Genomic DNA, 230686 nt, shown 5'->3' with positions numbered 1-230686 from the left:
TGCAGAAAAGGAGTGCACGATGCAACCGACTGCAAAAGCTCTGCTTGCCCTCACCTGCATGATCCTCAGCAGCGTCAGCCTTGGCGCCCAGACCCTGACCATCGCCACCGTCAACAACAGCGACATGATCCGCATGCAAAAACTCTCGAAAACCTTCGAGACCGAGCATCCGGACATCAAGCTCAACTGGGTGGTGCTCGAAGAAAACGTTCTGCGCCAACGCCTGACCACCGACATCGCCACTCAGGGCGGTCAGTTCGACGTGTTGACCATCGGCATGTACGAAGCGGCATTGTGGGGTGCCAAAGGCTGGCTGGAACCGATGAAGGACCTGCCGGCCAGTTACGCCCTCGACGATGTGTTCCCGTCGGTTCGTGAGGGCCTGTCGGTCAAGGGTTCGCTGTACGCCCTGCCGTTCTACGCGGAAAGCTCGATCACTTATTACCGCACCGACCTGTTCAAGGATGCCGGTCTGACCATGCCCGAGCGTCCGACCTGGGAGCAGATCGCCGGATTCGCCGAAAAACTCACCAACAAAGACAAAGAGCAATACGGCATCTGCCTGCGCGGCAAGGCTGGCTGGGGCGAGAACATGGCGCTGATCACCACTGTCGCCAACGCCTACGGCGCGCGCTGGTTCGATGAGCAGTGGAAACCGGAATTCACCGGACCGGAGTGGAAAAACGCGCTGAACTTCTACGTCGACACCATGAAGAAATCCGGCCCGCCGGGTGCCTCCAGCAACGGTTTCAACGAAAACCTTGCATTGTTCAACAGCGGCAAATGCGCAATGTGGGTCGATGCCAGCGTCGCCGGCTCGTTCGTCACCGACAAGACCCAGAGCAAAGTCGCCGATCACGTCGGTTTCACCTTCGCCCCGCATCAAGTGACTGACAAGGGTTCGGCCTGGCTGTACTCGTGGGCGCTGGCGATTCCGACCAGTTCCAAAGCCAAAGACGCCGCCAAAGAATTCAGTGCCTGGGCGACCTCCAAAGAGTACGGAGAACTGGTCGCCAAGACTGACGGCATCGCCAACGTACCGCCCGGCACCCGCGCTTCGACCTACAGCGACGCCTACATGAGCGCAGCGCCGTTCGCCAAGGTCACGCTGGAATCGCTGAAAGCGGCTGACCCGAGCAAACCGACGCTGAAACCGGTGCCGTACATCGGCATTCAATTGGTGACCATTCCTGAGTTCCAGGCAGTGGGTACGCAGGTTGGCAAGCTGTTCTCGGCAGCGCTGATCGGCCGGACCACGGTGGATCAAGCTCTGACCGCCGCGCAGCAAACCACTGAACGCGAGATGAAGCGCGCCGGTTATCCCAAGTAACCGCTGAACGACTTGCTCCTGCCTCCTGTGGGAGCGAGCTTGCTCGCGAAAGCGCCGTGTCAATCACTGCACATGGCACTGATCCAGCGCTTTCGCGAGCGAGCTCGCTCCCACATGGGATCTCCATAGGTCTGTATGACTCGGTTGTGATCACCATGAATACTTCAACTGCCAAAGCCCACCTCGACCTGTCGCAACCTGCGCGCAAGGTCCGCGTACGCAACCCCGGCTGGTTTCTGGTCAGCCCTTCGGTGGCTCTGTTGCTGCTGTGGATGATCGTGCCGCTGGGCATGACCATTTACTTCTCGATGATCCGCTACAACCTGCTCTACCCCGGTGAAAACGAATTTGTCGGGCTGGAGAATTTCACTTACTTCCTGACGGATTCGGGTTTCATGCCCGGTGCGACCAACACTCTGCTGCTGGTGGGCAGTGTGTTGCTGATCAGCGTGGTGCTCGGCGTGCTCATCAGTGCGCTGCTCGAAGCGAGCGAATTTCTCGGTCGCGGCATCGTCCGGGTCATGCTGATTTCGCCGTTCTTCATCATGCCTACGGTCGGTGCGCTGATCTGGAAGAACCTGATTTTCCATCCGGTCTCGGGAATCCTCGCCTACATCTGGAAGCTATTCGGCGCGCAACCGGTGGACTGGCTGGCGCACTACCCGCTGCTGTCGATCATCATCATTGTTTCGTGGCAGTGGCTGCCCTTCGCGATCCTGATTCTGATGACGGCCATGCAGTCCCTCGACCAGGAACAGAAAGAAGCCGCACGCCTGGACGGTGCCGGGCCGATCGCAATCTTCTGGCACCTCACTCTGCCGCATCTGGCGCGGCCGATTGCCGTAGTGGTGATGATCGAAACGATCTTCCTGCTGTCGGTGTTCGCCGAGATTTTCACCACTACCAACGGTGGCCCCGGCTACGCCTCGACCAACCTCGCCTACCTGATCTACAACCAGGCGCTGGTGCAGTTCGACGTCGGCATGGCCTCGGCGGGCGGCTTGATTGCCGTGGTCATCGCCAACATCGCCGCGATCATTCTGGTGCGGATGATCGGCAAAAACCTGACTGACAAAGCCTGAGGCCTGCCATGACTCTTCAACAATCCCGCCGGCTGCAAAGCCTGCTGCTCGGCACCCTGGCCTGGGCCATCGCGATCGTGATTTTCTTCCCGATCTTCTGGATGGTGATGACCAGTTTCAAAACCGAAATCGATGCGTTTGCCACGCCGCCGCAGTTCATTTTCACGCCGACGCTGGAGAACTACCTGCACATCAACGAGCGCAGCGACTACTTCAGTTTCGCCTGGAACTCGGTGGTGATTTCCTTCAGCGCCACGGCGTTGTGCCTGTTGATCGCGGTGCCGGCGGCGTACTCGATGGCGTTCTACGAAACCCAGCGCACCAAAGGCACGCTGCTGTGGATGCTCTCGACCAAGATGCTGCCACCGGTGGGTGTGCTGATGCCCATCTACCTGCTGGCGAAGAGTTTCGGCCTGCTCGACACGCGCATCGCGTTGATCGTGATCTACACGCTGATCAACCTGCCGATCGTGGTCTGGATGGTTTACACCTACTTCAAGGACATCCCCAAAGACATCCTCGAAGCCGCCCGCCTCGACGGCGCCACGCTGTGGCAGGAAATGGTCCGGGTGTTGCTGCCGATCGCCAAGGGTGGCCTCGCCTCGACCGTACTGCTGTCGCTGATTCTGTGCTGGAACGAGGCGTTCTGGTCGCTGAACCTGACCTCCTCGAAAGCCGCGCCACTGACGGCTTTGATCGCCTCGTATTCGAGTCCGGAAGGTTTGTTCTGGGCCAAGTTATCGGCGGTGTCGACCCTGGCGTGTGCGCCGATTCTGATCTTCGGCTGGATCAGCCAGAAACAACTGGTGCGCGGCCTCTCCTTTGGCGCCGTGAAATGAAGATCCCGAACCCAACCCTATCCCCTGTGGGAGCGAGCTTGCTCGCGAAAGCGGAGCGTCATCCAGCAATGATGGTGACTGACACGCCCCCTTCGCGAGCAAGCTCGCTCCCACAGAAAAGCCGATCCGGTTCATCTGAATAATAAATTGCGGAGGCCCATCATCATGGCCAACCTGAAAATCAAGAATCTGCAAAAAGGCTTCGAAGGTTTCTCCATCATCAAAGGCATCGACCTTGAGGTGAACGACAAGGAATTCGTGGTCTTCGTCGGCCCGTCGGGCTGCGGCAAATCCACCTTGCTGCGGCTGATTGCCGGTCTGGAAGAAGTCAGCGACGGCACCATCGAACTGGATGGCCGCGACATCACCGAAGTCAGCCCAGCCAAGCGTGATCTGGCGATGGTGTTCCAGACCTACGCGCTGTACCCGCACATGACCGTAAATAAAAACATGTCGTTCGCCCTCGACCTGGCCGGCGTACCGAAAGCCGAAGTCGAGAAGAAAGTCGGCGAAGCGGCGCGCATTCTCGAACTCGGGCCGATGCTTGAACGCAAGCCCAAACAGCTCTCCGGTGGCCAGCGTCAGCGCGTCGCGATTGGTCGCGCCATCGTGCGCAATCCGAAAATCTTCCTCTTTGACGAACCGCTGTCCAACCTCGACGCTGCGCTGCGCGTGCAGATGCGTCTGGAATTGCTGCGCCTGCACAAAGACCTGCAAGCGACGATGATCTACGTCACCCACGATCAGGTTGAAGCGATGACCATGGCCGACAAAGTCGTGGTGCTCAATGGCGGCAAGATCGAACAGGTCGGCTCACCGCTAGACCTCTATCACAACCCGGCGAACATCTTTGTTGCCGGGTTCCTCGGCACGCCGAAAATGGGCTTCCTCAAAGGCAAGGTTGCCCGCGTCGACGGCCAGAGCTGCGAAGTGTCGCTGGATGCCGGCACGCGCATCACGCTGCCGTTCAACGCCGGCAATCTGAGTGTCGGTAGCGCCGTGACTCTGGGCATTCGCCCGGAACATCTGGAACTGGCGCAAGCGGGCGACTGCACCCTGCAAGTCACCGCCGATGTCAGCGAACGCCTGGGCAGCGACACCTTCTGCCACGTCACCACCAACGCCGGCGAAGCCCTGACCATGCGCGTGCGCGGGGATCTGGCCAGCCGTTATGGCGAACAACTGAGCCTGCACCTCGACCCGGCGCACTGCCATTTATTCGATGCCGAAGGTGTCGCGTTAACCCGCCCGCTGCGCGCTGCGGCCTGATTTCGAGAACTCCCGATGAAACTCAATCAACAAAATCTCCATCGTCTGGCCAGCGAAGTACAACTGCCGGCCTACAGCCTCAGCGACACTCGTCAGGGCATCGCCCACATCGGTGTCGGCGGCTTCCACCGCGCGCATCAGGCGTATTACACCGATGCCCTGATGAACACCGGCGAAGCCCTCGACTGGGCGATTTGCGGCGTCGGCCTGCGCGCCGAAGACCGCCGCGCCCGCGACGACCTCAAGGAACAGGATTACCTGTTCACCCTGTTCGAACTCGGCGACAGCGACGACACCGAAGTGCGCGTGATTGGCGCGATTCGCGACATGCTGCTGGCCGAGGACGGCGCTCAGGCGTTGATCGATAAACTCGCCGATCCGCAAATCCGCATCGTCTCGCTGACCATCACCGAGGGTGGGTATTGCATCGACGACAGCAACGGCGAATTCATGGCGCACCTGCCGCAGATTCAACATGATCTGGCTAACCCGGATTCGCCGAAAACCGTGTTCGGTTTTTTATGTGCAGCCTTGGAAAAACGCCGCTCGGCGGGCATCCCGGCGTTTACCGTGATGTCCTGCGATAACCTGCCACACAACGGCGCCGTGACCCGCAAGGCGCTGCTGGCGTTTGCCACGCTGCGCGATAGCAACCTGTGCAGCTGGATCGACGCCAACGTCAGTTTCCCCAACGCCATGGTCGACCGCATCACACCGATGACCAGCACTGCACATCGTCTGCAACTGGCGGACAAACACGGCGTCGACGATGCCTGGCCGGTGGTCTGCGAACCGTTTGTGCAATGGGTGCTGGAGGACAAATTCGTCAACGGTCGCCCGGCCTGGGAAAAGGTCGGCGTGCAGTTCACCGACGATGTTTCGCCCTATGAAGAGATGAAGATCAAATTGCTCAATGGCAGCCATTTGGCGCTGACCTATCTGGGCTTTTTGAAGGGTTACCGGTTTGTTCACGAGACCATGAACGATCCTTTGTTCGTGCGTTACATGCGCGCTTACATGGATCTGGACGTGACCCCGCAACTGGCGCCGGTGCCGGGCATTGATCTGACGGATTACAAAAACACATTGGTGGCGCGTTTTTCCAATCAGGCAATTGCCGATCAACTGGAGCGGGTGTGTTCGGACGGCTCGTCGAAGTTTCCCAAGTTCACCATTCCGACGATCAACCGGTTGATTGCTGATGGGCAGGAGACTAAACGTGCGGCGTTGGTGGTGGCGGCGTGGGCGTTGTATTTGAAGGGTGTGGATGAGAATGGTGATACCTATTCGATCCCGGATCCGCGTGCGGCGTTTTGTCAGGCGTTGGTGGCGGACGATGCTTTAATTACGCAGCGGTTGTTGGCGGTCGAGGAGATTTTTGGCACGGCGATACCGCGCTCGGCGGAGTTTGTGGCGGCGTTTGAGTGGTGCTGCAACAGCTTGCGCGAGGATGGTGTGACGCGGACGCTGGAACGGATACTTGCCTGAAAAGCCCCTCACCCTAGCCCTCTCCCAGAGGGAGAGGGGACTGACCGAGGTGTTCTTTAGGAATACATCGACCTGAACGTCCTCAGTTGAACTCCGGTTTTGAACAGCCCCGGTTGAGAGAACCGGAGTCGAACTCAGATTTTGAACAGCACCTGATTGAGAGATCCGCAGTCGAACTCAGGTTTTGAACAGCCCCCGATCGGCTCCCTTTCCCCCTCGCCCCCTTGGGGGAGAGGGCTGGGGTGAGGGGGAAAGCTCTTGATCTTCACCACACCCGAGTGGTTCACACATGACAACACAACAACTCTTCCTAGGCATCGACTGCGGCACCCAAGGCACCAAAGCCATCATCCTCGACGCCATCAGCGGTCAAGTCCTCGGCCAAGGCGCCGCCGCCCACACGATGATCAGCGGCGCCAACGGTCGCCGCGAGCAAGACACCCAACAATGGCTCGAAGCCTTCACCCTCGCCACCCGCCAGGCATTGCTGGCGGCAAATGTAGACGGCCAGTCGATCCTCGGCATCGGCGTCTCCGGCCAGCAACACGGTCTGGTCCTGCTCGATGACCAAGGTGAAGTCCTGCGCCCCGCCAAGCTCTGGTGCGACACCGAAACCAGCGCCGAAAACGACCGTCTGCTGACTCATCTGGGCGGTGAAAAAGGCTCACTGGAACGCCTCGGTGTGGTCATCGCGCCGGGCTACACCGTGTCGAAACTGCTCTGGACCAAAGAGCAGCACCCCGTGGTGTTCTCACGCATCGCGCGTATTCTGCTGCCCCACGACTACCTGAATTTCTGGCTGACCGGTCGCGCCTGCAGCGAATACGGCGATGCCTCGGGCACTGGCTATTTCAACGTGCGCACCCGCCAATGGGACTTGCAACTGCTGCGCGACATCGACGCCAGCGGACGCCTGCAAGCTGCACTGCCTGAGCTGATAGACGCGCATCAATCTGTCGGCACCATCCTCCCGGCGATCGCCGAACACCTCGGCATCAACCCCAATGCGTTGGTATCGAGCGGTGGCGGCGACAACATGATGGGCGCCATCGGCACCGGCAATATTCAGCCCGGCGCGATCACCATGAGCCTCGGTTCCTCCGGCACGGTGTATGCCTATTCCGAGGTGCCGAAAGTCAGCCCGGACGCCTCGGTCGCGACGTTCTGCTCGTCCAGCGGCGGTTGGTTGCCGCTGATCTGCACCATGAACCTGACCAACGCCACCGGCGCGATTCGCGAGTTGTTCGACCTCGATCTGCAGCAGTTCAACGACCTCGTCGCCAAGGCTCCCATCGGCGCCGACGGTGTGAGCATGCTGCCGTTCCTCAACGGCGAGCGCGTTCCCGCCCTGCCCCACGCCACCGGCAGTCTGCACGGCTTGACGCTGGACAACCTGACTCAGGCCAACCTGTGCCGCGCCGCCGTTGAAGGCACCACCTTCGGTTTGCGTTACGGGCTGGATTTGCTCCGCCACAATGGTTTACAAAGCCGCAGCATTTGCCTGATCGGCGGCGGTTCGAAAAGTGCGGTGTGGCGGCAGATCGTCGCCGACATCATGAACACCCCAGTGATCTGCACCGAACAAAGTGAAGCCGCCGCCCTCGGCGCAGCGATTCAAGCGGCGTGGTGCAAATCCTGGTCGAACGGCCACGAAGACAGCCTCGCCGACCTGTGCCAGCGCTGCGTGAAACTAGATTCAAGCAGTGAAACCCTGCCGATTGCCGCCAACGTCGCGGCGTTCCAGCAGGCCTACGAACGCTATCAACAGCATGTCGCAACCCTATAAAGAGCAAACAATTATGTATTTGGTGTGTGGCGAAGCCCTGTTTGATTTCTTCAGTGAAGACGACGCCAGCGGTCTGGCCTCGAAAGTTAATTTCAAGGCGATTGCCGGCGGTTCGCCGTTCAACGTCGCCGTGGGTTTGCGCCGTCTGGGCGTGGACTCGGCCTTGTTTGGCGGACTGTCCACCGACTACCTCGGCCGCCGCTTGCAACGAGTTTTGCAGGACGAAGGTGTGCGCCCGGACTATCTGGTGGATTTCGCCGCGCCGACCACGCTGGCCATGGTCGCCGTCGGTGCCAATGGCTCGCCGCACTACAGCTTTCGCGGTGAAGGCTGTGCCGATCGGCAACTGAGTCTTGCGCATCTGCCAGAGCTGGGCGCTGAGGTCCGCGGCTTGCACATTGGCTCGTTCTCGCTGGTGGTACAGCCGATCGGCGACACCTTGCTGACCTTGGTGCAGCGCGAGAGCGGCAAACGCCTGATCACCCTCGACCCGAACGTACGCCTCAATCCCGAGCCGAACATCGATCTGTGGCGCGAACGCATCGCGACGCTGGTGCCACTGGCCGATCTGATCAAGGTCAGTGACGAAGACTTGAGCCTGCTCTACCCCGAACAGGACCCGCAACGGGTGATCGAAGGCTGGCTCGAACAGCGCTGCCAGATCGTCTTCCTCACCCGTGGGGGCGACGGCGCTACTGTGTTCAGCCGCAACCATGGCAGTTGGTCGGTGCCAGCGGCCTCGGTGAAGATCGCCGATACCGTCGGCGCAGGCGACACCTTCCAGGCTGCGTTGATCACCTGGCTGACCGAGCAAGGACTGGATTCGGTTGAAGGCGTGCAGCAACTCGCTCGCGAGCAAATCGACGCCATGCTCAAGTTCGCCGTACAAGCCGCCGCGCTGACCTGCAGCAAGACCGGCCCGGATCTGCCCTATCGTCATCAATTGCGCTGAGCGCGTAGACTGTCGGCCTTTTTGCGCACGACGGGATAACCGCTTTTGAATTACAGGCAGACGCTTGGACTACTGACACTGGCAACGCTACTGAGCGGGTGCGGCACCTCGCCGCCCCGTTCGCCGGAAGACATTTGCGAAATCTTCCGCGAGAAAAGCGACTGGTACGACGCTGCGCAAGTCACGCAAAAACGCTGGGGCGTGCCGATTCAGGTGCCCTTCGCGATCATGTATCAGGAATCCGGCTACCGTTACGACGCCAAGACCCCGCGCAAGTACCTGCTGTGGGTGATCCCGTGGGGCCGCGTCTCGACCGCCTCGGGTTATGCGCAAGCCAAGGATGAAGTCTGGGCCGACTACCAGAAAAGCACCGGCCGCAGCGGCGCCGATCGCGAAGACTTCGACGACGCCATCGACTTTGTCGGCTGGTACATGGACAAGACCTATTCGATCAACGGCGTGTACAAATACGACGCCTATAACCAATACCTCAACTACCACGAAGGCTGGGGCGGATTCCGCAACAAGACCTACGCGAGCAAAGCCTGGCTGATGCCAACGGCGCGTAAAGTGCAGAATCGTTCGGACGTGTATGCGCGGCAGTATGCCGGCTGCAAAGAGGATTTGAATCGGGGGTTCTGGAGCCGGTTCTGGCATTGGTTGTAAAAGTTCCGGGATCCCGTGTAGGAGCTGCCGAAGGCTGCGATCTTTTGATCTTGTTTTTAACAATCAACGTCAAAAGATCGCAGCCTGCGGCGGCTCCTACATTGGGAGCCGTTACAGGACGGAGAAGCTATAACTCACAATCAACCGAGTCTCATCCACATCCCGGGCAAACTTCTCATAGTTGGTCCGGTAAGTCGCATTCCTCAAACGCAAACTCACATCCTTGAACGTGCCCGTCTGAATCACATACTTCAACTCGCTGTCGCGTTCCCACTCTTTGCCTTCCTGATCACTGCCCAACACCTTGATGTGATCACCGTTCACATAACGGGTCAGGAAGCTCAAACCATTAATGCCAATGGCCTTGAAGTCATAGTCATAACGCAACTGCCAGGAACGTTCCTGCGCAGCGGCAAAGTCGTTGACCTGCACATAGTTGACCAGATACGGATTGCTGCCATCGAGGTAAGGCATCGAGTTGTCGCCATTCATGCGCTGCCAACCGGCGCTGAACGTGTGGCCGCTGTGCGCATACGACAACATGCCGCTCAACGCACGGTTATCGATGGAACCGGCCTTGGCATCGCCGCTGTCGGCACTTTTCAGCACACGCAGATCCGCTTTAAGTACACCGCCCCCTAACGGTTGATTACCCAACAGCCCGACAAAGTGCTGACGATAAATGTCTTCCAGTTCGGCGTAGTGATACTGCGCAGTCAGGCGATCGTTGATCTTGTAGTCGAAGCCGTACATGTCGAAATGGTCGGCGGTGGTGTTGCAGGCGTAGCGCTTGTTCTTGCAGTGCACGCGGATGTCTTGCGAATCGGTGGAATCACGCGCGGTGTACTTGTCCAGGCGCGCGGCCATGAAGGTCAGATCCTTCAGCTCTTTAGAGGTGAGCATGGCGCCATTGAACATCGTCGGCAGCAACCGACCGTCGTTGTATTTCAGCAACGGCAGATCCGGCAGCAGCGCGCCGTACTTCAGCACGGTGTCCGAGACTTTGACCTTGGCGGTCAGGCCCATTTTCGCGTATTGGCCTTTCGAGCCGCGCGGGTCGTTGCCGCTCGATGGCAGCAAACCGCTGTTGCTGCGATCCGGGCTGGAATCGAGTTGAAAGCCAAGCATGCCCAGCGCATCGAGACCGAAACCCACGGTACCGTCGGTGTAGCCCGATTGCAGGTTGAGAATAAAGCCCTGTGCCGACTCTTCACGCTTGGAGGCGCCCTGAGCGTTCGAGGTGCTCCCATCACGGAAATCGCGGTTGAAGTACACCGTGCGCGATTCGATTTTCGCCGTGGTGTCTTCAAAGAATCCGCTGGCCTGAACCTGTGCGGTAAAACCTGCGCACAGCACAACGGCTCCGAAGCCAAACGACTGGCGCGGGGTGATGAGGGGAAATGGGGGACGCATGAAAAACTCCAACAATGCAGCGTTTGCGCAAGCGCGCAACAAGCCAGAAAAATAGCTCCCGTCCCGGGTCAGATTGAGCCAGGAGAAGGTGAACACGCAGGGGTGAACGGCAATGATGGCAGATGGCTTTTACGCATTACAGGCGACTTTAGTCTGAATCTGACCGGCGATTCTTCTCGCCGAGGTCGTAGGAAAAGTTGCCGACGACACGTATCACCCCCCACCAATCGCCCGGATTCATTGGGCAAAACAGCCTGAGTAAGGGTTTTCCCTATAGCTCAAAGTGGCCCTGCCTACGGCTTTTGCGCCTTGAACGAGACGGCTTAATCCTGCACCATCCGCCTCCTGCTTATTCAACGGACGGAATTCAAGGCATGCTGGACGCCAACGCAACCCACATCACCCTCACGCTTGAAGGCGCCAACGCCGACCTGCAAGTCCTCAGCTTCACCGGTCGCGAAGCCCTCAACGAACCGTTCCGTTTTGACCTCGAACTCGTCAGCGCCCGCCCCGACCTCAAACTCGAAGAGCTGTTGCACAAGCCCGGCGTCCTGACTTTCGGCCCGACCGGCGAAGGCAAGATCCACGGTCTGGTCTATCGCATCGAGCAAGGCGACTCCGGCAAGACCCTGACCCGTTACAGCCTCAGCCTGGTGCCACAACTGGCCTACCTGCGGCACAACCACGATCAGCAGATTTTCCAGCAACTGACCGTACCGAAGATCATCGCTCAGGTGCTGGAAGATCGCGGCATCCTCGCCGACGCCTACAGCTTCCAGCTCGGCGCCGAATACCCGGAGCGTGACTACTGCGTGCAGTACGACGAATCCGACCTGCATTTCATCCAGCGCCTGTGCGAAGAAGAAGGCATTCACTTCCACTTCCAGCACAGCAGCAGCGGCCACAAACTGGTGTTCGGCGACGACCAGACCGTGTTCCGCAAACTGAAACCGGTGAGCTACCAACAAGACTCCGGCATGGCCGCCGACAAACCGGTGATCAAACGCTTCAACCTGCGCCTGGAAACCCGCACCACCCGCGTCAGCCGCCGCGATTACGACTTCGAAAAACCAAAGATCCTCCCCGAAGGCGCGGTCAAAACCGAGTTCGCCCCGGACCTCGAGGACTACGACTACCCCGGCCGCTTCACCACTCGAGAGCGCGGCAAGTTCCTCTCCACCCGCGCCCTCGAACGCCATCGCAGCGACTACAAACTCGCCGAAGGTAAAGGTGACGAACCGACCCTCACCAGCGGCCATTTCCTCACACTCGCCGAACACCCGCGCGCCGAATGGAACGACCTGTGGCTGCTGCTGGAAGTCTTCCACGAAGGCAAACAACCGCAAGTGCTCGGCGAAAACGTCACCAGCGACGTCACCGACCACAAAAGCGATTTCCACCAGGGCTACCGCAACAGCTTCCTCGCCACCCCGTGGGACGCGCACTACCGCCCTGCCCTCGAGCACCCGAAACCGCAAGTCCTCGGCAGCCAGACCGCTGTCGTCACCGGCCCCGCCGGTGAAGAAATCCACTGCGACCAATACGGCCGCATCAAAGTGCAATTCCACTGGGACCGCGACGGCCAGTCCAACGACAAAACCACCTGCTGGATGCGCGTCGCCAGCGGCTGGGCCGGCGCGGCGTACGGCGGCATCGCCATCCCGCGCATCGGCATGGAAGTCCTCGTCACCTTCCTCGAGGGCGACCCCGACCAGCCGCTGGTCACCGGTTGCCTGTACCACAAGGAAAACGTCGTCCCTTACGACCTGCCGGCCAACAAGACCCGCAGCACCTTCAAAACCCTGAGTTCACCGGGCGGCAAGGGCTACAACGAGTTCCGCATCGAAGACAAGAAAGGCGCCGAGCAGATCTACATCCACGCCCAGCGCGATTGGGACGAGAACATCGAGCACGACCAAAAAATCCGCGTCGGCAATGAACGGCATGACACCGTTGAAGCCAACACGCTGAGCGAATTCAAGGTTGAAGAGCACCGGATTACGCATCTGGATCGCATCAGCGAGATGCGTGCGGATGATCACCTGACGGTGGGTGTGACGCAGCATCTGAAGGTAGGGACTGCGCAGTTTGTTGAGGCCGGGTCAGAAATCCATTACTACGCCGGCCAGAAGGTTGTGGTCGAAGGCGCCATGGAACTCACGGCCAAGGCTGGCGGGAGTTTCGTCAAGGTCGATGCGGGTGGCGTGACCATCAGCGGTGCCGAAGTGAAGGGCAACACTGGCGGCTCGCCTGGGGTTGGGACGCCTGCGGCACCATTGCTGCCGGGACCGATGAAAGTAGCGGATGCGGACAAGGCTGGTAAAGCACCACTCCCCGCCCGTCTGAATGAGTCTGGCATCACACCGTTGTGCGGAAAACAGAGTAACGGCGCTTGCAGCCGTAAGGATTGCACATGCATGTAAAAGCGCTGAGCGCTCTGCTCGCAGAGCCTCGCTACAACTTTTCTGACCTGCCGGCCGCGAGCGAGTCGCTCTGTTTCATCATCGACCAGGGACTCCAGCCAGAAGCATTGAGTCAACTCTACCGAGTAGGCGAACCGGTGGTTTCCCAAGGGCTGTTTTTCGGCACTGACTTCGCAGAGATTCCTGATGGCCCGTTGTGGCTGGTGGCTCCTCGGGGCAGCAAAGTGGCAAACGTAGCGGCAAAACTTTGTGAGGAACGCTTTTCGGGAATAGCGATCTCAACACCTGATCCTGAACAAGCATTGGCTCATGCGCGCTGGTTGCTCAGAGCCAATGACGGTTCCGGTGGGCAGAGCTTGTTGAGCTTTCACAAACCGAGTCTGTGGGCAGCGCTGACTTATACAGCTGGGAAAACCTTCGACCAGTTGCTGGGTTGCTGGAACGCCATCTACTGCCCTGCGCCGATACATTTCGGTCAGCAGCGCGGTCCATGGTTGGCCTGGAAAGCCAACGAGGAATCGACGTGGCTTGGTGACAAAGAGGCGTTCAACCTTCCCGAGGCAGCCGCGCAAGTTCAAGCGCGCCTGGGATGGGTTTATTGGATTGATGAGGAATACGCAGCGTTTGAAGAACCAGACGATGAGCGCCTGAACGATATCGCTGATAACCTCGACCTGCTGCTCAAAAGCAATATTTATGACGGTGATCACCTGCTCAAGCTTGGCCACGCCGTGAACGGCCCGCTATTCGAAACACAGCCTGAGATCATGGCGATCCTGCAATCTAAGGACGAGTCGTTTATCAAAGTAGATCGGCTCCTGGAATCAGCCGCCGTCGCCCAACGTTAGGGCGACGCGACAACAGAACGGAATCACCATGGAAATCACGAATCACGCCGTCATGCCCGGCGAAACCCTGGGCCAGATCGCTTCGCGCTACAACAGCACCGTGGCGCAACTTCGCCAGCTCAACCCCTTCATCACCAATCCGGACAACGTCAAAGTCGGCTGGAACCTGAGCGTCCCCAAAAGCGCTCAAGCGGCCGCCACGCCTACCGCTCAGCCGCCCGCCGCGTCGCAAGCGCCTGCGCAGGCAGCCCCGGAAGCGCCCACTCAGTGCTCCGCTGAGGATCTGGTTGAACTGGATCCGGTCAAGGACGCTCCTGATCAGAGTTCAAAGACCTTCAAACCCCACGCACCTCCGTGTTCTAAAAAGTTTGCCAGCGCGATTTATGCCACTGAGGAGCAAGAGTTCTGGCTGCTCCCTGAGCGGGCAAAGTCTGCCATCAAAGAATCGATGTTCGCGCTGGATAAAATGATTGCCCCCAGCAAACCACGTGATGCACGCCTGAACGGGCTGCAGGAATCTGGTTTGCTGGAATACTTCCTTGAGCCCAAGTTGAGCAACTTCCTCACGGGCGAGAAGCGTACGCGGATGGAAGAGTTTGAAGCGATGGGGGATGAGATCGAAATCGATCCAGCCACCGCCAAAAAGAGGCAAAACGAAGCTAACGGAAACAAACCGGCAGCGGCTCCTGCACAGTCTCCTCAAGAGGACACCGCGCAATCGCGCATGGACCGTCTAACGGCAGACCTGGCTACTGACCAGGACGTCCACAAAGCCTATGCCGATTTTTACAAGCGGAGGGCTGAGTGGAATGCGCTGAAAAAAGAAGCGGTAGCGGCTGCGAAGCTGGAAGGCTACACCTACGAAAGTGGCTCGCTCTATTCCAAAGAGGCGATTGAGGCGCGCGCACGGGTGCAGGCTTATCTGGAGGCTCGCAAGAAACTTCTCGGCAACAAAGACTTCAAGCAGGTCCCGCTGGAAGACGTTGCGAAAGCCCTGGCGGAAAAGAAAAAAAGCTACGAAAACATCTGCAGCGGCATGAATGACTGCACCGCCGATCTGGTCGGGTATGTCTTGACGCTCTACAAAAACGCCGATGCGCTTGATTACCATGCTTACACTGAATCCATTATCAAAGCGTCTGAGTACGGCATCGCACTTCCAGAATTCGCTTTGATCAGTGACGGCCTTCCTTCCGGCATCGAGCAGTTCAAACTGTATCTGGATACCGAGAAAGAGCAGGCGGAAGTTACAGCGCAGCTTCAAGAGAAATACAAACGCTGGATCGAGGCAACAGGCCAGAATGCCCAAGCGCCGGCGGGCCTGGTTGATGTGGAGCGGACCAAATGGGATAGCCTGCAAAAGACCAAAGACGACCTTCAAGCAAAAGCCCAAAGCAATGTCAGCAACAGCAAGCCTGCGCGTTATCTGATTTGGGACCCGGAAGAGTTCCAGCCAAAACCGGTCGACCGCATGGTGAAACCGGGCTTTCCGCTGCGTGAAGTCAGTCTCTCAGATGCCAAGGGTACGCCCCTGGGCTGGTTCAGCATGGCGAACCTGAAAGACGCAAAAAAGATCATGAAAGAGGATTTCGAAAAAGCAGCCGGCGCGATAAAAAAGGTAGGTAAAAGTTTGCCTGCGGACGCTACCGAAGGCTCCGATAAAAACAGCGAAATCAACTCGTTCCGCCAATGGCTTCTAGATCAGGGCGCCATAAAGTTCAGCGATCAGGTCGGCGACTGTTTCGATGAAAAAGGCTGGTTCAAAGCCAAAGACTTTTATGCTTACTTGAAAAAGCAAGGCTATGAGGTAACTGAACTGGAAGACGACGCGACCCTGACCAACTGGGGCGAACACCTTCAGCAACTGGTGTTCAAGAAAAGTGTGCGCGGCAAAGTAAGACTTTTTGATGCCAGCCCTCAGGCGCAATTGGTCCGTTGCCTGACACCTCCACAGCCAAACATTCACGGCGAAGTAAAGCTCGAAGGCCCGAAAATGTCTGCCGCCGAGGGCTTCAAGATATCCGGCGAAATGGGCTTAAGCCTGGACCTGGCCCGTGGCGAAGTTCAGTTGATGAAAGTCGACATGCCTGCCAAAGCCAGTGCTCAAGAAATAACGCTTGATTACTTCCTGGACGGCAGCCCGCAAAAAATGAATTTCGGCCGCTTCTCCTTCCACTTTGGTGTGAAGGCATGGGGCTACGCCGGAGCATCGTTGCTGCTGGCCGGCAGCGTCGAGTTGAGCCCGATCTTCGGCAACGTCAAGTACGGGGCGTCACTGAGCCCGGTAAAACGCGCACAGCGTGAAGATGCTTCGGCAAAAGAAGAACGCTCCGATCACGCCGCCGCCAAGCAAGCCAAGGCCGACAGCGGTGACGACAGCCCTACTCCCGATCTTGAACACAAGTCGAAATCCGGCACCTACGCCGATTCCAAGAGCACAGAGCAACTGCGAGGCGGCCGCTTCGCCAAAGTGCAAGTCGAAAACGGCGCAAAAGCCAGCTTCAACGTGTTTGGAGGCTTGCAAGCCGCGATTGAACTCACCGGAGTAATGAACTGGGCACCGCCCAAAGAACTCGTCGCCCTGCGCACCGCGCCAACGATGGGCGTTGGCAGCGCTAAAGACGCGAAAAGCGCGAATCCATGGCTGACACTGGCCAAGCTGAGCGGCTCCGTTGGAGTCGCGTTAGGTGCGGGCTTTCAGGGAACGGCGCAGGTGTCTCTGGATAAGGGGCGGTTTATTCTGAACCTGAAGGCCGCGGTAGTGCTGGGTCCTGGTGCTAACGGTAGCTTTAAGTTTGAAGTTGGCTATGAGGCAGTAGTTGACCTCATCAACTTGTACCGCAAGGAACTGCACAAAGCGAAAGGCAGAAAGGTAGAGTGGATGGAACCTGAAGCAGGTAAGTTCGCATCCGCGCTGAACGCATTAGGAGCAGCTGGGCTTAGTGTGGAAATGTCTTATCTTATGGGTTGGAGTTTAGTCATGGACTTATATGACGCAATGACCAACGGAGGAAAAGGCGGCCCAATCGCTCACGCGATTATTGAGTACCAAAATCCCGACGAGTTAAAAAAATGGATTGTTGAGGCCACCCCTGCAGCGTTAGGGCCGATCTTGATGACACTAATGTCTAATCCGGAAGAATTCTCCATAGCGACAACGAAGCAAACTAGCCTAAGCACCCCAAAAGACGGTAAGAAAAAATACACCAGAGATACTGCATATTTAGCACAACAAACAGCCATTGAAATAATAATAACTCACATCACTACCAACGCCAAAGAGCAAGGAAGTCTACTAGAAGCTCAAAAACAATTTCAGCTAGCCTGCGCATGCATGAATAAGTTCGGAGTGGAACCGGTTGACCTCGGTCAAAAATATTGTGAAAACCGTTACGTGCTGGACAATTTCATGAGCGAACCGGTGCTTACAGCAACCGAGCCATTCGGAAACACAACAAGGGCTCGTTACAAGAAAAACGCTTCACTATTAGGTGAACCGTTTGATGGCTCCTGTAAAATTGTCATGAATGAAAACAGCTACATACCAAAGCCCTCTGTGAAATTCTCAGCTCCAGCGAGAAAATTAAATTGAAAAACATAAAATTATTCGCAACTACCTTCTGCGTCTGCTTTGTTTTACTCTGCAACACCGCGAACGCAACTCTCACAAAACAGCAAGAAGAAGCAAAGAAAAAAGGCATTGAGCTTTACAATCAATACAAAGCAATATCCGCAATCGAGTTTTTAAAGATTGCTGCCGAGGGTGGAGATGATGAAGCACTCTACTACTTAGGTGAATCAATAAGAAAAAACAACAGATACATGACTCAGGAAGCACAAAAAGCTTACGAGGAGTCAGCAAAAAAAGGCAATATTTATTCTATGATCCGGCTCGGAGGAGCGGACCAAGACTTGTGCGTAACCATGAAGAATTGTTCCCCCTCTGAGCAATCGCCTGAAGGCTGGATGAATGAAGCTAAAAAGCTTGCAACTGATCATGCATCTCATGGAAATGCTGAGTCTATGTACTTGTTATGGGAAATAACAGGGAACGATGAATGGTTAGAAAAATCTGCAGAAAAAGCTTTCGCTTTGGCGCAATTTCGTTTGGCGACTAAATATCAAGAAGGTGGCGGAGTATTCCTACTGCCCTCCAGAAGATCAGATGAAATCGAAAAGTGGATGAAAGCGTCTGCAGAGAATGGCTATCCTCCAGCTATGATGGGATTTGCCGCTGCCAGGCTTGAAAAAGCCGACTTTTCATCGTTTAGAACTTGGAATGAAAAAGCTGCAGATTCAGGCTACGTATCAGCGGTTTTTGGTTATGCTTCTTATATAGGCGAAGTTGAACCAAAATACGGATTCACCTCAGACCCAGTGACGTCATATGCGCTACTATCAAATCTACTAGAGCTTGATGGTGGTGGAAACGTAATAAACAATGTTAACGATGTTTTGCCAGAAGTGGAAAAAAACCTGTCAAAAGAGCAGATAGGGAAAGCAAAAGAACTCGCAAAAACGTGGAAGGCCAACCATCCGCCTCTCTCGTTCTTCCCTGACAAGCTAGGATATTAACGCCAGTGAGGCTATTCAGGCAAATGACATCAAGGAAATAGCATGGATATAAAAAAGCTTATCGCCCAGGCAGCGTCGAAGTACGGCAACACGTCGAACGTCGTATTGAAAGCCAGTGAGAGCACCGGACAACCTCCATGCGAACTATTCATCACCGATGAACATACAGAGAATTACTTAACCTTACAGATGGCAGGAGATGCAGATAGAGGAGGTATAACAGGTATAGCGGCAGGCGTAGGATCTCTCGCAAGTATTGCATTGGCATTTATGATGATCATAAAAGGCCGTTGGGATCTTGTAGGCCTTTGTATTTTCTTTGCCGCGACCATATTCCTTATTCCGTTTTATTTTGAAACGCGAAAACCACTACCTTTACCTGTATTATTTAATCGCAGAACAAAAGAAGTTTATCTTGATCAAAATGGTGACTTGTATCATACGCCATGGGACAACATTCAAGCTATCGCGTGTGAATTTCAAATGACAAGCATTTATACGGGCGGTATAAATAACGCTTCTCTCGAAATACTAGTAAAACGTCTAGGCGACCCTGAAAATGCTCTTATGGTTAGTTTGGGTTCCCCAATGGGCAAGACACTTGATATGCAAAAAGGGTTTTGGGAATACATTCGCAGCTACATGAATAATGGCCCATGGTTTGATGAAAATGGCAACCACGCAGAATCCGATGAATTCATAAAGAAAACGCTTTCGAGCAATATTAGATCGTCAGGCTTTTGGGGGTACTGGAAAAAAACGATCACAGATAAAAAAGTCAAATCCGGACACTCTAACTACTTAACTGCATCTGACGCTTTTATGTTTATTGGACATTTAATTTTTTTTCCAACCAATGCTATACAAGACTTCACATACAATTATGTACAGAGAAAAACACGAAAATTATGGCCAGAAATAGTTACAGAACGCTTACATCAAGACGGCCCCACACTTAGACTCATAGACTTAGAACGCGAGCGCGGTTTTTCTGTTTGACTTATGATCACGAAACCGAAAGGTAATAGCTTACTACTCCTTACTTGAAGGCACGCACTACCGCCCATCGAAGTCAAGGAAATGGTATGGCTTTAAGAACGGCAATGAAAAAATCATGGCGAAATATGGTGATGCTCCTACCGCAGTTCTTAGTGACGACGAGTCTACGGGAGAGCAACCACTTGAGCTTTTTATAACTGATGAACACACAGAACACTATCTTTCACTAAAAGCTGGCAGTGATCGAAACCGCGGCTTGCTTAGCGGACTTCTCGGGGGAGTTTCAGCTCTGATCGCACTCATCATTGGCGTTTGGATGGCTTTACTGGGCAAGTGGGACGGAGTGGGCTGGATGTTACTTTTCGGAATACCGTTGTTCATTGTTCCAATCATCATCGAAACAAGACGCTCTTTACCACTTCCCATAATTTTCAACCGACGAACACAGGAAGTCTATTTCGACAACGAAGGAGAGCTCTATCATACTCCTTGGAAGGGAATAGAGGCCGTAGCTTGCGAGTTCGACATGGTTGGCCTTTATTCTGGGAGCATCCGGAACGCCTCGCTTGAAGTATTAATGAAGCGCTTGGGAGAACCTGAAAACGAAATTATGGTCAGCATTGGTACGCCGGCGGGAAAGTCTTTAGAAATGCAGAAAGGATTTTGGGAATACATTCGCTCTTATATGAACAACGGCCCATGGTTCGACCACACTGGAGCTCATAGCGAATCGGATGACTTTGTAAAAAGCCAGTTAGACCTAAACTTAAAACAATCTGAATACTTAGGCGCATGGAGAAAAATCATTCGTGAAAAAAAAGAAGCTGGAGATGGAAGCAATTACTTAACTGGCACTGATTTTTTAATGCTACTAAACAATATAGTCTTCTATCCATCAAACAAGATTCAAGACTTTGTTTATGAAAGAGCAAAGCGTCGCTCGCGTAACCGTTGGCCCACTGTCGTGACTGAACGACTGGAAGCGGATGGTCCAACGACAAAATTGATTGATTTAGAACGCGAGCGTGGTCTCACTGTTTGATTAAATGTTGGAGATCCTCAGCTTGGTAGCGGCATGTGCAGCCTCCTCATAAGCTTACTGAATCCAAGTTAGAGCAACCCTCTTTATTCTAATCCAGGAAAAATTGAAGTGTGACTCATCGGTTCGCGATCGGTGAAGTCCTCTCCAGGCATAAAGCCGGAATGTAACCTCTTACCTTGGAATTTTAGTCATTTGATAGATATTGCTTCGGACGCACGTCGAAAACGAACATGGCGAATAGCCGTTGCTTTACTAGCTTTGCTGATTAGCTACGCCACCCCAAAAATCATTGATCTATTTCGTACGCCCGGCGCCATGCTGACGTCAGAAAATCACACAGACCGCCCAATTTTCAGTTTTTGGGTAAATGATTTTTGGGGCGGCAATATGGCCGCATTGGGCGATGGCGGAATCATGTGCTGCCGGAGAGTTGAGGGGGAAGCGGTTCGTGTCTCGTGGATCGTTAGCATTACAGAAGATCAGTTCAGGCAAGGGATGAGGCAAGAAGAGCATGAGGTGACATTGCCTCTGCCCCTCCAAAAACGCACTGATCGTTATCTACATGTGCGTTTTCTGCCCAAAAATATTGTTGAGTTGAAATGGAGTCCGAGCTTGGATAGTCCGTTTGATTCCGAACCGAATACAGCATTTCTTAAGTGATCGAATTTCGTAATCGAAGAGAAAAAAATTCCGTCCTGGCATCACGCGAGGATTGAACCTCAGACCTAGGATTTGATGCGTGTGATCAGTATTTCTGCGGATGCGCACCGAAAGCGAACTTGGCGGCGAAGACGCATTGTCCTTGGCGTTCTGGCTTTGCTGCTTAGCTTCGCCACCCCAAAAATTATTGATCTATTTCGTACGTCCGGCGCCATGCTGACATCAGAAAATTACACAGATCGCCCAATTTTCAGCTTTTGGATAAATGACTTTTGGGGCGGCAATCTGTTCGCAATGGGCGGCGGTGGAATAATGTGCTGCTCCAAATTTGAGGGAGACACAGCCAAAATCACCTGGATATTGGACATGACCAAAAAGCAGCAAATACAGGGCGCGGTAGAAGAGCGCCATGAAGTTCAGCTTTCGCTTCCGCAGCGTGGCCCCCACGATCAGTACCTGCATGTACGTTTTGATCCGGACAATAAAGTACGGCTCGGTTGGAGTACTGACCTCTTCAGCCCCTTTGAATCCCGCCCAACCAAGGCTGTTTCGCTAAGCAGTGAGGCGCAGTAAGAATATGCGGTTCAGTCAGCCCCCCACGTGCAATCGGACTGAATCCAGCCCGCTCGGCTTATCTCAGGCGCTTATAACAAAACTACTACAGCTTACTCAGGACAAAATTAAGTCCCTAACTGCAGTTTTGCTTTTTTTGATATTAATGCCAGGGCTATCGCTCGGCGCACTCACACCCGATCAGTCGCAAGCCAAACGTAAAGGCATTGAACTTTACAATCAAAATCAATGGTTTAAATTAGAACCATATCTGAAGATTTCAGCCGAAGCGGGTGATACTGAATCACAGTATTTTTTGGCAGAAACCTTACGCCACCAAAAATTGTTTATGACGAAAGAAGCGCAGCATTGGTACGAGGAGGCTGCGGCCAAAGGTCACGTATATGCAATGTTAAGGCTCAGTGAGAACAGAGAGCTTTGCACTCTCACTGAAGAATGCAAACAGGATGAAAAGTATTGGATAAATACTGCGCGTAAAATAACAAAGGAATGCGCGGACTCCGGTCAAAAAAAATGCCTTCTCATGATGTACAACACCACAGCAGAAATTGAATGGCTTAAAAAATCTGCAGAAGCCGGCGATTCTCTCGCGCAGAATCTTCTTGCGCATCGTTTTGAAGAAGGAGAGGGATGGTTTTTACTTCCTTCTCAGCGCCAACAAGCTGTTATGAAATGGGCGAAGGCATCGTCTGATGCGGGATATCCGCCAGCCATGCTCGAATGGGCCTTAGAGTTAGCGAAAGAAGGGAGCGCAGAAGCAGCTAAAAATGCGCTGTTAAGTTCCGCAGAAACTGGATATGTAGACGCTGTATTTGAGTACGCGGCAGCTCTATCTTCTGAGGATCACAGTAAAAAATATGAAATAGAGCTGGACAAGGCAAAATCCTACGCTCTATTCAGTCTGCTTTCTGAACTGGGAGACAGCAGCCCAGGCGACTTAGCACAAAAGCAGACTTCGTTCCTAGCTAGCAGTATGTCGAGCGACGAAATCAATCATGCAAAAAAAATTGCTCAGGACTGGAAATCTTCCCACCCCCCTCTTTCCTATTTTGCACCTGAATTTGGCTTCTAAGTTTTGAAAAAACAGTACAAACCGTGATTAGCAGATCTTCCAGTAACTGACCGTGCCTAAGATCGTCGCCCGGGTGCTGTGGGATCGCGGCATCCTCGCCGACGCCTACAGCTTCCAGCTCGGCGCCGAATACCCGCAGCGCGAATTCTACGTGCAGTACGACGAATCCGACCTGCACTTCATCCAGCGTTCTGCCAAAGTATTGAGGGGGAGGCAGTTCGTGTCTCGTGGATCGTTAGCATTACAGAAGTTCAGTTCAAGCAAGGAATGAGGGAAGAAGAGCATGAGGTAACACTGCCTCTACCTCGACAAAACCGTACTGATCGTTATCTACACGTGCGTTTTCTGCCCGGAAGTATCGTTGAGCTGAAATGGAGTCCTGACTTGTTTACCCCATTTGAACCCCGACCAACCAAATCTGTTTCGGAAAGCAGTGAGGCGCAGTAAAAATATGCGATTCAGCCACTTGCCCATGTCCAGTCGCTCGAAGATATTGATCTGCGCGACAGTGCTGCTGGTCGCTTTTATGACTTCTCTTATTCTTGACCATGTTCGTACACCCGGTACTGCCCTTACATCCCACAACTACACCGATCGTCCCATCGGCAGCTATTGGGTAAATGGTCACTGGGGCGGTAACGGAGGGGTGACCTGCTGTTGGAGCATCGATGGCAACACCGCTAAAGTTGCGTGGATTCTGAGCATGTCTAAAGCTCAAGAAGATCAGGGGATGAAGATCGAAAGACATGAAGTGCAAGTGCACTTGCCTTCACGCAACCGTGGCGATGACACGCTGCATGTCTATTTTCTGCCGAACAATCGTATTGAGTTGATGTGGGCATCGACGGTGCTGGATCGGCGTCATCACTCAACGGAATCCTTGCCACGCTGAAACACGGGGCGTTTCTCACTCCGTCCCGTGGTTGCGTCCTGTCAATTTCTCATCAAACCGGCGCCTTCCAACTCAACATCTGCTGCTGCGCCACCTGCAGCAAATCATTGCCATCCTGCGTCAGCAGGTACAGCGCATGGGTGATGTGTGGAATGTCCTGCACGTCGGCGTGTTTGAAGCATAGGCAATGCAGGGTTTCGAGCAGGTCGGCGGCGGCGCGGATGCGCTGGACGGCGGCTTCGAGGATGTCCTTCGGGTTGGCTTGGGTGTCGATGAGCAGCGTCGGGGTTTCGGTGACGTTGCTGCTGAGGGGGAGATAGCGGTTTTGTAGCAGTTTGATTATTGGCATATTGATTACTCGATTGTTTCAAAAGTAACCGCCGACACCGTGACCAAACGGTGGGAGGCGGACCGTGTACAGGCTTGGTCAACCGAGAACAATCAACTCAGCTCGCCCGAAGGCGTCCTGCACACGGCCACCACAGCTATGCACTTCACGGTCAAAGAACTCCGCGGTGCAAATGATGGCACATATGCAATCGATTATTCCCGGGTGACCAAACCCGAACCACTGATTTTGCAGCGGCAACCGACAATAACCGCCTCGCTACAGCCGCCGAAAGCAGACAAGGCACCAGCCGGTGTAGGAATTCGCCAAACCTTCCTAAGAAAACCGCCGCACTCCCTGACAGCCGGCGTTCAGCTCGGTTAACCATCCCTTAACGCCGTGGTCAAAAACTCTACTGAACCGCACGCCCTCAGCCATTCTGGCTGTTGCCCAGTGCGGCAGGTTCGGGTGAATCACGCCGAACTCTAGAACCGCCACACGGGAGTCCTTTCATGAACATTCGTCCTTTATTGCTCTCCGCCGCCCTCGCCTGCACCGCGTTTGCCGGGCTGGCCCAGGCCAGTGACACCTCCGCCACGTCCAAAGCCGTGCCGTATGAGTACGGCATGCCGCTGCATGTGGCCAAGGTGGTGTCGTTGACCGAGCCGCCAACGCAACTGTGCAAAGTGGTCACGGCCGACATGAAGTACATCGACAATACCGGTAGACCTGAGGAAATCAGCTATCGGAAATTGTCTGACGCGTGCAACTTCCAGAACTGACAGAAACGTCTGATTTGCGGGTTTGCGGTAGGCGTGGGGAGTTTCGGCGGTTATGCTCGGAGCCCTCCTCACTGCCGCAAGGATTCGCCATGCAGTTGTCGTTTCGCACGTTGTCGGGCTTCACGTGTTCGTTGTGTTTCTTCCTGGCGCTGGCTTGGGGCTTTTTCCCGGACATGCTTCTGGCGATCTGGAGCATTGAATACTCCGAAGGTGCCGGGTTTGTCGCGCGGCGCAGTGCGGTGCTGTTTGCGGCGTTGGGCGTGATGTTTTATCTGGTGCGCAACGCGCCGCCGTCGCTGGGGCGTAATGCGCTGAGCAACGGCTTTATCGTCGGATGTTTTGGTTTGGCGGTGCTGGGTTTTGCGGAATGGCTCAACGGCCATGCCGGCCCCGGGATTTTGCTCGCGGTGCTGGTCGAGTTCGCGCTGGGCCTTGGTTTTGTGCAGGCCCGGCGCGTGACGGTCGAACTGGGTGAAACGGTGCGTTAGACGACTCTGGAGCGTGGGCTGTAGTGATGTTGCACAGTTTGCTGGTTCAGATCCGAGCGCAGCCCGGCGATCAGTTCATTGATTTCACGACAACCATTTAGGTGGCTGGCGTCGATTCCGCTGACCAGCAGATCGACCTGATCGGTCTGGTGATCGACGAAAACCTTGACGGTCATCGACAAGTCTGGCGACAGCGTGCACTGGCAGCGTTTCGGCAGAAAACTGCTTTCAATGATATTGCGTAGTTCCAAGGCAGACAGAAACATGGCGAAACCCTCTCCTTACTGTGAGATGCCAATCAAGTATTCACGCTGACCGTTGCTGCCCCTGCACGGGTGTGTCCCCGCTGTTTCCCTGGTGCGACAAGCGGTGGTACTGCGAAATGCCCATTGGAGTGTAGGCGCCCAAGGCCGGTGCGCCGCACTGAAAAGACGCATAAAGCGTGCCTTTCATCGGCTCATTTTGACCCTCATGAAATCAAGTACTTGGCGGCGGTGCCAGTATTTGGCTACTTGCAAATTGCAAGAATGGATCGTGCAGGCACTGCAATTTGCAACTCGACGCCGGTTTGCATTCGTGGGTTATGACGGTAAGAATGCCCGTCATCCACCCTACACCCGCACGGAGGCTTCCATGGGTTCTTTCCGCGTTTACGCGACCACCGGGCTGTTCATCGCCAGCCTGTCCACCCTCGCCCACGCCGCCAAGCTTGAAGACGTCGCGCCGTACCCGAAGGCTGAAGCCGGGTTCACCCGCCAGGTCATTCACTTGCCCAAGCAAGAGCAGGAAGAAAACTTCCAGGTGGAAATCCTCACCGGCAAAACCCTTGAAGTGGACTGCAACCGTCAACGTTTGGGCGGCGTTCTGGATGAGAAGAATCTTGAAGGTTGGGGTTATCCGTTCTATCGACTGGAAAAAGTCATCGGGCCGATGAGCACGATGATGGCCTGCCCGCCCGGCAGTCAGAAGAAACGCGCGTTCGTGCCGGTCGTCGGTGACGGCTTCATGCTGCGGTACAACAGCAAGTTGCCGGTCGTGGTATACGCGCCGTCGGACGTCGAAGTGCGCTATCGCATCTGGTCGGCGTCGGACAAAGTCGGGACAGCCCTGCAGGAATAACCTGAATAACAAGGAGTGCGTTGCTTGATTACCTGCCACGTCCGATATGTCATTGATCCGTACCAATTGCCTGAGTTCGAGGCCTACGCGAGGGCTTGGCTCGGCATCGTCGAGCGCTTGGGCGGCACCCATCATGGCTACTTCCTGCCGTCCGAAGGCGCGAACAATATCGCTTATTGCCTGTTCAGTTTTCCGTCGCTGGCGGATTACGAAAGCTATCGGCACATCGCGCTGACCGATCCGGAAAGCACCGCACTGGTTGCCAGCCTGGTCGAGAAGAAGTTCATCGTCAGCTACGAGCGCAGCTTCCTGCGCCCATTGCTGCCGTAAGCTTCATCACGCCGAGACGCTGCACACCGCGGCGCGCTCGGCGACATGGCGCAGGCTGTCGAAGTTGATATTGGCGCCCGAGTCGATCGCCACGAAAGTCTGCTCGCGCACCCCGGTTCGCGCTACATACTGCTTGATCCCAGCCACGGCCAGCGCGCCGGAAGGTTCGGTGATCGAGCGGGTATCGTCGTAGATATTCTTGATCGCCGCGCAGAGGTCGTCGTTGCTGACGGTGATCACCTCGTCGACGCAAAAGCGGCAGACCTCAAATCCGAACGCGCCAATCTGCGCTACGGCCACGCCATCGGCGAAGGTGCCAACATTCGGCAGCACGACGCGCTGATCGGCTTCCAGCGCGGCCTTCAGGCACGCTGAATGTTCGGATTCGACGCCGATGATCCGCACTTCCGAACGCAGGTATTTGACATAGGCTGCGATGCCGGCGATCAGACCGCCACCACCTACCGGGATAAAAATCGCATCCAGCGAACCTTGATGCTGACGAAGGATTTCCATGGCCACGGTGCCCTGCCCGGCGATCACCTCCGGGTCATCGAACGGTGACACGAAGGTGCGCCCGGTTTGTTCCGCCAGTTGCAGCGCATGGGCCAGCGCGAACGGAAAACTCTCGCCGTGCAGCAGCGCTTCGGCACCGCGGCTGCGCACACCCAGCACTTTCAGCTCCGGCGTTGTCGATGGCATGACGATGGTCGCCGCGATGCCCAGCTCTCGCGCCGCCAACGCCACGCCTTGCGCATGATTGCCGGCGGATGCCGTGATCACGCCACGCGCCTTCTGTTCGTCACTGAGTTGCACCAATTTGTTATAGGCACCACGGATCTTGAAGGAGAACGTGGGCTGCAGGTCTTCGCGCTTGAGCAGAATCCGGTTGCCCAGCGCCTCCGAGAGCGCCGGCGCCGCTTGCAAAGGCGTGCGCACCGCGAGGTCGTACACCGGCGCGGCAAGGATCTTCTTTACGTAATGCTCAAGCAGGGTTTGCTGGTCGGGGCTGTGCGGCATGGTCGTCTCCTGACATTTTTCAGAACCCCGGAGACAGAAAGTAAAAACCCGCCTCTAGGGCGGGTTGGGTGCTGCAGTCGTGAGCTAGCCCGCCAAATGAGGAATGGCGGTAATAATAATTGGCTGGCAACGCGATACAGTCGAAGTCATGGGCTGAAAATTAGCCTGTGCGCTAATGGCAAGTCAATGGCCAATTTTGCTTTGCACCGGTAGTCTGGCGACTCTCTCATCGCACCAAGGAAGGAACGCATGATGTCCATCGCCCTGCCCCTCACGGCTTTGCTTGCTTTTACCGGTTACACCGTTTCGGTGATGCTTCAGGCTGAACAGTCATTGATCGACTTCGGCATCAGCCTGATGTCGCGGCCCGATACCGCGCAGGTGGTGATTGATCTGTATCTGCTGGCGACACTGGCCGGCGTGTGGATGGTCAAGGATGCCCGGTCGCGCGGGCAATCGGTTTGGTCGGTGCTGCCTTATTTGTTGCTGACGGCGGTTTTCGTGTCGATCGGGCCGTTGTTGTATCTGGTGGTGCGTGGGGTTCGCGAGCGCAACAAGAAGGCGGTGGATCTGGCTCGGGTGGGTTGATCCGGGTTATCGGATGCCGGGTAGATTGCCTTCGCGAGCAGGCTCGCTCCCACATGTCAGGTTTTTTTCACGGCAACGAACGCGGCGGTTTCGTAAGGCACTGTCACCACATCCCTGCCGCGCAGCTGAGGCTCGGCGGCAATCAACGCACGAATCTGCTCATCAACCTTCGCCCGCTGCGCATCCGGTAGCGCGGCGATGAAACTGGTCGAACGCACACGATTGAAAATCACATCTTCCGGCGACCCGGTGTGGCCGTGGTGAAACCGTTCAACCTGCAGAGCCGCGAATGCCGGGTGTGGAAAAGCCTTGCGCCAGGCGCCGGTGTAATAGCGTGGTGTGTCGCCCTCTAACGCGTTAACGATGGCGTCCAGTTTAGGCACCCAACTGACTTGGGTGTCGCGCAGGTTCCAGATCAGCCCCAACTTGCCCCCGGGCTTGAGCACCCGGGCGATCTCCGTCAGTGCCTCAGTACTGGCGAACCAGTGAAACGCCTGCGCGCAAATCACCACGTCTACGGAGGCGTCCGGCAACGGCAGATCAGTCGCCGTGCCGCTCACTGCCAGCACATCGGGCCACGCGTCCGAAAGCTTTTCCAGCATTTGCGCGACCGGCTCAACGGCGATGACCTGTGCGCCAGTCGCCACCAGCCGCCCGGTGAACTTGCCGGTGCCCGCGCCCAGATCGATCACGGTCTTATGGCCGTCCAGGCCCAGTGTCGTGGTCAGCCATTGACTGACTTGCGGCGGATAGTCCGGCCGCCCTTTGACGTAGGTGTCGGCAGCGGTTTTGTAGCCGGCAGCGGCTGAGTGATGGACATGGTCGGTCATGGCAACGCTCCTTACGGCAAAACTTCGGATCGACGGCAGACGCTCCCGAGCATAGCGCTTGAATTTACGCTGAACTTGAACAGTCACTGATAAAGCAATGAATAAAATTTCACCCTGTGGTGTTCAAAGTGAAACATAACCCTCTGTGGAGCCTTGCCCATGACTATCCGTTCCGTTATGTTCGCCGCCCCGTTGCTGCTGGTGGCGGCGATGTCCAGCCATTTGGCCCTGGCCAATGGTGATGAAGAAGAAGTGCAGAAGCCCGAATGCCCGAAAGGCCAGGTCTGGGACAGCAAAACGCAGAAGTGTGTGATGCAAGTCAGCAAAGCACTTTCGGATGCCGACCGTACCGATTATGCCTATCGCCTCGCCAAGACCGGTCGCTACGAAGAAGCCCTGGCGCTGCTCGACACACTGGAGCAACCGAACACCGCCAAGGCCCTGAACTATCGCGGATACGCCACCCGCAAACTGGGGCGCACCGACGAAGGCATCGGTTATTACCTGCAATCGGTGAAACTCGATCCGCAGTACGCGCAAGTGCGCGAATACCTCGGCGAGGCCTATGTGATCAAGGGCCGCGTCGACCTGGCGCAGGAACAGTTGCAGCAGATCCAATCGATTTGCGGTACGTCGTGCGAGGAATACCAGGATCTGGCTGAGGCCATCAACGATTCAGCAAAAACCTGAGCATTCAAAAGGACAGCCATCATCGTCAGCGATCAGGCCTTCAGAGCAGAACTAGGACAGCATCTGGCGCGACTGTGGCGCTACGGTTTGCTGCTGTCGCGCAATCGGCATGTGGCAGAAGATCTGGTGCAGACCACGTGCGTGCGAGCGCTGGAGCGCACCAGTCAGTACATTGCCGGCACGCGCATGGATCGCTGGTTGCTGAGCATTCTGCATTCGATCTGGCTCAATGAGGTGCGCGCTCGGCGCGTGCGACAGGGCGCAGGTCAGGTCGATGCCGATGGGCAACTGGCGGTCGATGGTGAGTACGCCGCGCAGACGCATGTGATGGCCGCGCAAGTGATCCGCCGCGTCGACGCCTTGCCGGAAACCCAGCGCGAGACAGTATATCTGGCCTATGTCGAAGGCTTGTCCTACCGCGAAGTCGCTGAAATCCTGCAAGTGCCGATCGGCACGGTGATGAGCCGTCTGGCCACCGCTCGCTTGAAACTCGCCGAATACCCGCCGCTGCAGGCAGTGCCGAAATCCACCGAAGGAGACCGATCATGAACACCCCTTCGGATGAGCAACTCGTCGCCTACCTGGACGGCGAACTTGATGGCGACTACCGCAATCAACTCGACCATGCCATTGCCGAAGACTCGCTGCTCAGCTTGCGCGTGCAGTGGCTCAGTCGCAGCAATCTACCGTACAAGAATGCCTATGACGAACTGGCACAACAGGCGCCGCTGGATCGCCTGCAAGCGCGGCTGGACGCGATTCCTTCACCGCAGCCTCCTGGCTTCAACCGGCGCTGGTTTATCGGTGGCGCCGCCGCAGCGCTTGTGGCCGGTGGCGTGTTGGCCGACCGGTTGTTCCTCGGCTGGCATGCCGCGCCATTGAGTAACTGGCGTGCATCGGTGGGCGATTACATGGCGCTGTACGTGCCACAGACGCTCGATCATCTGCCCACTGACGAAGCGTCCCAACGGGCGCAACTGCGCACGATTGATGCACGCCTCGGCCTGAACCTTTCGCACGCTAATGTGAAGTTGCCGGGGGCCGAGTTCAAACGGGCACAAGTGCTTGAGTACGACGGTGTGCCGATTGCGCAGATCGTTTATCTGGATGGGAAACATGGGCCGTTGGCGCTGTGCGTGACCCGTTCGAACAGTGGCGGTCAGCCGCTGGCGCACGAGCGTCGGCATGAAATGAATGTGGTGCATTGGGCCGAGCGTGAGCATGCGTGGATGTTGATTGGCCGTAATTCGTCGGCGGAGCTGGAGCAACATGCGGTACTGCTGCGCTCACAACTGCTGAAAGTGTAAGAACGCGATAGGCCTTCGCCGTCTCTAAATAGCGGACAACCAGCGCTGAAGATGGCGATTGAGTTACCGCTTTCGCGAGCAGGCGAAGGCCTACATGGAGTTCTTCGCAGGCTAGACGGTAGTGGGCAACCACAATCTGAAGCGCGCACCGCCCAACGGCGAGGACTCTACGGTCAACGTGCCACCCTGCGCTTCCAGCGCGCGGCGGCTGATCGCCAGGCCAAGCCCAAAACCACCCGTAGCCCGATCCCGACTGCGATCAAGCCGATAAAACGGCTCGAAAATCCGCTCACGTTCGTCATCGGGAATCCCGATGCCGTCATCATCGACCCAGATCTCGCAGCCTTCGGCATTGACCTGCACGCCAATCTGAATGCGTTTCTCGCAATAGCGCATGGCGTTGCGCAGTAGATTCTGGATCGCCCGCGCGGTCAGGCGTGGATCAAGCGAGAAGCGTTCGAGCTGACCGTGCAGCAACACGTCGATGACGATCTCCGGCGACTCCAGCTCTTCATCGACACTGCCCAGAATGCTGTCGATGAACTCATCCAGCGACACCTCGACCTGCTCCGGCAGTTGCGCCGGGTTCTGCAAACGGCTGTAAGAGAGTAACTCCAACACCAGCTCATCCAGCTCGCGAATGTGCGCGACCAATCCCAACAAGCGCTCGCGGCTGGCGGTTGGCAAGTCATCGGACAGCGCCAGGGCCAGGCCGAAATCCAGACGCGTCAAGGGTGTACGCAGTTCATGGGACACGGCGTTGAGCAGATCACGTTGCTGATTGAGCAGGTTTTCGATGTCGCCGGCCATGGTATCGAAGACATTGGCGAGGCTGCCGATGTTGGAATTCTGGGCGATCTTCGTACGTTCGCTCAAATGACCTTTACCGAAGCGCTCGGCGGTGCCTTTGAGACGCTCCAGATCGCGCCAGTGCGGGCGCAGCCACATCAACAGGCAGGCCAGCAGGCTCGCGCCGACCAGCACGTTGATGCTCCAGTACAACAGATTGACGTCCATCGGGTCCGGCGGCACGACCATTTGCACGGCGGTGGTGTCGTCCAGCGGCGTCACCGCCAGCGTGCGCCAGCCCCAATCGCCAATGCGTACGACGTTTTCGCCGCGACGCAGGCGTTCCTGCTCGATGGCGGTGAACTCGGCATCATCGATCCGCGCGAGGGCGATGTGCAGCGGCTGGAAATCCTTGTCCATCGACGCCGCCAGCGCTGGCCACTGCTCGTGCGGCACGGCGTGAAACTGGCGGGTGATCAGCGATTGCAGGCCGCGCGAATAGTCAAGGTTGTAGGTGACGAAGCGATCCCGGAACGCCATGACCACCAGGTCCGGCACCAGATAGATCGCCGCGCTGTACGAGACGATCGTCACCAGATACAGGCGAAACAGGATACGAAACATCAGCTCAGCATTCCCACTCGGAACGGCTGAACAGATAGCCCTTGCCCCACACCGTCTTGATCTTGCGCGCCTCGCCGGCGTGGTCGTCGAACTTGCGGCGCAGCTTGGAGATTGCCACGTCCACCGAGCGATCGGTACCGTTGAATTCGATACCGCGCAGGCGTTGCAGAATCTGATCGCGGCTCAACACTTCGCCGGCGTGCCGGGCCAGGACCACCAGCAGGTTGTATTCGCCGCTGGACAGCTCGACCGGTTGATCGCGCCAGGTGACCGTGCGCTCAGACAGATCGATGCACAGATTGCCCATGAGGATGCGGTCATTGGCGGTCAGCGGTTCGCCGAGGCTACTGCGGCGCAACAAGGTGCGAACGCGCGCCAGCAACACGCGCGGTTCGCACGGTTTGGTGACGTAATCGTCAGCGCCCATTTCCAGGCCCAATACCTGATCGTGGCTGTCGTCGCGGGCCGTTAGCATGAGGATCGGCAGCGTCGCCGAATCGGCACGCAGCAAACGACAGACTTGCAGGCCGTCGAGGCCTGGCAGCATCAAGTCGAGGATCACCAGATCCGGCGGATTGACCCGCGCCCGTTCGCGCACGTGGTCGCCACGGCCGATCACGCTGACGGAATAACCGTTGCGCTCCAGGTAGCTGGAAATCAGTTCGGCGAGGGCGGTGTCGTCTTCGACCAGGAGGATGTTGGGCATGGGGTGATCCAGAAAGTGCTGTGGCGACTGATAAGGCCCATTCGCGAGCAGGCTCGCTCCCACAATTGGAATGCGATCCCTTGTGGGAGCGAGCCTGCTCGCGAAAGCTATCTATCTGTCGCAATAAATTTCAAGACCTGAAGGATATACGCCCTCGCCCATCCCTGAGCAAAACCCTTACACAATTTCACACAGCGCCTACAAAGCTTCACCGCTAATCTCGGCGTCTGCCCGTAGGATGCGGACATCAATATTGGGGGTTGTACATGTCGAACAAACTGCTGGCCGCGCTCGGCCTGATCGCGATGGCGCTGACGCTGAGCGCCTGTGATTCATCCTCGAAGGCAGAGGATCAGACGCCACCGGCCACGGTGCGTATCGAGACGGTCGAAGCGAACCCCCTGACGATCAGCAGCGAACTCAGCGGCCGCATCGCCGCACCACGGATTGCCGAAGTACGCGCACGGGTGGCCGGCGTGGTGCTGCAACGCACCTTCCGTGAAGGCAGCGACGTGAAAAAGGGCGACGTGCTGTTCCGCATCGACCCGGCGCCGTTCAAGGCTGACCTCGACAGCGCCGAAGCCGCCCTGCGCAAGGCCGAGGCCAATGCGTTCCAGGCCAAACTGCAAGAGCAGCGCTACGCCCAGTTGATCGACGACAAAGCCATCAGCGCTCAGGACTACGACAACGCCCGCGCCAATGCCCGACAGACTGCTGCTGACGTTGCGGCCAACAAGGCTGCGGTCGAACGCGCAAAACTGAACCTCGGTTACGCCACCGTCACCGCGCCGATTTCCGGCCGTGTCGGTCGTGCACTGGTGACCGAAGGCGCACTGGTCGGGCAGAACGAAACCACGCCGCTGGCGCTGATTCAACAGCTCAACCCGATCCACGCCGACCTCACCCAGTCGACCCGTGAACTCAACGAGTTGCGCCGCGCGTTCCGCTCCGGGCAGTTGCAGGAAGTCGGCCAGGATCAGGTGAAAGCCACGCTGATTCAGGATGACGGCAGCCTGTATCCGCTGCCGGGCAAACTGCTGTTCAGCGACATCACCGTCGACCCGGGCACCGGCCAGATCATCCTGCGCAGCGAATTCCCCAACCCGGATCTGGATTTGCTGCCGGGCAGTTTCATTCGCGTGCGTCTGGAGCAGGCAACCATCCAGAACGGCATCACCGTGCCGCAGCGCGCCGTGCAACGTGACAGCGCCGGTATTGCTCAGGTGCTGACCGTCGATGAGCAAATGCGCGTCGCCGAACAACCAGTGCAACTCGGCGCGGTGCAGAACAATCGCTGGATCGTCACCGGCGGCCTCAAGCCCGGCGACCGTATCGTCATCGAAGGCCTGCAACACGCCCGTCCCGGCGAAACCGTGCAGATCGACGACACCCCTCTTCCACTTGCCCAGACCTCTGGTCAGTAAGCAGGACGCTTTTCTATGCCGCAGTTCTTTATCGACCGCCCGGTGTTTGCCTGGGTCGTCGCGTTGTTCATCCTGTTGGCCGGTGCGCTGGCCATCCCGCAGTTGCCGGTGGCGCAATACCCCGACGTCGCGCCGCCGCAGATCGAAATCTACGCCGTGTATCCCGGCGCCTCGGCGCAGACCGTCGATGAAAGCGTGGTCAGCCTGATCGAGGAAGAGCTCAACGGCGCCGATCATCTGCTGTACTTCGAATCGCAAAGCAGCCTGGGCAGCGCGACGATCAAAGCCACGTTCCAGCCGGGCACCAATCCGGAGCTGGCACAGGTCGACGTGCAAAACCGCCTTAAGGTGGTCGAATCGCGCCTTCCGCAAGCGGTCAATCAACAGGGCTTGCAGGTCGAAAAAGTCTCGTCCGGTTTTCTCCTGCTGATCACCCTGACCTCCAGCGACGGTAAGCTCGATGACGTGGCGCTCAGTGATTATCTGGCGCGTAACGTGATGAACGAGATCAAGCGCCTGGACGGCGTCGGCAAGGCGCAGTTGTATGGCGCCGAGCGGGCCATGCGCATCTGGATCGATCCGCAGAAATTGATCGCGTTCAATCTGACACCGGCAGACGTCAATGAAGCCATCGTCGCGCAAAACGCCCAGGTCTCCGCCGGCAGCATCGGTGATCTGCCTAATCCGTCGAGCCAGGAAATCACCGCGACCATTCTGGTGAAAGGTCAGTTGTCGACGCCGCAAGAGTTCGCCGACATTGTGCTCAAGGCCAATCGCGACGGCTCCACCGTGCGCATCGGTGATGTCGCGCGGGTCGAGATCGGCAGTCAGGAATACCAGTTCGGCACGCGCCTCAACGGCAAGCCGTCCACCGCTGTCGGCGTGCAATTGTCGCCCGGTGCAAACGCACTGAACACCGCGACATTGGTGCGGGCGAAGATGGATGAGCTGTCGCGCTACTTCCCGGCCGGCGTCGAATACAAGATCCCGTACGACACTTCGCCGTTCGTCAAAGTCTCGATCACCAAAGTGATTTACACCTTGGGCGAAGCAATGTTGCTGGTGTTTGCGGTGATGTTCCTGTTTCTGCAGAACGTGCGCTACACGCTGATCCCGACACTGGTCGTGCCGGTGGCGCTGATGGGCACGTTCGCGACCATGCTCGCCCTGGGTTTCTCGATCAACGTGCTGACCATGTTCGGCATGGTGCTGGCCATCGGCATTCTGGTGGACGACGCGATTGTCGTGGTGGAGAACGTTGAGCGGATCATGGCCACCGAGGGCTTGTCGCCTAAGGAAGCCACGCGCAAAGCCATGACGCAGATCACCGGCGCGATCATTGGCATCACCCTGGTGCTGGTCGCGGTGTTTATTCCGATGGCGTTCATGCAGGGCTCGGTCGGGGTGATTTACCAGCAGTTCTCGCTGTCGATGGCGACATCGATTCTGTTCTCGGCGTTCCTCGCCCTGACCCTCACGCCGGCATTGTGCGCGACGCTGCTCAAGCCGATTGCCAAGGGTGAACACCACGAAAAATCCGGGTTCTTCGGCTGGTTCAACCGCCGCTTCGAGCACCTGACCGATCGCTATCAGGGCTGGGTCGGCTATGCGCTGAAACGCAGCGGCCGTTACCTGCTGATCTACGTTGTGTTGCTGATCGGGCTGGGGCTGTGCTTCGCGCGTCTGCCCTCCTCGTTCCTGCCCGTGGAAGATCAGGGTTACACCATCACTGATATTCAGTTGCCGCCCGGTGCGACCAAGAATCGTACGGTGGCCGTGGCTGAACAGCTTGAGGCGCATAACGCCAGCGAGCCAGGGATCAGTGACACGGTGGTGATTCTCGGCTTCAGCTTCTCCGGTAGCGGCCAGAACGCGGCGCTGACGTTCTCGACACTGAAGGACTGGTCGCAGCGCAGCAGTGATGATGCCGCCAGCTCGATTGCCGATCGCGCCAATATTGCATTGAGCGGGATCAAGGACGCCATGGCGTTCTCGGTTTTGCCTCCGCCCGTGGACGGCCTCGGCACGTCGAGCGGTTTCGAGTTCCGTTTGCAGGATCGCGGCGGCCTCGGCCATGCGACCTTGATGCAGGCGCGCACCGAATTGCTCGCCGCTGCCGAAAAAAGTCCGGTACTGATGAACGTGCGCGAAAGCGCGCTGGCCGAAGCGCCGCAGGTGCAATTGGTGGTCGACCGCAAGCAGGCGAATGCCTTGGGCGTATCGTTTGCCGACATCGGTAACGTGCTGTCCACCGCTGTGGGTTCCAGCTACATCAACGACTTTCCCAATCAGGGGCGCATGCAACGCGTGGTCGTGCAAGCCGAAGGTGATCAGCGCAGCCAGGTGGCCGATCTGCTGAAAATGCATGTGCGCAACAACACCGGGCACATGGTGCCGCTGTCGGCGTTCGTCCAGGCCAACTGGATTCAGGGCCCGGCGCAGTTGACCCGTTACAACGGTTATCCGGCCATTGCGATTTCCGGCGAACCGTCCCCGGGGCACAGTACCGGTGAAGCCATGGCGGAAATCGAACGTCTGGTGGCGCAGGGGCCGAAAGGCCTGGGCCAGGAATGGACCGGTCTGTCGTTGCAGGAACGCTTGTCCGGCAATCAGGCGCCGATCCTGCTCGGTCTGTCGCTGCTGGTGGTGTTCCTGTGTTTGGCGGCACTGTACGAGAGCTGGTCGATTCCGACTTCGGTGTTGCTGGTGGTGCCCTTGGGCGTGCTCGGCGCGGTGTTGGCGGTGACGTTGCGCGGCATGCCCAACGATGTGTTCTTCAAGGTTGGCCTGATCACCATCATCGGTTTGTCGGCGAAGAACGCGATCCTGATCATCGAGTTCGCCAAGAGCTTGTATGACGAAGGTCATGACCTGATCGACGCGACGATGCAGGCGGCGCGTTTGCGTCTGCGGCCAATCGTGATGACGTCGCTGGCGTTCATTCTCGGCGTGGTGCCATTGGCCATTGCCACTGGTGCCAGTTCGGCCAGCCAACAAGCCATCGGCACCGGCGTGATTGGCGGGATGATCACTGCGACGCTGGCAGTCATCTTCGTCCCCGTGTTCTTCGTCGTCGTCATAAAGCTCGTACAACGATTCACCAAGCCCCACTGATCTTAATTGTGGGAGCGAGCCTGCTCGCGAATGCGTCCGGTCAGTCAACATCAAAGTTGAATGTAACGACGCCTTCGCGAGCAGGCTCGCTCCCACAGGGATCTTCGTAAACTCGAGCCTGTGGTCACACCTGTCATCGCTGGGCTAAGGTGTCTGAACGATCCTGGCCCATCGAGTCCCCATGCGCTTCCTCGCTCGCACCCACCCTCGCCTGTCTGCCGCCGCCCTCCTCGGCCTCGCCAGCGGTCTGCTGGTCCCTGCCGATTCCATCGTCAGCAAAATCCTCATCGGCTGGAACGCCGGTGTCTGGACCTACCTGATCCTGATGTTCTGGCTGACCGTGCGCGCCAAGGCCCCGGACGTCAAACGCATCGCTGAAGTCGAAGACGAAAATGCCGGGCTGGTACTGTTCGTGGTTTGCATCGCCGCGCTGGCCAGTCTGGCCACAATCACCTTTGAACTGGCCGGCAGCAGAGATCTGGAAACCACGCGCAAGCTTATGCACTACGGTTTTACCGCGCTGACGGTGATCGGTTCGTGGTTGCTGATCGGGGTGATTTTCTGCGTGCACTACGCAAGGTTGTATTACACCTGGGATGGCAAGGAGCCGGCGTTGCGCTTCGCCGAAGGGTTGACGACCCCCAACTATTGGGACTTCTTGTACTTCTCCTTCACCATCGGCGTGGCCGTGCAGACCGCCGATGTTGGCGTGGCCACCCGCGATATCCGCAAAATCGTCTTGGCGCAATCGTTGATCGGATTCGTGTTCAACACCGCCATTCTGGGATTTTCGATCAATATCGCTGCCGGTTTGTTTGGCTGACAGAACCCCGCCCGTCGGCAGCCCGTTGATGCCAGGTGATCATTTACTTGACGGAAGATTTGTTTTTGGTGTTTCCTGAAACCGGTTTCAGCGCTGCTTGCAGACGCGGAACCTATAAATCCAATAACAAGGTTTCAGACCGTGAACGACTTCTCCGCCGCCCAGCGCAGCCGCGTGACCATGCTTGATGTCGCCGAACGCGCTGGCGTATCCAAAGCCAGCGTCTCGCGCTTCATCGGCGATGATCGCGCCCTGCTCTCCGATGCCATTGCCTTGCGCATCGAACAGGCCATCAGCGAACTCGGCTACCGCCCCAACCAGATGGCACGCGGCCTGAAACGTGGACGCACACGTCTGATCGGCATGCTGGTGGCCGATATCCGTAACCCTTATTCGATTGCCGTGATGCACGGCGTGGAAACCGCCTGCCGTGCCCACGGCTACAGTCTGGTGGTGTGCAACACCGACCGCGATGACGAGCAGGAACGCCAGCATCTGGCGTTGTTGCGCTCGTACAACATCGAAGGGCTGATCGTGAACACCCTGGGCCATCATCGTGACGAGTTGCATGAGTTGCGCCGCGAGATGCCGCTGGTGCTGGTGGATCGCAAGGTCGACGGGCTCGACAGCGACATGGTCGGGCTGAACAACGCGCAAGCGGTGGAGATGGCGCTTACGCATCTGCAGCAACGTGGTTATCGGGATCTGGTGCTGGTCACTGAACCGTATGACGGCACCAGTTCGCGGATCGAGCGGGTCAGCAGTTTTCAGGCGCAGATTGCCCAACGCTCGGCCCTGACCGGGGCGGTGCTGGAAACCGGCGATGATCTGAGCGCACAACTTCAAACCTTTCTGAACACCCCCGGTAATGGCCCGAAAGCGCTGTTTTGCGCCAATGGCGTGGCAGCACTGGCCGCGACGACTGCGTTGCGCCAGATGGGTTGCCGATTGTTCGAGGATGTCGGATTGATCGCCCTGGATGATCTGGATTGGTACCCGTTGGTGGGCAGCGGGATTACCGCGCTGGCCCAGCCAACGCAAGAGATAGGTGCGCGCGCGTTTGAGTGTCTGCTCAAGCGCTTGCGTGGGGATGACGAGGCGGCGCGGGTGATGGATTTTGCGCCGGTGCTGGTGGAGCGTGGGTCGACCCGTGAAGTTGGCGGTGTCTGATCTGACGCCTTCGCGAGCAAGCTCGCTCCCACAGTTGATCGCATTCCATTGTGGGAGCGAGCTTGCTCGCGAAGGGGCCAGCAAAAACAACACATCATTCACTGATATTTTTTTGAACAAAAATGAAACCGGTTTCAGAGGTCAATAACAATGAATAAACCCGCCGTTTCCATCAGTCTTTCCAGCTATGGCGCCGAGCTTGTGCGCCAACGCGGACAGGATGCTTTCATCGATATTCTGGCTGCGGCCGGAGCGGATCGCATCGAGTGGCGCGAAGAGTTGCTGACGCGGGAAGACCCTGCGCAACTGGCCCAGGCCACCCAGGCGCAAGGCCTGCAAAGCATCTATTCCTCACCGACCGAACTGTGGCTGGCCGGTCAGGCGCAGCCCAATCCCGAGTTGATCACCGCACTGCAAAACGCCGAAGCGTTCGGTTCGAAATGGCTGAAGGTTTCCCTCGGCTACTTCACCGACACCAACGATCTGCATGCCTTGGCCGAACGCTTGAAGCACAGCCCGGTGCATTTGTTGGTGGAAAACGACCAGACCCTGCACGGCGGACGCATCGAACCGTTTCAGCGTTTCTTCGACGCCATCGAGCAGCACAACCTGCCGATCAAAATGACCTTCGACATCGGCAACTGGCAGTGGCAGGACCAATCCGCAACCAGCGCCGCGCGCCTGCTCGGTCGGCATGTCGGCTATGTGCATTGCAAAGCCGTGGCCCGTCGCGCCGACGGCAAACTGGTGGCGGTGCCGCCCGCCGTCAGTGACCTGCATCTGTGGGAACAACTATTGCGGCACATGGCCCAAGGCGTTATGCGCGCGGCTGAATACCCATTGCAGGGCGATGATCTGGTGCAACTGACCACCGAGCACGTCGCCGCCCTCGCCCGCCTCGGCCAATCCCGCCTGGAGCCTGCTCATGTCTGAGATCGATATCCTTTCGTTCGGCGAAACCATGGCGATGCTGGTCGCCGAGCAGACCGGTGATCTGGCGGCGGTCGAGCACTTCCATAAGCGCATCGCCGGTGCTGACAGCAATGTCGCGATCGGCCTTTCGCGCTTGGGTTTCAACGTCGCGTGGTTGAGCCGCGTTGGCAATGATTCGCTCGGGCGCTTTGTGGTCGAGACCTTGATAAAAGAGGGTCTGGATTGCAGCCATGTCGACGTCGATCAACAGCACCCGACCGGTTTCCAGTTCAAATCGCGTAACGATGATGGCAGCGATCCGCAGGTCGAGTATTTCCGGCGCGGTTCGGCAGCCAGTCATCTGTCGCCGCAGTCGATATCCCCAAACCTGCTGAACGCTCGGCATCTGCACGCCACCGGCATTCCTCCGGCGTTGTCCGGGTCGGCGCGGGAGATGTCTTTCGAACTCATGACCCGTATGCGCAACGCCGGTCGCAGCGTGTCGTTCGACCCCAATCTGCGCCCGAGCCTGTGGGCCAGCGAGGACGAAATGATCCGCGAGATCAACCGCCTCGCCGCCCTTGCCCATTGGGTGCTGCCGGGGCTGAGTGAAGGTCGTTTGCTCACCGGTTTCGAAGATCCGGCGGACATTGCTGCGTTTTATCTCGATCAAGGTGCGGAAGCCGTAGCGATCAAGCTTGGCCCGGAGGGCGCTTATTACCGAACGCATCTGGCGTCGGGATTTGTCGCCGGTGTGCCTGTGGCGCAGGTCGTCGATACGGTCGGCGCCGGAGATGGTTTTGCGGTGGGGATGATCAGTGCCCTGCTCGAACATCAGAGTATTGCCGAGGCGGTGCAGCGGGCGAACTGGATTGGCAGTCGGGCGGTGCAGAGTCGCGGGGATATGGAGGGGTTGCCGACCCGGGCAGAACTTGATCGATTGTTCCCACGCTCCAGCGTGGGAATGCATACCGTGACGCTCCGCGTCACAGAGGACGCGGAGCGTCCTTAGAGGCGTTCCCACGCAGAGCGTGGGAACGAGAAGTTGTTTGAACCTGCTGCGACAAAAACAACAAGCTCAGGAGCAAGACCCATGAAAACCGCAACCCTCGCCACCCGCCGCTGGTGGTACATCATGCCCATCGTGTTCATCACCTATAGCCTGGCGTATCTCGATCGCGCAAACTACGGCTTCGCTGCCGCTTCCGGAATGGCCGCCGACCTGATGATCACCCCGGGCCTGTCATCACTGCTCGGCGCGCTGTTCTTCCTCGGTTACTTTTTCTTCCAGGTACCCGGTGCGATCTACGCGCAAAAACACAGCGTGAAGAAACTGATTTTCGTCAGCCTGATTCTGTGGGGCGGCCTCGCTACATTAACCGGCGTAGTCTCCAACGCCTATTGGCTGATCGTCATCCGCTTCATGCTCGGCGTGGTTGAAGCGGCGGTGATGCCGGCAATGCTGGTGTATCTGTGCCATTGGTTCACCCGTGCCGAACGCTCGCGCGCCAACACGTTTCTGATTCTTGGCAACCCGGTGACGATGCTGTGGATGTCGGTGGTTTCGGGGTATCTGGTGCAGCATTTCAGCTGGCGCTGGATGTTCATCATCGAAGGTTTGCCGGCGGTGCTGTGGGCGTTTATCTGGTGGCGTCTGGCCGATGATCGTCCGGCGCAGGCCAAATGGCTCAGTGATCAGGAAAAACAGGATCTGGAAAGCGCATTGGCCGCCGAACAGGTCGGCATCAAAGCAGTGAAGAACTACGCGGAGGCGTTCCGTTCGCCGAAGGTGATCATTCTGGCGCTGCAGTTTTTCTGCTGGAGCATCGGTGTCTACGGCTTTGTGCTGTGGCTGCCATCGATCCTCAAGGCCGGCGCGCAAATGGACATGATCGAGGCTGGCTGGCTGTCGGCTCTGCCATATCTGGCGGCGGTGATCGGCATGCTCGCGGTGTCGTGGGGCTCGGACAAATTGCAGAAGCGCAAACGCTTTGTCTGGCCGCCGCTGCTGATCGCGTCCATTGCGTTTTACGGTTCTTACGCTTTGGGTGCTGAGCATTTCTGGTGGTCGTACACGCTGCTGGTGATTGCCGGCGCCTGCATGTATGCGCCTTACGGGCCGTTCTTTGCCATCGTCCCGGAGATTCTCCCGGCCAACGTTGCCGGCGGCGCGATGGCGTTGATCAACAGCATGGGCGCTCTCGGTTCATTCGGCGGCTCGTATCTGGTCGGTTACCTGAACAGCTCCACCGGCTCGCCCGGCGCTTCGTATCTGTTGATGAGCGGCGCACTGCTGCTGTCTGTGGTGCTGACGATTTTTCTCAAGCCCGGCGCCAGTGATCGCGTCGTCGCCAAAGCCGTTGCCACGCGTGGCGTGCCAGCGCATTCCTGAAGAGACTCTTGCCATGAAAAAACAGGTCGTGTTGTACAAGAAACTTTCGCCCGCGCTGATGGCGCGTTTGCAGGAACAGTGCGAGGTAACGCTGATCAACAACCTCGACGCCGACGGACTCATGCAACTGCGCGATGCCCTGCCCCATGCCCAAGGTTTGCTCGGTGCCAGCCTGAAACTCGATGCCGCGTTGCTTGATCTCGCGCCGCAACTGGAGGCGATTGCCAGCGTTTCGGTGGGGGTCGACAACTACGACATCGATTACCTGAGCCAACGCAAGATCCTGCTGACCAACACCCCCGACGTACTCACCGAAACCACTGCCGACACCGGTTTCGCCCTGATTCTCGCTGCTGCCCGGCGCGTGGTCGAACTGGCGAACATGGTGCGCAGCGGCCAATGGAACCGCAATATCGGCCCGGCGCATTTCGGCACCGATGTGCATGGCAAGACGTTGGGGATTATCGGCATGGGCCGCATCGGCGAAGCGTTGGCACAGCGCGGGCATTTCGGATTTGGCATGCCGGTGATCTATCACAGCCAGTCGCGAAAACCGGCGGTCGAGGCGCGTTTTGATGCGCAGTATCGCAGCTTGGAGGATCTGCTCCAGCAGGCCGATTTCATTTGCCTGACCTTGCCGCTGACGACGCAGACCGAGGGCTTGATCGGCGCCGAGCAGTTTGCGTTGATGCGCCCGGAAAGCATTTTCATCAATATCTCGCGGGGCAAGGTGGTGGATGAGGCGGCGATGATTGATGCGCTGCGTCATCAGCGGATTCGTGCGGCGGGGCTGGATGTGTTCGAGCGTGAACCGCTGAATCATGATTCGCCGTTGTTGCAGCTGAACAATGTGGTGGCGACACCGCACATGGGCTCGGCAACGCATGAGACGCGCGAGGCGATGGCGCGCTGTGCGGTGGAGAATCTGTTGGCGGCGTTGAATGGCGAGAAACCGGCGAATCTGGTGAATCCATCGGCTTGGCAGGGCTGAATTAATCGGTGGCTGCGATGCCGCCTTCGCGAGCAAGCTCGCTCCCACAGGGGAATGCATTTCCAATATGAGAGCGAGCCTGCTCGCGAAGAGGCCGGTACAGGCAACACAAAACCATCAGGCACTGCGCATCTGTAGAAGCTGCGCCGCACACAACGCAATCCGCGCACACGCATCCGCCAGTTTCACCCGGTCCAGCACCAGACCAATCCGTATGTGCCCCGCCGCACTCGGCCCGAACGCTTCCCCGGCCAGCACCGACACGCCATACCCCTCCAGCAACCGCTCGGCAAACGCCTGAGCGCCCAACCCGGTCTGGCGCACATCAACCATCACGAACATGCCGCCATCAGGCCGAATCGGGTACAGCCCCGGGCACCCGTGCAAACGCTCGCAGACCAGATCCCGACGCAAGCGATATTCCTCGCGCATCTGCGTCACTTCCGGCAAATCGGTTTCCAACGCAATCTGCGCGGCCTTCTGCACAAAATCCGGCAACCCGAACAACATGCTCAGCGACAAATTGACCAAATGTTCGGCCAGCGATTTCGGCCCGATCATCCAGCCGATGCGCCACCCGGTCATTGCGTGGGATTTCGACAGGCTGTTGATCGTCGCCGTGCGCTCAGCCATGCCCGGCAGACTCGCCGGGCTGACGTGCTGACCCTCATAAAGCAAATCGCTGTAGACCTCATCGCTGATCAGCCACAAGTCATGGCGGATGCACAGCGCCGCCAGTTCTTGCCAGATCAGCAGTGACAGGCTGGCACCGCTAGGATTGTTCGGACTGTTGAGCAGCATGGCGCGGGTTTTCGGGGTGATGCGCGCGGCGACATCGACCGGATCGACGCGAAAGCCGTTCTCCGGACGCACCGGCACTGGCACCACCGTCGCGCCGCACGCGCCAAACACGCCTTCGTAGGTGACATACATCGGTTCGGCGACGATCACTTCATCGCCCGGATCCAGCAAGCATTGCGCCACCGAATACACCGCGCATTGCGCGCCAGGCATGACGATCACGTGGTCGGCATCCACCGCTTGCCCGCTGCGCCGACGATGGCGCTCGGCAATCAGCTTGCGCAGCGCCAAACGGCCACGCACTTCGGAATAATGGGTATCGCCCGCGAGCAAACTGTCGATCGCGCCGTGGACAATGGGCAGCGGTGTATCGAAATCCGGATCGCCCACGCTCAGCAGCAGGATATCGACACCCTCGGCGCGCAACTCCAGCGCTCGGTCGTGAATCTGCCAGGCGGCGGCTCCTTCTCCGGCGATTCGTTGGGTCAAGGCTGAATAGCGCATGTACGTCTCCTGATTGCGCGGTCTCCAGCCTTCACCGTATCTCAAATCACGAAACGCGCCACCATGGCGTTCAAATCCACCGCCAGACGCGACAGTTCGTGGGTCGCGGCGCTGGTCTGGTTGGCCCCGGCAGCCGATTGCGTGGCCAGGTCGCGGATGTTGACCAGGTTGCGGTCGACCTCACGCGAGACCTGCGCCTGTTCTTCCGAGGCGCTGGCGATGACCAGGTTGCGCTCGTTGATCTGGTGGATCGACTGGGTGATCTGCTCCAGCGCCACGCCGGCCGCACGGGCCATTTCCAGGGTCGACTGGGTGCGCTGGTTGCTTTGCTGCATCGACGAAACCGCTTCGCCAGTGCCGTTCTGGATGCCGGCGACCATGTTTTCGATTTCCTGGGTCGACTGCGCGGTGCGATGGGCCAGCGCGCGCACTTCGTCCGCGACCACGGCAAAACCGCGCCCGGCCTCACCGGCGCGCGCAGCTTCGATGGCCGCGTTGAGTGCCAGCAGGTTGGTCTGTTCGGCGATGGCGCGGATCACGTCGAGCACTTTGCCGATGTCGCGGCCCTGTGCGGCGAGGCCTTCGATCATGTGCGCGGTGTTCTGCACGTCGTGGGTCATGGTCTGAATGGCGTCGACGGTTTTCACCACTTGATCGCGACCTTCGCGGGCGGCGTGGGTCGACTGGTTCGAGGCTTCGGAGGTCGACACGGCGTTACGCGCGACCTCTTCGACGGCGGCGGTCATCTCGTTGACGGCGGTGGCGGCTTGCTCGATTTCGTTGTTCTGCTGCTGCATGCCACGGGAAGCTTCTTCGGTCACCGCGCTGAGTTCTTCGGCAGCGGCGCCCAGTTGCGTGGCGGAGCCGGCGATCTGTTCGATGGTTTTGCGCAGGTTGCTCTGCATGGCGGCGAGCGCTTCGAGCAGGCGGGCCGGTTCGTCCTTGCCATCAACCTCGATGGTTTTGCTCAGGTTGCCGCTGGCGATGGTTTGCGCGGCCTGCACGGCGCGGTTCAGCGGTGCGACGATGCTGCGCGTCAGCAGCCAGGCCAGCAACACGGTGGCCAGCGCCGCTACCACGGCGACAATAATGATCCCGGTGATGGCGCTGTCGTAGTGTTCACCGGCCTGGATCGACGCAGCTTTAGCGTCAGCGGCGTTGATCGCGATCAGTTTGTTGAGCTGCTCACCCATCTGGTCGGTGCCGTCCTTGATGCGCGTGTTGATCAGGGTGCGCATCTCGTCGAGTTTGTCCTGACGCGACAGCTCCATCATCTGGTTCTGCGCTTGCAGGTAGTTGTCCAGCGTGGTCGCGAAGGTCTGGTACAACGCCCGCTCTTCCGGGCTGGCCGGCAGTGCGGCGTAACTGGCCCAAGGGGAGCGGGCTCAGTCCGGCGTCACTGTTTTAGGAAGTTATGTGCGCGCCTGTTAGCTGTATCGGCCAGGCTTTAGGAAGATTGCGGGTCAAGAACAACTATTTTTCAGGGTGTTACAAGATTGAAACACCCTGTGCGCCTGTTTTACGCGTTGTGTCTGGCCATCTGCCAAACGCGGGCAATGTCAGTCGCACGTTCACGCAACAGGCGCGGTGCTTCGGCGCAGGCCTGCTCCAGCGTCATCGGGCCGCTGGTCACGGCGAATGCCGCGTCAATGCCATGCTCGTAGAGTTCTTGGTAACCCTCGCCCAAAGTACCGGCAATGACAATCACTGGCACGTCATGCCGTTTGGCAATCCGCGCAACGCCGAACGGCGTCTTGCCGCGCAAGGTCTGGGCATCGAAGCGCCCTTCCCCGGTGATCACCAGATCGGCACCTTTGACTGCTTCGGCGAGGCCGACCAGTTCGGCAACCACTTCAACCCCGGCCTGAAACTGCGCGCCGAGAAAAGCCTTGGCCGCAAATCCCAAACCACCCGCCGCGCCACAGCCCGGTTCGTCGCGCACATCTTTGCCCAGCGCTTGCGCGCAGAGTTCGGCGAAGTGGCCCAAGGCCTGATCGAGCTGTTCAACCTGCGCCGGCGATGCACCTTTCTGCGGGCCGAAAATCGCCGAAGCACCGTGCGGGCCACACAGCGGGTTGTTCACGTCAGCAGCGATGTCGAAACGCACCTGCGACAGGCGCGGGTCGAGTTCGCTCAGGTCAAGTTGTGCCAGTTGCGCCAATGCCAGACCACCAGGTACCAGCGATTGACTCTGCGCATCAAGCAACTTCACGCCCAACGCCTGCATCGCTCCGGCGCCACCATCGTTGGTCGCGCTGCCGCCAATCGCCAGAATGACCCGTTGCGCGCCGGCATCCAGGGCCGCGCGAATCAGTTCGCCAGTGCCGAAAGTGCTGCTGATGCAGGCATCGCGTTGCCCCAGCGGGACTAATTGCAAGCCGCTGGCCTCGGCCATTTCGATGATTGCCGTGTGGTTGTGCGGCAACCAGCCCCACGCGGCGTCGACGGCAGAGCCCAAAGGGCCGCGCACACGGGTGCGGCGCAGTTCGCCCTCGCAAGCGGCGAGGATCGATTCGACCGTGCCTTCTCCGCCGTCGGCCATCGGACATTTGACCATCGTTGCCTGCGGCCAGACCTGGGCCAGACCGAGGGCGATGGCTTCGGCAACGCCTTGGGCACTGAGGCTGTCCTTGAACGAATCGGGGGCGATGACGATCTTCATGGGAATTCTCCGGTTGCAATACCCCTCATGCTGCCAGTCGGCCAGCGCCTTGACGCCTGTCCGCTGCACAAGTGGCGTCGACGTTTATTGTTCATTTTCACAAAAGATCTGTTTTGAATGTTCCGCCGCCTTCCCGAGCAAGCTCGCTCCCACATTTGAAATGCATTCCCCCTGTGGGAGCGAGCTTGCTCGCGAAGGCGTCCTGAAGAACACTTCATGCCTACAGGTCAGTCTGCGGCAGCAACTGCACCCCCAGATAAAGCGCCAACATCCCGTCCAGCCTTAACGGATCAACCCCGCTCAACTCGGCAATTCGCTCCATCCGATAACGCAAACTGTTGCGATGAATCCCCAACGCATCGGCACACGCCTGACTCTGGCCATCGTGCTCGCACCAACTGCGCAGCGTCGCCAGCAACTGGCCGTTGCTGTCCTTGGCAATTACCTTGCGCAACGGTTTGAGCAATTCGTCCAGCGCATCGTCGTTGCGATGCCGCCACAGCATCACCGGCAAGCGATAGCGGTTCAGCGTCAACAGTCGCGAGTGCGGTAACACTTCGCGGCCATAGGCGAGCAAGTCGCCCACACGCCGATAACAACGACGCAGCCCGGCGAGTCCATCGGCCTGGCCGCCCACGGCAATGCGCAGCACTTTCCAGCCGAGGCCGTCGAGTTTTTCCAGCAAGCGATCATGCTCGACGTTTTGACTCGCCGGCCGACACCACAGGAGGGAAGACTTGGCGGAACTCACGCACCAGCTATCGGGATAGCGCGACGTCAGCCAGGCACTCAACGCTTCGACGGTTTGCCCCGGCCCATGCTCAAGGCCCAGCTCGAACAGATACGGCACCCGCGTCAGTTGCGGCTTGAGTCCAAGTTGCTGCGCCTCATCGACCAAGCGCGGCGAGTCCCCCGCCTCGCTCAATAACAGCGCCAGCAGATCATCACAACGTTGACGCCGCCATTGCTGCTCAGCCTGCTGATTGCGCTGGCCGACGAGCATTTCGGCAGTCATGCGCACCAGTTCGGCGTAGGTGCGCAGTTGCTCCGGCTCGCCAGTGATACCGAGCACGCCGATCAAGCGTTGATCGAGCAACAGCGGCAGGTTGATCCCCGGTTGCACGCCTTTCAAATGCACCGCCGTTTGCGCGTCGATCTCGACCACTCGACCATTGGCCAGCACCAGTTGCGCACCTTCGTGACGGGTGTTGATGCGCTCCGGTTCGCCGCTGCCGAGGATCAGCCCCTGGCTGTCCATGACGTTGACGTTGTAGGGCAAAATGGCCATAGCCCGGTCGACGATGTCCTGGGCGAGGTCGTGATCGAGTTCGAACATAGCGGCGGCAATCCTTGATTTATGGCACTGGCAATTGTTCACCCGCACAGGGTCTGGCGGCAAACCCTGTGCTCAGGCACAAAGACAATCCGGCCAAAGGTGACCGAGACTCTCGGGGCGATCAACGTTACCCTTTGCATCGCAAAAAATCATAATAAAGAGAGAGCCGCTATGTCGCAGAGCGCCGCAGCTACCCAGACCATCGATGACGATAAAAATACCGTCTACAAACGCATCACCCTGCGTTTGATCCCCTTCATTTTCATCTGCTACTTGTTCAACTACCTCGACCGGGTCAACGTTGGATTTGCCAAACTGCAGATGCTCGACGCCCTGAAATTCAGCGAAACCGTGTACGGCCTCGGTGCCGGTATCTTCTTCATCGGCTACGTGTTGTGCGGCGTGCCGAGCAATCTGGCCCTGACCAAATTCGGTCCACGGCGCTGGATTGCGCTGATGATGATCACCTGGGGCACGCTGTCGACCTGCCTGTTATTCGTCACCACCCCGACCGAGTTCTACACCCTGCGCCTGTTCACCGGTGCCGCCGAAGCCGGGTTCTTCCCGGGCGTCGTGCTGTACCTCTCGCAGTGGTTCCCGACCTTCCGCCGTGGCCGGATCATGGCGTTGTTCATGTCGGCGATCCCGGTGTCCGGCCTGCTCGGCAGCCCGTTCTCGGGCTGGATTCTCAATCACTTCGCCGCAGGCCAAGGCGGGTTGGCCGGCTGGCAGTGGATGTTTCTGCTGCAAGGCATTCCCACGGTGATCCTCGGCGCCCTCGCCTGGTTTCTGCTGAGCGACAGCTTCGCCAACGCCAAATGGCTGAGCCCGCATGAGCGTGCGGTGCTTGAGGCGGATCAGGCTGAAGACCTGGCGAACAAGCCGAAAACCAGCTCTGACTCGCTGCTGGCGGTGTTCAAGAACCCGGCGATCTGGGCGTTCGGCCTGATCTATTTCTGCATCCAGAGCGGCGTGTACGCGATCAACTTCTGGCTGCCGTCGATCATCAAGAATCTTGGCTTCAGCGATAACCTGGTGATTGGCTGGCTGAGCGCGATTCCGTATCTGCTGGCGGCGGTATTCATGCTGGTGGTCGGGCGTTCGGCAGACTTGCGCAAAGAGCGCCGCTGGCACTTGGTGGTGCCGATGCTGATGGGCGCGATCGGTCTGGTGATCGCGGTGAATTTCGCGGCCAACCCGGCGATTGCGATTCTTGGACTGACCATCGCCACCATGGGCGCACTGACCGGCCTGCCGATGTTCTGGCCGGTGCCGACGGCCATGTTGAGTGTCGGTGCTGCAGCCGGTGGGCTGGCGTTGATCAACTCGATGGGGCAGATGGCTGGCTTCCTTAGTCCGTACCTGGTGGGTTGGGTCAAGGACAGCACCGGTTCGACGGATGCGGCGTTGTATCTGTTGGCGGGTGTGATTGTTGGCGGCAGTCTGCTGGCGTTGCGCATGACGCGGACGTTGCGGGCTTAAGCTTTTGGCGTGATGAAGAACGGCCCTTTAAGGGCCGTTTTCTATTGGATGTCTGGTCTGGTTTTTGTGGTGTTCTGTAGATCCGTTCCCCCTCACCCCAGCCCTCTCCCCCAAGGGGCGAGGGGGAAAGGGAGCCGATTTTTGCACGTTTCAACATCTGAGCTCGGCCCTCGAGCACTCTTGGGGCGGGAAAGGGTGCCGATCGCCGGGCTATTCAAGACCTGAGTTCGACTCGGTATTGCACGTCGGTGTACGTCGCTCAAACACCTCGGTCAGTCCCCTCTCCCTCTGGGAGAGGGTTAGGGTGAGGGCTGTGTTGAGCCAATAATTCACTTTGCCGCATCGCACACTTCTGGTATTTGATTACCCCTTTCCCTCCGACAAAAGGATTTCGGCATGAGCTTTCGCACACTCGGGCACTCGGGCTTGCAGGTGTCCACCCTCACCCTCGGCACGATGATGTTTGGCGAGCAGACCAGCGCCGAAGATTCGCTGCGCATCATCGACAAAGCCTGGGATCAGGGGATCAATTTCATCGACACCGCCGACGTCTACACCAACGGCCGTTCCGAAGAGATCGTCGGTGAAGCGATTGCCCGCCATCGGCATGAATGGGTGCTGGCGACCAAGGTCGGTTTCGGCCCGATGGACGGCGTGCCGAATCGAAGCGGTTTGAGCCGCAAACACATCTTCAATGGCATCGATGCCAGCCTGACCCGGCTCGGCACCGACTATCTCGACATCTATTACCTGCACCGCGAAGACCACAACACGCCGCTTGAAGTGAGCGTGTCGGCGATCGGCGATCTGATTCGTCAGGGCAAGATTCGTTATTGGGGTTTGTCGAACTATCGCGGCTGGCGGATTGCCGAGGTGATTCGCGTCGCCGACAACCTGGGCGTTGATCGCCCTGTCATCAGCCAGCCGCTGTACAACATCGTCAACCGTCAGGCCGAGACCGAGCAAATCACCGCAGCGCAAAGCTATGGCCTTGGCGTGGTGCCATACAGTCCGCTGGCCCGTGGCGTGCTGAGCGGCAAGTACGCGCCGGACGTTAAACCCGATGTCAACAGCCGTGCCGGACGTCAGGACAAGCGTATTCTGGAAACCGAGTGGCGCATGGAGTCGCTGCGCATTGCTCAGCAAATTCAGCAGTACACCGAGCAGCGCGGCGTCGGCATGGTTGAATTTGCGATTGCCTGGGTCTTGAACAATGGCGCCGTGACGTCGGCGATTGTCGGGCCGCGCACTGAAGAACAATGGGATGCGTATACCAAGGCGCTGGCAGTGAAGATTACCGCAGAAGATGAAGCGTTTATCGATTCGCTGGTGACGCCGGGGCATGCATCGACGCCGGGCTTCAACGATGTAAGCCATTTTGTATCGGGGCGAAAACCGCATCACGCGTAAGTGTTTTCCCTCGTCCCTTAACAGCCGATACAATCGGCTGTTTTTCATTGAATAAAACGCGATCAAACGGAATGAGTTGATTGATCGCTCAGACTTGACCAAGGACTAATAAATGCTCAACCGCCCCGTTCAGGTATCCGAAAAGCCTTGGCGTGGGCTGCTGTTCAAATTACTCCGCGGTAAAAAGCTGCACGAACAACCCACGCCCATAGCGACCGCGACTGCCGGGGATCGCCAACCATCAATTGAATACCGTGCGGATATCGACGGGTTACGCGCCATCGCAGTGTTGCTGGTGTTGATTTTTCACGGCGGTCTGGCGTTGTTCCCGTCCGGTTTCATTGGCGTCGATATCTTCTTCGTGATCTCGGGTTATCTGACGACCGCGATCATCATGAAATCGCTGAACAACGGCACGTTCACTTTTTCGGGGTTCTACACGCGGCGAATCTGGCGCTTGCAACCGGCCGTAATTGCGTTGCTGGTCGTAACGCTGCTAGTCACCACGCTGCTGTACTTGCCCGATGACTATGTCGACTTTCTCAAAAGCGAAAAGTACACATCGTTAATCATCTCCAACCAGTACTTTTCCAAGGTGACAACCGGTTACGCCACACCGGATGCGGCCAGCCTGCCACTGCTGCACACCTGGTCGCTGGCCATCGAATGGCAGTGGTATCTGGCGCTGCCGCTGGGCCTCTGGTTGCTCCATCGCTATCTGACGCGCAGCGTTTTCAAAGTGGCGGTGCTCGGTTTGACCCTGGCGGCGATGGCGCTCGCGCTGTACCTGTCTTACACCGTTGCGGAAAAAAATTACTACTTCTTCACCGCGCGGATTTTCGAGTTGATGATCGGCTCCTGTGCAGTGATCTTCAGCACGGAGAAATTCAGACTCAATCGCCTGAGTGCCTCTTTGGTCTGTGCACTCGCACTGGCGACGATTATCTACTGCGCCACCCGTAACGATATCTTGCCGGGCTTTCCGAACTACCACGCCATTGCCGTGTGCCTCGCCACTGCAGCGTTGCTGTTTCGGGGTATCGGTGACGCGAGCATCACCTCGAAACTGCTGGCGTTCAAACCGCTGGTGTTTATTGGCACCCTCTCGTACTCCTTGTACTTGTGGCACTGGCCGATCCTCGCGGTGATGAATTACATGGGCATTGCGCTCACCCCTCCGATGATCATCGCTTACTTCATCTCCACGTTCGTCATGGCCTGGCTCTGCTATGTGCTGATCGAAAACCGCTTTCGCAAGGCAAGGCTGGGTTTTACCAAAACCCTGGTCGTGCTGATGATCCTGCCCGCTATCGGCCTGTCGCTGCTCCACGCGGCCAGCGTCAGGCAAGAAGGCTGGCCCGGCCGCTTCAACGAAGGCTACAACAACGTGTTCGACGGCTTGAAAGCGTCGGTTCCGGCCACTCGGGAGGGATGCCTGGGTGTCAGCGATGGTGCTGACCCTGGCTGCATATCGGGCGCCGCGCAGACGGCACCGCAAATACTGCTGATGGGCGATTCGTTTTCGAATCACTACTGGGGCTTTGTCGAAACACTGGCAAAGGATGCCGATCTTGCGGTACTCGTCCAAGGCTATCCCGCGTGCCTGGCCTTGCCCGGAATCTACCTCTACGACGCGAGTAAATACAAAAACGCCCTGTTTCAAAAATGCCACAACGCCGCACAACGCTATTACGACATGATCGCGAAAAAGCATTTCAGGTATGTGATCGTGGGCCAGTTCTGGGAAGCCTATCTGAACAATGACATCGTCACGAAACTGGATGACCCTCGCAGCGTGGAACTGTCGCAACAACGCCTGGGTGTAGCGATCCGCAAGGCCCTGGATATCATCGTCGAATCAGGAGCGACTCCGGTTTTTCTGGAAAACACGCTGCCCATGCCACCGGGGATCAACACGTGCCTGCTACAGCAGGTCAAGTTGCGCGGCTTGATGGGCAGTGCCGAGCAAAGCAGCCTCTGCGCCACGGCGCCATGGTCAGGAGCCAAAGAGCCGGTGCTGGAAAAACTCTTCAATGACCTGAAGGCTGAATACCCCGGTTTGATCGTCATTGACCCGAAAATCGTGCAATGCAAGGACGACGCGTGCATGACCACGGTCGATGGCTTGCCGGTCTATCGTGATATTGGTCACGTCACCGATTACGCCTCCTACAAGTTCGGCGAGATGTACCTCAAGCGTTTCGGCAATCCGTTGAAAGTTGCTCACTGATGTTTTCAGTCGAGCCACACTGACTACGCTTGTGCAGGCGCGACGACGGGCAAATGTGTGCGTGTGGAGAATATTGAGCATCCGGCCAATATTCAGCACAAAAACCACGTATCCTTCGCGCCCCGTTCGATCACCCACCCGCGAGGACAGTTTGTCTAAAGGTATCGCTCTATCGGTTTCAGCCTCGGTGCTGTTTGCCGTCATGTATTACTACACCTCGTTGCTCACGCCGTTGAGCGGCGTGGAAATTTTCGGCTGGCGGATGCTGCTGACGGTGCCGTGCATGACCGTGTTCATGCTGGTGTCGGGCGAATGGCGGCGGGTGCTGGAGCTGGTCCGACTGATGACCGCGAAGCCGAAGCTGATCGGCGGCCTGCTCGTCTCCTCTGCCCTGCTCGGCGTGCAACTGTGGCTGTTCATGTGGGCGCCGCTCAACGGCTACAGCCTCGACGTATCGCTGGGCTACTTCCTGCTGCCGCTGGCGATGGTTTTGACCGGGCGGATTGCCTACGGCGAGAGCCTGTCATATCTGCAAAAAATCGCGGTGTTCTTCGCCTCCCTCGGTGTGTTGAACGAGCTGTACCAGGTCGGCGGATTTTCCTGGGCAACACTGGTGGTCGTGGTCGGTTATCCGCTGTACTTCGTACTGCGCAAATACCTGAAAACCGACAACCTCGGCGGCCTGTGGGTCGACATGACTCTGATGCTGCCGGTGGCGTACTGGTTTGTGCAGGGTGGCGAGCAAGGTTTGGGCGTGTTCGATCAGTACCCGGGGCTGATGTGGTTGATCCCGCTGCTCGGCTTGATCAGTGCTTCGGCCTTGGTGGTGTACATTATTGCCAGCCGATTGCTGCCATTCAGTCTGTTTGGCTTGTTGAGTTATGTTGAGCCGGTGCTGCTGCTCGGTGTGGCGTTGCTGCTCGGTGAGAGCATCAAGTCCGGTGAATGGCTGACGTACATCCCGATCTGGCTGGCGGTTGTGGTGCTGATCTTCGAAGGCTTTAAACACCTGATGCGCCAACGCCGCCCTTAAGCTCGCTCCCACAGGTTTTGTATGAAGCAAAAAAATCCCGGCTCTGCATCGCTGCAGGCCGGGATTTTTTTATTTCAGCGGCGGATTACTCGGTAGCCAGTACACCACGACGCACCTGGTCACGTTCGATCGATTCGAACAGCGCCTTGAAGTTGCCTTCGCCGAAACCATCATCGCCTTTGCGCTGGATGAATTCGAAGAACACCGGCCCCATCAGGGTTTCCGAGAAGATCTGCAGCAGCAGACGCTTGTCGCCCTGCTCCGAAGCACCGTCAAGCAGAATGCCGCGCGATTGCAGCTGATCCACCGGCTCGCCGTGGTTCGGCAGACGACCTTCAAGCATTTCGTAGTAAGTATCCGGCGGCGCGGTCATGAAGCGCATGCCGATTTTCTTCAACTGATCCCAGGTCTTGATCAGGTCGTCGGTGAGGAAAGCCACGTGCTGGATGCCCTCGCCGTTGAACTGCATCAGGAACTCTTCGATCTGGCCCGCGCCTTTGGACGACTCTTCGTTCAGCGGGATGCGGATCATGCCGTCCGGTGCAGTCATCGCCTTCGAGGTCAGGCCGGTGTATTCGCCTTTGATGTCGAAGTAACGAATTTCGCGGAAGTTGAACAGTTTCTCGTAGAAATTCGCCCAGTAGGCCATGCGACCGCGATACACGTTGTGCGTCAGGTGGTCGATGATCTTCAGGCCGGCACCGACCGGGTTGCGATCAACGCCTTCGATAAACACGAAGTCGATGTCGTAGATCGAGCTGCCTTCGCCGAAACGGTCGATCAGGTAAAGCGGTGCGCCGCCAATGCCTTTGATCGCCGGCAGGTTCAGCTCCATCGGGCCGGTTTCGATGTGGATCGGCTGAGCGCCAAGTTCCAGTGCGCGGTTGTAGGCTTTCTGCGAATCCTTGACGCGGAACGCCATGCCGCACACGGACGGACCGTGCTCGGCGGCGAAGTACGACGCGACGCTGTTCGGTTCGTTGTTGAGGATCAGATTGATCGCGCCCTGACGATAAAGGTGCACGTTCTTGGAGCGGTGGGTGGCGACTTTGGTGAAGCCCATGATCTCGAAGATCGGCTCCAGAGTGCCCGGCACCGGCGATGCGAGCTCGATGAATTCAAAGCCCATCAGGCCCATTGGGTTTTCGTATAAATCTGCCATGGTGACGCCTCATCATTTCTTATCAATTAACCAGGGTTATTTGTCAGTCATGCGAGGTCGGTGGGTGGCGCACAGGAGATGCCACGCACACTGCGGGCGAGGAAGTCACCGTAGATCAGTTGAAACCCGAATATCTTCATTGTCGACCCAAGGCTCTTGCGGGCGAGGCTTCTGCTGCCAGAAGACGATTATTATTGTATGCGTAACCCGATTCTACACAGCGTAAATAGGCTTGTCTGCCCTCCCTATAAAATCCGCTTTTTTGCGCCCGGTGCAAGGGGTTTGTTGCACAGGTAAATGCCCCCGAGGATCAGCGCACCACCCAGGTACATGGCTGGCGTCAGTTGCTCGTCCAGCAGCAGTGCGCCAAGGATGACCGCCGTTAACGGGTTCAAAGCGATAAACACGCCGCTGCGCGTCGCGCCGATTTTACGAATGCCATCGTAGTAGCCGATGTAGGCCAGCGCCGAGCCGAGGACGCCGAGGTACAGCAGGCTCAGCCATTGCGCCACGCCCAGATTATTCAGCGCCCCCCAGCTCAGCTCGCCGCGCACGGCCGCCAGAACCCACAACATCAGCGTGCCGAGCAGGATCGAGTAAGTCACGGTCTGCACCGGCCCCAGCGTTTGATTCAGCTCACGGGAAAACAACGAATAAACGCCCCAGCCCAGCACGCAGCCGAGAATCAGCAGATCACCGATCCAGGCATCAGGTGTGGCCGCCATTAATTGCGGATTACGACTGACGATCACCAGCCCGGCGCCGCCAATACAGGTCGCGATACCGGCGACTTTCATCCGGCCCAAACGCTCTTTGAACAACCACCACGAGGCGAGACCGATTACTGCGGGGTTCAACGCGACAATCAACGAAGCCCGCGAGGCGTTGATGTACTGCAAGCCGTAAAAAAAGCACAGGTTGTAGAAGAAAATCCCGAAGAACCCCAAGAGCATCAGTTGCAGCCACTGCAGTGGGGTCGGCCGTACCAAGGGAATCCGCATCATCCACAAGAAGCCGAGCAATGCCGCACTCGCCAGCAAAAAGCGCAGGCTGGCGGCGAACATCGGGCTCAGGCTGCCAGCCAGGAAACGCCCGGCGACAAAGGTCCCGCCCCAGATCATGGTGACCGCAGCGAGTGTCAGATAAACCGGGATGTCGGACGATGTTGTGTGCAGCTGCTCGACGTTACGCATGACGCTCCAGACCAAAGAACTTGAGGAATGCCGTATCATTCCCCTCATTCTTCATCATCGTAAAATGAGCAAATACTCATGACCCTCACACAACTGGAGGTCTTCTCGCTGGTCGCCGAACTGCGCGGTTTCACCCTCGCCGCGCACCGGTTGGGGATTTCGCAATCGGCGGTGTCCCATGCGATGAAGTCGCTGGAGCAGGAACTGGGTGTTGAACTGCTGCGTCGGTATCAATCGTCCGTGGAGCTCAGTGACATCGGCGAGCAACTGTTGCTGCGCGCCCGCGCCATGCTCGGTCTGGCCAACACCTTGCGTCAGGAAGCCGCCGATGCTCGCGGTATGAAAAGCGGGACCTTGCGCATCGGCTCGTTCGGCCCGACTTCGTCGATCAAGCTGTTGCCCGCTATTCTGCGGCGCTACCGAGAGGCGCATCCGGGCATCGAAGTGCATATTGACGAAGGACCGGACAGGCAAGTGACTCAATGGCTGGAAGAACGGCGAATCGACATCGGTTTCGTGGTGCTACCCGACGAGCGCTTCGACACGTTTGCCTTGATCGAAGACCAGATGATCGCCCTGCTCCCTGTGGGCCATCCCTTGGCAGCGCGGTCAGCGTTGAACCTCAAGGATTTGTGCGACAGCCCGTTCGTGCTCACCGAGGCCGGCTCTTCGGAACTGGTTTCGCGGTTGTTCACGGCTGCGCGCTTGCAACCGAACATCCGCTATCGCTGCTCGCAACTGCTCAGCACCCTCGACACGGTCAGCCGTGGCGATGCCATCACGATTGTCGCCGAAGGGTCATTGCCAGACGACGCATCACCTCGTTACGTGAAGAAACCATTGCTGCCCGCCGTGCTGCGCCAGGTTGGACTTGCCGTTCTCGATCAGCGCCAGGCGTCCCCCGCCACCCTGGCATTTATCGAATTGGCGGCGCGGATGAATCATTGATGTGCGGCGCAAGCGCCTGCGGCCATCTATCCTCCGTTCTGGCTGATGTGTTTTTCAGCGGCGCGCCGTTATCCGGCCTGCATTCGAGAGCCCCACTCCACCGCGACAGGATGCGCCCATGCCGTTGACCGTCAGGCCCCGCCGCAAACGCAGCACCCGCATCGTTTTGACACTGCTCAGCGGCTTGCTTCCAGTACTGCTGGGCAGCGCCATTCTTTACATGCAGGCCGAACGCACGCTGGAGCAAGGTTCACAGCAGACCGCCGAAGAGGCGTTGCGCCAATTCGAGTTGATGCTCGACAACACCGCCCAGGCCGCCCGTGAATTGCTGCCATTGGCCGGCCAGACCTGCGAAAACGTCAAACTCGCCTTGCGCGAGCAAGTGACCCGCCGCCCGTTCGTGCGCTCGACCAATCTGGTGTGGGACGACAACCTCTATTGCAGCTCGTTGTTTGGCGACTATAAAGAAGCCGTCAACGCAGGCGACTACAACCAGGGCAAGTTGTGGCTGATGAACGGCAACCCGGTGACACCCAACACGGCACTGCTGGTCTATCGGCTCAGCGAAGGTCGCGGCGGCGCTTTGACGACGCTGGACGGTTACCATCTGAGCAACATGTTGCGTCTGATCGGCCGGCACATGCTGCTGGTGCTGCAAGTAGGCGACAACTGGCTGTCGGCCGACGGCAAAGTACACACTGGCGCCCTGCCCGCGTTGCCGATCGCACAAAACACCCTGGACTCTTCACGCTACGCGTTCAGCGTTTCTGCGGGTTTTCCCGAGGGCGAAACCTGGCGCTACATGGCCGATGAATATCCGCCGCTGTTCAGTCTGTTGATCTTTTTTGGCGTGGTGTCGGGTGCTATCGGCCATGTCTTGCAGAAGCGCTCCACTTCACCGAGCCACGAGATGCTCAGGGCGCTCGAGGCTGGCGAGTTTATTCCCTATTTCCAGCCCGTGGTGCATGGCGACAGCAAGGCATGGTCGGGGGCAGAAGTGTTGATGCGCTGGACTCACCCGAAAGAAGGCCTGGTACGTCCGGATCTGTTTATTCCATTCGCCGAACATTCAGGGTTGATCGTGCCGATGACCCGCGCCCTGATGCAACAGACCGCCGCGCTGCTGGGGCCGCTGTCAGCAACGTTTACCCCGCCGTTTCATATCGGCATCAATATCACCGCCAGCCATTGCAAAGACCTGGAGCTGGTGGAGGACTGTCGAACGTTTCTCGCCGCGTTCGCACCCGACAGCATCAACCTGGTGCTGGAGCTGACCGAGCGTGAATTGATCGAGCCCACCGACATCACCCGGCAACTGTTCGAGCAACTGCATGCATTGGGCGTGAAGATCGCGATTGACGACTTCGGCACCGGCCACTCGAGCCTCGGCTACTTGCGCAAATTCAATGTGGACTTCCTCAAGATCGATCAGAGTTTTGTCGCCATGATCGGCATCGATGCGTTGTCCCGACACATTCTCGACACCATTATCGAACTGTCGGCCAAGCTTGATTTGGGTATTGTTGCCGAAGGTGTCGAAACTCAGGCGCAAGCCGATTATCTGACCGCGCATCGCGTCAACTTTCTGCAAGGCTACCTGTTCGGCAAACCGATGCCGGCCGCGGAGTTCATCAGCGCATTAACTCACCATTAACTAAGCCGGATTAAGACGAGCGTACCGATCAGGCGCACCAAATTGATACAAAAGACCGCTGTTGTTACATGAAGACAACATCAGGATTTACTCTTGGCGCATTAACTACTACAATTTTTTCAACCTGAGCAAAATTGGCAGGTGAGCCATTTATCACCGAGTCGCTTCAAGGCTCTTGGCTTATAGCTTTGTTTGCGGTTGGTATCAGCCAAACACACTATTGGAGTAAAGATATTGTCCAGACTCGCTGAATTTCGTGCAGCTGAAAAGGCCCTTCAGGAACAGCTCAAGCAGCTGGAATCGCTGAAGAACGATGCCGGGCTCAAGAAAGAAATCGAATTCGAAGAAAAGCTCCAGGGGCTGATGAAACACTACGGCAAAGGCCTGAAAGACATCATCGCCATTCTCGATCCGAATCCGGCCAAATCCGGTCTGCAGACTTCTGCAGCACCCAAGACCCGCCGCGCTCGTGTGGTCAAGGTTTATCACAACCCGCACACCGGTGAACTGATCGAAACCAAGGGCGGCAACCACCGTGGCCTGAAAGCCTGGAAAGAACAATACGGTGCAGCCACCGTTGATTCCTGGTTGCGCGGTTAATCCCACGCCAATAAAAAAGCCCTGCATGATGCAGGGCTTTTTTATTGACAATATCTAACAAATGAAATGAATTTCATCTAACAATTTTCGACCTTTCTGTAACGTGGCTGAGTCAGAGAGCTAAACATTTTGCTGCGCAATGTTGCGAGCGAGGCCAACGTTAAACTTTGTGCTTAATCCCTTCAGGTATCTAACCGGCGCTGCGAAGAGTACAGAGACTTAAAGTTTCAAGCTGTTTCTCACCGCCACTATCTCGTCTGCGCTAGCCTTATAAACCTCGGCCTGTCCGGCATAGGAAAGAACATAAGCCTTGTCCGCCTCGACCGCTGCCACCAAGGTTTGCGACAACACATGACGCCCGTTTTCGGTGATCGTGCAAGTGGTTTCCAATGCCGGCAAAGAACCCAGCGTGGCCGGATGCACTTTGTTGCAGACACTTTGGTAGCCGCCCTGGAAGAAGTCCTTCTGTATCGATTTTCGCATTTCCAGCAGCACACCCTGCAAATTGACCTGATGCCCCTCTTCAACCTGAGTCATGGTCAACTCCATCACCATCACCTGATTGCCATCGGCGTCGTTCTTGACCGCGCGCTGACGGGAAACCTGCGGAGCCGATTGAGGCAGCACCTCGATTTCCCAGCCAGTTGGCCAGGTAATGCTCGGCTCATCCGCTGACACGCAGACCGCCACACACGACAACGCAGAAAACACAAACAGGGATTTGAACAGTCGGATCATTGCCGGACGCACTCGCAGATTGAGCGGTAAAGTCTGAGGCTCGCCCGCACGCAGGGCAAGTCTGCCCTTTCATTTGGCGATGCTGGCAGGCATGCGTATCATGGCGCCCATCACTCGCCCATAGTTATTGGAGGGCCCATGAGCCTGCACGAACTCAACACTTTCCCCGGCGTCACCGCCACGCCAGACAGCGCAACCCGAAACTTCGTTTTCAACCACACCATGTTGCGTGTCAAAGACATCACCAAGTCGCTGGACTTCTACACCCGCGTGCTGGGTTTTTCGCTGGTTGAGAAGCGCGATTTCCCGGAAGCGGAATTCAGCCTGTATTTCCTTGCGCTGGTCGACAAGGCACAGATCCCGGCCGATGCCGCTGCGCGTAACGAGTGGATGAAGTCGATTCCTGGCATTCTGGAACTGACGCACAACCACGGCACGGAGAACGACGCAGATTTCGCCTATCACAACGGCAACACCGATCCGCGTGGTTTTGGCCACATCTGCATCTCGGTGCCGGACATCGTTGCCGCTTGCGCGCGTTTTGAAGAACTGGGCTGCGACTTCCAGAAGCGCCTGACCGATGGCCGTATGAAAAGCCTGGCGTTCATCAAGGACCCGGATGGTTACTGGGTCGAGATCATTCAGCCCGCGCCACTGTAAAAGCTGAAAAGCCCCTCACCCTAACCCTCTCCCAAAGGGAGAGGGGACTGATTGGGGGATATTGGAGATTTACGCCGACTTGAGCGATTGGTATTGAATCCATAATCGACGCGTTTTTTCCTGTTCGGTCACCGACTTGAACAATTGGCGTTGAATCCATAATCGACTCGGTCATTCAGGTCGACGGATAGCGCCAGACGCCTCGGTCGGCTCCCTCTCCCTCGGGAGAGGGCTGGGGTGAGGGGCAGCTTTTCACGCGCAATAAAAAACCCATGATCGCTCATGGGTTTTTTCATTTCAGGCCTGACGCTTAAGCCGGAGCCGACGTGCGGATCAAGTGATCAAAAGCACTCAGCGAAGCCTTCGCGCCCTCGCCCACCGCAATCACGATCTGCTTGTACGGCACGGTCGTCACGTCGCCGGCAGCGAAGATACCCGCAACCGAAGTCTCGCCGCGGTTATCGACGATGATCTCGCCCCGTGGCGACAGCTCGATGGTGCCCTTCAGCCAGTCAGTGTTCGGCAGCAAACCGATCTGCACAAAAATGCCTTCCAGCTCGACAGTGCGCAGTTCGTCAGTGTTGCGATCCTTGTAGCGCAGCCCGTTGACCTTCTCGCCATTACCGGTGACTTCCGTGGTTTGTGCACTGGTGATCACGGTGACGTTCGGCAGGCTGTGCAGCTTGCGCTGTAAGACGGCGTCGGCGCGCAGTTGTACGTCGAACTCCAGCAGCGTTACGTGCGACACGATACCGGCCAGGTCGATGGCCGCTTCAACGCCGGAGTTACCGCCGCCGATCACCGCAACACGCTTGCCTTTGAACAGTGGACCGTCGCAGTGGGGGCAGTACGCCACGCCCTTGTTGCGGTATTCCTGCTCGCCCGGCACGTTCATTTCACGCCACCGCGCACCGGTCGCCAGGATCACGCTCTTGGCTTTGAGGGTTGCGCCGCTGGCGAAGCGGACTTCGTGCAGCTCGCCGTTTTTGCCCGGGATCAGCTTATCGGCGCGCTGCAGGTTCATGATGTCGACGTCGTACTGTTTGACGTGCTCTTCCAGCGCCGTGGCCAGTTTCGGCCCTTCGGTTTCCTGTACGGAAATGAAGTTCTCGATGGCCATGGTGTCGAGCACCTGACCGCCAAAGCGCTCGGCCGCAACACCAGTGCGAATGCCTTTACGTGCAGCGTAAATCGCTGCCGACGCACCGGCCGGGCCACCGCCGACAACCAGCACGTCGAAGGCTTCTTTAGCGCTGATTTTCTCGGCCTGACGTTCGATGGCGCCGGTATCGAGTTTGGCGAGAATTTCTTCCAGGCCCATGCGGCCCTGGCCAAAGTTTTCGCCGTTCAAGTAGATGCTCGGCACGGCCATGATCTTGCGATCGTTGACTTCGTCCTGGAACAACGCACCGTCGATAGCGACGTGGCGGATGTTCGGATTGAGCACGGCCATCAGGTTCAGCGCCTGGACCACGTCCGGGCAGTTCTGGCAGGACAGCGAGAAGTACGTCTCGAAGCTGAACTCGCCTTTCAGCGCGCGGATCTGTTCGATCACTTCAACGCTGGCTTTCGATGGGTGGCCGCCGACTTGCAGCAAGGCCAGCACCAGCGAAGTAAATTCGTGGCCCATCGGGATGCCGGCGAAACGCAGACTGATGTCAGCACCCGGGCGGTTGATCGAGAACGATGGCTTGCGCGCATCGTCACCGCTGTCGATCAAAGTAATTTGGCTCGAAAGACTGGCAACGTCTTTCAGCAGTTCCAGCATTTCACGGGATTTCGCACCGTCGTCGAGGGAGGCAACGATCTCGATCGGCTGGGTGACCCGTTCCAGGTACGATTTCAACTGGGCTTTAAGATTGGCGTCCAACATACGGGCGATTTCCTTTATTTGAGGCGAAAAAAGCCCGAGCGAATCTCGCCCGGGCATTTTTATGGGGCGTTGCAGCTAACTTAAGTAGGTGCGGAGATCCGCCCCGAGTTGCGTGTCACAGACTTAGATCTTGCCGACCAGGTCCAGGGACGGCGCCAGAGTGGCCTCGCCTTCTTTCCACTTGGCTGGGCAAACTTCGCCTGGGTGAGCAGCAACGTACTGAGCGGCCTTGATCTTGCGCAGCAGCTCGGAAGCGTCACGGCCAACGCCGCCATCGTTCAGTTCAACGATTTTGATCTGGCCTTCAGGGTTGATCACGAAGGTGCCACGGTCAGCCAGGCCAGCTTCTTCGATCAGCACGTCGAAGTTGCGGGAGATGGCGTGGGTCGGGTCGCCGATCATGGTGTATTCGATTTTGCCGATGGCTGGCGAAGTGTTGTGCCAAGCAGCGTGGGCAAAGTGGGTGTCGGTGGAAACGCTGTAGATCTCTACGCCGAGTTTCTGGAAAGCAGCGTAGTTGTCAGCCAGGTCTTCCAGCTCGGTTGGGCAAACGAAGGTGAAGTCGGCTGGGTAGAAGAACACGACCGACCACTTGCCTTTCAGGTCAGCGTCCGAGACTTGAACGAAGTCGCCGTTTTTGAACGCGGTAGCTTTGAACGGTTTTACTTGGCTGTTGATGATAGGCATTGATGACTCTCCGTCAGGGGTTATGAAGTTGATGGGTGAATCCTACCCACTCACTCGACGGATGGCTCATTGGCAAACCTGATGCTGCTGATTTGTTTTCGCTATTAGCTGACTGTATTAATAGAAGAAAACGATCTCTACGACATAGCCGGTTTATCCGTAATCCGAGCCATCCCCTGGAATGGGCTGGCTTCAACATAGCGCATCGCGGACTTCATATCTTTCCAGCCGACATAACTCATCAACGATTTAAGATCCCAGCCACTTTGATGCGCCCAGGTGGCAAAGCCACGACGCAGGGAATGGCTGGTGTAGTTTTCAGCGGCGATCCCGGCGCGCTGCAATGCCTGACGCAGCAGAGGAATGATGCTGTTGGCATGCAGCCCCTCCTCGTTCAGATTGCCCCAGCGGTCGATGCTGCGAAAAACCGGGCCACGCACCAGCGCCGCTTCGGTGATCCAGTTGATGTAGGCCTGCACCGGGCAGAGCTTGAGCAGCGCCGGGGCTTGATAGGTCTGGCCAAGATTTTCCCGATCACCCTTGCTGCGTGGCAAATACAAGGTGATGCCTTTCCCTGCGTGTGCCTGCACGTGTTCGATTTGCAAGCGACACAATTCATCACTGCGGAAGCCACGCCAGAATCCCAGCAGGATCAAGGCTCGATCACGGTAAGCCTTGAGCAGTAACGGGCGATCCTGCTGCTCTTTTGCGGTTTGCGCTTCTTGTTCCAGCCAGTCGATGACGCGCTGCAAATCCTGCAACTGCAACGGCTCAGCCTGTTTCTCCTGCGCCGGGTGCAACGCGCGAATGCCTTTGAAGACCTTACGCACCACTGGCGCCTTGGTCGGATCGGCGAACCCTTGGCTGTTGTGCCACTGCGCCAGAGCCGACAGCCGCAGCTTCAACGTATTGATCGACAACTCCTCAGCGTGCGCCACCAGATAACGCGCAACGCTATCAGCCGTCGCCGGCAGAAACCCGCCCCACTTCACTTCGAAATGCTCGATGGCCGCGCGGTAGCTGCGGCGCGTGTTGTCGCGGGTGGCGGCTTGCAGATAGCGATCCAGATCGCTCATGGGCTGTTTTCTCGCTGGCGTACTGATTCAAGGATGCAGATGAGCATTTTGCCGCCTGACACTGGGTAATACCAGTATATCCCGCGTCTTTATTATCAAAGGTTTATCTTTATTTTTGAGATGGTACACTGCGTACTTTAGTGGCATGTACCACAGTACGTAACCGTAGGAGTTCACATGGCCCGTGGCGGCATTACCAAAGCACTGGTGCAGATCGCGCGCACAGCGATCCTCGCCCGTGGCGAACACCCGAGCATCGATGCAGTACGCATTGAAATGGGCAACACCGGCTCGAAAACCACGATCCATCGTTACCTGAAAGAACTGGATGACGGCGCGCAGCCGGTTGAAGCTTCGGCAGAGCCGATCGATGATGAGTTGACCGCCCTTGTCTCGCGCCTCGCGCAACGCCTCAAAGAGCAGGCGCAAGAGCCCATCGAGCAGGCCCGCGAGCAGTTCGAGGAACAGCGCGAGGCACTGGAGTCGGAGCTGAAACAGACGCGTCAGGCACTGGAAAAGCTCGAACACGACCACGACATTCAAGGCGCCGCACTGGAGCGCGAGTCCGAAGCGCTGAACAACACGCGCTCGATGCTGCAAACCGAACAAACCCGCAATGCCGGGCTCAATCAGGCACTGGCCGATTTCGAATTGCGCTTGCAGGACAAGGACGAGCAGATCCGCTCGCTGGAGGAGAAACACCTGCACGCTCGCGATGCGCTCGAGCACTACCGCAACGCCACCAGAGAGCAGCGCGAACAGGAGCAGAGCCGCCACGAAGCGCAAGTGCAGCAGATTCAAGCCGAACTGCGTCAGGCGCAGCAAAGTGCGCTGGTTCGCCAGGACGAAATCACGCAACTGCACCGCGACAACGAACGCCTGCTCACGGAGAACCGTGGCACCCAGCGCGAACTGAGCCTGCTACAAGATCAGCTCAAGCAGAGCAATCAGCGTCAGGACCAATTGCTGGAGCAAGCGACCCGCGTCGACAGCGAGCGCACCCTACTCCAGGAACGCTTGCGCGTGGCCACACTGGAAAGCCAGACACTCAAGCAGAACGTCGAGGAGCAAACGCTGCTCAATCAGTCTCTGGAAAAGGAATTAAGCAAAGCTCAGGCGAGCCTGGAAGAAAGCCAGCGTCTGGCGGCTGCCGTTGCGGCAGCACCAGACTCGGCCAAACCGAAAGACGCTTAAGCGCCGACCGGCGTACGCATGGTCACAAACTCTTCGGCGGCCGTCGGGTGTACCCCGATCGTGTCGTCGAAGTCGCGCTTGGTCGCGCCAGCCTTCAACGCAATCGCCAGACCCTGGACGATCTCGCCGGCGTCAGGGCCAACCATGTGGCAGCCGAGGACTTTGTCGGTCTTGCCGTCGACCACCAGCTTCATCAGGGTTTTCTCCTGACACTCGGTCAGGGTCAGCTTCATCGGCCGGAAACGGCTTTCGAAGATCACCACATCGTGGCCAGCCTCGCGCGCTTCCTCTTCGGTCAAACCGACCGTGCCGATGTTCGGCAGGCTGAACACCGCCGTCGGGATCATCTTGTAATCCACTGGCCGGTATTGCTCAGGCTTGAACAGACGCCGCGCCACGGCCATACCTTCAGCCAATGCCACTGGCGTCAGCTGCACACGGCCGATGACATCGCCCAGGGCCAGAGTCGATGGTTCGCTGGTCTGGTACTGCTCGTCGACTTTGATAAAGCCTTTGTCGGTGAGCTGCACGTCGGTGTTTTCCAGACCCAGATTGTCGAGCATCGGACGCCGGCCAGTGGCGTAGAAAATGCAATCCGCCTCCAGCTCTCGACCATCTTTAAGCGTGGCTTTCAGGCTGCCATTGGCCTGTTTGTCGATACGCGCGATGTCGGCATTGAACTGCAGATCCAGACCACGCTTGGTCAGCTCTTCCTGCAAATGCTTGCGCACCGAACCATCGAAGCCGCGCAGGAACAGATCACCGCGATACAGCAGCGTGGTGTTAGCGCCAAGACCATGGAAAATCCCGGCAAACTCGACCGCGATATAACCGCCGCCAACCACCAGCACACGCTTCGGAAGCTCTTTGAGGAAAAACGCCTCATTCGAACCGATCGCGTGTTCGCGCCCCGGAATCTCCGGAATCTGCGGCCAGCCACCGGTGGCAATCAGAATGTTCTTCGCGGTAAAGCGCTCGCCATTCACTTCGACTTCATGCGGGCCAACGATCTTCGCGTGCGCTTCATGCAAGATCACGCCGCTGTTGACCAGCAGATTGCGATAAATGCCATTGAGGCGATTGATCTCGCGATCCTTGTTGGCGATCAGCGTCGCCCAGTCGAAATTCGCTTCACCCAGACTCCAGCCAAAACCGGATGCCTGCTCAAAGTCTTCGGCAAAATGCGCGCCGTACACCAACAGCTTCTTCGGCACGCAACCGACGTTGACACAGGTCCCGCCCAGATAACGGCTCTCGGCCACCGCCACTTTCGCACCAAAACCGGCCGCAAAACGCGCAGCGCGCACACCGCCGGAACCGGCACCAATCACATAAAGGTCAAAATCGTAGGCCATTTCTATCTCCTCGGCAGGGGATCAGCATACCTGCAGCCACCCATTGGGCAAGCACTGCCAGTCATATGGGGGCGCAAAATGAAAAAACCCGCCGAAGCGGGTTTTTCTTGCAAACCGATCAAGCGCTCTTAGTAAGCCTTGCCAGTCTTGTAGAAGTTCTCAAAGCAGAAGTTGGTCGCTTCGATGTAGCCTTCAGCACCACCGCAGTCGAAACGCTTGCCTTTGAACTTGTACGCCATGACGCAGCCGTTCTGGGCTTGCTTCATCAGGGCGTCGGTGATCTGGATTTCGCCGCCCTTGCCTGGTTCGGTTTGTTCGATCAGGTCGAAGATGTCAGGGGTCAGGATGTAACGACCGATGATCGCCAGGTTCGACGGCGCGTCTTCCGGCTTTGGCTTCTCGACCATGCTGTGAACGCGATAGATGTCGTCGCGGATCATTTCACCAGCGATGACGCCGTACTTGCTGGTTTCCTGCGGGTCGACTTCCTGGATGGCGATGATCGAGCAGCGGAACTGTTTGTACAGTTTGACCATTTGGGTCAGTACGCCGTCGCCTTCAAGGTTAACGCACAGGTCGTCCGCCAGAACCACGGCGAACGGTTCGTCACCGATCAGCGGGCGACCGGTCAGGATTGCGTGGCCCAGGCCTTTCATTTCGGTCTGACGGGTGTAGGAGAACGAGCACTCGTCGAGCAGCTTACGGATACCGACCAGGTATTTCTCTTTGTCGGTGCCTTTGATCTGGTTTTCCAGCTCGTAGCTGATGTCGAAGTGGTCTTCCAGAGCACGCTTGCCACGACCGGTGACGATGGAGATTTCCGTCAGACCAGCGTCCAGAGCTTCTTCAACGCCGTACTGGATCAGTGGCTTGTTTACCACCGGCAGCATTTCTTTAGGCATGGCTTTAGTCGCTGGCAGGAAGCGAGTACCGTAACCGGCTGCTGGGAACAAGCATTTCTTGATCATATAAGTCCTTGAAAAGGCTGTGTGTACGAGTTTCGGCGCAGTCTAATCAGGCGGCGTGCACCTTACAATGCCCCGCACTGGCTAACCGATGCCAACATAGAGAAATATTCTCGCCGATAGTTCCATCGGCATCCTGACGCAGCCAGATCAGCGTAGCTCATAGCTGTCGACAATCCGGATTACCATACGCTCATCGCCCCCCAATGCCAGCATTTGGCGGTATCATGGCGCCTTTGAACCAGCGAACGAGACAGATAGATGGCCGCGGTAAAAATCATCAACGGGTATGTGATCGACAAGAAAGACGGCAAGTGGACGCTGACCACCACCAATGGCGAACACATCGCCGGGCCTTTCGACAGCGAGCAAATGGCGACCGATGTAGCCGCAGTGTTCACAGACACTCCGGCATCGGCAAAACGCCGTGGCAAAGATCAGGACTGATCAGTCCCGACACGCCCCAGCCCTGCCCTTGTGCAGGGCTTTTTTGTGCCCGCTGACAAACAAGTGGCCAAACGCTATAACCTTTTCACACCGGCGCTGTCAGAGCGTCTAGTCCCCCTCGCTGAAGACCATGAACATGACCCTGAAAAAATTCCTGCCACTGATTGCGGTATTGGCACTGGCCGGCTGTGCCACCTCTCAACCCACGTACCTGAACAACGGCGAACAGGGGCTGTCGATCGATTGCTCCGGCGAAGCCAACTCCTGGGCGACCTGCTATGAAAAAGCCGATGCGTCCTGCGCGGGCACTGGCTATCGCATCGTTGGCACGGATGGCACGCCTCAGCCCAAGGAAAGCGACAAAACCCTGGGCGTTGATGTCGGTAACTACAAGAACCGCAGCGTTGTCGTGGTCTGCAAATAGACTCTACATATGAATTTCGGCGAATTTGATTCCGAGTCCGCGCACGACTTCGATCAGATCGTCGAGACGGTTGAAGGATTCGACTTCGTCGTTATCGTCGACCAGAAAGTAGCTGCGCCCGGCGCTCTTCTTGAAAAACACGATCCACTCACCCGGATTCGCCGGGTTCTGGATGACATGGGTGGCAGAGATCAGGCCCTCTACGTGGCGCTCCCGTACTTGCTCTCGCTTCATCGCGACTCCAGAAATGAAAATGCCGTCACAGCATGACTGCGACGGCATTGGTGCTGATGACTGTCAGTCTATCAGCCGGAAATACACGCATTGGCCGCCTTTTGCACGTCACGGGGACGCACCGGCACATTCGACATGCGCTCATGCAATTTAATGCTGCTGCCGCCGGAGCGATCCTCGATATCAAATACTGCCGCCGCGCCAGTGGAAAGCTTCCCCGGCACGATCACCTGAACCCCGTCCTTGTGCGGCTGCACTTGCAGCGCGCCGCGACTGTCTGCCAGCTTTTCGGCCAGACACTGGGCATATTCATGGGGTTTCTTGCCGGAGATCACGCTCATGGTCGGCAGCGTTTCATTGATTTCGGAAACATTCGCGCAACCACCCACAGCCAGAATCAATGGCAGACACACCACACCCCACTTCATACAAAACCTCCGTTAAAGACCGTCCGACAGCACAAATGCTGTTTTTCTCCGGGGCCTTCTGCATTTAACCCGCATCCAATTGCGAATATCTGTTCAAAATTGTCAAACCAACGCCCGACGGCCAGATAATAACCCGTGCGGGCTGATAAACTGCGCGCAATTACAAGCTATCGTTTTGATTTTGTAGAAAAAGCCCTTCTGGAGGCGCCCATGAAATTCATTCACCAGCGCGAACACCTCAACGAAGACGACATCGTCGTCATCCAATGCTCGCAAATGTGCAACATCCGCTTGATGAACGACGCCAACTTCCGCAGCTTCAAGAATGGCGGCCGTCACACCTATCATGGCGGCGCCTTCGACACCTTCCCGGCCCGTATCACCGCGCCGAGCACCGGTTTCTGGAACATCACCATCGACACCGTCAACCGCCGGCCGATCAGCGTCACGCGCAAACCGACGCTGACCCATTCGATCAAGATCATCCGTCGCTCCAGCACCAAACTCAGCTGAGACACGCCGTCCAACCAGAAAGGAATGCATGACCGTGGCCCAAACAACCAAGTACGTCATCAAGTACAAACTCAACGGTGAACGCCGCTTCGAATTCGCGCAGCTGGTAAACGGCACTGAAGAAGAAGCCAAGGCTGAACTGGACAAGCTTCACGACCAGGCAGACGTGATCAGCGAAATCGCTGTCAGCAAAGCACTGTAAGACGCGGCAGAGAATTCGGCCGCAAGGGGCGAAATGTTCTGTCGCGAGGACTGACCCGGACTGACTGCTTCGACCGTGAGTCAAGGAGTGACCCTGCGTCACGGCGTCAGTCGCCTACACAGTGGAAAAAGGCATACCCTAGGCATCATCTTTCACGACGCCACCTGACCGCCATGCAACCGAACACATTCGATCTGTTCGCCGATCATGAACCCGAACAACGCCCGCGTGCCGAGCAGATTGGCGAACAATCGTGGGTGCTGCATGGATTCGCCCTGCCGCTGGTCGAACAGATTCTGCCGGCACTCGATGCAATTCTTGCCGCCGCACCCTTGCGCCACATGGTCACGCCGGGCGGGTTCCGCATGTCGGTAGGTACCAGCAGTTGCGGCAGCTTGGGCTGGATCACTGATCGCTATGGTTACCGTTATTCAGGCGTCGATCCGCTCAGTGGTTTGCCATGGCTGGCGATGCCGGACGTCTTCTCGGCGCTGGCGCACTCGGCAGCGGCGCAAGCCGGATTTGCTGACTTCAACGCCGATTCCTGCCTGATCAACTGTTATGTCCCCGGCGCGAAGATGTCATTGCATCAGGATAAAGACGAAAACGCCTACAGCGCGCCGATCGTTTCGCTGTCACTCGGGTTGCCGGCCATGTTCCTCTTCGGCGGTTTCAATCGCAGCGACAAGAGCCAGCGCATTGCCTTGCTGCATGGCGACATGGTGGTCTGGGGCGGCGTTGATCGCTTGCGTTATCACGGAGTGTTGCCGATCAAGCAGGGGTGCCACCCGCGTCTCGGTGAACGGCGGATCAATCTGACCTTTCGCGTGGCCGGATAATCTGCAAAAAATTTGACCGCAAGGCTCGGAGTGTTGCGCCCTGCGACGCTGGTTAACCTGAATCAAACAGGTCAACGGACAACCCTCATGAAAACGCTTTCGACCCCCTTCAACACCGAAAACGATCCACGCTGGGCCGCTGTAGTTGCGCGGGACTCACGGGCGGACGGGCAATTTGTTTACGCAGTGAAAACCACCGGCATCTACTGCCGTCCGAGCAGCCTGTCACGCTTGCCGAAACCGCAGAATGTGGAGTTTTTCGATACTGCGGAGCAGGCCGAGGCTGCAGGCTATCGGCCGAGCAAGCGTGCCAGCAAGGATCAGAGTGATGTCGCCGCGCAGCACGCCGCGACTGTCGCCATAGCCTGCCGCCACATCGAATCCGCCGAAACCCCGCCGGCACTGAATGAACTGGCGGAAACCGCCGGCCTGAGTCCGTTTCACTTCCATCGCGTATTCAAAGCCGCGACGGGGTTGACGCCAAAAGGCTACGCGTCGGCCCATCGCTCGCGCAAAGTCCGTGAGCGCCTGGCAGACGGCGGCTCGGTGACGGATGCGCTGTACGACGCGGGTTTCAATTCCAACAGCCGTTTCTATGAATCAGCGGATCACTTGCTGGGCATGAAACCTGGTGACTATCGCGCGGCCGGGAAGAACAACGACATCCGCTTCGCCGTAGGCCAATGCTCGCTCGGAGCGATTCTGGTGGCGCAAAGCGAGCGCGGCGTGTGTGCGATTCTGTTGGGTGACGAACCGCATCAACTGGTGTGCGATCTGCAGGATCAGTTTCGCCAGGCCAACCTGATCGGCGCCGATGTCGGCTTCGAGCAACTGATTGCCAAGGTTGTAGGGTTTATCGAAGCCCCGGCGCTTGGCCTGGATCTACCACTGGACGTTCGCGGTACTGCGTTTCAGGAACGCGTATGGCAGGCGCTGCGGGAGATCCCGGCGGGTCATACCGCGAGTTACGCCGAGATAGCTCAACGAATCGGCGCACCGACGTCCATGCGTGCGGTGGCACAGGCTTGTGGAGCCAACCGCCTGGCGGTAGCGATCCCTTGCCACCGCGTGGTGCGCAGCGATGGCAATCTTTCGGGCTATCGCTGGGGCGTGGAGCGCAAGCGTCAGTTGCTTGGGCGCGAGACGCAACCTTAGCGATTGACGTCCACCACAACCCGTCCGCGAAGTTGCCCGGCGAGCAATTTTGGCGCCGCGTCGATGGCTTCACTCAGGCCGATTTCATGGCTGATCAAGGCCAGCAAGGAGAAATCCAGGTCCTTGGCCAGACGATCCCAGGCTTCCAGACGGCGCGCCTTGGGCTGGGTCACGCTGTTGATACCGGCGAGGGTCACGCCACGCAAAATGAACGGCGCCACCGAAGCCGGGAAGTCCATACCCTGGGCCAGACCACAGGCGGCAACGGTGCCTTCGGAGCGAGTGCTCGCGCAGGCATTGGCCAGCGTATGACTGCCCACCGAATCGATCACCGCTGCCCAGCGCTCCTTGGCCAGCGGCTTGCCGGGCGCTGACAAGGTCGCGCGATCGATGATTTCGCCTGCACCCAACTGCTGCAGATATTCATGCTCGGAAACCCGGCCGGTGGACGCGACGACGCGATAACCAAGCTTGCTCAGCAGGGCGATGGCAAAACTGCCGACGCCGCCATTGGCACCTGTGACCAGCACCTCACCCTGTTCTGGCGTCACACCATTGCGCTCCAGCGCCAGAATGCACAGCATCGCCGTGTAACCGGCGGTACCGATCGCCATGGCTTGTGCCGCCGTAAAGGCTTTGGGCAATGGAATCAGCCAGTCACCATTCAGCCGCGCCTTCTGCGCCAGACCGCCCCAGTGATTCTCGCCGACACCCCAGCCATTGAGCACCACCTGATCACCCACCTTATAGTCGGGGTGCGAACTGCTTTCTACGGTGCCCGCCAGGTCGATCCCCGGCACCATCGGAAACTGGCGCACCACCGGACTGCTACCGGTAATCGCCAGGCCATCCTTGAAGTTCAGCGTGCTGTACGCAACAGCCACGGTGACATCGCCTTGGGGCAATTGCTCTTCGTTGACCTGTTGCAGGTTGGCGCGATAACCGCTGTCGTCTTTGTCGATCACAATGGCGTTGAACATGACTGCCTCGCATGACTGGTTTTCAGAATGTCGTGCCTTGAAATACCACATCGCAACACCCTGCCACATTCGACTTTGCGCCAATCGGTGAATCCGCCGGGTATTTCCATGGCGGGCGGCTATGCTTTTTCGACGGTCGTGGTTTCGCCGTTATTCCTTCAGAAACAGGCCTGTCGATGGAGCTGACAATGTCTTACCCGCGCTCGCTCTTCATGAGTTTGATCCTGTGCCTGCTGGCATTCGGCAGTGCCTGGGCCGCGCCTGCCGCCGAGGCTCCGAGCGAGCCGGCCTGGCCGCAAGTCATCAGCAGCGGCAAGGCAAAGCTGACGGTGTATCAGCCGCAACTCGACAGTTGGGACGGCTACACCCTCAATGCCCGCGCAGCCGTTGAAGCCACCGGAGCCGATGGCAAATCCACCTACGGCATTGTGCAATTCAGTGCACATACGCTGGTCGACAAAGCCACGCGCTGGGTCGCACTGGATCAGTACAAAATCATCAAGGCCGATTTTCCGGCTGATGCCAGTCAAGCCGCCACATGGGTAACGGCGCTGCAAAAAGATGCCGAGAACCGCAAGAAAACCATTTCGCTGGATCAACTGGAAGCGGCCGTCAGCGTACTGTCGGCCGAACAGAAAGCTGACAGCGCACCGCTGGAAAACACCCCGCCGACGATCATCAGTTCCGACGTACCCGCCCTGCTCGTCTATATCGATGGCGATGCGGCCTACAGGCCGGTAGACGGTACTGCGCTGCAGCGGGTAATCAACACTCGCCCATTGTTATTGAAAGATGCCCAAGGCAAACATTACCTGCACGTCTTCGATGGCTGGATGGTCGCCGACCAGATCAATGGCGCCTATACACGCCTCGCCACACCGTCGGCGGATCTGGAGAAGGCCAAGCAGGCCGCCATTCAGAGCCGGCAAGTCGATCTGCTGACCGGGCAAAGCGATCCGAAAGACAAGATCCCCAGTCTGGCCAAACCGCCACAACCGAAGATTTTCATCGCAACCACGCCCACTGAATTGCTGGTCACTGATGGCGCGGCACAATGGTCGCCAATTCAAGGCACGGGTCTGCTGTATGTCACCAATACCACCGGGCACATCTTCAAGGAGATCGGTGACCAGAACAGCTACGTGCTGATCTCCGGGCGCTGGTTTCGCGCCACTGACATGAATGGCCCATGGACATTTACCCCAGCGGACAAACTGCCGACAGATTTCGCCAACATTCCCGACGACAGCCCAAAGGAAAACGTCAAAGCCTCGGTCGCCGGCACGCCGCAAGCCAAAGAGGCAGCCATCGCCGCGACCATTCCACAGACTTCAGCGATCAAGAAAAGCGCGGTAAAAATGACCGCGCCACAGTTCGATGGCGAGCCGCAACTCAAAGCCATCAACAGCACGCCGCTGCAATATGTGGTCAACAGCGCAACGCCGATCATCCGTGTCGACAACAACAGTTGGTACGCAGTGGAAAACGGCATCTGGTTCACCGCTAGCTCTGTCAACGGCCCTTGGGTGGTGGCCAGCTCCGTGCCGGCAGTGATCTATTCGATTCCGCCGAGTTCGCCCATGCATTACCTCACCTACGTCAAAGTCTACGAGTCCAGTGGCGATACGATTGTGGTCGGCTACACCCCGGGTTATCAGGGTTCGAATGTGGATCCGGCCACGGGCGTTGTGGTCTACGGCACCGGTTATCCCTACACGCCCTGGGTCGGCAGCGTCTGGTATGGCCCGCCGGTGACTTACGGTTTCGGCGTCGCCATCCGCTATACGCCGTGGACGGGCTGGACCTTCGGTTTCGGTTTTGGCTGGAGCTGGGGCGGCAGCACCGTGGCGATGGGCTGGGGCTGGGGCGCCTACCCGTGGTGGGGTAATTACGGTTGGGGTTACGCCTGGGGCCCGCACCTGTATCCGGCGCCATTGGCCTGGGGTGGTGCGGCTTACGGCTATCGCGGTGGCGCAGTGGCCTGGGGCCCCGGTGGCTGGGCTGGCACCACCGGCAACATTTATCATCAGTGGGGTGACCGGGCCACGGTCAGCCGCTATGGCGCAGGCTACAACGCCTGGACTGGCAATCGCTGGGCCGGTCAGGTTGGTTCTTCCTACAACTCCCGCACTGGCGTCGCGGCTGCCGGTCAACGCGGGGCCGTGCATAACGTCTACACCGGTAATTATGCTGCCGGACGCAGCGGCGTGGCAGTCGGACCGAACGGCGGCGCCATTGCCGGTGAACGCGTCACCGCCGGCAACGCGCGCAATGGTACGCAAGTCACCGCCAATCGGGGCGCCGTGTATAACCCCAACACCGGCAACACCACTCAATATGGCGGCGTTCGCGGGCGTAATGGCGGCGCGGCGCGCGTGGGTGACAACGTTTATGCAGGCCACGACGGCAACGTGTACAAGAAGACCGACAATGGCTGGCAATCGATGGTCGGGGGCGGCGCGACTCGCACTGCGCCGATCAATAACAATGCGCAGTTGCAGAACCTCAACCGTGAATCCGCCGCGCGCAACTTCGGCAACCAGCGCACCAACAACTTTCATAACTCCTCGCAATTCATGAATCACTCGTTTGGCGGCGGTGGTGGCGGTTTTCATCGACGCTGAAAAACTGCACGGGTTGTTCTGAATTTCGAACTGGCTCGGAATCCGGTTTTGCTGCTAAAACCGGTCCTGCCACCCTGCCCGCTACATCGTTCGGAGAACCGCCCTAATGAGCCAATGGCCAGACACCCGCATTCTTGATCTGCTCGGCATCGAGTTGCCGATCATCCAGGGCCCGATGGCCGGTGCGACGAATTCGTCCATGGTCATCGCCGTGTGCAACGCCGGTGGCTTGGGTTCAATGCCGGCGGCCATGCTGAGCATCGAGCAATTGCGCGAAGAGCTGAAAACCATTCGCCAACACACCAATAAACCCTTCAACGTGAACCTCTTCTGCCATCAGCCTCCGGTGGCCGATGAGCAACGCGCGCATGACTGGAAGCATCTGCTGGAACCGTATTACCGGGAACTGGGCGTGGATTTCAATGCGCCGACACCGGTGTCGAATCGGGCACCGTTCGATGCGGCGGCCTGCGAAGTGCTGGAGGAGTTTCGACCTGAAGTCGTGAGCTTCCATTTCGGTCTGCCAGAGAAATCTCTGCTCGATCGGGTCAAGGCAACCGGGGCGAAAATTCTCTCCTCGGCCACCACTGTCGATGAAGCGATCTGGCTGGAACAGCACGGCTGCGACGCGATTATCGCAATGGGTTACGAGGCCGGCGGCCATCGCGGCATGTTTCTCAGCGATGACCTGAGCAGTCAGGTCGGCACGTTTGCCTTGGTGCCGCAGGTAGTCGATGCGGTGAAAGTGCCGGTGATTGCCGCCGGGGCCATTGCCGATGCACGTGGCGTGGCGGCAGCGTTTGTATTGGGCGCATCGGCGGTACAGGTCGGCACGGCCTACCTGTTCACGCCAGAAGCGAAAGTCAGCGCCTCTCATCACAAGGCGCTGCGCACCGCCAAGGAAAGCGAAACGGCGATCACCAATATTTTCACCGGACGTCCGGCACGGGGCATTCTCAACCGCGTGATGCGTGAACTGGGGCCGATGTCGCTGAAAGCACCGGCGTTTCCCTTGGCCGGGGGTGCGCTGATGCCTTTGCGAGCGATCAACGAAGCAGAGTTTGCCAATCTCTGGGCTGGTCAGGCCTTCACCTTGGGCAAAGACCTCGGTAGCGCTGAACTGACCCGACAATTGGCCGACGGCGCACTGGCAAAACTCACTGGCCATTGAAGCGGCACAGCGCGAAAATTCAGGCGTCCTCTCACTGGTATTAACCAACACTTCCTGTTTGGCGGCATTTCGCTATATATTCCGCTATATAGCGAATCACCCCGCATCGGCGCAGTCCACCTCCAACAATAGCTGCCCTCTGCATTAGCCAACAACGGAGCTGTTACATGACCATTCGTGCCTCACGTTTTGCCCCTACCTGCCTGGCCTCTTTGCTCGCGGTTTTCGCCATCGGCTCTGTGCAGGCTGATGAAGTGCAGGTGGCTGTTGCGGCCAATTTCACCGCGCCAATCCAGGCCATCGCTGCCGATTTCGAAAAAGACACCGGGCACAAACTGGTTGCAGCCTATGGCGCCACTGGCCAGTTCTACACCCAGATCAAGAATGGCGCGCCGTTCGAAGTGTTCCTCTCCGCTGACGACACCACCCCGGAAAAACTCGAAAAAGAAGGCGACACCGTCAAGGGTTCGCGCTTCACCTACGCCATTGGCACTCTGGCGCTGTGGTCGGCGAAAGAAGGTTATGTCGATGCCAAAGGCGAGATTCTGAAAAAGAACGAGTACCAGCACCTGTCCATTGCCAACCCGAAAGCTGCGCCATACGGCCTGGCAGCCACGCAAGTGCTGGAAAAACTCAAACTGACCGAAGCCACCAAAGCCAAGATCGTTGAAGGCCAGAACATCACACAGGCTTACCAATTTGTCTCGACCGGCAACGCGGAGTTGGGTTTTGTCGCCCTGTCGCAGATCTACAAGGATGGCAAAGTCAGCAGCGGTTCGGCGTGGATTGTCCCTGCGAGCATGCATGATCCGATCAAACAGGACGCAGTCATTCTGAACAAAGGTAAAGACAATGCCGCCGCCAAAGCACTGGTTGAATACCTCAAAGGCCCGAAAGCCGCTGCGGTGATCAAGTCCTACGGTTACCAGCTCTAAAATGTCGCTGACGAGTGCCGATTTCGCGGCGATCTGGCTGACCCTGAAACTGGCGTCCCTGACCACCGCGATTCTGCTGGTGATCGGCACTCCGATTGCCCTGTGGCTGTCGCGCACCCGTTCGTGGTTGCGCGGCCCGATCGGGGCAATCGTCGCCCTGCCCCTTGTATTGCCACCGACCGTGATCGGTTTCTATCTGCTATTGATGATGGGCCCGCACGGCTTTCTCGGCCAGTTCACCCAATGGCTGGGGCTGGGCACTTTGACGTTCAGCTTCACCGGGCTGGTGATCGGTTCGGTGATCTATTCCATGCCGTTCGTGGTGCAACCGTTGCAAAACGCCTTCTCGGCGATCGGCACCCGTCCACTGGAAGTGGCCGCGACCCTGCGCGCCAATCCGTGGGACACGTTTTTCAGCGTAATTCTGCCACTGGCTCGCCCCGGCTTTATCACGGCGGCGATCCTCGGCTTCGCGCATACCGTCGGTGAATTTGGCGTGGTGCTGATGATCGGCGGCAACATTCCCGACAAGACCCGCGTGGTTTCCGTGCAGATCTACGACCACGTCGAAGCGATGGAATACGCGCAGGCTCACTGGCTCGCCGGGGCAATGCTGGTGTTCTCGTTTCTGGTGTTGCTGGCGTTGTACTCCAGCCGCAAGACTCGCGCAGGCTGGAGCTGATCGATGATTGATGTACGTTTGAAACTGGCCTATACGGGCTTCCGCCTCGATGTCGATCTGCACTTGCCCGGCCGTGGCGTGACTGCACTTTATGGGCACTCCGGTTCGGGTAAAACCACCTGCCTGCGCTGTATCGCCGGACTTGAGCGCACGGAACAGGGCTTTATCCAGATCAACGATGAAGTCTGGCAGGACAGCGACAACGGCGTTTTCGTCGCGCCACACAAACGTGCACTCGGCTATGTGTTTCAGGAAGCCAGCCTGTTTGCGCACCTATCGGTAATGGCCAATCTGCAATTCGGCCTCAAGCGCATCGCCAAGTCTCAGCGTCGGGTCGACATGGCGCAGGCCACCGAACTTTTGGGGATCGGCCATTTGCTTGAGCGTCATCCTCAGCATTTGTCCGGCGGCGAACGTCAGCGTGTCGGCATCGCCCGTGCGCTGCTGACCAGCCCGAAACTGCTGTTGATGGACGAACCACTGGCCGCTCTCGATAGCCAGCGCAAAAGTGAAATCCTGCCGTACCTGCAACGCCTGCACGACGAACTGGACATTCCGGTGCTGTACGTCAGTCATGCCCAGGATGAAGTAGCGCAACTGGCCGATCACCTGGTCCTGCTCAGCGAAGGCAAAGCGCTGGCCAGCGGCCCGATTGGTGAAACCCTCGCACGCCTTGACCTGCCGATGGCAATGGGCGATGACGCCGGCGTGATCATTGAGGGCCAGGTCAGCGCCTACGATGCGCAATATCAACTGCTGAGCCTGCAATTGCCGGCCACCGAGATGAACATCCGCGTGACGCATGCGCCAATGGCGCTGGGGCAGGCCCTGCGCTGCAAAGTCCACGCGCGGGATATCAGCCTGAGTCTGCAGAACAGCGAGTTCAGCAGCATCCTTAATCGACTGCCGGTGACGGTGGTCAGCGAACAATCGGCCGACAACGCCGCCCACGTACTGATTCGTCTCGATGCTGGCGGCACTCCGCTGCTCGCGCGCATCACACGCTACTCCCGGGACCAGTTGGGCGTGCATCCGGGCCAGCATTTATGGGCGCAGATCAAAGCGGTCGCAGTCCTCGCCTAAATCATTCGGCACCACGGCAACAGCGTGCGGTCAATCGCTTTACAGACCGCGTCCTCCAAGGAAAACGCCATGCCCGACACCGAGCTGATTGCTGAACTGCCCTCCGACCTGCATTACGTCGACGACACCCAGCCCGGTATCACCCGCAGGAAACTGCGCGGCAAGTTCGTTTATTTCGAACCGTCAGGCCAGCGCATCAGCGACCCGGACGAGATCAAACGCATCAATGCCCTCGCCGTGCCGCCGGCGTATACCGATGTATGGATCTGCCGCGACCCGCGTGGTCATTTGCAAGCCACCGGCCGTGATGCCCGTGGCCGCAAGCAATATCGTTATCACGTGCGTTGGCGCGAAGTGCGCGATGCCGACAAGTATTCACGCCTGCGTGAATTTGGCCTGGCCCTGCCGAAGCTGCGCAAGCAACTGGAAGCGCTATTGGCCGCGCCCGGTTTCAGTCGCGACAAAGTCATGGCCACGGTGATCACCCTGCTCGATGCCACGCTGATCCGGGTCGGCAATACACAATACGCCCGGGACAATCGCTCCTATGGCCTGACCACCCTGCGCAGCCGACATGTCGAGGTCAACGGCAGTGCGATCCTGTTCCAGTTTCGTGGCAAAAGCGGTATCGAACACCAGATCACCGTCAAGGATCGACGCTTGGCGCGCATCATCAAGCGTTGTCTGGAAATTCCCGGCCAGAACCTGTTTCAGTATCTGGATGAAAACGGTGAGCGGCACACCGTCAGTTCTTCCGACGTCAACGCCTACCTGCAAACCCTCACCGGCGCCGACTTCACCGCCAAGGATTACCGCACCTGGGCGGGCAGCGCTCTGGCCCTTTCGGTGTTGCGCGAATTGCAATGGGAGTCCGAGGCCGAGGCCAAACGGCATGTGGTGGAGATGGTCAAAGGCGTCGCCAAACAGTTGGGCAACACTCCGGCGGTGTGCCGCAAGTGCTATATCCACCCCGCCGTAGTGGAGAAATTCATGCTCGGCGCCCTCGCTGAGCTACCTCGTCCGCGTGTGCGCAAAGGCCTGCGCGCCGAGGAAGTGGCGTTGGCGATGTTTCTCGAGCGAATGCTGGAAATGACCGACGCCTCTTGATCCGCCGTACAGCGTCATCTAGGCTAGCCACCTTCCCCACCTCCGGACGACCGCAGAAGTGAACAATCCAGTCCTCTAAAAATGTAATCGCGACACGCCGTTCTCGGCGTTTGTCAGTTTTCACGACATTTTCTGGAGGTGCCGATGACTCACGTCTCGCGTACACCCGCGCTCGTTTCCCTCAATCAACTGGGTTTTCAGTTCGCCAACGGCGCAACACTGTTTGAAAACCTGAACCTGACTTTCGATGATCAACCGACCGCGATCATCGGACGCAACGGTGTTGGCAAAAGCGTGCTCGCACGCCTGATTGCCGGGCAGTTACAGCCCACCTCCGGCGCCTTGGCTCGCGCTGGGGCCGCGCACTACGTCGAGCAGACTTTCATCACTGAAACAGGGCAAACCGTGGCCGAAGCGACGGGCACGGCGTCGGCACTCAGCGCATTGGAGCGGCTAAAGCTCGGTTGTGCCGCTGCCGGCGATTTCGACCTTATCGGCGAACGCTGGGATCTGACGGAACGCTTGCGCCAAATGCTTGATGAGGCGGGGCTGACCGACATCACCACTACGGACCTCACCGAAAATCTCAGTGGTGGCCAGCAAGCCAGAATTGCCCTGATCGGCGCGCTGCTGAGTCAGGCGCCATTGCTGGTGCTCGACGAACCAACCAATCACCTCGACGGTGCCGGTCGACAATGGCTGATGAGTACGCTTGAACGTTGGCATGGCGGATTGATCATCGTCAGTCACGACCGGCAATTGCTGGAGCGGGTGCAGCGAATCGTCGAACTCTCGCCTGATGGAGCACGCGTTTTCAGCGGAAGATTCTCGGACTTCACAGAGCAGCGCCGAATACAGCAACAGGCAGCCCATGCACAACTCGATCAGGCTCGTAATGAACGTCAGCGTCAACGCACGCGGCTGCAGCGCGAACACGACACGATCCAGCGCCATGCGGCCGGCAGCCGTCGCAATGCACAGACCGCCAACGTTTCAGGCTTCGAGCGTGCAGCGATAAAAGCGGCGGCGCGAGACATCATGGGACACGTAAGGATTGGCCATCAGGCACGTAAGCTCGATCTGGATGAACGCGTTCGTGAGGCGTACGCCAACGTTCTGCCGGACGACGACGTACTGATCAATTTGCCGGGGAGCATGGTTCCGAGTCATCGCCGGGTGTGCACGCTGAACGACGCGTGCTTGCCATGGTTGCCGGTAGATGCGCCCACACGTCGGCTTGATCTCGCCATTCGGGGGCCGATGCGCATCGCTGTCCACGGCCCCAACGGATGTGGCAAATCAACGCTGTTGAAATTACTGGCTGGCGAGTTGGCGCCCGTGAGTGGCGAATGCATCACGCATGTACCTTTTGCCTTTCTCGATCAACAGCTGAAACGGCTGGATTACCACACATCCGTTGTCGAACAATTGCAGGCACAGCAGACGCCGCTAAGCGAAGGCACGTTACGCAGTTCCCTCGCACACCTGCAACTGAACGCGCTACGCGCTACTCGGCCATGTGCTTCACTGAGTGGCGGTGAACGCCTGAAAGCCGCCCTCGCGTTGGCATTGTGGTGTCAGACGCCTGCGCAATTGCTGTTGCTGGATGAACCCACCAATCATCTGGACCTGGAGTCGGTACAAGCGTTCGAACACGCCTTGCAGACATTTCCCGGTGCGATTGTCGCGGTTTCCCACGATCAAGCGTTTCTTCAGGCATTAAACCCAAGCCATCACCTGATCTGGCACCCCGAAGGCTGGCAATGGCAACCGACGAGCTGAGCTGTCTATTTTTTGCACGATTGCCGGGGGCTTCTATAGTTGATCTGACACGAATCAGCTGCGGTGACGCCATGGAAGACATTTTCGTCGTGAAGCGTTGCAACAAGATCATTATTCACGGTCGACGCGCCGGTGACAGCCATCATGATCCCGCCGAAGCCATTGGCTGGTTTCGCATCTGTGACACGCGCACGGGCGGTTTCATCGGCGATGGCTACGACCTGGAAGAGGACGCCAAGCGCGAATGCAAGCGTCTCAACGCAGTCAGTTCCCTACTACCAGCCCGCGAATCGTCCGGCTGATGCCGATCAGAAGCGGGTCTATACTGAAACCAGCTGAAGGAGCAGCACCCCACGGCAGAAGGCTCGCAACACGCGGGCTTTTTGCTGCAGCTCAGGTTTCATTGAACGGAGGTGTTCCATGTCCGAAAAAGAGTCCATCACCACCCTCCTCACCCTGCTCGACGCTCGGCAAGCGCGGCTCGCGGCCGCCTGCAAAGAGATCGCCGACTGGGTCGATCACCAAGGCGGACACCCGACCGCCCTGCGCATCCGTGACCGGCTGAACGATATCGAGAAGGATGCTCCGCTGATTCGCAATACGCTGTCTGCGCTCAAACCTGTCGATCGGCCACTGCCTCGGTTCAGATGACGTCGAATTCACCACGGTCTCAGGATTTGCCTCATAAGCGGTGACTGATGCACGGGTCACCGCGCTCGCGTGCACAGTACGTTTATTTTTCCAGCTATTGCTTTTTCACGTAATGACCACATCTGCGCGTCTACAGTGACAGCACTCCTTTGCAAAACGACTTTCTCACCCGCTCCCCATGCGGGTGTTTTTTTGTCTGCGCCCAACCACAGAACGGCGTGGTGCTTGAGTTGTCACAACTAATACACGTCGCAAAGGAGACAGTTATGGTCATCCATTTCAACGTCGACGGGCATCTGGCCTGTGGTCACAAAGGCAACCAACTGTCGGCAAGCCGAGAGCTCAATCGTGTGAAATGCCGCAGTTGCCGTAATACCGACGCCTACAAACAAGCAAGAAAGGATCAGCGCAACGCAGCGCGCAGAATGGCCCGCCAGGCGAAAGCCACGCACAGTCAAACAAACTGGCGTGCAGAATGGGTCGAGCACCTGACCGCAATGGCCGGCCTTCAGCGCTTGCCTCGGGGTTTTAGCGGGCAGGCGTTCGTTTAGCCCCACATAAAAAAGGCACAAAAAAAGGCCCGCATGAGAAAACTCATGCAGGCCTTTGATATTCATGGTGCCCGAAGCCGGAATCGAACCGGCACGCCCTTACGAGCGGGGGATTTTAAGTCCCATGCGTCTACCAGTTTCGCCATTCGGGCGGTAGCGCGGTGCTGCTCTGCTCTGCTCTGCTCTGCTCTGCTCTGCTCCGCTACATAGTCGCAATCCTGAAAGGATCCAACCTTGAACAGCAGAGCGGGAAATATATACATCACTTCCCGGCGAAGCAAGTTTGCATTGGCCGTATTTCAAGACTAAATCTTGCAACGCAGTGCAAATAAAAAAGCTCCGTAAATCATGGATCTACGGAGCTTGTTTATAGTGGAGGCCGAGGTCGGAATCGAACCGGCGTAGGTGGATTTGCAATCCACGCTACAAAGCTAAGTAGATCAATAGGTTAGCACTATTTAGGCGCCGCAAGCTACTGATTTTTAAGCGGCTACAAGCCACGAAATTCAAGAATTCGATTTTTCGCTGCGGAGTTCAGTGGCCGGCAGCTTGTCGCCTCCCGCCCGCCAACGTACCGCCCCTCAATCACTGCGCATTCAAACAGTGCACAGCAAGGGGCCTTCTGTGGATCCCCGATATCGAAACACCGGCAACTGGCTCGATTGTCCGACGCCGCTCCAAACATGCCACCACCAGCTCGCCCTCTACGAAAACGAGTTTGAGGAGCTGGCCCTGCTGTTGCACCAAGAACGCCAACGTATCTTCAAGCTGATAGAGATTCACACTGATGCGGTGCGCTAGCGTGATGAAAATGTACGACCTGCGAACCTCAGAGAATGCGTACAAGAAAGAAGCCGAGAAACCTCGCGAAATATTTGAAGGCCTTCTACCACAGACGAAGACGATCTATTGATGATAAAAGCTTTTCGGTTGGAATTGTCAGCACCTTCAGCCTGGTCGCCCGCTCATGACTCAATAAGTTGGCTCGACTTGCCTCGACCTAGACCGGGCAATGTCATATGCGCGCATGACCCATTTTTGGCAGGGCTTCTCGACGTAACGCCAAATCAGGTATGCAACCATGATCGAGGAGGACGCAGCTAATGAAAATCGGATAAAGGGCGAAAAATCTGTCAGCAGGTGATTCTCCGATACGACACGGAAAAATATTTGGTGGATCAAGTACAACGAGAAGCTGATTTCGCCAAGCAATACAAGTGGCCGCCAAGAAAGTGCCTTAGAGAGGATCCCCCTATCCAAGTAAAAGCAACAAATCATGACCGCAAATAACAATGCGAGCGATGTATGCCTTACAAATTCAAAGAGTGTTGGGCTAGTCTTTCCTATATATGGACGCAACCAAAAAGCAAACACTGGGGAAAGCAATATCACTGCAATAACAACCAAGACTTCCATAGCGCTCGCAAACTTGAAATTTATTTTCATCCGATCAACGCCAATCATAAACCTGTGACACAAGATACCTAGAACAAACTCTTGAATCCTTCCAATCGGGTTTATATATACAAGCCCGTGCCCTGTAACGCCCTGCGGATTATCGGAGGGAAAATACGGTACTCCCGAATAGTCCAATGCCACCGCAACCACCCCTCCTAAAATCAAAATTGTAACGTACTTAGCGACGGGACTTGATGGCAACCAAACCAGCAAAACCGGAAAAAGCGCATAAAAAAACATCTCAGTGGAAATGCTCCACGAGACGCTATTGAAAGAAAAATAGGCAATGGGGACTGGGATTATCGAATGTACAAGGAACAAATTAGAGAAGAAAATTGCAATATTGCTCCACGAATTAAGCAATGAAGCTTGATAAGGTATTAAAAGCAGAATGATAATCGTACAAAACACATGAGCAGGCCAAAGTCGAGCAACTCTTGAGACGTAAAATCTCGTTATTTCACCAACCCCTGACACGCTTGAGTGTGCGTGCGAAAGAATAAAGCCTGATAGTACAAAAAAGAATCCAACCCCCCCAAAGAAAGGGATGTTATTAAAATAGCCCTCTGGAACAAATATTCCCTGCGAGTGATGTATCAATATGGCGAACGCCGCAAAAAATCTTAGCGAAGTTAACCCATGTACCTTCCTTGTAACCATTAGTAGCTCACCATGAAAATTTGAGGCGGATCCTATCATATAGCTACTTTGATTTGCGCCCTTCGTTACTTAGTTATCGCTCTTAAATAAGCTTGAAAGCGGCCGGCGCAATCAATCCCCGGCCGCCTTCATCGGTGATGGCGACAATTCGTTGAGCATGCGCTGGGTCAAGTCGGAAGCGCACGGCTGTATGATCCTCCCTGCCGGCGGGCGGTGGCGATGGCAGGCACTTAACAGCCACCGGCTGAACCCGCATCGATGAGGACTGACAGCCGCAAGACAGAAGTGGCAAGGCGATCACGCAGGCGATCGTGGTAACGTTGTGTATCACTCATTTCTTGAAGTGCGTTTGCTCACTGGCCGATAGGCTTTGCTAAAGCGCGAGGCGCTTGCCCTGCTCGGGCTGCCGTACGGTGGCGACGGACGGCGAAAATGAGACAGAGGCTGCCGCCAAAGCCGCAGCAGAACGTGATACAGCGCTGGCAGCTTCAATCCTCAAATTCCAGTTCAAAGATATCCGTCCAAAAGCAGTAAGTGAAATTGAGGATATCGCCAACGCCAGTCGCTTGCCTGGCCATTCAACGGAGGAAATGACAAAGAAAGTCTACCGACGGGTCGGCGAAAAAGTGAAACCTACCAAGTAAACCTGAAAGTCACAAACCACATCAGTTTGATGTGATGGCTATTAATTATTATCCTGGTCCCGTAAAACCTTTAACGCGTCCACAACTTCCTGATCTCGATCTCTCATTACTGTATATAAAAGACCATCAGCATTAGCACGATTGATACCTAAGACTTCGGCGAGTTTATAATAATCGGCCTTTTGAAGAGTGGGATCTTTCGCCGCATCTGTAAGGCGGTACAACTTATTGGAGTAAGCAAAATTGCTAAAATTACTATCAGGCGTGGTTATAGGTACAGCTTTAGCTTCCAACTCCCTGACCCGTCCAGCAAGTACTCTAGTATTTGCCAGAATTTCGGCAAGAATACTATCGTCCGATCGCGGAGCAGCAGGAGCTTCTTGGGGCGTCGCTTCTAACGCAGCAGAAAAATCCGCCTCGAACTTAGGCCAATATGTATCAAACACTTGCCTGAGAATTCGCTCATCAAGTCGACCATTCTCAAGGCATTATTCAAAGTACTTACCAGCCCCCAAACCGACGGTCGATCTGGCGTTGTATGGTTAAACTGTGCTAATGGATCTTCAATATCAGTTGATGTCAAATCCACCAGGAATGTGCAGACTCGGTTGGCACTCAGCCCTTTCGCAAGAGCGCCTGTTTCGAAGAGAATCCAAGGCTTGTTTTTATTTTCCTGCGTTAAACAAACAATACCTGCAGCCGTATCCCGAAGCTGGTCAGAGATTTCAGAAAACCAGATTGCGCCCTTATCAATGTGCTGCGTTGATATCCAAGGTTGCGATGCCTGAAGCACGCATCTGATCCACTCACTCAGCATCTCGGCAACGACCCTACTCCGTGCTCCCGACCAGCTTACAAAAATTTTCAACTTATGACCCCTTTTGACCTAGATCCGACAGCAATATGTCACAGCCGAACAGCATTGCGCCACTACTCCACCCTTGGAGAAAGTAATACCTCACGCAGTGTTTAAAGCATGGTTGCGGAACACCTGGCAAAAATTGCGGAACACCCCACTTTTCGACAGGCAATAAAAAACCCCGTAGATCATTGATCTACGGGGTTATTTATAGTGGAGGCCGAGGTCGGAATCGAACCGGCGTAGGTGGATTTGCAATCCACTGCATAACCATTTTGCTACTCGGCCTCAAAACATTTGCTATCAGTAGCACAACAACAAATGCGTTTTAAACTTGGAGCGGGAAACGAGACTCGAACTCGCGACCCCGACCTTGGCAAGGTCGTGCTCTACCAACTGAGCTATTCCCGCTTGGTGATGCGCATTCTATAGAATTAAGAAGCTCCGTCAACCCCTTGATTCAAAAAAGTTTTATTTCTTTTCTACATCGGTCTTCAGGTGCGGCCATGCGGCGCGAAGGTATTGAACCATCGACCACAAGGTCAGGCCGGCAGAGACCATCAGCAAGGCGTAACCCAGGACAACCCAGAAACTGAAGTCTTTCGGATTGGCCAACAGAATGACCAGCGCAAGCATCTGCGCCGCAGTTTTCCATTTGCCGAGATTCGAAACGGCGACGTGGGCACGGGCGCCGAGTTCGGCCATCCATTCGCGCAAGGCCGATACCACGATCTCGCGACCGATGATCACAGCAGCCGGCAGAGTGAGCCAGAGATTGCCATGTTCCTGGACCAGAAGCACCAGTGCCACTGCAACCATGAGTTTGTCGGCGACCGGATCGAGAAACGCCCCGAACGGGGTGCTTTGCTCCAGACGACGGGCCAGATAACCGTCCAGCCAGTCCGTCGCTGCCGCAAAGGCAAAGACCGAAGCGGAAGCCATGTAGCTCCACTGATAAGGCAAATAGAACAGCAAAATAAAGATCGGAATGAGCAGGACGCGTAGAACGGTAATCAGATTAGGGATATTCATCGGCACAACTGGCTACGAGGTGAAGGGGCATTCTACTCGCTATGCAGGTTTGCATAAATCGACTCAGCGAGCTTTTTACTGATCCCCGGGGCTTTGGCGATCTCTTCGATGCTTGCACGAGACAGCTCCTGCAATCCACCAAAATGTTTCAACAAATCGCGACGACGGGTCGGCCCGACACCCGCGACGCCTTCCAGCGTTGACGTACGGCGGGTTTTGCCTCGGCGTGCGCGGTGTCCTGTAATCGCGAAGCGGTGGGCCTCATCACGAATCTGCTGAATCAGATGCAACGCCGGCGAATCGCCACGCAATGTGAACTCATTCGCCGCATCATTCAGATACAACGTTTCGAAGCCAGCCTTGCGTGTGGCACCCTTGGCGACACCGAGCAGGATCAGGTCCGGCACAGCCAACTCGTTGAGAACATCTCGAGCCATCGACAACTGCCCCTTGCCACCGTCCACCAACAAGATATCCGGCAACTTGCCCTCGCCTTCCTTGAGTTTACTGAAGCGTCGCGTCAGGGCCTGATGCATGGCGGCATAGTCGTCACCCGCCGTCACACCTTCGATGTTGTAGCGTCGGTAGTCCGACTTGATCGCGCCTTCAGGGCCAAACACCACACAGGAAGCAACCGTGGCCTCACCACTGGAATGACTGATGTCGTAGCATTCCAGACGCTGCGGCGGCTCATCCAGGTTCAACACTTCGGCCAAAGCCTCAAACCTCGCTGCCGTGTGTTGACGGTTGGCCAGCCGCGCGCCCAGCGCCTGTTCTGCGTTGGTCACCGCCAGTTGCTGCCAGCGCGCACGCGTGCCGCGCACCCGATGACTGATGGCCAGTTCGCGACCACGCAACTCATGAATCGCTTCGATCAACGTCGGAAAATCTTCGTGCACCACGTTGACGATCAGTTCGCTGGGCAAATCGCGCTCAGGGCTGCTGATGAAATACTGGCCAAGAAACGCGGCCATGACCTCCGAAACGTCCTCTTCGATGCCGACTTGCGGAAAGAAATTCTTGCTGCCCAGCACGCGCCCGCCACGCACACTGATCAAGTGCACGCAGGCGCCACCCGGATTGACGAATGCCGCGATGACATCGATATCCCCGGTGCCACCTTCCATGCTTTGTTGATCCTGGACCCGGCGCAACAGCGCGATCTGATCGCGCAACTCGGCGGCTCGCTCGAACTCCAGGTTGATCGCCGCCTCTTCCATCGCAGTCGACAATTCGTTGGTCAGCGCGTGACTACGCCCCTCAAGAAACATGACCGAGTGACGCACGTCTTCAGCATAAACATCGGGTTCGACCAGACCGACGCAAGGCGCCTTGCAACGTTTGATCTGATATTGCAGACATGGCCGGGTACGGTTCTTGTAGTAGCTGTCTTCACACTGGCGAACGAAAAAAGTCTTTTGCAGCAGGCTCAGACTTTCGCGTATGGCGCCGGCGCTCGGATAAGGGCCGAAGTACTTGCCCTTGGCTTTTTTCGCCCCGCGATGAATGCTCAGGCGCGGGAACTGGCCGTCGGACAGAAACACATAGGGATAGGATTTGTCGTCGCGCAACAGGATGTTGTACGGCGGCCGCCACTCTTTGATCAGCGTTTGTTCAAGCAGAAGCGCTTCGGTTTCGTTGGCGGTGATGGTCGTTTCGACCTGCGCAATACGCCCGACCAAGGCAGCAGTTTTAGGCGCCAGTCCGGTTTTGCGAAAGTAGCTGGCCAAACGCTTTTTGAGGTTCTTGGCCTTGCCCACGTACAACAGGCGAGCATCGCTGTCGAACATGCGATAGACGCCAGGGCGCCCGCTGACTGTCGACAGAAACGCGCCGGAGTCGAATGTTTCAGTCATGGTCAGAGGCTGGCATCGACCATGCCGTGACGCACCGCCAACAGTGTCAACTCGACGTCGCTGCTGATCGAAAGCTTCTCGAAAATACGGTAGCGGTAGGTGTTCACGGTTTTCGGCGACAGGCACAACTTGTCGGAAATGATCTGTACCTTCTGACAGCCGACAATCATCAAGGCGATCTGAATTTCCCGCTCGGACAAAGCGTCGAAGGGTGAATCATTGGACGGCTGAAAGGATTTGATCGCCAATTGCTGGGCAATCTGCGGACTGATATAGCGCTGGCCGGCAAACACCAGGCGAATCGCCTGAACCATTTCCGGCAAACCCGCACCCTTGGTCAGGTAACCCGCAGCACCTGCTTGCAGCAAGCGTGTAGGAAAAGGATCCTCCTCACACACCGTAACCGCGACCACTTTGATATCCGGATGACTGCGCAACAGTTTGCGCGTGGCTTCAAGGCCGCCGATGCCAGGCATCTTGACGTCCATCAGCACCACATCGGGCTTCAACTCTCGGGCCTTGATCAGGGACTCTTCCCCGGATTCGGCCTGGCCAATCACCTGCAAGCCATCGATATCGGCCAGCATACGTGTAATGCCTGTACGAACGAGATCATGGTCATCGACCACTAGCACCCTAATCAAGCAGACACCTCGCGATATGGTCATATTGGGATGCCGGACACCTTAGCAAAAAGTGCCACGCAGACCTAGCGGAAAGCGTCATTTAAAAAGTTTCAATTCATCATTGAAGGCTTGCCGGCCGTGGGTTTCAGCGCACATGTGTACTGATATCAAGCTGCATTCGCAGGAAACACTCGTCCGCACCCTGAACCTGTAGTCCTTTTCTCTCATACAAGTTTCTCGCCGGATTATTTTCAAATACGGTCAGCCGTAGAGCCGGGCGTCTTTCTTTGCGGACCATGTCGATAACCTGATCGATCGCCCAAGAACCAGTGCCCTGCCCCTGAAACGCTTCAGCAATCTGCAATTCGCGGATGTAGAGCGCACGCAGATCCCGGCTGAGACTGAGAAAACCCATCGCCTGCTCACCCCGCACTATCAACCAGTTCTGTCGTCCCGGCCACGCGATGTCAAACGCCTCGTCCTGCCATAGCAGGTCATGGTGAATGTAATAACGCAGCATGTTCTGACAGGTAAGCGCGCGGGCAAACGCCAGATCCTCTGGAGCCGCAAGACGTAACTGGAATGTCATCGGGCGTGCGTAACAGGAACAACCCGCCCCTGCCACGCACCGTCATTACGCTGGGCGACAACCAACAAGTCGCCCGTCCCTGTAGCTGCGGCGATCAATGAACCGTCTTCAGACCAGATGGCACTGCGCCCCGCAGATTGCCAACCGCCGGTCAGACCGCCGTGATTGGCCATCAGCACAACCATCGAGTGTTGCCGGGCGTAGCCCTGAAGTATTGCGGTATCGACTGCATAACCTTTCTCGCTGATCAATACACCGGCTGCGTAAAGGTCAGCGCCCTGATCGGCGGCCGCCGCGGCATGGCTGGCATGCGTGAAGTCCGCGCACACCGCCAACGCGACGACGTCCCCGCCGATATTCAGGGTCGGGCCACCGAAACCGGGCGCAAAAACAAGTTCCTCGCCCGTGTGCAAATGCTGCTTGCTGTAAACAACAAGAGATCCGTCAGCGCCCAGCACCAGAGCGCCTATCAGCGCCGACGCACTGCCTTCCACCCGGATGGGCATACCGACAACGGCAGTCACCCTGTGCTCTCGAGCCAAATCCCTCAGGGGTTGCAGCACTGCATCTTGTGGGTCAATCGCCAATGCCGCCGCGTCCTGCCCTTCATAGCCAGTCAGCGACAACTCGGGAAAAACCAGCAACTCAACGCCTTGTTCCGCTGCGGCCTCAATGAAGCGGCCATGTCGGGCAATGTTCCCGGGGAGATCCCCGGCAAGGGAGAAGCTTTGGGCAGCGGCAATGGTCAGTGTCGACATGGTTCATCCTTGGCAATCAAGCGAAACACTGAGTGTCACCACTCTTGCCCGAATCAGGCAATAGGCATTTTGTTGATAGCGCCATAGCAATTTCTGATTGCTGAGCCACATCGGCCTCTAGTAAGCTCGGCCCATTCATCGGAGACAGACCATGCTCAGCACCCTTTCACAGCTTCGTACCGCCAGCGCCCTGCGCTCGGTTGCGGCTGCCCGGGTGAATGACATTAGCGCTCCGGTCAGCTTTTATTTTGGGTATTGGTTTAGCCACTGGCGCGCCTGATACCCAAACGGCGCCCATAACAACGGGTCGCCTACCAGAGATTTCTCAACCCCCGGTCGGCCTCCCGACCGGGGGTTTTGTTTTTTCGGCCCCGAACTTTTTCAGCAACACACCAGACACTTTGAGGATTCGCGAAATGAACTACGCCACTTATTACCGTTACGACAGCTTTAGCGCCTGGCGATTTACCAGCCTCCGCTCGGGACAGCCTGCCGCCTCCGATCGGTCACCTACAGGTGGCAAGCGCACACACATAGCCAATACGGCCAACTGTCGAACACCCCAGTAGGGCCGAGCGCGCGGGACGAACCCGCCGCCAGCCCAGGAAGACCGAATATGAACTCGTCCGTTTCTGCTCTGCCACTGTCCACTCTGAACTCTGCCAACGAAGCACTGACTCTGCGTCTGCCCAGCTCGTTGCAGCTCAAACAGCAATTGCCCTTGAGCAATGTCTTGAGCCAGCAAGTCACCGCCCACCGCCAAGCGGTTCGCGCCATTCTCAATGGCCAAGACCCGCGACTGCTGGTCATCGTCGGGCCCTGCTCTATCCATGACCCACAATCGGCACTCGAGTACGCCGGCAAGCTCGCTCGGCTGGCTGAAGAAGTCAGCGGCGAAATGCTGTTGGTGATGCGCGCCTATGTCGAAAAACCGCGTACCACGGTCGGCTGGAAAGGTCTGGCCTACGACCCGCGTCTGGATGGCAGCGATGACATGGCTGGCGGCCTTGCTCTGTCGCGCGAGCTGATGCTGGAAATGATCCGCCTCGGCTTGCCGGTGGCCACAGAGCTGCTACAACCCATGGCTGCCGGGTACTTCGATGACCTGCTGAGCTGGGTGGCCATTGGCGCTCGTACCACTGAGTCGCAGATCCACCGGGAAATGGCCAGTGGCTTGAGCATGCCGGTAGGCTTCAAGAACGGCACCGACGGCGGCGCTGCCATTGCCGTTGACGCCATGCGTTCGGCCGCTCATCCGCACCGGCATTTCGGCGTCGACAGCCAAGGGCATCCGGCCGTCATTCAAACGCCAGGCAACCCCGACACCCACTTGGTTCTGCGTGGCGGCCATAAAGGACCGAACCATGATCGCGAGAGCGTGGCCAAAATCCATGCCGACCTGGATCGCCTGAAGATTCCGAGCCGGATCATGGTCGATTGCAGCCACGCCAACAGCGGCAAGGATCCCCTGCGTCAGCCCGGCGTCTTTAACGAAGTGCTTGAGCAACGCTTGCAAGGTGACCGTTCTCTGACCGGCATGATGATTGAGTCTCACCTGTTCGAAGGCTGCCAGCCGCTGAGCGAGTCATTGCGTTACGGGGTGTCGATTACCGATGGGTGCCTCGGTTTCAGCGCAACGGAACGCTTGCTGCTTGAAGCCGCGCAGCGCCTCGCCGCAGACGCCAGAGGCTGATTGCGAGACATGCCCTCCGGTTTTATCGCAAACCGGAGGGCTGAGCACATTTCCGTTACGCCTCCACTTGCACTGGCGTCACCGCCGATTCCTGACTGACATCGTCCAGACGTTCAACCGTGTAGGACACCCGCACGGTCGTGCCATGGTGCTCACGCCAGAACCTGTGCGGCACGATAAAGATCAGCGGTTTCCCTGCAGTCTCCCGAGTGATTTCGCGGTCATCCCGGTGATTGAAAAAATCCCCGTCGCACTTGAGATACACCAGCTCACCTTCCTGCGTCTGGGCATTACCGATCACTACGGTGACGCCATCTATCGAATCATCGTTCAACAGCACACCATCTTCAGCTTCAAGCACATCAGGAGCGTCCAGCTCACCATGAACGAATGGAGTGATGACAACTCTCGTGGTTTCGGATTCGCGAACAACTCCCCCGGTTTGTTCGACTCGGTAGCTCACCATCACCTCGCCACCGAGGTGCGGCGCAATGTGCGCTCCGTCAATCCAGAATGACAGGACGTCGGCGACAGCAAAATCTTCGACTTTCAGGGTGTCGCTGAACGTTGCAGGCAGTTCATTTGCGCCCCACATCAACTTGATCTGGTCTCCGGCAGCCATTCGGGCGTAAGGCTGGAGCACGATCAGCGTACCTTCCCTTACTCGCGCCGGATCCAGCGTCCCTCCGATCGCACCCTCGACAATCGGGGCAAGCAACTGCGGTCGTGTATCCCCTACAGATAACTGTATGCGTGCAGAAAACGCAGGTGCGGACGAACGAGCACTGAGCAGTTTCCAGTAGACCTCCAGCGAACCGCCATCCAGTGCCGCGACATGCATGCCTTTGATAACGAAAACGATATCCTTGCCGACCTGTTCTTCGCTGACATAGCGAACCATTTCATGCTGGTAAGCAAAGCCCTCTATATCCAGACCGTCCCAACTCAACAGCACCTGATCGCCACAGGTCATGTTTGCGTAAGGAGCGATACGGACAACGACCTTGCCCAGCGACGGATCAAGCACCGTCTCCTCCAGGGAATCGAGGACTGCCGCTGGCAGCAGTTCATTCGACTCACATGGACTGACGGGGTGACGCATCCGGTAGCAAAACTCGACTTCGTGCGTGTGCATTTAGAGGCTCCATTCCTTGGAAAAAACGCCGCTTTCATGGACGGCGTCGACAGCCAACATTGAACGTGATCCTGTGCATTTTCGATGTCAGCCTAATCCGCCGCAGGCACACAGCAAACGCCTCCGAATCGGTAGGCAATCTGCGCAAAACCGCCATCAACCCATCGAAAGATGGCGGCAACTTCCGATTCGGATCTCATAAGTATCTGAAAATTCGTACAGCCCCTAGTCCAGATTCAACGGCCAAGAGAAGCCTCTTCTTACTTCTTCAGCCGGATGAGTGTTTTAGAGTGGCCCTCGGATTCCCCGATGAACTTCTGTGAAAAAGGTAAGAACATGCAACGGAATGCTTCAACTCGCTATCCCATCCTGTTGGTACACGGCCTGTTCGGATTCGAGCGCATCGGTCATTTCGAGCTGTTCCATGACGTAAAGGACGCTCTGAAAACGGCCGGCAGCCGAGTGTTTGTTCCACACCTTTCTGCCACCCATAAAAACGAAGCAAGGGGTGAGCAACTGCTTGCACAGATTGATCGTGTTTTGCGAGGTACTGGTGCCGATAAAGTCAACCTCATCGGACACAGCCAGGGAGCATTGGCTGCTCGATACGCTGCGGCGCTCGCACCACACGCCGTAGCCTCGGTGACTTCTGTCAGTGGTCCGAATCACGGTTCGGAGCTGGCCGACTTTCTACGCAAGGCCCTGGTGCCTGGACGGCTGCCAGAGGCGGTCGCACAGAATGTGGCGACACTGTTTGGCAATTTTCTTTCGTTGCTCAGTGGCAGCGCGACGTTGCCACAGAATGCGCTGGCGGCACTCAATGCTCTGACAACTGAAGGCGTGGGCGACTTCAATGACAGATTTCCACAAGGGTTGCCCGAAACCTGGGGCGGGCACGGCGCGGAGCTGGTCAATGAAGTGCGCTATTACTCCTGGAGCGGCGTCCTGCCGGTCAACAGTCCGTCGACACTCGATCCGACTCAGAACATCTGTCATGCACTATCGCAATACTTCATGACCGAGACACAGCAGAATGATGGCTTTGTCGGCCGCTTCAGTTCCCACCTGGGGCAGGTGATCCGCTCCGACTATCCGCTGAATCATCTGAGCACCCTGCGTCGCACAGCCACTACGGAAACTGCTCTGCCTGACCCGATTGAACTGTACGTCAAGCATGCCGAACGTCTGCGCGCCGCGAATCTCTGACCAAAGCCACGGACAACCGAACGGAACTTTGCCGAGAATTCGCCCACTGAATCCGGTAGGCTCCACACTTTACTGAAATAGATTGGAGAGTTTCCCCATGGCTAAAGCCACTGCCCGCCACATCCTGGTTTCCAGCGAAGACAAGTGCAACGAACTCAAGGCCCAGATCGAAGGCGGCGCCGATTTCGCCGAAGTCGCCAAGGCTAACTCCACCTGCCCGTCCAGCCGCCAGGGCGGCGATCTGGGTTCGTTCGGTCCAGGCCAAATGGTCAAGGAATTCGACACCGTGGTCTTCAGCGCGCCAATCAATGTCGTGCAAGGTCCGGTGAAAACCCAGTTCGGTTATCACCTGCTGGAAGTGACCAGCCGTCAGGACTGATCCATCGCCTGATTGCTCGCCAACGGCCCGCCTTCTGGTGGGCCGTTGTGTTTCAGTTACATATACGGCTGGCGACTGGCGCGCCTCTCGCGTACAACTTGCGCATATCGATTTCCCGGTTCCAAGGCTGACAATGCGACTGGTTTTCCCCACATTGATGCTCACCGCCCTCGCCCTGCTGACGGGCGTCACTGGCGCGAACGCTGCACCGCAACACGCGTTGACCGTTTATGGCGAACCCGCCAAGTACCCTGCCGGTTTCAGTCATTTCGACTACACCAACCTGCAGGCTCCCAAAGGTGGGACCATGCGCCGCTCGGCCATCGAGATCGGCCACTTCGACCATATCCTTCCCTATATAGACAAAGGCATCGGCGTCACACAGATTGATGGCCTGCTTTACTCACCGCTGGCCCAGCGTTCTCTGGACGAGCCTTACACCGTTTACGGCCTGGTCGCACAAAAAATGGAGCGCTCGGACGACGGCTTGTCGCTGCGGTTCTTCATCAATCCCAAGGCACGCTTCGCCGACGGCAAAGCGATCACCGCTGAAGACGTTCGCTACACCTACGATTTATTGATGACCCAGGGCAGCCTGCGTTATCGCACCCAGTTTGCTGACGTCAAAGGCGTCGAAGTGGAAGCACCGCTGATCGTGCGTTTCGACTTCAAGAGCAATGAAAACCGCACCCTGCCACTGGACGTCGCGACCCTGCCGGTATTCCCCGAGCATTGGTGGAAGAGCCGCGATTTCGCCGGCGGCGGCGGTTATGAAGCGCCACTGGGCAGCGGCCCCTATCGAGTCGGTAAAGTCGATTCGGGGCGCAGCATCACGTTTGAACGCAACGCCGACTGGTGGGGCAAGGATTTGCCGGTCAGTCGCGGCCTGTACAATTTCGATCACTTCAGCATCGAGTACTTCGGTGATACCGACGTCGCCCGGCAAGTGCTGCGCGGCGGTGCCTATGACTACAACCGCGAGTTCTCGGCCACTGGCTACTCGATCGGCTATGACAGTCCCGCGCTGAGCGACGGGCGTCTGCAAAAAGCACACTTGGCCACCGAGGCGCCACAGTCGGCCCAGGGTTTTGTCTTCAACCTGCAAAAACCCGTGTTTGCGGATCGGCGTGTGCGCCAGGCCCTGGCGATGCTCTGGGATTTCGAGTGGAGCAATCGGCAAATGATGCGCGGTATGTATATCCGCCAGCAGAGCTACTTTTCCAACACGCAACTGGCGGCAAGCGACCTGCCCGATGCGCAGGAACTGAAAATCCTCGAACCGCTGCGCGGCCAGATTCCCGACGAGGTTTTCACCACGGTATTCGAAGCCCCGAAAACCGATGGCAGCGGCGTTATCCGTGACAAACAGTTGCAAGCCCTCGAACTGCTCGAACAGGCCGGCTGGAAACCGGATGGCGATCAGTTGGTGAATGCCCAGGGCGAGCCGCTGACCTTCACCTTTCTGGTCAGCCAGAACGGCATGGATCGATTGCTACTACCGTACAAGCGCACACTGAAACAGATCGGCATCGATCTGAACATTCGCCGTATCGACTCCTCGCAATACGTCAATCGCCTGATGAGCCGCGACTACGACATGATCGTCACCGGCTATCCGGTCAGCACTTCGCCGGGGGGCGAATTGCTCAATTATTTCGCCTCCGCATCGGCCAACGACCCGGGCGCGAACAACTACATGGTGTTGAAAAATCCGGCGGTGGATACGTTGATCAACGGTTTGATCCGTGCGTCCACGCAGTCTGACATGCTGCATTACGCCCATGCTCTGGACCGGGTGCTGCAATGGAATTACTACTGGATTCCCAACTACTATCCACCGGGCACATCGACCGTATGGTGGAACCGCTTCGGCATACCGTCGGTGCAAGCCAGCAATGACGAGGCCATCGAGAGCTGGTGGGAAATCAGCAGCACGCCGCTGACAAATCAACAGATGACGGCCGAGAAGATCGCCCGTGGCAGACCCGGAGGACCGCACTGATGTGGGGTTACATACTGCGGCGGCTGCTGCTGATCATCCCGACGCTGGTGATCATCCTGCTGGTCAATTTCGTGATCATTCAGGCCGCGCCTGGCGGTCCGGTGGAACAGGCCATCGCCCACCTGCAAGGCATCGGCGGCGCTAGTGTCGGAGGCGGCGCCAGCGAAACCATGAGCGGCACCTCCCGCGCCAGTCGCGGTCTCGATCCGCAACTGATCAAGGACATCGAGAAACAGTACGGTTTCGACAAACCGGCCCATGAACGCTTGTGGCTGATGTTGAAGAACTACGCGCAACTGGATTTCGGCAAAAGCTTCTTCCGTGGCGCGACAGTCACCGATCTGATCCTGGAAAAAATGCCGGTGACCATTTCCCTCGGGTTGTGGGCGACGCTGATCACCTATCTGGTGTCGATCCCGCTGGGGATCCGCAAGGCCGTGCATCATGGCAGTCATTTCGATATCTGGAGCAGCACGGCGATCATCATCGGTTACGCGATGCCGGCGTTCCTGTTTGCGATGTTCCTGATCGTGGTGTTTGCCGGCGGCACGTCGCTGAACTGGTTTCCGGTGCGGGGTCTGGTGTCGGACAACTTCGAATCACTATCGACCCTCGGCAAGATTGCCGATTACTTCTGGCACCTGGTGCTGCCGGTAACGGCGCTGGTGATCGGTGGGTTCGCCACGCTGACCATCCTGACGAAAAACTCGTTTCTCAATGAAATCACTCGCCAATACGTGGTGACCGCGCGCGCCAAAGGTCTGAGCGAACGTCGCGTGCTGTATGGCCATGTGTTTCGCAACGCCATGCTGCTGGTGGTTTCCGGCATCCCGCAGGCGTTCATCAGTGTGTTCTTCGCCGGCTCCTTGCTGATCGAAGTGATCTTCTCCCTCGATGGCCTTGGACGCATGAGCTACGAAGCCGCGGTTTCACGGGATTACCCGGTGGTGTTTGGTTCGCTGTTCATCTTTACCCTCTTTGGCCTGCTGATAAAACTGGTGGGCGATCTGTGTTACACGCTGGTCGACCCGCGTATCGACTTCGCCGCGAGGAACGCCTGATGTTCAAGCTCTCCCCTCTAGGGCGTCGGCGCTTCGAGCGCTTCAAGAAAAACCGTCGTGGCTGGTGGTCGCTATGGCTGTTCATCGGCCTGTTTGTGGTGACATTGGGTGGCGAGCTGATCGCCAACGACAAGCCTTGGGTCGTCAGCTATCAGGACCAATGGTACTTCCCGGTATTCAAGCGCCACACCGAGCAAGAGTTCGGCGGGCAACTGCCGTTCCAGGCCGATTATCGCAGCGACTATGTGCAGAACCTGATTCGCAAGGACGGTGGCTGGCTGCTGTTCCCGCCGATTCCGTTCAGTGATGACACGCCCAACTACGACCTCAACAAACCGGCGCCGAGCCCGCCGACGTCGGTCAACTGGCTAGGCACGGACGATCAATCAAGGGATGTGCTCGCACGGGTGATTTTCGGCGCGCGGGTGTCGATTCTGTTTGCCTTGATGCTGACCTTTGTCAGCGCGCTGATCGGCATCGCCGCCGGCGCATTGCAGGGCTACTACGGCGGTTGGGTCGATCTGCTCGGGCAACGCGTGCTGGAAGTCTGGTCGGGGCTGCCGGTGTTGTACCTGCTGATCATCCTCTCCGGTTTTGTCGAGCCGAATTTCTGGTGGCTGCTGGGGATCATGGCGCTGTTTTCATGGTTGGCACTGGTGGATGTGGTGCGCGCCGAGTTCTTGCGCGGGCGTAATCTGGAGTACGTCAAAGCCGCCCGTGCGCTGGGCCTGAGCGATCGCAAGGTGATCTTCCGGCACATTCTGCCCAACGCCATGAATGCGACACTCAGCTATTTACCATTCATTCTGACCGGGGCGATTTCCACCCTTACCGCGCTGGATTTTCTCGGATTCGGCATGCCCGCCGGCAGTGCCTCGCTGGGCGAATTGATTGGTCAAGGCAAACAGAACCTGCAAGCTCCGTGGCTCGGGTTGACGGCGTTTTTCACCCTGGCGCTGATCCTTTCTTTATTGGTGTTCATCGGCGAAGCGTTGCGTGACGCGTTCGACCCTCGATCCTGAAGCGTGGCCATGACTGACAACCTGATTGAAATCCGTAACCTCAACGTTGCCTTCCATGGCCAGACCGTGGTGCGCAACCTGTGCCTGGACATTCGTCCCGGTGAGTGTCTGGCCCTGGTTGGCGAATCGGGCTCGGGCAAATCGGTGACCGCCCACTCGATTCTGCAATTGCTGCCGGAAAGCGAAGCGCAAACCACTGGCAGCATTCGCTATCGCGGACAGGAACTGATCGGCGCCGATCCCAAGGTCTTGCGCGAATTGCGCGGCAACCGCATCGCCATGATCTTTCAAGAGCCGATGACCTCCCTGAATCCGCTGCACACCATTGAAAAACAGATCGGCGAAACCCTGCTGCTGCACCGTGGCCTCGGCGGTAAAGCGGCGCAGGCGCGGATCCTCGAACTGCTCGGACTGGTGGGCATCCAGAAACCCAAAGAGCGACTCAAGGCTTACCCGCATCAACTCTCCGGCGGCCAACGGCAACGGGTGATGATCGCCATGGCCCTGGCCTGCGAACCGGAACTGTTGATCGCCGACGAACCGACCACCGCGCTCGACGTGACCGTGCAGCGCAAGATCCTGCTGCTGCTCAAATCTCTGCAGCAACGTCTGGGCATGTCGCTGCTGCTGATCAGCCACGACCTCAACCTGGTGCGCAGCATCGCGCAACGGGTGTGCGTGATGAAGGCCGGGGAAATCGTCGAACAGGCGCCCTGCGAAATCCTGTTTACCGAACCGAAGCATCCTTACAGCTGCGTGCTGCTCAATGCCGAGCCCGAAGGCGAAGCCCTGCCCCGCGATGAGCGCGAGAACGTGCTGGAGGTCGATGACCTGAAGGTTGAGTTTGTCGTCGGTGGCGGATTGTTCCAGCGCAAGCAATACCTGCGGGCGGTGGATGGCATCAGCCTGAGTATTCAGCGTGGCAAGACGCTGGGCATCGTCGGTGAGTCGGGTTCGGGCAAGTCGACGCTGGGTCAGGCGATCCTGCGTTTGCTCGACTCCGAAGGCCGTATTCGCTTTCAGGGCGAAGCGCTCGACAGCCTCAATCAGAAACAGATGCGCCCGTGGCGTCGGCAAATGCAAGTGGTGTTTCAGGATCCATTCGGCAGTCTCAGCCCGCGCATGTCAGTTGGGCAGATCATCAGCGAAGGTCTGGAAGTGCACTGCGAGTCGAGCGCCGATGAGTGCGATGAGCAAGTGATCCGCGTGCTTAAAGAAGTCGGCCTCGACCCCGAGAGTCGCCATCGCTACCCACACGAATTCTCCGGAGGCCAGCGCCAACGCATTGCTATCGCCCGGGCCTTGGTGCTGAAACCGGCGCTGATTCTGCTCGACGAGCCGACTTCGGCGCTGGACCGCACGGTGCAAAAACAAGTGGTCGCCCTGCTCCGCCAGCTTCAGGAAAAACACGGTTTGACCTACCTGTTCATCAGCCATGATCTGGCGGTCGTACGAGCGCTGGCCCACGACATGATCGTGATCAAGGACGGCAAAGTGGTCGAGCGTGGTGCCAGCCATGACGTGTTTGATGCACCGCAGCATCCGTATACCAAAGAGCTGTTGGCGGCGGCGCATCCGGGGTAGGCATCATATGTGTTCGGCTTGAAACCGGGTCGCGGCTTTCGCGAGCAGGCTCGCTCCCACAAGGTTCACGCCGGACACAAAATTTGCGAACGACCAAATCTACTGTGGGAGCGAGCCTGCTCGCGAAGGGGCCGGCACAGGCCATACACAATCAGGATCAGCCTCCATGAACACCACCGAAAGCCTCAAGGACTACCAACGGGTTCGCACATTGGCGATCCGTTCGCTGTTCGAGATCATCGAGCAGTCCAGCGAGGGCACGGTGATTGTCGACCGCGATGCCAACATCGTCTGGATGAACGAGCGCTACGCCCGGCGTTTCGGTCTCGAGGAGGCTGCAAGTGCGATCGGCAAACCTTGTGAAAGCGTGATCCCTGGCAGTTTATTGCGGGAAGTCGTGCGTACCGGTCGCCCCATTCTTCTGGACATGCAGGACACCCCGAAAGAACCTTTGGTGGTAATGCGCCTGCCAATCCACGACGACGCCGGCACGGTGATCGGCGCGATCGGGTTTGCCCTGTTCGACGAGTTGCGCACGTTGTCGCCGATGCTCAAACGTTACTTGAGCATGCAGGAAGAACTGGCCTCGACCCGTTCTCTGCTGCGCGCCCGGCAGACCAAATACAACTTCGCCCATTTCATCGGCACCAGTGCCGCCAGCCTGGAAGTCAAACGCCGTGCCCGGCGCAGTGCCAGCGCCGAATCGCCGGTGCTGCTGCTTGGCGAAACCGGCACCGGCAAAGAGTTGCTGGCCCAGGCGATTCACAGTGCCTCGCCACGGGCACACAAAGCATTCGTCAGCATCAACAGCGCGGCAATTCCCGAGGCACTGCTGGAGGCTGAGTTTTTCGGCACGGCGCCCGGCGCGTTTACCGGCGCCGACCGCAAGGGCCGCACCGGCAAGTTGCAGATTGCCCAGGGCGGCACATTGTTTCTCGACGAGATTGGCGATATGCCGTTGCCCTTGCAAAGCAAACTGCTGCGCGTGTTGCAGGAGAAGGAATTCGAACCGGTCGGTTCCAACGAGGTGATTCAGAGCGACGTGCGCGTAATTGCTGCCACCTCGACCGATCTGCAAGCGGCGATCAAGCGCGGCGAATTCCGCGCCGATTTGTACTATCGCCTCAATGTGTTGCCGATCCAGGTGCCCCCGCTACGGGAACGTCTGGATGACTTGCCGGCCCTCAGCGAAGCGATTCTGGAAGAGCTGCGAAGTCAGCATGAGTTGCATCGTGATGCCTTGAAACTGCTCGGGCAACACGGGTGGCCGGGGAACATTCGCGAATTGCGTAATGTGCTCGAACGGGCGGCGCTGCTCAGTGATGATTTGATGCTGAGCGAGCAGGACATTCGTGCGGCGATTGGCACGCTGACGCCGGTTGAGCGTGCTCTGACGCCAATGGCTGAAGCGCTGACGACCGAGACTTACGCGCAGGCGCGGGAGCGATTTGATCGGCAACTGATTCAGGCAGCTCTTGCGCAATGTGAGGGTAAAGTGCCGGAAGCGGCGGCTCGACTGGGGCTTGGGCGGTCGACGTTGTACAAGAAGATGGTGGCGCTGGGAATCGCTTGAGTCTCCACACAGAGACATAGATCTCAACATAGAGATAGACACAAAGGAGTGCTTCCCACTCATCGCGAGCAGACTCACTCCTACAGTTTGACTGGTGCAAACCTCACCCTTGTAGGAGTGAGCCTGCTCGCGATGACGCGAAATCAATCAACACTATCTCAAAAAAGAGACAGATAACGCGTTTGCGACTCAAAAACCAAGATTAAATTCATATATTTCAACTACTTACATATCTGGCACAGATCTCGCTAAAGCCTCTCCCACACCCGTTTCACCCACAAAAATAACAATTCTGGAGAGACACACCATGAGTGTGATCATTGCCTTGGCAGCCCTGGCGCTGCTGATGCTGGCCGCCTACCGTGGCTACAGCGTTATCCTCTTCGCCCCGATTGCCGCCCTCGGCGCTGTCCTGCTCACCGACCCTTCCGCCGTAGCCCCCGCGTTCACCGGGGTGTTCATGGAGAAAATGGTCGGGTTCATCAAACTGTATTTCCCCGTTTTCCTGCTCGGCGCCGTGTTCGGCAAGTTGATCGAACTGTCGGGGTTCTCCCGTTCGATTGTCGCTGCGGCGATTCGCTTGCTCGGCACCAAACAGGCGATGCTGGTGATCGTGCTGGTCTGCGCCCTGCTCACCTACGGTGGCGTGTCGCTGTTCGTCGTGGTGTTTGCGGTGTATCCGTTTGCAGCGGAGATGTTCCGCCAGAGCAACATCCCAAAGCGGCTGATCCCGGCAACCATCGCCCTCGGCGCATTTTCGTTCACCATGGACGCCCTGCCCGGCACGCCGCAGATTCAGAACATCATCCCCAGCACCTTCTTCAACACCACCGCGTGGGCGGCGCCGTGGCTGGGAGTGATCGGCACGATTTTCGTGTTCTGCACCGGCATGCTGTTTCTGCAGCGTCAACGTAACAAGGCGCAACGCGCCGGTGAGGGCTACGGCACTGAATTGCGCAACGAGCCAGAAACCGCTGAAGATCTGAAGCTGCCAAACCCATGGATTGCCCTCTCGCCATTGCTGGCGGTGGGCATCATGAACCTGCTGTTCACCCAATGGATTCCGCAGTGGTACGGCAAGACCCACAGCCTCGCGCTACCGGGCATGGCTACGCCGGTGACCACCGAGATCGCCAAGCTGACGGCGATCTGGGCCGTGCAGGCGGCGTTGTTGGTGGGCATTCTGATGGTGTTGGCGTTCGGCTTTCAGGCGATTCGCAGCAAACTTGCCGAGGGCAGCAAAAGCGCGGTGAGCGGTGCATTGCTGGCGGCGATGAACACTGCGTCGGAATATGGTTTTGGTGCCGTGATCGCTTCGCTGCCGGGCTTCCTGGTCTTGGCTGACTGGCTGAAGCAGATTCCCAATCCGCTGGTCAACGAAGCCATCACCGTGACGTTACTCGCGGGCATTACCGGCTCGGCGTCGGGCGGCATGAGTATCGCGCTGGCGGCGATGTCCGAGCAGTTCATTGCCGCTGCCCATGCCGCGAACATTCCGCTGGAAGTGCTGCACCGCGTGGCCGCGATGGCCAGTGGCGGCATGGACACGCTGCCGCACAACGGCGCGGTCATCACCTTGCTCGCGGTGACCGGCCTGACCCACCGCGAAGCCTATAAAGACATTTTCTGTATTACGCTGATCAAGACCCTGGCGGTTTTCGTAGTGATCGGCACTTTCTACGCCACTGGCATTGTGTGAGGTATTCATGACGACTCTTTCCGGCAAGACCGCGCTGGTTACCGGTTCCACCAGCGGCATCGGCCTGGGCATCGCACTGAGCCTGGCCAAGGCAGGCGCGAATCTGATTCTCAACGGTTTTGGCGATGCGTCCAAAGTCATCGCCGAAGTCGCTCGGTTCGGCGGCAAGGTCGGCCATCATCCGGCGGACGTCAGTGACCCGGCGCAAATCGCAGACATGATTGCTTACGCCGAGCGCGAGTTCGGCGGTGTCGACATTCTGGTCAACAACGCCGGCATCCAGCACGTCGCCGCCGTGGAAGAGTTTCCCGTCGAGCGTTGGGATTCGATCATTGCCATCAACCTGTCTTCGGTGTTTCACAGCACCCGCCTGAGCCTGCCGGGAATGCGCGCCAAAGGTTGGGGGCGAATCATCAATATCGCCTCGGTGCACGGTCAGGTCGGTTCGACCGGCAAAGCGGCTTATGTGGCTGCCAAGCACGGCGTGATCGGTTTGACCAAAGTGGTCGGCCTGGAAACCGCGACCAGCAATGTCACCTGCAACGCGATCTGCCCGGGTTGGGTGCTGACGCCACTGGTGCAGAAGCAGATCGATGATCGCGCGGCCAAGGGTGTCGATCCGCAACAGGCACAGCATGACCTGCTGGCCGAGAAACAGCCGTCGCTGGAGTTCGTCACGCCGCAGCACCTGGGCGAACTGGTGCTATTCCTGTGCAGCGAGGCTGGCAGCCAGGTGCGTGGGGCGGCGTGGAATATTGATGGTGGATGGCTGGCGCAGTAATGCTGCGTCTCTGTAGGAGTGAGCCTGCTCGCGATAGCTTTGTAGCAGTTAACTTTTACGGTTCTGGCACACCGCTATCGCGAACAGGCTCACTCCTACAGGGGATAGGTGAACCGCCCAAGCTTTGTGCATGAATAAAACAAGAGGCAACCAATGTCCGACACCCTCTGGCAACCCGACGCCAACCGTATCGCCCAGTCGCGAATGGACACCTTCCGCCGTGCGGTCAATCAGCGCCATTCGCTGAAACTCGACGACTACCCGGCCCTGCATCAATGGAGCGTCGAGCAGCGCGCGGAGTTCTGGCAGGCGATCGTCGATTTCTTCGATATCCGCTTCCACACACAGCCGGATGCCGTGCTGCGTGAAGGCCCAAACATGCCCGACGCCGAGTGGTTTCCCGGCGCCACGCTGAACTTTGCCGAACACCTGCTGCGTCGTCGCGACGATGCCGTGGCCGTAATAAGCGTGGCGGAGAATGGCCAGCGCGAGCAGTTGACCTGGGCCGAGCTCGCCGAGCACGTCGCCGGTTTTCAGGCGAGCTTGCAGGCCACCGGGGTTGGCCTCGGCGATCGCGTCGCCGCGTGCATGCCCAATACCTGGCAGACGCTGGTCGCGATGCTGGCCACCGCCAGCCTCGGCGCGATCTGGTCGTGCTCCTCGCCGGATTTCGGTACCCACGGGGTGATCGACCGTTTCGGCCAGATCGAGCCCAAGGTACTGCTCACCTGTGCCAGTTATCGCTACGCCGGCAAGACCATCGACCAGACCGGCAAAATCAACGGAATACTTGAGCAACTGCCGACGCTGAGCCAGTTGATCATCGTCCCGTACGCCCAGCCGCAAGCCCCCGTCGAGGCTTACCGGACGCATGCCGAAGTGACCGTGTGGGATGACTTCTATCAAGCGGGCGGCGAACCGGACTTTGTCCCGGTGCCGTTCAATCATCCGCTATACGTGTTGTATTCCAGCGGTACCACCGGCGTGCCGAAATGCATCGTTCACAGCACCGGTGGCGTGCTGGTGCAACACGTCAAGGAACACGGCCTGCATTGCGATCTCGGCCCGGGTGATCGACTTTTCTACTACACCACCTGCGGCTGGATGATGTGGAACTGGCTGGTCTCGGCGCTCGCGGTCGGCAGCGCCGTGGTGCTGTACGACGGCTCACCGTTTCATCCGGACAACCAGCGTTTGCTCGACTTGATCGACGACGAACGCATCAGCGTGTTCGGCACCAGCCCCAAGTTTCTCGCCACCCTGGAAAGCAGCGGCGCCAAGCCCCGCGAATGTCATGATCTGGGCAGCCTGAAGACACTGCTGTGTACCGGCTCGGCGCTATCACCGCAAAGCTACGACTTCGTCTATCGCGATTTCAAAGCGGATGTGTGCCTGGCGTCGATGTCGGGCGGCACCGATATCGTTTCGTGCTTCGTCAACGCCAACCCGCTGTCCTCGGTACGGCGCGGCGAGATCATGGGCAAGAGCCTGGGCATGGCGGTGGAGGTCTGGAACGATGCCGGCCAGCCGGTAATTGGCGAAAAAGGCGAGCTGGTCTGCACCCGTCATTTCCCGGCCATGCCGATCGGTCTGTGGAATGACCCGGACGGAGCAAAACTGCGGCAATCGTATTTCAGCCTGTTTCCAGGTGTTTGGGCACAAGGCGATTACGCCGAGCAACGGCCCCACGGCGGGATACTGATCCACGGCCGCTCCGACGCCGTACTTAATCCGGGTGGCGTGCGCATCGGCACGGCGGAGATTTATCGCCAGGTCGAGAAAGTCGTCGACGTGCTGGACAGCGTCGCCATCGGCCAGCAGTGGCAGGATGACGTGCGGGTTGTGCTGTTCGTCAGGTTGCGCGAAGGGCTGGAGCTGGATGAAGCACTGGAGCAGCGCATCCGCCAGGTGATCCGCGCCAATACCACCCCAAGGCATGTACCGGCGAAGATCGTGGCAGTGAAGGACATTCCGCGCACCATCAGCGGCAAGATTGTCGAACTGGCGGTGCGCGAGGTGGTGCATGGACGGCCGGTGAAAAACACCGATGCGTTGGCCAATCCCGAAACGCTGGAGCAGTTTCGGGATCGGTGGGAGCTGCAAACCTGAATGTTATCAATCCCAGGCTATCGGTTTGCACCTGGTTTCGCCAGGTTGCAGCCAGATCGGCTAATAAGTGGGCTTAGTGTTCAATCTGATCACTACAGGACCCGTAATGACGCCGCCGCCACTCTCGGCAACTGCTGCGCGCATCGTTCGCAGATTCGTTTCGAAAACATCTTTGTCAGCGTCAATTTGATCCAACAGGGAGGTGAACACCGCCAAAGAGTCGGCATTCTCAAAAGTCTTCGAACTTGGGTGAAAGGAGCTGCCGGCCCCCTCTACTGCTAATCGTCCCGATGCGAGATTCAGCAGTGCAGTCACATCCAGCTTTTGACCGACGGCTGCATCCCCTTTGACGTCCAGCGCATAACCGACATCGTTGATTTGTGTAGCCCCATGAAACAACTCATGAATCAGGCCATCGGCGATGACATCATGATTCAAGCCAGTGGCACAGAATTGCCGATTGATATTGGGTACAGAAATATGGATGAACGTTTGATCTGTTCGACTGCCCGCCTTCTTCCATTCTTTATAGGCATCCAGATCAAACTCGGCGATGGCGTTTGAATCTTTATGCGGATCCAGGAAAATATTGCTGACGGAAAAACCCGCAAAATCCGCCCTGACTAATCGCAGTGCGTTTACCACATTGTCCACCGCTACCGTCGAATCATCTCCCATCAGCAACTTGATCAGGCTCTCGCGTGAAGACTTATAGGCCGGCTGAGCGATCACATTCAGTGCGTTGTCGATCTTTTGCTGCATTCGCGGCAGGCTCTTTGGAACGATTTTTCGGGTAAATAAAATGGATGAAGTCCTCACCGCACGCGGAAACCGACCGGCAGCTGCGAGTCGGAAACTGCTCAGTTGCGGCCCCCATGGTCTACCCAGCCGATCAAGCGCATACCATTGAGAATGCTTGCGCATTGCAAACACCGTATAGGAACGTCCGCTGATGCCTGTCGGATGCCAAGTACCATGACCAGTCAGCAAGGGCTCGCTTGTACGCGCCAGACTCACGCCTTTTGCTACGCCATGCAATGTGTCCAGTTGAGACCTTGCCAGACCGAGAAGCTCCAGCGTGGACCTGCTGAAACGCAGGAGGCCGTTATGAACGAACTTTCCGACGCCATACAGCGCCGTGGGTACACCATCCACTGGATTCAAAAGTGAAACAGATGATGTGACTACCAGTTTAGTCAGGCGCGCCGCTTTGTTCACAGTCGATATTGATTTGGCCGAGATGCTCAGAGCTTTTGCACCCGCGCCATAAACGGCACCGCCCAATGAAATAGCGTCCATCATGCACCCGTATATACCGTCTACCACCCGATTGTGTTCGCCACTTGATATGTCCTCGATGCACTTTTTGAATGGCACAACCAAATCGACAAAATAAGTCGCAATTCTTTCGCCTTTCTCGCGCTCTTTCTCGAGTTCGGTCTGCTCAGAGGCGGCTATTAGCACCTCTTCGAATTTGACAATAGGATGATGGGCAATAATAAATTCAGCCAAGCGAGAAAGTTGCGGATTACTGAAATTCTTGAAAGGACTCTTTTCCACCTTTGCCGGATTTGCCACCGCAACGAGTTCACCCAGTTTCTCTGGGACTGCCCTCCCGTCGCCCTTGGTTTTAGCGGGTTCGCCATGCAGATATTTGTGCAAGTCGATTTTCAGATGTTCTTTCAAGACGGGTTTGGCAAAGCCTTTAGGGTCGCCACTGAAGTCAAGCCTAGCGGGTTCCTGAAAGTAGCCTGTCTTGGCCAGGTATTTCCCTAGCCAATTGTTCTTTTTCAGCTCGCCGCGCAAGGTGAATAGTTCATAAGCGATAAGATCATTGCCATTCCTGACGCACATCAACAGCCCAAAGCGCCCGGTTACCGCATCTCTGACCTCACGGGTTTCAACCTTCCTTTCGTGGTGATAAGGAGGAATGAACGGAGCAGAAATTTTTTCCGTGTAGAGAAAGGCTGCGTCATTGCGAAAAGTAAAGAAGGTAACTTTTTCGCTCAGGAATGCCTGTAGATCCTCGTTGGGCATGCTGGAAATCGCGTGTTTCACGGTCGCAATCAACGATTGATTAATACGTCCCGTATACGCACGCACCTGCTGTTGGAACTCCTCATTAACAGAACGCAGACGTCGTAGCCGGGGAAACTCTTGATGGATGCTCTTTACCGAAGGATCATAGTATTTGGTCGGTGTATAACCCGTCTGACTGGCGAGCAAGTCCGGCGTGTTTGAAAAGCTGGAATCAGGAAATACTTCACGTCGATCCCACTCGCCGCCTGCGAGGTCACCCGACATATGCAACTCAACCATCGATGTCGCAGTCGGAGACGCATAAAGCCCTGGACGCTGATAGAGCACCTTCTCTTCCAGAAAATCACACAACGGCGCTGCATCTTCCAACGCCTCTTTGGCAATCAAGCGCCTGCTGGGAAGCGCTCCCGTACGCAATACGAAATTGTCCGCGAACATCTGGAAGGTCGACACTGCCCGCTCTGTGGTGGCTTTTTCGTTGCTCGTCAATTCAGCAGAAGTCACGACACCATTTATCAATGCCCAATCGACCATCGGGTCGATCATTGCTAGCTCACGCAGTTGCCGATGAGCTTCAGTCACGGGTTCCAGTTCGGCATAGGCGAGGATTTGCTTATAGGTCAACACCCGCGAGGCGCCCTGTCTAACCGAATCCACGAGCTTGACCGCGCGACAATAATTCAACCATTCAACCGACCCCATCATCAACGAAGATGGGATCCCCTTGACTTGAAGCTCTGGAGCAATACCCGCCAACAACAGGTGCAGCGCAACAGGCGCCAAAGAGGATGTCACCGAACGATCGGCGATGAGAACAGCCTCCAGCTCCTTGCAAAGGATCGAAGGGTGGCGATTAACATTCTCCGGCGCATAAAGCGCCCTGCCACTGATTACCTTGCGCGACTGGACAACCCCGATGGACGGATCAATATCGAGCAACAGTGCAGTCACCAATAACGAAGCGAGATCGTCTTTTAAAGGTGTTTCGCCTGGCTGTGAGCCAAACCACTGCAACTTTTCAAGAAAAGAGCTTGCCAGCTCCACACTGAATGAATGACCAACCACATGGCCCATCCATTCAGAAGTATTTTGCGGGGTTATGCCTGGCTGCCTTGTCCTGGCATGCAACACGTCCAGCAGCTTCTCGCCCGGGCTGAGTAACTGCCTGGTTGCTAGACGGATGGCCTCACAATGTTCGGCAGACAACGAAAAAAATGAATGGTCATCCGAATCAAGTTGCCCCCAATAATTCCCCAGCCCGCCCACGGGTGGATCGAACTTGAAATAGCTGATCAAATTTTCCGTCTGCTCCTTGTTTTTCGGAACTGGCAGATCATGAAAAGTGAACCATTGGTCGAGCGGGAGATCCAGATCGGCCCATATGTAACCTCTTGTCGCCTCGGCCAGATTCGAAATTTCTATCAATGTAGAAATTGTCGGAGCACTTAGATCAAAATACCCCTTAGCTGTCAGATTGACCCAACCTACCCTCCCACGAACTTCCAACCCTCCGCTAGCTGTAACACGTATTAGACCGTTATGATCACTTGCTTCTTCCCTATAAAGTGCATGTATTACCGGCCCCGTTGTGAGCAATTGATTAAGAAGCATCTTGCCCGGATTATACAACTCGTATAACGACGACCCTGCTTGCAGCTCCACTTCATATGCGGACCAACTAACGGCCTGACCCTCAGAATATTTGTTCAGCGCCAACTCCATCTGAGCCAGTACAACCTGGCGCTCGACAGCATCAATCGTGGATTTTTGTACGTCTTCGGAAACGTTAGTATTTGATGCTTTAAAAATCTTGCCATGTGTATCAACCATTATCGAAAACCTCATCAAGTTAAACTAGCCGACCATTTCAGCTTGATGAGCGTTCTACCAACTTAAACCATCCCTCTCCACAGGTAAAATATTAAACAGTATTGCCAACACTTACTCCGAAGAAACTACGCCCCCCCATCAATCCATTAAACCCCACTCGCCGGAACTTATATCTCGTGTATTGTCTGTTTCACCAGCAAGCTTCATCCGCAACTTTAGATTATTCACCGAATCTGCATTATCCAAAGCCTCCTGCGCACTGATCACACCTTCCGCAACCAACGCAAACAGCGCCGCGTCGAATGTCTGCATACCCAGTTCAGTTGATTTTTCCATTATCGGTTTAAGCTCTTCGAACTGACCACGCCGCACCAGATCAGCAATGGTCGGCGTACCCAACAACACCTCGACAGCAGCCCTTCGTTGGCCATCGACAGTGCGCACCAAGCGCTGCGAGATAAATGCTTTCAGATTATTGCCCAGCGTCTGCAACAACTGCGGCCGGCGCTCTTCAGGGAACATATTGATAATCCGCTCCAGCGCCTGATTGGCATTAATGGCATGCAACGTCGAGAGCACCAGATGCCCGGTATCGGCAAATGCCAAGGCATGTTCCATGGTTTCGCGGTCACGGATTTCGCCGATCAGCACCACGTCCGGCGCCTGACGCAGGGTGTTTTTCAGAGCGGCGTGGAAACTGCGGGTATCGACCCCGACTTCCCGTTGATTGATGATCGAACGCTGGTGGCGATGGATGTACTCGATCGGATCCTCGATGGTGATGATGTGCCCGCTGCTGTGGCGGTTGCGGTGGTCTATCAGTGCGGCCAGCGACGTCGATTTCCCCGAATCGGTGGCGCCGACAAAAAGGATCAGCCCTTGCTTGAGCATGACGGTGTCGAGCAGTACCGCTGGCAGCTTCAGATCGGCAAACCGCGGGATATCGAGTTTGACGTTGCGTATGACGATCGATACATCGTTGCGCTGTTTGAAGATGTTCACGCGAAAGCGGCCGATGCCCGTTCGCGAAATCGCCAGGTTCATTTCCAGATCCCGGTCGAACTCCCGTCGTTGCTCGGCGTCCATCAGGGAGGCAGCCATGGCGGCGGTTTCTCCGCTCTTGAACGGACGCTCGCTCAGCGCCGTGAGCACGCCGTCGAAACGCGCACTGGGCGGTGCTCCCGTGGACAGGAACAAGTCCGAACCGTTTTTATTGGACAAAACTGACAACAGTGCATCGATTTCCATGGCAAAAAGCACCCGCGAAGCATTCAATGAATAGACAATGGCCTGCGTCTGGCGCAGCTCAACTGCAACAATGATAGACGTCGCCTCACCGAACCACGCTCAGGACTGATGTAATGAATGCTGTACCGAACACCGACGACGCGCAGGCACTGATCGCCCGCACCGACTGGAGCCGCAGCCCGCTGGGCGCTGCCGGCAGCTGGCCGCAAAGCCTGCGCACCGCGGTGGACATCGTGATTCACTCGCCAATGCCGATGCTGTTGTTGTGGGGCCCGCAACTCACGCAGATCTACAACAATGGCTTCGCCCTGCTCGCCGGCCACAAGCATCCGCACGCTTTCGGACAGCCTGCGCATCAGATCTGGCCGGAACTTCGCGACTTTACCGACCCGATTTACAGCGCCGTCCTACAAGGTCAGGTACGCACCTACAGCGAAAGACGCTTCACCCTGCGACGGGACGGCCAAGAGTCCGACTTCTGGCTGGATCTGACCTACAGCCCGATCCGTGATGAAACCGCGCAAGTCGCCGGAATTCTGGTCACCGCCATCGAAACCAACGAACGCCGCCGCATCGCTCTGGAACTGCAGCGACGTTCCGAGGAAAGCCTCAAGGCCCAACGGGAAACCGAGGAACGTCTACAACTGGCCCTGGCCGCGACCGATGCCGTCGGCACTTGGGATTGGGACATCGGCGAAGACCGCTTTATCGCCGATGCGCATTTCGCCCAATTGCATGGCGTCGATCCCGGCCTCGCCGGCCGGTTGCCGATCAGCGATTACCTGCAAGGCGTGCACCCGGAAGACCGCGCGATGATTGCGCGCAGCATCAAGCACTGCATCACCCACGGCACCGAATACGCTGAGGAATATCGCCTGTTACAGGCTGACGGCGAAGTACGCTGGGTGTTCGCTCGCGGGCGGTGCTACAAGGATCACCATGGCCGGCCCATGCGTTTCCTCGGGGCGGCGCTGGATCTGACCGAGCGCAAACACACCGAACAGGCGTTACGCCAGAGTCAGACCGAACTGCAACTGATCATCAACGCCATGCCGATTTTGATCAGTTATGTCGACTGTGAAGAGCGCTTTCGCCTGAACAACGCGGCCTATCTCGACTGGTACGGGCTCACGCCGCAGGAACTCTACGGGCGCACGATTCGTGAAGTCATCGGTGAAGAAGCCTATTTCCTGCGCCTGCCTTACATTGCCGAGGCGCTGGCCGGCAGGCCCTGTTCATTCAGCCTGTACACCCCGCACCGCGATGGCAGCAATCGCCACGCGCTGATGAATTACTTACCGCGTTACGCCGCCGACGGCGCGATCAGTGGTTTCTATATTTTTGTAATCGACGAGACCGAGCGCAAGAAAACCGAAGAGGCCTTGCGCAATCTCAACGAAACCCTGGAAGAGCGGGTCAGCGCCCGCACCGAACAATTGGCCCAAGCCAACCAGCGCTTACAGAACGAGATGTTCGAACGCGAGCGCGCCGAAGATGCCCTGCGCCACGCGCAGAAGATGGAGGCTGTCGGCCAGCTCACCGGCGGTATCGCCCACGACTTCAACAACATGCTCACCGGGATCATCGGCAGTCTCGATCTGATGCAGCGCTACATTGCCAATGGCCGGGCCGACGAGATCGGTCGTTTTACCGAAGCGGCCGTGTCATCGGCCAACCGTGCGGCGGCGCTGACCCATCGTTTGCTGGCGTTTTCTCGGCGCCAGTCGCTGGATCGCAAAACCCTCAACGTCAATGAACTGGTGCATTCGCTGGAAGACCTTATCCGCCGCACCAAAGGCGATCCGATCGAGCTCACCCTGCGTCTGGCCGAGAATGTGTGGCCAGTCAGCACCGACGTCAGCCAACTGGAAAATGCCCTGCTCAACCTGGTCATCAATGCCCGCGATGCGATGCCCGAGGGTGGTGAATTGCTGATCGAAACGGCCAACGTCTATCTCGACGGCAGCGACATCACCACGCTCGAACCGGTCAAGGCCGGCGATTACCTGATGCTGGCAGTCAGCGACAACGGCACCGGCATGACGCCCTCCGTGCGTTCCAAGGCATTTGACCCGTTCTTCACCACCAAGCCTATCGGCCAGGGCACCGGGCTGGGGCTGTCGATGATTTATGGTTTTGCCCAGCAGTCGGGTGGTCATGTCAGCCTCGACAGCCTGCCGGGCCAAGGCACGTGTGTACGCTTGTACTTGCCGCGCTTGTATCGCGTCGAACCGGAACGGCCAGCCGTCGTGGCCGTTGAACAACCGTCGGCGACGGCGACCGGTGAAACCGTGATGGTGGTTGAGGATGACCCGGCGGTGCGCATGCTGGTGCTCGATCTGCTCAGGGAGTTGGGTTACCAAGCCTACGAAGCCGAAGATGCCAAGACCGCCCTGCCCTTGCTGGAGTCCGACCTACGCGTGGACCTGCTGGTCACCGACGTCGGCCTGCCCGGCATGAATGGCCGGCAACTGGCGGAAATCGCCCGTCAGCATCGACCGGGGCTCAAGGTGCTGTTCATGACCGGTTATGCGCAAAAAGCCGCCGAGCGTCAGGGTTTTCTCGAGGATGGCATGGACATGGTCGCCAAACCGTTTGCCATCGAGTTGCTGGCCAGCAAGATCCGCACGATGCTCAGCCAAACCCCGTGACTTGAGGCATAATCCGCGCCCCGCCGTCACCCCGTTATCAGGTACCGCACGATGAAAGCCCAAGCCCGCCACATTCTGGTGAAAACTGCCGAAGAGGCCGAACAGCTCAAGCAACGCATCGCCAAGGGCGAAGCGTTCGATGTGCTGGCGAAGAAATTTTCGACCTGCCCGTCCGGCAAGCGCGGCGGCGATCTGGGTGAAGTGCGGCCGGGGCAGATGGTTGGCGCGATTGATGCGGTGATTTTCAAGAAACCATTGCGCACTGTGCATGGGCCGATCAAGAGCAAGTTCGGGTATCACCTGGTGCAGGTGTTTTACCGCGATTGAAGGCTTGGTTTCAGGGCCCCTTCGCGAGCAAGCTCGCTCCCACATTTGGCATGCACTTCCCTGTGGGAGTGAGCCTGCTCGCGAATCGATTGCGCAGCAAGCGGCCATTCAAGCCTGTTTCGGAATCAATGCCCCCGGCACCTGAATCACTCGGCTGGCCAGCAAGTGCCCGGCCTCGGCAGCCTCCGCCGGACTCCCGCCCAACAATCGACTGGCCAGATACGCCGCACTGAACGAATCCCCCGCCGCCGTGGTGTCCACCACCTTCGCGACTTTCTGCGCCGGCACTTCAAATGCCTCACCATCACAGCAAATCAGGCACGCCTCGGCCCCGCGCTTGAGCACCATTTCCGGCGTGCCGAATTGCGCATAAGCGGCAAACACCGCCGCGCAATCGGCGAAACCGAACAGCGCCTGTTCGTCATCCACCGTCAACAACGCCAGATCAATGTAGGGCAACACACTGCGATAGGCCGCGCGCGCCTCCTCTACCGAGGCCCACAGGCGTGGCCGGTAATTGTTGTCGAAGACGATGCGCGCATCCCGCTGCCGCGCTTCGATCAGGGTCTGGATCAGCTTTTCCCGGCCCAACGCACCGAGCACGGCGAGGGTGATACCGCTGAAATACAGCACATCGTAATCCGGCAACGCCGCCAGAATCGGCGCGGCGGCCGGCGTGGTGAAGCAGTCGCGAACCGCCGCCTCGTTGCGCCAGTAAAGGAAACGACGCTCGCCGTTGGCGTCAGTCTGAATGCAATACAAGCCCGGCAAGCGACCCGGCAGACGCTGCACCAAATCCAGGCCGATGCCTTCGCTGGTCCATATCCGGCACATCGCGTCGCTGAAACTGTCATCTCCCAACGCGGTGACGTAATCGACCTGTGCCTTGTCGCCCATCGCGCGGGACAGGTACACCGCCGTGTTCAGGGTGTCGCCGCCGAAGCTCTGCTGCAGGCTGCCGTCGGCGCGTTGCTGCAGTTCGATCATGCATTCGCCGATCAGGGCGATGCGCGGGGTGTTTGGGCCGAGGGGGCTGAGGGTGTTCATTTTGTGCTGTCTCTGTTGATACGCGGGTGTCTGGACTGGCGCCTTCGCGAGCAAGCTCGCTCCCACAATTTGGAGTGCATTCCCCTGTGGGAGCGAGCTTGCTCGCGAAGGCCGCGACTCGGTCTCAAGCCTTAGAAACAAGTCTCCATGCTCTCGATCACCGAAAGTTCTTCATCTACCAGCAACCCCACACGCCACTTGTCGAACGTCAGGCACGGGTGCGAAGTACCAAAGGAAATGATGTCGCCCACGCGCAACTCAACGCCCGGTGCCACCGTCATGAATGCATGCTGATCCATCACCGCCGTGACCTTGCACGCGCCTACATCCTCGCCCACCGCTGGCACAACATCGGCCTTGTAGCGCAGCAACGGCACCGGCAAACCGGCATCGAACGCAACATCACGTTTGCCCAGTGCGATCACCGCAAAACCCGGCTCTGGCAACGACTGCACGTGCGCCCAGACTTCCAGCGCCGGACGCAAGCCTTCGTGCAGATCACTGCGGCGGTCGAGCACGCAGCACTGCGCCTCTTTGTAGATGCCATGGTCATGCGCCACGTAACTGCCCGGACGCAACACGCTGAGAAAACGCCCGGCGGCGTTCTGCGCTTCGAACGACTCGGCAATCAGGTCGTACCACGCCGAACCCGAGGCGGTGATGATCGGTTTGGCAATCGCAAATGCCCCGCTGTTTTGCAACTGCACCGCCAGACGCACCAAGGACGCGGCAAATTCACGAATACCGCTGACGGCATGATCGCCGTGAATCACCCCTTCGTAACCTTCAATGCCAGTCAGGGCCAGCGCCGGTTGTGCGTTGATGGCTTTGGCCAGCTCGATGACTTCCTGCTCGCTGCGGCAACCACAACGGCCGCCGACCACGCCGTATTCGATCATCACATTGAGCTTCACCCCGCGCGAGGCGAAGTAGGCACCGAGATCGGCAACGTTGTCCGGGTGATCGACCATGCAATAGAAATCGAAGGTCAGATCGGCCAGCAGATCGGCAATCAGCGCCATGTTCGGTGTGCCGACCAATTGGTTGGCCATCAGCACGCGGCGTACGCCGTGGGCATAAGCGGCACGGGTCTGGGTGGCGCTGGCGAGGGTAATGCCCCAGGCGCCGGCGTCGAGCTGACGTTTGAACAGCGCCGGGGTCATGCTGGTTTTGCCGTGGGGCGCGAGTTCCGCGCCGCTGTCGCTGACAAACTTCTGCATCCAGCGGATGTTGTGCTCCAGCGCCTCGCGATGCAGCACCAGCGCCGGCAGACTGACGTCACGCGTCAGGTGCGCGCCGAGGGCGGCGTCACCTTTTTCCCCAGCAGTATTGATGGCAGTCGTCATGGTCGAGCTCCTCACTTTTGCGGCCGCAGACAGCCGCGGTTATTCGTTGATGCGCCGGGCGAGGCTGTTGGCGCTCTCGATCAGAACCCGGCGATAGTCGTTGTAATTGTTCTTCGCATCGGCCCGTGGAGCGACGATGCACAGGGTGCAGATCGCTACGCCGTAAGGGTCTTTGACCGGGGCGGCGAAGCAATGGGTGAAGGTGTCGGCGACGCTGTCGAAGGAGAAAAACCCATCGATGCCGGCCTGACGGATCTCCGCCAGAAAACGCTCCAGCGGCAGGCGCTCGCCGTCGGGCAGGATGTAATCGTCTTCGTCGATCAGGTCGATGATTTGCTGGTCGCTCAAGTGCGCGAGCAGCAAGCGACCGGAAGCCGTCCACGGAATGGGGGCGTTTTCACCGATGTCGGAGGAAATGCGGAAATGCCGCTCGCCCTCCTTCATCAACGCCACCGTGTATTTGCGCCCGTTGAGCAGGCACATCTGCGCGGTTTCATGGGTTTGGCTGACGATCTCCTGCAAGGCGTGATCGGCCTCGCGGCTGAGGTCGAAATGACGCAGATGCGCCTGGCCGAGGAAGTACAACTGCCGGCCCAGGTAGACATGACCGTCCTTGCCCACCGGTTCCAGAATCCGCCGCTCCAGCAACGAGGCGACCAGTTCGTAGACCGTGGATTTCGGGCTGCCGATGCCGTTGGCGATGTCATTCGGACGCAGCGGCTGGCCGATCTCCTTGAGGAAATCGAGGATATCGAACGCCCGGTCCAGACCACGGGCCCGGCGTTTGATGGTGTCTTCGGTCATTTCAGTGGTTCCCATTCAAAGTCGCCGGATGGTAACTGGCCCTTGGTGTTGTGTCAGTTGGATTGCTGCCCTCACCCCCCGCCCTCTCCCAGAGGGAGAGGGAGCCTGACCGTATCGATGCACATGTTGTGGTCATTTGCCAAAATCTGCATCGACAGCGATCAGTCCCCTCTCCCAGAGAGAAAGAGCCTGACCTTATCGATGTAAATGTAAGCGTCATACGCAAAATCCGCATCGATACAGATCAGTCCCCTCTCCCTTGGGAGAGGGTTAGGGTGAGGGGCTGCGGCCTAAGCAACGCAGCAATTTTCAGACCTTTTTCTTGTAGGCGATGCAATCGATCTCGACCTTGCAATCAACCATCATGCTCGCCTGCACACACGCCCGCGCCGGTGCGTGCTCAGGTTTGAAATACTCGCCGAAGACCTTGTTGAAACTACTGAAATCACGCGGATCGTCCAGCCACACACCGGCACGCACGACATCTTCCAGGCCATAACCGGCCTCTTCGAGAATCGCGATCAGGTTCTTCATGGTCTGGTGAGTCTGCTCGACGATGCCGCCAACGATAATCTCGCCATCCACCGCCGGCACCTGGCCGGACACATGCAGCCAGCCATCCGCTTCAACGGCGCGAGCGAAGGGACGGGGCTGGCCGCCAGCGGCGGTGCTGCCGGTGCCGTATCGAGTAATGCTCATGGGTGTTTCTCCTGATTACAAAGCGAAAAATTAAAACCGCGTGCTTTTCAGAAACTCAGCCAGACGCGGCGATTGCGGGCGTTCGAACAGCTCCTTGGGAGGCCCCTGCTCTTCGATTCGCCCCTGATTCATGAAAACGATTTTGTCCGAGACCTCGAAGGCAAAACGCATTTCGTGGGTCACCAGCAGCATGGTCATGCCGTCTTCGGCGAGGCCCTTGATCACGTTGAGCACTTCGCCGACCAGCTCCGGGTCGAGCGCCGAAGTCACTTCGTCGAACAGCATCAGACTCGGGTTCATCGCAATCGCCCGGGCAATGGCCACGCGCTGCTGCTGACCGCCGGACAACTGACCGGGAAAGTGATTGCGCCGCTCCAGCAGGCCAACGCGCTCAAGCCATTTTTCGGCGAGCACCACGGCTTCGTCCTTGTGCATCTTCTTCACCTTGAGCAGGCCCAGGGTGACGTTCTGCAACGCGGTCAGGTGCGGGAACAGATTGAATTGCTGGAAGGCCATGCCGGTCATCGCACGATGACGGGCGATGACTTTTTCCGCGTGTCTGATGCGCTTGCCATTGACTTCGTCATAACCGATGGATTCGCCGTCAAGCAGGATCTGTCCGCCTTGGAACTCTTCGAGCATGTTCACGCAACGCAGCAGCGTGGTCTTGCCCGAACCGCTGGAGCCGATCAGCGTCACCACGTTGCCGCGCTGCATGCTCAGATCGACACCCTTGAGCACTTCGACTGCGCCGTACTGTTTATGCAGGCCACGGATGTCCAGCAACGCCTGATTCTGTGGGGAAACTTGAGCTTGAGTCATGGCAGGGCCACCCGTTTTTCAATGTGCCGGCCGAGTAATTCGATGCCGTAGTTGATGACGAAGAACAGAAAACCGGCGAACAGGTAGAACTCCAGGGTCATGAAGTTTCGGGCGATGATCTGTTGGGTGCTGAGTAGCAATTCGGCGACGCCGATCACCGAGAGCAAGGTCGAAGCCTTGACGATTTCGGTGGACGAGTTGACCCACGTCGGCAGGATTTGCCGCAAAGCCTGAGGCAACAACACGTAGCCGAGGGATTGGTAGAACGTCAGGCCGATGGCCTGGCTCGCTTCCATCTGCCCGCGCGGCAACGCTTGCAGCGCACCGCGAACAATCTCGGCAACGTGAGAGCCACAGAACAGCGTCAGCCCCAAGGCCCCGGCCTGAAATGCGCTGATCTGCCAGCCCAGCGCCGGCGCCATATAGAAGCAGGCCAGCACCAATACAAACACCGGCGTGCCGCGAATCAGGTCGACGTAGAAACGAAACGGTGCGCGCATCCAGAACTTGCCGTAAGTCAGCACCAGCCCGGCAACCACGCCAAGCATCGTGCCGAGCAGAATCGCCAGTGCCGACACCTGCACACTGGTCAGAAAGCCCTGCCACAGCGGCTCGCGCGCCACCCACAATTCATGCAACCAACTGGGAGATTCGTACATCGCAGCCTCCTATCGGCGGATCGCCAGACGCTGCTCCAGGTATCGCAGCAGCATGGCAATGAGGTAACAGGCCGCGACATACAACGCCGTGGTCACCAGCCAGGTTTCGATCACCCGGTAGCTTTCGACGTTGATCTTGCGCGCGTAATAGGTCAGCTCCGGCACCGCAATCGCGGCGGCCAGCGAAGTGTCCTTGAACAGCGAAATGAAGTTGTTCGACAGCGCCGGCAAGACGTTGCGCAGCATCACCGGAACAGTGACGTAGGCCTTGACCTGCCACTCGCCGAGACCGATGGCCAGCCCGGCTTCGCGCTGCCCTTTGGGGATACTCAACAACCCGCCACGGAAGACTTCGGTCAGGTACGCCCCGGCATACAGCGACAGGGTGATGATGAACGAGGGAATCTTGTCCAGCCGAATGCCGAGACTCGGCAATGCAAAGTAGATCAACAGAATCAACACCAGAATCGGCGTGTTACGCACCACCGTGACGTACACCGAGGCCAGCACTCGCAAGGCGCGATGCTTGGAGAGCAAGGCAAACGCCATCAGCAGGCCGATCACGCAGCCGATGGCGATCGACACCAAGGCCAGTTCAAGACCCAGACCGAGCCCCGCCAGCAAGGTGTCGAAATCGCGCCAGACGGCGGCAAAGTTCAACTGATAGTTCATGGTCAGCAGTACCTTGAGCGGGGCGACGGCAATCGCCCCACTCTCACGGGATCATTTGAATTCGACTGGGAAACCGATCGCAGGCGACGGCAGATCTACACCAAACCATTGTTTGAACGACGCCGCGTAAGTCGGGAATTCAACGCCGGTCATGGCTTCATGCAGCGCGGTGTTGACGAAGTTCAGCCAGTCCTGATCGCCGCGTTTCACCGCACATGCGTAGGTTTGCGGGCTCCACGCATAGCTTGGGCTGCGGTAGCGGCCAGGATTCTGCACCATCAGGTACTTGACCGAAGACTGGTCAGTGGCGGCGGCGTCGGCGCGGCCGGAGTTCACGGCTTGGTACATCAGGTCGACGCTGTCGTACTGATCGACCTTGGCTTTCGGCAGGGCCTGATGCACCAGCTCTTCCGCGTACACGTTCTGCAGCACGGCCACGGTGACGCTGTCACCAGCGGCTTGCAGATCTTCGATTTCCTTGTACTTGCTGTTGTTCGGCAACAGCAGGCCAACGCCTTCGCGGTAGTACGGCAGGGTGAACGCGACTTGCTGCGCACGGCTGGCGGTAACGGTAATGAACTGACAGCTCATATCGACCTTGTCGGTGAGCAGATTGGGAATCCGCGCATCGGACGACTGCACCACAAACTCGACTTTGCTCGGGTCGTTGAACAGCCCCTTGGCGACGATTCTGGCGATGTCGATATCAAAGCCCTGCAACTTGCCGTCCGCGCCCTGAAAGTGCCACGGCGCATTGGTACTGCCGGTGCCGACAATCAATTTGCCACGGGCCAGAACACTGTCGAGCTTGCTGTCGGCTGCCTGGGCCATACCCATGACAGCGGACGAAGCCGCAAGAACGAAAACACACGTTTTGAACAACGAAGGACGGCGATGCATGGCAAGCACTCCAGAATTGTGTTTATTCCGCTATACCGGAACACGGTTTGTTACTACGGAATAGACAGCAGAAAGTGTGCCATAGCTTTGGCAATAAAACTCAGGTCTTCGGAAACATTAATCGGTTCAACGAGTTAGCCCGCGGATCTGCGCGCGGCTATTGCCAGTAGAGGTTTGACCTTCGCTACTGATGGCAACCGATTGGGAAGTAACGTCACATTTAAAGGCATGTGCGCGACCGATTGATGCACACATAAAGCATTGAATCGGATTTTAGAAAATGGCTTGACAGCAAGTGACCGCTCATCGGATTTGCGGCTCGACCTGTCAGAGTTGACAGTTGTTGACAGGTGAATTGCTAGGCCTACTGGTTTGGACCGAGCGGGTCAGGAACCAAACTTGAAATCTCAATAAGGACTTTTGAAATGGCCAATCTGATTAAAAATGGTGATTTTGCGAATCAAGGCGATCACTGGACAGCAACAACCCCGAATAACGTCAGTTACGTACATGGTCACTGCATAATCGCGCCTCCTGACTCCATCAGTCAGGACGTCCTTCTGGGCAACGAGGGCGGCGGTAAATTCATGATCTCGGCAAGAATGAAAACACTGCATGGCTATGCGGGCCGCATCACTGTGCAACCACATCCGACAGGCAACCCGGTTCAACTTGACGTCGGAGGTAACCAAGGCTGGACGATCAAGTTCCAAGAGTTCGACGCCCCTCTCGCGACACTCAAGTTCACGGTGAAGGTAGAGTCCAATGACGGTACGTTTGATGAACTTGGCTCTTATTTCAGCGATGTAACGCTATCCAAGCTGCTCTGAGCCACACGAATGAAAGCGAGCTTTCATGACGTGGCAGCTCGCTTTTTTACCGTAAACGCACCAGCGGTGTATTCCGAGAGAGAAGTTTCAATGAACTCGCCAATCCCTTTCGCAGCCTTGCCGGCCACCTATCAAAAAACACTGAAAACCTGGCGCCCGGTCATCCTGTATTTCGCCAACGAACATTGCCCCGCCTGCGATTCGGCCGGGCAGGTGTTTCGGCAAATTGTCGAGCAGTACCGCCATCGCGCCAATATCTACATGCTCAATACCAGCCAATCCCCGCGCCATCCGCTGGTTACCGGTACGCCCACCGTACTGTTTTACAAAAACGGCAGACTGGTGAAAAAACTCAAAGGCATCGGCACGGAAAAAACCCTCGCACGGGATTTCGCCGAGCACATTGGCAAGATCAAAGCACCCGTTGCCGTCCGTAAAAAAAAGCATGATCTGCCCTGGCTGCGTCAGAAACTTCGTACTTTGCGCACCGTTGCACGTGCGCACTTGCGGAGTCACTGCTGAACAGGCTGAAGGTTCCGAAGCCGGGTTAACCAAAAAGTCTCAGGGAGGGATAGGACATGACGAATTTGATCAGGAATGGCGAGTTCTACGAAGGCGAAAAAGACTGGTCAGTGAGCCATCCAGAGCACGTGAAATTCAACGAGGATGACTGCAAGATCACTTCACCCGGATACATCCGTCAGGACGTCATTTTCCCATCTGCAGCCGAAGAGTATGCGCTGTCTGCCAGAATGAAGACTGCGTCCGGCTCCACGGCTCGCGTGATATTGACGCTACATCCTGCTGGCGACGAACTTGAGTTGGCGCTGACGGACGATCCAAACTGGCAAGTGCGAACCGACTGGATCCTCGCGCCAGCCGGCACGACCGGAGCCACGGTCAGACTGCAGACAGACGGAGCAATCGGCGTCGCCGCCGCGCAATTTGGCAGTCTGGTGCTACTGAGTCTGGAGACTAGAGAACCGAAAAACATTCTTGAGCGAATCGTGGCGTGGTGGAGATCCCTGTTCAGTGCAAGGGGATAAATCCAGCGTTTCAGGCAACGGGCGTCCTTTGGAAATGTATTTCAGCGCTTGGCAGCCTCTGTATAGATTTCGCCTCGCGCTCGCTTGCCAACGGCTGTCACCGCGACCACCAAGACTTCATCCTTGACGCGATATACCATCCGATAGCCGGCGCTTCGCAGCTTAATTTTGTATGCATTACCAAGGCCTTTGAGCCGATCCGCCGGTACATGGGGATTAAGCAGCCGATCCGCTAGTTTTTTCTTGAACTGATCTCGTAGACCTGCGCCAAGTTTCTCCCATTCTTTCCAGGCCTTTTCAGAAAACTCCAGCTCATAGGTCATCTATTGAGACCTTGATGGTGGGGTCGTTTTCTCGCTCCTTGCAAAGCGCGATCAACTCCAGATCATCAAGACGCGTCATCATTGCCTCGTACTCTTTGGCAGGTACGCAATAAAACGCTGGTTCATTTCGGTTGAGAATTGCTACGGACCGCCCGCCTCCGGCAGCCACAGTGCCCATCGGATTTTTTTTCAATTCGGAAATACTCGCTACTACGTGGGAAAGAACGATGTGTGCCATTAAGGTGCTTCCTGAAGTACTTTTAGTAGCACTTAAAATAGCACCCTCTGAAGCTCTTAACTTCAGTGCATTTGACAATAGCACGCCACTTTTCCCGACGTTTCCGCATTACCCGTCAGACGTTTCCCGCACTTTGGTGGGAGCAATTTCTCCGTTTCGATGCGACTCCTAGCTTTCTGACAGCCCGTGCTCCTTGCCTCAGGCGCTGATCAAGGTGGATAGAGCGTTATAGGCGTCAAAGCATACAGGGAGGGATCGCTATATCTTCCATCATTGAGTACTGCGGCGCCCGACACAAAGCATTCGCGAGCAGGCTCGCTCCCACATTTTGCAACGCGTTCCAGTGTGGGAGCGAGCCTGCTCGCGAAGAGGCCCGCACAGTTAGTAGAGAACTCCAGGATTACGCTGGCGCGCGCTCCAAAAGCACCCGCGTCACCCGCCGCTCCTCCACCGCTTTGACCGTCATCTGCCAGCCTTCAAGCTCCAGACGATCACCGATGACCGGCAAGCGGTCGAGCAGGCTCATCACCAACCCGGCCATGGTCTGATAATCCTCGGTCGCTTCGGCGCCGAACCCGGTGCGTTGGCGCACACGCGCAAGGTTCAACGCGCCGCTGACCATAAACCCGTCCTGCTCCTCGATCACATCGGGGCCTTCGACTTCGCTGGCATCCGGCAGCTCGCCGGCAATCGATTCGAGGATGTCGGTCATGGTCAATACGCCGACGAAATCACCGAATTCGTTGACCACAAAAGCAATGTGCGTCGAGGCAGCGCGCATCTGCTCCAGCGCATTGAGGATCGAATAACCGTCGAGCAGGTTGATGGTCTTGCGCGCCAAATGTTCCAGGTTCGGCTCGGTGCCGGCCAGATATTCCTTGAGCAATTCCTTCTTGTGCACGAAGCCCAAAGGCTCATCCACCGCACCGTTGCGAATCAACGGCAGACGCGAGTAGGACGAGTGCATCAAACGGGTACGAATCGCCTCGCGATCATCGGCCAGATCAATCGTGTCGACATCGGCGCGCACGGTCATCAGCCCGCGAATCGGGCGCTCGGCCAGTTGCAACACACCGCTGATCATCACCCGTTCGCGACGATCGAACAGCTCGGCATTTGGCGCGTCACCGTCGTCGAGCAGATCGGAGATTTCCTCGCCAACCTCTTCCACCGCCAGTTTGCGCCCGCCCAGCAAGCGCATGACTGCGTGAGCTGTTCGCTCGCGCATCGGCCGCAGCCCTTGCATCGAGCGCTTGCGCCGCGCCCGGGCGATCTGGTTGAACACCTCGATCAGAATCGAGAAACCAATGGCGGCATACAGATAGCCTTTCGGAATGTGGAAGCCCAGACCTTCGGCCGTCAGGGCAAAACCGATCATCATCAGGAAGCCCAGACACAGCATGATCACCGTCGGGTGCGCGTTGACGAAGCGCGTCAGCGGCTTGCTGGCGAAGATCATCAAGCCGATCGAGATGATCACCGCGATCATCATCACCGCCAGTTCATCGACCATGCCCACGGCGGTGATCACCGCATCGAGGGAGAACACTGCGTCGAGCACCACGATCTGCGCAACGATCGGCCAGAACATTGCATACGCGGCGTTGGTCGTGCGTTCACCGATGTGGCCTTCAAGGCGCTCGTGCAATTCCATGGTGGCCTTGAACAGCAGGAACACACCACCGAACAGCATGATCAGGTCGCGGCCGGAGAAGCTCTTGTCGAACACCTCGAACAATGGCTGAGTCAACGTCACCAGCCAGGAGATACTCGCCAACAGGCCAAGACGCATGATCAACGCCAGCGACAGGCCGATAATTCGCGCGCGGTCACGCTGATGCGGTGGCAGTTTGTCCGCCAGAATTGCGATGAACACCAGGTTGTCGATACCCAGCACCAGTTCCAGCACGATCAATGTCAACAAGCCTAACCAGGCCGTGGGATCCGCTAACCATTCCATAAAACGTCTCTATCTCTCTCGGTTAAGTCAGGCTGCCGGACACGGCAAGGCGCAACGCAAAGGCTCTGGGGCCGCGTTATCTACGATAGTCGGGTGTCGAAAAACCGGATGCTGCGAGTGCGTCAAGACCGCGCCATGGCGCGAGGGGAAGGTGCGACTGGGAGGCTCCGAAAGGGTGTTCATGCAAATCCTGAATGAAAAATGGCCTTGGAGCGTACAGTCTTTGGGAACATTTCCTACAGAGGCAAATCATTTCAAAATCTGTAAAAGCTTCTACAGGGCAGTGTCAGCGTCCGGCAAAGCGCAGCCGGGACAACTGGCGCAAATCTCCTTCGATGTAGTAATCGTTGGTCCAACTGTCGCCCACCGCCAACGGACTCACCTGCTTCAATGCCAGTTTCTTCGCGAAATAGCGAAACCGGTAATGCTCATAAAACCGCAGTAGCTCTAGCCCGTAACGATCCGCCAGTTCGGTATCGCCGCGAATGATCAGGTAGTTCTCATCATTGCCGTTACTGGCCGAAGCGCTGAGGTTGTGGCTGCCGCTGATGATCGTCGGCGAATCGGTGGTGAAGTCGGTAACTACGGCTTTGGTGTGCACCAGCAGATTGCCCTTCTGGCCTTTCATGTTCTCGCGCAACCAGCCTTCCAGACCGGTATTGAGCAGTGCGGTGGCGGCGAATTCGGCGCTGCGGTCGGCGTGGAACCCGGTAATGCGGCTGGCGGTGTTTTGCAGGCCATAACGCAGAATGTCGTCGTGGGGCTCGCCGAGTAACGCGTTAAGAATCGCGTCCGGCAGCGAGAACGCCGTGACGAACAGCAGATCTTTTTTTGCAGCACTGATGATCCGCACGAATTCTTGCAGATCGGCCCCACCAGTACGCGGTGAAAACCCGGTAAATAACGGCTGCTGCGGATTCATCGGATTGTGTTCGGTGATCCAGTCACGGGTTGCACCGACGTCGTCCGGCCACGCCCAGATCTGCTCGAACGTCTGCAGATAACTCGCGGCGATCGATTCATCGTCCAGCACATGCACCACGTTGGCCTGCCGGTAGACCCCGTTGGCGGTGAAATTGGTGCTGCCACACAGAACCGCCTCAGGCTGATGCTCGCCACTGACGCCGATGCGGCTGAGGACCATGAATTTGTTGTGAAAGATATTGTGGGTCACTCGCCCGCGTTTGCTCGCCGCAGGCAGTGCCGCCAGGCTCGCTTCGTTGATTGTGGTGTCTTCATCATCTACCCGGGCGTGATACAGAACCCGCACCTTCACGCCACGCGCAAACGCTGCGTTCACCGCATCGACAATTGCCTGCAATTGGTATTCATAGATGGCGATATCCAGCGCCCATTGCTCATCGACGGCACGCTCGATAAAACCCAGCAAGCGCCCGAGCAAGCCGTTTTCCAGCCACTGACGGGCCGTATCGGGCCAGGCTTCGATGGGCATGTTTCTATTGGCGCTGATCAGTGCGTCCAGATCGGGAAACTTGCGCTGGAACGCCTGACTGGCGGCGACAGCACGATTGAATATCACGCTTTGATTGCTTGGCTGACCGTCATCGGAGGTAATCGTCAGCTGCAGCGCCTCGCCCAGTTGCACGGCCTCCGCAGTGCCGTAGGCCAGATGCACACGATAGTGAAGGGTCATGCCCGGATTCACCGCGTAATCGGCCCAGCGAAATTTTTGCAGCGGCGCGGTATTGCTTGGGGTGGCGTGGAACTGGGGAAAGGTGTGAGGCTTATTCGGGAAGGTCAGGCTGTTGAACAGGAACAACCAGGGTTTGGCGCCCTGCTGCTTTTCGATGGCAAATCCCAGCAGGCCTTTGCGTCGGGGTTCGGCCAGGTCCATGGCCAGTAGCACGCCGTTGGTGCCGGCGTAGGCTCTGACGCGGAAGTCGTCCTGAGGATTTTTGACCAGTACGCGCATCGCTCACTCCTTGTGATTGGGCTGGGTGCAGCATAGAGCAGGGATGCGGGTTTTGGTGTTCCTGATCGGGTACCGAGTTGATGCCTTCGCGAGCAGGCTCGCTCCCACAGTTGAACGCATTCCAGGGTGGGAGCGAGCCTGCTCGCGAAGACGGTCGAACAATCGCCGAAAAGGTTAGAGAGAAATCAGCTCATCAATATGTCGATACTCTGCACTCAATGTTGAAGCCAGATCCCGCGCCCGCCCCAACCGAATCGGCCCACGCTCAATATCGATCAACAACCCCGGACACCCCAGCGCCGGCAACCCCGACCACTGTTTCAAACGCCCATCGGTCACCACCAGCAGCCTTTGCTGTTCAGCGGGAAACCGTTTGCGCCGCACCGTCAGCCATTGCTCTGCCTGCCCCAGCGCCGCCAGCAACGGCGTGCCGCCGCCGGCACCCAAAGCCTCAAGCCAGATCCGCAAGCCACTGGACGCTTTCAAACCTTGCACCTGCCATTTCGGCGCCGAACCACTGGCCGTCAGCAAAGCCAGTCGCGCCCGTTGACGGTAAGCGTCGTCGAACAGTTGCGCGAGCAGGCCTTTGGCATCGCTCAACGCGTGATGACGCCGCGTCGAGGCCGACGCATCGACGATGACCAGCCACAGTTCATGCGGCGAGCGCGTGCGCAGTTGGAACAGCAGATCTTCACGCAGCCGCGGACGCCCGTTGAGCAACGTGCCCGGCCAGTTCACCGTGCCGCTGAGGGCAGTATGGCGCTTGCCTTGGTGTCCGTTGTCCAGCCGCCCGGCGCGGGGTCTGGCATTCGCCCCCGCATCGGATCGGGGGCGAATGCCTAAGGCTTTTTTGGCCAGCTCGGCACTTCGCGGCGCGCGCCGGTGGCAAGTGCGGGCGCCGGCATATCGCCCCACTGGCCCTGGCCTTCACTCGGCGTGGTCTGAGCCTCGGCTGGCGCCTGAGTCGGTTGTTGCGGGCTCGACGGCGCTTGTTCACGGCGACGATGGCGCAGGGCAAAATCGGCCACGGCGTCGATGTCTTCATCGCCAATCACCTCAGCCCCGCGCCATGCCGCGTGGGCACGCGCCGCACGCAACCAGACCAGGTCGGCACGCAGGCCATCGACGCCGGCGGCAAAACAACGCTCGGTGATCTGCGCCAGTGCCGCGTCGTCCAGGGCAATATTGGCCAGGGCGCCGCGAGCGTGTTCGCAACGCGCGCGCAGACTTTGTTGCTCGGTTTGCCACTGCGCGCAGAATGCTTGCGGATCGCTGTCGAAATCCAGACGCCGACGAATGATCTGCCCGCGTTCCGTTGGTGCCGTGTGGCCACTGAGGGCGACGTTCAGGCCGAAGCGATCGAGCAACTGCGGACGCAACTCGCCCTCTTCCGGGTTCATGGTGCCGATCAACACGAACTTCGCCGAATGCCGATGGGAAATACCGTCGCGCTCAATCAGATTGGTGCCGCTGGCGGCGACATCGAGCAGCAGATCCACCAGGTGATCCGGCAGCAAATTGACCTCATCGACGTAGAGCACGCCGCCGTCGGCCTTGGCCAGCACGCCCGGCGAAAACTGCGCGCGCCCCTCGCTGAGGGCAGCGTCGAGGTCGAGGGTGCCGACCAGACGTTCTTCGGTAGCGCCCAACGGCAAGGTGACGAATTGACCGCTGGCGAGCAGATCGGCCAGGCCACGGGCCAAGGTGGATTTGGCCATGCCGCGCGGACCTTCAATCAGCACGCCGCCGATTTTCGGGTCGATGGCGGTGAGGCACAGGGCGAGTTTCAGGTCATCGGCGCCGACCACGGCGGAAAGCGGGAAATGCGGGGTGTCGGTCATTTGGGTTTTCTCTGTCGTGGTCATTGGTGTTCTTGGCGTTGTGGTGTGTCAGTTGGGTTGGCCCTCACCCTAGCCCTCTCCCGGAGGGAGAGGGAACTGACCGAGTTGTTCTTGCAAGTTGCGCCGACCTGAATTATCGAGTTGAACTCAGGCCCCATAGCCAACACAAATCGGCGCCCTCTCCCTCCGGGAGAGGGCTGGGGTGAGGGTAGCCTTTAACCGGCTACACATCTTCTTCTATGTCCAACAACAGATTCTCCAACGCCTCTTTATAAGCCCCCGGCTCCTGCCACATCCCGCGCTGTTGCGCTTCCAGCATGCGCTCGGTCATATCCCGCAGCGCATGCGGATTGTGCTCACGAACAAACTCCCGGGTCGCCGGATCGAGCAGATAAGCATCGGCAAGCAACGCGTATTGATGATCATCGATCAACTGCGTCGTGGCATCGAACGCGAACAAATTGTCCACCGTCGCGGCCATTTCGAAGGCGCCTTTATAGCCGTGACGCTTAACCCCGTCGATCCATTTCGGATTGGCCGCGCGCGAGCGAATCACCCGGTTCAGCTCTTCTTTCAAGGTGCGAATCTTCGGCAGATCCGGTTGGCTGTGATCGCCGTGATAACTGGCCGCCGCCTCGCCGCGCAGGGTTTCCACGGCAGCAAGCATGCCGCCCTGGAACTGGTAATAGTCGTTGGAATCAAGCAAGTCGTGCTCACGGTTGTCCTGATTCTGCAGCACCGCTTGCACCTGACTCAGGCGCTGGACGAACTGCTCGCGCGCCGCGGTGCCTTCGTCGGATCCGCCATACGCGTAAGCGCCCCAGTTCAGATACACCTCGGCCAGATCGTCGCGGCTTTGCCACAAACGGCCATCGATCGCGACCTGCACGCCTGCGCCATAGGCACCGGGTTTGGCGCCGAAGATCCGCCAACCGGCCTGACGCCGTGCGGTGTCCTCATCGACGCCCGACTGCAACAGTGCCTCGCGCTCGGCACGCACTTTGGCGGCCAACGGATTGAGATCGTCCGGTTCGTCCAGCGCTGCCACTGCCTGCACTGCCGCATCGAACAGGCGAATCAGATTGGCGAACGCATCGCGGAAAAATCCGGAAACCCGCAACGTGACATCGACGCGCGGGCGGTCGAGCAGGCTCAGCGGCAGAATCTCGAAATCGTCGACACGCTGACTGCCAGTGGCCCACACCGGGCGGACGCCCATCAATGCCATCGCTTGGGCAATGTCGTCGCCACCGGTGCGCATGGTTGCCGTGCCCCAGACCGATAAACCGAGTTGGCGCAGGTGATCGCCGTGGTCCTGGAGATGGCGTTCGAGAATCAACGCTGCTGACTGGAAACCGATGCGCCACGCGGTGGTGGTCGGCAGGTTGCGCACGTCCACGGAATAGAAATTGCGGCCGGTCGGTAACACGTCGAGGCGACCACGGCTGGGCGCGCCGCTCGGGCCGGCGGGGACGAAACGGCCGCTGAGGGCGTCGAGCAGGCCGCGCATTTCGGCAGGGCCGCAAGCATCGAGGCGTGGGGCGACGACTTCGCGCAGGTGGTCAATGATTGCACTGACTTCAGCCCACGCCGGCCCCTGTGGGAGCGAGCCTGCTCGCGAAAGCGGTGGGTCAGGTAAATCTTTAGCGACTGACACGACGCTTTCGCGAGCAGGCTCGCTCCCATAGGGAATTTGTAGGGATGCGCAGATCAGTTCAGTGGCAAACAGTTCGAGGCGTTCGCGGGTGTCGCCAGCGGTGCGCCAGCTTTCCTCGCTTTGCGATTGCAGCTCTGCCGGGCACGGGCCTGTCCATGGCTCGGCCAACGCGCAATCGAGTGGATCGAACCCCAGCTCGAACCCTTTGGCCAGCGCGCGCAGCAGGCTCGATTGCGCGCCCTTCCCGTCTCCGCGTGGAATGCGCAGTAGCGCCAGCAACGTATCAATGCGCAAACGTCCGGTCGGTGACTCGCCGAAAATATGCAAGCCATCGCGAATCTGCGATTCCTTCAGATCACACAAATAGGTATCGAGACGCGGCAGCCAGATCGCCGCATCAGCGTCGCTGTCCATCCCGGCATCGAGTTGCAGTTCACGGTCGATCTGCGTCTCGCGGACCAATTGCAGAATGTCGCGCTGCAACTCGCGGGCACGGCGCGGATCGAGCAACTGCGCTTCGTAATACTCGTCAGCCAGCAATTCCAGATTGCGCAACGGCCCGTAGGTTTCGGCGCGGGTCAGCGGCGGCATCAGGTGATCGATGATCACCGCTTGCGTGCGTCGTTTGGCCTGGGCGCCCTCACCCGGGTCGTTGACGATGAACGGATAGATGTTCGGCAGCGGCCCTAGCAGCACATCCGGCCAGCAGTTTTCCGAAAGGCCCACACCTTTGCCCGGCAGCCATTCAAGGTTGCCGTGTTTGCCAACGTGAATCACGCCGTGGGCGCCGTAGGTGTTGCGCAACCAGAAATAGAACGCCAGACAGCCGTGCGGCGGCACCAGATCCGGGTCGTGATAGACCGCACTCGGGTCTACCTGATAACCACGCGCCGGTTGAATGCCGACAAAGGTCAGGCCGAAGCGAATGCCGGCGATCATCATGCGCCCGTCGCGGCACATTGGATCGTTTTGCGGCGCGCCCCAGCGTTCAACCACAGCGCTGCGATTAGCTTCGGGCAGCGCGTTGAACATCGTCAGGTAAGCGTCCATCGCCAGGCTTTGCTGGCACGGACGCAGATCAATCGTGTCGAGATCGTTGCTGACGCCACCGAGCAACTGCTGGATCAGCTCGGTGCCACTATTTGGCAGTTCAGCGGTGAGCGGATAGCCCTCAGCCTGCAACGCGCGAAGAATATTCAGCGCCGCCGCTGGCGTGTCGAGGCCGACACCGTTGCCGATGCGTCCGTCGCGGGTCGGGTAGTTGGCGAGGATCAGCGCAATGCGTTTTTCGCCATTCGGTACTCGCGCCAGATCGATCCAGCGCCGCGCCAGTTCAGCGACAAAATCCATGCGCTCGGGTTGCGCGCGGTAGCAGACCACATCGGACTGACTGCGCTCACTGCGCCAGGCCAGATCCTTGAAACTGATCGGCCGACTGATGATGCGCCCGTCGAGTTCCGGCAAAGCAATGTGCATCGCCAGATCGCGCGGGCCAAGGCCCTGCTCGCTGTCGCGCCAGCCGGGTTCGTTGTCCTGCGCGCAGATCGCCTGAATCACCGGAATATTGCGGCGAAACGGCCGCAGATGCGGCGCTTCGGGGCTGGACTGAGCGAATCCGGTGGTGTTGAGAATCACCCCCGCCTCGACTTCATCCAGCCAATCCTCGACCACCGTCAGGCAGCCGGGCTCTTTCAAACTGGCCACCGCGATCGGCAACGGATTAAGCCCCGCCGCCTGCAAGCGCTGGCAGAAAACATCGATAAAAGCAGTGTTAGCCGCCTGCAGATGCGAGCGGTAAAACAGCACCGCCGCAACCGGGTTTTCCGGCAGCCATTCGGCTTGCCAGTCACTCAGTGCCGCAGTGGTTTTGTTCGGATGGTAAATCGCCGTGCGCGGCAGGGTTTGCGGTTCTTCCCAGGCGTAATCGCGGGCGAGCCAACGATCAGCCAGGCAGCGGAAAAAATCCAGCGCATTACCCAGGCCGCCCTGCCGCAAGAACTGCCAGAGGCGGTCGCGATCTTCGGCGTTGACGGTGCTCAAGTCGCTGAGCTCCGGATCCGGCCGGTCATCGCCCGGTACCAGAATCACCTGCACACCGCGCTCGGACAGCTCGACCAGCCGCTCGACGCCATAGCGCCAGTAGGCAATGCCGCCATGCAGCGAAATCAGGATCACCTTGGCATGACGCAGCACTTCATCGACGTACAGATCGACCGAGGCGTGATTCTGCACTTGCATCGGATTGGCCAGGCGTAGGCTCGGATAATCCTCGGGCAACTGCTGCGCGGCTTCAGCGAGCAGCGCCAGGCTAGAGTCGCCGCTGCACAGGATCACCAGCTCGGCAGGGGTTTGGCCAAGGTCGGCAATGTTGTCATCCGAGACGAATCCGCCGGGCTGAGTCCTGAGCAGGTGCATGGTTTAAACGCTGAGCGCGGCGCGCAGTTGCGCTTCGAGTTGCGCCGCGTCGAGTTCCTGACCGATCAACACCAGACGCGTCACGCGCGCCTCATCGGCGCCCCACTGACGGTCGAAATGCTTGTCGAAACGCGTGCCGACGCCTTGGATCAACAGGCGCATCGGCTTGTTCGGGATGGCAGCGAAACCTTTGACACGGAGGATGCCGTGCTGAACCACCAGTTGCGTCAGCGCGTCGAGCAGCAAGCTTTCGTCAGCTTGCGGCAGTTCGATGGAGATCGAATCGAAAGCGTCGTGATCGTGGTCATCGTGATCGTCATCGCCTTCACCATGGTGGTGATCATGATGGCTGTGACGGCTGTCGATGTGTTCTTCGGAACCGACGCCGAGGCCGATCAACACGTCCAGCGGAAGACGACCGTTGCTGGCTTCGATGATTTTGACGGCGGGCGGCAGCTCTTCGGCGACTTCTGCGCGAACGCGAGCGAGGTCTTCCGGGCTGGTCTGGTCGGCCTTGTTGAGGATGACGAGGTCGGCGCTGGCCAGTTGGTCGGCAAACAATTCGTGCAGCGGCGATTCGTGGTCGAGGTTCGGGTCGAGTTTGCGCTGCGCGTCGACTTGATCCGGGGATGCGGCGAAGGTGCCGGCGGCCACGGCCGGGCTGTCGACCACGGTGATCACCGCGTCAACGGTGCAGGCGCTGCGGATTTCCGGCCACTGGAAGGCTTGCACCAGTGGTTTTGGCAGGGCCAGACCCGAGGTTTCGATGAGGATGTGGTCGAGGTCGCCGCGACGGGCAACCAGTTCGCGCATCACCGGGAAGAACTCTTCCTGAACGGTGCAGCACAGGCAGCCGTTGGCCAGTTCGTAAACGCGGCCGGTGGCTTCTTCTTCGGTACAACCGATGGTGCATTGTTTGAGGATTTCACCGTCGATGCCCAACTCGCCAAACTCGTTGACGATCACCGCAATGCGGCGGCCCTGAGCGTTGTCGAGCATGTGTCGCAGCAGCGTGGTCTTGCCCGAGCCGAGGAAGCCGGTGACGATGGTGACGGGAAGTTTGGCCAGTGTTTTCATCGGTATGCCCTTTGGCAAGCGGCGGGCATACGGGACGAGAACCGGCATCGCGCGTGCGCGCCGGAAGCGTTCGCCACCGGATCACCCCGCCCGGTTGTAGTGAGAATCTGTGACGAGGCAGGTCTCCTGGCTGACGGTGTTCAGGCGTGGGCCTGGCGTTTGCTGCGCCTTCCCGCTGGCTCATCGTTTGAGCTGGCAGTGGCGTGGCAGCGAACATCACCGTTCACAGTTGCGGGGGCAGCCGCGGCATTGACCGCGTTCCCTTCTTAGCTTCGGCAACGGCCGAAGAACCTCGAAAGCGCAAGGCTACGCATCGTCTAAGGGTGGGTCAATGGGCGTTGAGCTTTGGTTTTGGGGGCATATCCGTTGCTGCGGGTGCTGCCGCTGGCGGTTTCGCTCTTACAGCGAGTCCCTTTTTCAAACGCCAAAAAGGAACCAAAAGGCTTTGCCCCGGCGTACGGCACTTCGCTGAGGCTCAGTGTTCCCTCGCTACGGTGTCCATCCGAAGGGGCAAAAAATCAAAAGCCAAAGCAAGATCAAAGGCCAGATCAAAAGCCCCTCATCCTAGCCCTCTCCCGGAGGGAGAGGGGACTGACCGCGTGGAATGGAAGAGATACGCCGAATTGGGATACCGAGTCGAACTCAGATTCTGAAAGGCCCACCATCGGCTCCCTCTCCCTCGGGAGAGGGCTGGGGTGAGGGGCTGCAACAACGCAAATCAAAAGCCGAACACCCGCGCTCTTCACCACTCAATAGGCCGAGTGTCAGCTCGCCTGCTCTTGATCTTGATCCACAGGCGACATCGGAAGGCTGAGTGGAGGGATCGATCCCGCAGCGAAGGAACCCCGAGCCCCAGCGATCGGGCCGAACGTCAGGGCGAAGACCTTTGGGTTACTTTTTTTGGGGGCGTTTGCCAAAAGTGACCCGCCGCAAGGGCGGACCGTAACCAGCAACACCCGCAGCAACGGATCCACCCACAAAATTGACTAAAATCCCCAACCCATGCTCTCCTACACACCTTGTTACGGGTGCCCTTCACAGGGTGAAACGGGAAACCGGTGAATCATGTGCTTTACTCAAGCCCATGTCAGTCCGGTGCTGCCCCCGCAACGGTAAGCGAGCGAAGCGTCAAAACCACTGTGCCCGTGCGGCATGGGAAGGTGACGCTTGCAGGTCGGCCTGACGCCAACCCCTCGTGAGCCCGGAGACCGGCCCGCAACACACAGCCCGCATTTGTGCGGTGCTGAACATAACAAACCCGCGGTGGGCGGGCGCTGTTCGAACCTCTGCGAGCCCGACCCGCAGGGGTTTTCATGCGCTCTATATCACCCGCTGACACTCCAGAGGGAAGCGCCATGTCGATCATCAGCAGCACCGGCAGCAACACGGACAAAATTTCCAGCACCACCACCCTGAGCCAACGCCTGAGCGCCGCGATCTTCGCGTCGATTCTCGGCGCCAGCCTGGTCTACTTCGCCGGTTTCTCGCACATCGAAGCGGTACACAACGCCGCCCACGATACCCGCCACAGCGCCGCGTTCCCGTGCCACTGAGACCTGCCGACATGATCAAGCGTATTGCGCAAACCGCAGGTTTCACCGGCCTGCTGGCCGCCCTGCTCCTCACCCTGCTGCAAAGCTTCTGGGTTTCGCCGCTGATTCTGCAAGCGGAAACCTTTGAGAAGTCCGAGCCGGTGGCGGTTCACGAACACGCCGCCGGCGCCGCTGCACACACCCACGATGCCGAAGCCTGGGAACCGGAAGACGGCTGGCAGCGTGTCGTCTCGACCACGGGCGGCAATCTGGTCGTAGCCGTCGGTTTCGCCCTGATGCTCGCAGGCCTCTACACCCTGCGTGCGCCGACCAAAACCTCGCAAGGTCTGCTCTGGGGTCTGGCCGGTTATGCGACATTCGTACTGGCACCGACGATGGGCCTGCCACCTGAATTGCCGGGCACTGCCGCCGCTGATCTGGCCTCACGACAAATCTGGTGGATTGGCACTGCCGCGTCGACCGCTGTCGGTCTGTCGCTGATCGCGTTCAGCCGTCACTGGTTGATGAAGATCCTCGGTGTGGCCATCCTCGCTGTGCCCCACGTGATCGGCGCACCGCAGCCGGAAGTGCATTCGATGCTCGCCCCCGAGGCATTGGAAGCTCAGTTCAAAATTGCTTCGCAGTTAACCAACGTAGCGTTCTGGCTGGCCTTGGGCCTGATCAGCGCCTGGTTGTTCCGCCGCAAAAGCGATGGTCAATACCACGCATGACCAATGACCGCGCAGCGCCGACCTTCGTGGTCGGCCTGGGCTGCCAGCGCGGTTGCCCGGCCACCACGTTGCGTGCGCTACTCGATCAGGCGCTACAGGCACATCGCATCGACCTTGAAGCGGTCAAGGCCTTGGCCAGTATCGACTTGAAGCGCGACGAGCCGGGCCTGCAGGAACTTGCTGCACAACTGGCCTTGCCCTTGCTGTACTTCAGCAGTGAAGAATTGGCCAGTTACCAGCAACGGCTCAGTCACCATTCGCAGATCGCCTACGAACGCACCGGTTGCTACGGCGTCGCCGAAAGTGCCGCTCTGGCCCTCGCCGAACAGCTGATTCAGGCCCCGGCAAAATTGCTGATTTCCCGGCAAAAATACGCTCAGGCCACGTTGGCATTGGCCGGCGCCGCGTAAAGTCCCGATAATCCCCGCTATTGATCATGAGCGTTGCTCATCTGCAACGCGGTAATGCCCTCTTTTACTCAGGATTCAACGATGACCGTCTACTTCATCGGCGCCGGCCCCGGCGACCCGGAATTGATCACCGTCAAAGGCCAGCGGCTGATCCGTAGCTGCCCGGTGATTATCTACGCCGGTTCGCTGGTGCCGGCGGCGGTGCTCGACGGCCACCAAGCCGAAACGGTGGTGAACAGCGCCGAATTGCATCTGGAACAGATCATCGAACTGATCAAAACCGCGCATGCCAAGGGCCAGGACGTGGCGCGGGTACACTCCGGCGATCCCGGTCTGTATGGCGCGATCGGTGAGCAGATCCGTTATCTGCGCGAGCTGAATATTCCGTTCGAGATCATTCCCGGCGTGACGGCCACCGCAGCGTGTGCGGCGTTGCTGGGTGCGGAACTGACCCTGCCGGACGTGTCACAAAGCGTGATTCTGACCCGCTACGCCGACAAGACCGCGATGCCGGCAGGCGAAGAGCTTGGCAGTCTGGCACAGCATGGCGCGACCATGGCGATTCATCTGGGGGTCAATCATCTGGACAAGATTCTGGCGGAATTGCTGCCGCATTACGGCGCCGATTGCCCGATTGCGGTGATTCACCGGGCGACGTGGCCGGATCAGGACTGGGTGGTGGGGACACTGGCGGATATTGCCGAAAAGGTTGAGGCCAAAGGGTTTCGGCGCACGGCGCTGATACTGGTTGGGCGGGTTTTGGGCAGTGAGGTGTTTAGCGAGTCATCGTTGTATCGCGCCGGGCATGCGCATCTTTATCGCCCATAAAGGCCCTTTCGCGAGCAGGCTCGCTCCAACATTGGGAATGCGATCAAATGTGGGAGCGAGCCTGCTCGCGAAGGCTTTCTTGAATTTCAGGCATAAAAAAACGGCGCTCACGGGGCGCCGTTTTTCATGTTCGCAGCGAACACCTTAGTAGTAGGCGTTTTCTTTCTGCGTGTGATCGGTCACGTCGCGAACGCCCTTCAGCTCCGGGATGCGCTCGAGCAAGGTACGCTCGATGCCTTCCTTCAGGGTCACGTCCGCCTGGCCGCAGCCCTGGCAACCGCCACCGAACTGCAGCACAGCGATGCCGTCTTCAACCACATCGATCAGGCTGACCTGACCGCCGTGGCTGGCCAGCCCCGGGTTGATTTCGGTTTGCAGGTAGTAGTTGATGCGCTCGTTGACCGGGCTGTCGGCGTTGACCATCGGTACTTTGGCGTTTGGCGCCTTGATGGTCAGCTGGCCGCCCATGCGGTCGGTGGCGTAGTCAACAACGGCGTCATCGAGAAACGCTTCGCTGAAGTGATCGATATAAGCGGTGAAGCTTTTCAGCCCCAGCGCGGTGTCTTCAGGTTTTTCTTCGCCCGGCTTGCAGTAGGCAATGCAGGTTTCGGCGTACTGGGTGCCAGGCTGGGTGATGAAGACGCGGATGCCGATGCCCGGGGTGTTCTGCTTGGAGAGCAGATCAGCCAGGTAATCGTGGGCGGCGTCGGTAATGGTAATAGCGGTCATGGAAACTCCTCGCAGGCTTGGGCGCAGTTTACGCCAATCGTTGCGCCGGACAAAGTCCTAGTATTTTTGTCGGGAAAGATTCTCGTCGGGCTCGTCGTCGATTCGCGCCTTGAGCCAGCGATAGCTGCGTTTTTCCACCCATTCGTAGCTCAACCAGGAACCGACGCCAATGGCCAGCGCGCAGACGACAAACATCAAATAGGGGTTGATCGCGTAGCGCCGGGCCAGATAACCGCCTGCCGACAGCACCAGAACGTGCATCAGGTACACCGAATACGAACAATCGCCGAGCAACTTGAGCACGCGACTGCGCTCGACATAACGTTCCAGCGCGATACACGCCATCACCAGCACCGCACTCGGTACGCCCCAGTTGAGCAGCCTCGGCGCCGGCGCCCAGTGATAAATCGCCAGCAATGCGCCGACGATGGCAGCCAGCGGCAGCCACAACCCGGGCCCGATCCAGCCTCGGCGATAAAGCATGCCGATGCCGATGCCCAGCAGAAACTCATAAACAATGTCCGAACGATAAAACGCGCTGATCCAGCCAAACCCGGTCCAGGCCTGACACACGGCAAACAGCAACGCCGCGACCACCAGCAGGCGCACCTGCAAGCGAAACAGCAGCGCCCAGGCAAACAACACGTAAAAAAGGATTTCGTAATTCAGCGTCCAGCCGACATTCAGCGTCGGATAGATGCCGTAGCCGCCGGGATTCTCTGTAGGAATGAATAGCAACGATAGCAGCAGATGCCCCCAGTCCACAGACTGATCCGGCAGCAACGGCTGAGCGAACACCACCAGCAGCGCCATCAACAGCGTGTACAGCCAATACGCTGGAACGATGCGAAACAGCCGATACAACAGAAAACGCATGGGCGGCAGCGGTTTGTTTTCGGTCGAGAGGAAAATCACCAGACCACTGATGACAAAGAACACATCGACGCCCACTGCGCCTTTGTCGATGAACAGTTGCCCGATCGGCCCACGTGCCTGGAAATCGAAGAAAATCTGCATGAAGTGATGGCAAACCACCGTCCACGCCGCAAGCGCACGCAGGGCTTGCACTGAAATCAACATCACCTGCTCCCGAATCACAACCTCAAATTCACCTCAATCCCTGTAGGAGCTGCGGCACGCTGCGATCTTTTGATCTTGATTCTGAAAGATCAAAAGATCGCAGCCTCGTTTCACTCGACAGCTCCTACAGGGGATTTGTGTGTTACCTGAAGCTGTGACAGTCGGCCTGTTTCAAACGATCAAAGATTCTCGTAGCGGTTCATATCCAGCACGCCCTCTTCCACCGGTTCGGTTTCGTGGATGTATTGGCTGAGATCATGGAAATAGAACCAGAATTGCGGATGACTGCGACGGATCCCCCAACGTTCGACGATTTTCTCGAAACGGTTGCCATCCTTGGCGTTTTCCATCGCATCGACAAACACGGGCACCTGATCAGCGGGAACGTTGAAGATGAAATTCGGATAACTACTGAGCACGCCCGGGTAAATGGTCAGCGTGTCCAGCCCCGGTTGATAGCGCAGCGACTCGCCCAGCAGGAACGCCACATTGCTATGGGCACGGTTGCGCAACAGGCTGTAAACCTCGCGTTTGCCGCTGGCGGTTTCAACGCGCAGCATGGTCGCTTCCGGGAGCTGATCAATCACCTTCAACCCGGCCGCCGGACGCGATGTCAGGCGACTCAATGCCTGTTCGGCATTTTGCAGTGCCGGGTCGATATTCGGCCGCGAGCAGTAAGCACCGTCGCAGCGGTTGATCGGATCGGGCCGCGCATTGAGATCACCGTAACGCGCCAGCAATTGCATGGCGAAGTCGTGTTTCGGGTCTTTCTCGTCGAGTTTCAGCGCAGTCGGTTTGTCGTCGTCAATCGCCTCGTAATCGAGCCACATCTTGAACTGGCCGCTGCTCTGGTACCAATCGTCGAGGTAATCCTCGCGGGAGTCGGCGGGCATCAGGCGCAGGAAGTTCTGCTCGGCGCCGTTGCGGATCAGGTCGAAATACAGACGGGTCTGGGCCTGATGCGAGACGTTGCCGAACACGTCGAAGTTGACTGCCAATTGGTAATAGGTGCGTTCGAGCAGCGGATAGTCGAACAGCCACATTGTCTGCGGCACCTCGCCGATCAAGCCTTTGGTCACCGAAGCGCTGTCGAAGTGGCGGAAAATGCTCAGCAACGCGTTGTCGTTGCCGGCCCACAGGGTCGACCAGCTCGGCGCGGGCACATCGGCGTAGCTGTCGCGGCGCAAAGCTTCGTATTCGTTACGCTTGTTGCGGTAGTTGTGCCACAGGCTCAGGACGCTGCCGACATCGTCGTTCTGCCCCGGCATGGCCAGCAACGGTGTGGCTTGGCCGCGATAGTTCGGATCGGTGATGTAGAGGTCGTGTTCCGGCGCCTGGAACAGCGCCCAGAAGTTGTCGCGAATCACGTCGGTCGCGATTTGCCCACGGCACACCGGGCCGCGAATAAAGGTACGGACGAAATATTCGGCGTTATCGAGCATGAACTGATAACGCGCCTGCGCCGGAATCGCCTCGAATGTGGCAAAGGGATTGGCGCGGCTCTGCGGGCCATATCCGGGCAGCGCATTGACCTGCCAGTTGCCGCTATAAAACAGGCTTTTGACCCGCGCCATTTTCGCCGCGCTCAGCGGATAAGTGATGTGGGTCTTGTGCACGATCACCCCTTGCACCGGCCACAAGCGGTAATACACCTGGGTGCCCGGATCATCATTGGGGCGACGGGTGGCGATCAGATCGATCGGCTGCCCGGTCGGCGTACGCGAACGCACCCACTGGAAGTAATGCCCCGGCTCGCCATCCTTGAAATAGAGGTGCGCGAGGTACAAGTGCTCGTACAGCCAGCGGCCGACCAGACTCTGCCGGGCGCCGGGAGTATTGAGCAGATTTTCCCACTGGACGATTTGCAGCGCCTCTTTCGCGCTCGGCGCCAGGCTTTGCTCGTCAATCGGCGCACCTGACGCCAGCCAACGCTGCAGCGTCTGATATTGCTGATCAGTCAGCCCAGTGACCGCCAGCGGCATGCCTTCTTTTGGATGGGCGCCGGCATAGCCTTCGAACTCGGCAGGCAGCGCGCACATATTCTGGCGGTTCAGGCCCAGCACGATGTCTTCCGGCAGTTTGGCGTTCGGCGTCAGCGGGGTTTTGTGGCCCAGCTCCAGCATGCGCGCCATCAGCGCGGCCTGACTGCCCTGCGCATCAAGCACCGAATAGAAGTCTTTCTGCTGCCAGGCGAGTTTGCCGAAGGCGTCGTAAAACAATCGGGTGGTCGGCGCCGCGACGGTGCGCTCGCCGTCATACACCGGCATTTTGCTTGCACCACGGGCCGCGCCCTCGCCACTGCCCAGATTCAACTGGCAAGCGGAGTCGTAGCACGCATGGCAGGCCACGCACTTCTCGGTGAAAATTGGCTGGATGTCGCGGACGTACGAAATCGAAGGAGAAATGGCCGGCGCAGTCGCTGGCTCTTGCGCCACGGCGCCCCAGCTGAGAAACAGCAACACAAAACCAATGACGCGGTAAGACATGCTGCTGATCCCGATTGTTAAAAAACGCCGCGATTCTACAGTATGACGCTCGTACCAACATGAGCGATATTCATGCAAAAGCCCCACATGCTCTAAAAGCGCACAGGTTTGCTATGATCCCGCTCCTTCGTAATGGTCTTTCCGAGTAGTTCAAATGTCCGATCGCAGCGTCCGCCTTCAAGCTCTCAAGCAAGCTCTCAAAGAGCGCATCCTGATACTCGACGGCGGCATGGGCACGATGATCCAGAGCTACAAGCTCGAAGAACAGGATTATCGCGGCAAGCGCTTCGCGGACTGGCCGAGTGACGTCAAGGGCAACAACGACCTTCTGATCATCACCCGTCCGGACGTGATCGGCGGCATCGAGAAAGCCTACCTGGATGCCGGTGCCGACATCCTCGAAACCAACACCTTCAACGCCACGCGCATTTCCATGGCCGACTACGGCATGGAAGAACTGGCCTACGAGCTAAACGTAGAAGGCGCACGTCTGGCCCGCAAGGTCGCCGACGCCAAGACCGCCGAGAACCCGGACAAGCCGCGTTTCGTTGCCGGCGTGCTCGGTCCTACCAGCCGCACCTGCTCGCTGTCGCCGGACGTCAACAATCCGGGTTACCGCAACGTTACCTTTGATGAGCTGGTGGAAAACTACACCGAAGCCACCAAAGGCCTGATCGAGGGCGGCGCCGACCTGATCCTGATCGAAACCATTTTCGACACCCTCAACGCGAAAGCGGCGATCTTTGCTGTGCAAGGGGTGTTCGAAGAGCTGCACCTCGAACTGCCGATCATGATTTCCGGGACCATCACCGACGCCTCCGGCCGCACCCTGTCGGGGCAGACCACCGAAGCGTTCTGGAACTCGGTGGCGCACGCCAAGCCAATTTCCGTCGGCCTCAACTGTGCGCTCGGCGCCAGCGAATTGCGTCCGTACCTGGAAGAGCTGTCGAACAAGGCCAGCACCCACGTTTCGGCGCACCCGAACGCCGGTCTGCCGAACGAATTCGGCGAGTACGACGAACTGCCGTCGGAAACTGCCAAAGTCATCGAAGAGTTCGCCCAGAGCGGTTTCCTCAATATTGTCGGCGGCTGCTGTGGCACCACGCCGGGGCATATCGAAGCGATCGCCAAAGCCGTCGCCGGTTATGCACCGCGTCAGATTCCGGACATTCCGAAGGCCTGCCGCCTCTCGGGTCTGGAGCCGTTCACCATCGATCGCAGCTCGCTGTTCGTTAACGTCGGCGAGCGCACCAACATCACTGGCTCGGCGAAATTCGCCCGGCTGATCCGTGAAGACAACTACACCGAAGCGCTGGAAGTCGCCCTGCAACAGGTCGAGGCCGGCGCGCAGGTGATCGACATCAACATGGACGAAGGGATGCTCGATTCGAAGAAGGCCATGGTGACCTTCCTCAATCTGATCGCCGGTGAACCGGACATCTCGCGCGTGCCGATCATGATCGACTCGTCGAAATGGGAAGTCATCGAAGCCGGCCTCAAGTGCATTCAGGGCAAGGGCATCGTCAACTCGATCAGCATGAAAGAAGGCGTCGAGCAGTTCATCCATCACGCCAAACTGTGCAAGCGCTACGGCGCGGCAGTGGTGGTGATGGCGTTCGACGAAGCCGGCCAGGCCGACACCGAAGCGCGCAAGAAAGAAATCTGCAAACGCTCTTACGACATTCTGGTCAACGAAGTCGGCTTCCCGCCGGAAGACATCATCTTCGACCCGAACATCTTCGCCGTCGCCACCGGTATCGAAGAACACAACAACTATGCTGTGGACTTCATCAACGCCTGTGCCTACATCCGCGACGAGCTGCCGTACGCGCTGACGTCGGGCGGCGTGTCCAACGTATCGTTCTCGTTCCGTGGCAACAATCCCGTGCGTGAGGCGATTCACTCGGTGTTCCTGCTGTACGCGATCCGCGCGGGCCTGACCATGGGCATCGTCAACGCCGGTCAGCTGGAGATTTACGACCAGATCCCGCAAGAGCTGCGCGACGCCGTTGAAGACGTGATCCTCAACCGCACGCCGGAAGGCACCGACGCCCTCCTCGCCATCGCCGACAAGTACAAGGGCGACGGCAGCGTCAAGGAAGCCGAGACCGAAGAATGGCGCAACTGGGACGTCAACAAGCGTCTGGAACATGCGCTGGTCAAGGGCATCACCACCCACATCGTTGAAGACACCGAAGAGTCGCGCCAGTCGTTCGCCCGCCCGATCGAAGTGATCGAAGGCCCGCTGATGTCCGGCATGAACATCGTTGGTGACCTGTTCGGCGCCGGTAAAATGTTCCTCCCGCAAGTAGTGAAATCCGCCCGCGTGATGAAGCAGGCCGTGGCGCACTTGATCCCGTTCATCGAACTGGAAAAAGGCGACAAGCCGGAAGCCAAGGGCAAGATCCTCATGGCCACCGTCAAGGGCGACGTGCATGACATCGGCAAGAACATCGTTGGCGTGGTACTCGGTTGCAACGGCTATGACATCGTCGACCTCGGCGTGATGGTGCCGGCAGAGAAGATTCTGCAGGTGGCCAAAGAGCAGAAGTGCGACATCATCGGCCTCTCCGGTCTGATCACGCCGTCGCTGGATGAAATGGTCCACGTTGCCCGTGAGATGCAGCGTCAGGACTTCCATCTGCCGCTGATGATCGGTGGCGCGACCACGTCCAAAGCGCACACCGCGGTGAAGATCGAGCCGAAGTACAGCAACGATGCCGTGGTTTACGTGACCGACGCCTCCCGTGCGGTGGGTGTGGCGACGCAGTTGCTGTCGAAAGAATTGAAGGCTGGCTTCGTTGAAAGAACCCGTGCCGAATACGTTGAAGTACGCGAACGCACCGCCAACCGTAGCGCCCGTACCGAGCGCCTGAGTTACGCCGCCGCCATCGCCAAGAAACCACAGTTCGACTGGGCGACTTATGAGCCGGTCAAACCGACATTTACTGGCAGCAAGGTACTGGACAACATCGATCTCAAGGTGCTGGCCGAATACATCGACTGGACGCCGTTCTTTATCTCCTGGGATCTGGCCGGCAAGTTCCCGCGCATCCTCGAAGACGAAGTCGTTGGTGAAGCCGCCACGGCGCTGTACAAGGACGCGCAGGAAATGCTCGCCAAGCTGATCGACGAGAAGCTGATCAGCGCCCGTGCAGTGTTCGGTTTCTGGCCGGCCAATCAGGTGCATGACGACGACATCGAGTTGTACGGCGATGACGGCCAGCCATTGGCCAAACTGCATCACCTGCGCCAGCAGATCATCAAGACCGACGGCAAACCCAACTTCTCGCTGGCCGACTTCGTGGCACCGAAGGACAGCGAAGTGACCGACTATGTCGGTGGCTTCATCACCACCGCCGGCATCGGCGCCGAGGAAGTGGCCAAGGCTTATCAGGACGCTGGCGACGACTACAACTCGATCATGGTCAAGGCCCTCGCCGACCGTTTGGCCGAAGCTTGCGCCGAATGGTTGCACCAGCAAGTGCGTAAAGAGCACTGGGGTTATGCCAAGGACGAAACCCTCGACAACGAAGCGCTGATCAAAGAGCAATACAGCGGCATCCGCCCTGCTCCGGGTTACCCGGCCTGCCCGGATCACACCGAGAAGGCCGCGCTGTTCGCCCTGCTCGATCCGGAAGCCGAAGAAATGCGCGCCGGCCGCAGCGGTGTGTTCCTCACCGAGCACTACGCGATGTTCCCGGCGGCAGCGGTCAGCGGCTGGTACTTCGCCCATCCGCAGGCGCAGTACTTTGCCGTGGGCAAGGTCGACAAGGATCAGGTCGCCAGCTACACCTCGCGTAAAGGTCAGGAACTCAGCGTGACCGAGCGCTGGCTGGCGCCAAACCTCGGCTACGACAACTAATCCAGCTTCAACGCATCATCCTGTGGGAGCGAGCTTGCTCGCGAAGGCGTCATGTCAGTCAACATCAATGTTGAATGAATGACCGCATTCGCGAGCAAGCTCGCTCCCACATTTGTTTTTGCGGTGGCTTTGAAAGGGTTAGCTATGCTTGTCTGACACACACGCAGACGAGGGATTTATGGACGATCCAGTCGACAACAAACCGCCGACCTTCTGGCAGATGCTGCACAGCGTGATGGCCGCAGCGTTCGGGGTACAGAGCGGCAAGAACCGGGCAAGGGACTTCACCCATGGCAAGCCCAGCCATTTTGTGATGCTGGGGATTCTGTTCACTGCGGTGTTTGCGCTGGCATTGTTTGCCATCGTCAAACTGGTGCTGCATTTCGCCGGGGTCTGACGCGCTCAGCGCATCAGGGTTTGCAGGGTGAATGGATAGCGATACGACGCCGGTTGCCCCTTGGCTGAGAGCTTGCGGAAATTCACGCCGTAGTTCGGCGACTTGCCCATGGCCAGCATTTGTCGGGCCTGACGCTGGTCGATCAGTTGCAGTAAAGGAATCTGTCGATCGCGGCCACCGTAGCGATTCAACTCGACGCCTTGCGCCACGTCATGCAATTCGACCAACGCCCAGCCACCCAAGGTGAAATGCCCGCCGACCAATGCGCTCAGGCGCCCGTCAATCAATGCCTGCAAGGCCGCCGGTGAGGTGTTGACCGCACTGAACAAGGCATCCTTGCCGGGGACTTTGCCGGTCTCGGCGTACGCGCGCATTGCGCCGAAAGCCATTTCATCATTAGCCGACCATACCAGCGACACCTTCGGGTAACGCGCGAACAATTGCCTGGCCTGCTCGTAGGCGCGCTCTTGCGTCCAGCCGCTGTAAACCAGTTGCCGCAGACGTATCTGTGGGTGTTCGGCCAGCGCGCGCTGCATGCCGTGCTCGCGCAATTGCGCCGAGGGCGTGACCTTCAGCCCGGAGAACGCCAACACTTCAATCGGCTCAGCGCCTGTCGCAGCCGGATGCAGGCGGATCAGCTCCTTCATCATCAAGTAGCCGCCCTCCTCGTCATTCGGCACCAGGCTGCCGATGCGGTCGTCACGCTCGCCGACCAAGGCCTGCTGGTCAGGAGTCAGTGCGGCGTTGACCATAAACAGCTTCACGCCGCTGTTCTGCGCCAGACGCAAAATCTGCGGGGCGACGTATTGTTCGTTGACGAAAATCAGATACTCGGGACGATTCGGCCCCTGCAACGCGAGGCGCGCCTGCGCCAGGGTCAGTTCGGGTTGGCGCTGGGAATAGAGGATCTGCAGGTCGATCCCCAGATCCTGGGCGGCCGCCTGCATGAACTGTGAATAGCTGATCCAGAACGCTTCCTGGGTCGAACCCGGATTCAAGAAGAGCACCGACTCCGCCCGCGCACCGCTCTGGAACAGCGCGCCGAACAACAGAAGGCTGATATGGAAAAGCTTGAACATGAAACATCCGGGCCCAAGGAAAAATGGCCGCGCATTATAGCCCTCGTTCCACCGGCTATTGATGCCTGATCCCGTTTTTGTCCGACAATTAGTCGGGCGCGGGCCCGGATGGGTCGTTTACTGATGACTGACCCAGAATACCGCTGTCCCTACTACGAGAATGATCAGGAACAAAATGGCCCACGCATCGACACTGCTGTCGCTTTTTCTTGCCTTGGTCGGATTGCTCATTGCATCGCCTCTTGTCGGTTTTATCGGTGATTGCAGAAAGACTCGACCACAGTTAAGACGATGATTGTCCGCACGACAAATGTGGGTTAGTTGACAGCCATTCTCGTTAGGCGATTTGGTTCTTTACATATACTCAAACATCACTTTTGCGCATAACTGCAAACGGGTATATTGCCCCGGCTCCGTTAGGGAGTGCGCGGCCGTGCGCGCAGAATTGCAGAGGCACAATCGGACTCCAGCAAGCGAAAACGCAGTGCTACTCCGAATGGCCCAAGCCTGAGAACAGGACTTATATGTACGTATACGACGAGTACGATCAGCGGATCATCGAGGACCGCGTCAAGCAGTTCCGTGATCAGACCCGACGCTATCTGGCAGGTGAGCTGAGCGAAGAAGAATTCCGCCCCCTGCGCCTGCAAAATGGCCTGTACATCCAGCGCTTCGCGCCGATGTTGCGTGTGGCGGTGCCTTACGGCCAACTGACTTCACGTCAGCTGCGCATGATGGCCAAGATTGCCCGCGACTACGACAAGGGCTACGCCCACATCAGTACGCGGCAGAACGTGCAGTTCAACTGGCCGGCGGTGGAAGACATCCCGGACATTCTGGCTGAACTGGCCACCGTGCAGATGCACGCGATCCAGACCAGCGGCAACTGCCTGCGCAACGTCACCACAGACCAGTTCGCCGGCGTCGCTGCCGACGAAGTGATCGACCCGCGCCCATGGTGCGAAATCGTTCGTCAGTGGACTACATTCCACCCGGAATTCGCCTACCTGCCGCGTAAATTCAAGATCGCCGTCAACGGTTCGACCGCTGACCGTGCCGCCATTGAAGTCCATGACATCGGCCTGGAGCCGGTGCACAACGCCGCTGGCGAACTGGGTTTCCGTGTGCTGGTTGGCGGCGGCCTCGGCCGTACGCCGGTGGTGGGCGCGTTCATCAACGAGTTCCTGCCGTGGCAGGACCTGTTGAGCTACCTCGACGCCATCCTGCGGGTGTACAACCGCTACGGCCGTCGCGACAACAAATACAAGGCGCGGATCAAGATCCTCGTCAAAGCCCTCACGCCGGAAGTGTTCGCGCAGAAAGTCGATGCGGAAATGGAGCACCTGCGCGGTGGCCAGACCACATTGACCGACGCCGAACTGCAGCGTGTCGCCAAGCACTTCGTCGATCCGGACTACAAGGCGCTGGACAACCAGACCGCCCAGTTGGCCGATCTCGACAAAGAGCACGCCGGTTTCGCTCGCTGGCGTACCCGCAACACCCTGGCACACAAGAAGCCGGGTTATGTCGCCGTAACCCTGTCGCTGAAACCGACCGGCGTTGCCCCGGGCGACATCACCGACAAGCAGCTTGACGCCGTCGCCGATCTGGCCGACCGCTACAGCTTCGGTCAGCTACGCACTTCGCACGAACAGAACATCATTCTTGCCGACGTCGAGCAAAGCCAACTGTTCACCCTTTGGGGCGAACTGCGTGAAGGCGGTTTCGCCACGCCGAACATCGGCCTGCTGACCGACATCATCTGCTGCCCTGGCGGCGACTTCTGCTCGCTGGCCAACGCCAAGTCGATCCCGATTGCCGAGTCGATTCAGCGTCGTTTCGACGACCTCGATTACCTGTTCGACATCGGTGAGCTGGACTTGAACATTTCTGGTTGCATGAACGCCTGTGGTCACCACCACGTCGGCCACATCGGCATCCTCGGCGTCGACAAGAAAGGCGAAGAGTTCTACCAGGTCTCCCTCGGCGGCAGCGCCAGCCGTGATGCGAGCCTGGGCAAGATCCTCGGCCCGTCCTTCGCACAGGAAGCCATGCCTGACGTGATCTCGAAGCTGATCGACGTGTACGTAGAACAACGTACCGAAGACGAGCGCTTCATCGACACTTACCAGCGTATTGGCATCGACCTCTTCAAGGAACGCGTCTATGCAGCGAATCATTAAGAACAACGAGGTCGTCGACGAAACCTGGCACTTGCTGCCCAAGGATTTCAACATCGACGAGATCAGCAACTGCGACGATCTGATCGTGCCACTGCAACTGTGGCGCGAACACAGTCGCATGCTCAAGGCCCGCGACGGCGGTCTGGGTGTCTGGCTGGACGCTGACGAAGAAGCCGAGGAAATCGGTGAAGACGTCGCCGAATTCCAGGTGATTGCCCTGAATTTCCCGGCGTTCACTGACGGCCGCAACTACTCCAACGCTCGCCTGCTGCGCGACCGTTACGGTTTCAAAGGCGAACTGCGGGCGATTGGCGACGTGCTGCGTGATCAACTGTTCTACATGCACCGCTGCGGTTTCGACGCCTTTGCCATTCGCGCGGACAAAGACCCGTACGAAGCGCTGGAAGGCCTCAAGGACTTCTCGGTGACCTATCAGGCCGCCACCGACGAACCGCTGCCGCTGTTCCGTCGCCGCTAAGTCTTCAGGTTTAGAGCGGACAAAAAAACGCCGGTCATATGACCGGCGTTTTTTATGCCTGCTCGATTTACCAGAAGCGCTGCTGAGTCAGACGACTCCACCAGCTCAGCAGTACGCGGTCGACTGAACCGCTGGCAGCCATGCCGATTCGCTCCTGCAAGCTTTTGCGCTCGGCGTAGTGCAGGTGATAGACCTCGGCCTTCTTTGCCCGGTCTGCCAGATATTCATCACTGGTCTTCAGCTCATCCACCAGTTGTTTATCCAGCGCCGCGACCCCTAGCCAGACTTCACCGGTGGCGACGTCGTCGATGGCCAGTTGCGGACGATAGCGAGCGACAAAGTTCTTGAACAGTTGATGGGTGATGTCCAGGTCTTCCTGAAACTTCTCCCGGCCCTTCTCGGTGTTTTCGCCAAACACGGTCAGGGTGCGTTTGTACTCGCCGGCGGTGAGGACTTCAAAGTCGATGTCGTGCTTCTTCAGCAAGCGGTTGACGTTGGGCAGCTGTGCAACCACGCCGATCGAGCCGAGAATCGCAAACGGCGCGCTGATGATCTTCTCGCCGATGCACGCCATCATGTAGCCGCCGCTGGCCGCGACCTTGTCGATGCACACGGTCAACGGCACGCCGGCTTCACGGATACGCGCCAATTGCGAGGACGCCAGGCCGTAGCTGTGAACCATGCCGCCACCGCTTTCCAGACGCAGGACCACTTCGTCTTTTGGTGTGGCGAGGGTCAGCAGTGCGGTAATTTCGTGGCGCAGGCTTTCGGTTGCGGAAGCTTTGATGTCGCCGTCGAAATCGAGGACAAATACGCGGGATTTGGCTTCGGGCTGTTTCTTCTGCTTTTTCGCGCTTTTCTCGGACTTGGCCTCGCCCTTGCGCAGAGCCTTGAGCTGATCCTTGTCGAGCAAGGTTTGCTCAAGGCGCTCACGCAGGCCCTTGTAGAAATCATTGAGTTTGCTGACCTGCAACTGACCGGCCGATTTGCGCCGGCCCTTGCTGCGCAATGCGGCAAAACTGGCCAGCACCACCAGAATGGCAACTACCAGGGTGACGGTCTTGGCCAGAAAACTGGCGTATTCGGTGAAAAACTCCACAGAGACTCCTTAAGCGATGCGCGGATGTGAAACACACGCGAGATGGCTCCAGCATACCCATGCGCCGGCTTGTCGGCCAGCCGTGAAACCTCTGGCAACACCCCTGTAACGGGCATTTCAAACAAGCGTATGTTTTTTCATTGACAGCTAACCGTCATCCTCATAACCTCGCCACAACCTTCAACGTACCGGGATGACGCGGACGTGGGCAGCATCTACTTGATTCGACATGGCCAGGCCTCCTTTGGTGCAGACGACTATGACGTCCTGTCGCCGACCGGTGTGCGCCAGGCAGAAATCCTCGGTCAGCACCTCGCTGAACTGGGTATCAGCTTCGATCGCTGCCTCGCCGGGGACCTGCGTCGTCAGCAGCACACGGCCACCAGCGCGCTAGCGCAATTCGCCGCAAAGGGCTTGCCGGTGCCTACCCTCGAAACCGATTCCGCCTTCAACGAATTCGACGCCGACGCGGTTATCCGCGCCCTGCTCCCGGACATGCTGGCGGACGAGCCGGAAGCCCTCGACATCCTGCGCAACGCCGCGCAGAACCGTGGCGAATTCCAGCGTATTTTCGCCTTGATCATCGAGCGCTGGCTGGCCGGCACTTACGACACGCCGGGCCTGGAAAGCTGGCTGGGTTTCGTCGAACGGGTTCAGGCCGGGCTGCACCGGATTCTTGATCTGGCCGATAAAAATCAGAAAATCGCCGTGTTCACCTCCGGCGGCACCATCACCGCCCTGCTCCACCTCATTACGCAAATGCCTGCGAAACAGGCCTTTGAATTGAACTGGCAAATCGTCAACACCTCGCTCAACCAGCTGAAGTTCCGCGGTCGCGAGGTGGCTTTGGCCTCCTTTAACAGTCATGCACATCTGCAGCTGTTGAAGGTTCCGGAACTCATCACTTTCCGTTGAGTCCGGTTAACTGTGAACCTTGCTGTAATCAACCTCATAAGGATCGAACCATGACCTCCGTAGCCGATGCCGTAAAAGCAATGCAAGCCAAGTTCAACCCAGCCGCTGCTGCCGGTCTGGATCTGGTCTTCGGTTTCAACATCACTGACGAAGACAAGCAGTACTCGCTGATCGTCAAAGATGGCACCTGCGATATTCAGGAAGGCGAAAACCCGGACGCCAACTGCACGCTGGTGCTGGACAGCGAAACCCTGAAAGGTATCGTCAGCGGCGAAACCGACGGCATGCAGGCTTTCATGGGCGGCAAGCTGCGCGTTGAAGGCGACATGATGCTGTCGATGAAACTGTCCGAGCTGTTCCCTTCGTAAGACCGACGCTCAGTGACACAAGAATCCCGCCTTCGTGGCGGGATTTTTACATTTGAGCGCTGAGGATTACTGCTCGCACTCAAGACCTGTGGGAGCGAGCTTGCTCGCGAAGGCGTCAACTCAGTCAACATCACCGTTGCCTGTCACATCGCATTCGCTAGCAAGCTCGCTCCCACATTTGATAGGGGGTCGTCAGTGAACGAAGCGGCCAGCAACTCTCGCGTATACGGATGTTGCGCCGCATGAAACAGCGCACTCGTCTCGCCTCGCTCAACCACTTCCCCCTCTTTCATCACAATCAAGTCATGGGCCAGCGCTCGCACCACCGCCAGATCGTGGCTGATGAACAGGTAAGTCAGGCCATGTTCTTGCTGCAAACGCCGTAGCAAAGCCACGATCTGCTTTTGCACCGTGCGATCCAGTGCCGAGGTCGGTTCATCAAGCAAAATCAGATCCGGCTTGAGCACCAGTGCCCGGGCAATCGCGATGCGCTGCCGCTGACCACCGGAAAACTCGTGGGGATAGCGATGGCGGGTGGCCGGATCGAGACCGACTTCACGCAGCACCTCAATCACCGCTCTTTCACGCTCATCGGCATTCAAATCGCTGTGCACCTGTAAACCTTCAGCAATGATCTGCTCCACGCACAGGCGCGGACTGAGACTGCCGAATGGATCCTGAAAGACCACTTGCAGACGTTTGCGCAGCGGTCTGAGTTGCTTGCCGCTCAAGTGCTCCAGCGCCTCGCCCTGAAAACGGATGCTGCCCTGGGCTTCGATCAAACGCAGAATTGCCTGCCCCAATGTCGATTTTCCGGAGCCGGATTCGCCAACAATCCCCAAGGTTTCGCCGCGCTGAAGATTCAAATCAATGCCGTTGACCGCGTGCAACCAAGACTTCGCGCGTAGCCATCCGCCGCCCAAACGAAAGCGTACGTTGAGATCACGCACCTCCAGCAAATCCTCCGCAGGCTCGCGGCACAACGCTTCTCCACCCGGCTCAGCGTTGAGCAATTCAATGCTGTAAGGATGCTGCGGCGCGCTGAACAACTGTTCACACGATGCCTGTTCGACGATCACCCCGCCACGCATGACCGCCACCCGCTGCGCGATATTACGCACCAGATTCAGATCATGACTGATGATCAACAACGCCATGCCCAGCCGCTGCTGCAGTTCCTTGAGCAACAACAAAATCTTGCGTTGTACAGTCACGTCCAGCGCGGTGGTCGGCTCATCGGCAATCAGCAACTGCGGCTCGCAGGCCAGCGCCATGGCAATCATCACCCGTTGACGCTGACCGCCCGACAGTTGATGCGGATAAGCCTTGAGCCGTTCGCGCGGGCGTTGAATACCCACCAGCTCGAGCAACTGCACAATCCGTTGCCGCGCCGCCGCTCCGGCCAGCCCCTTGTGCAGCGCAAGACTTTCACCCAACTGTCGCTCAATCGTGTGCAAAGGATTCAGCGAACTCATCGGCTCCTGAAAAATCATCGCGATACGATTGCCGCGCAGTTGCCGCAAATAGCGCTCATGCACGCCCAGCAACTCCTCGCCGACATAGCGGATGCTGCCCTCAATCTGCGTGATGGCCGGGTCAAGCAATTGCAGAATGCTGTGCGCTGTCACCGACTTGCCCGAGCCAGATTCCCCGACCAGCGCCAGACACTCGCCGGGGCGAATATCGAGGTCGATACCGTGCACCACGGGCTGGCCATTGAAGGCGACGCGCAGGTCACGTATTTCAATCAGATGTTCAGGCATATCAAGTCCTCGGATCAAAGGCATCGCGGCAGGCCTCGCCGATGAAAACCAACAGTGACAGGATCAGCGCCAACGCAAAGAACGCAGTGAGGCCAAGCCACGGCGCTTGCAGATTATTCTTGCCTTGACCGATCAACTCACCCAGCGAAGCGCTGCCCGCCGGCATGCCGAAACCGAGGAAATCCAGCGCCGACAGGGTCGCAATTGCCCCGGTGAGAATGAACGGCAGATAGGTCAGCGTCGCGCTCATGGCGTTGGGCAGGATGTGCCGAACGATCACCTGCGCATCACCGACACCCAGCGCCCGTGCGGCTTTCACGTACTCCAGACCGCGACTGCGCAGGAACTCGGCGCGCACCACATCGACCAGACTCAGCCAGGAAAACAGCGCCATGATCCCCAGCAACCACCAGAAATTCGGCTCGACAAACCCGGACAGAATGATCAACAAGTACAACACCGGCAGCCCCGACCACACCTCCAGCACGCGCTGACCGATCAGGTCGACCCAACCGCCGTAGTAACCCTGCAACGCCCCGGCGGCAATACCGATCAGCGCACTCGCCGCCGTCAGCGCCAAGGCAAACAGCAACGACACGCGCGTACCGAATATCACCCGCGCCAGCACGTCGCGCGCCTGATCATCGGTGCCCAGCCAATTCTCGCCGCTGGGCGGACTCGGCGCCGGCTCCGTGAGGTCGTAATTGACCGTGTCGAACGCAAACGGAATCGGCGCAAACCACATTCGCCCGCCCTGCTCCTCGATCAATTGCCGTACCTGCGCGCTGCGATAGTCTGGTTGGAACGGCAACTCGCCGCCAAAGTCCTGCTCGGTGTAGCGCTTGAACGCCGGGAAATACCAGTCGCCCTGATACGTCACCAGCAGCGGTTTGTCATTGGCCACCAACTCACCGCCGAGGCTCAGGCCGAACAGCGCAAGAAACAGCCACAACGACCACCAGCCACGCCGATGTGCCCTGAACCGCGCCCAGCGGCGTTGGCCGATTGGAGACAATGTCAGCATCAGGCAGCCCTCGCGGTGAAGTCGATACGCGGGTCAACCAGCGTGTAACAAAGGTCGCCGAGCAGTTTTATCAGCAGGCCGAACAGGGTGAAGATGAACAGCGAACCGAACACCACCGGATAGTCGCGCGCGACTGCCGCTTCGTAACTGAGCCGGCCGAGACCATCGAGGGAAAAGATCACTTCGATCAGCAGCGAACCGCCGAAGAACACCGTCACCAATGCCTGCGGCAAACCGGCGACGACCAGCAGCATCGCATTGCGAAACACATGGCCGTACAGCACCTGTTTTTCGCTCAGTCCCTTGGCGCGAGCGGTCACCACGTACAGCCGTGAAATCTCATTGAGAAAGCTGTTTTTGGTCAGGATCGTCAACGTGGCAAAACCGCCGATGACCAAGGCAATCACCGGCAACACCAAGTGCCAGAAGTAATCCGCAACCTTGCCCCACGACGACAGCTCGGCGAAGTTGTCCGAGACCAGCCCACGCACCGGAAACCAGTCCAGTGCCGTGCCGCCGGCAAACACCACGATCAGCAGCAGCGCGAAGAGAAATCCTGGCAATGCATAACCGATGATGATCGCCACGCTGCTCCAGACATCGAACGCCGAGCCGTTGTGCACTGCTTTGCGAATGCCCAGCGGAATCGACACCAGATAGGTGATCAGCGTCGCCCACAGGCCCAGCGACAAGGTCACCGGCAGCTTCTGCCAGATCAATTCGGTGACGCTGGCACCGCGAAAGAAACTCTGGCCGAAATCCAGTCGCGCATAGCTTTTGAGCATCAGCCACAAACGCTCGCTGGCGGGTTTGTCGAAGCCGTACTGGCGCTCGATATCGGCCACCAGTTTCGGGTCGAGTCCGCGGGTGGCGCGGGATTCGCCACCGACGGTTTCGACATGGCTGGAACCCACCGCCGCGCCGACGCCAATGCCCTGCAAGCGCGCAATGGCCTGCTCGACCGGGCCACCGGGCGCCGCTTGCACGATAACGAAATTGACCAACAGAATCGCGAGCAAGGTCGGCACGATCAGCAGCAGACGCCGCAGACTATAGCCCCACATGGCTGTACTCCTTGGGCATCTGGGCGGATGTCAGTGCAGTCGGGCTGATTTCCCACCAGGTGTCGAGGCCGGCGTCATACAGCGGGGCAATCGCTGGTCGGCCGAAGCGGTTCCACCACACCGTGGAAATTCCCGGCGGGTAATAGTTGGGCACCCAGTAATAACCCCACTGCAACACTCGATCCAAAGCATGGGCATGACGCAACAGACTTTCGCGATTGTCGGCCTGCGCCAGCCCTTCGAGCAGTGCATCGACGGCCGGATCGCGCAGCACCATGTAATTGTTCGAGCCAGGATCAGCGGCGCCGTCGGAACCGAAGTAATTGAACATCTCCCGTCCCGGCGCCTGACTCACCGGGTAACCGGCGACGATCATGTCGTAGTCGCGATTGCGCACGCGGTTGGTGTATTGCGCGGTGTCGACCTGGCGAATATCGAAGCCGATGCCGATCTGCGCGAGATTGCGTTTGAAGGGCAAAAGCAGCCGTTCGAAACCTTTCTGGCCGTTGAGAAACGTGAAGTGCAGCGGCTCGCCATTGGCGTTCACCAATTGATCGCCGCGAGGTTTCCAGCCGGCGGCTTCGAGCAGTTTCAGTGCCTGCAATTGTTCGGCGCGGATGTTGCCACTGCCGTCGGTTTTCGGTGGCTCAAACACCCTGGTGAACACTTCCTCGGGAATTTGCCCGCGCAACGGCTCAAGAATCTTCAGCTCTGCAGCATCCGGTAACGCGGTAGCCGCCAGCGCGCTGTGGGAAAAATAGCTGCGCTGGCGCAGGTACATGCTGCGCATCATCTGGCGGTTGCTCCATTCGAAATCCCAGAGCATGGCGATCGCCTGACGCACGCGGCGGTCCTGAAAAACTGGTTTTTGCAGGTTGAAGACAAAGCCTTGCGCGCCTTGCGCGGCACCCGGTGCGAGGTGTTCACGGCGCAATTTTCCTTGCTCAAGTGCGGCTCCCGCGTAACCGATGGTGAAACTGGTGGCGGAGAACTCGCGGTTGTAATCGAAGCCGCCGGCCTTGAGCACTTGCCGCGACACGTCGGTGTCGGCGAAGAACTCGACGCTCAGTTGATCGAAGTTATAGAGGCCGCGAGTGATCGGCAGATCCTTCGCCCACCAGTCCTGCACCCGCTGAAAATTCACGCTGCGCCCGGCATCCACCGCGCTGATGCGATACGGACCGCTGCCGGGCGGGATCTCGAAACCACCACCCTCGGCGAAATCGCGGGTCCGCCACCAGTGTTCGGGCAGCACCGGCAGTGTCGCCAGGTCCAGCGGCAAGGTGCGGCTGTCGTTGTTCTTGAAGACAAAGCGCACTTGCATCGGCGACTCCACGACAACCTCGGCGACATCGCGAAACTGCTGACGGTATTTGAGGCTGCCCTGAGTGGTGAACAGGTTGAAGGTGTAGCGCACGTCATCGGCGGTGATCGGCGTGCCATCGTCGAAACGCGCCTTCGGGTTCAGGTAGAAGCGTATCCAGCGGCGATCCGGATCCAGCTCCATCTGCTGCGCCACCAGACCGTAGACGCTGTAGGGCTCGTCCTTGCTGCGATAGGCCAGTGGCGCGTAGAGCCAGCCATCGATATCGGCCACGCCGGTGCCTTTGTCGGAGTAGGGAATCAAGTGGTCGAACGGGCCGCTTTCCAGCGAAGAGCGGCGCAGGCTGCCGCCCTTCGGCGCGTCAGGGTTGGCGTAGGCCAGGTGCTGGAAGTCGGGAGCGTATTTGGCGGGTTCGCCGTAGACCGTTAACGCCGGTTGCGGGGCGGCCCAAATGAACGGCGTTAAAAGCGCACATGAGCTGAATACAATGAGCCTGGAGAACATGAGCAGATCCTTTTACACGGTGTCGCTGACGGCCTCTTCGCGAGCAAGCTCGCTCCCAAAGGGTTCTTCTGTGAACTCAAGTCACTGTGGGAGCGAGCTTGCTCGCGAAAGCGTCAGTGCAGTCAACACACATCCTGCCTACCTGTGATGTGCACCAGGCCGGCGATTTTTATAGGGCAGGCTTTAGATCAATAGGTGACTAAAACCCGCAACCTCTGACCATTCTCAAAACTTGTAGCTGACCCGCGTGTACAGCGTCCGGCCAAACGGATCGCCATATTTCGGGTCGTAGCCGCTCTGGAACGTGTAGGTCTGGTTGCTGAACGGTGGTTCGCGGTCGAACAGGTTTTTCGCGCCGAGGGTCACGCTCAGGGTCTTGCGCCAGGTATAGGTACCGGCCAGATCCCAGACGTTGTACGAGCCGACGTAATCATGAGTGTCGCGATCGGAGTCGTGGTAACCGCTGGTGTAGCGGTTTGTCAGCGCGGCGCCAAACGGGCCGTAGTTCCAGCTGCCAGTCAGGCTGTGGCGCCAGCGCGCCACCGCACCCGCCGAAGCAAAATCACCACCACGGAAATCGCCGAGTTTGTCGATGTAGTCACCCTTGAGCTGTTGCTGATAGTCATAACGGGTGACGTAAGTGCCTTGCAGGCCGATGCCGAAATTGCCGTACGGCGTGCTCGGCAAGCGGTAATCGAAGCTGACATCGACGCCGTTGGTCTTGATCTTGCCGAGGTTGGCCAGGCCAGTGACGATGTGATCGATGGAGCCATCCGGCTTGCGGATCAGGCGATCCGGGTACAGCTCAGGATTCTCGAACACCGCCGATTCCGGGAACTCGGCAATCTGGTTGGCAATGTCGATCCACCAGAAATCCAGTCCGGCGCTCAGGCGCTCGAACGGTTGGTAAACAAAGCCGAGGGTGACGTTACGCGCAGTTTCCGGGCTGAGGTCGGTATTGCCACCGCTGCTGCGATTGAACTGCTGCGCGCAGTCACGGTTGGCGATGCCGCCATTGCTCGGATTGCCGCCAGCGCACAAACGTGGATCGTTGTAGTTAGCGTTGGTAAAACTGGTGAAGGTCGGGTTGTACAACTCGTACAACGACGGCGCGCGGAACCCTTCGCTGTAGGCACCGCGCACCACCAGTTCCTTGAACGGCTGGAAGCGGAACGAGTATTTCGGGTTGGTGGTGCTGCCGAAATCGCTGTACTTGTCGTGGCGCACGGCCGCGGACAATTCGAGGCTGTCGAGCACTGGCACGTTGACCTCGGCGTATTCGGCCGAGACGCTGCGATCCCCGGCAACGCTGCCGTTGGGATCGACACCGAGGCTTTGCACATCGCCGGCAAACTGCGCGAAATCCTGATGAAAATCTTCCTTGCGATATTCGCCGCCCAACGCCAATGCCGAAGGGCCGGCACCGAACCAGTCGCCAATTTCACGACTGATGCGCCCGTCGATGGCCTTCACCCGCCCGACCGCCGTCGCGTAATCGCCGTCCACCGCGTTGGCTGCCAACAGCGCCGAACCGGCAGCTGTCTGCGGGCCGAACGGGTTGATCACGCCGTTGGCAATACCGGCGCTGACGGCGCGGTCGTTGACGTAGCCGTCCTGAATGCTGTTGACCACTTTGTTCTGGTTGTACGAGGCGCCGAGGTTGTAATCCCAGCCGACCAGCGTGCCGTCGAAGCTCAAGAGCAAACGCTGTCCGGTGTTGTCGTCTTCATGCTGACGAGGTCCAACGGCAGTTTCGCGCCAGTTCACGTCGACCGGTTGCGTTGGATCGAGAGCAAAACCGTTCGGCCCAGGCGTGATGCCGTTACCCGGATAGAACGCCGTGCCGGGGTTGACCTGATTGCCCATCAACGTACCGGGGCCGATTTGCGTGCGGTTTTCGTTGCGCGCCCAAAAGTACTCCAGGCTGACGTTGTGATCGTCCGACAGCTTGCCGGTGGCTTTGGCGAAGGCGGAAGTCTTTTCCGTTTCCGGCACCAGATCGAGGTAATTCCACAGGCTCTGCCGGCAGATGCCGTTGCGCGCCAGCAATCCCGGAGCGTTGCAGCCAGAACCGGCCAAAGGGTTGGTGGCGTTGCTGCCCTGGCTCCAGTTGGCCGGCGAGGCGGTGCCGGAGGTGTAGTCGAGTCCGCGGTTGGGCTGATAGTTGTAGGTGTAGCCGCGATCTTCAGCAGCCAGGCGTTGCTGTTTGTCGTAGCTGACCACGCCGAACACGTTGAAGCGATCATCCTGCAAATCACCGAAACCCCAACTGCCGCTGAAGTTACGGCTTTCACCGCCACCCGAATGCGTCGGTGTGTCGTAGTTGGTGCTGATCTGCCCTTCGGTGAGACTGGTCTTGGTGATGAAGTTGATCACCCCGCCAATCGCATCGGTGCCATACAACGCCGAGGCGCCATCACGCAGCACTTCCACACGGTCAATGGCGGCGAACGGAATGGTGTTGAGGTCGACACCGGAGCCATTGATCGCGTTGGTGGCGTTGTTGCTCAGACGCCGGCCGTTGAGCAGTACCAGCGTCTTGTTCGGACCGATGCCCCGCAGATCCGCATAAGACGCACCGCCACTGCTCGATCCCACCGAACGCCCGGAGCCGACCGAAGACTGGTTGGCGGAAATGCGACTGACCAGCTCCTCGGTGGTGGAAACACCCTGCTCGCGCAACTCTTCGACGCGCAGGATGGTGACCGGCACCGCCGTTTCTGCATCGACCCGGCGGATTGCCGTACCCGTGACTTCGACGCGCTGCAATTGGGTGGTCGGTTCAGTTGCCGTGCTGTCGGCGGCGATCGCCGGCAGTGTGTTGATTGCCAGCAGCAAGGCCAGGCTCAAAGGTGATTTAACGGGTGAAAACTGAATCATGAACAGCCATCCCTGCGTTTTGGTTTATGCAGGGATGTGCGATGACGAATAAGGATTTATAGAGGGTGATTTAGATTGTTGGGTGCTGAGGTTATGCAAAAAATGCCATGACTGCGCATCAGGCCAATGCCATCTCCTTCAGCAAGCGGGTATCAAGGCCAAACCTTTCTTGAGAGACCATCTGAAACTGCCCCTCGGCCAGCTCGCAGCTCACCAGCAGATTCCACGAATGCCGGGTTGCCGCCGAGGGGATCAGCACAAACGGATGTTCAGCCAGTAGCGCATCGGCAAACAACTGCTGATTGGGTGAAGGTCGTGCGGGACTCAACCAGTACGGATTGGGCACCTCTTCCGGCTGCACGATTCTGACCTTGGCATCGCTGATGACTTCAAAGCACGTCAGTACATACGGCTCGCTGTCGAGCGCATCAAAACTGTTATTGGCTGCCACCTCCAAAATGGCCGAGGACGGGTCGACAGATGCGTAGACGACTCGCCGGCCAGGCGCATTCCATCGACCTCCATTCAGTTCTGAACCTATCCCGCTGTCCCACGTAGTCCCGTAGGCCTCGGGGTCCAGCCGCCACGCATACCAGTGCTCGTCCCAAGGCAAGGGATTCATGGATAAACCCCGGACATGATCTGCCACAAGTATTGTTCCACCATCTGGAAACCCAGTGGATGTCGGATAAATTCCAACGGCACGCAGCCGCTCAGATAAGGGCTTGGTTTCTGCATCCATACCTCCGCCCGCGATTGCCCGGCGAACGCCCGAGTGGCCATTTCCAGCACCAGCGCATATTGGTAGGCGACAACACTCTGCTGCGGGTCAAGCCGTACCGGTTTGCCTTCCTTAATGATACGGCGCACGGTTCTGACAGATTTGCCGGTGATGCGTTTGACCATGTCTTCGCGCAGGTACAGCTCGGAAGTTGCAAGCATGTTGACGACATCGCTCAGCTCGAAGCCTTCGTCGGTCAGACGGATGATCAGCAGGGCATCGTCACCGATGTTCTGGCCGTTCACGAGCAGATCGACAGGTTTGCCCGCGACCTTCTTCAGCCCCGTCAGCCGGGGCACTTTTGCTGTGGGCATCGCGACATCCTCCATGGGGCATCTGGCGCGATCGTCGATCCAGAAGTTGCGCAGGGAATAAGCAGGCGGTTCATGCTCGATGTGGGGGGTACGCATAATCGATCCTTTATCTGGGTGCCTGAGCGTTCAAGCCGCTCAGCGACTTCAATGTCAGGACCGATGCTATAGATCGCGCTTCCGACGACCAACCTGAAAAGGTCGTCGGAAATATCCCCTGCTTTCCACAAAACCCTGCATTTTCTGTAGGACGTGAACAGAAGAAATACTGCCATCAGCCGCCGAAGTGATAACTCACATCGAGCCACCATTGCCGCCCGTACGGGTCATAGTTGCCGGTCGGGTAATACGGCCAGCCCGCCGAATCATCGTGTTTAACCTGATTGAGCACGTTGTTCACGGTCAGCCCGACACTCGCCCGGTCATTGAGCTTGTAACGCGCACTGGCGTTGAACACCGTCCACGGTGACAGGCGCCCGTCCCCCGCGCCGTTGGTGACCGAACCGTAACGAATGCCCATCAGCGTCGCCGTGGCTTTCTGGTAATCCCAGGTCAGGCTCGCGTTGACCTTGCTGCGCCAGTCGTAATTGGTGCGTGAGGTGCGCCAGTCTTGCGTGGGTGCCTCTTCCGATTCCTTGTAGTAATGCGAAAGCACCAGGGTGTAGCCCAGCGCCGAACTGAACGCGCCGTATTGCCCGGCGCCCCAGCGGATATTGCTCTTGAAATCCAGACCACTGACGCGCTCGCTGGCGGCGTTGATCGCGTTGACCCGCACGCGATTCAACTGGTTCGGATCGACCGCCGCATTACCTGCGTTGCGATCGATGCGCGCCAGGGTCGATTGGCAGTTGGCCGAATTGATGTCCTGGGTGCCATTGCGGCATTCGTTTTCCTGTTGCAGCAGCCGGTTTTCATCGACGGTGGTCAGCAGATCATCAATCTCGACGCGCCAGAAATCCGTGGAGAAATCGAAATTGCGCGACGGTGACCAGACAAAGCCGTAAGTCCACGATTTGCCACGTTCGGACTCCAGATTCGCTGTACCGCTCTGGGTGTAATCGACCCGCCCACGATCACAGGCGACCTCCACGCCCTGGCTGCAACCGTAGTAATCGATCTGCGCCGGGTAGTAGCCGTTGCTGTCGGATTGATAGATGTAGTTCAGATCCGGCGCGCGGAAACTGGTGCCGTAACTGCCGCGCAGCAACAGGCTGGTCACCGGGCGCCACTCAAGCCCGAGGTTGTAGGTTTTTTGCTGCTCGGTGCGGCCGCTGAATTTGTATTGGTCCCAGCGCCCGGCGGCGGTCGCCAGAATCGTGTCAGTCACTGGAATGCTGAACTCGCCGCCCGCCGCATAACGTTTGCGCGAGCCACCGGAACTTTGCTGTGGGCTGACGCCGTAAAACGTGCCGTCGTTAAGGCCATCATCCGGGTCAACGCGATATTCCTGCTTGCCCGCCTCCAGCACCCCGGCGAAGCCCACGGGGCCGGCCGGCAGGTCGAACAGATCGCCATTGACCGAGGCGTTGTAACTGGTCGACACCGATTTGCTGCTTTGGCTCAGGTTGCCGCGAAACTGCTGCCACTCCTGCGGCGTCAGCGGCCGGTCGAGCCGCGAGGCGTCGGGGGCGAACACCGGATAACCGCCGCTGACGCCGAGCTGCGGGCCGAGGTAGAAATCCTGGATCGACGACAGTGGCGTATAACGCGTGGTTCTGACGCTGCGATATTCCGAGCGATTGGCCGCCAGATCGTAGCTCCAGCCGGTGTCGGCAATCTTGTCCGAGAGGCCGAGGGTGCCGGTCCACGAGGTGTCGCGCCACTTGCTGTTGTTGCTGGTGCGGCCACCGATTTCCTCTTCACCGAAACGGCGGTACCAGCGCTCCAGATTGCCGCTGTTCTGGTTGATGAAGTCCGGCGACGTAAAGGTCGGGCCGCGCGTGTTGTTCTGGATATGGTCGAGGCCGTACATCAAATCGGCGAAGACCTGACCGCTGTCGCTGAAATGCCAGGTGCCACGGGTGTAGCCGTCGTAGTTTTCTTTCTGGGTTTGCACGGTCCAGTAATCGTTGTACATCTGGTCGGTGCGGCAGCGCCCGCCGCTGTTGACCAGTTTGTTGTCGAAGGTGCCCTGATAGGCGCCGCAACCGGGTCCCAGATAACGACTGTTGCTCAGGTCGCGGCGGTAACCGACATCCGCCAGTGGGCCGTTTTGCATAAAGCCACGGTCATCGGCCCAGATCGGATCGCGGTTGGTCAACTCCAGACCGAACAAGCCGTCGAAGTCGCCCCAACTGCCGCCGCCGCTGATCTGCAGGCGCTGATTGTCGCCACCGCCGCGTTCACTGGTGCCGCCCTTGAGGTTGACGTCGACACCGTTGACCTTGTCCTTGAGGATGATGTTGACCACCCCGGCAATCGCGTCCGAACCGTAAATCGCCGAGGCGCCGCTGCTGAGGATTTCGATGCGTTCGATGACCGCTGAAGGAATGTTCGCCAGGTTGGTGAAATTGACCTTGCCGTCGTACGGCGTCGGGTAATCGGCGACGCGCCGGCCGTTGATCAGCACCAGCGTATGGTTGGGGCCGAGGCCGCGCAGGTTCAGCGCGCTGGCCGCCGGTTGCCAGGTGTTGCCGTAATCTTCGCCTTGGGTCATGCCGGTGTTTTGCGTTTGCGTGGCCAGCGCGTCGTAGACGTTTTTGTAGCCGCGCGCTTCCATTTCTTCGTGGGTGATGACGTTGACCGGCGTCGCACCATCGCTCTGCGCGCGGGCAATGCGCGAACCGGTGACGGTGACTTTTTCCATGCGGTAATCGGCGCTGGTGACCGGCGCTACGGTAGTGACTTTCGCCGGCGCATCGGCTTCGCGAACCGTTAAACCCTGAGCGCTTTGCTCGACTTGCAGACCACTGCCGAGCAGGGCCTTCTCCACTGCCTGACGGCCGCCCAACGCCCCGCGCACCGCCGCACTGCGTTTGCCTTGCACCAGTTCCTGACCGAAAGAAATCGGCACACCGCTCTGCCGCGAGATGTCCAGCAGCACTTCGTCCAGTGGCCCGCTAGCGATGTCGAAGGTAAACACCGCTGCAGCAGGTTCCTGAGCCACCGCCGCCAATGGACTGAGGCCCATCGCCAATGCAGCAGCGAGGGTCAATCGAGGTAATTGTTGTTTGATTGAGAACATCGAGGGTTTCCCTGTTGAAGGCATCTGCAGGGAATGAGCAGCGGGCCAGCGCTTTTTATAGGGCGGCGATTAGGCCAAGAAGTTATGGGTTTATAACCGCGCGTCAATGCTGACCCAATACGGGTTATGCCAAGTCACGCGGATCGGCAGCGAGCGTTCCAGCAGTTGCAGGGTGCGATCACTGTCGTCGAGGGGATAAAGGCCACTGAGGCGCAGGTCGGCGACTTTCGGGCTCAGATGCAAAATGCCGCGACGATAGCGGCGCAGGTTGTCGATGACCTCGCGCAGAGGCCGGTCGCGGACTTCCAGGCGCCCCTGCACCCAGGCACTTTCCTGGCCGCTGCTGCGCTCCAGCGACAGCACTCCGGCAGCGTTGAACAGCAGACTTTCGCCAGCCGCCACCACTTGCCGTGCGCCACCTGCGGTGACCACTTCAACCTGTGAGTGAAGCATCACCAATCGCGTCGCCTCCTCGCTGGACTGCACAAGAAACTTCGTCCCCAGCGCACGCATGTGCCCGTGCCCGGTCTCGACCACAAAGGGCCGCGCCGGGTCTTTAGCCACATCGACCAACAACTCGCCGTTGCGCAAAGCGAGCAGTCGTTGCTGGCCGTCAAACAAAGGCACCACACGACTGCGCGCATTGAGCGTCAAGGCACTGCCGTCGGCCAAGGTGAAGTCCCGCCGCTCGCCGGTCCCGGTCGACAACTCCCCCGCCTCCGGCAGCCAGCCGTAACGTCGCCCGAGCAACCCGGCCAACAGCGCAACACCGAGCACACTCAAACTGCCGCTGATAAAGCGTCGACGACTCGATGGCGCATTGAGACTGTGCAACAAACTGCTGCGCGGGACGTTGCGCAGGGTTGGGTTGCGCAGCAAATTGAGGCCGCCGCCCATCTGCTCGATGACCTGCTGATGCCGTGGATCGGCGCCCCGCCAGGCCTCGAACGCGGCCCGCTCAGCCATGCCCGCCTCGCCCGACTGCAACAACGCCAGCCATTGCGCCGCCTCATCGATCACCGCATCGTCCGGCCTCATGCCTGCATTGCCTGATAGCAGCGCTTGAAGGCCTCGACCATGTATTGCTGCACACGACTGGTCGACACCCCGAGGCGCTCGCCGATCTCGCTGTAGGTCAAACCGTCGAGTTGATGGTACAGAAACGCCGCTTTGGCCTTGGCCGACAGCCCGTTGAGCAAGCGATCCACGGCCAGCAGCGCTTCGATCACCAGCGCCCGCTCTTCCGGGGAGGGATGCACTGGTTCCGGCGCCAACGCCAGGCTTTCCAGATAGGCGCGTTCAAGGTCCTGACGCCGCCAGCCTTCGTATACCAGCCGCCGCGCGATGGTGGTCAGAAGTGCTCGTGGCTCGCGAATGGCCGTGGGATCGGGCAGCGCCAGCACCCGCAGAAAGGTTTCCGAGGCGATGTCCTGCGCGCTGTGCGGGCAACCCAGCGTGCGGCCAACGGCCGCGCATAGCCAGCGATAGTCCTTTTGGAACATCTGCCCGATGATCTGGTAATGCGGGTTGTACCCACCCATGCCTTGCTCCCTGAAACGGGTCCCACCCGCTGCGAAAAACCACCGTTCTGCCGGGATCGTCCGGCTCTGATCAGGCGCGACTGTGCAATAGCCTCGAAGACATTTGAAGTAATAAAAAATGAGCACAAGCAAACCATTGAGCATAAGGCGTTTGGTCGCCGCAGAAACATTGGCTGACACAACGTTGACCTCGGTCACTGGCGCGTGGCCGGCCACTGATTAATCTCGCGGCTCCATCGAAGGCCAGGGACGGCTCACCGAGAGCCCGCGGCTGACTCCACTCAAGGAAGAGCAATCATGCGACCACTCAACATCATTCTGCTGTCGTCAGCGTTCAACGGCCTGACCCAACGTGCCTGGCTGGAACTGCGCGAGGCCGGGCACTCACCCAGCGTCGTGTTGTTTACCAATGAACAGGCCGTGTGCGAACAGATCGAACACAGCGGCGCGGATCTGGTGATCTGCCCGTTCCTCAAGGATCGCGTGCCGCAGGCGCTGTGGAGCAATGCGCAGCGTCCGGTGGTGATCATTCATCCCGGCATCGTCGGTGATCGCGGCGCCAGTGCCCTCGACTGGGCGATTACCAACGAGTTGCCGAGCTGGGGCGTCACCGCGCTGCAAGCGGTCGAAGAAATGGACGCCGGCCCGGTGTGGGCCACTTGCGAATTCAACCTGCCAGCGGGCTTGCGCAAATCCGAGCTGTACAACGGTCGGGTCAGTGACGCGGCGATTCGTTGTATTCGCGAGGTGGTGGAAAAATTCATCGAAGGCTTTGAACCGGTGGCTCTGGACTATGCCGATGCGAAAGTGCGCGGGCGCTTGCAGCCGAACATGAAACAGGTCGACCGCAGTTTCAGCTGGCACGATTGCGCGCGTTTCATCAAACGCTGCATCGATGCCGCCGACGGCCAGCCCGGCGTGCTGGCGAGCCTGGCCGGCGGTCAGTATTACGTGTACGACGCGCACCTCGATTCGCGCAGCGGCACGCCCGGCGAAATTCTTGCGGTGCATGACGATGCGGTGCTGGTCGCGGCCGGTGATCAAAGTTTGTGGGTTGGTTCGCTGCGCCGTAAACCGCAACCTGGCGAAGAAACCTTCAAACAACCGGCGCGGCACCTGTTGGCCGAGCAATTGGCCGAGGTGCCGGTGCTGGACTGGTCGATCGCTACACAGCCGTTCAGTGACGAAGCCTATCAACCGATTCGTTATCGAGAGTCCGGCATCGTCGGTGAGCTGACCTTCGAGTTCTACAACGGCGCCATGAGCACCGAGCAATGCCAGCGCCTGGTCGCGGCGCTGCGTTGGGCCAAGTCTCGTGATACTCAAGTGTTGCTGATCAAGGGCGGGCGCGGCAGTTTTTCCAACGGCGTGCATTTGAATGTGATTCAGGCTGCGCAGGATCCCGGTGCCGAAGCTTGGGCGAATATTCAAGCAATCGACGATGTCTGCGCAGAACTGCTGACGGCCCGGCAACTGGTGGTCAGCGGCGTCACCGGCAACGCGGGCGCCGGTGGCGTGATGTTTGCGCTGGCGGCCGATATTGTCTTTGCCCGCGCCGATATCGTGCTCAATCCGCATTACAAAAGCATGGGTTTGTACGGTTCTGAATACTGGACCTACAGCCTGCCCCGCGCCGTCGGCCCGGCGATGGCCGAGCAATTGACCCAGGCCTGTCTGCCGGTGAGCGCGGTGCAAGCGTGGCAACTGGGCATGGTTCAGGAAATCGGCCCGCGTTGCCCGGATGAGTTTTCCCTGTGGTTGCTGCAGCGGGCCAATGGTGTGTTGAGCGATCCGACCTATGCGGCGGTGCGCGAGCGCAAGGCGCGGGTTGATCAGGTGCTGATCCAGCAATGCCGCGAAGCCGAGTTGCAGGAAATGCAGGAAGACATGCTCTACAACCGCAATCAGTTTGCCGAGAAGTGCCGAAACTTTGTCTTCAAGCGCAAGGTGTGTGGCACGCCGGCGCGGTTGGTCGAGGAATGGGCGCGGGTGCGTTTGACCGAGTTGGCCAGTTGAGTCGGTGGTGACCGCTTTCCCCTCACCCTAGCCCTCTCCCAGAGGGAGAGGGAACTGATTGGGGGATGCTGTAGAGGTTCGCCGACATGAACGATCGCTACTGAATCCATAATCGACTCGGTCTTTCAGGTCGATGTATGACGCCAGACACCTCGGTCAGTCCCCTCTCCCTCTGGGAGAGGGTTAGGGTGAGGGGCTTTTGCCTTTACAATGCTCGCCACCTCAAACACCGGCCCGCCCATGGACATCGATCTCGCTCGCACCTTTCTGGAAATCGTCCGTCACGGCAGCCTCGCCGCGGCCGCGCAGAAGCTGTTCGTCACGCAAACGGCGATCACCGCCCGGGTGCAAAAACTCGAAAGCCAGTTGGGCAGCACATTGTTCGTGCGCAACCGCGCCGGGGCGAAACTGACGCCCAATGGCGAGGCCTTTGTGGTCTACGCCAATCAACTGGTGCAGACCTGGGAGGCCGCGCGCCGCGATCTGCCACTGCCCGAGGGTTATCACAACGTGCTGCACATCGGTGGCGAAGTCAGCCTGTGCAACCCGTTGATGCTCAGTTGGGCGGCGGAGCTGCGCGAGAAGATTCCAGGGCATGCCCTGCGCATGGAAATCCGCGACGGCGAAAACCTGCTGCGCCAACTCGAGCTCGGCGTGCTCGACGCCGCGCTGGTGTATCAACCGGAATACTGGCCGGGCTTGCAGGTCGAGCAAGTGCTGGAAGAAAAGCTGATTCTGGTGCGCGCCCCCGATCGCCCCGATCCCTATGTCTACATCGACTGGGGTCCGGACTTTCGCCGCCAGCATGACGCCGCTCTGCCGGAAAAAGCCAAAGCGGCGCTGAGTTTCAACCTCGGCCCGCTGGCCCTGCAATACATTCTCGAACATGGCGGCAGCGGCTATTTCCGCACCCGCGTGGTGCGCACCTATCTGGAAAACGGCGCCCTGGAAGCGGTGACCAAAGCCCCGGAATTCGGCTATCCGACTTACCTCGTCTACTCCCGCGATCGCGATTCGGCGACGCTGCAGCAAGCCTTCCACCTGTTGCGCGAAGTGATCCGTACCGATGACGACTGGTCGCAACGCTGGAACCCGCTGAGCTGAACCGGTAGCTTCGTACCGGATCATGGCGCATGTGCCATTGAGGTCCGGCCAGCACAAACGGCCGGATCGGCTAATCTGCCGGGTATAACAACAATACCCGCAGGTGACGCAGTGAGGCAGACCACCGAGATATTCCGCAACCGCTACCGTGCGGCCATTCACCCGCGGTACAACCCATGGCTGCACGGTGCCTTCGTGCTGCTGTTCGGCGTGTTGGCCATCGGTGTGTTCTGGAGCAGCGTGCAGCAAGTCAGTCTGCTGGAATGGCTGACGGTGCCGCTGACCCTGCTGTTGTTCAATTTCGGCGTGTACATGGTCCATCGCCATCTCGGCCACCACAAAAAAACCTTCGCGAAAATGTTCTACGCCCGGCATGCGGGCGATCATCACAGCTTCTTCACGCCCGGACACATGACCTACGACAGTGCGCGAGACTGGCGGGTGATCCTGTTCCCTGCCTGGCTGATCGTGCTGCACACACTGCTGATTACCCTGCCGCTGTGGTGGTTGTTGGCACAGCTAAACGCCAACGTCGCCGGGCTGTTCGGCGGTTGCATGGTGCTCGGTTATCTGACATACGAAATTTTCCACGCCTGCGAACACCTGCCGCCGCACAACCCGCTGACGCGCCTGCCGTGGATCCGCCAGATGCGCCGCTTGCACGAACTGCATCACCGCCGCGAGCGCATGCAGGAGCGTAATTTCAACATCGTTCTGCCGCTGATGGACTACCTGTTCGGCACCCTGTACTGGGAGCCGGAAACCGCCCCTTTGAGCTACGCGAGAATGCCCATGACCCGCATGCAGCACACCGTCGATATCGCTGGCGACCCGATTGCCGTGCTCGCCTACGCCGCCAGCGTTGTTCGCTGGCCGGAGTGGCACCCGTCGTCGCTGAAAATCGACGGCGCCCACGGCCCGCTGCATGCCGGCGCGTGCTTCGAAGAGGACATTCACGCGGGTGGACGTGAAGGCCATTTGAGCTGGGAGGTCACCGAGTATTTGCCCGGTCGGCGCTGGTGCGCGCGGGCGCAAGGCGATCATGGACTGTCGTTGCTGCTGACGTATGAATGTGCCGCCGAAAGTAGCGGCACGCGGTTTGTGCGCACGCTGGATTATCGCTTCGACGGTCTGGGCATGCGCATCGCCAATCGCTTGCTGCTGAAACGGCGCATCGAGCGCGAATCTGCCGCGTCGATGCTGGCGCTGCGCGACACGGCAAAGCAATTCCTGGCATCGGCGAGGGCCATCGCGTGAAGCTGAGACATCTGCTGTTATTGCTGGTCCTCATCCTTATCGCGTTCTTGTTGTTGATGCCCACCAAAGTCGAACCGGTGGCCTGGACACCCGCGCCGGCGCCTTCGCTGACAGAAGGCATTTACGCCGAGAACCAGAAACTCAAAGCGGCAGCACAGGTCGGGCCCAGCGACATCGAAGGGCCGGAAGCCTTGCTGCTGGAGAGCGATTTCCTGATCACCGGGCTGCACGACGGCCGACTGATCCGCACCAGCCTCGACGGCCAGCAGCGCAAGGTACTCGCCGACACCGGTGGTCGCCCGCTGGGATTGGCCCGACATCCGAATGGCTTGCTGGTGATCGCCGACGGGGTCAAGGGCTTGCTGTCCCTTGATGCGCAAGGCCAGTTGATTCCTTTGACCACGGCGGCCAATGGTCTGGCATTTGGTTTCACCGATGACGTGGCCATCGACAAGTCCGGGCATTACGCCTACTTCAGCGACGCCTCCAGCCGCTGGGGTTATGGCCATGATGGTGAGGCGATCATCGAGCATGGCGGCGACGGACGCCTGTTGCGCTATGACTTTCAGAGTGGCAAAACCAGCGTGCTGCTGGACAGACTGCAGTTCGCCAACGGCGTGACGCTCGGCCCGGACGATGCCTATGTGCTGGTCAACGAAACCGGCGCCTATCGCATCAGCCGCTATTGGCTGACCGGGCCGAAAGCCGGCACTCACGACCTGTTCATCGACAACCTGCCGGGGCTGCCGGACAACCTGGCGTTCAATGGCAGCAATCGGTTCTGGGTAGCGCTGTATGCGCCGCGCAATGCTCTGCTTGATGGCACTGCCGGACATCCGTTCGTGCGCAAGATGATCGTGCGGGCGTTGACTGTTTTGCCTAAGCCTGTGGAGAAGCGCGGGTTTGTGTTGGGACTGGATCTTGAGGGAAAGGTGATTGCCAATCTGCAGGACGCCAGCAGCGGCAATTATTCGCCGATTACCACGGTGCGTGAGTATGGGCCCTGGTTGTATTTTGGTTCGTTGAAGGCGACGCATATGGCGCGGATGCCGTTGGATGCGGCGCTGAAGTGAGCCATGAGAATTCTGTGTTGCATGGGCAGACGCCTTCGTGAGCAAGCTCGCTCCCACAGTAGATATCTGTTGGCCACAAATGCTGTGACCAGCAAATAACCCTGTGGGAGCGAGCTTGCTCGCGAATGCGGTCGGTCAGTTACTGGACTTGTCGAACTTGTCCGGATCTTCATCTTCAGGCAGATCCTCATCCGGCTCTTCGGGATTGGCCGTGGTATGCGCCGGACTGTTGGGTTCGGGATGTGTGGGAACCGGGTCGAATGCACCCTGCTCTTCACTGGGGAATTTGGGATCGTTCATAAGGCACCTCGCAAAGAGTCGCTGATGGAAGACTCTGTTCATTCGAGGTGCCGGTCGGGGCTGTCGTTCCAGTCAATCCGCAACCGTAGGTCGGCGGATCAACCGGGCCTCAGGTTCGCGCCTGTAATTGTTCGACGATCTTGTCTTTGACCTGCAAGCGCTTTTCCTTGAGTTTTTTCAGCGTGTCATCGCTGGGAGCATCCGAGGTGGCAGTCTCGGCCTTGACTACTTCGGCGTCCGCCTGGGAGTACTTGTTGATCAGTGCGTCCAGATGTGGATCCGCGGTGCGTTTTTGCTGGATCTCTTCCTTCGTAAGCTTCAAGTCCTGTAACAGATCATGGGTCACCGGCATGGAACACCTCCGTCAGTTGATCGGCTGGCCACCGCGACCGATTGCGCTGACCAGTTATCAGAATGGCCTCGGTTGCAGGGTTCTGTCGACCACCTGTCAGACCAGCGGTGCCCGTTCGTCGCCCTGGCGCAAATGCGATCAAACCTTTATTCGTCGCATTGCCTCCATTGGTTAACACCAACAAAAACTGCGTGGAGATACACAATGGACGGATTCAAGCTGCGTCATCTGGTTCTGGCTGTCGCTTTGAGCAGCGGCATGGGCAGCGCTTTCGCTGCGACTGACAATGATTTTGTCGATAATGCCGCGGCCGGTGGGATCGCTGAAATCGAAACCAGTCGTCTCGCCCTGGAAAAAAGCCAATCGGCTGATATCAAGGCGTTCGCCAACATGATGATCACCGATCACGGCAAGGCCAACGACGAACTGGCGACCATCGCCAAGGCCAACGACATCGAAGTCCCGGACACCACGACTCTGGTCAAACAGGCCAAGGAAAAAATTCTCGAAGTGCGTGATGAATCCTTTGATGCCGCTTATTCCAATAATCAGGTGAAGGCGCACGAAGAGACTATTGAGCTGTTCAAGAAACAGGCCAATACCGTGACGGATGACAAGGTCAAAGGCGCCCCTGAATTGAAGGCGTTTGCGCAGAAAATGCTGCCGGCGCTGGAAAAACATCTGGCAGCGGCCAAGGAGCTGCAGGCCAAGCATCCGAGCAAGTAAAAAGCCTTACCCTCACCCCAGCCCTCTCCCGAAGGGAGAGGGAGCCGACCGTGTTGAATGTTCGAGTTACGCCGACCTGAAAGTCCTGCGTCGAACTCAGGTTCTGAACAGCCGCTGACCTGAAAGTCCTGCGTCGAACTCAGGTTCTGAACAGCCGCCGACCTGAAAGTCTTGCGGCGAACTCAGGTTCTGAACAGCCGCCGACCTGAAAGTCTTGCGTCGAACTCAGGCTCTGAACAGCCGCTGACCTGAAAGTCCTGCGTCGAACTCAGGTTCTGAACAGCCGCTGACCTGAAAGTCTTGCGTCGAACTGAGGTTCTGAACAGCCGCTGACCTGAAATCTCGAGTCGAACCTGGCTTTTGAAAGGCACCGAGATCGGCTCCCTTTCCCCCTCGCCCCCTTGGGGGAGAGGGCTGGGGTGAGGGGGATCGATATCAGCCACACCACCAGACTCAAGCGTAAAAAAAGGCCGCATCCAAATAGATGCGGCCTTTTCATACCCGCCGAAATCAACCGCCATCCGTATCAATATCGGCATCGGTTTCCTCGCCCGGCTTGGCCCGGTCCGGTTTTGGCTCGAAGCCCGGACTGAACTCATTGTCGTTGTCCGTGTGCTGGTTCTTCTGATCCACCGCCGGATCGCCACTTTGCGCCTGCCCGCCATCGCCCTGCTGCTGCGTCGGCGCCGGCTGCCCCGGTATCTGCGGGTCGATTGCCGGATCATTGCGATTGATCGGTTCGCCAGATTGGCTCTGCTTCGTTTGCTCGTTCATGGCCACCTCGTTGGTCAAACACCCCCAGCGCACATCCGCCGGGTGTTAAAGATTCGAAGCCTGCCCCGCGCCATCGTTCAAAACTTCGCCGCTCGCGGCCACGCCGACTAGAGTTACCGGGACGTTACTTGCGCCAGATCAAAAATATACGCGCATGAACGAACAACTATTTCGAACGGCAAATGTCGATCACTTCGCGGCGATCATTTTCACGACCGCCCCCCAATTCGCGACGGAGCAACAGGCACATGGCAGCACTGCAGAACAGCACACTCGATGCGATGAAAAACAAACAAGCACAACTGCTGGGCGAATGGATCAATGGCCTGCAAGCCAGCGGCGCCACCCGCAACCTGAAAGATCACGATGTACAGCAACAAACCAGCGAGTTCCTGCAACTGGTAGTCAGTGGTATCGAGAGCGACAACGGCACCAACATCGCAACGCCGGGCTGGGAAGCCACCCGCCAGTTTCTCGAAAAGCTCTCTCACAGTCGCGCCCTGCTCGGCCAGGATTCGCAGCAGACCGCGAGTTTCATCTTCGCCCTCAAAGGCCCGCTGTTTAACCTGCTCCAAAGTCATTACAAAGACCAACCGGCGCTGCTGGCCGAACAACTCTGGGAAGTGTCCGAGCTGCTCGATGCGTTCGGCATGCACACCATCCGCACCTTTCAGAAATCCCGCGAAGCGGTGATCAAGCGTCAACAGGAAGAACTGCTGGAACTCTCCACTCCGGTGGTCAAGCTGTGGGACGGCGTGCTCGCCCTGCCGATGATCGGCACCCTCGACTCGCAGCGCACGCAAGTGGTGATGGAGTCGCTGCTGCAACGCATCGTCGACACCGGTTCGGAAATCGCCATCATCGACATCACCGGCGTGCCGACCGTCGACACATTGGTCGCGCAACACCTGCTGAAAACCGTCACCGCGATCCGCCTGATGGGCGCCGATTGCATCATCAGTGGCGTACGTCCGCAAATTGCCCAGACCATCGTCCACCTCGGCCTCGACCTGCAAGGCGTGGTGACCAAAGCCAATCTGGCCGACGCGTTGAAACTTGCCCTGACCCGTCTGGGTGTCAGCCTCGTCAAGACGGTATAAGCATGGAACGTATCCCGATTTTGCAAATGGGCGACTTCCTGCTGGTGACCATTCAGGTCGACATGCATGACCAACTCGCCCTGACGCTGCAAGACGACTTGTCCGAGCGCATCAGCAAAACCTCGGCGCGCGGGGTGTTGATCGACATCTCGGCGCTGGACATGGTCGACTCGTTCATTGGCCGGATGATCGGCACGATTTCCGGACTGTCGAAAATCATGGACGCCGAAACCGTGTTGGTGGGCATGCAGCCGGCGGTGGCGATTACCCTGGTTGAACTCGGCATGACCTTGCCCGGCGTGAGCACCGCACTGAACGTCGAGCGCGGGATGAAACTGCTGCGGGAACGAGTACTGCAACAATGACCGTACGCAGTAGCGGTACTCAACCCATCCATATCGAGCAAGACGTGGTACTGGCGCGCCAGACCGCACGCAAGCTCGCCACCGAATGCGGAATGCGCCTTATCGACCTGACGAAAATGGTCACGGCGGTCAGCGAACTGGCGCGCAACACCATGGTTTACGGTGGCGGCGGCGACATGGACTGGCAGATTCTCGATGAAGATCACAAGGTCGGCCTGCGCCTGACCTTTCGCGACGAAGGCCCGGGGATTGCCGACATCAAACTGGCGATGACCGACGGCTGGACGTCTGGCAGCGGCATGGGGCTGGGCCTGACGGGCGCGAAACGGCTGGTCGAAGAGTTTGAACTGGAAACAGAGCCTGGCAAGGGCACTCGAATAACGATCACCCGATGGACATGAATATCGTGGGGACGTTGACCCAGGTTCTGCCAATCGAAGACAGCAGCCAGATCGGCCACGCGCGGCGCACGGCGCAACAACTGGCCGAACAACATGGCTTCGACGAGCGCGATGCCGGGCGCGTGGCGCTGGTGGCGACGGAGCTGGCGAGTAACGTGCTCAAGCACGCCAGCCACGGTGAAATGCACTTGCGGGTACTGCCGCGCGCCAATGGTTTTGGCATTGAATTGCTCGCCATCGACCGTGCGCAGGGTTTTGACCTCGAGGCCTGCATGGCCGACGGGTTTTCTACCGGCGGCACCCAAGGCATCGGCCTCGGCTCGATATCGCGTCAGACCGAAGTGTTTGATGTGTACGCCGATGCCCGTGGCGCGGTGTTATTGGCCAGACTGTACGCGCGCACGGATCGCGGCCCTGACATGCGTTTTGGCGTCAGCCAGCACTCGCTGCACAACGATCCGGCGTGCGGTGATGTCTGGCAACTGGCGTATGACAACGGCAGCATCAGCGCGTTGATCATCGACGGTCTCGGTCACGGTGAAGACGCCGAACGCGCCGGCCGCGCTGGTGCGCAAACCTTCGCCCTGATGCCCTTTACCGAGCCAGTGATGCTGATGGAAGACATGCACCGCGACATGATCGGTACTCGCGGCGGCGCTGTCGCGTTCGCCCAGTTCGATGCGCGGCGCGACCACCTGACCTTTGCCGGCGTCGGCAACATCGGCGCCAGCCTGATCAACGCCGAAAAATCCCGCGGCCTGGCCTCGCACCCGGGCATTGTCGGCGTGCAATACCGAAAAGCCCGGCCCTTTGACTATGCTCACGTAAACGGACATCTATTGATCATGTACAGCGACGGCTTGCAGTCCCGTTGGAATCTTCAAGACTACCCCGGTCTGGTGCACCGCCATCCCGCCGTGATAGCCGCCGTCCTGCACCGCGACTTCTGTCGCGGGCGCGACGATGTAACGGTGCTGGTCGTTGCCCTGGAGGCCGCCCATGGCTGAGTCGCCCATTCTGAGCAGCGCGGAACAGGCTGCGCTGATTGCGCAGTTGCAGAGCGAAACCGCGGCCCTGCGCGAAGAACTCGATGAGACCAATCAGGGCGTGCTGGCCTTGTACGCCGAACTCGATGTACAGGCTGAGGAACTGCGCCAGGCCTCGGATCTGAAAAGCCGTTTCCTGTCGTACATGAGCCATGAGTTCCGCACGCCACTGGGTTCGATCCTCAGCATCAACAGCCTGCTCGCCGACGAACTCGACGGCCCGCTCAGTCCCGAGCAACACAAACAGGTAGCGTTCGTCAGCACCGCCGCCCGCGAACTCAGCGACATGGTCGATGATCTGCTCGATCTGGCGAAGATCGAGGCCGGGCGCATCACGATTTCCCCGGCGTGGTTCGACATGTTCGACCTGTTCTCCGCGCTGCGCGGGATGTTCCGGCCAATTGTCGATGCCTCCGCCGTGGACCTGATTTTCGAAGAACCGGTCGGTTTGCCGCGCCTGTACACCGACGACAAGAAACTCGGGCAAATCCTGCGCAACTTCATTTCCAATTCGCTGAAGTTCACCACTCGTGGCGAAGTGCGGGTTTCCGCGCGGCTCGAAGGTGCGGACAAGGTGCGTTTTGCCGTCAGCGACACCGGAATCGGTATCGCTGCCGAGCTGCATGGCGCATTGTTCGAAGACTTTTCCCAGGTCGACTCGCCGTTGCAGAAACGTCTGCGCGGCACCGGGCTGGGCCTGTCACTGTGCAAACGCTTCGCCGCCCTGCTCGGCGGTGAAGTCGGGCTGGAAAGTGCGCCGGGGGTCGGTTCGACCTTTTTCGTGATCATTCCGCTGGCGATCGCTCTGGAGAACGTCGATGAAACGTGACATCCGCCTGTTGATCGTCGACGACAACGTCGCCACCCGCTACGCCCTGCGCCGACGGTTGGAGCGCCACGGCTATGAAGTGCTGGAGGCCGGCACGGGTGGCGAGGGGCTGGCGTTGATCGACAGTGAAGCGATTGATGCGTTGATTCTCGACGTCAATCTGCCGGACATGAGCGGCTTCGACATCGTGCGGATTCTGCGCGCGGACACCCGCACCGCGCTGCTGCCGGTGATCCATGTGTCCGCCGCTTCGATTCAGACCGGCGACATCATCACCGGTCTCGATGCCGGCGCCGACGCCTACCTGATTCATCCAGTGGATCCGGACGTGCTGCTGGCGACCCTGCGCACGTTGCTGCGAGTGCGCGACACGGAAAATGCCCTGCGTGAGAGTGAAGCGCGGTTCCGCGAGATTTTCGTCAACGTCTCCGCACCGATCGCGGTGCTCGATGCCAGCCTCAAGGTGCATGAGTGCAACCATGCTTTCACGCAACTGATTCTCGACAATCAGGACCCGCAAACCCTGCGTGAATGCTTCGCCGAGGAACAGAGCGCCATCCTCAATGAACTGCGCCTGCGGCTGGTCGATGGCGAGCGCTGGAAAGGCACGCTGAACATGCGCGTGCAGGGCGAGATTCGCGAGACCGAATGGCAGATTTCGCCGTACCGCACGCCCGAATTGAGCCTGGTCTTCGTTGAGGACGTTACCGAACACCGCCATCGCGAGCGCTCACATCTGGCGCGCCTGAACGACACCACCACGCAACTGGCCAAAGAGGTCGCCGAACGCGTGCGCGCCGAAGCGCAGTTGCTGCAAGTGCAGAAGATGGACGCCCTGGGCAAACTCACTGGCGGCATCGCCCACGACTTCAACAACCTGCTGACAGGGATCATCACCAGCCTGGAGCTGATCCAGAAACGTGTCGCCGATCAACGTCTGGACAAGGTGCAGTTTTATAGCGAAGCGGCGCTGAATTCAGCGATGAGTGCCGCCTCGTTGACCCATCGTCTGCTCGCCTTCGCCCGTCAGCAGCCGCTGGATACACGGCCGGTGGACATCAACGAGCAAGTCCGTTCGCTGGAAGAATTGCTGGTGCGCACCATCGGTGAGCGGATCACCCTCAAGCTGGAGCTGACCAGCAAACCGGCGATCGCCCTGGTCGACCCGGTGCAGTTGGAAAGCGCGGTGTTGAATCTGGTGATCAACGCCCGCGATGCGCTGCCGGCGGGCGGCAATATCTGGGTCAACACCTACGCCGCCTATTCCCATGGCGATCCGAATCTGGCCGACGGCGCTTACGTGGCACTGTCGGTGCGCGACGACGGTACGGGCATCGAGCACAACGTCATCGACAAGGTCTTCGATCCGTTTTTCACCACCAAACCGTTGGGTCAGGGCACGGGGCTGGGGTTGTCGACGATCTACGGTTTTGCCCGCCAGTCCGGCGGCGATGCGCACATCCGCAGCGTCGCGCGGCGCGGTACGGAAGTGACGATCATGCTGCCCGCCACCACCGACCCGACAGGCGCTGACATCCCCGCACCGGTGGTCGATCCGCAAGGCAGCGGTGAGCATGTGCTGATTGTCGAAGACATGCCGTCGGTGCGCATGTTTGTCACCGAAGTGCTGGAAGACGCCGGTTATCGCTGCACCCAGGCGGCGGATATCGAAACGGCGCTGGAGCGGCTGCAGAATGATTCGTCGATCAACCTGTTGCTGACCGACGTTGGCCTGCCGCGCATGAGCGGCCGCGAATTGGCGGATGTGGCGCGGGGTTGGCGTGACGGATTGCCGATTCTGTTCATGACCGGGTATGCCGAGACAGCGATCAATCGTCAGGTGTTTCTGGGCAGCGGCATGGACATGCTGGTCAAGCCGTTTCAGATTAGCGAATTATTGGATAAGGTCCGCCGCACCCTTGATGGTGCCTGATCAACCGCTTTCGTCGGAACGCCGCCCCGGAGCGAGCTTGCTCCGGGCGGCGTTCCGACGAAGACGTCAGCCCTGCCAACACACCTATCGGTTCAAAGCCCGAGCCAAAAACGGCGCAGTCTTGCTCTTCTTGCTCGCCGCAACCTTCTGCGGTGTACCCGCCACGACAATCCTGCCGCCCTGATTCCCCGCCCCCGGCCCGATGTCGATCACCCAGTCACTCTGCGCCACCACGCGCATTTCGTGCTCGACCACAATCACCGTGTGCCCCGCTGTCACCAGCGTATCCAGTTGCTCCAGCAACCGGTCGACATCGCGCGGATGCAGTCCGGTGGTCGGCTCGTCCAGCACGTACAAGGTCGCGCCGCGCTGGTTGCGCTGCAACTCGGTGGCCAGTTTGATCCGCTGCGCTTCGCCGCCGGACAGTTCCGTGGCCGGTTGCCCGAGCCGCAGATAACCCAAGCCGATATCGCGCAAAACCTCCAGCGAACGACGAATCCCCGGTTGCTCGGCAAACACTGTCACCGCTTCCTCGACGGTCAATTGCAGCACCTGGGCGATGCTCAATCCCTCCCAGAGAATCGCCAGCGTCTGCGGGTTGTAGCGCGCGCCATGGCAGGTCGGGCACGGCGCATAGACACTGGGCATGAACAACAATTCGACACTGACAAAACCCTCGCCTTCGCACATGGCGCAGCGGCCCTTGGCGACGTTGAAGGAAAACTGCCCAGCGTCATAACCCGCAGCCCGAGCAGCATCGGTGGCGGCATAGAGTTTGCGCACGTTGTCGAACAGCCCTGTGTAGGTGGCCAGATTCGAGCGTGGCGTGCGGCCGATGGGTTTCTGGTCGACCTGCACCAGGCGCTTGATCGACTCCAGCCCCGACGTCACCTGGCCGCTGCTGACCTGCGGTGCGTCATCTTCGAGGCTGAGTTCTTCCGGCTCGCGTTCCTGCGCGGGACGGCCCAACTGCGCGCCGACCAGTTCCAGCAAAGCCTGACTGACCAGACTCGATTTGCCGGAGCCGGACACGCCGGTCACCGAGGTAAAGCAGCCCAGCGGGAATTCGGCACTGAGGTTGTTCAGGTTGTTGCGGGTGATCCCGTCGAGTTTCAGCCACGCCGTCGGCTTGCGCGCCGTGCGCGTCTGACGCTGAGATTCGGCAAACAGATAGGCCCGCGTCTGCGACTGTTCGATCTCGGCCAGACCAGCCGGCGGGCCGCTGTACAGCACCTGCCCCCCCTGCTCCCCTGCTGCCGGGCCGACGTCGATCAGCCAGTCGGCGCGGCGCATGGTTTCCAGATCATGCTCGACCACAAACAGCGTGTTGCCGTCAGCCTTCAAGCGCTGCAACGCCTCGAACAACGCCTCGCCATCGGCTGGATGCAAACCGGCGGAGGGTTCGTCGAGCACGTAGATCACCCCGAACAATTGCGAACCCAATTGTGTCGCCAGGCGCAAGCGCTGCAACTCACCGGACGACAGCGTCGGCGTGCTGCGCTCCAGCGCCAGATAACCAAGGCCCAGATCGGTCAGGGTGCTGACCCGCTCCAGCAGATCCTCGGCAATGCGCTGCGCCGCCAGACGTTTTTCCAGCGACAGATTTGGCGTGTGGCGCACATCCGGCGCGGAGCCGTGGCCGCTGGCACCGTGGGCCACCCGCTGCTGGCGGGCCTCGCGGGTTTGCGCGTGGCTCAAGGTCTCGCCCGTTTCTTCAGCCTGCTGCAGATAACTGGCCGCCGCCACCGGCCGCAGCACCTCGGCCACTTGCAGCAACGGCATCTGCGACAGTTCACCGATGTCGTACCCGGCAAAGGTCACTGACAACGCCTCACGCTTCAGACGCTTGCCATCACACAACGGGCAAGGGCTGCCGAGCATGAATTGCGAGACGCGCTTCTTCATCAGCGCACTTTGCGAATGGGTAAACGTGTGCAGGATGTAGCGTCGGGCGCCGGTGAAGGTGCCCTGATAGCTCGGCTCCATTTTGCGTTTGAGGGCGACGCGGGTTTCTTCCGGCGTCAACCCGGCGTACACCGGCACGGTCGGGGTTTCTTCGGTGAAGAGAATCCAGTCGCGCTGTTTTTTCGGCAGCTTCTTCCAAGGGATGTCGACGTCGATGCCCATGGTCACGAGGATGTCGCGCAAATTCTGCCCTTGCCACGCCAGCGGCCAGGACGCCACCGCGCGCTGGCGGATGGTCAGGTTCGGATCGGGCATCATCAGCGCTTCGGTGACCTCATACACCCGGCCGAGGCCATGGCATTCGGGGCACGCACCCTGTGGCGTGTTCGGCGAAAAGTCCTCGGCATACAACATCGGCTGCCCCGGCGGATAACTGCCGGCACGCGAATAAAGCATGCGGATCAGGCTCGACAACGTGGTCACGCTGCCCACCGACGAGCGCGTACTCGGCGTACCGCGCTGCTGTTGCAGGGCCACGGCCGGCGGCAGGCCTTCGATGGAATCGACATCCGGCACGCCGACCTGATCAATCAGCCGCCGCGCGTACGGCGCCACCGATTCGAAGTAGCGGCGCTGGGCTTCGGCATACAAAGTCGAGAACGCCAGCGACGACTTGCCCGAACCGGACACCCCGGTGAACACCACCAGCGCATCGCGGGGGATGTCGACATCGACGTTCTTCAGGTTGTGTTCACGGGCGCCGCGTACCCGGACCATGCCGGCGGGTGCTTTGGAGGTACGTTTGGAAGTCATCGACCTGCCTTGGTAAAGGAATGTTCAGCGCTCAGCTCCCGAGTACCACCCTGATCATCTGCAGCAACGCTTCCGGGCTATACGGTTTGCCGAGCAAGTGCGTGTCGGGACTCAACTGATGATTGCGCGAAATGATGTCGCGGGTGTGTCCGGAGGTGAACAGTACCGCCACCGGCGGCGTCTGCACCTTGGCCCAGGCAAACAGGTCAGAGCTTTTGATCAGCCCGGGCATGACCACGTCGGTGAAGATCAGGTCGACCTCAACACCTTCGAGGAGCATTTGCATGGCCGCATCGCCGTGGCCGGCGGTCAACACGCGGTAACCTTCCTCGCGCAACAACTCGACGGCCGAGGCGCGCACCGCGTCGTTGTCCTCGACCACCAGAATCGTTTCGTGGCCGCCGCTCTGCTGCCTTTGCAGATTGGGTGATTCCTCAAGGATCGGCCGCAGGCTGCGCGGGAAATACAATTGCACCCGAGTACCCTCGCCCAAAGCGCTGGTGATTTCGACATGCCCGCCGCTCTGTTTGACGAAGCCGAACACCATACTCAGACCCAGCCCGGTGCCCTGACCATCGGCCTTGGTGGTGAAAAAGGGTTCGAACACCTGCTCGAGAATATCGGGCGGGATGCCTGCACCGGTGTCACTGACGGCAACGCGGACAAACTCGCCGGGGACAATGCCTTTACCGGCACAGAACTCGCGATCGAGCCGCACATTGGCCGCGCTGAGCGCAATAGTACCCTCGCCCTTCATCGCATCACGGGCGTTGATCGCCAGGTTGAGAATGGCGTTTTCCAACTGGTTACGGTCGACGTTGATGTGCCACGGTTGCTGCGGTAACTGCACGTCGATCTGAATGGTTTCGCCCAGCGCGCGCTGCAACAATTCGCCGACGCCTTCGAAGATCTGCCGCGGATTGCACACCGCCGGCGACAACGGCTGGCGCCGGGCAAACGCGAGCAATTGCGAGGACAGCTTGGCACCGCGCTCGACCGCCGCCAGCGAGGCACTGACACGGCGTTGCACATTGGCGTTGTTCGGTTCGTGGCGCGCGAGCAGATGCAGATTGCCGGCGATCACTTGCAGCAGATTATTGAAGTCGTGAGCGACGCCGCCGGTCAGTCCGCCAATGGCCTCGAGCTTCTGCGACTGGCGCAACTGCTCTTCAGCCGCCAGCCGCGCCTCGACCTCTTCGCCCACGCGCTGTTCGAGGTTACGGGTAAATTTGAGCAGGGATTCTTCGGCAATCTTGCGCTCATGAATGTCGATCAACACGCCGGGAAAGCGCAACGGCTTGCCCTGCTCGTCGAACTCGCAGCCGCCGCTGGCCAGCACCCACAGATAACTGCCGTCGCCACGCTGGACGCGGTATTCGGCGTTGTACGGTTCACCGGTTTGCACAGAACGGGCGACGCGCTCTTGTACCCAGGCGTGGTCATCGGGATGGATGCGCGATTCGGCAATGTTCTGGGGCAGATTGCTCAGGTCCTGATCCGGCGGATAGGAGAAGGTGCGGGCGAAACGCTCATCTGCCGACAGCGTGTCGTTTTTTACGTCCCACACAAACGAGCCGAGCAAAGCCCCGGCATTCAGCGCCAGACGAACCCGTTCATTGTCGGCGCGGTAAGCCTTTTCGGCGGCCTGACGGCGGCGTTCGGAGTGCATGAATTCAGTGGTTTCCACCACCATCGCCATCACCCCGGCGGGCACACCGTCATCATTGGCGACCGGGCTGTAATACAAATCCATCCAGACGTCTTCGGGAACGCCATCGCGCAGCAGCACCAGTTCCTTATTGCGGAAGGACAAGGTGCCGCCCGCCAGACAGGTGTCGACCACATGCCGGTTGAACTCGGCGACTTCCGGCCATCCCAACTCGACCGGCGCGCCAAGGAGATACGGATGGCGGCCCCCGGCGAATTTCGAATAGGCATCGTTGTAGATCATGTAGCCGGCACGGCCCCAGAGCATGACCATCGGCAGCGGCGAAGCCAGCATCAATTGCACGGCGCTGCACAGACTGGCTGGCCAACTGTTCAGCGGGCCGAGTTCGGTGCGGGTCCAGTCGAACGCGCAGATGCGCTCGGCCATCTCGCCTTTCCAGCCGTCACAACCATGGCTATCGGATAAAAACTGCATCGCCTGACTCAGTGTCCTGTACTGGTTGTCCCGTAAACCTTGCCGCCTAAACGACACGACGCCCGTCTGTTTCGAGCGTCTTCAGTCGTATTGGTTTCATTAGAGGTATAGCCGATTTCATCGCCGCCCGGAGACTAGACCCCGATCAGGTGTTTGAGCGGATGGTAGCCAGTTTTCATCTTCGCAGCGACGTCGAGGATGGCCTTCTCGATTCCGTTCAGATGCATGCAGGTCAGCTCGATGGCGGCGCTCTGATTGCCAGCCTCGATGTACTCGATCAGGCGCAGGTGTTCGTCATCGCGGCAGACTTCGTGACTGTCGTCGTCCAGCGCCGCAGCATACAGCGAGGCGCGGGAGATCAGCTTCTGGAACCAGTCAAGCAGCACCGGGTTATTGAGGCTGCGCGCCAGTTTGATGTGGAACTCACCGAGCAGATGAATCAGCCGTTCGTGATCGCCAGCCGCGTGTGCTTCATCTTCCAGCAGCAGGTGCTCGCGCAAGTCCTGCATCGCTGCGCTGTCCATGCGTCGGCACAGTTCGGTGACGATGCCGATCTCGATCAGCCGCCGGGTTTCGAATAGTGAACGGATCTCTTCGTTGCTCGGCAGTGACACCGATGCACCTTTATTGGGCTCGGTGGTGACCAGCCCATCGGCCTCCAATTGCTTCAACGCGGCGCGCACCGACGTGCGGCTGACATTGAATAACTCGGCCAGCGAGGCCTCGCCCAGCTTCATCCCCGGGCGCAACGAACGCTTGCTGATCGCCTCGTAAACCCCTTGGTAGACGCGGTCGACCGTGGTTTCCGGTTTCTTTTCGGTCATTTGGGTTCCCCTTTAACGTCGAGCAACTGAGTGTCACGCAGGATATAGCCTTCCGCTTCGAGATGCAGGGTCTTGATTTCACGTTGATTGCGGATCACCCATGGGGGCAAGCGTCGCTCTACCTGTCTGCTCGTTGCGAGCAGGGATACAAGCGGCAGGGGGGACGGTGAGCAGGCTCACGCCTACATTTGATCGTTCCACGCGCAGCAAAGGAATGCCGCTATGGACGCTCTGCGTCCACTGAGACGCGGAGCGTCTCGGGATGCATTCCCACGCAAAGCGTGGGAACGATCATTTCCAGCCTCAGTCGGTGCCGTACTTCGGCGAGCGCGGGCCGTACAGAAGGCCTGCGTGCTGGCCGGCCGAGAGCAGGCGATTGCTCGCCACACCGGCAATCGGGTAGCCGGCATCGGTGGAGCTGTTGATGATCTGCTTCACCGCCGCCGTGATCAGCATGCCGATCAGACCGCCACCGCCGTTGTTGCCGCCCTCTTCGCTCGACGCCCGTGCCGAACCGGTCCACAGCGTGGTGCCGCTTTTCAGGTCAACCAGTTTCGCCGTTGCAGTCACTGCGGTTTCGCTGCTGATCACCATGTAACGCGTGCCGTATTCGGTCACGGTGATGTACAGCGCCGCGTCCGCACCGAAGATTTCCTTCAGTTTGTTCGGCGGTGCCTGATGAATGTCGTCCGGGGTGGTCAGGCCGTTCTGGCGGAACGTCTCGTCAACCAGCGTAATCGGCAGCACGTAGTAACCGGCCTCGGCCAACGGGAACGTCACCTGCGACAACAGGCTGTACGAGGCCTTCACATCCGGCGAAGTGTTCAGCGGTGGCAGCACCAGAATGGTCTTCGGCCGCGCTTGTTTGTAGGCCGAGTAGTCCACGGTTTTGGGGGCGACGCAGCCACCCAGCACGGTCAGGGCCAAACCGGCGGCGAACAGCTTCAAGGTACGCGCAATCATTTAGCGTCTCCGGTCTTGGCGTTCTTGAGCAGGAAGTCCATGTACGTGCCGGACTCGGGGAACAGGGTTTTCTCGGTGTTGAACTGCTGCACCATCTGATCGTCCTTGCCCATGCTCAGGTAGAGCAAGCCAAGGTGCGCGTGGTAGCCCGGCGGTACGGCCTTGCCGGTGGAGCGGATTTTCTGCAGGTCACGTTCCAGCGCTTCGGCCTGGGCTTCTTTCGGCTCTTCACCTTTGAAGTATTCGTAGACCTGGGGCTCGTAGCCTTCCCACTGGTACAGGGTTTTCGGGCTGCTGCAACCGGCCAGCAAGGCGCTGGCGGCCAGCGTCAGCGCCATCAGCGAGCGCGACAAAGTCAGATTCATGGGGTAATGCTCCTTGCAATGGGCGTCGATCAGTTGCCCGGTTTCCAGGCACCGGCGTTCATGCCATCGACCAGACGATTGATCGCCTCGCGCATGGCCAGATCGAGGACTTTGCCGTTGAGGGTCGAGTCGTAGGCAGCGGTGCCGCCGAAGCCGATGATTTCGCGGTTGGACAAGGCGTACTCGCCGGCGCCCTGAGTCGAATACACCACTTCGGAGGTGCTGATGTTGACGATGTTCAGGTTGACCTTGGCGTAGGCCACTTGCGTCTTGCCACGGCCAAGAATGCCGAACAACTGGTGATCGCCGGTCTCTTTGCGGCCGAACTCGGTGACGTCACCGGTGACCACGTAATCAGCACCTTTCAGACGCTGGGCCTGGCCCTTGATCGCCGCTTCCTGCTGGATTTCGCCCATGTTGTCGCGATCCAGCACGCTGAAGCGGTTGGTCTGCTGCAAGTGGGTGATGAGGATGGTCTTGGCCTGGCCACCGAGACGGTCGACGCCGTCGGAGAAGATTCCGCGCATATAGCTGGAGCGGTTGTCGAACTTGCCCACGGCCATTGGCACACGAACGCCGGTCCAGACTTGTGTAGCGCTTTCAACCTTGGCCACCGGCAGCGCGCGGGAGCTTTCGGTGGCGCAACCGGCAAGTGTGCTGGCAAGGGTGCCGAGCACGGCAATCGCAACGCCTGAGACCAGCATCCGGGAGATCATTCTCACTGAGTATTCCTTTTGAAAAACGGGGATGTCCCACCACGGCAATGCTCGGCGGGAGTTGAAAAGGGGCGGCATTATGACAAAGTGCCATCATTCGCGACAGACTTTTTTGACGCCAATGAATTGGCTGTCTTGTACTGGATCGTTCCCACGCTCTGCGTGGGAATGCAGCCGCGGACGCTCCGCGTCCGCTGTGACGCGGAGCGTCACGGGAGGCGTAACCACGCAGAGCGTGGGAACGATCAGATCAGAACGCGCTAATGGAAATCGCGGCTTTGCACGCGGATGCCATTGAGCAACGGGCTGAGATCGCTCAGACGTCCGGCGATCAGGTGGCGCACTTCGCCTTCGCGCTCCCAGCGGCCGTCGACTTTCAGCAGTTGCGAGCCAACCAGTACTTGCCGTTGACGCTCGGCCAGATCGCGCCAGACCACCACGTTGACGTTGCCGAACTCATCTTCCAGGGTCACAAAGGTCACACCGCTGGCAGTGCCCGGCCGCTGCCGCCCGGTGACCAGCCCGGCGACACTCACCGGTCGGCCGTGCTCGACCTCAAGCAATTCCTGCGAACTGCGGCAGCGCCGGGCTTTGAGTTCGCCACGCAACAGCGCCAGCGGATGCGGCCCCAGCGTGGTGCCAACGGTTGAGTAATCGGCGTAAACATCCTCGCCAACGCTGGGTTTGGGCAGCAGCACTTCCGGCTCTTCCTGACTCGGCAACCCGGCAAACAGACCCAGTTGTTTCTGCACCCCGGCGACTTCCCAGCGCGCCCGATGCCGATGCCCGGCCAGACCGCGCAACGCCCCGGAGTCGGCGAGCAAAGCCTGTGCCCGGCTGTCCAGCGTCGCCCGCTCGCCCAGATCAGCGACATCGACAAACGCCCCGCGCGCCCGCGCCGCTTCGATGCGACGGGCATCGTCCTCGCGAAAACCCTTGATCATGCGCAAGCCCATGCGAATTGCCGGTTGCGCAGCCGTGGTGGTTTCCAGGCTGCAATCCCAGTCACTGGCGCGCACGTCGACCGGGCGAATCTGCAACTGATGACGGCGCGCGTCCTGCAGAATCTGATCGGGGCTGTAGAAACCCATCGGCCAGCTGTTGATCAGCGCACAAGCGAACGCCGCCGGTTCGTGACACTTGAGCCAGCAACTGGCGTAAGTCAGCAAAGCAAAACTGGCGGCGTGGGACTCGGGGAAGCCGTAGCTGCCGAAGCCCTTGATCTGCTCGAAAATCTGCGCGGCGAACTCCGGCGTGTAGCCGTTCTTCTTCATGCCGGCGGCGAGGCGTTCCTTGTGCGGCTCCAGTCCGCCGTGGCGTTTCCACGCGGCCATCGAGCGGCGCAACTGATCGGCCTCACCGGGGCTGTAGTCGGCGGCAACGATGGCGATCTGCATGACCTGTTCCTGAAACAGCGGCACGCCGAGGGTTCTTTCGAGGACGACCTTGAGTTCTGGCGACGGGTAGGTTTCCTTTTCTTCCTTGTTGCGGCGGCGCAGATACGGATGGACCATCCCGCCCTGAATCGGCCCCGGGCGGACGATGGCCACCTCGATCACCAGATCGTAGAACTTCGCCGGTTTCAGGCGTGGCAGCATCGACATCTGCGCCCGCGACTCGATCTGGAACACGCCGATGGTGTCGGCGCGGCTGATCATGTCGTAGGTCGGTTTGTCCTCGGCCGGGATGGTCGCCAGACTCAGGTCCAGATTGCGGTGACGACGCAGCAAGTCAAAGCACCGACGAATGGCGCTGAGCATGCCGAGGGCGAGGATATCGACCTTGAGCAGGCCGACCGCGTCGAGGTCGTCCTTGTCCCACTGAATGATCGTACGATCGGCCATGGCAGCGTTCTCGACCGGCACCAGCGTGTCCAGCGGCTGTTCGGAAATCACGAAACCGCCGGGATGCTGCGACAAGTGCCGGGGGAAACCGATCAGTTGCCCGGTCAGGCTCAACACTCGGCGCAACACCGGGCTTTCCGGGTCGAAGCCGCCTTCGAGCAGACGTTCGATTGGCGGCGTTTCATCACTCCAGTGGCCGCAGCAATCGGCCAGTGCATTGATCTGATCCGGCGGCAGGCCCAAGGCCTTGGCCACATCGCGTACGGCACCGGCAGCGTGGTAAGTGCTGACCACCGCGGTCAGCGCCGCGCGACCACGGCCGTAACGGCGAAACACGTATTGCAGGACTTCTTCGCGACGTTCGTGCTCGAAGTCGACGTCGATGTCTGGCGGCTCGTTGCGCTCCTTGGACATAAAGCGCTCGAACAGTAGCGTGGTACGGTCCGGGTCGATCTCGGTGATGCCCAAGGCAAAACACACCGCCGAGTTGGCCGCCGAGCCACGGCCCTGACAGAGAATCTGCTGCTCGCGGGCGAAGCGCACCACGTCATGCACGGTGAGGAAGTAGCTTTCGTAGCCGAGTTCGGCGATCAACTTCAGTTCATCGTCAATCTGCTTGAGCACTTTGGCTTGCGGCCCTTGTGGCCAACGCCAGGCGATGCCCTCTTCGGTCAATTGCCTTAGCCACGAACTGGCGCTGTGCCCCTCGGGCACCAGTTCTTTCGGATATTGATAACGCAACTCGCCCAGGTCGAACGTGCAACGCCGGGCCAGGCTCACCGATTCATCCAGCAACGCCTGCGGATACAACTCGCGCAACACCTCGACACTGCGCAAATGCCGCTCGCCATTGGGGTGCAAACGCAGCCCGGCCTCAGCCACCGGCACGTGATGACGGATCGCGGTCATGGTGTCCTGCAGCGCGCGACGGCCACGGGCGTGCATGTGCACATCGCCGCTAGCCACAGCCGGAATCTGCAACCCGGCGGCCAGACTCAACAAGCTCGCCAACCGTTGCTGATCGTCTTGACCGCGATGCAACTGCACGGCCAGCCACAAGCGTTCACCGAAGGTCTGCTGCAGCCAACGGCCCTCTTCCACGTCATCGAGTGAATCCGGCACCCACAACACCAGCAACCCCGGCAGCGCTTTGGCGAAGTCTTCGCGCAGCACCTGATACTGACCTTTCTGCGTACGCCGCCGCGCGCGGGTGATCAAGCCGCACAGCGCCTGATAGCCCGCCAGGTTCTCCACCAGCAGCACCAGTTTCGGGCCATTTTCGATGCGCACTTCGCTGCCGATGACCAGCGGCAGTTCAACCGATTTCGCCGCTTGCCAGGCCCGAACGATCCCGGCCAGCGTGCATTCATCGGTGATCGCCAGTGCCTGATAACCGTGCTTTTTTGCGCGCTGAAACAGTTCCAGCGCACTGGACGCACCGCGCTGGAAACTGAAGTTCGACAGGCAGTGCAACTCGGCATAACCGTCGTTCATGCAAACCAGCCCTGCAGCCACAACGGACCACCCTCGCCCACCGCGCGATAAGCCCAGCCCTGCTGGCCGGCGCGGTTCTGGATCAGGTAATAATCGCGGCGCACATCGTCGCCGTCCCACCAGCCGGATTCGATACGTTCCGGGCCCATGAGAATTCGCGCTGAACCTTGCGCCACGCTTTGTGGCTCGCCGAGCAACCAACCCGGGCGGTGCACGTTCGGCAAGCCTGCGCAGCGTTGTTTGTCGATGCCGTGCTGCCACGCGCACTCCGGACGGTGATCAGCCTGAAAGCGCAGCCCTTGCACGGCGTCATCGCCCAAGCGTGCACGCAAGCGTTCGCGCAATTGCTCCCATGGCAAGGTCTGCTGCGGACGGTCGTCGAACAGTTCCTGAAACTGCGGGACGAAACTCGGCAGATCCTCGGCGCGCAGACGAAAGCCGCGCACGGGCGCCTCGACCTGCACTTGTTCCAGCCGCCCACGGGCCAGTTCGAAGAGCATCGCCGGATCACGTTCGGCGCTGAGCAGGCCGACCTTGATCACGCTGTCCGGCAGCCCGGCGTGTTCCAGATGCAGGTCGAAACGTTGCACGCCGCTGTCACGCCCGCAGAGGAACGCCGACAGATCGCCGGTCAAACGGCGTAGCGGGAACAGCAGCGCCTGATGCGACTGCACGTCGAAATTCAGTTCGATGCGCACATCGAAACGATCCGGCGGCAGGTAGAACTCCAGCGCCAATGGCCGGGCACCGAACAAGGTGTCGAGGTGCTTGAGCATCTGCGCCTCGAAACGCCGGGCCAGCGCCTGACGCGGCAGGCTCTGCACCTGATTCAGATTGCGCAGGCCCATGCGCGACAACGCCGTAGCGACTGCGGGTTCCAGACCGACACGGTCGACAGGCAACTGACCGAGGTGATGTTGCAACGCCTCGCCGTCCGGCACCACGAGGCCGTCATAGGCGTTGGCCAGCACCCGCGCCGCCACGGGATTCGGTGCGGCGACGATGCGATGACGGAAGCCCAGATCAGTCAATTCCTGGCGCAGTCGTGCTTCGAACTGCGCCCAGGAACCGAACAAGCCAAGGCTGGATTCGATCTCGAACACCACCGTACGTGGGTAATGCACGCTGACCTGCGCGCTGAAACCGTAGGCCCACGCGGCGAGAAACTGCTGCCAGTGTTCGACCTCGGCCACCTCGTAATCAGCGGTGGCGAAACCTTTGCTCATCGCCTGTGCAGCGGTCATCGACTGGCCCGGGCGCAGACCGAGTTTGCGCGCCGCCGGGTTGACCGCTTGCAGCACCCGGCGCTGGGCCGGGCCGTTGAGCAGCACCAACGGTTCATCGGGATCGGGGCGCTGACGCAGCACGGCGTCGAGGGCCAATTGCGGAAACAGAATACACACCCAGCGCATGGCGACCTCAGTGCCCCACGGCAAAGGCAATCGGTGCCGTACGCGCCAAACCGCCACGGCACTTGAGCACGCGCAACTGCGCAGGTTTGGCGTCGATGGCAATGCGCAGCGCCGCTGGTGAGGGGTTGACCGCTTCACTCAATGGGCGCCATGCAAACGCCAGGGTCTGGCCGGTTTCTGCCGCCACCTGCAAGCGCCGCAACGCACGGTCATCGGCCTTGTGCGGCCAGCACAGCACCGCGCCGCAACTGCCCGAACGCAGGCACTGTTCCGCCGCCCACAAGGCGTCGCGCTCGCTGGCCTGAATCACCGATAACTGGCGCAAATCGACCCCAGCGTTTTCCCATGCCTGCGGGTACGGCACGAAGGGTGGCGCCACCAGCACAATGCGCTCGCCTGCCGCTGACAACCGCGCCAGCGTTGGCCAGACCAGTTGCAGCTCGCCGACACCGGGGCCGGCCAAAAGGATTTCGCTCAGCGCCGCTTCCGGCCAGCCACCGCTGGGCAGTGCCGCGTCCAGCGCCGCATGACCGGTCGGTTGCGGACTGGCGGCGGGTGGCGCAGGCCGGCCTTTCCAGACCTGGCCGCCATTGAACAGCGTATCCAACGCAACGACGGCGCCCATCAGCCTTGCCTCACCAGACCGCAGAACACCCCTTCGATGGCCAGATCCTGATCGTCGCGCACGACAATCGGCAGGTACGCCGGGTTGCGCGGTAACAGCCGCACTTCATCGCCCAGCCGCTCGAAGCGTTTGATGGTGACTTCACCGTCGAGCCGCGCCACGACGATCTGGCCGTTGAGCGCCTCGGGATTACGCTTAACGCCCACCAGGTCGCCGTCGAGAATGCCGTCCTCGATCATCGAATCGCCCTGCACCCGCAACATGTAGTCGGGTGGACGGGAGAACAGCGCCGGATCGAGCATCAAACGGCTGTGGATGTCGGCATCGGCGCCAATCGGCGCACCGGCAGCGACGCGACCGAGCACGGGGATGTCGAGCAACTCCGGACGCGGCGGCTGACCGAGCAAACGAATGCCCCGGGCCTGATGCGGGTTGACCTCGATAAACCCGGCTTCGGTGAGCGCAAGCACGTGCTTCCGCGCCACGCTGCGCGAGGCAAAACCAAAAGCCTCGCTGATTTCAGCGAGGCTTGGGGGCTGACCGTGTTCGGCGATGCGATCGCGGATAAAAGTCAGAATGGCGGTACGGCGGGGAGTCAGGTTCGTCATGGAGTACATTTGTACTCCTGTAGGATTTTCCTGACAAGCGCCGCCAGTCGGCCCACCCCACGTTGATCGTTCCCACGCTCCGCGTGGGAATGCAGCCCGTGACGCTCCGCGTCACTGGACGCATAGCGTCCCTAGAGGCATTCCCACGCAGAGCGTGGGAACGATCAAGTTAGCCAAGGCCGCGTTCGGCGAGGAATTCGGCGATGTAATCGATGAAGGCGACGACTTTCGCCGTGGCCCGCCGATGGCTCGGGTACACCGCCAGGATGTGCGGGCCGAAAGTATCCGGGTCGATCTCATAGTCAGCCATGACCCGCAGCAGTCGCCCGTCGGCAATGTACGGCGCGGCACTCCACAGCGGCGTGTGCAGCAAACCGCGTCCGGCCAGGGCGCTGGCCAGCAACAAATCGTAATTGTCGCTGCGCAACAGCGGATTCGCCGGTTGCGCGAGGCTCAAACGCTGCCCGTCGCGCTCGGCCCACCAGAATTCGCGGCTGAGCAACGGGTGTTGATAAAGCAGCCATTCATGCTGCTCAAGCGTCTGCGGATTCACCGGCAAGCCCTTGCGCGCCAGATACTCGGGGCTGCCGCACAGGGCCAGACGATTGCTGCCGACCACCCGCGCAATCAGCCCCGGCAAGTCATCGTGGCCCTCACGCAACGCCAGGTCATAACCACTTTCCAGCAGATTGACGAACGCATCGCACAAATCCACTTGCAGGCTGATCTGCGGGTATTGCTGCAAAAAGCCGTCACACACCTGATCGAGAAACGCCCGGCCATAGGCCAGCGGCGCGGTGATTTTCAGGCTGCCGCGCAAGCCATGCTGCAACTGCACGATTTCCTCGCTGGCCTCATCCAGTCGCTGCAGCACCAGTCGCGCGGTTTCCAGGTACACCCGGCCGATTTCTGTCAGCAGAATCCGCCGGGTACTGCGCTCGAACAGCCGTGCGCCCAGCTCCGACTCCAGGTGATTGACCGCTTTGGTCAGCGCCGACGGGGTCTTGCCCAATTGCTCGGCGGCGCGGCTGAAACTGCCGAGCTGCGCGGTGACCACGAACATTTTCAATGCACCCAACTTGTCCATGCTTTTTCCATTCAGGCAAAAACGTTTTTCGTGAGGCAGGCGTTCTGTCAGCCGTTGCCAGCCACTAATCTGGCCATCAGACGCAATAACAAGGAAATCTTCAATGAAAAGATTCATCCCGAAGCTGTTGGTTCTCGCTGTAAGTTTTGCCTCGATGGAAGCCATGGCCGCCGCCGACCTGATCCTGCTCAACGGCAAGATTTTCACCGCCGACCGCGCGCAACCGAAGGTGCAGGCGCTGGCCGTGGAAAACGGCAAAGTGCTGAAAGTCGGCTCCGATGCGCAGATCAAATCGTTGATCGAACCCGGTACTCAAGTGATCGACCTCAAGGGCAAAGCGCTGATGCCCGGCCTGATCGACAGCCATTCCCACGCGATTTTCGGTGGACTGGAAATGGTCTCGGCGAACATGGAAGACGAAGTCGTCGGCCTCGACGAACTGCAAAAGCGTCTGCGCGACTGGCGTGAAGACGGCAAGGCCAAACACGGTGATGTGCTGAGTATTGCCGGCATGAGTTCGGTTTATTGGGCGCAGGCCGAGGCCTTGGGCAAAACCTTCAACAACGGCGAATGGGCCGATGTGCCGGTGGTGTTCATTGGCAGTGACCACCATACGGCGTGGGCCAACAATGTGATGCTCAAACGCGCCGGCATCGATGCAGCCATGCTGAAAACCCTGCCCGACGCGGAAAAAGACACCATCGGCAAACTGCCCAGCGGCGAGCCGAACGGCTTTGTAGTCGACGCCGGTTGGGATCGAGTCGCCTCGAAAATGCCGGTGCCAAGCCCCGCCGATATGCTCAACGCCGCCAAATCCGCAGTGCGCTACAACAACAGCCTCGGCATCACCGCGTGGATGGATCCTGCCGCCAACGCCGCACCGGGCGAAGCGGTGTTTGCGCTCAACCCACCGAGAAAACCGTCGGCGTGCTGCCGGCCTATAAAGCCCTTTCGGAAAGCGGCGACATGAGCGTGCACGTCGCCGCGCTGCTGGTGGCCAACCCGAAAAGCATGCCCGCCGACCTCGATACGCTGGACAAGGTGCGCCAGCAATTTCAGGGCATCCCCAACCTGACCTTGCCCGGCATCAAGATCTTTGCCGACGGTGTGATTGAATTCCCGGCGCAGAGCGCGGCGATGATCGATCCCTACAGAAATTCGCACAAACAGGGCGAATTGCTGATCGATCCGCAGCATTTCGGTGAACTGGTCAGCGCCATCGACCAGCGCGGCTGGCTGGTGCACATCCATGCCATCGGCGATCGCGCCGTGCGTGAGTCGCTGAACGGCATCGCCCAGGCGCGCAAGGATCGCCAGAGCGGCGTGACCCACTCGATCACTCACCTGCAAATGGTCAACCCGAAAGAGTTCGCCCGCTTCAAACCGCTCAATGTCATCGCCTCAATGCAACTGCTGTGGGCCAGCGCCGACGATTACACCACCGACATGATCAAGCCCTACGTCAGCGCCCTCGCCTTCCGCTACCAGTACCCCGCGCACTCGCTGCTGAAACAGGGCGCGACGATTGCCGGCGCCAGTGACTGGCCGGTGTCTTCGCCGAATCCGTTCAATGCGATGGCCCAAGCGATTACTCGCGTCGGCCCGTTGGGTGTGCTCAATGCCGATGAGCGTCTGGACCGCGAAACCATGTTCTATGCCTACACCGTCAACGCGGCGCGCACGATTGGCCTGGAGAAACAGATCGGCTCGCTGACGCCGGGTAAACAGGCCGACTTTATCGTGCTCGATCGTGATGTGTTCAGCGTCGATAACAAAGCCCTGCATGACACCAAAGTCCTGCAAACCTGGTTCGGCGGTCGTCAGGTCTACACCGCCACCCAATAACAACGCGTTTCCCCTGTAGGAGCTGCCGCAGGCTGCGATCTTTTGACTTTGATTTTAAAAAACCAAGATCAAAAGATCGCAGCCTGCGGCAGCTCCTACAGGTTTACCTCCTGCCCCCATAACAATCACAACATCGGGACTTCACATGAAAGCCTTGCCCCTGTTCGCCCTGAGTTTCTTGAGCGTGCTGCCGTTGAGCAGTTTCGCGATCCCTTTGAACGATGACTTTGCGTTGTTGGTCGACCTGACCCTGGCCAGCGACTACCGCACTCGCGGCATCTCGCAGACCCAGAATGACCCAGCGGTGCAAGCCGGTCTGACCCTCGCGCACAGCAGCGGTCTGTACCTTGGCGCGTGGAGTTCCAACGTCGATTTCGGCGGTGGTCTGAAAACCCGTCAGGAAGTCGATTACTACGGCGGTTGGCTGTGGCAGGCGACCGAGGATGTCAGCCTCGATCTGGGCTACATCAAGTACGCCTATCCCAAGGAAAGTCAGTTCAACCAGAGCGAGGTCTACGGGATTCTCGGGGTGTACGGGGTGAAGCTGGCGGTGTATTACTCCAGCGATGCGCCGGGGATCGATAGCAAGCAGAGTTCGCTGTACACCTACATCGGTTATGAAACCGAGTTGCCTTTCGACTCGGGCTTGAAGCTGCGCTACGGCAATATGGATTTCAAGGATCCGCATTTGTATTCGGCGTCCGGGCAGGACGAAGACAGCTATCGCGAATGGGAAGTCAAACTCACCCACAATCTGGCCGGGGTGGTGTTGGGCCTGAGCTACATCGACACCGATCTCTCACAGAGCCAATGCCTGAGCAACTGGGGCTTCAAAGACGTCTGCACCGCCACCGTCGTCGCCAGCGTCAGCAAATCCTTCTGACCCACCGAAATCCATCTGTAGGAGCTGCCGAAGGCTGCGATCTTTTGATCTTGATGTTAAGAACAACATCAAAAGATCGCAGCCTTCGGCAGCTCCTACAGGAAATGGGGGTCGAACTTGTTACAGGATGTTTACGAATTTTTTACCAATGCTCTTCTACAGTTACCCGCGCAACCGCGTGGTTTCTATTCATGTAGAGGAATGTTTGACATGGCTTTGGGCAACGGACTGCGTTTACCGTCCATCACTTCTACTCGACTGGTGCTGCTGTTCTCCCTGGCCCTGGTGGCGTTGTACAACCTGGCGACCTGGAAGGCGCTGGGTACTCTGATCACCCTGCAAGGCGCGCACAAAGTAGCGTTCTTCGCTTCATTCGGGCTGTTTCTGTGGGCCGCGATCACCCTGCTGCTGAGCCTGGTGTCGTTTCGCTGGACACTGAAACCGGCGCTCACCGTGGTCGCCCTGCTCTCGGCGTGCGCCGCGTATTTCATGAACGAATACGGCATCACCATCGACACGGTGATGATTCAGAACGTCTTCGAAACCAACCCCGCCGAAGCCACCGCGCTGTTCAACGGCAAGCTGCTGGCTTACCTGCTGTTGCTCGGTGTGTTGCCGGCGGCGTTGATCTGGCGTTGGCCGGTGAGTTATCGGCCGTTCTTTCGCGGTCTGCTCAACAAGGTGCTGGTGATCATCGCCTGTGTGCTGGTGATCGCCGCGTCGGTGGGCGCGTTCTATTCGACCTACGCGCCGATCTTTCGCGAAGAAGACAAGCTCACCCACTTCATCAACCCGACCAATTACATCTACGCGATCAGCAAGTACACCAAGCAACGCCTGGGCATCAAAAAGCACTTTGTGGTGCAGGCCATCGGCGAAGACGCGGTGATTAGCGCCAAGGCCGCCAGCCGCGAGAAGAAATCACTGATGGTGTTTGTGGTCGGTGAAACGGCGCGGGCCGATCACTTCTCGCTGAACGGATATGAACGGGAGACCAATCCCGAACTGAGCAAACTCGATATTCTCAACTTCACCCAGGTGCACTCCTGCGGCACGTCGACGGCGGTGTCGGTGCCGTGCATGTTCTCGATGTTCCCGCGTGAGGATTACAGCGACAAGAAAGGCAAAACCTACGAAGGCCTGCTCGACATCCTCCAGCGCGCCGGCGTGCAAGTGCTGTGGCTGGACAACAACAGCGACTGCAAAGGCACCTGCCTGCGCGTACCGCATCGCGACATTTCGAAGAATCAGCCGGGGCCGTTCTGCGACGGCAACAACTGCCTCGACGAGGCGCTGCTGGCCGATTTGCAAAGCTACATCGACAGCCTAAAGGGCCACGCGATCATCGTCCTGCATGCGGACGGCAGCCACGGCCCGGAATACTACGAGCGCTATCCGCAGGACATGGAACGCTTCAAACCGATCTGCCACACCAATCAACTGGGCAGTTGCAGCCGCGATGAACTGGTGAACGTGTACGACAACACGATTCTCTACACCGACCATTTCCTCGCCAAGGTCATCGAACTGCTCAAACGCAATCAGGATTCGCTGGATACCTCGATGGTGTATGTCTCCGATCACGGTGAATCGCTGGGCGAGAATGGCCTGTATCTGCATGCGGCGCCGTATGCGCTGGCGCCGGAAGCGCAGACCCATGTGCCGATGGTGATGTGGTTTGGCGACGGCACGCTCGCCAGTGAGGGGATTGATCGCGGTTGCCTGCAAGGCAAGACCGGGCAGGCGGATTTGAGCCATGACAATCTGTTTCACTCGGTGCTGGGGTTGTTTGAGGTGAGGACGTCGGTGTATCAGCCGGGGCTGGACATATTCCATGGCTGCCGACCGTCGATGACGGCAGCGCAATAACCCGGGAATTACACACTTCCCCCTGTGGGAGCGAGCCTGCTCGCGAAGGCGGCGTATCAGTCGCCATCAATGCTGAATGAACCACCGCATTCGCGAGCAGGCTCGCTCCCACATTTGGATATTTGTCGGGTTAAGAATTGAGTTGTGCCAGATAGGCCCACGGGTAGATGCCGCGTTGATGGCCGTCACTGAAGATCAACTGCACGCCGTAGCCCTGGGGATTGAGTTCGATCAGGCGGACGCGATCATCCACCAGCGGCGTCAGGCCTTTCAGGCGAAACGCGCGGCATTGCGAGCACGGGCACTGGCGGCGCAGTTCGGCGTGGTTGAGCTGTTGTTCGCGGCCGTCCGGCCAGTTCAATCGTAGCGTCCCTTCGCTCTGCGAATTCCCCACCGACAGCGGATTCATTGCAACTGACTCAAGGCAATGCGCACGGCTTTACGGACTTCCGGGTCGCCGTCGTCCTGCGCGGCCTGCAAAGCGGCCACGGCACCGCGATCATTCAATTCGCCCAAGGCCAGCGCGGCTTCCTTCCGAAGGTTGCTGATGCGATGGCCGAGGGTGTCGATCAAGGCGTCCAGTGCTGGGGCGAACCGCAAACGGCCGAGGCTGCGAGTGGCGCGCAGGCGCACTTGCCAGTAATCGTCGCTCAAGGCTTCGACCAGTGCAGAGCCAGCGTCAATGTGGCCGACCTTGCCCAAGGTCGTCGCGGCTTCTTCGCGCACTTGCCAGGCGTCGTCCTGCAAGGCCTGGCGCAGGGCTGGCAACACTTCGGCGCTGGAGGCCAGGCCCAAAGCGCCAGTCGCAGCACGGCGCACTTCGGTGTCGGGGTCAGCGCTAGCCAATCGTGCCAGAGCGGGCAAAGCGTCGAGCTGCTTGAGCCAGCCGAGCACGCCGACGGCTTCGCGGCGGACGTTGGCGTCGGCATCGTTCAACGCCGAAACCGCTGCAGGCGCGGCATTGGCAAAACGCAATTCACGCATGGCCCGGAACGCAGCGATGCGCACGCTGACGTCAGCGTGATCAGTCCACGGCAGAATCACCCGCCCCGCCGCCTCAGTCTTGAGCAGACTCAAGCTCTGCGCGGCGGCAGATTGCACGGCGATTGACCGGTCAGTCAGCGCCTCGCACAACGCATGCACGACGTCTTCATCCTCCCAGGCTTCAAGCAAGCGCGCGGCTTCAGCGCGGACGTCTTCAGCGGGATCTTGGCCGAGGCGATCGACCAGCCAGAGCAAGCCATCCGGCTCTTCGAGATCGGCCAGATCGATCAGCGCAATACGGCGCACGGCGGCATCTTCAGCGGTCAGGCGCGGTTGCAGGGCAAGGATGTCTTGGTTATCGGTCACAGCAAAAATTGAGGTCATAGGGCAAATCGCGGCAAAGGGTTTTCGGGAGGCAGACCGAGCGGATTGAGGCGCGGCAGCGGTCGGTCGTTGTCGTGGCGCAGCAGGTCGAGGCAGTGGCGCTTGAGGCGCGAGAACTCAGGGCTGGTGACCAGCTCGCTGGTGCGTGGCCGGGCGAAATCCAGACGCAAATCTTCGATGATTCGCCCCGGCCGTGCGCTCATCACCAGCAAGCGATCGGCGAGGAATAGCGCCTCGTCGATGTCATGGGTAACGAAGACCACGGTGGTGCGGATCCGCGTCCAGATGTCCAGCAGCAGCTCCTGCATGTTCAACCGGGTCAGCGCATCCAGCGCGCCGAACGGTTCGTCCATCAGCAACAGACGTGGACGGTTGACCAGCACTCGGGCGATCTCGACGCGTTGCTGCATGCCGCCGGAGAGTTGATCGGGCCAGCGTTCGGCGAAACCTTCGAGGCCCACCAGTTTGAGAATGTCATCGGCGGCACGGTGGCGCTCAGCCTTGCCGATGCCGCGCATTTTCAGGCCGAAGGCGACGTTGTCACGCACCGTGCGCCACGGAAACAGCGTGTGATGCTGGAACACCATGCCGCGCTGCGGTGACGGGCCGGACACCGCTGCGCCATCGACTTTCAGGCTGCCGGCGTGCGCGTTCAGATGCCCGGCCAAGGCACCGAGCAAGGTCGATTTGCCGCAACCGGACGGACCAAGAATGCAGACGAACTGGCCCGGTTCAATCTGGCAATCGAGCTCTCGCACCGCTTCGAACGCTTCACGCCCTTGGCCCAGGACGATGGACAACTGACGGATATCGATCCGCCCTTCCGGGGTTTGCATCACGCTCATCAGGCTTTTCCTCGCGGTCGATGCCAAGGCGTGAACAACCCGCCCAGGCGTTTGATCAGCAGACTGCTGCCCATGCCCAACACCCCGATCAGGAGCATGCCGACGACGATGTCGGCGTAGTTCTGAATGGTGTAGGACTCCCAGGTGTAGTAACCGATGCCGAACTGGCCGGAGATCATTTCCGCCGTGACCAGGCAAAACCACGAAGTGCCCATGCCGATCGCCAGGCCGGTGATGATGCTCGGTGCGGCGCCGGGCAGGATCACTTCCAGCAGGATCGCGCGGCGCCCTGCTCCGAGGCTTTTCGCTGAGGCGATCAAACGCGGGTCGACGCCTTCGACGCCGTGCACGGTGTTGAGCAGGATCGGGAACAGCGCGCCGGTGAAGGTGATGAAGATCATCGACAGCTCGGAGGATGGGAACATCAGGATCGCCAGTGGAATCCATGCCACGGCGGGGATTGGGCGCAGGACTTCCAGCGGTGGCAGCAGCAAGTCTTCGGCCCATTTCGAGCGGCCGATGGCCAGACCGAGGGCGATGCCGATCAGCAGTGCGGCGAGGTAACCGGCGAAGACGCGGCTGAGGCTGGCGGTCAGGTGTTGCAGGAGCTTGCCGGAATCGCCCAAACCGAGTGCGGCTTCGATGACGGCCAAGGGTGTTGGCACGTTGGCGAAGGTGACCAGGCCGAGGTTCCAGTGGTGGCTGGCGGCGAGTTGCCAGAACAGCAGGCAGAGCAGCAAGGATGCGGCTCTTGATGTCCAGCGTAGGGTGGGTGAGTTCATGGATCGGGTTTCCGGTTGTGGAGCTGTGTTGTGGCTGAGATTTACCCCCTCACCCCAGCCCTCCCGAAACGTCGGACCGCCCCCAAGGGGGCGAGGGGGAAAGGGAGCCGATCTTCATGTCTTTCAAAACCTGAGTTCGGCTCGACAGAGTCTTTTCAAGACCTGAGTTCAACTCGACAGAGTCTTTTCAAAACCTGAGTTCAACTCGACAGAGTCTTTTCAAAACCTGAGTTCGGCTCGGTATTCCAGGTCGGCGTACCTCGCCCAAACACCGCGATCAGTCCCCTCTCCCTCCGGGAGAGGGCTAGGGTGAGGGGCTCTTGATCTTCAACTAGCGGGCGGCGACGGATTGGGTCGTGGCATCAGCGAAATCGAAAACCTTGCCACCCTGCGCCGAGGCAAATTGCTGAGCCTGACCCTTGAGCAAAAACGCACTCAGCCGCCCCTTGCCATCACTGGCAAACCACGCCTGCTCAGCCAACAACTTGATCCCGCTGTCACTGGCCTGCGCATACACGGCACGTATGTTTTTACCCGACTGCTTCAAAGCAGCCAACGCGGAGAACGCCTCCTCCGCCGAAGCGTACTGGCGCACCTGGTCCTCACCGCGCACCCAGATTTCCGCAACATGGCTGAAGTCAGTAATCGCTTTGCCCGTCGCCGCATCCGTAGCCTGCAACGGCGTCTGCGCGTAATTGGCCAGTTGCGCCGTGTAATCCAGCCCCGACGCCTTGAACGCCGCACGGATGTATTGATCGTCGACAAAGGTATTCAGATCGAGCCCGCGATCAGCCTTCTTCAGTAGCTTCAACGTATCAATCGCGGTGCCGACTGCCTGGCGATATTCGGGTTTCCAGCTCAGGTCGCGGGTCTGCACGCCGAGCGGGCCATGGAACAGATAATTGACCTCGGCATCGACGCCAGTGACTTTGGCGATCAACTCGCTGTACTTCTCAGGCTCGGCGGCGAGCAGTTGATTGGCCTCAATGCTGGCGCGCAGATACGCGACGACAATCTCAGGATATTTTCTGGCGTAGGCTTGATCCACCAGCGCACCGTGAAAGGTCGGCGCATTGGCTTGGGCGCCGTCATAAATCTTGCGAGCAAAGCCCCGGCTCGGGAACAGTTCGGCGAACGGCACGAAATCGGCGTGGGCGTCGATCTTGCCGGCCTGCAACGCGGAGCCAGCGACTTCCGGAGGCTGCGCAATGATGTTCACGTCTTTGAGCGGATCCCAGCCCTGCGCCGCCACTGCACGCAACAACATGCCGTGCGCGGTGGAGGCGAACGGCACGGAAATGGTCTTGCCTTTGAGTTCGCTGAGCGCCTGCACGCCCGATGCGCTCGGCACGACGATGCCGTTGCCGCTGCCCTTGATGCTCCCCGATAGCACGCTGATAAACAGGCTGTGTTTGCCGGCGGTTTCAAACGCCACACCGTTGAACGCGCCGGGGAAATCGGCCATCGCGCCGAAGTCGAGTTTGCCGGCGACCATCTCGTTGGTCAGTGGCGCGCCGCTGGTGAAGTTCTTCCACTGCACGTCGTACTTCGCGTCTTTGTAGACGCCGTCGTGGGGCAGGTATTTGTCGAGCAGGCCAAGTTCACGAATCAACAGACCGCCGGCGGCGCAGTTGATGGTGGTGTCCTGGGTGCCGATGGCGATGCGGATGGTTTCGGCCGAGGCCGACAAGGTGAACGAAGCCAGTACCAGACCGGCGATTGCTGCACGCAACATGGTTGTTTCCCCTCGAATCATTTATTTGAGTTCGTCTCCGCCGCGATCAGGGCGCGGTGGGAAACGAGGGGTTTTCGGTGAATCCAGCGTCCGGGGTGTCCGGATGGCTAATGGTTTGCCACAAATCCCTGTGGGAGCGAGCCTGCTCTCGAAGGCGGCGTGCCAGTCACCATCAATGTTGAATGAACGATTGCTTTCGCGAGCAGGCTCGCTCCCACATTTCGATTGGGTTTCAACGCAGGAGGTAGGGAATGTCGACCTTGACGGCACCCGTCGGGCAATCCTTCTCGCACGGCATGCAGTACCAGCATTCATCGAACGCCATGTAGGCCTTCTGCGTCGCCGGGTTGATCGCCAGCAAATCCATCGGGCAAACGTCGACACACACGGTGCAACCCTTTTCAGCGATGCATTTGTCCTCGTCCACGGTGACGGGGGCGTTGGAGCGGAAGAAGATTTCCTGAGCTTGATAGGCCATGGTTCGGACTCTTTGATTTATTGATGTATCAAGCGGCGAAAGCGCCCACCCGCAAACGGTCGTACGCCTGCATTTCTTCCGCATCGAGCGGGATGATGTAAGGCTCGACGGGCTTCTTGAAACTGGTCATCTGGCCGTCTTCGCCCTTCTTCAAATGGCAATGGCAGAACCATTCACTGTCATTGCGCTGCGGGTGATCGACGCGATAGTGGTACAGGCCCCAACGGCTTTCGGCGCGGAACAACGAAGCGCGGGCGGCCATTTCGGCGCAGTCGCGAATCACGCTGGTTTCCATCGCACGCATCAGTTCGTGAGCGTTGTTGGCCTTCATCTGCTCGAGATCACGTTCGATGTCGCTGAAGCGTTGAAGGCCGATCTGCATCTTTTTGGTGACTTTCGGCGGTTGCAGGTAATCGTTGACGAAGCGCCGCAGCTTGTATTCGACCTGGGCCGGTGGCAGTCCGTGTTCGCGATCCAGTGGTGCGTAAACCCGAGCCTTTTCCTTTTCGATCTGCTCCGCATCCAGGGCAGAAAACTCGCGACCGGCGACAAAATCTGCGGCGTTGTGCCCGGCAAACCAGCCGTAGGTGAATGCGCCAAGCATGTAGTTATGCGGCACGGCAGCCATGTCACCCGCCGAATACAAACCCTTCACCGAAGTCTCCGCACGTTCATTGACCCACACGCCGGACGCCGAGTGACCGCTGCAAAAACCGATTTCGGAGATGTGCATTTCGACCATCTGCGTGCGGTAATCAGTGCCGCGATTGGCGTGGAACTGGCCGCGACTCGGGCGTTCATTGCTGTGCAGGATTTCCTCAATATTCTGGATGGTTTCTTCCGCCAGGTGATCGAGCTTGAGAAACACCGGGCCGTTACCGCTCTCCAGTTCCTGGTGGAACTCCCACATCATCTGCCCGCTCCAGTAGTCGCACTCGATGAAGCGTTCGCCCTTGTTGTTGGCGGTGTAGCCGCCCAGCGGGCCGGTGACGTAAGCGCAGGCCGGGCCGTTGTAATCCTTGATCAAAGGGTTGATCTGGAAGCACTCGAGGTTCGCCAGTTCAGCGCCAGCGTGATAAGCCATCGCGTAGCCGTCGCCGGCGTTGGTCGGGTTTTCATAAGTGCCCATCAGATAGCCCGACGAAGGCAGACCAAGACGCCCGGCAGCGCCGCAGGCGAGGATCACCGCTTTGGCCTTGATCACATGGAAGTCGGCGGTGCGGCAGTCAAAGCCCATCACACCGTTGACGGTGCCCTCCTCGTCAGTCAGCAACCGCGTGCAAACCAGGCGATTGGTGATGCTCACCCGCGCACGTTTCAACTGCCGATAAAGGACTTTTTTGATGTCGTGCCCTTCCGGCATCGGCAGCACGTAGGCGCCCATGTGGTGGACTTTTTTCACCGCGTAATCGCCGGTCTCGTCCTTCTCGAACTTCACGCCCCAACGGTCGAGCTGTTCGATGGTTTCGAAGCTGTGCGTTGCGTAGGCGTAAACGGCGGCCTGATTGACGATGCCGTCGTTGGCGATGGTGATTTCCTTGGTGTACTGCTCAGGTGTCGAGTGGCCGGGAATGATCGCGTTGTTCAGGCCGTCCATGCCCATACTGATCGCACCGCTGCGTTTGACGTTGGCCTTGTCGACCAGCAACACGCGCAAGTCGCGGTTCTTTTCCTTGGCCTTGATCGCGGCCATCGGGCCGGCAGTGCCGCCGCCAATGACGACGATGTCGTATTCCTGCTCGAGAACGTTGCGGGTCATGCCTGCTCCCCTTTTTGCCGATCGATCCGCAGGCGGTACTGGAATGCATCGCCACGGTAGTAAAGGTGTTCGAAGTCCAGTGGCTGGCCTTGTGCGTCGTGGGTCAGACGTTCGATGCGCATGATCGGCGAGCCGGCCTCGACGTTGAGTGCCTGGGTCAGATCGCTGTCGGCGAGCACTGCGTCGATGGCCAGATCGGCGTGACCGAGGGCGATGCCGCAGTCGTTTTCGAGGATCAGAAAGATGTCGCGGGTGACCAGATCAGCCTTCTCCAACCGCTCGCCGACGGCTTTGGGCAGGTAGGTGATTTCCAGCGAGATCGGCTCACGGTTGATCAGGCGTACGCGTTTGATCTGGGCGACGGTTTCGCCTTCGGCAACTTGCAAACGCTCGGCGACACGCTTGTCGGCCGGGATGAATTTGAAGCTGCGCAGGCGGTTGATTACCTCGTAGCCACGGCCGGTCATCGACTCGGCGAGGCCTTGCAGGCTGCTGACGTTCTGGAAGGTTTTCGGCTTGGCGACGAAGGTGCCTTTGCCGTGGATCTTGAAGATCAGCCCTTCCTTCTGCAGATCGCCCAGCGCCTGGCGCACGGTGATGCGGCTGACTTTGAACAACGCGCCGAGTTCGCTTTCGGAGGGCATCTGGCTGTCTTGCGGGTATTCGCCGTCGAGAATGCGCGCGCGGAGGACGTCGCGCAGTTGGGTGTGCAGCGGGACGCTGCTTAGAGAGAGAACGTTATCGGTCATCACGGGATCACTTGTTATAACGAGTTATGACGTGATCTTAGAGTTGTTATGACAAGGTTGAGAAATACCGAATGGGCATAACCTTAGATACAGGACACACGCGATTCCCTGTGGGAGCGAGCTTGCTCGCGAAGGCGGTGTATCAGTCACCAAATTATTGACTGACAGGACGTTTTCGCGAGCAAGCTCGCTCCCACAGGGGACGGTGTACGCATGGAGGATCAGTGGCGTTTGAGAATCTGATCCATGACCCAGTCGGTCTTGAGCGCTTGCTCGGCGACGGCGGGGTGTTGTGAGTCGCCACGAATGTGGGCGTTCATACCGAGGACGTGATGCCACTGAATGTGTTCGTGATGGGGGATTTCCAAGCTGATACTTTCATCGGCATGCAGCTGCACGGGATGCTCATCGAATACGGAAAAACTGATCCGCCCCAGGCTGCCGATGATCTCGACGCGATCCTCACGCCGATCCGCGACGAAGCTCCAGCAGCCCATGCCCAATGCGCCTGACGCGAAACGCCAACTGGCGCTGACGGCGTCTTCGGCAGCATACAACCCGGCCTGATGCGCGGTGAATCCAGCCACTTCGACGATGTCGCCGAGCAGATACTGGAACAGGTCAAAGCCATGGCTGGCCAGGTCAGCGAAGTAGCCGCCACCGGCCACCGCAGGATCCGTGCGCCAGTTGTCGCGCCCTTTCAGATCCGCAGGCGACGGCGCCTTGGTCAGCGTCCAGCTCAAGTGTCGCACGTCACCAATGCGTCCCTCCTCCAGCCATTGCCGCACCTGCGCAAAACGCGGCAACGAACGGCGATAGTAAGAAACGAACAGGTGCAAACCAGCCTCGGCAAACGCCTGCTGCATCTCGCGGCTTTGCCCGGCATTCAGTGCCATGGGTTTTTCCACGCAGCAATGTTTGCCGGCGGCGGCGACTTTGAGGCTGTAGGCGTGGTGGCTGTCGGGTGGCGTGGCGATGTACACCGCGTCCACCCCGGGATCGTTGATCAGCGCATCGACATCGGTGTAGACGCGGGCGATGCCGTGGCGCGCGGCGTAGTCGGTCACGGCTTCGAGACGCCGGCCCATCACCGCCACCAGCGCCGAACCGGGTGCCTTGTAGAAGGCCGGCCCGCTTTTGCGCTCGGCGACGCTGCCACAACCGATCATGCCCCAGCGCACCACGTTCATTTCTATTCCTTTAGCCGATGCGCAAGGCGCGCAGATCGAGATGACCGCCCTTCAGCGGCGGGCACCAGTAGTAGCCGCCAGTGATTGGCCGGCTGATGCGATACAAGCCATCGGTGATGCCGTCCTCCAGGCCGCTCATACGGCGCAGTTGCGCTTCGAAAGCATCCAGCGAGAAGCCAAAAGCGAGGAACATCAGGCCAGCGCGATCGCCTTCGATCCACGGCATCGAGCGGCGCACGACGAACGCTTCAGGCGCGAAGCTTTCCTGCGCGGTGCGTTTGACGTGGGCGGAGACTGGCGCGTCGTCGATTTCTTCGTTATCGCTGAGGCGACGACCCATGATGTTGTCTTTGTCGTCGGCCGAGAGTTTGTGGAAACCCTTGAGGTCGTGCTGCCACTGCTGGATCGCGGCGAAGCTGCCACCGACCATGCCGTCAGTGCCTGCACTTTGCAGGGCGGCTGCGATGGCGGCTTCGTCGTGCGGGTTTTCGGTGCCGTCTTCGTAGCCGGTCAGGTCGTGGCCGTCCTTGTGGCGGAAGGCTTCCTGCATCTCGACCAGACGCAGGGCCGGGGCCAGAGCGGCTTCGAGGGCGTTGCAACGATTGAGCAGTTCACCACGGTCGACGCCGTGCAGCCACACCCACAGCGCGTGCTGGGTCGACGGGTTCTCGACGCCGACGCCGGTCATGGCCGGGAAGCTACGCAGGCCGTCGATCTGCACGTTGAGGGCCTTGGCCAGGGATTCGCCGAAACCGACCACCGCCGACTTGCCGTCCACCTGATTCATCAGGTTGTCGATCGCCTGCGGTAGCGCTTCAACCGACTCAAGGGCGAAAAACAGGTGACGTGCTTGCGCAGGAACTGGGGTGGCGAGAATGCCCGGCTGGTAGTAACTCATGTGAACTCCTTGGGAAAGTGCGCGGGAGTTTACCTGTGGCCGGAGGATTTGTGGGGGTTTGGATGGAAGTCAAAAGCCCCTCACCCTAGCCCTCTCCCGGAGGGAGAGGGAACTGAATGGGGGATATTAGAGATCTACACCGACTTGAACGTGCATCGGTGAATCCATAATTTCAGGTCCGTGCATGACTCAAGACACCTCGGTCGGCCTTCATTCTCTCAAGTCCACAATCGACGCAATCTTTCAGGTCGATGTAACTCGCAAGACACCTCGGTCGGCCCTCATTCTCTCAAGTCCATAATCGACGCAATCTTTCAGGTCGATGTAACTCGCAAGACACCTCGGTCGACCTTCATTCTCTCAAGTCCACAATCGACGCAATCTTTCAGGTCGATGTAACTCGCAAGACACCTCGGTCGGCCCTCATTCTCTCAAGTCCATAATCGACGCAATCTTTCAGGTCGATGTAACTCGCAAGACACCTCGGTCGGCTCCCTCTCCCTCCGGGAGAGGGCTGGGGTGAGGGTTAGCGTCATGACGCCAAGCGCTAGGGCTCATCCCCGTCCAGCGCTTGAACGCCCGGCGAAAACTGCGCACATCGCTGTAGCCGACTTCCTCGGTAATCCGCTCGATCGGCATATCAGGATTGCCCAGCAAACTCATCGTCCGCGCCTGCCGCACCTGCTCCAGCAACGCTTCAAACGTCAACGCATGCTCAGTCAAACGCCGGCGCAATGTGCGACTGCTCATGTTCAAATCGCCGGCAATCTTTTCAATGTGACTGCCGCTGCTCAGATCCCGGGCAATCGCCCGTTCCACGGCCTGAATCAAATCAAGTTTCTGATGCACCTGCGCCGCTTCCAGCTCCAGCAATGCAACCGCCTGACGCAACGCCAAAGCATGGTGATTGGGCAAATTCACGTCCAGCCACTGCACGTCGATCAGCATGCGATTGTGCAGGCAACCGAAGCGCACCTCCGGCCCCAGCAAGCGCTGATATTCAATGAGATAGTCCGGCGCGGCATGCATGAATTCCACGGCAATGGGCTTGAAATCAGCCCCCGCCAACGCTCGACCATACACCAGCAAACTGGCGAAAAACTCCTCGACCGCGAACACCTGCACATCGGAAAACGGCAAGCGGCATTCGGCATCGAGATGCAGTTGCTCGCCAACCACATCGACGCTGGACACCACAATCCCGCCGGAGGTGTGTTGATGGCGGATACCCAAGGCAAAAGCATCGCGCAGGGTTTTGCACAACGACAGCACGTGCCCGAGCAAACCGAGTGTGCCAAGCACATTCTGTGCCCCCACCCACAGGCCAAGGCCCTGATTGGGCAGCGCCTTGAGCGCGCGTTGAATCATTGCCACCGCTTGACGGTAGGAAATCCGCTGCGCCGGATCCTGCAGATCTTCAAGGGTGAAACCCAGCCCACGGCACAGGCTTTCTGGCTCGACGCCCTTGTTCTGCGCAACTTCAGCGAGGGTTTGCAAAAGAAATGGCGAAACCAGCGCCAGTTCAAAGGTCGGGTCTTGGACTTTTACGTTCATGGGGGCTGATTTTCCGGATCACGCTTGATTGTTATTTTTGTAACCGGTTATGTCGAAGGAAGTTAGCACAGGGTTGGCCGACTGTCCGCAGAAGTCCCCCTAACTGTCCGCCAATACCCTGCCCCGCCGGGCACCAAGCGCTTATTTCTATAGTGCCGGGCGTGCTGCGTGCCGGCGTTGCGCCCAAAACACAATAATAATGAGGACGGATATGCACCCGAACCGCGCGACACGCCCCCTGCGCCTGACTCTTTCCTTGCTGGGTTGCGCCGTGACCTTACCGGCGCTGGCCACCGAAGCCGGCGTCGATAACATAGGCACCGGCACCGATGGCTTTTTCATGCTGCCGCTGGAGGTCGACAGCCTTCCGGAGAACATGGTCGCGTTCAACCTCTACTACAACCATTACAAGTCGCGGAAACTAAACATCAGTTCCCTCGGCGGCAAAGTGCCAAATGTCGAGATCGAATCCACGGCAGTGATCCCACGCCTCGATTACTTAAGCCCGGTGCGCGTATTCGGCGGACGTCTGGCCGGTTACATCGCCCAGCCATGGTTGAAGCAGGAAGTCTCGGTGTTCGGCTTGAGCGACACCCGCGAAGGCATGGGCGACACCACCATCGCGCCGATCATCCTGTGGGACATGGGCAAGAACCTGACCCTCGGCGCCGCCTTGGAAATCACCGTGCCCACCGGCGAATACAGCGTCGACCGACTGGCCAACACCAGCAACAATTTCTACACCTACAAGCCGTTGTTCTCGTTCACCTGGCTGCCGACTGAACGCACCGAAGTCTCAATGAAGACCACCTACAGCTTCAACGAGAAGAACAAGGACACTGACTACAAGTCCGGGCAGATCTTCCACTTCGATTATTCGGCCAGCTACAAGATCACCGATGACCTGATGCTCGGCCTCAACGGCTACTACCTCAAGCAAACCACCGACGACAAACAGTTCGGTCACACCGTGCAGTTTGCCGGGCAAGACGTCGATGACGGCGTGCGCGGCAAGGTGTTCGCAATTGGCCCGGCGCTGCACTTCACCTTTCTCAAGTACGCCAGTGCGGAGATCCGCTGGGCCAAGGAGTTTGATGTGGAGAACCGGCCGGAAGGGGAAATGCTTTGGGCGAAGGTGAGTATCCCCTATGCGTTCTGAGTGTATTTGTAGGAAAGAACACCCGGTTTTGTAGCCTGAAAACCTGAAAAACGGAGGGGAGGAATACGCCTACAGCGGCGGTCGAGATTGCCGGACAACGGTGGGAAACGTCTGGCAGATTTCAAAGGGGCACTTGCAGATACTTGGCTCCGTTACCCCATGGCTCCTCAAGGGCTCATGGGGTGCATCGTCTGCCAGTGACGACAATGGGCCATTCCCCCCTTAAACTGCCGAGATTGATCACGGAGATCACTATGAGCATATTACTTTCCCCGTTTTACTCTGACTTCGAATCCGAAGAAGAGGCCGAGAGCTACGATCGCTGGTTTCGTGCAGAGGTACAGGATGCACTCGACGATCCTAGTCCTGGTATTCCCCATGATGAGGCTATGGCGATGCTCGACCAGATGCTGGAAGAGATGCGCAGGAAGCGTCGCTCTGCTGCTTGAATGGAGCAGCAAGTCCTCGCGTCAACTGGCTGACATCTTCAAATACATCGAGCAACACAACACCAACGCTTCAATTTCGCTAAGACACAAGGTTGGTGCGGCAGCACAACGGCTTTCATCAATACCTTACGGTTACCGACCTGGCCGAGTGCCTGGTACTCGTGAGATGGTGATTCATCCGAACTATCTGCTGGTCTATCGAGTGAATGGGCGCATCAGAATACTGAGGGTGCTTCACACCCGGCAACAATACCCACCAACCTCATAAACATAAAAAAAGGGCGACCCAGCGGCCGCCCAAACGTACTGCACGAGAGTCTTTTACAACGTCAGTTGCCCACGTTCCTCCTCGGTCAACTGCTGTTTCGCCTGTTCATCCAGCGCCCCGGCGCCCAACACCTGCACCGGGCTGTTCGGGTTGTAACCCGGGGCCGGTGCACGGCTGGCACCATCGCGGGACGGCGCGAGTTGCTCATTGCCGAAGCTCAGCACCTGCACGGTGAACACCGAAGCCTGATTCTGCCGCGCTGCCGCCTGCTGCTGACGGGCGACGTCCTCCGCCGCTTGCGTCGCCGACGACGCGGCCGAACTGGCCGAAGTGATCGCGCCGGTATTCACCGCCGATACCAGCGGCACACCGGTTGCCTTGCCCTGCACCGAGATGTTGGCGGCGTTGACCACCGTCAGCGCGGCGATGTTGACGTTGCCCGACACGCGAATCCCCGCCTCGCCGGCATCGATGGTGCCCAGTGGCGCGATCAGGTCGATGTCGCCCGGTGCCACTTCGGCGATCGGGTTGAGCGTGGCGATACCGGCGCCGGTACTCGGCACCGATGGCGATAGCGTGACGTTGCCCCAGGTGTCGTACACCCGTTTCGGCGGGGTGTAGACCACGGTGGTTTTCGAGCCGCGACCGGCGTTGATATCGCCCTCGGCAGACCAGCCGAGAATCGAGCCGCCGAACGTGGTCATGATCCGGCTCTGGCCGAGCAGAATGCTGCCCTGCGAGTAGAGCTGAATGTTGCCCGAGCCCTGGGTGATGATCCCCGCGGTGGACGGTGGTGCTGCGCCTTCGATGCCAAACACCTGAGCGCCGCCCGGGGTGAGCATCTGGATATCGCCGCCGAACAGCGTCTTCACCCCTGCCCCGCCATACATCGTGATGTCGCCGTCGTAGCGGATCGGATTGCCGGCCACATCGGTGCTCGGGAACAGCGCCGCAATGGCGTTGCGACCGCGCAGGTAACTGCCTTTGCGCGGGCCGTCGACATCGTTGTATTCCAGGCCACCGGCACGCAGTTCGGCGAAGTACACCTGACGGGCAAAAATCGCCTGCTCGGCACTCGGCAGCGCCGCGTAGAAGGCTTGCGCCTGTTCCGCGCTGCCACTGAAGCCGTAGCCCAAAGTCAGCCAGCTCTGCAGCTCATCGAGATAAGTCTTGACCACTTTGCCCGGTTGCGCACTGAGTGAGGCGTCCGCGCTGGCGATGTTCTGCGGGTTCAGGTAACGCGCGATGAACCGTGAATAATCCGGCCCCTGCGCGCCCACACCGGCCTGCAAGACTACGTTGGCACCTGGCCGCTGATCACCTGCCAGCAACGGCCCGAGGCTGGTGATGCTGGCCCGGTCTTCCATGAGGATATTGCGTCCGGCATTGACCTCCAGGGTACCGGGGCCGGCGACGTCGAAGCTGCTGTAGAGGATATCGCGACCGGCCGACACCCTCGATACATCCCTGGGGTCGTTGTGCACGAACAGGTTGCCGGTCGAGTAGATCGTGTCCTTGCTGGTGCCGACGCCATCCCTCGGCGAAATCGTCGGTTGGCCCAGATGGGTGCCGGAGGCGACGATGTCGCGACCGGCCATCATCCACACCGGCCCGGCGGCTTCGTTCCAGGTCAGCAGCGAATCGCTTGCGCGCAGTGATTCGCCACTGCGGATACCGACCAGATCGCCGGTCAAAGCGTAGATGCGCGCCGGCCCCATGACATCGCTGAGGCCGGAGTACGAATTGCTGCCAAAGGCGAACAATGGGAACCGCAGGTTCGGTTCCGCGGCGACACCATCGCTGCCGCTATTGGAGATGAACGGGGTTTCCGCCGAGTTGCTGGCATAGCCGTTGAACGCCGGGGCGAACGGCGTGGCAATCGCCAACGGACTGGCTCCGGACTGATTGATCGCATAGCCACCGGCATAAATCGAATCACCGGCCAGCAGTTCCAGTTGACCCGACGTCGACGGCGCCAACAGCAGAGAGTACGCGGTTGCGGGAGCGGTGTTGCCAACGCTGTAAGCCGCCGACGAACCAGAATAGATAGAACCCTGCGCAGCCACCGCGCGCAGGATCGACGGATAGACGAAACGGCTGTCGGTCGGCGACGTGTTCTGCCCTTTGATGGGGCCGTTGGTGTCCGTCTCGGCCAATTGAGTGCTCGGGGTGAGATTGCCACCGGCCGAGAACAGGTCGATCGCCGTGTGCGCGGTCCACAGCGAAAAGCCGCTGAGAATCCCGCCTTGGGTGATTGTGCCCTCGTCATCAAACAGCGGCGTGGCGTTCTGCAAACGCACCCGGCCCGGATCCGCCGCCCCACCCAGGACCAGATCGCCACGGGTGTTGATGCGCATGCCCGAGTCGCCGGGAATCAGCACAATCCCGCCGGAGGCATTGCTGGTGGTCGCGGTAAACGGGTCAAGCGCGCGGGTTTCGCGCACATCGTGCTGCACACTGTTGGCGCCGTACTGCAGATTGATCCCCCCCACCGCATTGCCACTCACCTGTGCCGCGCCGCGCAGATTGATCAGCGCGCCTTGCAGATCGTGCTTGGGTGGCGTGATCCCGTCGTTACCGGCCCGCGCTTGCAGAGACGGATTGAGGGTGCCACCGATACGGATGTCCATATCGCCGCCCCCGGTCAATTGCAGGCTGCCGTCGCTGCCGACACGACCGGTGCTGCCCACCGCCACGACCAACCCCTGACTGCGTGGGTTGGTCCGCGCATCCCCCAGCGGTTTGAGCATGCCGGCGTCTTCCCCGGCGCGCAGGCTGATGTTACCGCCCCCCAAGGTGCCGAAACCGGTGAAACCCACCAGGTAGGGCGCCGCATCCATGTCGGCATCCGGCAGCGGCTGAGTGGCATAGCTGCCGAAGTTGATCCACCAGGCGGTCGGCACGTCACTACTGCCCGTACCCTGACGCCATAACCAGTTGCCCACCGCAACGCTTGGCACCTGTTCACGATAGCCGCCGGTATTCGCGGCCTTGCGCCCTAGGGTGTCGCCAGAGACAGAGCCGCCGGCATTGATCGTCAGGTTACCGCCCAATTGTGGATACCAGGCCTGATAGAGACTGTCGGTGCCACCGTCGACCCATTTTTCAACGTCAGTACCGCCACTGCCCAGTACCGAATCAGTATCAGACAGGTGTGCGCGTTGCTGGTTGAAGCGCGGATCGATATCGGCTGACTGGGTGCCGGCGGTGTACACGCCGAACGGTGAAGCCATGCTCAGATTGCCGGCCGCGATCAGATCGAGATCGCCGGTACCGGTGCGCAGTACGCTGAACATTTGGCTGTGGATGCTGGCGCTTTTCGCCGGATTGCTCTCCACGCACACCTCGGGGTAACTGTCGCACAGCGTCAGGTATTCCTCGGGAATCGGTGCGTAATCCTGGAAGCCGAACTGGTTACCGGGTGCCCAGGTCCAGCGCGCCATCGGGGCACAGGCGCCGGGATCGGTTTCGCAGAGAATCAGGTATTCCTCGGGCACCGGTTCGAAGGCGGGGAAACCATATTGGTTGGTTTCCGACCACACCGCGCGTGGATTGCCTTCGGTAATTTTCGCCCCGTAATGAGTGTCCGCCAGACGCAAATTGCCTTCGGTGGTGAGCGGTTTTACCGCACGGCTGTCAGCTGCGGAAAGATCAGCCCCCGCCACCGCGCGGATCGACCACGACGCACTGCCCGACGGCAACATCGGCGCGAGTGCCCAGTTGGCGCCCTGCTGCGCGCCGTTCAACGCGCGCAACTCGATAAACGCAACGCCGTCGGCGAGCACCACATTGGTCATCGATGGAATCAACGAACCGCGCAACAGCGCCAGCGAACTGCTCAACATCAAATTCTTGCTACTGCCAGTGTCGACATCGAAAGCGCCCGGCAACGGCACACCTTTGGGCCAGCTCATGGCTTGCAACGCGGTGTTGCGACTCAAGCGAATCCCGGCACCCAAACGGCTGCTGGCCGGCACGGTCACGTCGCTGGCCAAGAGCGTCCCGGCGGCATACAACAGATTGCCCGAGGCGTCATGCACCGCCCCCGCCAGCACCGTGCCGGCACTGAAGGTGTAAGGCGCGGCCAGTTCCACCTGCACCGGCAGCAGCGTGCCGCTGACCAGCGTCGTCGCCTGAATCGGCAGATCGTAATTGAGGGTAACGCCCGACGGGAATTGCGTGCCCGGCGCCAGCGTCACCCCGGTCCCCGGTACAACCAGATCACCACCGAACGGCTGCACGCCCGGCAGCAGTTTCCAGCCGGCGTCGTCGACGGTCTCCGGTGGCGGCGCGAAACCGTCGTTGATGCTGCCGTAAATATCGAGGTTGCCGCCGGCACGGATCACCAGGCTGGCGGATTCACCGGAGCCATAAACATCCGCGACTTTGCCCGTGTGCGGATTGAGGCTGGCGTAGCGGTAGCGCGACAGATCGATGTCGCCCTCCACCACCAGGTCGCCGTCAGCTGTTTTGCTGGCGATCTCGACCCCAGGGCGAAGATGGAAGGCATCGGCGTAAGCCGTATTGTTCAGGCCGGCCAGTTTGCGTTGCAACAGATCGGCGTTGTTCAGCGCAGCGTCGATGAACGCGCTGTTGTCGCCGTCGATGCGGTTAAACAGGGCCTGATCGATCACCTGATAAGGCCGGCCGCTGACCGCCGGATCGACACCATCACGCGCATCGTCATAGCGGCGCACACCATTGAGACCGATGGAGCGTGCGCCCTGAATATTCACCGTGCCACTGGCGTCGATGGCAATGTCGCCAGCACCCAGTCGCGGCGCATTGAGTTCGAGGGTGCCGCGCAGCATCTGATCGTGCTGACCGGCGAGGAAACCCGGCACCGCATCAGTACCATGGCGCAAGTCGATGCGCGTACCGGACGCCAGGGTCAAGACACCCGCCCCGGAGTTCAGCTCGACCATGGCCCGGTTCGGCGCGTCGATGATCTTGCCGTAACTGTCGACCCGCAACACCCGGCCATGGGCGTCGAGCACACTGTTGCCGGCCAGGGTCAGGCCGTTCTGCGACGCCAGACGAATACTGCCGACCCGCTCGCCACTGGCGTCGATCAAGCCGTTGACGGTCAGGCTGCCGTTGTCCACCGAAACATTGACTTCAGCGGCCTTGAGTCCGTCGCCAATCACCAGATCGCCCTGTTTGAGTTGCAGGCTGCGACTGCCGAATACCTGCCCGGCGTTCAGACGTTGATTGAGTGCCGCGAACTGCGCGCTCGCATCACCGCCCAACTGCTGGGCGCGAATGTCCACGCCGCCGGCCTTGTACGGCACCAGCGTGCCGCCGGCATCGTAATAGCCACTGCTGGCGCCGAGAATCTCGCCCTGCAGATCGACGATGCCGGCATCCGCCGCCAAGGCCACGGCGCTGAGGTTACCGGCCTGATTGTTTTTCGCCGACAGATCGATGCGCGACCCGCCGAGCTGGCGGATATTGCCGTTGTTGCTCAGCAATGACACATCGCCGCCCCAGCTGTACTTGCTCACGTCGTTGAACGGCAAGGTGCGCCCGGCCATGTCCAGTTGCGCGCCGCCGGCCAGGGTCAAATCCTGCTCGGCGGTGATCGTGAGTTTGCCGCTGGCCAGGGCAATGCGGCTGTCCAGCACGATGTCGCGGGCTTGTAGATTCAGGGTTGCGCCCAAGGCATCGGCCACACCCGAAGCACCGCCACCGCTGAGCGTCAGGCGATTGCCGGCCTTGAGCAGACTGACCGACGCCGCCTCACCGGTGAGCAACGGCGTGCGCAGATTGAGGTTGCCGCCAGTGTAGGCGTAGCCCTTCACCGGATCGTAAGCACCCTGCTGTTGATACACCGCCAGACTGCCCTTGTGATTGGCGCTGATGCGTTCGCTGGCGCTCAGGTTGACGTTGGCAAAACCCAGCGCCAGACGGTTGTTCTGATCGAGGCCGTTGGCTTGAGGCATCGGGCCGTAACCCAACTCGATGCGTTGCGCCTGAATATCCAGCGTGCCACTGCCTGTACCGGCGCCGTCGCTGATTACGCTGCCGGGGTCCTGCGTGGCCCCGTTCCAGATCAGGTTGGCGGTGCGGATCGTCGCGACATCGTCGGCACTGCCCGCGCCGTAAATCGCCGGGGTAACGAGCACAAGGTTTTGCAATTTGCTCTGGCCGGTCTGTGCATCGAAGGTGTCGAGGGTCACGCTGCCGTACAGATTGAAAGCGTCGCGCGTGGTCAGGCTCAGCGTCTCCAGAGCCGGTGCGCCGAACTGCTTATCACCGCGCAGCAAACGATCCAGTACGTTCTGATTCAAGGTCAGACCGGCCGGTACCCGGTCGCCCGCAGTGGCCAGCGCCTCGGCACTGCCAGCGTTGACCGCCCCCACCGCCAGGGCCAAATGACGCGTGCCGAAGCGCACGGCTTCACCGAGTTCGAACTGGTTATCCGTGGCGGCGGTGATACTGCCGTTCGAATACAGCAGCGCCGGACTGTTGCAGACCGCCGTGGCGCACGTGCCGATGCGAATGCTGCCAGCGCCAATAAAGCCACCGCCCGCCTCCGGCGCGAGCACGTTGGTCCAGCCGTTGGACACCACCACCATGCTGGACGCACCGGGTTGATAGAGGTAGCCGGCCGTTGAGTCATAAGCGACGTTGCCACGCCCCAAGGCATTGACCCCGGCGCCCGCCTCAATGGTGATACCGCCCTTGATCGAGTTGCTGCGCAACAACACTTCCGGCGCTGCCAGCAACGCCCCTTCCCGCAGGACGATATTGGAGGTATCACCGATGAAACCGATGATATTGCCTGCCGTGGTGTAGCTGACGGTCGGCATCGCACCGATGGTCAAACGCCCGGCGTTGAGGTTATTCAAGGTTTCGGCATACAGCGAAATACCGTTGAAATCCTTGCTTGGTACATGCCCGGCACCGAGGATTTCAAAGCGGCTGCTGGCATTGCCACTGCGCACCACGGCCGTGCCGACCAGGCCACCCGTAGCGGCACCGAACCGCGCTTGCCCATTGAACTGCAACGCGATGTCCTGCTCGCCACCTTCAATCAGGCGCAGGTCCAGGGTCTTGCCGTCCTGCGGCGCCAGCGCCCGGGGAACCCCGCGCCGCACGGCATCGCTCTGGATGAATTGGCTGAGACCGGTTTCGTTGTACTGCGAGTAACGGCGCAGCACATCCGCCGGGGTCAGAATGATCTGGCGGGCAAGGCTGTCGCGCAGGCCGGTATTGGCAATCGACATTTGTCCGCTGCCCGTCCACGAGCCGTTGCGCATTGGCAGCGCACCGCTGGACACGCCCGGCGTCGCCTGGCCGTTGACCTCGACCCGGAACGCGCCGGGCAGCAAGGCAAACGTCGACGGCAACAACGTGTAAGTGCCGGCCGCCAAGCCCGGCACGCCGGCGCCGATGGTGATCTGCTGGCCGATCCGCGGATCGACTGCACCCGCCTCGGCCAACACCGGTGCGTAAGTGCTCTGGTTGCCCGGCACAATTGCGTATACAGGGTTGCTGCCCAGTCCCGGCAAGCTGAACGTGCCGTCGGTAGCGTTACGCACCAGCGGATTGAAACGGGCATCGGTGGAACCGCCGCGCCCGGAAATGAAACCGGTACCGCGCAGGTCGCCACCCCCCGACAAATCGATGAGCGCACCGCTCTGCACGTCAATGAACTGAGTGCTCATCGACACGCCGGTCGCTTCCCCGGTGACGCCGTTCAACACCACCGACTTGCCGCCATAGCGGTAGTCGATGCCGTCCGTGGTGCCGCCATACGGCATGACCAGCCCGGCACCGCTGACCGACGTGACGCTGCCCGGCAGCAAGCGGACTTCACGGGTGGTGGTCAACACGTCATCGCCGAGGACAATCTTGCCCAACGGCGCGCGCAACACGCCGCCCTGCTCAATAAACGCGGCCGAGAACGTCAGCTTGCCGAACGCCGAATACGGCGCGGCAACCGGTGCCGGGCCGTGGCCGCTGATCCGCAGGGTATGTTCGGCCACCGACTGCGCGCCCTGATAACCCACGCGCACTTCGGCCTGTACATCACTGGCAGGATAAATCTGCGCCGCACTCAGGTGCAGATCACCCGGTGTCCACAAGCGACTCTTGTCAGCGCCATCGGTCGGCGCCAGAAAGCGCAGATCACCGCTGCTGTCGAGGCTGACCTCGGTAAACCCACGGCGGCTGTATTCGGCCGCCGGGGCCTTCAGTTGCAGGATCGAACCCTGTGCCCCGAACGACAGACCATTGCCCAGATCCAGCAGGTTCGCCGTCGCCGTGAAGCGCGCGTCCGACAGTTTGTCGGTCGGGCTGTTGGTCAGACGTGGGCGCACGCTGCCGACCACGCTGTAATAGCTGCCGACACCGGACAAACGCAGATACGGCGCGCTCAGATCGACCCGTGACGCGTCTTTGGATGACTCGGCCAGGGACAATGCCCCGGCGTACAGGCTGAGGCTTTGCTGGGTGTGCAGGCTAACGTCACCGTCGAACGACAGCAGGCCGTTACTCAACAGACTCAGGTTGTCAAAGCCGCCGGCCATCAGGCTGTCGGCATGCACACGGGCCTGACCGTAACGCAAACCGTCGTCGGCCTCGCCCGGGCGCAGGTCGGCGGCCAATGCCTGCCCGGTCGACGTCTGGTCGATGATCAACTCGCGTGGCGCGCGCACCTTGTTGTCCGCTGAATCGGCGTACAACGGCGTCTCCAGCGCCACTTCCAGACGACCGCCGGCCGCCCCGACACCGCCCGCCGCCGCACGCAGATCGCCATCGATAAACAGGCCGTTGTAAGAGCCGATGGCAATGCGTCCGCCATCGGTTGCCACCCGCGTCGGCCCCTGCCCGGCGATGTCCAACAGCGCCTCGGCGCCCGAAGCATCGAGCTGCGCGCCCTGGCGCACAATCACGTAAGCATCAGCGGCAGTGGCCGTGGCCAGTTTTGCGTCGATCTCGCCACCGAGGATGATGCTGCCACCCTTGCCGACCTGCCCGTAAGTGCGGCCCAAAGCATCCACTGCGGTGTTCACACGCCCTGCCACATCCAGCCGCGCCTGTTCACCGATCCAGATCGAGCGGTTGTGCGCATTCGGTTCGGCCAGTTGATTGGAGGTGGCGGGTTTGATCGAGCCGAACTGTTGCTGGCGAATATCAATCGTGCCGCCCCAGGCGTTGAGCTCGCCGTCAACGGTGATCTGCCCGGCGCCGCGCAGTTTGATGCTTTGCCCCGGATCGACGCTGATGCGCGAACCACGACCGAGGGTCAAATCGCTGTTGGCCGCATCGATCAGGCTGAGCAGGCTGGCCCCGCCTTGCAGTGTCAGGCTGGCACCGCCGCGTTGCGTCAGCACACCCTGGGTCGGGTTTTCCTGGAACAGTCCCGGCGTCCATAGCTCCAGCGCTGATTGCGGGTCGGCACCGCTGGCCTGATTGGGCGCGGCATCGCCAAAACGATAGACCGGCATGCTCACGTCCACGACCGTGTCGTCCGCCACTTGCAGACCGCTCAAGCCGATCAGGTTGTAAGCAGCGAAGCCTTTGTTGAACAGGTCGGCGGACAATTGCAGCGTGGTCTCGCTCAACGACTTGTCGGTCTGGCCGATCAAGATCTGGTTGGCCTGCACGGTCAAGGTGCCGCCGCCCGTGACACCGTAGCCACGCAGCTCGCCATCAAGGCGCAGATGCGATTGGCCCGGTGCGGAAATCGCACTGGATTCCAGGGTCAGATCACCACCCTTGCCGCCACGGGTCTTGCCGTTGGCAAGTATGGCACCACCGGACGAAACGTCGAGCAAGCTGCCGGCGCCAATATTGATATCGCCGCTGCTGCGGATCGACACCAGCCCACCATTGAGCGAGGCCAGACTCGCGCCATCGTCAGGCTGGGTGCGCAGGTTGCTCCACACACCACGGGTATCAAGGTGAACGCCTTGGGCCACGGACACTTGCGTCGACTTGCCGGTCTTCGCCGTGAGTCGGGTGTCACTGCTTTCGCTGCCGTTGAACTGATTGAGCACGTTGCCTAACCGCAGGCTGCCGCTGCGCGCGGTCAGGTCGGCGCCGATCTGCACATCCGGCGCAAACAGGGTGATGTCGCCACCGCTATCGACGCTGAGCGCGCCGTCCACGACGACCTGATCTTTGGCCGCCACTTTGAGCGCGCCAAGACTGAAGCCGTTGAGCTGATGGTTATCGAGAAACAACTTGCCTTTGCGCGCCTCCGAGACAGCACCGGCGAGGTCCAGATCGGTGCCGGCGAGCGGGCGTTCGCCACCGATCTGCACCTGATCCAGCAACGGATTGAGCGCATACAACACACCGCCCGCTGCCGCCACATACGCCGGGTCATAACTGCCGACAATCAATTGCGCGCGGCGCGCCAGTGCGGTCTGACTCTGCTCATAACCGTCGAGCACCGGTTTCGGCGCCTGGTTCTGCCGCTCGCCCTGATACACCTCGCCAAGCATCTGCCCGTCGAGCGCGGCGTTGGCCGTGGCAATCACCAGTTGCCCGGCGTCACGGCCCACGGTATAGCCCGCCTCGAAACGCGAACGCGGGGCAATCAGCGGGTTGTAGAAATAGCTGCTCTGGCCCCAGCGTTCGCTGCTGTCCTCAAATCCTTTGTACAGCCCGGTGTAGAGCAGATCGCCCGGCGCGCGCGACACTTCATACAATTTACCGTCGGCACCGCGCAGCCAGCTCTGGCGAATCTCGCCACCCTGCACGTCCAGGGTGCCGCCGGACAGATTGATCAACGAGCCCTTTTCGGTGACCACATCATTGCCGGCAAAACTCACCGTGCCGCCCTGCGCCATCCATTCGCCGACGCTGTGCGCCTGGGTGCCAAGATAACCGCCGACTTCAAGCAAGCCGCCCGCCGTGTACCAGCGATCCGTGGCATAGCCGTTGGTGCCCGCCGGCACATAGACCAACTCGCGCACATCGACCCAAATGTCATTGCTGTTGAGCGCGCCTTTTTCGCGGTTGACCGACGCGTCGCGTTGCTCGTTGCCTTGCACGTTGATCTTGATGTTGTTGTTTTCCATCGCCACTTTGACGCCGAGGGCACCGGAAACATCGATCATCGCCCCGTCGCGCACCAGGCTGCGGCGCTGCGCTGTCACTGCCACTTGCCCACCGGTGGCGAGGGTGATCGAACCGTTCTGGAACTCGACACTGCCGCCGCTCTGGATCTCGATGCGCGACTGATCGCCACGGATGCGGTTGTTCGCGTTGACCGCGCTGAGGGCGGCCTGATGCTGGCTGTCGAGCGCCGTCAGGTCGCTACTGTCGAGCATGATCGCCGTGGCGCTACCTTGCGTCAGGGTGACAGTGCCGCCGCTGTCGGTCGCGGGGTTGGACAAGTGAATGGTGCCGCGAGACGCCACCGACGTACTGGCGAGCAACACGCCGTTCTGCACGACTTCATGGCCGGTCAGAGTGATGTCGCCGGTAGACGACTGGATCAAGCCGTTGTTGCTGACCTTGCCGCTAATGTTGCCGGCCTTGAAGCCCGGCGTGACTTCGTTGCCGAACGTGGTCGACAGCGCGTTGCCCTCGGTGCCCGCGCCCTTGCGAATGTAGAAGCGGTCACCGGCGCCGAGCACAGTCTGCCCCTTGGCGGTGCTGATGCTGCCGTCGTTCTGCACTTCGCTGCCGAGCAGCAAGGCATAACCACCGGCAGCGGTAGACGACGCCGGTTTGTGCGTCGTGATGCTCGCGCCGCGCTCCACCCACACCTTGCCGGCGGCATCGGTGAAGGTCGGCTGAGTGGCGCTGCTGTCGAAATACAGCCCTCGGTCGCGGAACTGGATATCGGTGATATTCGCCGCTGCCGCCACCAGGTTGCGCACGTTGACCTGACTGCTGCCGCTGAAGACGATGCCGTTGCGGTTGATCAGCATCACCGTGCCGTCGCCCTTGATCTGCCCCTGGATCTGACTCGCCCGGGCATTCGGATCGTTGACCCGGTTAAGCACCGCCCAGTTCGCCTGCTGGGCAAATTCAACGGTGGTGTTACGCCCGACGTTGAAGGTTTCCCAATTGAGGATGGCCTTGTCGGCAGTCTGCTCGATCTTCACCGTGGTCTTGCCGTCAGCCTGGGTTTGCTGCGGGCCTTTGGCATTCTGCCAACCTTGGGTGAGGCTGTTATCGACCTTCAGACCGCCCTCGCCCAGACCGTCCGGGACAAACTGCACCGAGCCCAGCGCAGCGGCACGGCCGGCCGCCTGCGCCGCCTGCTGCGCGGCAATCGCAGCGACGGTGTTGTTCAGGGTCTGGATCGAGCGTTGCAATTGCTGATTGGCTTTTTGCTGCTGCGCCAAGGGCGGCGTCATCCCCGGCAAGCCGCCAGTGCTCGGCCGTGCGGCAGCGGCTTGCTGCGCGGCACCCTTGGCGGCAAACCAGTTGGAGCTGAACGCCGTTGCCGCGTGCGCGTTGCCCGCCACCAGACACAACGCCACCGCGTGCGCCAGCGGTTTGAGCAACCACAGCGCCGGCTCCACGGCTTCACGTTTGAACGACTGGACGTTGGTACGACGGGATGGGCGAGCGAGCATCACTACGAGATCCTTTTGGGTTGCCACACATGCCGCAGGCGTGCAAAAACCTGCTGTTACGTCATAGGCAGTTGGCGGCGGTCGCGACCGAACGGATGTCACACAAACTTCATGTTGGGGGAGTATTCGCGGCGGGCCGTTCCGCGCCTTCAAAAAAAATGGCAGCCCTGTACGGAGCTGCCATCGGTTAAGCGGCAGGCACTTTTAGAGAGGACGGCCAATGCCGTTGCACACGGCCGGGTTGTTGATGTCGAGGTTGTTGCCAGTGGTATTGGTGATGAAGTTGGCGGTGACGGCGTTTTTCCAGCTCAGTTGCATCGCAAAGAATTTGTGCGCCTGTACCGCAGCATTGTTGCCGGGCTGGCTGTAGTGAGTGGTGAGAAAGTTGCGTATTTCGTTGGCCACGTTGGCATCCCTGTAGCACTGACCAATGATCAAGTTGCTGTAGGCAGCAATTTTGTAGCCAAGGGCAGGGTTCGCCACCACGGGCGACCAGCGGGCGGGATTATAGGCGTCGCTAGACGTCGACGGTGGCGTCACCGAAGACAGTGCCAGCGCGACGTTGAGCGGGGTTGGCAGCACACCGTTAAGACGTGCAACGACAGTGTTGTCGGTCACCTGGATACCGTCAGGGCCGGAGTAACCGATCGAGCCGTCGACCTGATTGATCGTAGGCAGGACATCACTGTCGCTCGACACGCCGACCCAGTTTATCGGCACTGTCGAACCTGACGGCTGGCGCGCGGTAGTGAACAACGAACTGGTCGAGAACTTTGTCGGGCAAACGGAATTGAGGTGGCGAGTGAGGATTTCCGAGGTGCCGCTGGCGTTGTTCCGGTAAACCACGCGAATCGGCGTGGTGTCGGCAGTGCCCATTA

The 230686-nt window shown here is 59.0% G+C and carries 192 protein-coding genes, 3 tRNA genes, 5 pseudogenes and 2 riboswitches (1 of these 202 only partly in view); of the genes and pseudogenes, 106 read left to right on the top strand and 94 right to left on the bottom strand.

The features are described from left to right. Positions 1-19 precede the first annotated feature (19 nt). The 8 genes from ACZZ0G_RS25490 to ACZZ0G_RS25455 all read left to right on the top strand — a co-directional run bounded on the left by ACZZ0G_RS25490 (position 20) and on the right by ACZZ0G_RS25455 (position 9412). Positions 20-1330 carry an ABC transporter substrate-binding protein gene (locus ACZZ0G_RS25490; RefSeq protein ID WP_463558002.1) on the top strand — a complete coding sequence of 437 codons (1311 nt, stop codon included), beginning with the start codon at positions 20-22 and terminating at the stop codon, positions 1328-1330. Positions 1331-1485: 155 nt separating this feature from the next. Next, positions 1486-2412: a carbohydrate ABC transporter permease gene (locus ACZZ0G_RS25485; protein WP_038367588.1), complete on the top strand. Its 927-nt coding sequence runs from the start codon at positions 1486-1488 to the stop codon at positions 2410-2412. An 8-nt stretch (positions 2413-2420) separates the two neighbouring features. After that, the gene (locus ACZZ0G_RS25480; RefSeq protein ID WP_034154211.1) at positions 2421-3251 is read left to right on the top strand and encodes a carbohydrate ABC transporter permease; all 831 of its coding nucleotides are present in this window, start codon (positions 2421-2423) and stop codon (positions 3249-3251) included. Between the two features lie 165 nt (positions 3252-3416). Then, the gene (locus ACZZ0G_RS25475) at positions 3417-4520 is read left to right on the top strand and encodes an ABC transporter ATP-binding protein (RefSeq protein WP_463558001.1); all 1104 of its coding nucleotides are present in this window, start codon (positions 3417-3419) and stop codon (positions 4518-4520) included. 15 nt (positions 4521-4535) lie between these two features. Beyond that, positions 4536-6008 (top strand): mannitol dehydrogenase family protein, encoded by a 1473-nt coding sequence (locus tag ACZZ0G_RS25470; RefSeq protein ID WP_463558000.1) that lies wholly within the window; start codon positions 4536-4538, stop codon positions 6006-6008. Between the two features lie 289 nt (positions 6009-6297). After that, a complete protein-coding gene (gene xylB, locus ACZZ0G_RS25465; protein ID WP_463557999.1) occupies positions 6298-7794 on the top strand; it encodes a xylulokinase in 1497 nt (498 codons plus the stop codon). A 13-nt stretch (positions 7795-7807) separates the two neighbouring features. Continuing rightward, positions 7808-8746, top strand: coding sequence for a carbohydrate kinase family protein (locus ACZZ0G_RS25460; protein ID WP_463557998.1), 939 nt, complete (start codon positions 7808-7810; stop codon positions 8744-8746). A 45-nt stretch (positions 8747-8791) separates the two neighbouring features. After that, a complete protein-coding gene (locus ACZZ0G_RS25455) occupies positions 8792-9412 on the top strand; it encodes a transglycosylase SLT domain-containing protein (protein ID WP_007912129.1) in 621 nt (206 codons plus the stop codon). 111 nt (positions 9413-9523) lie between these two features. Here ACZZ0G_RS25455 and ACZZ0G_RS25450 read toward each other — a convergent pair whose 3' ends face one another. After that, complete coding sequence (locus ACZZ0G_RS25450; RefSeq protein WP_463557997.1) at positions 9524-10825, bottom strand: OprD family porin; 1302 nt, start codon at positions 10823-10825, stop codon at positions 9524-9526. A 374-nt stretch (positions 10826-11199) separates the two neighbouring features. On the opposite strand from ACZZ0G_RS25450, the gene ACZZ0G_RS25445 reads away from it, so the two are divergent. From ACZZ0G_RS25445 to ACZZ0G_RS25395, 11 genes and pseudogenes are all read left to right on the top strand, one after another. Continuing rightward, positions 11200-13248 carry a type VI secretion system Vgr family protein gene (locus ACZZ0G_RS25445; RefSeq protein ID WP_463557996.1) on the top strand — a complete coding sequence of 683 codons (2049 nt, stop codon included), beginning with the start codon at positions 11200-11202 and terminating at the stop codon, positions 13246-13248. Beyond that, complete coding sequence (locus ACZZ0G_RS25440) at positions 13239-14096, top strand: DUF4123 domain-containing protein (RefSeq protein ID WP_095113309.1); 858 nt, start codon at positions 13239-13241, stop codon at positions 14094-14096. Before ACZZ0G_RS25445 ends, ACZZ0G_RS25440 begins: the two co-directional genes overlap by 10 nt. A gap of 28 nt (positions 14097-14124) precedes the next feature. Next, the gene (locus ACZZ0G_RS25435) at positions 14125-17688 is read left to right on the top strand and encodes a LysM peptidoglycan-binding domain-containing protein (RefSeq protein ID WP_463557995.1); all 3564 of its coding nucleotides are present in this window, start codon (positions 14125-14127) and stop codon (positions 17686-17688) included. Next, the gene (locus tag ACZZ0G_RS25430; protein ID WP_463557994.1) at positions 17685-18671 is read left to right on the top strand and encodes a tetratricopeptide repeat protein; all 987 of its coding nucleotides are present in this window, start codon (positions 17685-17687) and stop codon (positions 18669-18671) included. The genes ACZZ0G_RS25435 and ACZZ0G_RS25430 overlap by 4 nt, the downstream gene beginning before the upstream one ends. A 42-nt stretch (positions 18672-18713) precedes the next feature. Beyond that, positions 18714-19670 (top strand): hypothetical protein, encoded by a 957-nt coding sequence (locus ACZZ0G_RS25425; RefSeq protein ID WP_463557993.1) that lies wholly within the window; start codon positions 18714-18716, stop codon positions 19668-19670. A gap of 115 nt (positions 19671-19785) precedes the next feature. Continuing rightward, positions 19786-20712: a hypothetical protein gene (locus ACZZ0G_RS25420; RefSeq protein ID WP_463557991.1), complete on the top strand. Its 927-nt coding sequence runs from the start codon at positions 19786-19788 to the stop codon at positions 20710-20712. Positions 20713-20844: 132 nt separating this feature from the next. Next, positions 20845-21372 (top strand): DUF3304 domain-containing protein, encoded by a 528-nt coding sequence (locus tag ACZZ0G_RS25415; RefSeq protein WP_463557990.1) that lies wholly within the window; start codon positions 20845-20847, stop codon positions 21370-21372. 81 nt (positions 21373-21453) lie between these two features. Further along, the gene (locus ACZZ0G_RS25410; protein WP_463557989.1) at positions 21454-21945 is read left to right on the top strand and encodes a DUF3304 domain-containing protein; all 492 of its coding nucleotides are present in this window, start codon (positions 21454-21456) and stop codon (positions 21943-21945) included. Between the two features lie 4 nt (positions 21946-21949). Continuing rightward, positions 21950-23017, top strand: coding sequence for a tetratricopeptide repeat protein (locus ACZZ0G_RS25405; protein ID WP_463557988.1), 1068 nt, complete (start codon positions 21950-21952; stop codon positions 23015-23017). A gap of 46 nt (positions 23018-23063) precedes the next feature. Then, positions 23064-23207 (top strand): annotated as a pseudogene (locus ACZZ0G_RS25400) (contractile injection system protein, VgrG/Pvc8 family); the annotation flags it as partial. Positions 23208-23468: 261 nt separating this feature from the next. Continuing rightward, complete coding sequence (locus ACZZ0G_RS25395; protein ID WP_463557987.1) at positions 23469-23909, top strand: DUF3304 domain-containing protein; 441 nt, start codon at positions 23469-23471, stop codon at positions 23907-23909. 52 nt (positions 23910-23961) lie between these two features. Here the strand turns inward: ACZZ0G_RS25395 and ACZZ0G_RS25390 are convergent, their stop codons facing one another. Further along, complete coding sequence (locus ACZZ0G_RS25390) at positions 23962-24258, bottom strand: hypothetical protein (protein ID WP_007912147.1); 297 nt, start codon at positions 24256-24258, stop codon at positions 23962-23964. A 491-nt stretch (positions 24259-24749) separates the two neighbouring features. Between ACZZ0G_RS25390 and ACZZ0G_RS25385 the strand changes: the two genes are divergently transcribed. Together ACZZ0G_RS25385 and ACZZ0G_RS25380 are read left to right on the top strand one after the other, a co-directional pair. Then, on the top strand, positions 24750-25019 hold the full coding sequence (locus tag ACZZ0G_RS25385) for a DUF2790 domain-containing protein (RefSeq protein WP_463557986.1): 270 nt from the start codon (positions 24750-24752) through the stop codon (positions 25017-25019). 89 nt (positions 25020-25108) lie between these two features. Further along, entirely contained in the window at positions 25109-25507 is a 399-nt protein-coding gene (locus ACZZ0G_RS25380; RefSeq protein ID WP_463557985.1) for a hypothetical protein, read from the top strand. Here the strand turns inward: ACZZ0G_RS25380 and ACZZ0G_RS25375 are convergent. Further along, positions 25504-25773 (bottom strand): DUF1652 domain-containing protein, encoded by a 270-nt coding sequence (locus tag ACZZ0G_RS25375; RefSeq protein ID WP_463557984.1) that lies wholly within the window; start codon positions 25771-25773, stop codon positions 25504-25506. The two genes, ACZZ0G_RS25380 and ACZZ0G_RS25375, sit on opposite strands and share 4 nt — an antisense overlap. 367 nt (positions 25774-26140) lie before the next feature. Here ACZZ0G_RS25375 and eco point away from each other — a divergent pair, with 367 nt between their 5' ends. Both eco and ACZZ0G_RS25365 read left to right on the top strand, forming a co-directional pair. Beyond that, positions 26141-26626: a serine protease inhibitor ecotin gene (gene eco / locus ACZZ0G_RS25370; RefSeq protein WP_463557983.1), complete on the top strand. Its 486-nt coding sequence runs from the start codon at positions 26141-26143 to the stop codon at positions 26624-26626. Between the two features lie 24 nt (positions 26627-26650). Next, on the top strand, positions 26651-26956 hold the full coding sequence (locus ACZZ0G_RS25365; protein WP_463557982.1) for an NIPSNAP family protein: 306 nt from the start codon (positions 26651-26653) through the stop codon (positions 26954-26956). Positions 26957-26986: 30 nt separating this feature from the next. Here the strand turns inward: ACZZ0G_RS25365 and ilvA are convergent. Then, positions 26987-27976 (bottom strand): annotated as a pseudogene (ilvA, locus tag ACZZ0G_RS25360) (threonine ammonia-lyase, biosynthetic); the annotation flags it as partial. Between the two features lie 249 nt (positions 27977-28225). On the opposite strand from ilvA, the gene ACZZ0G_RS25355 reads away from it, so the two are divergent. Continuing rightward, complete coding sequence (locus tag ACZZ0G_RS25355) at positions 28226-28564, top strand: DUF2834 domain-containing protein (protein WP_463557981.1); 339 nt, start codon at positions 28226-28228, stop codon at positions 28562-28564. Positions 28565-28620: 56 nt separating this feature from the next. On the opposite strand, the gene ACZZ0G_RS25350 is transcribed toward ACZZ0G_RS25355, so the two are convergent. Next, complete coding sequence (locus ACZZ0G_RS25350; RefSeq protein WP_463557980.1) at positions 28621-29394, bottom strand: class I SAM-dependent methyltransferase; 774 nt, start codon at positions 29392-29394, stop codon at positions 28621-28623. Between the two features lie 159 nt (positions 29395-29553). Here ACZZ0G_RS25350 and ACZZ0G_RS25345 point away from each other — a divergent pair, with 159 nt between their 5' ends. The 3 genes from ACZZ0G_RS25345 to ACZZ0G_RS25335 all read left to right on the top strand — a co-directional run bounded on the left by ACZZ0G_RS25345 (position 29554) and on the right by ACZZ0G_RS25335 (position 31391). Beyond that, on the top strand, positions 29554-30084 hold the full coding sequence (locus ACZZ0G_RS25345; protein ID WP_463557979.1) for a tetratricopeptide repeat protein: 531 nt from the start codon (positions 29554-29556) through the stop codon (positions 30082-30084). A 63-nt stretch (positions 30085-30147) separates the two neighbouring features. Next, positions 30148-30633: a sigma-70 family RNA polymerase sigma factor gene (locus tag ACZZ0G_RS25340; protein ID WP_463558895.1), complete on the top strand. Its 486-nt coding sequence runs from the start codon at positions 30148-30150 to the stop codon at positions 30631-30633. Continuing rightward, positions 30630-31391: an anti-sigma factor gene (locus ACZZ0G_RS25335; RefSeq protein ID WP_463557978.1), complete on the top strand. Its 762-nt coding sequence runs from the start codon at positions 30630-30632 to the stop codon at positions 31389-31391. Before ACZZ0G_RS25340 ends, ACZZ0G_RS25335 begins: the two co-directional genes overlap by 4 nt. A 111-nt stretch (positions 31392-31502) precedes the next feature. Here ACZZ0G_RS25335 and ACZZ0G_RS25330 read toward each other — a convergent pair whose 3' ends face one another. Then, positions 31503-32804, bottom strand: coding sequence for an ATP-binding protein (locus tag ACZZ0G_RS25330; RefSeq protein WP_463557977.1), 1302 nt, complete (start codon positions 32802-32804; stop codon positions 31503-31505). Between the two features lie 4 nt (positions 32805-32808). Beyond that, positions 32809-33510: a response regulator gene (locus ACZZ0G_RS25325; RefSeq protein ID WP_007912171.1), complete on the bottom strand. Its 702-nt coding sequence runs from the start codon at positions 33508-33510 to the stop codon at positions 32809-32811. 266 nt (positions 33511-33776) lie between these two features. Between ACZZ0G_RS25325 and ACZZ0G_RS25320 the strand changes: the two genes are divergently transcribed. From ACZZ0G_RS25320 to ACZZ0G_RS25285, 8 genes are all read left to right on the top strand, one after another. Then, positions 33777-34934 carry an efflux RND transporter periplasmic adaptor subunit gene (locus ACZZ0G_RS25320; protein WP_463557976.1) on the top strand — a complete coding sequence of 386 codons (1158 nt, stop codon included), beginning with the start codon at positions 33777-33779 and terminating at the stop codon, positions 34932-34934. Between the two features lie 15 nt (positions 34935-34949). Continuing rightward, a complete protein-coding gene (locus ACZZ0G_RS25315) occupies positions 34950-38048 on the top strand; it encodes a multidrug efflux RND transporter permease subunit (RefSeq protein WP_463557975.1) in 3099 nt (1032 codons plus the stop codon). Positions 38049-38229: 181 nt separating this feature from the next. Then, positions 38230-38871: a DUF1345 domain-containing protein gene (locus ACZZ0G_RS25310; RefSeq protein ID WP_463557974.1), complete on the top strand. Its 642-nt coding sequence runs from the start codon at positions 38230-38232 to the stop codon at positions 38869-38871. A 141-nt stretch (positions 38872-39012) separates the two neighbouring features. After that, positions 39013-40041, top strand: a complete 1029-nt coding sequence (locus ACZZ0G_RS25305) for a LacI family DNA-binding transcriptional regulator (protein ID WP_463557973.1) — start codon at positions 39013-39015, stop codon at positions 40039-40041. 150 nt (positions 40042-40191) lie between these two features. Beyond that, entirely contained in the window at positions 40192-40974 is a 783-nt protein-coding gene (locus tag ACZZ0G_RS25300; protein ID WP_463557972.1) for a sugar phosphate isomerase/epimerase family protein, read from the top strand. Beyond that, entirely contained in the window at positions 40967-41965 is a 999-nt protein-coding gene (locus ACZZ0G_RS25295) for a sugar kinase (protein WP_463557971.1), read from the top strand. The genes ACZZ0G_RS25300 and ACZZ0G_RS25295 overlap by 8 nt, the downstream gene beginning before the upstream one ends. An 81-nt stretch (positions 41966-42046) precedes the next feature. Then, complete coding sequence (locus tag ACZZ0G_RS25290; protein WP_463557970.1) at positions 42047-43345, top strand: MFS transporter; 1299 nt, start codon at positions 42047-42049, stop codon at positions 43343-43345. A gap of 13 nt (positions 43346-43358) precedes the next feature. Next, positions 43359-44336: a 2-hydroxyacid dehydrogenase gene (locus ACZZ0G_RS25285; RefSeq protein WP_463557969.1), complete on the top strand. Its 978-nt coding sequence runs from the start codon at positions 43359-43361 to the stop codon at positions 44334-44336. Positions 44337-44453: 117 nt separating this feature from the next. Here ACZZ0G_RS25285 and ACZZ0G_RS25280 read toward each other — a convergent pair whose 3' ends face one another. From ACZZ0G_RS25280 to ACZZ0G_RS25265, 4 genes and pseudogenes are all read right to left on the bottom strand, one after another. Beyond that, positions 44454-45641 carry a pyridoxal phosphate-dependent aminotransferase gene (locus ACZZ0G_RS25280; RefSeq protein ID WP_463557968.1) on the bottom strand — a complete coding sequence of 396 codons (1188 nt, stop codon included), beginning with the start codon at positions 45639-45641 and terminating at the stop codon, positions 44454-44456. A 41-nt stretch (positions 45642-45682) separates the two neighbouring features. Then, positions 45683-47008, bottom strand: a pseudogene (locus ACZZ0G_RS25275) (methyl-accepting chemotaxis protein); the annotation flags it as partial. 152 nt (positions 47009-47160) lie between these two features. Continuing rightward, a complete protein-coding gene (locus ACZZ0G_RS25270; RefSeq protein ID WP_463557967.1) occupies positions 47161-48303 on the bottom strand; it encodes a glycerate kinase in 1143 nt (380 codons plus the stop codon). 220 nt (positions 48304-48523) lie between these two features. Further along, positions 48524-49639, bottom strand: coding sequence for a sugar diacid recognition domain-containing protein (locus tag ACZZ0G_RS25265; RefSeq protein WP_463557966.1), 1116 nt, complete (start codon positions 49637-49639; stop codon positions 48524-48526). 171 nt (positions 49640-49810) lie between these two features. On the opposite strand from ACZZ0G_RS25265, the gene ACZZ0G_RS25260 reads away from it, so the two are divergent. The 4 genes from ACZZ0G_RS25260 (at position 49811) to rarD (ending at position 55794) form a co-directional block, all read left to right on the top strand. Continuing rightward, positions 49811-51121, top strand: a complete 1311-nt coding sequence (locus ACZZ0G_RS25260; protein WP_463557965.1) for an MFS transporter — start codon at positions 49811-49813, stop codon at positions 51119-51121. 396 nt (positions 51122-51517) lie between these two features. After that, positions 51518-52531, top strand: a complete 1014-nt coding sequence (locus ACZZ0G_RS25255; RefSeq protein WP_463557964.1) for an aldo/keto reductase — start codon at positions 51518-51520, stop codon at positions 52529-52531. 112 nt (positions 52532-52643) lie between these two features. Continuing rightward, positions 52644-54761 carry an acyltransferase family protein gene (locus tag ACZZ0G_RS25250; RefSeq protein ID WP_463557963.1) on the top strand — a complete coding sequence of 706 codons (2118 nt, stop codon included), beginning with the start codon at positions 52644-52646 and terminating at the stop codon, positions 54759-54761. Between the two features lie 151 nt (positions 54762-54912). After that, on the top strand, positions 54913-55794 hold the full coding sequence (gene rarD / locus ACZZ0G_RS25245) for an EamA family transporter RarD (protein WP_463557962.1): 882 nt from the start codon (positions 54913-54915) through the stop codon (positions 55792-55794). Positions 55795-55879: 85 nt separating this feature from the next. Here rarD and hppD read toward each other — a convergent pair whose 3' ends face one another. Together hppD and ACZZ0G_RS25235 are read right to left on the bottom strand one after the other, a co-directional pair. Continuing rightward, positions 55880-56956: a 4-hydroxyphenylpyruvate dioxygenase gene (gene hppD / locus ACZZ0G_RS25240; protein WP_007912211.1), complete on the bottom strand. Its 1077-nt coding sequence runs from the start codon at positions 56954-56956 to the stop codon at positions 55880-55882. Positions 56957-57201: 245 nt separating this feature from the next. Beyond that, the gene (locus ACZZ0G_RS25235) at positions 57202-58149 is read right to left on the bottom strand and encodes a DMT family transporter (RefSeq protein WP_463557961.1); all 948 of its coding nucleotides are present in this window, start codon (positions 58147-58149) and stop codon (positions 57202-57204) included. A gap of 78 nt (positions 58150-58227) precedes the next feature. On the opposite strand from ACZZ0G_RS25235, the gene ACZZ0G_RS25230 reads away from it, so the two are divergent. The 3 genes from ACZZ0G_RS25230 to ACZZ0G_RS25220 all read left to right on the top strand — a co-directional run bounded on the left by ACZZ0G_RS25230 (position 58228) and on the right by ACZZ0G_RS25220 (position 61351). Continuing rightward, positions 58228-59097, top strand: a complete 870-nt coding sequence (locus ACZZ0G_RS25230) for a LysR family transcriptional regulator (RefSeq protein WP_463557960.1) — start codon at positions 58228-58230, stop codon at positions 59095-59097. 118 nt (positions 59098-59215) lie between these two features. Continuing rightward, positions 59216-60751 carry an EAL domain-containing protein gene (locus ACZZ0G_RS25225; RefSeq protein WP_463557959.1) on the top strand — a complete coding sequence of 512 codons (1536 nt, stop codon included), beginning with the start codon at positions 59216-59218 and terminating at the stop codon, positions 60749-60751. A 234-nt stretch (positions 60752-60985) separates the two neighbouring features. Beyond that, positions 60986-61351, top strand: a complete 366-nt coding sequence (locus ACZZ0G_RS25220) for a histone-like nucleoid-structuring protein, MvaT/MvaU family (protein ID WP_077573093.1) — start codon at positions 60986-60988, stop codon at positions 61349-61351. Positions 61352-61570: 219 nt separating this feature from the next. On the opposite strand, the gene ACZZ0G_RS25215 is transcribed toward ACZZ0G_RS25220, so the two are convergent. After that, positions 61571-62089, bottom strand: coding sequence for a DUF4946 domain-containing protein (locus tag ACZZ0G_RS25215; RefSeq protein ID WP_463557958.1), 519 nt, complete (start codon positions 62087-62089; stop codon positions 61571-61573). Between the two features lie 138 nt (positions 62090-62227). Between ACZZ0G_RS25215 and gloA the strand changes: the two genes are divergently transcribed. Continuing rightward, a complete protein-coding gene (gene gloA, locus ACZZ0G_RS25210; protein WP_463557956.1) occupies positions 62228-62749 on the top strand; it encodes a lactoylglutathione lyase in 522 nt (173 codons plus the stop codon). A 310-nt stretch (positions 62750-63059) separates the two neighbouring features. Here gloA and ahpF read toward each other — a convergent pair whose 3' ends face one another. From ahpF to ACZZ0G_RS25195, 3 genes are all read right to left on the bottom strand, one after another. Beyond that, positions 63060-64622, bottom strand: a complete 1563-nt coding sequence (gene ahpF, locus ACZZ0G_RS25205) for an alkyl hydroperoxide reductase subunit F (RefSeq protein WP_463557955.1) — start codon at positions 64620-64622, stop codon at positions 63060-63062. 123 nt (positions 64623-64745) lie between these two features. Further along, on the bottom strand, positions 64746-65309 hold the full coding sequence (ahpC, locus tag ACZZ0G_RS25200) for an alkyl hydroperoxide reductase subunit C (protein ID WP_034154256.1): 564 nt from the start codon (positions 65307-65309) through the stop codon (positions 64746-64748). Between the two features lie 137 nt (positions 65310-65446). Further along, positions 65447-66385 carry a site-specific integrase gene (locus ACZZ0G_RS25195; protein ID WP_463557954.1) on the bottom strand — a complete coding sequence of 313 codons (939 nt, stop codon included), beginning with the start codon at positions 66383-66385 and terminating at the stop codon, positions 65447-65449. Positions 66386-66562: 177 nt separating this feature from the next. On the opposite strand from ACZZ0G_RS25195, the gene ACZZ0G_RS25190 reads away from it, so the two are divergent. After that, positions 66563-67579 carry a DNA-binding protein gene (locus ACZZ0G_RS25190; protein WP_463557953.1) on the top strand — a complete coding sequence of 339 codons (1017 nt, stop codon included), beginning with the start codon at positions 66563-66565 and terminating at the stop codon, positions 67577-67579. On the opposite strand, the gene gorA is transcribed toward ACZZ0G_RS25190, so the two are convergent. Both gorA and galU read right to left on the bottom strand, forming a co-directional pair. Continuing rightward, a complete protein-coding gene (gene gorA / locus ACZZ0G_RS25185) occupies positions 67576-68934 on the bottom strand; it encodes a glutathione-disulfide reductase (RefSeq protein WP_463557952.1) in 1359 nt (452 codons plus the stop codon). The genes ACZZ0G_RS25190 and gorA overlap by 4 nt on opposite strands. A gap of 128 nt (positions 68935-69062) precedes the next feature. Beyond that, positions 69063-69902, bottom strand: a complete 840-nt coding sequence (galU, locus tag ACZZ0G_RS25180) for a UTP--glucose-1-phosphate uridylyltransferase GalU (protein ID WP_007912230.1) — start codon at positions 69900-69902, stop codon at positions 69063-69065. A 258-nt stretch (positions 69903-70160) separates the two neighbouring features. Here galU and ACZZ0G_RS25175 point away from each other — a divergent pair, with 258 nt between their 5' ends. Together ACZZ0G_RS25175 and ACZZ0G_RS25170 are read left to right on the top strand one after the other, a co-directional pair. Then, the gene (locus ACZZ0G_RS25175) at positions 70161-70346 is read left to right on the top strand and encodes a hypothetical protein (RefSeq protein WP_160058168.1); all 186 of its coding nucleotides are present in this window, start codon (positions 70161-70163) and stop codon (positions 70344-70346) included. Positions 70347-70476: 130 nt separating this feature from the next. Next, positions 70477-70770: a hypothetical protein gene (locus ACZZ0G_RS25170; RefSeq protein ID WP_404943022.1), complete on the top strand. Its 294-nt coding sequence runs from the start codon at positions 70477-70479 to the stop codon at positions 70768-70770. 3 nt (positions 70771-70773) lie between these two features. Here the strand turns inward: ACZZ0G_RS25170 and ACZZ0G_RS25165 are convergent, their stop codons facing one another. Continuing rightward, positions 70774-71004: a hypothetical protein gene (locus ACZZ0G_RS25165; protein WP_008082673.1), complete on the bottom strand. Its 231-nt coding sequence runs from the start codon at positions 71002-71004 to the stop codon at positions 70774-70776. A 71-nt stretch (positions 71005-71075) separates the two neighbouring features. Beyond that, positions 71076-71432, bottom strand: coding sequence for a hypothetical protein (locus tag ACZZ0G_RS25160; protein ID WP_463395989.1), 357 nt, complete (start codon positions 71430-71432; stop codon positions 71076-71078). A 210-nt stretch (positions 71433-71642) separates the two neighbouring features. Here ACZZ0G_RS25160 and ACZZ0G_RS25155 point away from each other — a divergent pair, with 210 nt between their 5' ends. From ACZZ0G_RS25155 to ada, 5 genes and pseudogenes are all read left to right on the top strand, one after another. After that, positions 71643-71945: a DUF1883 domain-containing protein gene (locus ACZZ0G_RS25155; protein WP_016984992.1), complete on the top strand. Its 303-nt coding sequence runs from the start codon at positions 71643-71645 to the stop codon at positions 71943-71945. Between the two features lie 34 nt (positions 71946-71979). Then, positions 71980-72147: a hypothetical protein gene (locus tag ACZZ0G_RS25150; protein WP_463398726.1), complete on the top strand. Its 168-nt coding sequence runs from the start codon at positions 71980-71982 to the stop codon at positions 72145-72147. 87 nt (positions 72148-72234) lie between these two features. Continuing rightward, positions 72235-72315, top strand: a pseudogene (locus ACZZ0G_RS25145) (2OG-Fe(II) oxygenase); the annotation flags it as partial. Between the two features lie 5 nt (positions 72316-72320). After that, positions 72321-72986, top strand: coding sequence for a DNA oxidative demethylase AlkB (alkB, locus tag ACZZ0G_RS25140; protein ID WP_463557951.1), 666 nt, complete (start codon positions 72321-72323; stop codon positions 72984-72986). Positions 72987-73073: 87 nt separating this feature from the next. After that, positions 73074-74141: a bifunctional DNA-binding transcriptional regulator/O6-methylguanine-DNA methyltransferase Ada gene (ada, locus tag ACZZ0G_RS25135; protein WP_463557950.1), complete on the top strand. Its 1068-nt coding sequence runs from the start codon at positions 73074-73076 to the stop codon at positions 74139-74141. Here ada and acuI read toward each other — a convergent pair. Beyond that, complete coding sequence (acuI, locus tag ACZZ0G_RS25130; protein ID WP_463557949.1) at positions 74138-75121, bottom strand: acrylyl-CoA reductase (NADPH); 984 nt, start codon at positions 75119-75121, stop codon at positions 74138-74140. The two genes, ada and acuI, sit on opposite strands and share 4 nt — an antisense overlap. A gap of 188 nt (positions 75122-75309) precedes the next feature. Here acuI and ACZZ0G_RS25125 point away from each other — a divergent pair, with 188 nt between their 5' ends. From ACZZ0G_RS25125 to ACZZ0G_RS25080, 10 genes are all read left to right on the top strand, one after another. Further along, positions 75310-77745, top strand: a complete 2436-nt coding sequence (locus ACZZ0G_RS25125) for an autotransporter (RefSeq protein WP_463557948.1) — start codon at positions 75310-75312, stop codon at positions 77743-77745. 106 nt (positions 77746-77851) lie between these two features. After that, positions 77852-78916 (top strand): NAD(P)H-dependent flavin oxidoreductase, encoded by a 1065-nt coding sequence (locus ACZZ0G_RS25120; protein WP_463557947.1) that lies wholly within the window; start codon positions 77852-77854, stop codon positions 78914-78916. A 167-nt stretch (positions 78917-79083) separates the two neighbouring features. Beyond that, positions 79084-79851, top strand: coding sequence for a molybdate ABC transporter substrate-binding protein (gene modA / locus ACZZ0G_RS25115; RefSeq protein ID WP_463557946.1), 768 nt, complete (start codon positions 79084-79086; stop codon positions 79849-79851). Position 79852: 1 nt separating this feature from the next. Further along, on the top strand, positions 79853-80533 hold the full coding sequence (gene modB / locus ACZZ0G_RS25110) for a molybdate ABC transporter permease subunit (RefSeq protein ID WP_463557945.1): 681 nt from the start codon (positions 79853-79855) through the stop codon (positions 80531-80533). A gap of 3 nt (positions 80534-80536) precedes the next feature. Next, on the top strand, positions 80537-81616 hold the full coding sequence (modC, locus tag ACZZ0G_RS25105) for a molybdenum ABC transporter ATP-binding protein (protein WP_463557944.1): 1080 nt from the start codon (positions 80537-80539) through the stop codon (positions 81614-81616). Positions 81617-81685: 69 nt separating this feature from the next. Then, a complete protein-coding gene (locus ACZZ0G_RS25100; protein ID WP_463557943.1) occupies positions 81686-82723 on the top strand; it encodes a DNA topoisomerase IB in 1038 nt (345 codons plus the stop codon). A 144-nt stretch (positions 82724-82867) separates the two neighbouring features. Continuing rightward, positions 82868-84505: an ABC-F family ATP-binding cassette domain-containing protein gene (locus ACZZ0G_RS25095; protein ID WP_463557942.1), complete on the top strand. Its 1638-nt coding sequence runs from the start codon at positions 82868-82870 to the stop codon at positions 84503-84505. Positions 84506-84576: 71 nt separating this feature from the next. After that, on the top strand, positions 84577-84807 hold the full coding sequence (locus tag ACZZ0G_RS25090; RefSeq protein ID WP_463557941.1) for a hypothetical protein: 231 nt from the start codon (positions 84577-84579) through the stop codon (positions 84805-84807). A gap of 118 nt (positions 84808-84925) precedes the next feature. Then, positions 84926-85156, top strand: coding sequence for a hypothetical protein (locus tag ACZZ0G_RS25085; protein WP_008082703.1), 231 nt, complete (start codon positions 84926-84928; stop codon positions 85154-85156). Positions 85157-85422: 266 nt separating this feature from the next. Next, on the top strand, positions 85423-85707 hold the full coding sequence (locus ACZZ0G_RS25080; RefSeq protein ID WP_463557940.1) for a hypothetical protein: 285 nt from the start codon (positions 85423-85425) through the stop codon (positions 85705-85707). 65 nt (positions 85708-85772) lie between these two features. On the opposite strand, the gene ACZZ0G_RS25075 is transcribed toward ACZZ0G_RS25080, so the two are convergent. Together ACZZ0G_RS25075 and ACZZ0G_RS25070 are read right to left on the bottom strand one after the other, a co-directional pair. Continuing rightward, a tRNA-Leu gene (locus tag ACZZ0G_RS25075) sits at positions 85773-85859 on the bottom strand. Positions 85860-86679: 820 nt separating this feature from the next. Further along, a complete protein-coding gene (locus ACZZ0G_RS25070; RefSeq protein ID WP_463557939.1) occupies positions 86680-87825 on the bottom strand; it encodes an acyltransferase family protein in 1146 nt (381 codons plus the stop codon). 413 nt (positions 87826-88238) lie between these two features. On the opposite strand from ACZZ0G_RS25070, the gene ACZZ0G_RS25065 reads away from it, so the two are divergent. Beyond that, entirely contained in the window at positions 88239-88469 is a 231-nt protein-coding gene (locus ACZZ0G_RS25065; RefSeq protein WP_463557938.1) for an integrase, read from the top strand. Positions 88470-88510: 41 nt separating this feature from the next. On the opposite strand, the gene ACZZ0G_RS25060 is transcribed toward ACZZ0G_RS25065, so the two are convergent. The 9 genes from ACZZ0G_RS25060 to ACZZ0G_RS25020 all read right to left on the bottom strand — a co-directional run bounded on the left by ACZZ0G_RS25060 (position 88511) and on the right by ACZZ0G_RS25020 (position 94189). Beyond that, positions 88511-88915 carry a hypothetical protein gene (locus ACZZ0G_RS25060; protein WP_463557937.1) on the bottom strand — a complete coding sequence of 135 codons (405 nt, stop codon included), beginning with the start codon at positions 88913-88915 and terminating at the stop codon, positions 88511-88513. Further along, positions 88864-89337, bottom strand: a complete 474-nt coding sequence (locus ACZZ0G_RS25055) for a TIR domain-containing protein (RefSeq protein WP_463557936.1) — start codon at positions 89335-89337, stop codon at positions 88864-88866. Before ACZZ0G_RS25055 ends, ACZZ0G_RS25060 begins: the two co-directional genes overlap by 52 nt. A 205-nt stretch (positions 89338-89542) precedes the next feature. Then, a tRNA-Cys gene (locus tag ACZZ0G_RS25050) sits at positions 89543-89616 on the bottom strand. A 47-nt stretch (positions 89617-89663) separates the two neighbouring features. Next, a tRNA-Gly gene (locus tag ACZZ0G_RS25045) sits at positions 89664-89739 on the bottom strand. A 60-nt stretch (positions 89740-89799) separates the two neighbouring features. Further along, positions 89800-90360 (bottom strand): CDP-diacylglycerol--glycerol-3-phosphate 3-phosphatidyltransferase, encoded by a 561-nt coding sequence (gene pgsA, locus ACZZ0G_RS25040; protein ID WP_016984200.1) that lies wholly within the window; start codon positions 90358-90360, stop codon positions 89800-89802. Between the two features lie 32 nt (positions 90361-90392). Further along, positions 90393-92216 carry an excinuclease ABC subunit UvrC gene (uvrC, locus tag ACZZ0G_RS25035; protein ID WP_463557935.1) on the bottom strand — a complete coding sequence of 608 codons (1824 nt, stop codon included), beginning with the start codon at positions 92214-92216 and terminating at the stop codon, positions 90393-90395. A gap of 2 nt (positions 92217-92218) precedes the next feature. Continuing rightward, a complete protein-coding gene (gene gacA, locus ACZZ0G_RS25030) occupies positions 92219-92860 on the bottom strand; it encodes a response regulator transcription factor GacA (protein ID WP_463557934.1) in 642 nt (213 codons plus the stop codon). Positions 92861-92987: 127 nt separating this feature from the next. Continuing rightward, positions 92988-93431, bottom strand: a complete 444-nt coding sequence (locus ACZZ0G_RS25025) for a GNAT family N-acetyltransferase (protein WP_463557933.1) — start codon at positions 93429-93431, stop codon at positions 92988-92990. Next, positions 93428-94189, bottom strand: coding sequence for a carbon-nitrogen hydrolase family protein (locus tag ACZZ0G_RS25020; protein ID WP_463557932.1), 762 nt, complete (start codon positions 94187-94189; stop codon positions 93428-93430). The genes ACZZ0G_RS25025 and ACZZ0G_RS25020 overlap by 4 nt, the downstream gene beginning before the upstream one ends. A gap of 616 nt (positions 94190-94805) precedes the next feature. Here ACZZ0G_RS25020 and ACZZ0G_RS25015 point away from each other — a divergent pair. After that, positions 94806-95882, top strand: a complete 1077-nt coding sequence (locus ACZZ0G_RS25015; RefSeq protein WP_463557931.1) for a 3-deoxy-7-phosphoheptulonate synthase — start codon at positions 94806-94808, stop codon at positions 95880-95882. A gap of 55 nt (positions 95883-95937) precedes the next feature. Here the strand turns inward: ACZZ0G_RS25015 and ACZZ0G_RS25010 are convergent, their stop codons facing one another. Beyond that, positions 95938-97017 (bottom strand): hypothetical protein, encoded by a 1080-nt coding sequence (locus ACZZ0G_RS25010; RefSeq protein WP_463557930.1) that lies wholly within the window; start codon positions 97015-97017, stop codon positions 95938-95940. A 336-nt stretch (positions 97018-97353) separates the two neighbouring features. On the opposite strand from ACZZ0G_RS25010, the gene ACZZ0G_RS25005 reads away from it, so the two are divergent. The 10 genes from ACZZ0G_RS25005 to ACZZ0G_RS24960 all read left to right on the top strand — a co-directional run bounded on the left by ACZZ0G_RS25005 (position 97354) and on the right by ACZZ0G_RS24960 (position 110433). Further along, positions 97354-98223, top strand: coding sequence for a lipase family alpha/beta hydrolase (locus ACZZ0G_RS25005; protein WP_463558894.1), 870 nt, complete (start codon positions 97354-97356; stop codon positions 98221-98223). Between the two features lie 97 nt (positions 98224-98320). Then, positions 98321-98602: a peptidylprolyl isomerase gene (locus ACZZ0G_RS25000; RefSeq protein ID WP_007912303.1), complete on the top strand. Its 282-nt coding sequence runs from the start codon at positions 98321-98323 to the stop codon at positions 98600-98602. A gap of 133 nt (positions 98603-98735) precedes the next feature. Then, positions 98736-100604 carry an extracellular solute-binding protein gene (locus ACZZ0G_RS24995; protein WP_463557929.1) on the top strand — a complete coding sequence of 623 codons (1869 nt, stop codon included), beginning with the start codon at positions 98736-98738 and terminating at the stop codon, positions 100602-100604. Continuing rightward, positions 100604-101665 carry a microcin C ABC transporter permease YejB gene (locus tag ACZZ0G_RS24990; protein ID WP_034154280.1) on the top strand — a complete coding sequence of 354 codons (1062 nt, stop codon included), beginning with the start codon at positions 100604-100606 and terminating at the stop codon, positions 101663-101665. Before ACZZ0G_RS24995 ends, ACZZ0G_RS24990 begins: the two co-directional genes overlap by 1 nt. After that, positions 101665-102687 (top strand): ABC transporter permease, encoded by a 1023-nt coding sequence (locus ACZZ0G_RS24985; protein WP_463557928.1) that lies wholly within the window; start codon positions 101665-101667, stop codon positions 102685-102687. The genes ACZZ0G_RS24990 and ACZZ0G_RS24985 overlap by 1 nt, the downstream gene beginning before the upstream one ends. Positions 102688-102696: 9 nt before the next feature. Next, positions 102697-104271 (top strand): ABC transporter ATP-binding protein, encoded by a 1575-nt coding sequence (locus ACZZ0G_RS24980; protein ID WP_463557927.1) that lies wholly within the window; start codon positions 102697-102699, stop codon positions 104269-104271. Between the two features lie 166 nt (positions 104272-104437). Then, a complete protein-coding gene (locus tag ACZZ0G_RS24975; RefSeq protein ID WP_463557926.1) occupies positions 104438-105844 on the top strand; it encodes a sigma-54 interaction domain-containing protein in 1407 nt (468 codons plus the stop codon). A gap of 307 nt (positions 105845-106151) precedes the next feature. Then, positions 106152-107543, top strand: a complete 1392-nt coding sequence (locus ACZZ0G_RS24970) for a GntP family permease (protein WP_463557925.1) — start codon at positions 106152-106154, stop codon at positions 107541-107543. Between the two features lie 7 nt (positions 107544-107550). Next, positions 107551-108324, top strand: coding sequence for a 3-hydroxybutyrate dehydrogenase (gene hbdH / locus ACZZ0G_RS24965; protein WP_463557924.1), 774 nt, complete (start codon positions 107551-107553; stop codon positions 108322-108324). Positions 108325-108477: 153 nt separating this feature from the next. Next, on the top strand, positions 108478-110433 hold the full coding sequence (locus ACZZ0G_RS24960; protein WP_463557923.1) for an acetoacetate--CoA ligase: 1956 nt from the start codon (positions 108478-108480) through the stop codon (positions 110431-110433). Positions 110434-110493: 60 nt separating this feature from the next. Here ACZZ0G_RS24960 and ACZZ0G_RS24955 read toward each other — a convergent pair whose 3' ends face one another. Beyond that, the gene (locus ACZZ0G_RS24955; RefSeq protein ID WP_463557922.1) at positions 110494-114303 is read right to left on the bottom strand and encodes a hypothetical protein; all 3810 of its coding nucleotides are present in this window, start codon (positions 114301-114303) and stop codon (positions 110494-110496) included. A gap of 138 nt (positions 114304-114441) precedes the next feature. Beyond that, positions 114442-115551: a PilT/PilU family type 4a pilus ATPase gene (locus ACZZ0G_RS24950; RefSeq protein ID WP_463557921.1), complete on the bottom strand. Its 1110-nt coding sequence runs from the start codon at positions 115549-115551 to the stop codon at positions 114442-114444. Positions 115552-115664: 113 nt separating this feature from the next. On the opposite strand from ACZZ0G_RS24950, the gene ACZZ0G_RS24945 reads away from it, so the two are divergent. Then, positions 115665-118202: a hybrid sensor histidine kinase/response regulator gene (locus tag ACZZ0G_RS24945; protein ID WP_463557920.1), complete on the top strand. Its 2538-nt coding sequence runs from the start codon at positions 115665-115667 to the stop codon at positions 118200-118202. A gap of 51 nt (positions 118203-118253) precedes the next feature. Further along, positions 118254-118529 carry a peptidylprolyl isomerase gene (locus tag ACZZ0G_RS24940; RefSeq protein ID WP_007912322.1) on the top strand — a complete coding sequence of 92 codons (276 nt, stop codon included), beginning with the start codon at positions 118254-118256 and terminating at the stop codon, positions 118527-118529. Positions 118530-118637: 108 nt separating this feature from the next. On the opposite strand, the gene ACZZ0G_RS24935 is transcribed toward ACZZ0G_RS24940, so the two are convergent. From ACZZ0G_RS24935 to ACZZ0G_RS24900, 8 genes are all read right to left on the bottom strand, one after another. Then, on the bottom strand, positions 118638-119576 hold the full coding sequence (locus ACZZ0G_RS24935; RefSeq protein WP_463557918.1) for a sugar kinase: 939 nt from the start codon (positions 119574-119576) through the stop codon (positions 118638-118640). A gap of 131 nt (positions 119577-119707) precedes the next feature. After that, positions 119708-120922, bottom strand: coding sequence for an amino acid deaminase (locus tag ACZZ0G_RS24930; RefSeq protein WP_463557917.1), 1215 nt, complete (start codon positions 120920-120922; stop codon positions 119708-119710). A gap of 39 nt (positions 120923-120961) precedes the next feature. Next, positions 120962-121726 carry an IclR family transcriptional regulator gene (locus tag ACZZ0G_RS24925; protein WP_401388672.1) on the bottom strand — a complete coding sequence of 255 codons (765 nt, stop codon included), beginning with the start codon at positions 121724-121726 and terminating at the stop codon, positions 120962-120964. 309 nt (positions 121727-122035) lie between these two features. Continuing rightward, positions 122036-122425 carry a RidA family protein gene (locus tag ACZZ0G_RS24920; protein ID WP_016984340.1) on the bottom strand — a complete coding sequence of 130 codons (390 nt, stop codon included), beginning with the start codon at positions 122423-122425 and terminating at the stop codon, positions 122036-122038. Positions 122426-122455: 30 nt separating this feature from the next. Then, positions 122456-123247 carry an amino acid ABC transporter ATP-binding protein gene (locus ACZZ0G_RS24915; RefSeq protein WP_463557916.1) on the bottom strand — a complete coding sequence of 264 codons (792 nt, stop codon included), beginning with the start codon at positions 123245-123247 and terminating at the stop codon, positions 122456-122458. Then, positions 123244-123906 (bottom strand): amino acid ABC transporter permease, encoded by a 663-nt coding sequence (locus tag ACZZ0G_RS24910; protein ID WP_008078016.1) that lies wholly within the window; start codon positions 123904-123906, stop codon positions 123244-123246. The genes ACZZ0G_RS24915 and ACZZ0G_RS24910 overlap by 4 nt, the downstream gene beginning before the upstream one ends. A gap of 9 nt (positions 123907-123915) precedes the next feature. Beyond that, positions 123916-124578 (bottom strand): amino acid ABC transporter permease, encoded by a 663-nt coding sequence (locus ACZZ0G_RS24905; RefSeq protein ID WP_003225455.1) that lies wholly within the window; start codon positions 124576-124578, stop codon positions 123916-123918. Positions 124579-124629: 51 nt separating this feature from the next. Beyond that, positions 124630-125478 (bottom strand): transporter substrate-binding domain-containing protein, encoded by an 849-nt coding sequence (locus tag ACZZ0G_RS24900; protein ID WP_463557915.1) that lies wholly within the window; start codon positions 125476-125478, stop codon positions 124630-124632. Positions 125479-125903: 425 nt separating this feature from the next. Here ACZZ0G_RS24900 and ACZZ0G_RS24895 point away from each other — a divergent pair, with 425 nt between their 5' ends. The 3 genes from ACZZ0G_RS24895 (at position 125904) to ACZZ0G_RS24885 (ending at position 127354) form a co-directional block, all read left to right on the top strand. After that, on the top strand, positions 125904-126308 hold the full coding sequence (locus ACZZ0G_RS24895) for a hypothetical protein (RefSeq protein ID WP_463557914.1): 405 nt from the start codon (positions 125904-125906) through the stop codon (positions 126306-126308). Positions 126309-126398: 90 nt separating this feature from the next. Continuing rightward, entirely contained in the window at positions 126399-126830 is a 432-nt protein-coding gene (locus ACZZ0G_RS24890) for a thioredoxin family protein (protein ID WP_463558893.1), read from the top strand. A gap of 56 nt (positions 126831-126886) precedes the next feature. Beyond that, the gene (locus ACZZ0G_RS24885; RefSeq protein ID WP_463557913.1) at positions 126887-127354 is read left to right on the top strand and encodes a hypothetical protein; all 468 of its coding nucleotides are present in this window, start codon (positions 126887-126889) and stop codon (positions 127352-127354) included. A gap of 41 nt (positions 127355-127395) precedes the next feature. Here ACZZ0G_RS24885 and ACZZ0G_RS24880 read toward each other — a convergent pair whose 3' ends face one another. The 8 genes from ACZZ0G_RS24880 to cobW all read right to left on the bottom strand — a co-directional run bounded on the left by ACZZ0G_RS24880 (position 127396) and on the right by cobW (position 138798). Further along, positions 127396-127677, bottom strand: coding sequence for a type II toxin-antitoxin system RelE family toxin (locus tag ACZZ0G_RS24880; RefSeq protein ID WP_463557912.1), 282 nt, complete (start codon positions 127675-127677; stop codon positions 127396-127398). Continuing rightward, positions 127667-127915 (bottom strand): type II toxin-antitoxin system Phd/YefM family antitoxin, encoded by a 249-nt coding sequence (locus tag ACZZ0G_RS24875; protein ID WP_038368375.1) that lies wholly within the window; start codon positions 127913-127915, stop codon positions 127667-127669. Before ACZZ0G_RS24875 ends, ACZZ0G_RS24880 begins: the two co-directional genes overlap by 11 nt. Positions 127916-128315: 400 nt before the next feature. Further along, entirely contained in the window at positions 128316-129875 is a 1560-nt protein-coding gene (locus ACZZ0G_RS24870; RefSeq protein WP_463557911.1) for a TerC family protein, read from the bottom strand. Positions 129876-130161: 286 nt separating this feature from the next. Next, positions 130162-131808 (bottom strand): phospholipase D-like domain-containing protein, encoded by a 1647-nt coding sequence (locus ACZZ0G_RS24865; RefSeq protein WP_463557910.1) that lies wholly within the window; start codon positions 131806-131808, stop codon positions 130162-130164. 174 nt (positions 131809-131982) lie between these two features. Beyond that, positions 131983-132666 (bottom strand): vWA domain-containing protein, encoded by a 684-nt coding sequence (locus ACZZ0G_RS24860; protein WP_463558892.1) that lies wholly within the window; start codon positions 132664-132666, stop codon positions 131983-131985. Beyond that, entirely contained in the window at positions 132648-133649 is a 1002-nt protein-coding gene (locus ACZZ0G_RS24855; RefSeq protein WP_463557909.1) for an ATP-binding protein, read from the bottom strand. The genes ACZZ0G_RS24860 and ACZZ0G_RS24855 overlap by 19 nt, the downstream gene beginning before the upstream one ends. A gap of 223 nt (positions 133650-133872) precedes the next feature. Continuing rightward, entirely contained in the window at positions 133873-137721 is a 3849-nt protein-coding gene (gene cobN / locus ACZZ0G_RS24850) for a cobaltochelatase subunit CobN (protein WP_463557908.1), read from the bottom strand. 3 nt (positions 137722-137724) lie between these two features. Continuing rightward, on the bottom strand, positions 137725-138798 hold the full coding sequence (gene cobW / locus ACZZ0G_RS24845) for a cobalamin biosynthesis protein CobW (RefSeq protein ID WP_463557907.1): 1074 nt from the start codon (positions 138796-138798) through the stop codon (positions 137725-137727). Between the two features lie 99 nt (positions 138799-138897). Next, a riboswitch (cobalamin riboswitch) is annotated at positions 138898-139108 on the bottom strand. A gap of 699 nt (positions 139109-139807) precedes the next feature. Beyond that, positions 139808-140029, top strand: a riboswitch (cobalamin riboswitch). A 124-nt stretch (positions 140030-140153) separates the two neighbouring features. On the opposite strand from cobW, the gene ACZZ0G_RS24840 reads away from it, so the two are divergent. The 4 genes from ACZZ0G_RS24840 (at position 140154) to cobM (ending at position 142299) form a co-directional block, all read left to right on the top strand. Then, on the top strand, positions 140154-140351 hold the full coding sequence (locus tag ACZZ0G_RS24840) for a CbtB domain-containing protein (RefSeq protein ID WP_134177522.1): 198 nt from the start codon (positions 140154-140156) through the stop codon (positions 140349-140351). An 11-nt stretch (positions 140352-140362) separates the two neighbouring features. Further along, positions 140363-141061 (top strand): CbtA family protein, encoded by a 699-nt coding sequence (locus tag ACZZ0G_RS24835; protein ID WP_463557906.1) that lies wholly within the window; start codon positions 140363-140365, stop codon positions 141059-141061. Continuing rightward, positions 141058-141471 (top strand): cobalamin biosynthesis protein, encoded by a 414-nt coding sequence (locus ACZZ0G_RS24830; protein WP_463557905.1) that lies wholly within the window; start codon positions 141058-141060, stop codon positions 141469-141471. Before ACZZ0G_RS24835 ends, ACZZ0G_RS24830 begins: the two co-directional genes overlap by 4 nt. A gap of 81 nt (positions 141472-141552) precedes the next feature. Further along, entirely contained in the window at positions 141553-142299 is a 747-nt protein-coding gene (cobM, locus tag ACZZ0G_RS24825; RefSeq protein WP_463557904.1) for a precorrin-4 C(11)-methyltransferase, read from the top strand. Positions 142300-142443: 144 nt separating this feature from the next. Here cobM and nfuA read toward each other — a convergent pair whose 3' ends face one another. From nfuA to ACZZ0G_RS24810, 3 genes are all read right to left on the bottom strand, one after another. Beyond that, positions 142444-143028 (bottom strand): Fe-S biogenesis protein NfuA, encoded by a 585-nt coding sequence (gene nfuA, locus ACZZ0G_RS24820; RefSeq protein ID WP_007912592.1) that lies wholly within the window; start codon positions 143026-143028, stop codon positions 142444-142446. A gap of 57 nt (positions 143029-143085) precedes the next feature. Further along, positions 143086-144108: an acyltransferase family protein gene (locus ACZZ0G_RS24815; RefSeq protein ID WP_463557903.1), complete on the bottom strand. Its 1023-nt coding sequence runs from the start codon at positions 144106-144108 to the stop codon at positions 143086-143088. Between the two features lie 179 nt (positions 144109-144287). Continuing rightward, positions 144288-146594 (bottom strand): fatty acid cis/trans isomerase, encoded by a 2307-nt coding sequence (locus ACZZ0G_RS24810; RefSeq protein ID WP_463557902.1) that lies wholly within the window; start codon positions 146592-146594, stop codon positions 144288-144290. A gap of 154 nt (positions 146595-146748) precedes the next feature. Between ACZZ0G_RS24810 and metH the strand changes: the two genes are divergently transcribed. Both metH and ACZZ0G_RS24800 read left to right on the top strand, forming a co-directional pair. Further along, the gene (gene metH, locus ACZZ0G_RS24805) at positions 146749-150459 is read left to right on the top strand and encodes a methionine synthase (RefSeq protein WP_463557901.1); all 3711 of its coding nucleotides are present in this window, start codon (positions 146749-146751) and stop codon (positions 150457-150459) included. 178 nt (positions 150460-150637) lie between these two features. Beyond that, positions 150638-150856, top strand: a complete 219-nt coding sequence (locus ACZZ0G_RS24800; protein WP_150651237.1) for a DUF2970 domain-containing protein — start codon at positions 150638-150640, stop codon at positions 150854-150856. Between the two features lie 5 nt (positions 150857-150861). Here the strand turns inward: ACZZ0G_RS24800 and ACZZ0G_RS24795 are convergent, their stop codons facing one another. Continuing rightward, positions 150862-151935, bottom strand: coding sequence for an ABC transporter substrate-binding protein (locus ACZZ0G_RS24795; RefSeq protein WP_463557900.1), 1074 nt, complete (start codon positions 151933-151935; stop codon positions 150862-150864). A gap of 524 nt (positions 151936-152459) precedes the next feature. Here ACZZ0G_RS24795 and ACZZ0G_RS24790 point away from each other — a divergent pair. Then, the gene (locus tag ACZZ0G_RS24790) at positions 152460-154118 is read left to right on the top strand and encodes a nitrite/sulfite reductase (protein WP_463557899.1); all 1659 of its coding nucleotides are present in this window, start codon (positions 152460-152462) and stop codon (positions 154116-154118) included. Beyond that, complete coding sequence (locus ACZZ0G_RS24785; protein ID WP_038368934.1) at positions 154102-154596, top strand: DUF934 domain-containing protein; 495 nt, start codon at positions 154102-154104, stop codon at positions 154594-154596. Before ACZZ0G_RS24790 ends, ACZZ0G_RS24785 begins: the two co-directional genes overlap by 17 nt. A gap of 67 nt (positions 154597-154663) precedes the next feature. Here ACZZ0G_RS24785 and sohB read toward each other — a convergent pair whose 3' ends face one another. Then, the gene (gene sohB / locus ACZZ0G_RS24780) at positions 154664-155695 is read right to left on the bottom strand and encodes a protease SohB (RefSeq protein ID WP_122605220.1); all 1032 of its coding nucleotides are present in this window, start codon (positions 155693-155695) and stop codon (positions 154664-154666) included. 204 nt (positions 155696-155899) lie between these two features. On the opposite strand from sohB, the gene ACZZ0G_RS24775 reads away from it, so the two are divergent. Together ACZZ0G_RS24775 and ACZZ0G_RS24770 are read left to right on the top strand one after the other, a co-directional pair. Beyond that, complete coding sequence (locus ACZZ0G_RS24775) at positions 155900-156610, top strand: histidine phosphatase family protein (RefSeq protein ID WP_463557898.1); 711 nt, start codon at positions 155900-155902, stop codon at positions 156608-156610. A 50-nt stretch (positions 156611-156660) separates the two neighbouring features. Beyond that, positions 156661-156978: an SCP2 sterol-binding domain-containing protein gene (locus ACZZ0G_RS24770; protein WP_007912567.1), complete on the top strand. Its 318-nt coding sequence runs from the start codon at positions 156661-156663 to the stop codon at positions 156976-156978. A 143-nt stretch (positions 156979-157121) separates the two neighbouring features. Here the strand turns inward: ACZZ0G_RS24770 and ACZZ0G_RS24765 are convergent, their stop codons facing one another. The 10 genes from ACZZ0G_RS24765 to ACZZ0G_RS24720 form a co-directional block, all read right to left on the bottom strand. Next, a complete protein-coding gene (locus ACZZ0G_RS24765; protein ID WP_463557897.1) occupies positions 157122-158741 on the bottom strand; it encodes an ABC transporter ATP-binding protein in 1620 nt (539 codons plus the stop codon). A gap of 1 nt (position 158742) precedes the next feature. Then, a complete protein-coding gene (locus tag ACZZ0G_RS24760; RefSeq protein WP_463557896.1) occupies positions 158743-159765 on the bottom strand; it encodes an ABC transporter permease in 1023 nt (340 codons plus the stop codon). Beyond that, on the bottom strand, positions 159765-160829 hold the full coding sequence (locus ACZZ0G_RS24755; protein WP_463557895.1) for a microcin C ABC transporter permease YejB: 1065 nt from the start codon (positions 160827-160829) through the stop codon (positions 159765-159767). Before ACZZ0G_RS24755 ends, ACZZ0G_RS24760 begins: the two co-directional genes overlap by 1 nt. Next, on the bottom strand, positions 160816-162657 hold the full coding sequence (locus tag ACZZ0G_RS24750; RefSeq protein ID WP_463557894.1) for an extracellular solute-binding protein: 1842 nt from the start codon (positions 162655-162657) through the stop codon (positions 160816-160818). The genes ACZZ0G_RS24755 and ACZZ0G_RS24750 overlap by 14 nt, the downstream gene beginning before the upstream one ends. A 225-nt stretch (positions 162658-162882) precedes the next feature. After that, on the bottom strand, positions 162883-165537 hold the full coding sequence (locus ACZZ0G_RS24745; RefSeq protein WP_463557893.1) for a TonB-dependent receptor: 2655 nt from the start codon (positions 165535-165537) through the stop codon (positions 162883-162885). A gap of 118 nt (positions 165538-165655) precedes the next feature. Then, positions 165656-166159, bottom strand: a complete 504-nt coding sequence (locus ACZZ0G_RS24740) for an RES family NAD+ phosphorylase (protein ID WP_397482805.1) — start codon at positions 166157-166159, stop codon at positions 165656-165658. Continuing rightward, positions 166156-166632: an antitoxin Xre/MbcA/ParS toxin-binding domain-containing protein gene (locus ACZZ0G_RS24735; protein WP_463558891.1), complete on the bottom strand. Its 477-nt coding sequence runs from the start codon at positions 166630-166632 to the stop codon at positions 166156-166158. Before ACZZ0G_RS24735 ends, ACZZ0G_RS24740 begins: the two co-directional genes overlap by 4 nt. Before the next feature lie 271 nt (positions 166633-166903). After that, positions 166904-169813 (bottom strand): TonB-dependent receptor domain-containing protein, encoded by a 2910-nt coding sequence (locus ACZZ0G_RS24730; RefSeq protein ID WP_463557892.1) that lies wholly within the window; start codon positions 169811-169813, stop codon positions 166904-166906. 90 nt (positions 169814-169903) lie between these two features. Further along, complete coding sequence (locus tag ACZZ0G_RS24725; RefSeq protein ID WP_463557891.1) at positions 169904-170851, bottom strand: FecR domain-containing protein; 948 nt, start codon at positions 170849-170851, stop codon at positions 169904-169906. Further along, positions 170848-171354, bottom strand: coding sequence for a sigma-70 family RNA polymerase sigma factor (locus tag ACZZ0G_RS24720; RefSeq protein WP_034152323.1), 507 nt, complete (start codon positions 171352-171354; stop codon positions 170848-170850). Before ACZZ0G_RS24720 ends, ACZZ0G_RS24725 begins: the two co-directional genes overlap by 4 nt. Positions 171355-171651: 297 nt before the next feature. Here ACZZ0G_RS24720 and ACZZ0G_RS24715 point away from each other — a divergent pair, with 297 nt between their 5' ends. The 4 genes from ACZZ0G_RS24715 (at position 171652) to ACZZ0G_RS24700 (ending at position 176804) form a co-directional block, all read left to right on the top strand. Further along, on the top strand, positions 171652-173370 hold the full coding sequence (locus tag ACZZ0G_RS24715) for a hydrogenase maturation protein (protein ID WP_463557890.1): 1719 nt from the start codon (positions 171652-171654) through the stop codon (positions 173368-173370). A 240-nt stretch (positions 173371-173610) separates the two neighbouring features. Next, positions 173611-174474: a LysR family transcriptional regulator gene (locus ACZZ0G_RS24710; RefSeq protein WP_463395926.1), complete on the top strand. Its 864-nt coding sequence runs from the start codon at positions 173611-173613 to the stop codon at positions 174472-174474. A gap of 111 nt (positions 174475-174585) precedes the next feature. Then, entirely contained in the window at positions 174586-175731 is a 1146-nt protein-coding gene (locus tag ACZZ0G_RS24705) for a sterol desaturase/SRPBCC family protein (RefSeq protein WP_463557889.1), read from the top strand. Beyond that, on the top strand, positions 175728-176804 hold the full coding sequence (locus ACZZ0G_RS24700) for an SMP-30/gluconolactonase/LRE family protein (RefSeq protein ID WP_463557888.1): 1077 nt from the start codon (positions 175728-175730) through the stop codon (positions 176802-176804). Before ACZZ0G_RS24705 ends, ACZZ0G_RS24700 begins: the two co-directional genes overlap by 4 nt. 135 nt (positions 176805-176939) lie before the next feature. On the opposite strand, the gene ACZZ0G_RS24695 is transcribed toward ACZZ0G_RS24700, so the two are convergent. Together ACZZ0G_RS24695 and ACZZ0G_RS24690 are read right to left on the bottom strand one after the other, a co-directional pair. Then, positions 176940-177104, bottom strand: coding sequence for a hypothetical protein (locus ACZZ0G_RS24695; RefSeq protein ID WP_007912545.1), 165 nt, complete (start codon positions 177102-177104; stop codon positions 176940-176942). Between the two features lie 109 nt (positions 177105-177213). Next, positions 177214-177456, bottom strand: coding sequence for a YdcH family protein (locus ACZZ0G_RS24690; RefSeq protein ID WP_016983385.1), 243 nt, complete (start codon positions 177454-177456; stop codon positions 177214-177216). Between ACZZ0G_RS24690 and ACZZ0G_RS24685 the strand changes: the two genes are divergently transcribed. Both ACZZ0G_RS24685 and ACZZ0G_RS24680 read left to right on the top strand, forming a co-directional pair. Further along, positions 177455-177631, top strand: coding sequence for a hypothetical protein (locus ACZZ0G_RS24685; RefSeq protein WP_463557887.1), 177 nt, complete (start codon positions 177455-177457; stop codon positions 177629-177631). The two genes, ACZZ0G_RS24690 and ACZZ0G_RS24685, sit on opposite strands and share 2 nt — an antisense overlap. A 29-nt stretch (positions 177632-177660) precedes the next feature. Then, entirely contained in the window at positions 177661-178182 is a 522-nt protein-coding gene (locus tag ACZZ0G_RS24680) for a DUF4142 domain-containing protein (RefSeq protein ID WP_463557886.1), read from the top strand. Positions 178183-178692: 510 nt separating this feature from the next. On the opposite strand, the gene ACZZ0G_RS24675 is transcribed toward ACZZ0G_RS24680, so the two are convergent. Then, entirely contained in the window at positions 178693-178956 is a 264-nt protein-coding gene (locus ACZZ0G_RS24675; RefSeq protein ID WP_463557885.1) for a hypothetical protein, read from the bottom strand. A 248-nt stretch (positions 178957-179204) separates the two neighbouring features. Between ACZZ0G_RS24675 and ACZZ0G_RS24670 the strand changes: the two genes are divergently transcribed. Genes ACZZ0G_RS24670 through ACZZ0G_RS24645 form a run of 6 tightly spaced genes read left to right on the top strand, consistent with a single transcriptional unit; the run spans position 179205 to position 184630 of the window. Further along, on the top strand, positions 179205-180056 hold the full coding sequence (locus ACZZ0G_RS24670; protein WP_463557884.1) for an STAS domain-containing protein: 852 nt from the start codon (positions 179205-179207) through the stop codon (positions 180054-180056). Positions 180057-180058: 2 nt separating this feature from the next. Next, on the top strand, positions 180059-180421 hold the full coding sequence (locus tag ACZZ0G_RS24665) for an STAS domain-containing protein (RefSeq protein WP_034155679.1): 363 nt from the start codon (positions 180059-180061) through the stop codon (positions 180419-180421). Further along, entirely contained in the window at positions 180418-180822 is a 405-nt protein-coding gene (locus ACZZ0G_RS24660; protein WP_007912537.1) for an anti-sigma regulatory factor, read from the top strand. The genes ACZZ0G_RS24665 and ACZZ0G_RS24660 overlap by 4 nt, the downstream gene beginning before the upstream one ends. Then, the gene (locus tag ACZZ0G_RS24655) at positions 180819-181829 is read left to right on the top strand and encodes an ATP-binding protein (protein ID WP_463558890.1); all 1011 of its coding nucleotides are present in this window, start codon (positions 180819-180821) and stop codon (positions 181827-181829) included. The genes ACZZ0G_RS24660 and ACZZ0G_RS24655 overlap by 4 nt, the downstream gene beginning before the upstream one ends. After that, positions 181822-182697, top strand: a complete 876-nt coding sequence (locus ACZZ0G_RS24650; RefSeq protein WP_463557883.1) for a sensor histidine kinase — start codon at positions 181822-181824, stop codon at positions 182695-182697. Before ACZZ0G_RS24655 ends, ACZZ0G_RS24650 begins: the two co-directional genes overlap by 8 nt. Next, complete coding sequence (locus tag ACZZ0G_RS24645; protein ID WP_463557882.1) at positions 182687-184630, top strand: response regulator; 1944 nt, start codon at positions 182687-182689, stop codon at positions 184628-184630. Before ACZZ0G_RS24650 ends, ACZZ0G_RS24645 begins: the two co-directional genes overlap by 11 nt. A gap of 84 nt (positions 184631-184714) precedes the next feature. Here the strand turns inward: ACZZ0G_RS24645 and ACZZ0G_RS24640 are convergent, their stop codons facing one another. From ACZZ0G_RS24640 to ACZZ0G_RS24590, 11 genes are all read right to left on the bottom strand, one after another. After that, positions 184715-187348, bottom strand: a complete 2634-nt coding sequence (locus tag ACZZ0G_RS24640) for an excinuclease ABC subunit UvrA (RefSeq protein WP_463557881.1) — start codon at positions 187346-187348, stop codon at positions 184715-184717. 31 nt (positions 187349-187379) lie between these two features. After that, positions 187380-189491 carry a hybrid sensor histidine kinase/response regulator gene (locus tag ACZZ0G_RS24635; RefSeq protein WP_463557880.1) on the bottom strand — a complete coding sequence of 704 codons (2112 nt, stop codon included), beginning with the start codon at positions 189489-189491 and terminating at the stop codon, positions 187380-187382. A 134-nt stretch (positions 189492-189625) separates the two neighbouring features. After that, complete coding sequence (locus ACZZ0G_RS24630) at positions 189626-190315, bottom strand: GntR family transcriptional regulator (RefSeq protein ID WP_463557879.1); 690 nt, start codon at positions 190313-190315, stop codon at positions 189626-189628. Between the two features lie 303 nt (positions 190316-190618). Beyond that, complete coding sequence (locus ACZZ0G_RS24625; RefSeq protein WP_463557878.1) at positions 190619-191278, bottom strand: DUF799 domain-containing protein; 660 nt, start codon at positions 191276-191278, stop codon at positions 190619-190621. Next, entirely contained in the window at positions 191275-191643 is a 369-nt protein-coding gene (locus ACZZ0G_RS24620) for a DUF4810 domain-containing protein (protein WP_034155672.1), read from the bottom strand. The genes ACZZ0G_RS24625 and ACZZ0G_RS24620 overlap by 4 nt, the downstream gene beginning before the upstream one ends. Before the next feature lie 29 nt (positions 191644-191672). Further along, positions 191673-192359, bottom strand: coding sequence for a CsgG/HfaB family protein (locus ACZZ0G_RS24615; protein WP_463558889.1), 687 nt, complete (start codon positions 192357-192359; stop codon positions 191673-191675). A gap of 260 nt (positions 192360-192619) precedes the next feature. Next, positions 192620-195718: an error-prone DNA polymerase gene (locus ACZZ0G_RS24610; RefSeq protein ID WP_463557877.1), complete on the bottom strand. Its 3099-nt coding sequence runs from the start codon at positions 195716-195718 to the stop codon at positions 192620-192622. Next, complete coding sequence (locus ACZZ0G_RS24605; RefSeq protein ID WP_463557876.1) at positions 195694-197109, bottom strand: Y-family DNA polymerase; 1416 nt, start codon at positions 197107-197109, stop codon at positions 195694-195696. The genes ACZZ0G_RS24610 and ACZZ0G_RS24605 overlap by 25 nt, the downstream gene beginning before the upstream one ends. Positions 197110-197116: 7 nt before the next feature. Further along, positions 197117-197734: a translesion DNA synthesis-associated protein ImuA gene (gene imuA, locus ACZZ0G_RS24600; RefSeq protein WP_053120911.1), complete on the bottom strand. Its 618-nt coding sequence runs from the start codon at positions 197732-197734 to the stop codon at positions 197117-197119. After that, on the bottom strand, positions 197734-198351 hold the full coding sequence (gene lexA, locus ACZZ0G_RS24595; RefSeq protein WP_463557875.1) for a transcriptional repressor LexA: 618 nt from the start codon (positions 198349-198351) through the stop codon (positions 197734-197736). Before lexA ends, imuA begins: the two co-directional genes overlap by 1 nt. 160 nt (positions 198352-198511) lie before the next feature. Then, entirely contained in the window at positions 198512-199429 is a 918-nt protein-coding gene (locus ACZZ0G_RS24590) for a LysR family transcriptional regulator (RefSeq protein WP_463557874.1), read from the bottom strand. Between the two features lie 103 nt (positions 199430-199532). On the opposite strand from ACZZ0G_RS24590, the pseudogene ACZZ0G_RS24585 reads away from it, so the two are divergent. The 3 genes and pseudogenes from ACZZ0G_RS24585 to ACZZ0G_RS24575 all read left to right on the top strand — a co-directional run bounded on the left by ACZZ0G_RS24585 (position 199533) and on the right by ACZZ0G_RS24575 (position 204026). Then, positions 199533-201274, top strand: a pseudogene (locus tag ACZZ0G_RS24585) (amidohydrolase). A 145-nt stretch (positions 201275-201419) separates the two neighbouring features. Then, positions 201420-202157 (top strand): TorF family putative porin, encoded by a 738-nt coding sequence (locus ACZZ0G_RS24580; protein ID WP_463557873.1) that lies wholly within the window; start codon positions 201420-201422, stop codon positions 202155-202157. Between the two features lie 210 nt (positions 202158-202367). After that, complete coding sequence (locus tag ACZZ0G_RS24575; protein ID WP_463557872.1) at positions 202368-204026, top strand: phosphoethanolamine transferase; 1659 nt, start codon at positions 202368-202370, stop codon at positions 204024-204026. Positions 204027-204156: 130 nt separating this feature from the next. Here the strand turns inward: ACZZ0G_RS24575 and ACZZ0G_RS24570 are convergent, their stop codons facing one another. The 11 genes from ACZZ0G_RS24570 to ACZZ0G_RS24520 all read right to left on the bottom strand — a co-directional run bounded on the left by ACZZ0G_RS24570 (position 204157) and on the right by ACZZ0G_RS24520 (position 215384). Continuing rightward, a complete protein-coding gene (locus ACZZ0G_RS24570; RefSeq protein ID WP_463557871.1) occupies positions 204157-204435 on the bottom strand; it encodes a DUF971 domain-containing protein in 279 nt (92 codons plus the stop codon). After that, positions 204432-205394: a HEAT repeat domain-containing protein gene (locus ACZZ0G_RS24565; protein ID WP_463557870.1), complete on the bottom strand. Its 963-nt coding sequence runs from the start codon at positions 205392-205394 to the stop codon at positions 204432-204434. The genes ACZZ0G_RS24570 and ACZZ0G_RS24565 overlap by 4 nt, the downstream gene beginning before the upstream one ends. Further along, a complete protein-coding gene (locus ACZZ0G_RS24560; protein WP_463557869.1) occupies positions 205391-206239 on the bottom strand; it encodes an ABC transporter ATP-binding protein in 849 nt (282 codons plus the stop codon). The genes ACZZ0G_RS24565 and ACZZ0G_RS24560 overlap by 4 nt, the downstream gene beginning before the upstream one ends. Further along, entirely contained in the window at positions 206239-207021 is a 783-nt protein-coding gene (locus ACZZ0G_RS24555; protein ID WP_463557868.1) for an ABC transporter permease, read from the bottom strand. Before ACZZ0G_RS24555 ends, ACZZ0G_RS24560 begins: the two co-directional genes overlap by 1 nt. A 331-nt stretch (positions 207022-207352) precedes the next feature. Further along, entirely contained in the window at positions 207353-208756 is a 1404-nt protein-coding gene (locus ACZZ0G_RS24550) for an ABC transporter substrate-binding protein (RefSeq protein ID WP_463557867.1), read from the bottom strand. 232 nt (positions 208757-208988) lie between these two features. Continuing rightward, positions 208989-209234, bottom strand: a complete 246-nt coding sequence (locus ACZZ0G_RS24545; protein ID WP_003225615.1) for a 4Fe-4S dicluster domain-containing protein — start codon at positions 209232-209234, stop codon at positions 208989-208991. A 28-nt stretch (positions 209235-209262) separates the two neighbouring features. Next, positions 209263-210993 (bottom strand): fumarate reductase/succinate dehydrogenase flavoprotein subunit, encoded by a 1731-nt coding sequence (locus tag ACZZ0G_RS24540; protein ID WP_463557866.1) that lies wholly within the window; start codon positions 210991-210993, stop codon positions 209263-209265. After that, entirely contained in the window at positions 210990-211742 is a 753-nt protein-coding gene (locus tag ACZZ0G_RS24535; RefSeq protein ID WP_038368826.1) for a GntR family transcriptional regulator, read from the bottom strand. Before ACZZ0G_RS24535 ends, ACZZ0G_RS24540 begins: the two co-directional genes overlap by 4 nt. Before the next feature lie 221 nt (positions 211743-211963). After that, on the bottom strand, positions 211964-212932 hold the full coding sequence (locus ACZZ0G_RS24530; protein WP_463557865.1) for a Gfo/Idh/MocA family protein: 969 nt from the start codon (positions 212930-212932) through the stop codon (positions 211964-211966). 10 nt (positions 212933-212942) lie between these two features. Further along, positions 212943-213830 (bottom strand): Dyp-type peroxidase, encoded by an 888-nt coding sequence (locus ACZZ0G_RS24525; RefSeq protein ID WP_463557864.1) that lies wholly within the window; start codon positions 213828-213830, stop codon positions 212943-212945. 456 nt (positions 213831-214286) lie between these two features. Beyond that, positions 214287-215384: an AraC family transcriptional regulator gene (locus ACZZ0G_RS24520; protein ID WP_463557863.1), complete on the bottom strand. Its 1098-nt coding sequence runs from the start codon at positions 215382-215384 to the stop codon at positions 214287-214289. A 211-nt stretch (positions 215385-215595) separates the two neighbouring features. Here ACZZ0G_RS24520 and ACZZ0G_RS24515 point away from each other — a divergent pair, with 211 nt between their 5' ends. The 3 genes from ACZZ0G_RS24515 (at position 215596) to ACZZ0G_RS24505 (ending at position 217260) form a co-directional block, all read left to right on the top strand. Beyond that, positions 215596-216543: a SphA family protein gene (locus ACZZ0G_RS24515; protein WP_463557862.1), complete on the top strand. Its 948-nt coding sequence runs from the start codon at positions 215596-215598 to the stop codon at positions 216541-216543. Between the two features lie 254 nt (positions 216544-216797). Beyond that, a complete protein-coding gene (gene relB, locus ACZZ0G_RS24510; protein ID WP_122600383.1) occupies positions 216798-216992 on the top strand; it encodes a type II toxin-antitoxin system RelB family antitoxin in 195 nt (64 codons plus the stop codon). After that, the gene (locus ACZZ0G_RS24505; RefSeq protein WP_463558888.1) at positions 216925-217260 is read left to right on the top strand and encodes a type II toxin-antitoxin system RelE/ParE family toxin; all 336 of its coding nucleotides are present in this window, start codon (positions 216925-216927) and stop codon (positions 217258-217260) included. The genes relB and ACZZ0G_RS24505 overlap by 68 nt, the downstream gene beginning before the upstream one ends. A 53-nt stretch (positions 217261-217313) precedes the next feature. On the opposite strand, the gene ACZZ0G_RS24500 is transcribed toward ACZZ0G_RS24505, so the two are convergent. Beyond that, entirely contained in the window at positions 217314-229808 is a 12495-nt protein-coding gene (locus ACZZ0G_RS24500) for a filamentous haemagglutinin family protein (RefSeq protein WP_463557861.1), read from the bottom strand. A 204-nt stretch (positions 229809-230012) separates the two neighbouring features. Beyond that, positions 230013-230686, bottom strand: the 3' portion of a protein-coding gene (locus tag ACZZ0G_RS24495) for a substrate-binding domain-containing protein (protein WP_463557860.1). The gene runs 439 nt beyond the window's last position; only the last 674 of its 1113 coding nucleotides appear in the window; its start codon lies beyond the right edge, outside the window; its stop codon occupies positions 230013-230015.

The sequence above is a fragment of the Pseudomonas sp. AC169 genome (assembly GCF_979258515.1).
This window is presented reverse-complemented; position numbering and strand designations above follow the sequence as displayed.

Coding starts and splice junctions, on each gene's coding strand:
- ACZZ0G_RS25490 (WP_463558002.1), top strand. CDS start 20: ATGCAACCGACTGCAAAAGCTCTGCTTGCCCTCACCTGCATGATCCTC.
- ACZZ0G_RS25485 (WP_038367588.1), top strand. CDS start 1,486: ATGAATACTTCAACTGCCAAAGCCCACCTCGACCTGTCGCAACCTGCG.
- ACZZ0G_RS25480 (WP_034154211.1), top strand. CDS start 2,421: ATGACTCTTCAACAATCCCGCCGGCTGCAAAGCCTGCTGCTCGGCACC.
- ACZZ0G_RS25475 (WP_463558001.1), top strand. CDS start 3,417: ATGGCCAACCTGAAAATCAAGAATCTGCAAAAAGGCTTCGAAGGTTTC.
- ACZZ0G_RS25470 (WP_463558000.1), top strand. CDS start 4,536: ATGAAACTCAATCAACAAAATCTCCATCGTCTGGCCAGCGAAGTACAA.
- xylB (WP_463557999.1), top strand. CDS start 6,298: ATGACAACACAACAACTCTTCCTAGGCATCGACTGCGGCACCCAAGGC.
- ACZZ0G_RS25460 (WP_463557998.1), top strand. CDS start 7,808: ATGTATTTGGTGTGTGGCGAAGCCCTGTTTGATTTCTTCAGTGAAGAC.
- ACZZ0G_RS25450 (WP_463557997.1), bottom strand. CDS start 10,825: ATGCGTCCCCCATTTCCCCTCATCACCCCGCGCCAGTCGTTTGGCTTC.
- ACZZ0G_RS25445 (WP_463557996.1), top strand. CDS start 11,200: ATGCTGGACGCCAACGCAACCCACATCACCCTCACGCTTGAAGGCGCC.
- ACZZ0G_RS25440 (WP_095113309.1), top strand. CDS start 13,239: ATGCATGTAAAAGCGCTGAGCGCTCTGCTCGCAGAGCCTCGCTACAAC.
- ACZZ0G_RS25435 (WP_463557995.1), top strand. CDS start 14,125: ATGGAAATCACGAATCACGCCGTCATGCCCGGCGAAACCCTGGGCCAG.
- ACZZ0G_RS25425 (WP_463557993.1), top strand. CDS start 18,714: ATGGATATAAAAAAGCTTATCGCCCAGGCAGCGTCGAAGTACGGCAAC.
- ACZZ0G_RS25420 (WP_463557991.1), top strand. CDS start 19,786: ATGGCGAAATATGGTGATGCTCCTACCGCAGTTCTTAGTGACGACGAG.
- ACZZ0G_RS25405 (WP_463557988.1), top strand. CDS start 21,950: ATGCGGTTCAGTCAGCCCCCCACGTGCAATCGGACTGAATCCAGCCCG.
- ACZZ0G_RS25395 (WP_463557987.1), top strand. CDS start 23,469: ATGCGATTCAGCCACTTGCCCATGTCCAGTCGCTCGAAGATATTGATC.
- ACZZ0G_RS25390 (WP_007912147.1), bottom strand. CDS start 24,258: ATGCCAATAATCAAACTGCTACAAAACCGCTATCTCCCCCTCAGCAGC.
- ACZZ0G_RS25385 (WP_463557986.1), top strand. CDS start 24,750: ATGAACATTCGTCCTTTATTGCTCTCCGCCGCCCTCGCCTGCACCGCG.
- ACZZ0G_RS25380 (WP_463557985.1), top strand. CDS start 25,109: ATGCAGTTGTCGTTTCGCACGTTGTCGGGCTTCACGTGTTCGTTGTGT.
- ACZZ0G_RS25375 (WP_463557984.1), bottom strand. CDS start 25,773: ATGTTTCTGTCTGCCTTGGAACTACGCAATATCATTGAAAGCAGTTTT.
- eco (WP_463557983.1), top strand. CDS start 26,141: ATGGGTTCTTTCCGCGTTTACGCGACCACCGGGCTGTTCATCGCCAGC.
- ACZZ0G_RS25355 (WP_463557981.1), top strand. CDS start 28,226: ATGATGTCCATCGCCCTGCCCCTCACGGCTTTGCTTGCTTTTACCGGT.
- ACZZ0G_RS25350 (WP_463557980.1), bottom strand. CDS start 29,394: ATGACCGACCATGTCCATCACTCAGCCGCTGCCGGCTACAAAACCGCT.
- ACZZ0G_RS25345 (WP_463557979.1), top strand. CDS start 29,554: ATGACTATCCGTTCCGTTATGTTCGCCGCCCCGTTGCTGCTGGTGGCG.
- ACZZ0G_RS25335 (WP_463557978.1), top strand. CDS start 30,630: ATGAACACCCCTTCGGATGAGCAACTCGTCGCCTACCTGGACGGCGAA.
- ACZZ0G_RS25330 (WP_463557977.1), bottom strand. CDS start 32,804: ATGTTTCGTATCCTGTTTCGCCTGTATCTGGTGACGATCGTCTCGTAC.
- ACZZ0G_RS25325 (WP_007912171.1), bottom strand. CDS start 33,510: ATGCCCAACATCCTCCTGGTCGAAGACGACACCGCCCTCGCCGAACTG.
- ACZZ0G_RS25320 (WP_463557976.1), top strand. CDS start 33,777: ATGTCGAACAAACTGCTGGCCGCGCTCGGCCTGATCGCGATGGCGCTG.
- ACZZ0G_RS25315 (WP_463557975.1), top strand. CDS start 34,950: ATGCCGCAGTTCTTTATCGACCGCCCGGTGTTTGCCTGGGTCGTCGCG.
- ACZZ0G_RS25310 (WP_463557974.1), top strand. CDS start 38,230: ATGCGCTTCCTCGCTCGCACCCACCCTCGCCTGTCTGCCGCCGCCCTC.
- ACZZ0G_RS25300 (WP_463557972.1), top strand. CDS start 40,192: ATGAATAAACCCGCCGTTTCCATCAGTCTTTCCAGCTATGGCGCCGAG.
- ACZZ0G_RS25295 (WP_463557971.1), top strand. CDS start 40,967: ATGTCTGAGATCGATATCCTTTCGTTCGGCGAAACCATGGCGATGCTG.
- ACZZ0G_RS25290 (WP_463557970.1), top strand. CDS start 42,047: ATGAAAACCGCAACCCTCGCCACCCGCCGCTGGTGGTACATCATGCCC.
- ACZZ0G_RS25285 (WP_463557969.1), top strand. CDS start 43,359: ATGAAAAAACAGGTCGTGTTGTACAAGAAACTTTCGCCCGCGCTGATG.
- ACZZ0G_RS25280 (WP_463557968.1), bottom strand. CDS start 45,641: ATGCGCTATTCAGCCTTGACCCAACGAATCGCCGGAGAAGGAGCCGCC.
- ACZZ0G_RS25270 (WP_463557967.1), bottom strand. CDS start 48,303: ATGAAGATCGTCATCGCCCCCGATTCGTTCAAGGACAGCCTCAGTGCC.
- ACZZ0G_RS25265 (WP_463557966.1), bottom strand. CDS start 49,639: ATGTTCGAACTCGATCACGACCTCGCCCAGGACATCGTCGACCGGGCT.
- ACZZ0G_RS25260 (WP_463557965.1), top strand. CDS start 49,811: ATGTCGCAGAGCGCCGCAGCTACCCAGACCATCGATGACGATAAAAAT.
- ACZZ0G_RS25255 (WP_463557964.1), top strand. CDS start 51,518: ATGAGCTTTCGCACACTCGGGCACTCGGGCTTGCAGGTGTCCACCCTC.
- ACZZ0G_RS25250 (WP_463557963.1), top strand. CDS start 52,644: ATGCTCAACCGCCCCGTTCAGGTATCCGAAAAGCCTTGGCGTGGGCTG.
- hppD (WP_007912211.1), bottom strand. CDS start 56,956: ATGGCAGATTTATACGAAAACCCAATGGGCCTGATGGGCTTTGAATTC.
- ACZZ0G_RS25235 (WP_463557961.1), bottom strand. CDS start 58,149: ATGCGTAACGTCGAGCAGCTGCACACAACATCGTCCGACATCCCGGTT.
- ACZZ0G_RS25230 (WP_463557960.1), top strand. CDS start 58,228: ATGACCCTCACACAACTGGAGGTCTTCTCGCTGGTCGCCGAACTGCGC.
- ACZZ0G_RS25225 (WP_463557959.1), top strand. CDS start 59,216: ATGCCGTTGACCGTCAGGCCCCGCCGCAAACGCAGCACCCGCATCGTT.
- ACZZ0G_RS25215 (WP_463557958.1), bottom strand. CDS start 62,089: ATGATCCGACTGTTCAAATCCCTGTTTGTGTTTTCTGCGTTGTCGTGT.
- gloA (WP_463557956.1), top strand. CDS start 62,228: ATGAGCCTGCACGAACTCAACACTTTCCCCGGCGTCACCGCCACGCCA.
- ahpF (WP_463557955.1), bottom strand. CDS start 64,622: ATGTTGGACGCCAATCTTAAAGCCCAGTTGAAATCGTACCTGGAACGG.
- ahpC (WP_034154256.1), bottom strand. CDS start 65,309: ATGCCTATCATCAACAGCCAAGTAAAACCGTTCAAAGCTACCGCGTTC.
- ACZZ0G_RS25195 (WP_463557954.1), bottom strand. CDS start 66,385: ATGAGCGATCTGGATCGCTATCTGCAAGCCGCCACCCGCGACAACACG.
- ACZZ0G_RS25190 (WP_463557953.1), top strand. CDS start 66,563: ATGGCCCGTGGCGGCATTACCAAAGCACTGGTGCAGATCGCGCGCACA.
- gorA (WP_463557952.1), bottom strand. CDS start 68,934: ATGGCCTACGATTTTGACCTTTATGTGATTGGTGCCGGTTCCGGCGGT.
- galU (WP_007912230.1), bottom strand. CDS start 69,902: ATGATCAAGAAATGCTTGTTCCCAGCAGCCGGTTACGGTACTCGCTTC.
- ACZZ0G_RS25175 (WP_160058168.1), top strand. CDS start 70,161: ATGGCCGCGGTAAAAATCATCAACGGGTATGTGATCGACAAGAAAGAC.
- ACZZ0G_RS25170 (WP_404943022.1), top strand. CDS start 70,477: ATGAACATGACCCTGAAAAAATTCCTGCCACTGATTGCGGTATTGGCA.
- ACZZ0G_RS25165 (WP_008082673.1), bottom strand. CDS start 71,004: ATGAAGCGAGAGCAAGTACGGGAGCGCCACGTAGAGGGCCTGATCTCT.
- ACZZ0G_RS25160 (WP_463395989.1), bottom strand. CDS start 71,432: ATGAAGTGGGGTGTGGTGTGTCTGCCATTGATTCTGGCTGTGGGTGGT.
- ACZZ0G_RS25155 (WP_016984992.1), top strand. CDS start 71,643: ATGAAATTCATTCACCAGCGCGAACACCTCAACGAAGACGACATCGTC.
- alkB (WP_463557951.1), top strand. CDS start 72,321: ATGCAACCGAACACATTCGATCTGTTCGCCGATCATGAACCCGAACAA.
- ada (WP_463557950.1), top strand. CDS start 73,074: ATGAAAACGCTTTCGACCCCCTTCAACACCGAAAACGATCCACGCTGG.
- acuI (WP_463557949.1), bottom strand. CDS start 75,121: ATGTTCAACGCCATTGTGATCGACAAAGACGACAGCGGTTATCGCGCC.
- ACZZ0G_RS25125 (WP_463557948.1), top strand. CDS start 75,310: ATGTCTTACCCGCGCTCGCTCTTCATGAGTTTGATCCTGTGCCTGCTG.
- ACZZ0G_RS25120 (WP_463557947.1), top strand. CDS start 77,852: ATGAGCCAATGGCCAGACACCCGCATTCTTGATCTGCTCGGCATCGAG.
- modA (WP_463557946.1), top strand. CDS start 79,084: ATGACCATTCGTGCCTCACGTTTTGCCCCTACCTGCCTGGCCTCTTTG.
- modB (WP_463557945.1), top strand. CDS start 79,853: ATGTCGCTGACGAGTGCCGATTTCGCGGCGATCTGGCTGACCCTGAAA.
- modC (WP_463557944.1), top strand. CDS start 80,537: ATGATTGATGTACGTTTGAAACTGGCCTATACGGGCTTCCGCCTCGAT.
- ACZZ0G_RS25100 (WP_463557943.1), top strand. CDS start 81,686: ATGCCCGACACCGAGCTGATTGCTGAACTGCCCTCCGACCTGCATTAC.
- ACZZ0G_RS25095 (WP_463557942.1), top strand. CDS start 82,868: ATGACTCACGTCTCGCGTACACCCGCGCTCGTTTCCCTCAATCAACTG.
- ACZZ0G_RS25090 (WP_463557941.1), top strand. CDS start 84,577: ATGGAAGACATTTTCGTCGTGAAGCGTTGCAACAAGATCATTATTCAC.
- ACZZ0G_RS25085 (WP_008082703.1), top strand. CDS start 84,926: ATGTCCGAAAAAGAGTCCATCACCACCCTCCTCACCCTGCTCGACGCT.
- ACZZ0G_RS25080 (WP_463557940.1), top strand. CDS start 85,423: ATGGTCATCCATTTCAACGTCGACGGGCATCTGGCCTGTGGTCACAAA.
- ACZZ0G_RS25070 (WP_463557939.1), bottom strand. CDS start 87,825: ATGGTTACAAGGAAGGTACATGGGTTAACTTCGCTAAGATTTTTTGCG.
- pgsA (WP_016984200.1), bottom strand. CDS start 90,360: ATGAATATCCCTAATCTGATTACCGTTCTACGCGTCCTGCTCATTCCG.
- uvrC (WP_463557935.1), bottom strand. CDS start 92,216: ATGACTGAAACATTCGACTCCGGCGCGTTTCTGTCGACAGTCAGCGGG.
- ACZZ0G_RS25025 (WP_463557933.1), bottom strand. CDS start 93,431: ATGACATTCCAGTTACGTCTTGCGGCTCCAGAGGATCTGGCGTTTGCC.
- ACZZ0G_RS25020 (WP_463557932.1), bottom strand. CDS start 94,189: ATGTCGACACTGACCATTGCCGCTGCCCAAAGCTTCTCCCTTGCCGGG.
- ACZZ0G_RS25015 (WP_463557931.1), top strand. CDS start 94,806: ATGAACTCGTCCGTTTCTGCTCTGCCACTGTCCACTCTGAACTCTGCC.
- ACZZ0G_RS25010 (WP_463557930.1), bottom strand. CDS start 97,017: ATGCACACGCACGAAGTCGAGTTTTGCTACCGGATGCGTCACCCCGTC.
- ACZZ0G_RS25005 (WP_463558894.1), top strand. CDS start 97,354: ATGCAACGGAATGCTTCAACTCGCTATCCCATCCTGTTGGTACACGGC.
- ACZZ0G_RS25000 (WP_007912303.1), top strand. CDS start 98,321: ATGGCTAAAGCCACTGCCCGCCACATCCTGGTTTCCAGCGAAGACAAG.
- ACZZ0G_RS24995 (WP_463557929.1), top strand. CDS start 98,736: ATGCGACTGGTTTTCCCCACATTGATGCTCACCGCCCTCGCCCTGCTG.
- ACZZ0G_RS24990 (WP_034154280.1), top strand. CDS start 100,604: ATGTGGGGTTACATACTGCGGCGGCTGCTGCTGATCATCCCGACGCTG.
- ACZZ0G_RS24985 (WP_463557928.1), top strand. CDS start 101,665: ATGTTCAAGCTCTCCCCTCTAGGGCGTCGGCGCTTCGAGCGCTTCAAG.
- ACZZ0G_RS24980 (WP_463557927.1), top strand. CDS start 102,697: ATGACTGACAACCTGATTGAAATCCGTAACCTCAACGTTGCCTTCCAT.
- ACZZ0G_RS24975 (WP_463557926.1), top strand. CDS start 104,438: ATGAACACCACCGAAAGCCTCAAGGACTACCAACGGGTTCGCACATTG.
- ACZZ0G_RS24970 (WP_463557925.1), top strand. CDS start 106,152: ATGAGTGTGATCATTGCCTTGGCAGCCCTGGCGCTGCTGATGCTGGCC.
- hbdH (WP_463557924.1), top strand. CDS start 107,551: ATGACGACTCTTTCCGGCAAGACCGCGCTGGTTACCGGTTCCACCAGC.
- ACZZ0G_RS24960 (WP_463557923.1), top strand. CDS start 108,478: ATGTCCGACACCCTCTGGCAACCCGACGCCAACCGTATCGCCCAGTCG.
- ACZZ0G_RS24955 (WP_463557922.1), bottom strand. CDS start 114,303: ATGGTTGATACACATGGCAAGATTTTTAAAGCATCAAATACTAACGTT.
- ACZZ0G_RS24950 (WP_463557921.1), bottom strand. CDS start 115,551: ATGGAAATCGATGCACTGTTGTCAGTTTTGTCCAATAAAAACGGTTCG.
- ACZZ0G_RS24945 (WP_463557920.1), top strand. CDS start 115,665: ATGAATGCTGTACCGAACACCGACGACGCGCAGGCACTGATCGCCCGC.
- ACZZ0G_RS24940 (WP_007912322.1), top strand. CDS start 118,254: ATGAAAGCCCAAGCCCGCCACATTCTGGTGAAAACTGCCGAAGAGGCC.
- ACZZ0G_RS24935 (WP_463557918.1), bottom strand. CDS start 119,576: ATGAACACCCTCAGCCCCCTCGGCCCAAACACCCCGCGCATCGCCCTG.
- ACZZ0G_RS24930 (WP_463557917.1), bottom strand. CDS start 120,922: ATGACGACTGCCATCAATACTGCTGGGGAAAAAGGTGACGCCGCCCTC.
- ACZZ0G_RS24925 (WP_401388672.1), bottom strand. CDS start 121,726: ATGACCGAAGACACCATCAAACGCCGGGCCCGTGGTCTGGACCGGGCG.
- ACZZ0G_RS24920 (WP_016984340.1), bottom strand. CDS start 122,425: ATGAGCATTACTCGATACGGCACCGGCAGCACCGCCGCTGGCGGCCAG.
- ACZZ0G_RS24915 (WP_463557916.1), bottom strand. CDS start 123,247: ATGACTCAAGCTCAAGTTTCCCCACAGAATCAGGCGTTGCTGGACATC.
- ACZZ0G_RS24910 (WP_008078016.1), bottom strand. CDS start 123,906: ATGTACGAATCTCCCAGTTGGTTGCATGAATTGTGGGTGGCGCGCGAG.
- ACZZ0G_RS24905 (WP_003225455.1), bottom strand. CDS start 124,578: ATGAACTATCAGTTGAACTTTGCCGCCGTCTGGCGCGATTTCGACACC.
- ACZZ0G_RS24900 (WP_463557915.1), bottom strand. CDS start 125,478: ATGCATCGCCGTCCTTCGTTGTTCAAAACGTGTGTTTTCGTTCTTGCG.
- ACZZ0G_RS24895 (WP_463557914.1), top strand. CDS start 125,904: ATGGCCAATCTGATTAAAAATGGTGATTTTGCGAATCAAGGCGATCAC.
- ACZZ0G_RS24890 (WP_463558893.1), top strand. CDS start 126,399: ATGAACTCGCCAATCCCTTTCGCAGCCTTGCCGGCCACCTATCAAAAA.
- ACZZ0G_RS24885 (WP_463557913.1), top strand. CDS start 126,887: ATGACGAATTTGATCAGGAATGGCGAGTTCTACGAAGGCGAAAAAGAC.
- ACZZ0G_RS24880 (WP_463557912.1), bottom strand. CDS start 127,677: ATGACCTATGAGCTGGAGTTTTCTGAAAAGGCCTGGAAAGAATGGGAG.
- ACZZ0G_RS24875 (WP_038368375.1), bottom strand. CDS start 127,915: ATGGCACACATCGTTCTTTCCCACGTAGTAGCGAGTATTTCCGAATTG.
- ACZZ0G_RS24870 (WP_463557911.1), bottom strand. CDS start 129,875: ATGGAATGGTTAGCGGATCCCACGGCCTGGTTAGGCTTGTTGACATTG.
- ACZZ0G_RS24865 (WP_463557910.1), bottom strand. CDS start 131,808: ATGCGCGTACTGGTCAAAAATCCTCAGGACGACTTCCGCGTCAGAGCC.
- ACZZ0G_RS24855 (WP_463557909.1), bottom strand. CDS start 133,649: ATGACCGACACCCCGCATTTCCCGCTTTCCGCCGTGGTCGGCGCCGAT.
- cobN (WP_463557908.1), bottom strand. CDS start 137,721: ATGCACCTGCTCAGGACTCAGCCCGGCGGATTCGTCTCGGATGACAAC.
- cobW (WP_463557907.1), bottom strand. CDS start 138,798: ATGAAAACACTGGCCAAACTTCCCGTCACCATCGTCACCGGCTTCCTC.
- ACZZ0G_RS24840 (WP_134177522.1), top strand. CDS start 140,154: ATGTCGATCATCAGCAGCACCGGCAGCAACACGGACAAAATTTCCAGC.
- ACZZ0G_RS24835 (WP_463557906.1), top strand. CDS start 140,363: ATGATCAAGCGTATTGCGCAAACCGCAGGTTTCACCGGCCTGCTGGCC.
- ACZZ0G_RS24830 (WP_463557905.1), top strand. CDS start 141,058: ATGACCAATGACCGCGCAGCGCCGACCTTCGTGGTCGGCCTGGGCTGC.
- cobM (WP_463557904.1), top strand. CDS start 141,553: ATGACCGTCTACTTCATCGGCGCCGGCCCCGGCGACCCGGAATTGATC.
- nfuA (WP_007912592.1), bottom strand. CDS start 143,028: ATGACCGCTATTACCATTACCGACGCCGCCCACGATTACCTGGCTGAT.
- ACZZ0G_RS24815 (WP_463557903.1), bottom strand. CDS start 144,108: ATGTTGATTTCAGTGCAAGCCCTGCGTGCGCTTGCGGCGTGGACGGTG.
- ACZZ0G_RS24810 (WP_463557902.1), bottom strand. CDS start 146,594: ATGTCTTACCGCGTCATTGGTTTTGTGTTGCTGTTTCTCAGCTGGGGC.
- metH (WP_463557901.1), top strand. CDS start 146,749: ATGTCCGATCGCAGCGTCCGCCTTCAAGCTCTCAAGCAAGCTCTCAAA.
- ACZZ0G_RS24800 (WP_150651237.1), top strand. CDS start 150,638: ATGGACGATCCAGTCGACAACAAACCGCCGACCTTCTGGCAGATGCTG.
- ACZZ0G_RS24795 (WP_463557900.1), bottom strand. CDS start 151,935: ATGTTCAAGCTTTTCCATATCAGCCTTCTGTTGTTCGGCGCGCTGTTC.
- ACZZ0G_RS24790 (WP_463557899.1), top strand. CDS start 152,460: ATGTACGTATACGACGAGTACGATCAGCGGATCATCGAGGACCGCGTC.
- ACZZ0G_RS24785 (WP_038368934.1), top strand. CDS start 154,102: ATGCAGCGAATCATTAAGAACAACGAGGTCGTCGACGAAACCTGGCAC.
- ACZZ0G_RS24770 (WP_007912567.1), top strand. CDS start 156,661: ATGACCTCCGTAGCCGATGCCGTAAAAGCAATGCAAGCCAAGTTCAAC.
- ACZZ0G_RS24765 (WP_463557897.1), bottom strand. CDS start 158,741: ATGCCTGAACATCTGATTGAAATACGTGACCTGCGCGTCGCCTTCAAT.
- ACZZ0G_RS24760 (WP_463557896.1), bottom strand. CDS start 159,765: ATGCTGACATTGTCTCCAATCGGCCAACGCCGCTGGGCGCGGTTCAGG.
- ACZZ0G_RS24755 (WP_463557895.1), bottom strand. CDS start 160,829: ATGTGGGGCTATAGTCTGCGGCGTCTGCTGCTGATCGTGCCGACCTTG.
- ACZZ0G_RS24750 (WP_463557894.1), bottom strand. CDS start 162,657: ATGTTCTCCAGGCTCATTGTATTCAGCTCATGTGCGCTTTTAACGCCG.
- ACZZ0G_RS24745 (WP_463557893.1), bottom strand. CDS start 165,537: ATGATTCAGTTTTCACCCGTTAAATCACCTTTGAGCCTGGCCTTGCTG.
- ACZZ0G_RS24740 (WP_397482805.1), bottom strand. CDS start 166,159: ATGAATCCCTTGCCTTGGGACGAGCACTGGTATGCGTGGCGGCTGGAC.
- ACZZ0G_RS24735 (WP_463558891.1), bottom strand. CDS start 166,632: ATGCCCACAGCAAAAGTGCCCCGGCTGACGGGGCTGAAGAAGGTCGCG.
- ACZZ0G_RS24730 (WP_463557892.1), bottom strand. CDS start 169,813: ATGTTCTCAATCAAACAACAATTACCTCGATTGACCCTCGCTGCTGCA.
- ACZZ0G_RS24725 (WP_463557891.1), bottom strand. CDS start 170,851: ATGAGGCCGGACGATGCGGTGATCGATGAGGCGGCGCAATGGCTGGCG.
- ACZZ0G_RS24720 (WP_034152323.1), bottom strand. CDS start 171,354: ATGGGTGGGTACAACCCGCATTACCAGATCATCGGGCAGATGTTCCAA.
- ACZZ0G_RS24715 (WP_463557890.1), top strand. CDS start 171,652: ATGCGACCACTCAACATCATTCTGCTGTCGTCAGCGTTCAACGGCCTG.
- ACZZ0G_RS24710 (WP_463395926.1), top strand. CDS start 173,611: ATGGACATCGATCTCGCTCGCACCTTTCTGGAAATCGTCCGTCACGGC.
- ACZZ0G_RS24695 (WP_007912545.1), bottom strand. CDS start 177,104: ATGAACGATCCCAAATTCCCCAGTGAAGAGCAGGGTGCATTCGACCCG.
- ACZZ0G_RS24685 (WP_463557887.1), top strand. CDS start 177,455: ATGGAACACCTCCGTCAGTTGATCGGCTGGCCACCGCGACCGATTGCG.
- ACZZ0G_RS24690 (WP_016983385.1), bottom strand. CDS start 177,456: ATGCCGGTGACCCATGATCTGTTACAGGACTTGAAGCTTACGAAGGAA.
- ACZZ0G_RS24680 (WP_463557886.1), top strand. CDS start 177,661: ATGGACGGATTCAAGCTGCGTCATCTGGTTCTGGCTGTCGCTTTGAGC.
- ACZZ0G_RS24675 (WP_463557885.1), bottom strand. CDS start 178,956: ATGAACGAGCAAACGAAGCAGAGCCAATCTGGCGAACCGATCAATCGC.
- ACZZ0G_RS24670 (WP_463557884.1), top strand. CDS start 179,205: ATGGCAGCACTGCAGAACAGCACACTCGATGCGATGAAAAACAAACAA.
- ACZZ0G_RS24665 (WP_034155679.1), top strand. CDS start 180,059: ATGGAACGTATCCCGATTTTGCAAATGGGCGACTTCCTGCTGGTGACC.
- ACZZ0G_RS24660 (WP_007912537.1), top strand. CDS start 180,418: ATGACCGTACGCAGTAGCGGTACTCAACCCATCCATATCGAGCAAGAC.
- ACZZ0G_RS24655 (WP_463558890.1), top strand. CDS start 180,819: ATGAATATCGTGGGGACGTTGACCCAGGTTCTGCCAATCGAAGACAGC.
- ACZZ0G_RS24650 (WP_463557883.1), top strand. CDS start 181,822: ATGGCTGAGTCGCCCATTCTGAGCAGCGCGGAACAGGCTGCGCTGATT.
- ACZZ0G_RS24645 (WP_463557882.1), top strand. CDS start 182,687: ATGAAACGTGACATCCGCCTGTTGATCGTCGACGACAACGTCGCCACC.
- ACZZ0G_RS24640 (WP_463557881.1), bottom strand. CDS start 187,348: ATGACTTCCAAACGTACCTCCAAAGCACCCGCCGGCATGGTCCGGGTA.
- ACZZ0G_RS24635 (WP_463557880.1), bottom strand. CDS start 189,491: ATGCAGTTTTTATCCGATAGCCATGGTTGTGACGGCTGGAAAGGCGAG.
- ACZZ0G_RS24630 (WP_463557879.1), bottom strand. CDS start 190,315: ATGACCGAAAAGAAACCGGAAACCACGGTCGACCGCGTCTACCAAGGG.
- ACZZ0G_RS24625 (WP_463557878.1), bottom strand. CDS start 191,278: ATGATTGCGCGTACCTTGAAGCTGTTCGCCGCCGGTTTGGCCCTGACC.
- ACZZ0G_RS24620 (WP_034155672.1), bottom strand. CDS start 191,643: ATGAATCTGACTTTGTCGCGCTCGCTGATGGCGCTGACGCTGGCCGCC.
- ACZZ0G_RS24615 (WP_463558889.1), bottom strand. CDS start 192,359: ATGATCTCCCGGATGCTGGTCTCAGGCGTTGCGATTGCCGTGCTCGGC.
- ACZZ0G_RS24605 (WP_463557876.1), bottom strand. CDS start 197,109: ATGCGCTGGGTGTGTATTCTGTTTCCGCAATTGGCCCTCGACGCCGTG.
- imuA (WP_053120911.1), bottom strand. CDS start 197,734: ATGGGCGCCGTCGTTGCGTTGGATACGCTGTTCAATGGCGGCCAGGTC.
- lexA (WP_463557875.1), bottom strand. CDS start 198,351: ATGTACTCCATGACGAACCTGACTCCCCGCCGTACCGCCATTCTGACT.
- ACZZ0G_RS24590 (WP_463557874.1), bottom strand. CDS start 199,429: ATGGACAAGTTGGGTGCATTGAAAATGTTCGTGGTCACCGCGCAGCTC.
- ACZZ0G_RS24580 (WP_463557873.1), top strand. CDS start 201,420: ATGAAAGCCTTGCCCCTGTTCGCCCTGAGTTTCTTGAGCGTGCTGCCG.
- ACZZ0G_RS24575 (WP_463557872.1), top strand. CDS start 202,368: ATGGCTTTGGGCAACGGACTGCGTTTACCGTCCATCACTTCTACTCGA.
- ACZZ0G_RS24570 (WP_463557871.1), bottom strand. CDS start 204,435: ATGAATCCGCTGTCGGTGGGGAATTCGCAGAGCGAAGGGACGCTACGA.
- ACZZ0G_RS24565 (WP_463557870.1), bottom strand. CDS start 205,394: ATGACCTCAATTTTTGCTGTGACCGATAACCAAGACATCCTTGCCCTG.
- ACZZ0G_RS24560 (WP_463557869.1), bottom strand. CDS start 206,239: ATGAGCGTGATGCAAACCCCGGAAGGGCGGATCGATATCCGTCAGTTG.
- ACZZ0G_RS24555 (WP_463557868.1), bottom strand. CDS start 207,021: ATGAACTCACCCACCCTACGCTGGACATCAAGAGCCGCATCCTTGCTG.
- ACZZ0G_RS24550 (WP_463557867.1), bottom strand. CDS start 208,756: ATGTTGCGTGCAGCAATCGCCGGTCTGGTACTGGCTTCGTTCACCTTG.
- ACZZ0G_RS24545 (WP_003225615.1), bottom strand. CDS start 209,234: ATGGCCTATCAAGCTCAGGAAATCTTCTTCCGCTCCAACGCCCCCGTC.
- ACZZ0G_RS24540 (WP_463557866.1), bottom strand. CDS start 210,993: ATGACCCGCAACGTTCTCGAGCAGGAATACGACATCGTCGTCATTGGC.
- ACZZ0G_RS24535 (WP_038368826.1), bottom strand. CDS start 211,742: ATGACCGATAACGTTCTCTCTCTAAGCAGCGTCCCGCTGCACACCCAA.
- ACZZ0G_RS24530 (WP_463557865.1), bottom strand. CDS start 212,932: ATGAACGTGGTGCGCTGGGGCATGATCGGTTGTGGCAGCGTCGCCGAG.
- ACZZ0G_RS24525 (WP_463557864.1), bottom strand. CDS start 213,830: ATGAGTTACTACCAGCCGGGCATTCTCGCCACCCCAGTTCCTGCGCAA.
- ACZZ0G_RS24520 (WP_463557863.1), bottom strand. CDS start 215,384: ATGAACGTAAAAGTCCAAGACCCGACCTTTGAACTGGCGCTGGTTTCG.
- ACZZ0G_RS24515 (WP_463557862.1), top strand. CDS start 215,596: ATGCACCCGAACCGCGCGACACGCCCCCTGCGCCTGACTCTTTCCTTG.
- relB (WP_122600383.1), top strand. CDS start 216,798: ATGAGCATATTACTTTCCCCGTTTTACTCTGACTTCGAATCCGAAGAA.
- ACZZ0G_RS24505 (WP_463558888.1), top strand. CDS start 216,925: ATGAGGCTATGGCGATGCTCGACCAGATGCTGGAAGAGATGCGCAGGA.
- ACZZ0G_RS24500 (WP_463557861.1), bottom strand. CDS start 229,808: ATGCTCGCTCGCCCATCCCGTCGTACCAACGTCCAGTCGTTCAAACGT.